Annotated in this window: 211 protein-coding genes, 3 tRNA genes and 1 riboswitch (1 of these 215 cut by a window edge); of the genes, 109 read left to right on the forward strand and 105 right to left on the reverse strand. The window is 66.1% G+C overall.

The window, feature by feature from the left end; translation table 11 throughout:
• Positions 1-169: EAL domain-containing protein (locus EO136_RS19135; protein WP_164730607.1), on the forward strand; the 169-nt coding region annotated here is incomplete at its 5' end.
• A 169-nt stretch (positions 170-338) separates the two neighbouring features.
• Here EO136_RS19135 and EO136_RS13645 read toward each other — a convergent pair.
• Both EO136_RS13645 and EO136_RS13650 read right to left on the reverse strand, forming a co-directional pair.
• Entirely contained in the window at positions 339-1,082 is a 744-nt protein-coding gene (locus tag EO136_RS13645) for an SDR family NAD(P)-dependent oxidoreductase (RefSeq protein ID WP_127144953.1), read from the reverse strand.
• A 70-nt stretch (positions 1,083-1,152) separates the two neighbouring features.
• Complete coding sequence (locus EO136_RS13650; RefSeq protein ID WP_164730608.1) at positions 1,153-2,142, reverse strand: GntR family transcriptional regulator; 990 nt, start codon at positions 2,140-2,142, stop codon at positions 1,153-1,155.
• 151 nt (positions 2,143-2,293) lie between these two features.
• Here EO136_RS13650 and EO136_RS13655 point away from each other — a divergent pair, with 151 nt between their 5' ends.
• The 5 genes from EO136_RS13655 (at position 2,294) to EO136_RS13675 (ending at position 6,984) form a co-directional block, all read left to right on the forward strand.
• The gene (locus tag EO136_RS13655) at positions 2,294-3,037 is read left to right on the forward strand and encodes an SDR family oxidoreductase (RefSeq protein ID WP_206513336.1); all 744 of its coding nucleotides are present in this window, start codon (positions 2,294-2,296) and stop codon (positions 3,035-3,037) included.
• Positions 3,034-4,110 carry an Ldh family oxidoreductase gene (locus tag EO136_RS13660; protein WP_425466620.1) on the forward strand — a complete coding sequence of 359 codons (1,077 nt, stop codon included), beginning with the start codon at positions 3,034-3,036 and terminating at the stop codon, positions 4,108-4,110. Before EO136_RS13655 ends, EO136_RS13660 begins: the two co-directional genes overlap by 4 nt.
• 74 nt (positions 4,111-4,184) lie before the next feature.
• Positions 4,185-5,186, forward strand: a complete 1,002-nt coding sequence (locus EO136_RS13665; protein ID WP_246018379.1) for a C4-dicarboxylate TRAP transporter substrate-binding protein — start codon at positions 4,185-4,187, stop codon at positions 5,184-5,186.
• Between the two features lie 29 nt (positions 5,187-5,215).
• The gene (locus EO136_RS13670) at positions 5,216-5,707 is read left to right on the forward strand and encodes a TRAP transporter small permease (RefSeq protein ID WP_127144956.1); all 492 of its coding nucleotides are present in this window, start codon (positions 5,216-5,218) and stop codon (positions 5,705-5,707) included.
• Positions 5,704-6,984: a TRAP transporter large permease gene (locus EO136_RS13675; protein WP_127144957.1), complete on the forward strand. Its 1,281-nt coding sequence runs from the start codon at positions 5,704-5,706 to the stop codon at positions 6,982-6,984. The genes EO136_RS13670 and EO136_RS13675 overlap by 4 nt, the downstream gene beginning before the upstream one ends.
• A 42-nt stretch (positions 6,985-7,026) precedes the next feature.
• Here the strand turns inward: EO136_RS13675 and EO136_RS13680 are convergent, their stop codons facing one another.
• Entirely contained in the window at positions 7,027-7,872 is an 846-nt protein-coding gene (locus tag EO136_RS13680; protein ID WP_127144958.1) for a MurR/RpiR family transcriptional regulator, read from the reverse strand.
• Positions 7,873-7,999: 127 nt separating this feature from the next.
• On the opposite strand from EO136_RS13680, the gene EO136_RS13685 reads away from it, so the two are divergent.
• From EO136_RS13685 to EO136_RS13705, 5 genes are read left to right on the forward strand one after another with little or no spacing between them, the layout of a single operon-like run.
• Entirely contained in the window at positions 8,000-8,722 is a 723-nt protein-coding gene (locus tag EO136_RS13685; protein WP_246018380.1) for a 5-formyltetrahydrofolate cyclo-ligase, read from the forward strand.
• A 40-nt stretch (positions 8,723-8,762) separates the two neighbouring features.
• Positions 8,763-9,734, forward strand: coding sequence for an ABC transporter substrate-binding protein (locus tag EO136_RS13690; RefSeq protein ID WP_127144960.1), 972 nt, complete (start codon positions 8,763-8,765; stop codon positions 9,732-9,734).
• A 1-nt stretch (position 9,735) separates the two neighbouring features.
• Entirely contained in the window at positions 9,736-10,506 is a 771-nt protein-coding gene (locus EO136_RS13695) for an ABC transporter ATP-binding protein (protein WP_127144961.1), read from the forward strand.
• The gene (locus tag EO136_RS13700) at positions 10,496-12,070 is read left to right on the forward strand and encodes an ABC transporter permease (protein WP_127144962.1); all 1,575 of its coding nucleotides are present in this window, start codon (positions 10,496-10,498) and stop codon (positions 12,068-12,070) included. Before EO136_RS13695 ends, EO136_RS13700 begins: the two co-directional genes overlap by 11 nt.
• 14 nt (positions 12,071-12,084) lie before the next feature.
• Positions 12,085-12,831: a 5-formyltetrahydrofolate cyclo-ligase gene (locus tag EO136_RS13705; RefSeq protein ID WP_127144963.1), complete on the forward strand. Its 747-nt coding sequence runs from the start codon at positions 12,085-12,087 to the stop codon at positions 12,829-12,831.
• A gap of 21 nt (positions 12,832-12,852) precedes the next feature.
• Here EO136_RS13705 and EO136_RS13710 read toward each other — a convergent pair whose 3' ends face one another.
• From EO136_RS13710 to EO136_RS13730, 5 genes are read right to left on the reverse strand one after another with little or no spacing between them, the layout of a single operon-like run.
• Positions 12,853-14,514 (reverse strand): thiourocanate hydratase, encoded by a 1,662-nt coding sequence (locus tag EO136_RS13710; protein WP_127144964.1) that lies wholly within the window; start codon positions 14,512-14,514, stop codon positions 12,853-12,855.
• A 3-nt stretch (positions 14,515-14,517) separates the two neighbouring features.
• Positions 14,518-15,606, reverse strand: a complete 1,089-nt coding sequence (locus EO136_RS13715) for a thiohydantoin desulfurase (protein WP_127144965.1) — start codon at positions 15,604-15,606, stop codon at positions 14,518-14,520.
• Positions 15,606-16,859, reverse strand: coding sequence for a Zn-dependent hydrolase (locus EO136_RS13720; protein WP_127144966.1), 1,254 nt, complete (start codon positions 16,857-16,859; stop codon positions 15,606-15,608). The genes EO136_RS13715 and EO136_RS13720 overlap by 1 nt, the downstream gene beginning before the upstream one ends.
• Positions 16,856-18,217, reverse strand: a complete 1,362-nt coding sequence (locus EO136_RS13725) for a dihydroorotase (protein ID WP_127144967.1) — start codon at positions 18,215-18,217, stop codon at positions 16,856-16,858. Before EO136_RS13725 ends, EO136_RS13720 begins: the two co-directional genes overlap by 4 nt.
• Positions 18,218-18,275: 58 nt before the next feature.
• Positions 18,276-19,838, reverse strand: a complete 1,563-nt coding sequence (locus tag EO136_RS13730; protein WP_127145183.1) for an aromatic amino acid lyase — start codon at positions 19,836-19,838, stop codon at positions 18,276-18,278.
• 151 nt (positions 19,839-19,989) lie between these two features.
• On the opposite strand from EO136_RS13730, the gene EO136_RS13735 reads away from it, so the two are divergent.
• A complete protein-coding gene (locus tag EO136_RS13735) occupies positions 19,990-21,144 on the forward strand; it encodes a LysR family transcriptional regulator (RefSeq protein ID WP_127144968.1) in 1,155 nt (384 codons plus the stop codon).
• 12 nt (positions 21,145-21,156) lie between these two features.
• Here EO136_RS13735 and EO136_RS13740 read toward each other — a convergent pair whose 3' ends face one another.
• Positions 21,157-21,552, reverse strand: coding sequence for a winged helix-turn-helix transcriptional regulator (locus EO136_RS13740; RefSeq protein ID WP_127144969.1), 396 nt, complete (start codon positions 21,550-21,552; stop codon positions 21,157-21,159).
• Positions 21,553-21,620: 68 nt separating this feature from the next.
• On the opposite strand from EO136_RS13740, the gene EO136_RS13745 reads away from it, so the two are divergent.
• Positions 21,621-21,950 (forward strand): nuclear transport factor 2 family protein, encoded by a 330-nt coding sequence (locus EO136_RS13745; RefSeq protein WP_127144970.1) that lies wholly within the window; start codon positions 21,621-21,623, stop codon positions 21,948-21,950.
• Between the two features lie 133 nt (positions 21,951-22,083).
• Here the strand turns inward: EO136_RS13745 and EO136_RS13750 are convergent, their stop codons facing one another.
• Positions 22,084-24,714: an autotransporter outer membrane beta-barrel domain-containing protein gene (locus EO136_RS13750; protein ID WP_127144971.1), complete on the reverse strand. Its 2,631-nt coding sequence runs from the start codon at positions 24,712-24,714 to the stop codon at positions 22,084-22,086.
• 424 nt (positions 24,715-25,138) lie between these two features.
• Between EO136_RS13750 and EO136_RS13755 the strand changes: the two genes are divergently transcribed.
• Positions 25,139-26,932 carry a methyl-accepting chemotaxis protein gene (locus EO136_RS13755; RefSeq protein ID WP_127144972.1) on the forward strand — a complete coding sequence of 598 codons (1,794 nt, stop codon included), beginning with the start codon at positions 25,139-25,141 and terminating at the stop codon, positions 26,930-26,932.
• Between the two features lie 80 nt (positions 26,933-27,012).
• On the opposite strand, the gene EO136_RS13760 is transcribed toward EO136_RS13755, so the two are convergent.
• Positions 27,013-27,990, reverse strand: a complete 978-nt coding sequence (locus EO136_RS13760; protein ID WP_127144973.1) for an aldo/keto reductase — start codon at positions 27,988-27,990, stop codon at positions 27,013-27,015.
• A gap of 89 nt (positions 27,991-28,079) precedes the next feature.
• Positions 28,080-28,316: riboswitch (cobalamin riboswitch) on the forward strand.
• Positions 28,317-28,386: 70 nt separating this feature from the next.
• On the opposite strand from EO136_RS13760, the gene cobW reads away from it, so the two are divergent.
• From cobW to cobO, 3 genes are read left to right on the forward strand one after another with little or no spacing between them, the layout of a single operon-like run.
• A complete protein-coding gene (cobW, locus tag EO136_RS13765; RefSeq protein WP_127144974.1) occupies positions 28,387-29,442 on the forward strand; it encodes a cobalamin biosynthesis protein CobW in 1,056 nt (351 codons plus the stop codon).
• Positions 29,443-29,446: 4 nt separating this feature from the next.
• On the forward strand, positions 29,447-33,259 hold the full coding sequence (gene cobN / locus EO136_RS13770) for a cobaltochelatase subunit CobN (RefSeq protein WP_127144975.1): 3,813 nt from the start codon (positions 29,447-29,449) through the stop codon (positions 33,257-33,259).
• Between the two features lie 32 nt (positions 33,260-33,291).
• A complete protein-coding gene (gene cobO, locus EO136_RS13775) occupies positions 33,292-33,903 on the forward strand; it encodes a cob(I)yrinic acid a,c-diamide adenosyltransferase (protein ID WP_425466628.1) in 612 nt (203 codons plus the stop codon).
• Here cobO and EO136_RS13780 read toward each other — a convergent pair.
• Positions 33,900-34,394, reverse strand: coding sequence for a hypothetical protein (locus EO136_RS13780; RefSeq protein WP_127144977.1), 495 nt, complete (start codon positions 34,392-34,394; stop codon positions 33,900-33,902). The genes cobO and EO136_RS13780 overlap by 4 nt on opposite strands.
• Positions 34,395-34,517: 123 nt before the next feature.
• Between EO136_RS13780 and EO136_RS13785 the strand changes: the two genes are divergently transcribed.
• Complete coding sequence (locus tag EO136_RS13785) at positions 34,518-35,534, forward strand: LacI family DNA-binding transcriptional regulator (protein ID WP_127144978.1); 1,017 nt, start codon at positions 34,518-34,520, stop codon at positions 35,532-35,534.
• Positions 35,535-35,604: 70 nt separating this feature from the next.
• Complete coding sequence (locus tag EO136_RS13790; RefSeq protein ID WP_127144979.1) at positions 35,605-36,594, forward strand: cobalamin biosynthesis protein; 990 nt, start codon at positions 35,605-35,607, stop codon at positions 36,592-36,594.
• On the opposite strand, the gene EO136_RS13795 is transcribed toward EO136_RS13790, so the two are convergent.
• Genes EO136_RS13795 through coxB form a run of 3 tightly spaced genes read right to left on the reverse strand, consistent with a single transcriptional unit; the run spans position 36,595 to position 40,099 of the window.
• On the reverse strand, positions 36,595-36,945 hold the full coding sequence (locus EO136_RS13795) for a hypothetical protein (RefSeq protein ID WP_127144980.1): 351 nt from the start codon (positions 36,943-36,945) through the stop codon (positions 36,595-36,597).
• Positions 36,942-39,467 carry a cytochrome c oxidase subunit I gene (gene ctaD / locus EO136_RS13800; protein WP_127144981.1) on the reverse strand — a complete coding sequence of 842 codons (2,526 nt, stop codon included), beginning with the start codon at positions 39,465-39,467 and terminating at the stop codon, positions 36,942-36,944. The genes EO136_RS13795 and ctaD overlap by 4 nt, the downstream gene beginning before the upstream one ends.
• Positions 39,464-40,099 (reverse strand): cytochrome c oxidase subunit II, encoded by a 636-nt coding sequence (coxB, locus tag EO136_RS13805; RefSeq protein ID WP_246018381.1) that lies wholly within the window; start codon positions 40,097-40,099, stop codon positions 39,464-39,466. Before coxB ends, ctaD begins: the two co-directional genes overlap by 4 nt.
• An 87-nt stretch (positions 40,100-40,186) precedes the next feature.
• Here coxB and EO136_RS13810 point away from each other — a divergent pair, with 87 nt between their 5' ends.
• Positions 40,187-40,687, forward strand: coding sequence for a DUF2231 domain-containing protein (locus EO136_RS13810; RefSeq protein ID WP_127144983.1), 501 nt, complete (start codon positions 40,187-40,189; stop codon positions 40,685-40,687).
• Here EO136_RS13810 and EO136_RS13815 read toward each other — a convergent pair.
• Together EO136_RS13815 and EO136_RS13820 are read right to left on the reverse strand one after the other, a co-directional pair.
• A complete protein-coding gene (locus EO136_RS13815) occupies positions 40,665-41,171 on the reverse strand; it encodes a CopD family protein (protein WP_246018382.1) in 507 nt (168 codons plus the stop codon). The two genes, EO136_RS13810 and EO136_RS13815, sit on opposite strands and share 23 nt — an antisense overlap.
• Positions 41,168-41,932 (reverse strand): cytochrome c oxidase assembly protein, encoded by a 765-nt coding sequence (locus EO136_RS13820; protein WP_246018383.1) that lies wholly within the window; start codon positions 41,930-41,932, stop codon positions 41,168-41,170. The genes EO136_RS13815 and EO136_RS13820 overlap by 4 nt, the downstream gene beginning before the upstream one ends.
• Before the next feature lie 170 nt (positions 41,933-42,102).
• On the opposite strand from EO136_RS13820, the gene EO136_RS13825 reads away from it, so the two are divergent.
• Positions 42,103-42,477 (forward strand): DMT family protein, encoded by a 375-nt coding sequence (locus EO136_RS13825; protein WP_127144984.1) that lies wholly within the window; start codon positions 42,103-42,105, stop codon positions 42,475-42,477.
• A gap of 85 nt (positions 42,478-42,562) precedes the next feature.
• On the opposite strand, the gene EO136_RS13830 is transcribed toward EO136_RS13825, so the two are convergent.
• Positions 42,563-43,600, reverse strand: a complete 1,038-nt coding sequence (locus EO136_RS13830) for a zinc ABC transporter substrate-binding protein (RefSeq protein WP_127144985.1) — start codon at positions 43,598-43,600, stop codon at positions 42,563-42,565.
• 76 nt (positions 43,601-43,676) lie between these two features.
• Here EO136_RS13830 and EO136_RS13835 point away from each other — a divergent pair, with 76 nt between their 5' ends.
• The 5 genes from EO136_RS13835 to EO136_RS13855 all read left to right on the forward strand — a co-directional run bounded on the left by EO136_RS13835 (position 43,677) and on the right by EO136_RS13855 (position 48,358).
• Complete coding sequence (locus EO136_RS13835) at positions 43,677-44,555, forward strand: metal ABC transporter ATP-binding protein (RefSeq protein ID WP_127144986.1); 879 nt, start codon at positions 43,677-43,679, stop codon at positions 44,553-44,555.
• Entirely contained in the window at positions 44,512-45,351 is an 840-nt protein-coding gene (locus EO136_RS13840; RefSeq protein WP_206513337.1) for a metal ABC transporter permease, read from the forward strand. Before EO136_RS13835 ends, EO136_RS13840 begins: the two co-directional genes overlap by 44 nt.
• Position 45,352: 1 nt before the next feature.
• On the forward strand, positions 45,353-45,751 hold the full coding sequence (locus tag EO136_RS13845) for a Fur family transcriptional regulator (RefSeq protein WP_127144987.1): 399 nt from the start codon (positions 45,353-45,355) through the stop codon (positions 45,749-45,751).
• A gap of 102 nt (positions 45,752-45,853) precedes the next feature.
• Entirely contained in the window at positions 45,854-46,645 is a 792-nt protein-coding gene (locus EO136_RS13850) for a metallophosphoesterase family protein (RefSeq protein ID WP_127144988.1), read from the forward strand.
• A gap of 15 nt (positions 46,646-46,660) precedes the next feature.
• A complete protein-coding gene (locus tag EO136_RS13855) occupies positions 46,661-48,358 on the forward strand; it encodes a Wzz/FepE/Etk N-terminal domain-containing protein (protein WP_127144989.1) in 1,698 nt (565 codons plus the stop codon).
• On the opposite strand, the gene EO136_RS13860 is transcribed toward EO136_RS13855, so the two are convergent.
• On the reverse strand, positions 48,298-48,837 hold the full coding sequence (locus EO136_RS13860) for a gamma carbonic anhydrase family protein (protein WP_127144990.1): 540 nt from the start codon (positions 48,835-48,837) through the stop codon (positions 48,298-48,300). The two genes, EO136_RS13855 and EO136_RS13860, sit on opposite strands and share 61 nt — an antisense overlap.
• A gap of 312 nt (positions 48,838-49,149) precedes the next feature.
• Here EO136_RS13860 and EO136_RS13865 point away from each other — a divergent pair, with 312 nt between their 5' ends.
• Positions 49,150-51,213, forward strand: coding sequence for a transglycosylase domain-containing protein (locus EO136_RS13865; RefSeq protein WP_127144991.1), 2,064 nt, complete (start codon positions 49,150-49,152; stop codon positions 51,211-51,213).
• A 90-nt stretch (positions 51,214-51,303) separates the two neighbouring features.
• Here EO136_RS13865 and irrA read toward each other — a convergent pair whose 3' ends face one another.
• Complete coding sequence (irrA, locus tag EO136_RS13870) at positions 51,304-51,744, reverse strand: iron response transcriptional regulator IrrA (protein ID WP_281280382.1); 441 nt, start codon at positions 51,742-51,744, stop codon at positions 51,304-51,306.
• Between the two features lie 274 nt (positions 51,745-52,018).
• On the opposite strand from irrA, the gene hpf reads away from it, so the two are divergent.
• Both hpf and ptsN read left to right on the forward strand, forming a co-directional pair.
• Positions 52,019-52,591 carry a ribosome hibernation-promoting factor, HPF/YfiA family gene (gene hpf / locus EO136_RS13875; RefSeq protein ID WP_127144992.1) on the forward strand — a complete coding sequence of 191 codons (573 nt, stop codon included), beginning with the start codon at positions 52,019-52,021 and terminating at the stop codon, positions 52,589-52,591.
• Positions 52,592-52,639: 48 nt separating this feature from the next.
• A complete protein-coding gene (ptsN, locus tag EO136_RS13880) occupies positions 52,640-53,107 on the forward strand; it encodes a PTS IIA-like nitrogen regulatory protein PtsN (RefSeq protein ID WP_127144993.1) in 468 nt (155 codons plus the stop codon).
• Positions 53,108-53,248: 141 nt separating this feature from the next.
• Here the strand turns inward: ptsN and cysQ are convergent, their stop codons facing one another.
• The gene (gene cysQ, locus EO136_RS13885; RefSeq protein WP_246018385.1) at positions 53,249-54,055 is read right to left on the reverse strand and encodes a 3'(2'),5'-bisphosphate nucleotidase CysQ; all 807 of its coding nucleotides are present in this window, start codon (positions 54,053-54,055) and stop codon (positions 53,249-53,251) included.
• Between the two features lie 183 nt (positions 54,056-54,238).
• On the reverse strand, positions 54,239-55,513 hold the full coding sequence (locus tag EO136_RS13890; protein ID WP_127144994.1) for a DEAD/DEAH box helicase: 1,275 nt from the start codon (positions 55,511-55,513) through the stop codon (positions 54,239-54,241).
• A gap of 404 nt (positions 55,514-55,917) precedes the next feature.
• On the opposite strand from EO136_RS13890, the gene EO136_RS13895 reads away from it, so the two are divergent.
• Together EO136_RS13895 and EO136_RS13900 are read left to right on the forward strand one after the other, a co-directional pair.
• A complete protein-coding gene (locus tag EO136_RS13895; RefSeq protein ID WP_127144995.1) occupies positions 55,918-57,159 on the forward strand; it encodes a hypothetical protein in 1,242 nt (413 codons plus the stop codon).
• 151 nt (positions 57,160-57,310) lie between these two features.
• Positions 57,311-58,582 (forward strand): O-acetylhomoserine aminocarboxypropyltransferase/cysteine synthase family protein, encoded by a 1,272-nt coding sequence (locus tag EO136_RS13900; RefSeq protein ID WP_127144996.1) that lies wholly within the window; start codon positions 57,311-57,313, stop codon positions 58,580-58,582.
• A gap of 284 nt (positions 58,583-58,866) precedes the next feature.
• Here EO136_RS13900 and EO136_RS13905 read toward each other — a convergent pair whose 3' ends face one another.
• From EO136_RS13905 to EO136_RS13925, 5 genes are all read right to left on the reverse strand, one after another.
• Entirely contained in the window at positions 58,867-59,790 is a 924-nt protein-coding gene (locus EO136_RS13905; protein ID WP_127144997.1) for a hypothetical protein, read from the reverse strand.
• 113 nt (positions 59,791-59,903) lie between these two features.
• A complete protein-coding gene (locus tag EO136_RS13910; RefSeq protein ID WP_164730609.1) occupies positions 59,904-60,530 on the reverse strand; it encodes a DUF4893 domain-containing protein in 627 nt (208 codons plus the stop codon).
• An 80-nt stretch (positions 60,531-60,610) separates the two neighbouring features.
• The gene (locus EO136_RS13915) at positions 60,611-61,816 is read right to left on the reverse strand and encodes a class I SAM-dependent RNA methyltransferase (protein WP_127144999.1); all 1,206 of its coding nucleotides are present in this window, start codon (positions 61,814-61,816) and stop codon (positions 60,611-60,613) included.
• Positions 61,817-61,821: 5 nt separating this feature from the next.
• Entirely contained in the window at positions 61,822-62,715 is an 894-nt protein-coding gene (locus tag EO136_RS13920; RefSeq protein WP_127145000.1) for a ribokinase, read from the reverse strand.
• A gap of 63 nt (positions 62,716-62,778) precedes the next feature.
• Entirely contained in the window at positions 62,779-63,981 is a 1,203-nt protein-coding gene (locus tag EO136_RS13925; protein WP_127145001.1) for a hypothetical protein, read from the reverse strand.
• 128 nt (positions 63,982-64,109) lie between these two features.
• On the opposite strand from EO136_RS13925, the gene EO136_RS13930 reads away from it, so the two are divergent.
• Positions 64,110-64,745 carry a helix-turn-helix domain-containing protein gene (locus EO136_RS13930; RefSeq protein WP_127145002.1) on the forward strand — a complete coding sequence of 212 codons (636 nt, stop codon included), beginning with the start codon at positions 64,110-64,112 and terminating at the stop codon, positions 64,743-64,745.
• A gap of 18 nt (positions 64,746-64,763) precedes the next feature.
• Here EO136_RS13930 and EO136_RS13935 read toward each other — a convergent pair whose 3' ends face one another.
• The 10 genes from EO136_RS13935 to lnt all read right to left on the reverse strand — a co-directional run bounded on the left by EO136_RS13935 (position 64,764) and on the right by lnt (position 72,938).
• Positions 64,764-65,081 carry a hypothetical protein gene (locus EO136_RS13935; protein WP_127145003.1) on the reverse strand — a complete coding sequence of 106 codons (318 nt, stop codon included), beginning with the start codon at positions 65,079-65,081 and terminating at the stop codon, positions 64,764-64,766.
• A gap of 210 nt (positions 65,082-65,291) precedes the next feature.
• Positions 65,292-65,792, reverse strand: a complete 501-nt coding sequence (locus EO136_RS13940; protein ID WP_127145004.1) for an MmcB family DNA repair protein — start codon at positions 65,790-65,792, stop codon at positions 65,292-65,294.
• 35 nt (positions 65,793-65,827) lie between these two features.
• Positions 65,828-66,475 carry an urease accessory protein UreG gene (gene ureG, locus EO136_RS13945; protein WP_127145005.1) on the reverse strand — a complete coding sequence of 216 codons (648 nt, stop codon included), beginning with the start codon at positions 66,473-66,475 and terminating at the stop codon, positions 65,828-65,830.
• Positions 66,472-67,182, reverse strand: a complete 711-nt coding sequence (locus EO136_RS13950; RefSeq protein WP_127145006.1) for an urease accessory protein UreF — start codon at positions 67,180-67,182, stop codon at positions 66,472-66,474. The genes ureG and EO136_RS13950 overlap by 4 nt, the downstream gene beginning before the upstream one ends.
• Positions 67,160-67,642, reverse strand: coding sequence for an urease accessory protein UreE (locus EO136_RS13955; RefSeq protein ID WP_127145007.1), 483 nt, complete (start codon positions 67,640-67,642; stop codon positions 67,160-67,162). The genes EO136_RS13950 and EO136_RS13955 overlap by 23 nt, the downstream gene beginning before the upstream one ends.
• Positions 67,643-67,727: 85 nt before the next feature.
• On the reverse strand, positions 67,728-68,102 hold the full coding sequence (locus tag EO136_RS13960) for an MliC family protein (protein ID WP_164730610.1): 375 nt from the start codon (positions 68,100-68,102) through the stop codon (positions 67,728-67,730).
• 349 nt (positions 68,103-68,451) lie between these two features.
• Entirely contained in the window at positions 68,452-68,778 is a 327-nt protein-coding gene (locus EO136_RS13965; RefSeq protein ID WP_127145009.1) for an AzlD domain-containing protein, read from the reverse strand.
• On the reverse strand, positions 68,775-69,524 hold the full coding sequence (locus tag EO136_RS13970; protein ID WP_127145010.1) for an AzlC family ABC transporter permease: 750 nt from the start codon (positions 69,522-69,524) through the stop codon (positions 68,775-68,777). The genes EO136_RS13965 and EO136_RS13970 overlap by 4 nt, the downstream gene beginning before the upstream one ends.
• 513 nt (positions 69,525-70,037) lie before the next feature.
• Positions 70,038-71,207, reverse strand: coding sequence for a methionine adenosyltransferase (metK, locus tag EO136_RS13975; RefSeq protein WP_127145011.1), 1,170 nt, complete (start codon positions 71,205-71,207; stop codon positions 70,038-70,040).
• 138 nt (positions 71,208-71,345) lie between these two features.
• Positions 71,346-72,938, reverse strand: a complete 1,593-nt coding sequence (gene lnt / locus EO136_RS13980; RefSeq protein ID WP_127145012.1) for an apolipoprotein N-acyltransferase — start codon at positions 72,936-72,938, stop codon at positions 71,346-71,348.
• A gap of 507 nt (positions 72,939-73,445) precedes the next feature.
• Here lnt and urtA point away from each other — a divergent pair.
• The 15 genes from urtA (at position 73,446) to infB (ending at position 90,783) form a co-directional block, all read left to right on the forward strand.
• Positions 73,446-74,747: an urea ABC transporter substrate-binding protein gene (gene urtA, locus EO136_RS13985; protein WP_127145013.1), complete on the forward strand. Its 1,302-nt coding sequence runs from the start codon at positions 73,446-73,448 to the stop codon at positions 74,745-74,747.
• Between the two features lie 164 nt (positions 74,748-74,911).
• Positions 74,912-76,543, forward strand: a complete 1,632-nt coding sequence (urtB, locus tag EO136_RS13990) for an urea ABC transporter permease subunit UrtB (protein WP_127145014.1) — start codon at positions 74,912-74,914, stop codon at positions 76,541-76,543.
• A gap of 199 nt (positions 76,544-76,742) precedes the next feature.
• On the forward strand, positions 76,743-77,978 hold the full coding sequence (urtC, locus tag EO136_RS13995) for an urea ABC transporter permease subunit UrtC (protein WP_127145015.1): 1,236 nt from the start codon (positions 76,743-76,745) through the stop codon (positions 77,976-77,978).
• 4 nt (positions 77,979-77,982) lie between these two features.
• Positions 77,983-78,798: an urea ABC transporter ATP-binding protein UrtD gene (urtD, locus tag EO136_RS14000; protein ID WP_425466621.1), complete on the forward strand. Its 816-nt coding sequence runs from the start codon at positions 77,983-77,985 to the stop codon at positions 78,796-78,798.
• A 7-nt stretch (positions 78,799-78,805) separates the two neighbouring features.
• Positions 78,806-79,507, forward strand: coding sequence for an urea ABC transporter ATP-binding subunit UrtE (gene urtE, locus EO136_RS14005; protein ID WP_127145016.1), 702 nt, complete (start codon positions 78,806-78,808; stop codon positions 79,505-79,507).
• A complete protein-coding gene (locus tag EO136_RS14010) occupies positions 79,507-80,343 on the forward strand; it encodes an urease accessory protein UreD (protein WP_127145017.1) in 837 nt (278 codons plus the stop codon). Before urtE ends, EO136_RS14010 begins: the two co-directional genes overlap by 1 nt.
• A gap of 8 nt (positions 80,344-80,351) precedes the next feature.
• On the forward strand, positions 80,352-80,654 hold the full coding sequence (locus EO136_RS14015) for an urease subunit gamma (protein ID WP_127145018.1): 303 nt from the start codon (positions 80,352-80,354) through the stop codon (positions 80,652-80,654).
• 14 nt (positions 80,655-80,668) lie between these two features.
• Complete coding sequence (locus EO136_RS14020; protein ID WP_127145019.1) at positions 80,669-81,256, forward strand: HupE/UreJ family protein; 588 nt, start codon at positions 80,669-80,671, stop codon at positions 81,254-81,256.
• A gap of 2 nt (positions 81,257-81,258) precedes the next feature.
• Entirely contained in the window at positions 81,259-81,564 is a 306-nt protein-coding gene (locus EO136_RS14025) for an urease subunit beta (protein ID WP_127145020.1), read from the forward strand.
• Positions 81,564-83,276: an urease subunit alpha gene (gene ureC, locus EO136_RS14030; RefSeq protein ID WP_127145021.1), complete on the forward strand. Its 1,713-nt coding sequence runs from the start codon at positions 81,564-81,566 to the stop codon at positions 83,274-83,276. The genes EO136_RS14025 and ureC overlap by 1 nt, the downstream gene beginning before the upstream one ends.
• A 1,140-nt stretch (positions 83,277-84,416) precedes the next feature.
• Positions 84,417-85,112 carry a tRNA (guanosine(46)-N7)-methyltransferase TrmB gene (trmB, locus tag EO136_RS14035; RefSeq protein ID WP_246018386.1) on the forward strand — a complete coding sequence of 232 codons (696 nt, stop codon included), beginning with the start codon at positions 84,417-84,419 and terminating at the stop codon, positions 85,110-85,112.
• Between the two features lie 122 nt (positions 85,113-85,234).
• The gene (gene rimP, locus EO136_RS14040; protein ID WP_127145023.1) at positions 85,235-85,876 is read left to right on the forward strand and encodes a ribosome maturation factor RimP; all 642 of its coding nucleotides are present in this window, start codon (positions 85,235-85,237) and stop codon (positions 85,874-85,876) included.
• Positions 85,877-85,878: 2 nt separating this feature from the next.
• Positions 85,879-87,492: a transcription termination factor NusA gene (gene nusA, locus EO136_RS14045; protein WP_127145024.1), complete on the forward strand. Its 1,614-nt coding sequence runs from the start codon at positions 85,879-85,881 to the stop codon at positions 87,490-87,492.
• 79 nt (positions 87,493-87,571) lie between these two features.
• Positions 87,572-88,189 carry an RNA-binding protein gene (locus EO136_RS14050; protein WP_164730611.1) on the forward strand — a complete coding sequence of 206 codons (618 nt, stop codon included), beginning with the start codon at positions 87,572-87,574 and terminating at the stop codon, positions 88,187-88,189.
• On the forward strand, positions 88,186-90,783 hold the full coding sequence (gene infB / locus EO136_RS14055) for a translation initiation factor IF-2 (RefSeq protein WP_127145026.1): 2,598 nt from the start codon (positions 88,186-88,188) through the stop codon (positions 90,781-90,783). The genes EO136_RS14050 and infB overlap by 4 nt, the downstream gene beginning before the upstream one ends.
• A 304-nt stretch (positions 90,784-91,087) precedes the next feature.
• On the opposite strand, the gene EO136_RS14060 is transcribed toward infB, so the two are convergent.
• Positions 91,088-91,591 (reverse strand): hypothetical protein, encoded by a 504-nt coding sequence (locus tag EO136_RS14060; protein WP_127145027.1) that lies wholly within the window; start codon positions 91,589-91,591, stop codon positions 91,088-91,090.
• A gap of 175 nt (positions 91,592-91,766) precedes the next feature.
• On the opposite strand from EO136_RS14060, the gene EO136_RS14065 reads away from it, so the two are divergent.
• The 3 genes from EO136_RS14065 (at position 91,767) to EO136_RS14075 (ending at position 94,100) form a co-directional block, all read left to right on the forward strand.
• A complete protein-coding gene (locus EO136_RS14065) occupies positions 91,767-92,531 on the forward strand; it encodes a hypothetical protein (protein ID WP_127145028.1) in 765 nt (254 codons plus the stop codon).
• A gap of 312 nt (positions 92,532-92,843) precedes the next feature.
• On the forward strand, positions 92,844-93,383 hold the full coding sequence (locus EO136_RS14070) for a dihydrofolate reductase family protein (protein WP_127145029.1): 540 nt from the start codon (positions 92,844-92,846) through the stop codon (positions 93,381-93,383).
• Positions 93,384-93,455: 72 nt separating this feature from the next.
• Positions 93,456-94,100, forward strand: a complete 645-nt coding sequence (locus EO136_RS14075) for a pyridoxamine 5'-phosphate oxidase family protein (RefSeq protein ID WP_127145030.1) — start codon at positions 93,456-93,458, stop codon at positions 94,098-94,100.
• 16 nt (positions 94,101-94,116) lie between these two features.
• On the opposite strand, the gene EO136_RS14080 is transcribed toward EO136_RS14075, so the two are convergent.
• Positions 94,117-94,899, reverse strand: a complete 783-nt coding sequence (locus EO136_RS14080; RefSeq protein WP_127145190.1) for an alpha/beta hydrolase — start codon at positions 94,897-94,899, stop codon at positions 94,117-94,119.
• 188 nt (positions 94,900-95,087) lie between these two features.
• Here EO136_RS14080 and infC point away from each other — a divergent pair, with 188 nt between their 5' ends.
• From infC to trhO, 9 genes are all read left to right on the forward strand, one after another.
• Complete coding sequence (gene infC / locus EO136_RS14085) at positions 95,088-95,624, forward strand: translation initiation factor IF-3 (protein WP_246018397.1); 537 nt, start codon at positions 95,088-95,090, stop codon at positions 95,622-95,624.
• A gap of 215 nt (positions 95,625-95,839) precedes the next feature.
• Positions 95,840-98,134 carry a methyl-accepting chemotaxis protein gene (locus EO136_RS14090; RefSeq protein ID WP_164730612.1) on the forward strand — a complete coding sequence of 765 codons (2,295 nt, stop codon included), beginning with the start codon at positions 95,840-95,842 and terminating at the stop codon, positions 98,132-98,134.
• 138 nt (positions 98,135-98,272) lie between these two features.
• Positions 98,273-98,473: a 50S ribosomal protein L35 gene (gene rpmI / locus EO136_RS14095; protein ID WP_127145033.1), complete on the forward strand. Its 201-nt coding sequence runs from the start codon at positions 98,273-98,275 to the stop codon at positions 98,471-98,473.
• Between the two features lie 31 nt (positions 98,474-98,504).
• Positions 98,505-98,906 carry a 50S ribosomal protein L20 gene (gene rplT, locus EO136_RS14100; RefSeq protein ID WP_127145034.1) on the forward strand — a complete coding sequence of 134 codons (402 nt, stop codon included), beginning with the start codon at positions 98,505-98,507 and terminating at the stop codon, positions 98,904-98,906.
• 133 nt (positions 98,907-99,039) lie between these two features.
• Positions 99,040-100,125: a phenylalanine--tRNA ligase subunit alpha gene (pheS, locus tag EO136_RS14105; RefSeq protein ID WP_127145035.1), complete on the forward strand. Its 1,086-nt coding sequence runs from the start codon at positions 99,040-99,042 to the stop codon at positions 100,123-100,125.
• A gap of 44 nt (positions 100,126-100,169) precedes the next feature.
• The gene (locus tag EO136_RS14110) at positions 100,170-100,598 is read left to right on the forward strand and encodes a hypothetical protein (protein ID WP_127145036.1); all 429 of its coding nucleotides are present in this window, start codon (positions 100,170-100,172) and stop codon (positions 100,596-100,598) included.
• A 43-nt stretch (positions 100,599-100,641) separates the two neighbouring features.
• The gene (pheT, locus tag EO136_RS14115) at positions 100,642-103,050 is read left to right on the forward strand and encodes a phenylalanine--tRNA ligase subunit beta (protein WP_127145037.1); all 2,409 of its coding nucleotides are present in this window, start codon (positions 100,642-100,644) and stop codon (positions 103,048-103,050) included.
• A 122-nt stretch (positions 103,051-103,172) separates the two neighbouring features.
• Positions 103,173-104,315: an O-antigen ligase family protein gene (locus tag EO136_RS14120; RefSeq protein ID WP_164730613.1), complete on the forward strand. Its 1,143-nt coding sequence runs from the start codon at positions 103,173-103,175 to the stop codon at positions 104,313-104,315.
• Positions 104,312-105,319, forward strand: a complete 1,008-nt coding sequence (gene trhO, locus EO136_RS14125; protein WP_127145039.1) for an oxygen-dependent tRNA uridine(34) hydroxylase TrhO — start codon at positions 104,312-104,314, stop codon at positions 105,317-105,319. Before EO136_RS14120 ends, trhO begins: the two co-directional genes overlap by 4 nt.
• A 25-nt stretch (positions 105,320-105,344) precedes the next feature.
• Here trhO and EO136_RS14130 read toward each other — a convergent pair whose 3' ends face one another.
• On the reverse strand, positions 105,345-105,869 hold the full coding sequence (locus tag EO136_RS14130; protein WP_127145040.1) for a GNAT family N-acetyltransferase: 525 nt from the start codon (positions 105,867-105,869) through the stop codon (positions 105,345-105,347).
• Positions 105,870-106,020: 151 nt separating this feature from the next.
• Here EO136_RS14130 and EO136_RS14135 point away from each other — a divergent pair, with 151 nt between their 5' ends.
• Positions 106,021-106,818: a DUF72 domain-containing protein gene (locus EO136_RS14135; RefSeq protein WP_127145041.1), complete on the forward strand. Its 798-nt coding sequence runs from the start codon at positions 106,021-106,023 to the stop codon at positions 106,816-106,818.
• Between the two features lie 70 nt (positions 106,819-106,888).
• Positions 106,889-109,363 carry a mechanosensitive ion channel domain-containing protein gene (locus EO136_RS14140; protein ID WP_127145042.1) on the forward strand — a complete coding sequence of 825 codons (2,475 nt, stop codon included), beginning with the start codon at positions 106,889-106,891 and terminating at the stop codon, positions 109,361-109,363.
• A 166-nt stretch (positions 109,364-109,529) separates the two neighbouring features.
• Here the strand turns inward: EO136_RS14140 and EO136_RS14145 are convergent, their stop codons facing one another.
• From EO136_RS14145 to EO136_RS14155, 3 genes are read right to left on the reverse strand one after another with little or no spacing between them, the layout of a single operon-like run.
• On the reverse strand, positions 109,530-109,823 hold the full coding sequence (locus EO136_RS14145; RefSeq protein WP_127145043.1) for an Rdx family protein: 294 nt from the start codon (positions 109,821-109,823) through the stop codon (positions 109,530-109,532).
• Complete coding sequence (gene lepA, locus EO136_RS14150; protein ID WP_127145044.1) at positions 109,820-111,631, reverse strand: translation elongation factor 4; 1,812 nt, start codon at positions 111,629-111,631, stop codon at positions 109,820-109,822. Before lepA ends, EO136_RS14145 begins: the two co-directional genes overlap by 4 nt.
• Positions 111,632-111,682: 51 nt before the next feature.
• Entirely contained in the window at positions 111,683-112,612 is a 930-nt protein-coding gene (locus EO136_RS14155) for a CHAD domain-containing protein (protein WP_127145045.1), read from the reverse strand.
• Positions 112,613-112,763: 151 nt separating this feature from the next.
• On the opposite strand from EO136_RS14155, the gene EO136_RS14160 reads away from it, so the two are divergent.
• Together EO136_RS14160 and EO136_RS14165 are read left to right on the forward strand one after the other, a co-directional pair.
• Positions 112,764-113,597 carry an extensin-like domain-containing protein gene (locus tag EO136_RS14160; protein WP_127145046.1) on the forward strand — a complete coding sequence of 278 codons (834 nt, stop codon included), beginning with the start codon at positions 112,764-112,766 and terminating at the stop codon, positions 113,595-113,597.
• A gap of 53 nt (positions 113,598-113,650) precedes the next feature.
• Positions 113,651-114,205, forward strand: coding sequence for a hypothetical protein (locus EO136_RS14165; protein WP_127145047.1), 555 nt, complete (start codon positions 113,651-113,653; stop codon positions 114,203-114,205).
• Positions 114,206-114,221: 16 nt separating this feature from the next.
• Here EO136_RS14165 and EO136_RS14170 read toward each other — a convergent pair whose 3' ends face one another.
• Positions 114,222-115,325, reverse strand: coding sequence for a saccharopine dehydrogenase family protein (locus EO136_RS14170; RefSeq protein ID WP_127145048.1), 1,104 nt, complete (start codon positions 115,323-115,325; stop codon positions 114,222-114,224).
• Between the two features lie 130 nt (positions 115,326-115,455).
• Between EO136_RS14170 and EO136_RS14175 the strand changes: the two genes are divergently transcribed.
• Positions 115,456-115,887, forward strand: coding sequence for an Lrp/AsnC family transcriptional regulator (locus EO136_RS14175; RefSeq protein ID WP_127145049.1), 432 nt, complete (start codon positions 115,456-115,458; stop codon positions 115,885-115,887).
• A gap of 48 nt (positions 115,888-115,935) precedes the next feature.
• Here EO136_RS14175 and EO136_RS14180 read toward each other — a convergent pair whose 3' ends face one another.
• Positions 115,936-117,093: a fumarylacetoacetate hydrolase family protein gene (locus EO136_RS14180; RefSeq protein ID WP_127145050.1), complete on the reverse strand. Its 1,158-nt coding sequence runs from the start codon at positions 117,091-117,093 to the stop codon at positions 115,936-115,938.
• Between the two features lie 277 nt (positions 117,094-117,370).
• Here EO136_RS14180 and EO136_RS14185 point away from each other — a divergent pair, with 277 nt between their 5' ends.
• Entirely contained in the window at positions 117,371-119,182 is a 1,812-nt protein-coding gene (locus EO136_RS14185) for an IlvD/Edd family dehydratase (protein WP_127145051.1), read from the forward strand.
• A gap of 42 nt (positions 119,183-119,224) precedes the next feature.
• Here EO136_RS14185 and EO136_RS14190 read toward each other — a convergent pair whose 3' ends face one another.
• Positions 119,225-120,019 carry a LytTR family DNA-binding domain-containing protein gene (locus EO136_RS14190; RefSeq protein ID WP_127145052.1) on the reverse strand — a complete coding sequence of 265 codons (795 nt, stop codon included), beginning with the start codon at positions 120,017-120,019 and terminating at the stop codon, positions 119,225-119,227.
• A gap of 99 nt (positions 120,020-120,118) precedes the next feature.
• Between EO136_RS14190 and EO136_RS14195 the strand changes: the two genes are divergently transcribed.
• The 7 genes from EO136_RS14195 to trxA all read left to right on the forward strand — a co-directional run bounded on the left by EO136_RS14195 (position 120,119) and on the right by trxA (position 131,407).
• Complete coding sequence (locus tag EO136_RS14195) at positions 120,119-120,625, forward strand: DUF2306 domain-containing protein (RefSeq protein ID WP_127145053.1); 507 nt, start codon at positions 120,119-120,121, stop codon at positions 120,623-120,625.
• Positions 120,626-120,829: 204 nt separating this feature from the next.
• The gene (locus EO136_RS14200; RefSeq protein WP_164730614.1) at positions 120,830-123,250 is read left to right on the forward strand and encodes a sensor histidine kinase; all 2,421 of its coding nucleotides are present in this window, start codon (positions 120,830-120,832) and stop codon (positions 123,248-123,250) included.
• Between the two features lie 3 nt (positions 123,251-123,253).
• On the forward strand, positions 123,254-123,745 hold the full coding sequence (tsaE, locus tag EO136_RS14205) for a tRNA (adenosine(37)-N6)-threonylcarbamoyltransferase complex ATPase subunit type 1 TsaE (RefSeq protein WP_127145055.1): 492 nt from the start codon (positions 123,254-123,256) through the stop codon (positions 123,743-123,745).
• Complete coding sequence (locus EO136_RS14210; RefSeq protein ID WP_164730615.1) at positions 123,742-124,473, forward strand: nucleotidyltransferase family protein; 732 nt, start codon at positions 123,742-123,744, stop codon at positions 124,471-124,473. Before tsaE ends, EO136_RS14210 begins: the two co-directional genes overlap by 4 nt.
• The gene (addB, locus tag EO136_RS14215; RefSeq protein WP_127145057.1) at positions 124,470-127,550 is read left to right on the forward strand and encodes a double-strand break repair protein AddB; all 3,081 of its coding nucleotides are present in this window, start codon (positions 124,470-124,472) and stop codon (positions 127,548-127,550) included. The genes EO136_RS14210 and addB overlap by 4 nt, the downstream gene beginning before the upstream one ends.
• Positions 127,547-130,984: a double-strand break repair helicase AddA gene (gene addA / locus EO136_RS14220; protein ID WP_164730616.1), complete on the forward strand. Its 3,438-nt coding sequence runs from the start codon at positions 127,547-127,549 to the stop codon at positions 130,982-130,984. The genes addB and addA overlap by 4 nt, the downstream gene beginning before the upstream one ends.
• Before the next feature lie 99 nt (positions 130,985-131,083).
• Positions 131,084-131,407, forward strand: a complete 324-nt coding sequence (gene trxA, locus EO136_RS14225; protein ID WP_127145059.1) for a thioredoxin — start codon at positions 131,084-131,086, stop codon at positions 131,405-131,407.
• 145 nt (positions 131,408-131,552) lie between these two features.
• On the opposite strand, the gene EO136_RS14230 is transcribed toward trxA, so the two are convergent.
• The 13 genes from EO136_RS14230 to aroA all read right to left on the reverse strand — a co-directional run bounded on the left by EO136_RS14230 (position 131,553) and on the right by aroA (position 143,639).
• Positions 131,553-132,851: a bifunctional folylpolyglutamate synthase/dihydrofolate synthase gene (locus tag EO136_RS14230; protein ID WP_206513338.1), complete on the reverse strand. Its 1,299-nt coding sequence runs from the start codon at positions 132,849-132,851 to the stop codon at positions 131,553-131,555.
• A gap of 38 nt (positions 132,852-132,889) precedes the next feature.
• The gene (gene accD / locus EO136_RS14235; protein WP_127145060.1) at positions 132,890-133,870 is read right to left on the reverse strand and encodes an acetyl-CoA carboxylase, carboxyltransferase subunit beta; all 981 of its coding nucleotides are present in this window, start codon (positions 133,868-133,870) and stop codon (positions 132,890-132,892) included.
• 100 nt (positions 133,871-133,970) lie between these two features.
• On the reverse strand, positions 133,971-134,798 hold the full coding sequence (gene trpA, locus EO136_RS14240) for a tryptophan synthase subunit alpha (protein WP_127145061.1): 828 nt from the start codon (positions 134,796-134,798) through the stop codon (positions 133,971-133,973).
• 156 nt (positions 134,799-134,954) lie between these two features.
• Complete coding sequence (locus EO136_RS14245; protein WP_127145062.1) at positions 134,955-135,134, reverse strand: hypothetical protein; 180 nt, start codon at positions 135,132-135,134, stop codon at positions 134,955-134,957.
• Between the two features lie 270 nt (positions 135,135-135,404).
• Positions 135,405-136,625: a tryptophan synthase subunit beta gene (gene trpB, locus EO136_RS14250; RefSeq protein ID WP_127145063.1), complete on the reverse strand. Its 1,221-nt coding sequence runs from the start codon at positions 136,623-136,625 to the stop codon at positions 135,405-135,407.
• On the reverse strand, positions 136,622-137,281 hold the full coding sequence (locus EO136_RS14255; protein WP_127145064.1) for a phosphoribosylanthranilate isomerase: 660 nt from the start codon (positions 137,279-137,281) through the stop codon (positions 136,622-136,624). Before EO136_RS14255 ends, trpB begins: the two co-directional genes overlap by 4 nt.
• A 21-nt stretch (positions 137,282-137,302) precedes the next feature.
• Positions 137,303-137,653 (reverse strand): lipopolysaccharide assembly protein LapA domain-containing protein, encoded by a 351-nt coding sequence (locus EO136_RS14260; protein WP_164730617.1) that lies wholly within the window; start codon positions 137,651-137,653, stop codon positions 137,303-137,305.
• A 31-nt stretch (positions 137,654-137,684) separates the two neighbouring features.
• Positions 137,685-137,963, reverse strand: a complete 279-nt coding sequence (locus EO136_RS14265; RefSeq protein WP_127145192.1) for an integration host factor subunit beta — start codon at positions 137,961-137,963, stop codon at positions 137,685-137,687.
• Between the two features lie 76 nt (positions 137,964-138,039).
• Positions 138,040-138,972 (reverse strand): signal peptide peptidase SppA, encoded by a 933-nt coding sequence (sppA, locus tag EO136_RS14270; RefSeq protein WP_127145066.1) that lies wholly within the window; start codon positions 138,970-138,972, stop codon positions 138,040-138,042.
• Positions 138,973-139,087: 115 nt separating this feature from the next.
• On the reverse strand, positions 139,088-139,588 hold the full coding sequence (locus EO136_RS14275) for a GNAT family N-acetyltransferase (protein WP_127145067.1): 501 nt from the start codon (positions 139,586-139,588) through the stop codon (positions 139,088-139,090).
• Positions 139,589-139,691: 103 nt separating this feature from the next.
• The gene (gene rpsA, locus EO136_RS14280; RefSeq protein ID WP_127145068.1) at positions 139,692-141,392 is read right to left on the reverse strand and encodes a 30S ribosomal protein S1; all 1,701 of its coding nucleotides are present in this window, start codon (positions 141,390-141,392) and stop codon (positions 139,692-139,694) included.
• Positions 141,393-141,663: 271 nt separating this feature from the next.
• Positions 141,664-142,290, reverse strand: a complete 627-nt coding sequence (locus tag EO136_RS14285) for a (d)CMP kinase (RefSeq protein WP_127145069.1) — start codon at positions 142,288-142,290, stop codon at positions 141,664-141,666.
• Positions 142,287-143,639, reverse strand: coding sequence for a 3-phosphoshikimate 1-carboxyvinyltransferase (gene aroA, locus EO136_RS14290; protein WP_425466623.1), 1,353 nt, complete (start codon positions 143,637-143,639; stop codon positions 142,287-142,289). The genes EO136_RS14285 and aroA overlap by 4 nt, the downstream gene beginning before the upstream one ends.
• Positions 143,640-143,882: 243 nt before the next feature.
• Between aroA and EO136_RS14295 the strand changes: the two genes are divergently transcribed.
• On the forward strand, positions 143,883-144,320 hold the full coding sequence (locus EO136_RS14295; protein ID WP_127145070.1) for a TIGR02300 family protein: 438 nt from the start codon (positions 143,883-143,885) through the stop codon (positions 144,318-144,320).
• A 114-nt stretch (positions 144,321-144,434) separates the two neighbouring features.
• Positions 144,435-144,510: transfer RNA gene (locus EO136_RS14300), tRNA-Ala, on the forward strand.
• A 76-nt stretch (positions 144,511-144,586) separates the two neighbouring features.
• Here EO136_RS14300 and EO136_RS14305 read toward each other — a convergent pair.
• From EO136_RS14305 to EO136_RS14315, 3 genes are all read right to left on the reverse strand, one after another.
• Positions 144,587-146,287 carry a pilus assembly protein TadG-related protein gene (locus EO136_RS14305; protein ID WP_127145071.1) on the reverse strand — a complete coding sequence of 567 codons (1,701 nt, stop codon included), beginning with the start codon at positions 146,285-146,287 and terminating at the stop codon, positions 144,587-144,589.
• Complete coding sequence (locus EO136_RS14310; protein WP_127145072.1) at positions 146,287-146,724, reverse strand: TadE/TadG family type IV pilus assembly protein; 438 nt, start codon at positions 146,722-146,724, stop codon at positions 146,287-146,289. Before EO136_RS14310 ends, EO136_RS14305 begins: the two co-directional genes overlap by 1 nt.
• Before the next feature lie 103 nt (positions 146,725-146,827).
• Positions 146,828-147,679, reverse strand: a complete 852-nt coding sequence (locus EO136_RS14315) for a glycosyltransferase family 2 protein (protein ID WP_127145073.1) — start codon at positions 147,677-147,679, stop codon at positions 146,828-146,830.
• Positions 147,680-147,807: 128 nt separating this feature from the next.
• On the opposite strand from EO136_RS14315, the gene EO136_RS14320 reads away from it, so the two are divergent.
• The 11 genes from EO136_RS14320 to EO136_RS14370 all read left to right on the forward strand — a co-directional run bounded on the left by EO136_RS14320 (position 147,808) and on the right by EO136_RS14370 (position 156,036).
• Entirely contained in the window at positions 147,808-148,230 is a 423-nt protein-coding gene (locus EO136_RS14320) for an Hsp20 family protein (protein ID WP_127145074.1), read from the forward strand.
• A 12-nt stretch (positions 148,231-148,242) separates the two neighbouring features.
• Positions 148,243-148,533 carry a DUF1150 family protein gene (locus EO136_RS14325; protein WP_127145075.1) on the forward strand — a complete coding sequence of 97 codons (291 nt, stop codon included), beginning with the start codon at positions 148,243-148,245 and terminating at the stop codon, positions 148,531-148,533.
• 154 nt (positions 148,534-148,687) lie between these two features.
• Complete coding sequence (locus tag EO136_RS14330) at positions 148,688-149,254, forward strand: NifU family protein (protein ID WP_127145076.1); 567 nt, start codon at positions 148,688-148,690, stop codon at positions 149,252-149,254.
• Between the two features lie 187 nt (positions 149,255-149,441).
• Entirely contained in the window at positions 149,442-150,038 is a 597-nt protein-coding gene (tsaB, locus tag EO136_RS14335; RefSeq protein WP_127145077.1) for a tRNA (adenosine(37)-N6)-threonylcarbamoyltransferase complex dimerization subunit type 1 TsaB, read from the forward strand.
• Entirely contained in the window at positions 150,035-150,514 is a 480-nt protein-coding gene (gene rimI, locus EO136_RS14340; protein ID WP_127145078.1) for a ribosomal protein S18-alanine N-acetyltransferase, read from the forward strand. The genes tsaB and rimI overlap by 4 nt, the downstream gene beginning before the upstream one ends.
• Before the next feature lie 45 nt (positions 150,515-150,559).
• On the forward strand, positions 150,560-151,009 hold the full coding sequence (locus EO136_RS14345) for a Fur family transcriptional regulator (RefSeq protein ID WP_127145079.1): 450 nt from the start codon (positions 150,560-150,562) through the stop codon (positions 151,007-151,009).
• Complete coding sequence (locus EO136_RS14350) at positions 151,006-151,824, forward strand: lysophospholipid acyltransferase family protein (RefSeq protein WP_127145080.1); 819 nt, start codon at positions 151,006-151,008, stop codon at positions 151,822-151,824. Before EO136_RS14345 ends, EO136_RS14350 begins: the two co-directional genes overlap by 4 nt.
• An 8-nt stretch (positions 151,825-151,832) precedes the next feature.
• Positions 151,833-153,206: a tRNA (N6-isopentenyl adenosine(37)-C2)-methylthiotransferase MiaB gene (miaB, locus tag EO136_RS14355; protein ID WP_127145081.1), complete on the forward strand. Its 1,374-nt coding sequence runs from the start codon at positions 151,833-151,835 to the stop codon at positions 153,204-153,206.
• A 44-nt stretch (positions 153,207-153,250) separates the two neighbouring features.
• On the forward strand, positions 153,251-154,285 hold the full coding sequence (locus EO136_RS14360) for a PhoH family protein (RefSeq protein ID WP_127145082.1): 1,035 nt from the start codon (positions 153,251-153,253) through the stop codon (positions 154,283-154,285).
• Between the two features lie 5 nt (positions 154,286-154,290).
• Positions 154,291-154,776 carry an rRNA maturation RNase YbeY gene (gene ybeY / locus EO136_RS14365; protein WP_127145083.1) on the forward strand — a complete coding sequence of 162 codons (486 nt, stop codon included), beginning with the start codon at positions 154,291-154,293 and terminating at the stop codon, positions 154,774-154,776.
• Between the two features lie 204 nt (positions 154,777-154,980).
• Positions 154,981-156,036: a transporter associated domain-containing protein gene (locus tag EO136_RS14370; RefSeq protein ID WP_246018388.1), complete on the forward strand. Its 1,056-nt coding sequence runs from the start codon at positions 154,981-154,983 to the stop codon at positions 156,034-156,036.
• A gap of 182 nt (positions 156,037-156,218) precedes the next feature.
• Here EO136_RS14370 and EO136_RS14375 read toward each other — a convergent pair whose 3' ends face one another.
• On the reverse strand, positions 156,219-156,770 hold the full coding sequence (locus tag EO136_RS14375) for an ActR/PrrA/RegA family redox response regulator transcription factor (protein WP_127145084.1): 552 nt from the start codon (positions 156,768-156,770) through the stop codon (positions 156,219-156,221).
• A gap of 262 nt (positions 156,771-157,032) precedes the next feature.
• Positions 157,033-158,382 (reverse strand): ActS/PrrB/RegB family redox-sensitive histidine kinase, encoded by a 1,350-nt coding sequence (locus tag EO136_RS14380; protein ID WP_127145085.1) that lies wholly within the window; start codon positions 158,380-158,382, stop codon positions 157,033-157,035.
• 141 nt (positions 158,383-158,523) lie between these two features.
• On the opposite strand from EO136_RS14380, the gene EO136_RS14385 reads away from it, so the two are divergent.
• Together EO136_RS14385 and EO136_RS14390 are read left to right on the forward strand one after the other, a co-directional pair.
• Positions 158,524-158,949 carry a DUF2852 domain-containing protein gene (locus EO136_RS14385; RefSeq protein ID WP_127145086.1) on the forward strand — a complete coding sequence of 142 codons (426 nt, stop codon included), beginning with the start codon at positions 158,524-158,526 and terminating at the stop codon, positions 158,947-158,949.
• A 171-nt stretch (positions 158,950-159,120) separates the two neighbouring features.
• On the forward strand, positions 159,121-159,858 hold the full coding sequence (locus tag EO136_RS14390) for a M48 family metallopeptidase (protein WP_127145087.1): 738 nt from the start codon (positions 159,121-159,123) through the stop codon (positions 159,856-159,858).
• Positions 159,859-159,870: 12 nt separating this feature from the next.
• Here EO136_RS14390 and EO136_RS14395 read toward each other — a convergent pair whose 3' ends face one another.
• Positions 159,871-160,437 (reverse strand): SH3 domain-containing protein, encoded by a 567-nt coding sequence (locus EO136_RS14395; RefSeq protein WP_246018399.1) that lies wholly within the window; start codon positions 160,435-160,437, stop codon positions 159,871-159,873.
• A 149-nt stretch (positions 160,438-160,586) separates the two neighbouring features.
• Here EO136_RS14395 and EO136_RS14400 point away from each other — a divergent pair, with 149 nt between their 5' ends.
• From EO136_RS14400 to EO136_RS14415, 4 genes are all read left to right on the forward strand, one after another.
• Complete coding sequence (locus EO136_RS14400; protein ID WP_246018389.1) at positions 160,587-161,636, forward strand: 2-hydroxyacid dehydrogenase; 1,050 nt, start codon at positions 160,587-160,589, stop codon at positions 161,634-161,636.
• Between the two features lie 2 nt (positions 161,637-161,638).
• The gene (locus EO136_RS14405; protein ID WP_127145089.1) at positions 161,639-163,081 is read left to right on the forward strand and encodes a phosphohexomutase domain-containing protein; all 1,443 of its coding nucleotides are present in this window, start codon (positions 161,639-161,641) and stop codon (positions 163,079-163,081) included.
• A 5-nt stretch (positions 163,082-163,086) separates the two neighbouring features.
• Positions 163,087-164,517 carry a mannose-1-phosphate guanylyltransferase/mannose-6-phosphate isomerase gene (locus EO136_RS14410; RefSeq protein WP_127145196.1) on the forward strand — a complete coding sequence of 477 codons (1,431 nt, stop codon included), beginning with the start codon at positions 163,087-163,089 and terminating at the stop codon, positions 164,515-164,517.
• A 124-nt stretch (positions 164,518-164,641) separates the two neighbouring features.
• A complete protein-coding gene (locus EO136_RS14415; RefSeq protein ID WP_127145090.1) occupies positions 164,642-164,905 on the forward strand; it encodes a spike base protein, RCAP_Rcc01079 family in 264 nt (87 codons plus the stop codon).
• 850 nt (positions 164,906-165,755) lie between these two features.
• Here the strand turns inward: EO136_RS14415 and EO136_RS18985 are convergent.
• From EO136_RS18985 to EO136_RS14445, 6 genes are all read right to left on the reverse strand, one after another.
• Positions 165,756-166,826, reverse strand: a complete 1,071-nt coding sequence (locus EO136_RS18985; RefSeq protein ID WP_127145091.1) for a glycosyltransferase family 2 protein — start codon at positions 166,824-166,826, stop codon at positions 165,756-165,758.
• On the reverse strand, positions 166,823-168,094 hold the full coding sequence (locus EO136_RS14425) for an O-antigen ligase family protein (protein WP_127145092.1): 1,272 nt from the start codon (positions 168,092-168,094) through the stop codon (positions 166,823-166,825). Before EO136_RS14425 ends, EO136_RS18985 begins: the two co-directional genes overlap by 4 nt.
• On the reverse strand, positions 168,091-169,017 hold the full coding sequence (locus EO136_RS14430) for a glycosyltransferase family 2 protein (RefSeq protein ID WP_127145093.1): 927 nt from the start codon (positions 169,015-169,017) through the stop codon (positions 168,091-168,093). Before EO136_RS14430 ends, EO136_RS14425 begins: the two co-directional genes overlap by 4 nt.
• The gene (locus EO136_RS14435) at positions 169,010-170,272 is read right to left on the reverse strand and encodes a hypothetical protein (RefSeq protein WP_127145094.1); all 1,263 of its coding nucleotides are present in this window, start codon (positions 170,270-170,272) and stop codon (positions 169,010-169,012) included. Before EO136_RS14435 ends, EO136_RS14430 begins: the two co-directional genes overlap by 8 nt.
• The gene (locus EO136_RS14440) at positions 170,269-171,054 is read right to left on the reverse strand and encodes a WecB/TagA/CpsF family glycosyltransferase (protein ID WP_206513339.1); all 786 of its coding nucleotides are present in this window, start codon (positions 171,052-171,054) and stop codon (positions 170,269-170,271) included. Before EO136_RS14440 ends, EO136_RS14435 begins: the two co-directional genes overlap by 4 nt.
• A gap of 80 nt (positions 171,055-171,134) precedes the next feature.
• Positions 171,135-172,478: a UDP-glucose dehydrogenase family protein gene (locus tag EO136_RS14445; RefSeq protein WP_127145095.1), complete on the reverse strand. Its 1,344-nt coding sequence runs from the start codon at positions 172,476-172,478 to the stop codon at positions 171,135-171,137.
• A gap of 241 nt (positions 172,479-172,719) precedes the next feature.
• Here EO136_RS14445 and EO136_RS14450 point away from each other — a divergent pair, with 241 nt between their 5' ends.
• Entirely contained in the window at positions 172,720-173,736 is a 1,017-nt protein-coding gene (locus EO136_RS14450; RefSeq protein WP_127145198.1) for an NAD-dependent epimerase/dehydratase family protein, read from the forward strand.
• On the opposite strand, the gene EO136_RS14455 is transcribed toward EO136_RS14450, so the two are convergent.
• The 17 genes from EO136_RS14455 to EO136_RS14535 all read right to left on the reverse strand — a co-directional run bounded on the left by EO136_RS14455 (position 173,731) and on the right by EO136_RS14535 (position 190,217).
• Complete coding sequence (locus EO136_RS14455) at positions 173,731-174,489, reverse strand: sugar transferase (protein ID WP_127145096.1); 759 nt, start codon at positions 174,487-174,489, stop codon at positions 173,731-173,733. The two genes, EO136_RS14450 and EO136_RS14455, sit on opposite strands and share 6 nt — an antisense overlap.
• Positions 174,490-174,739: 250 nt before the next feature.
• Positions 174,740-176,875, reverse strand: a complete 2,136-nt coding sequence (gene pnp, locus EO136_RS14460) for a polyribonucleotide nucleotidyltransferase (RefSeq protein WP_127145097.1) — start codon at positions 176,873-176,875, stop codon at positions 174,740-174,742.
• A 285-nt stretch (positions 176,876-177,160) separates the two neighbouring features.
• On the reverse strand, positions 177,161-177,430 hold the full coding sequence (rpsO, locus tag EO136_RS14465; protein WP_127145098.1) for a 30S ribosomal protein S15: 270 nt from the start codon (positions 177,428-177,430) through the stop codon (positions 177,161-177,163).
• 187 nt (positions 177,431-177,617) lie between these two features.
• Positions 177,618-179,339: a sensor histidine kinase gene (locus tag EO136_RS14470; RefSeq protein ID WP_127145099.1), complete on the reverse strand. Its 1,722-nt coding sequence runs from the start codon at positions 179,337-179,339 to the stop codon at positions 177,618-177,620.
• Positions 179,340-179,439: 100 nt separating this feature from the next.
• A complete protein-coding gene (truB, locus tag EO136_RS14475; protein ID WP_127145100.1) occupies positions 179,440-180,354 on the reverse strand; it encodes a tRNA pseudouridine(55) synthase TruB in 915 nt (304 codons plus the stop codon).
• An 80-nt stretch (positions 180,355-180,434) separates the two neighbouring features.
• The gene (rbfA, locus tag EO136_RS14480) at positions 180,435-180,863 is read right to left on the reverse strand and encodes a 30S ribosome-binding factor RbfA (RefSeq protein ID WP_127145101.1); all 429 of its coding nucleotides are present in this window, start codon (positions 180,861-180,863) and stop codon (positions 180,435-180,437) included.
• Between the two features lie 32 nt (positions 180,864-180,895).
• Positions 180,896-181,792 (reverse strand): Rossmann-fold NAD(P)-binding domain-containing protein, encoded by an 897-nt coding sequence (locus EO136_RS14485; RefSeq protein WP_246018391.1) that lies wholly within the window; start codon positions 181,790-181,792, stop codon positions 180,896-180,898.
• Positions 181,780-182,901: a tRNA epoxyqueuosine(34) reductase QueG gene (gene queG / locus EO136_RS14490; RefSeq protein ID WP_127145102.1), complete on the reverse strand. Its 1,122-nt coding sequence runs from the start codon at positions 182,899-182,901 to the stop codon at positions 181,780-181,782. Before queG ends, EO136_RS14485 begins: the two co-directional genes overlap by 13 nt.
• Positions 182,898-183,578: a glutathione S-transferase family protein gene (locus EO136_RS14495; protein ID WP_127145103.1), complete on the reverse strand. Its 681-nt coding sequence runs from the start codon at positions 183,576-183,578 to the stop codon at positions 182,898-182,900. Before EO136_RS14495 ends, queG begins: the two co-directional genes overlap by 4 nt.
• A 211-nt stretch (positions 183,579-183,789) precedes the next feature.
• Positions 183,790-185,016: a beta-ketoacyl-ACP synthase I gene (gene fabB / locus EO136_RS14500; protein WP_127145104.1), complete on the reverse strand. Its 1,227-nt coding sequence runs from the start codon at positions 185,014-185,016 to the stop codon at positions 183,790-183,792.
• A 61-nt stretch (positions 185,017-185,077) separates the two neighbouring features.
• Positions 185,078-185,593, reverse strand: coding sequence for a 3-hydroxyacyl-[acyl-carrier-protein] dehydratase FabA (fabA, locus tag EO136_RS14505; protein ID WP_127145200.1), 516 nt, complete (start codon positions 185,591-185,593; stop codon positions 185,078-185,080).
• Positions 185,594-185,713: 120 nt separating this feature from the next.
• Entirely contained in the window at positions 185,714-187,216 is a 1,503-nt protein-coding gene (rpoN, locus tag EO136_RS14510) for an RNA polymerase factor sigma-54 (RefSeq protein ID WP_127145105.1), read from the reverse strand.
• A 107-nt stretch (positions 187,217-187,323) separates the two neighbouring features.
• On the reverse strand, positions 187,324-188,067 hold the full coding sequence (gene lptB, locus EO136_RS14515) for an LPS export ABC transporter ATP-binding protein (protein WP_127145106.1): 744 nt from the start codon (positions 188,065-188,067) through the stop codon (positions 187,324-187,326).
• 10 nt (positions 188,068-188,077) lie between these two features.
• The gene (lptA, locus tag EO136_RS14520) at positions 188,078-188,593 is read right to left on the reverse strand and encodes a lipopolysaccharide transport periplasmic protein LptA (RefSeq protein WP_127145107.1); all 516 of its coding nucleotides are present in this window, start codon (positions 188,591-188,593) and stop codon (positions 188,078-188,080) included.
• Entirely contained in the window at positions 188,593-189,255 is a 663-nt protein-coding gene (locus EO136_RS14525) for a hypothetical protein (RefSeq protein ID WP_127145108.1), read from the reverse strand. Before EO136_RS14525 ends, lptA begins: the two co-directional genes overlap by 1 nt.
• A 108-nt stretch (positions 189,256-189,363) precedes the next feature.
• The gene (locus EO136_RS14530) at positions 189,364-189,978 is read right to left on the reverse strand and encodes a ribonuclease D (protein ID WP_127145109.1); all 615 of its coding nucleotides are present in this window, start codon (positions 189,976-189,978) and stop codon (positions 189,364-189,366) included.
• A 152-nt stretch (positions 189,979-190,130) separates the two neighbouring features.
• A tRNA-Leu gene (locus EO136_RS14535) sits at positions 190,131-190,217 on the reverse strand.
• A 194-nt stretch (positions 190,218-190,411) separates the two neighbouring features.
• Between EO136_RS14535 and EO136_RS14540 the strand changes: the two genes are divergently transcribed.
• On the forward strand, positions 190,412-191,377 hold the full coding sequence (locus EO136_RS14540; protein ID WP_127145110.1) for a complex I NDUFA9 subunit family protein: 966 nt from the start codon (positions 190,412-190,414) through the stop codon (positions 191,375-191,377).
• 116 nt (positions 191,378-191,493) lie between these two features.
• Here EO136_RS14540 and EO136_RS14545 read toward each other — a convergent pair whose 3' ends face one another.
• From EO136_RS14545 to ubiE, 7 genes are all read right to left on the reverse strand, one after another.
• Entirely contained in the window at positions 191,494-192,231 is a 738-nt protein-coding gene (locus EO136_RS14545) for a HesA/MoeB/ThiF family protein (RefSeq protein WP_246018392.1), read from the reverse strand.
• An 8-nt stretch (positions 192,232-192,239) separates the two neighbouring features.
• Positions 192,240-192,977, reverse strand: a complete 738-nt coding sequence (locus EO136_RS14550; protein ID WP_127145112.1) for a DUF2259 domain-containing protein — start codon at positions 192,975-192,977, stop codon at positions 192,240-192,242.
• On the reverse strand, positions 192,943-193,386 hold the full coding sequence (gene dut / locus EO136_RS14555) for a dUTP diphosphatase (RefSeq protein ID WP_127145113.1): 444 nt from the start codon (positions 193,384-193,386) through the stop codon (positions 192,943-192,945). Before dut ends, EO136_RS14550 begins: the two co-directional genes overlap by 35 nt.
• A 2-nt stretch (positions 193,387-193,388) precedes the next feature.
• Positions 193,389-193,970 (reverse strand): hypothetical protein, encoded by a 582-nt coding sequence (locus tag EO136_RS14560; protein WP_127145114.1) that lies wholly within the window; start codon positions 193,968-193,970, stop codon positions 193,389-193,391.
• 112 nt (positions 193,971-194,082) lie between these two features.
• On the reverse strand, positions 194,083-195,318 hold the full coding sequence (gene coaBC / locus EO136_RS14565) for a bifunctional phosphopantothenoylcysteine decarboxylase/phosphopantothenate--cysteine ligase CoaBC (RefSeq protein ID WP_127145115.1): 1,236 nt from the start codon (positions 195,316-195,318) through the stop codon (positions 194,083-194,085).
• A gap of 2 nt (positions 195,319-195,320) precedes the next feature.
• The gene (gene ubiB / locus EO136_RS14570) at positions 195,321-196,865 is read right to left on the reverse strand and encodes a 2-polyprenylphenol 6-hydroxylase (protein ID WP_127145116.1); all 1,545 of its coding nucleotides are present in this window, start codon (positions 196,863-196,865) and stop codon (positions 195,321-195,323) included.
• Positions 196,866-196,869: 4 nt separating this feature from the next.
• Positions 196,870-197,634, reverse strand: a complete 765-nt coding sequence (gene ubiE / locus EO136_RS14575; RefSeq protein ID WP_127145117.1) for a bifunctional demethylmenaquinone methyltransferase/2-methoxy-6-polyprenyl-1,4-benzoquinol methylase UbiE — start codon at positions 197,632-197,634, stop codon at positions 196,870-196,872.
• 114 nt (positions 197,635-197,748) lie between these two features.
• On the opposite strand from ubiE, the gene mutM reads away from it, so the two are divergent.
• From mutM to dnaA, 3 genes are all read left to right on the forward strand, one after another.
• The gene (gene mutM / locus EO136_RS14580; protein ID WP_127145118.1) at positions 197,749-198,612 is read left to right on the forward strand and encodes a bifunctional DNA-formamidopyrimidine glycosylase/DNA-(apurinic or apyrimidinic site) lyase; all 864 of its coding nucleotides are present in this window, start codon (positions 197,749-197,751) and stop codon (positions 198,610-198,612) included.
• Between the two features lie 136 nt (positions 198,613-198,748).
• Positions 198,749-199,015 carry a 30S ribosomal protein S20 gene (gene rpsT, locus EO136_RS14585; RefSeq protein WP_127145119.1) on the forward strand — a complete coding sequence of 89 codons (267 nt, stop codon included), beginning with the start codon at positions 198,749-198,751 and terminating at the stop codon, positions 199,013-199,015.
• A gap of 811 nt (positions 199,016-199,826) precedes the next feature.
• Entirely contained in the window at positions 199,827-201,263 is a 1,437-nt protein-coding gene (dnaA, locus tag EO136_RS14590; protein WP_127145201.1) for a chromosomal replication initiator protein DnaA, read from the forward strand.
• Between the two features lie 19 nt (positions 201,264-201,282).
• Here dnaA and EO136_RS14595 read toward each other — a convergent pair whose 3' ends face one another.
• Positions 201,283-202,341 (reverse strand): DNA topoisomerase IB, encoded by a 1,059-nt coding sequence (locus EO136_RS14595; protein WP_127145120.1) that lies wholly within the window; start codon positions 202,339-202,341, stop codon positions 201,283-201,285.
• Between the two features lie 224 nt (positions 202,342-202,565).
• On the opposite strand from EO136_RS14595, the gene EO136_RS14600 reads away from it, so the two are divergent.
• Complete coding sequence (locus EO136_RS14600) at positions 202,566-202,862, forward strand: PRC-barrel domain-containing protein (RefSeq protein WP_127145121.1); 297 nt, start codon at positions 202,566-202,568, stop codon at positions 202,860-202,862.
• A 398-nt stretch (positions 202,863-203,260) separates the two neighbouring features.
• Here the strand turns inward: EO136_RS14600 and EO136_RS14605 are convergent, their stop codons facing one another.
• Positions 203,261-203,551, reverse strand: a complete 291-nt coding sequence (locus EO136_RS14605; RefSeq protein ID WP_127145122.1) for a DUF6481 family protein — start codon at positions 203,549-203,551, stop codon at positions 203,261-203,263.
• Positions 203,552-203,859: 308 nt separating this feature from the next.
• Positions 203,860-203,949: transfer RNA gene (locus tag EO136_RS14610), tRNA-Ser, on the reverse strand.
• A gap of 270 nt (positions 203,950-204,219) precedes the next feature.
• Between EO136_RS14610 and EO136_RS14615 the strand changes: the two genes are divergently transcribed.
• The 5 genes from EO136_RS14615 to EO136_RS14635 all read left to right on the forward strand — a co-directional run bounded on the left by EO136_RS14615 (position 204,220) and on the right by EO136_RS14635 (position 208,117).
• Positions 204,220-204,543, forward strand: coding sequence for a hypothetical protein (locus EO136_RS14615; RefSeq protein WP_127145123.1), 324 nt, complete (start codon positions 204,220-204,222; stop codon positions 204,541-204,543).
• A gap of 96 nt (positions 204,544-204,639) precedes the next feature.
• Complete coding sequence (msrA, locus tag EO136_RS14620; RefSeq protein ID WP_127145124.1) at positions 204,640-205,278, forward strand: peptide-methionine (S)-S-oxide reductase MsrA; 639 nt, start codon at positions 204,640-204,642, stop codon at positions 205,276-205,278.
• Positions 205,279-205,336: 58 nt separating this feature from the next.
• A complete protein-coding gene (locus EO136_RS14625) occupies positions 205,337-206,095 on the forward strand; it encodes an HAD family hydrolase (protein ID WP_246018393.1) in 759 nt (252 codons plus the stop codon).
• Between the two features lie 94 nt (positions 206,096-206,189).
• On the forward strand, positions 206,190-207,053 hold the full coding sequence (locus tag EO136_RS14630; protein WP_127145202.1) for a cation diffusion facilitator family transporter: 864 nt from the start codon (positions 206,190-206,192) through the stop codon (positions 207,051-207,053).
• Between the two features lie 284 nt (positions 207,054-207,337).
• A complete protein-coding gene (locus EO136_RS14635; RefSeq protein WP_127145126.1) occupies positions 207,338-208,117 on the forward strand; it encodes a cell wall hydrolase in 780 nt (259 codons plus the stop codon).
• Between the two features lie 257 nt (positions 208,118-208,374).
• Here EO136_RS14635 and EO136_RS14640 read toward each other — a convergent pair whose 3' ends face one another.
• Complete coding sequence (locus EO136_RS14640) at positions 208,375-209,973, reverse strand: phosphoenolpyruvate carboxykinase (protein WP_127145127.1); 1,599 nt, start codon at positions 209,971-209,973, stop codon at positions 208,375-208,377.
• A gap of 308 nt (positions 209,974-210,281) precedes the next feature.
• Here EO136_RS14640 and EO136_RS14645 point away from each other — a divergent pair, with 308 nt between their 5' ends.
• The 6 genes from EO136_RS14645 to ahcY all read left to right on the forward strand — a co-directional run bounded on the left by EO136_RS14645 (position 210,282) and on the right by ahcY (position 215,599).
• The gene (locus tag EO136_RS14645) at positions 210,282-211,001 is read left to right on the forward strand and encodes a response regulator transcription factor (RefSeq protein ID WP_127145128.1); all 720 of its coding nucleotides are present in this window, start codon (positions 210,282-210,284) and stop codon (positions 210,999-211,001) included.
• Between the two features lie 7 nt (positions 211,002-211,008).
• Positions 211,009-212,796 (forward strand): stimulus-sensing domain-containing protein, encoded by a 1,788-nt coding sequence (locus tag EO136_RS14650; RefSeq protein WP_127145129.1) that lies wholly within the window; start codon positions 211,009-211,011, stop codon positions 212,794-212,796.
• Positions 212,793-213,278, forward strand: coding sequence for an HPr kinase/phosphorylase (locus EO136_RS14655; RefSeq protein WP_127145130.1), 486 nt, complete (start codon positions 212,793-212,795; stop codon positions 213,276-213,278). The genes EO136_RS14650 and EO136_RS14655 overlap by 4 nt, the downstream gene beginning before the upstream one ends.
• A 63-nt stretch (positions 213,279-213,341) precedes the next feature.
• The gene (locus tag EO136_RS14660) at positions 213,342-213,740 is read left to right on the forward strand and encodes a PTS sugar transporter subunit IIA (RefSeq protein ID WP_127145131.1); all 399 of its coding nucleotides are present in this window, start codon (positions 213,342-213,344) and stop codon (positions 213,738-213,740) included.
• On the forward strand, positions 213,737-214,057 hold the full coding sequence (locus EO136_RS14665) for an HPr family phosphocarrier protein (protein ID WP_127145132.1): 321 nt from the start codon (positions 213,737-213,739) through the stop codon (positions 214,055-214,057). The genes EO136_RS14660 and EO136_RS14665 overlap by 4 nt, the downstream gene beginning before the upstream one ends.
• A 138-nt stretch (positions 214,058-214,195) precedes the next feature.
• Positions 214,196-215,599: an adenosylhomocysteinase gene (gene ahcY, locus EO136_RS14670; RefSeq protein WP_127145133.1), complete on the forward strand. Its 1,404-nt coding sequence runs from the start codon at positions 214,196-214,198 to the stop codon at positions 215,597-215,599.
• 161 nt (positions 215,600-215,760) lie between these two features.
• On the opposite strand, the gene EO136_RS14675 is transcribed toward ahcY, so the two are convergent.
• The 3 genes from EO136_RS14675 to polA form a co-directional block, all read right to left on the reverse strand.
• Positions 215,761-216,165, reverse strand: coding sequence for a DUF1810 domain-containing protein (locus EO136_RS14675; protein WP_127145134.1), 405 nt, complete (start codon positions 216,163-216,165; stop codon positions 215,761-215,763).
• A gap of 203 nt (positions 216,166-216,368) precedes the next feature.
• Positions 216,369-217,154: a YegP family protein gene (locus EO136_RS14680; protein WP_164730618.1), complete on the reverse strand. Its 786-nt coding sequence runs from the start codon at positions 217,152-217,154 to the stop codon at positions 216,369-216,371.
• Positions 217,155-217,224: 70 nt separating this feature from the next.
• Positions 217,225-220,095, reverse strand: a complete 2,871-nt coding sequence (gene polA, locus EO136_RS14685) for a DNA polymerase I (RefSeq protein ID WP_127145136.1) — start codon at positions 220,093-220,095, stop codon at positions 217,225-217,227.
• A gap of 192 nt (positions 220,096-220,287) precedes the next feature.
• On the opposite strand from polA, the gene EO136_RS14690 reads away from it, so the two are divergent.
• The gene (locus tag EO136_RS14690; protein ID WP_127145137.1) at positions 220,288-220,857 is read left to right on the forward strand and encodes a hypothetical protein; all 570 of its coding nucleotides are present in this window, start codon (positions 220,288-220,290) and stop codon (positions 220,855-220,857) included.
• Positions 220,858-220,867: 10 nt separating this feature from the next.
• Here the strand turns inward: EO136_RS14690 and EO136_RS14695 are convergent, their stop codons facing one another.
• The 3 genes from EO136_RS14695 to EO136_RS14710 all read right to left on the reverse strand — a co-directional run.
• Positions 220,868-221,407 carry a CAP domain-containing protein gene (locus EO136_RS14695; RefSeq protein ID WP_127145138.1) on the reverse strand — a complete coding sequence of 180 codons (540 nt, stop codon included), beginning with the start codon at positions 221,405-221,407 and terminating at the stop codon, positions 220,868-220,870.
• Positions 221,408-221,502: 95 nt separating this feature from the next.
• Positions 221,503-222,396 carry a hypothetical protein gene (locus tag EO136_RS14700; protein WP_127145139.1) on the reverse strand — a complete coding sequence of 298 codons (894 nt, stop codon included), beginning with the start codon at positions 222,394-222,396 and terminating at the stop codon, positions 221,503-221,505.
• Positions 222,397-222,853: 457 nt separating this feature from the next.
• Positions 222,854-226,460: the 3' portion of a translocation/assembly module TamB domain-containing protein gene (locus EO136_RS14710; protein WP_127145141.1), read on the reverse strand. The gene runs 758 nt beyond the window's last position; only the last 3,607 of its 4,365 coding nucleotides appear in the window; the start codon falls outside the window, past its right edge; its stop codon occupies positions 222,854-222,856.

The raw sequence follows: 226,460 nt of genomic DNA on the forward strand, positions 1-226,460 counted from the left end.
CCGTGCGATGGGCATGGCCGTGACCATGGAGGGAGTGGAAACCCGGGCCCAGCTCGAGCGGGCGACCCGCATGGCACCGGACGAACTCCAGGGCTATGCGCTGGCCCATCCGCTCGAGGAGACCGAGATGCACGCCCTGTTTCCGACCAGGAGCGCCAGCACTGCCTAGAGCGTTTCCAGGACAAGTGGAAACACTTTTCCGGTTCGGAAACGCGACAAATCAAAGACTTAGAGCTCCTGTTCTGACTCAATCAGAACAGGATATGCTCTGAAGCGCAATGCATGCCGGGGCGGGGTGATGTCGCCGCTGCAAGCTCGGGGGTTTCCGGACATCGAGGCTAAATGCCGGAGGCTAGGTAGCCGCCGTCGACATTGATGTCGGTCCCCGAAACGAAACCGGCCTCGTCCGAGGCAAGATAGAGGGCGGCGCCGGCCAGTTCCTCGACCGCGCCGAATCGCGCGAACGGGGTGCGGGCGAGTGCGGCGTCCTTGCGCGCCTGAGCCATGCGCTCTCGGTTGAGCTCGGTCATGAAAAAGCCCGGCGAGATCGAATTGCAACGCACCCCGTGGGGCGCCCATTCGGCGGCGAGGGATTTGGTGAGCCCGATGATGGCGTGCTTGGACATGGCGTAAACCGCCGCAAGGGGCCAACCGCGATGGGCCGACAGCGAGGCGATGTTGATGATCGAGCCCGATCCGCGCGCGATCATGGCACGGCCAAAGCCGAGCGAGGCGAAGGTGACGCTCTCGATATTGGTGCGCATGACGGCGGCGAACTCCTCGCGCGTGATCTCCAGGGTCGGCTTTATCACCGTTGTCCCCTGGCAGTTGACGAGGATATCGGGAGCGCCCAATTGGCCCGTGAGGGACGCGACCATGTCGTCGAGGGCTTCCGGATCGTTGACGTCGGCGGGGTGGAGAATGGTGTGCCTTGCAAGGACGCTGCCGGCCTGATCGAGCTTGTCCCGGCTTCGCCCAACGATGGCGAGCCGCGCGCCTTCGCGGTCCATGGCCTGGGCGAGCGCCAGCCCGATGCCGCCGCTGCCGCCGATGATGACTGCCGTTTTCCCCTCGAGCCGCATTGTCCGATCCTCCGCACTGAAAACGGCTTGTGTATACACCGATCATTATTGGCGGGCCAGACCCGACCGCCTATTTGGCAAGGGTGAGAAACGAGATGCCTTCGGTATGGAACTCGTCCTTGATGAGATCGACGCGGGCGATGACCCGGTCGGAGGAGGATTGCAAATGCCATTTGAGGCTGCGTGAGGCATCCTCGAACCGGCCGGCCAGCAGCCGGTCTAAAATCTCCCGGTGCTCGGGCAGAAAGGGTTCGGAGCGAAAGAGCTTGGGGGTCCAGCGGTAGAGAAAATGGTGCGCGACGAGCAGCGACTGGTGCTGGGTGATGGCCTGCATCAGCGTGTTCTGGCCGCAAAAGGCCAGCAATCGCACGTGCAACTGGTCCTCGAGGGTATCGAGCACATCGCCGCCGATGGTGTCGGCGCTGGCGATGGCGGCGTCAAGATCGGCGCTCATGGTATCCAGAAGGCCCTGGGGCAGGTTGGGGACGGCCTTGAGAAGCGCGGCGGGCTCGAGCAGCCAGCGCATTTCATAGAGCTCGCCGATATGGTCGGGGGTGAGCGCGGGGGCATACCAGCGGGCGCCGTCATCCTTGCGCACCAGACCGCGCTGCTGGAGCCGGCCCACGACATCGCGCGCCACGGTGCGGCTGACCCCGTAATGGCTGGCGAGCGCCATTTCCGAAAGGCGCCAGCTGCCAAATGAAATGCGCGCGATGATCTCGTTTTCGACTTCCAGGTAGATGCGCTCCCAACTGGCGCTGACATCCAGGGTGGTGGCACCGCTCCCCAGTTCGTCTGCCGCGGCGATGCCGTCGGCGATCTCCGAGACCACGTATCCGCGGCCTTCCGCCTTGCTGATCAGGCCCTGGGCCTCGAGGGCAGAGAGGGCCTGACGCGTGGGGGCGCGCGAAATGCCGAACTCGGCGGCAAGATGGGATTCCTGGAGCCGCGCCCCGGGCGCCAGCACCCCTTGCAGGATGCGCGTGCCGATGATGTCCCGCACCTGGGCGTGCAGGCGGGGAGCGGGGCCGACCGGGTGATCCTGCCTGGGCTGTGTCATGTCCACTGTGTGCACGCAGCGTGTTGGCCTCGGGAGGCCGAACCATAGACCGCCCGATTCCATCCGACAACGCACCAAAGCCCCTCTTGCATTCCTTCGCAAAAACGCACTATGTGTACATAAGACGTTTTTAGCCGTCGGGAGGAGCGCAGTGGTGGAACGCCTTGCGGGCAAAAGAGCCCTTGTGACCGGAGCCGGCCAAGGTATCGGCCGCGCCGTGGCGGCCGCTTTCGCAGAGGAAGGCGCCATCGTGGCCGCGACCAGCCGAACGCGCGAGAAGATGGATGCGCTGGTGAGCGCGCATGAGACCATCACCGCGCTGGAAATGGATGTCACCGATGCCGACGCGGTCAAAGCGGTGTTCGAACAGGCGGGGCCGGTCGATATTCTCGTGAACTGCGCGGGATGGGTTCACAACGGCACGATCCTCGAATGCGACGAAGAGGGGTGGGCGCGCAGCCTCGACCAGAACGCGACGGCGTGCTTTCGCACCATGAAGGCGGCTCTGCCGGGCATGCTCGCGCGCGGCTCGGGCGCCATCGTCAATGTGGCTTCGGTCGCCTCCTCGGTGACAGGCGTTGCCAACCGCGCCGCCTATGGCGCCTCCAAGGCGGCGCTGGTGGGGCTGAGCAAGGCCGTTGCGCGCGACTTCATCGGCAAGGGCATCCGCTGCAACGTCCTGGCGCCCGGCACGACGCAGTCGCCCTCGCTCACCGAGCGGATCGAGGCGACCGACGACCCCGACGCGACCCGCGCCGCATTCATCGCGCGCCAGCCCATGGGGCGGCTGGGCACGATCGAGGAGATGGCGGCGGCCTGCGTTTATCTCGCCAGCGAGGAGAGCGCCTTCATGACCGGGACGGTTCTGGTCGTCGATGGGGGGCAGACCCTGTGAGCGGCGCGGCGACCAACCCGGAGATGAAGACCGCGCTCGCCGCACTCGACCGGTTCAGCCGGGACGTGCTCGCAGCGGCAGGGGTCGATACCCAGAGCCTCGATGCAGCAACGCGCGCCATGCTGCATGGGTCGCGGCTGGGCGTCGACAGCCATGGGGTTCGCCTTCTCGATCACTATGTTTCGGTGTTCGAGGGCGGCCGGCTGAACAAGCGGCCCGACCCCCGGTTCGAGCGCACCTTCTCGGGCTTTGGCCGGCTCGATGCCGACAACGGGCATGGCGCGCTGGGGGCGTATCTGGGCATGACCCACGCCACCGCGCTTGCCGAAGAGGCTGGGATCGGTGCGGTCTCGATCTGCAATTCCTCCCATTTCGGCCCGGCCGGCGCCTATGCGCTGGCGGCGGCCGATAACGGGTATATCGGGATCGCCTTTTGCAATTCGGACAGCTTCGTGCGGCTGCACGAGGGCGCCGAGAAATTCCACGGCACCAACCCGATCGCCATGGCCGTGCCGGTCCGGGGGCAAAGCCCCTGGCTTTTAGACATGGCCACGAGCGCCATTCCCTATAACCGGGTGCAGCTCTATCGCAGCCTTGGCCAGCACTTGCCCGAAGCGACCGCATCGGATGGCGAGGGGCGCGACACCCTCGATTCCGAAGCGGTGGAAATGCTGGCGCCCCTTGGCGGCGCGTTCGGCTTCAAGGGCGCAGGCCTTGCGGGCATGGTGGAGATTTTTTCCGCCGTTCTCTCGGGCATGAAGCTCAGCCACGAAATCCTGCCCATGGGCGGGCCGGACAAGGCGACGCACCGGCACATGGGCGCTTTCACGATGGCAATCCGGCCCGACGCCGCGGTCGATCGCGACACGTTCGAGGCCGGCATGGCCCGTTATGTGGAGGGGCTGCGGGCATCGGCGGCGCGCGAAGGCGGACGCGTGATGGCGCCGGGAGACCGCGAATGGGCTGTGGCGCGCGAGCGCGAGGCTTGCGGCGTGCCGCTCGATCCCGAGACCCGCACGGCGTTCGTGCGGATGTCGCAGCGCTACGGCGTAGAATTGCCCTGGAGCCAATGACGGCGAGGGCGCAACGGGCCGGCGATGCACAAGAGCTTGGCCGGACATCGAAACTGGTACCAGGGAGGACCACTATGAAACCGAAACAAACCGCCGCCATGCTCCTGGCGGCCACCGCCATGGCCGGCGCCACGCTGCCGGTTGCACATTCGGCGCTGGCGCAGGAGACCTACACCCTGCGCTTCAATCATGTGCTGGGCCCGTCCGAGCCGTTCCACGAGGGTTTTCTGGCCTGGGCCGAAGCGGTTGCGGAACGCACCGATGGCGGGCTGACCATCGAGGTTTTCCCCTCGGCCCAGCTGGGCGTGGAAGAGGACATCATCGAGCAGATCCGCCAGGGTGCCAATATCGGACAGAACACCGACGCGGCGCGGCTGGGCACTTACGTGCCCGAACTGGCGGTAGTGAACGGTCCCTATTTCGTGGACAGCAACGAGGAGGCCTTTGCGCTTGCCGATGCCCCCTCAATGATCGAGTGGCAGCAGACGCTGGCCGACGAGCACGGCATCAAGGTGGTGTGCTTCGACTGGGTGCAGGGCGACCGGCATTTCTACACCAACACAGAAATCCGCACGCCCGACGATCTGGCGGGCCTGCGCATCCGCACCCCACCGGCACCGATCTGGCAGGAATCGATCCGCGCGCTGGGCGCTGCGCCCACCGCCATGGCGTTCGGGGACGTCTATCCAGGCCTTCAGCAGATGGCAATCGACGGGGCCGAGCTTGTCTATCCCAACATCACCGCCGGAAACCTCTTCGAGGTGCTCGACTATGCCAACGAGACCGCGCACATCAAGCTGATCAACTTCCAGGTGGTGAGCGCGCAGTGGTTCGACGGGCTGCCCGAAGACTACCAGACCGCGCTGGTCGAGGAATGCCGCACCGCCGGGCAGGACACATCGGCCGTGATGGCGGAGGCTGCGCAAACGGCCAAGCAGACGCTGGTCGACGAGGGCATGACCATTGTCGAGGACATCGATCTCGCGCCCTTCCGGGAAGCGGGCATGGCGGCCTATGAGGAACTGGGCCTCACCGAGGCGCGCGAGCAGGTCTACAGCGAAATCGGCAAGCAGTAAGCCGGCGGTGCCGGCGAGGACGTAAATCCATGCAACGATTCTACCAAGGGTTTCTGCGGATCGAAGCCGTCCTTGCCGGCACCTTCCTGCTCATAATGGTGGCGATGATCTTCACCGGGGGCGTGGCACGGCTGAGCCGCATGCCGCTGAACTGGACCATCGACATCGCCACCTGCGCTTTTGCCTGGGGCGCGTTCCTTTGCGCAGACATCGCGTGGCGCAAGGACCTCTTCATGTCGATCGACGCGGTGGTCACCCGGTTCTCCCCGTCCGTCCAGCGCGTGGTGCTCGCGATCAACTACCTGCTGATCGCCGCCTTTCTGATCTACCTCATCTACTCGGGCTTCCAGCTGACATGGACCAGCCGCGCGCGGTCGTTCCAGGGCATTCCCGGGATCAGCTACAGCTGGGTCACCGCCAGCCTTCCGGTCGGCGCGGTGCTGATGCTCGTCACCACGATGACCAAGATGCGCCGCGACCTCACGCGCAGCGGCGCCCGGGCCGGGGCCGCGGCGTCATGATCCTCGTCGGCATCGCCTTTCTCGTGCTCCTTGTGATGGGCATGCCCGTCGCATTTGCCATCGGCATTTCGGGCGCCATCTTCTTCATGCAGCACCCCGAACTGCCCTTCACCATTCCGGTGCAGGTGACGGTCAGCCAGACTCAGAACTTCGCTCTGCTGGCGGTGCCGCTCTTCATTCTCGCGGGCAATTTCATGAACCGCTCGGGCATCACCGAGCAATTGCTCAACCTGGCCTCGGTGATGACCGGGCGCCTCAAGGGCGGGCTGGCGCAGGTGTCCATCGCGCTTTCGGCGCTGATGGGCGGGGTCTCGGGCTCGGCGATCGCCGATGCGGCGATGCAGACGCGCATGCTGGGCGAGCCGATGATCAAGCGCGGCTTTTCGCGCGGGTTCACCGCGGGCGTCCTGTCTTTCGGCGCCATTCTCACCCCGATCATCCCGCCGGGTATCGGCATGATTCTTTACGGCTCGATCGGGCAGGTCTCGATCGGGCGCATGTTCGCCGCCGGCATCATTCCGGCCCTGATGCTGTGGCTGGCGCTGACCATCGCGGTCTGGATCACGGCCAATGCGCGCGGCTATCAGCCCGAACGGCAGAGCCGGGTGACGCTCGGCGCGTTCGGCACGGCGCTGCGCGGCGGGATCTGGGCGCTGCTCTTTCCGGTGATCCTGCTGTTCGGCCTGCGCGCCGGCATCTTCACGCCCTCCGAGATCGGCGCCTTCGCCGTGATCTATGCGGTGTTCGTGGGGGTCATCGTCTACCGGCAGCTCAAGGTGAAAAGCTTTGCCGACGCCATGGAAGGCAGCCTGGGCGATGTCGGCTCTGTGATGTTCCTGATCGCGCTTTCGGCGATCTTTTCCTATGGCATCGTGCTCGAGCGCGTGCCCGAGGCGATTGCCGGTTCGATCACGGGGCTGACCGACAATCTCTCGCTGATCATGGTGCTGATCGCGATCGCGGTACTGGTCGCAGGGCTGGTCATTGACGCGACGGTGCTCATCATCATGCTCACCCCGATCTTCCTGCCGCTGATCCGTGGGCTGGACGGCGACCCGGTGCATTTCGGCGTGGTCTTCATCATCGCCGCCACCATCGGCAATTTCACCCCTCCGGTGGGCGCCGCGATGTATGCGGTCTGCTCTATCCTCAAGGTCAGGATCGGCGACTATACCCGCGAATCCATACCCCTGATGATCGCGGTGGGCGTCGTCGCGATCCTCCTGGTGTTCGTCCCCGCAGCAGCCCTCTGGCTCCCCGACCTGCTGTTCGGGTGATCCCGGCGGCGCGGTGGCCAGCCCAAGGACGCGATCAAACAGTCAGATCCCGTTGAGTTCGTCGGCAATGCCGGTGATGATGTCTTCGCGCTGGAGCGCAGATTTGCCGGCGACTGCCGCGAAGGCGACCGCGAGGAGCCGGACGGCGCTGGCCATGGCGGTGTGCGAGGGGCCCAGCCCGAAGCTCGAGACGTGGCAGGGGAGAACCACCTGCGAGAAGCGCTGCGCTTCGGCGCTGAACTGGCGGTCGGTGAGCGTGACGACGTTGAGCCGCGAGGTGGCCGCATAGCTCAGGATCGGCTCGAGAATGGGCGGGCGCGGCGGCAGGGTGAGCACCAAAAGCGCATCCTTGGGGCCGGTCATGGCCAGATCCTCGGCCCACGAGCCCTGGTTGATGCCCAGGATCATCACCGAATGGCGCAACCGGGCGAGAAGCAGGCGCGCATAGCGGGCGAGCCCTTCTTCAGCTCCCAATCCCAGAACCCAGACCCTTGGCGCGGCATGGAGCACCTCGGCGGCGTTGCGGATCTTGTCGGACCGCAATTCCTCGAAGGTCTTGGTGAGGTTCTTGAGTTCGAGCTCGAGATGGGTGCCGATCGCCTTGCCGAGGGCGAGTTGCTCGGACTGGCCGACCGACAGCCCATAAGGCTCGGTGCGGTTTCGCTCCTCGCGCGCCTGCTGTTTCACCTCGCTGAAATCGGCATAGCCCAGATGCCGGAAAAAGCGCGCTGCAGTGGCCTTTGACACCCCCGCCATCTCGGCGATCTCGGTGGCCGAATGGATGAGAATACTGTCCTCGCGCTCAAGCATGAGCTGCGCCAGTTTCTTCTCTCCAGCCGTAAGCCGTTCGAACCGTTCCTGAATTCTCAATATGAGGCGCGATGCCATGGCGGTGATTCTTCCCTTTCACAGCGCATAAAAAAGTTCTAGCACCCATCTTGCAACTTTGAAACTGCTGTTTCATGATGATGAAACGCTGAAACGTTGAGGGGCGCTTCCCGTGGCGAATTCGAGAATGGTCCGGCAGAGAATCTGGGAGCGCCTTGCACCTGTCGCCCGGCCTGACACGCGGTTCCATTTCGACTTCTCCGAATTCATTCCCGACTTCGAGGGCTCCGAGACCCTGGCCGCCTGCCTGCTCGATCATCGCACCCTTTCCAGCGCCCGCATGGTGTTTGTGACCCCTGACAACAGCCTCGTGGCGGTTCGCCAGAAGCTGCTGGAGGCGGGCCGACCCTTCGTGGTCTCGAGCTACAACATGCTGCGCGGTTTCCTGCTGCTCGACCCAGCCAAGGTGCCCACCGGCCACGCGCACTACGCTGCCTGGCTCGACGGCATAGAGCATTTCGGCCGCCCGGTGAGCCTTGAGGACATCAGTGGCCTGGGGCCGTTCGGCGCCATGGTTACAGGCGCTTCAGCGGTATCCACCGACGGCATCCGTTTCGGCAAGGGCCACGGCTATTTCGATATCGAATGGGGCATCTTCAGCGATCTGGGGCTGGTCCAAGAGACAACGCCGGTGATCGCGGCGGTCCACGATGTCCAGGTGGTCGCCGACCGGCTGCCCGCCAGCGACACCGAAATCATGGTGGACCTGATCGCCACTCCGACACGTATGATCGACGTCGAACGCGCCCGGAAGCGCCCGCGCGGCGTGAACTGGGACCTGCTCTCGCCCGAAACCATCGCCTCGCGCCCCCCGCTCAGGGAACTCGCCCGCATGCGGGGCATCCAATGACCGATTTTCCTGCCACCTCGCGACCCACTGGAGAACTGAAATGAGCCTTACCGTCAACAGACGCCACTTCCTGTCCCTTGCTGCCGCCGGCGCCAGCCTTCCTTTGACCTCACGCATTGCGTTCGGGCAAACGAGCCCGTTCACCATGCAGGCCGCATGGATCAATGACGCGGAGTTCGCCGGCTATTTTCTGGCCATCGACCGGGGGTATTATGCCGATGAGGCGCTCGACCTCACCTATCTGAGCGGCGGCCCGGACGTGATCCCCGAATCCACGCTGGTCGCGGGGCGCGCGGACCTCGCGCTCACCACGCCCGATACCACCATCAAGGCGATCACCGACCAGGGCGCACCGTTCAAGATCGTGGGCGCGCAATACCAGAAGAACCCCATCGGCATCGTCTCGCTGGCGTCCAATCCGATCACCTCGCCCCAGGACCTCGTGGGCAAGACGCTGGCCGTGCCGCCGGTCAACGTGATCTCGGTCGAGGCCATGCTCGCAATCAACGGGATCGAGCGCAGCGCGGTCAACATCGTGCCCTATGCCTATGACCCAACCCCGCTGATCCAGGGCGAGATCGACGCCTCGCTCGATTTTACCACCAACGTGCCCTACACCATCGCGCAGGCCGGTGCCGAGGCCACGTCGTTCCTTCTCTATGATTTCGGCTTCACCATCTACAACGACACCGTGGTGGTGACCCAAGAGGCGCTGGCCGAAAAGCGCGACCAGATCGTGGCGTTCCTGCGCGCCTCGCGCAGGGGATGGGAAGAGAATTTCGCCGATCCCGACTACGTGCCTTCGATCGCCGATACCTGGTTTGCCGGTACCGGCCGCAGCATCGAGAACGAGGTCTATTTCAACCAAGCGCAACAGCCTCTCATGGAGACCCCGAACGGCATCTTCTCGATGAGCGAGGAGGATATCGAAGCCAATATCGAGGCCATGGCGGCGGTCGGCATCACCGCAACCCGCGAGATGTTCGACACCACGCTTCTCGAAGAGATCTGACGTGACCAAGGGCTCAGGCATAACTCTCGATCGCGTCAGCCGCAATTTCGACTCCCGCGGCCGGCGCGTCGAGGCCCTGCGCGAGGTATCGCTCGCCTGCCCGCCCGGCTCGCTGACCGCGCTGATCGGTCCGTCCGGATGCGGCAAGTCGACGATCCTGCGGTTGTGCCTGGGCCTTGATACCCCCAGTTCGGGCTCGCTGGCGCTGAATGGACTGTCTCCGGCGGATGCCACGCGGGCCGGGATGACCGGGGTGGCCTTTCAGGACGCGGCCCTTCTGCCCTGGCGGTCAGTGCAGGCCAATGTCGCCCTGCCGCTGGACGTCCTGGGCCACTCGGTGTCCGCCCACGCGAGCAAAATCGCCGAGCTTCTCGATCTGGTCGGCCTCAAGGGGTTCGAAAAATCACTGCCCGGGGAGCTTTCGGGTGGGATGCGGCAACGGGTTGCCATCGCGCGCGCGCTCGTCACCGCGCCCGAGGTGCTGTTTCTCGATGAGCCGTTCGGGGCGCTCGACCAGATCCTGCGCCGGCAGATGAACATCGAATTGCAGCGCATCTGGATGGAAACCGGCGCGACCACGCTGCTTGTGACCCACGGTATCGACGAGGCTGTGTTCCTCGCCGACCGCATCATCGTCATGGCAAGCCGGCCAGGTCGGATTGCAAAGATCATCGACGTCGACCTGCCCCGGCCGCGCGACCGTTCCATGTTCGGAGATCCGCGCTTCCACGCGCTCGAACGCGAAATCGCCGAGGCGCTCGATGGCCACTGACCGCATGCCGGGCTGGGTCCGGGGGCTGCTTTACACGCTGGCGCTTCTGGTGCTCTGGGAGGGGGTCGGGCAATTGCGGCTGGTCGCGGGCGGCGCCCTGCCGCCCCCCACGGCCATCGCCCTGCGCCTTTTCGCGGACTGGGCCGACTATCCCAACCACATCCTCGCCACCATCCAGGGGGCCAGCATCGGCTTTGTCATCGGCAACGCCATCGCGCTGGCGGCAGGTGTGCTGTTCGTGCTTTTCCCCGTGACCTCGCGCGTGGCGCGGGGGCTGAACGTCGCGATCTACGCGCTGCCGCCCATCGCCATCTCGCCCATTCTGGTGCTCACGCTTTCTGGCATGGCGCCGCGCGTCGTTCTTGCGGCCATCGGGTGCTATTTCGTGACCATGACCGCCACGGTGGTGGGATTGAGCCAGACCGATGCGCGGGCGGTCGATGTGGTCAAGGCCTATGGCGGATCGAAATGGGCGGTGTTGCGGCTGGTGCAATGGCGCAGCGCCCTGCCCAGTATCCTGAGCGGCTTGCGGATCGCGGCGCCCAATGCGGTGCTCGGTGCGATCCTGGCCGAATTCGGCGGCGGCGGACGCTGGGGGCTAGGCGTCTATCTGCTGGGCTCGCTCGGCCGGGGGGAACCCGACCGGCTCTGGGGCATCGGGCTGATGGCGACCGCGATCGCGGCCTTCGCCTACCTCGCCTTCGCCGTGGCGGCCAATGCGATCACCGGCACCACACAGGCGGTCACCGTGCCCTCGTCCGTTGCCAAGGCCGCCGACCGGGACCGTCCGGTCTGGCAGAACGCGACGATTGCTGCGGCGTCGGTGGCCCTGCCCTTCGGGGTCTGGATGCTGCTGATCTGGGCGCTGGGCGTCCCGGCCATGCTGGCCAAATCCCCGGCCGGGCTGTTCGAGTACCTGTTTTTGATGCCCAATTCGCCCGTGGCCCAGGAGCGGCTGCTCGCTGCGCTGGCCCAGACCCTGCCCATGACGCTGATCGGGATGGTCGCCGGCCTTGCGATGGCGCTGGGGCTCGCCCTGGCCTCCCAGATCTACCCGGCGATCGTGCGGGCCTTCATGCCCATTGCGCTGGTGACCCAGACCATGCCGCTGGTGGCGCTGACGCCGCTGCTGGTGCTGATGCTGGGGCGGGGCTACAGCCTGATCCTCTGGGTCACGATTTCGGTGACCTTCTTTCCCGCTTTCGTCACCATGGCGCAGGGGCTGATCCTCGTGCCGCGCGCCGCGCTCGAGGTGCCGCGGGCCTATGGCGCGGGCATCCTGACCCAGCTCCGGCTGGTCTCGCTGCCCGCATCGCTTCCCTATCTGTTTGCCGCCACGCGCCTGACGGTGCCCCGGGCGCTGCTCGGGGTGATGATCGCCGAATGGCTGGCGACGGGGACCGGGCTGGGCAATCTTCTCAACCAGTCGCGCGGCTATCTCGACTACGGAATGATCTGGACGGTGGCCGTCGTCTCGGTCCTGATCTCCGTCGCCTTCTACCAGATCGTCGTCGTCGTCGAACACCGCGTGCTCGACCGGCTCGGCATGGCCAGCACCAACTAGAATGGATGGATACAATGGGTGAAACTGTCGTCGAACACAAAGCCTCGGTGCGCGAACGGGTCTGGACCGAGTTGCGCAAGGTCGCCGTGCCCGATAGCCGCTTCCACTTCGACTTCGGCGAGTTCATTGCCGATTTCGAGGGCGGCGAGGCGGCGGTCGAGCGCCTTGTGGACCATGAATTCTACCAGAGGTCGCGGTTCATCTTCATCACGCCGGACAATTGCCTCGACCGGCTCAGGCTCAAGGCCCTGCAGGACGGCAAGACGGTCCTGATGACCACCTATTCGATCAAACGCGGCTTCTGGCTTCTCGATCCCGCGCGCATCGATCCCGAGCTCTATCTGTACGCCTCCACGCTCGATGGCATGGAGCGCATTGCCAAGCCCGTGGATCTGCACGCGATCATGGAATTGCCCAAGGTCGACTACATGGTCACCGGAACCGGGGCCATCAACCACAAGGGCGTGCGCTTCGGCAAAGGCCACGGCTTTTTCGACGCTGAATGGGGCATCCTCTACCGGCTGGGCCGGATCGACACCGCCACGCCCGCGGCCGCGGTGGTTCATGACTGCCAGGTGCTCGACGAAGACCTGATGCCCGATGTCTTTGACACGGTAGCCGATGCCATCTTCACCCCCACCCGCACCATCTCGGTGGACCATCCCCACAAGCCGACAGTGGGCATCCTGTGGGACCGGCTGGATCCCAAGATGTTCAACACGATCCCGCCGCTCCAGCAATTGCGCGAGATGGGGCTTTAGGGCGCGCTGCCGGGCGCGACTTCAGCTCAGCGCGATATAGCCGATGCCGGCGCGTGCGATCTCCTCGTGGCTTTCCGCGTAGCCGGCGTCGGCATAGCGCATGACGCCGAGCGCGGTGTCGTTGGTCAGCGCATGGGCGAGGCGCTCGGCCCCGGCGTCGGTGCCATCGGCGACCACGGTGACGCCGGCGGAGGTCATGTATCCCGCGTACCCGCCGCCGCCCGAATGGACGACCACGAGGTCGGCCATCGACGAGCACAGCAGCATGGCATCGAGAATCGGCCAGTCGGCAATGGCGTCCGAGCCATCCATCATGCGTTCGGTCATGATGTTGGGATGGGCCATGGCGCCGGCATCGAGATGATCGCGGCTGAACGTGACCGGACCGGCCAACTCCCCCTTGCGGACCATCTCGTTGACGGCCAGCGCCAGATCGGTGCGCTCGCCATGGCCCAGCCAGGCGATGCGCGCCGGCAGGCCCTCGAACGGTACATGGCGCCGTGCCAACGCGATCCAGTTGGTGACGGTCGTGTTGTCCGGGAACATCTGCAAAAGCCGGTCGTCGATCTTGCGGATGTCCTCGGGGTCGCCCGACTGGGCCATCCAGCGGAACGGGCCGATGGCGCGGGCGAACAGCGGGCGCAGATAGGCTTCGGTGAAGATGGGGATGTCGAATGCGTTCTCGACCCCGCCGTCCCTCGCCTGGGTGCGGATGAGGTTGCCATTGTCGAAAACCTCGGCTCCGCGCTTCTGGAAATCGAGCATGGCGGTGACGTGATCGACGATCGAGGCGCGGCTGGCCGCCATCAGCCCGGCGGGGTCGGACCGGCGCAGGGCGCGAACGTCCTCGAGCGCATGGCCCTTGGGCACATAGCCATAGACCAGGTCGTGGGCCGAGGTCTGGTCGGTGACGATATCGGGAGTGATCCCGCGCCGGGCGATCTCGGGGTAGATATCGGCTGCGTTGCCCACAAGGCCGATCGAGGTGGCGCGCCTGCCCTTCACCGCCGTGTCGATCATCTCGAGCGCGGTATCGAGGTCCGGGGCGATCTGCTCGAGGTAGCCGATCTCCTTGCGCATGCGGGCGCGCTCGGGGTCGATGTCCACGCACAGGATCGCCGCGCCCGCCATGCGGCCGGCGAGCGGCTGGGCGCCGCCCATGCCGCCGAGCCCCGCTGTGAGGATGAAACGGCCCGCGAGATCACCCGCGAACCGGTTCTCGGCGATACGCATGAAAATTTCATAGGTGCCCTGGATGACGCCCTGGCTGCCGATATACTGCCAGGCGCCGGCGGTCAGCCCGCCCCAGCAGATCAGCCCCTTGCGCTCGAGCTCGTAAAACACCTCGGCCCTGGCCCACTGCCCCACGATGTTGCAATTGGCCATGATGACCAGCGGGGCCTTGTCGTGGGTCTTGAGCAGGCCGATCGGCTTGCCGGACTGGATGATGAGGGTCTGGTCTTCGCCCATGGTCCTGAGCGCCTCGACAATGGCATCATGGCTGGCCCAGTTCCGGGCCGCCTTGCCCAGCGCGGCGTAGACCACGAGATTGTCCGGGTCTTCGCCCACGCTGAGAACGTTTTCCAAAAGCCGCAGCAGCGCTTCCTGGCGCCAGCCGCGCGCGCGCAGTTCGGTGCCCCCCGGAATGGGGAAGCGGGGATGACGGGGATTGGGGGTCGGCATGTCTCAGCCCTCCTCGGACAGGGCGTATCGGGCAAGCTCGATGCCCATGGTCTTTTCCACATGCGGGTAGACGGCGGGATCAAGCACGCTCGAGGAAAGCGGAATGACGGATTTGGGCACGTGCAGCACGAAGACCTCCATACCCTCGGCGAGCTGCCCGACGCTGAGCGGCTCGCCTCGTGCCGACAGCGTGGTGATGACATCGGGGAAGGTGGCCCGGCGCGTGCCGTGAGCATCATCGACCGCCATGTACTCGTTCATGACGTGAAGCACGTCGCCGGTCTCGAGCGTGACCGTGCCCACGTCGAAGGCTTCGCTGGTATAGGTCACCGCCTTGCGACTGATCGGGCCCTGGGCGAGGATCGCGCCCCCTGTGGTCCTGACGATCGCGTCGATGACCGCGCTTGGGCCCCGGGCCTGGGCGGCGATGATCGCCTCGCCGAGGGTGAGCGCCAGCGATATGCCGCCCAGTGCCGCGTGCCGGCGGACATAGCCGGCCCGCACCGGGTTGCGGCAGGAGGCGATGAAGCCGCCCGACATGTCGGACGCGGTCCTCAGGATGGGGGAAACCCTGGCCGTCGCGCCGCGGGTCACCAGTTCGATATAGCGGTTTTCCGCGCGATTGCCGCCCACTGCGGTCTGGATCATGGGCTCGGGCGACCCCGCGAGCCCGATCGATCCCATGTCCCCGGTCGGGTGGGCGCGGACGTCGCCGACCGCATCGATGACCTTGAGCCCCAGGACCGCTGAAGGCAGCCAGCCATTGAGCGTGGAGGATTTCCCGTTCTGGCCCACCATCAGGCCGGTGAGCTTTTCGCCCAGCGCATCCTCGAGCAATTGCACCGCCTTGATGTAATCGACGCCGCGCATTTCCCAGGGGGTCGTGGAGGCCGGCGCGCCGATGGCCGCCGCGGTTGCGATCCAGTCGTTTTCGTCCAGTTCCTCGACCGGGACGAGTTCGGGCTTTCCGATCGAGACAGCGGCATAGCCCAACATGCGTCCATGGTCGGCCCAGCCGCCGCCGCCCGCCGCATAGACCGAGCCGCCCAGGACCGCTGCTTCCACGTCTTTCTCGGTAAGTATGCGTCCCATCACGGTTTCTCCTGGAGGTCCTTGTCGAGCCGCAGCACCGCATCGAGCAGCACGGCGGCGCCAAGCGCGATATCTTCGGGCTCGGCGGATTCTTCGGGGGCGTGGCTGCGGCCTCCGGCACAGGGCACGAAGATCATCGCGGCCCTGGTGATGCGCGACATCCAGGCCGTGTCATGGCCGGCCCCCGAGGCCATGCGCCGGTGACGCGCGCCCGTGGCGGCGCATGCCGCATCGAGGGCGGCAAGGACATCGCGATCGCAGGGCGCGGGCATGTTGTCGGAGATCACTCGCGGCTCGGCGATCGCCACACCGGTGCCTGCCGCGATATCGGACAATTCGGTTCGCAGGCGCGCGAGGAAATCTTCCATGTCGTCCCGGCGTTCGGCCCGGGCATCGATCAGCATGGCGACACGGGAAGGCACCACATTGGCGGCGTTGGGCACCATGGAGAATTCCCCGACCGTTGCCGCGAAATGGAACTGGCCACCAGCGAGCCCGGTGGCCAGACGCTCGATGGCGAGCGCGACACGCGCCGCGGCGGTGAGCGCATCCCTGCGGGCGCCCATGGGGGTGGTGCCGGCGTGATCCGCCCGCCCCTCAAGGGCGATCTCGATCCGGGTGATGCCGGCTATGGCCGTGACCACGCCGATGTCGAGATTTTCGGTCTCGAGAACCAGGCCCTGCTCGATATGCAGTTCGAGGAAGGCGACGATGTCGGTGCGCGTCAGCTCGGCCCGTGCGGTGCCGCCCACCTCCCCGATCGCCTCGGCAAGGGTTCTCCCCTCGCTTTGACGGCCGAGCCATTCGGCGGGCCTCGTGCCGGAGATGGCTCGGCTGCCCACGCAGGACACGCCGAAGATCGAGACCTCCTCGGCGAGGAAATCGATGATCTCGAGGTCATGGTCGAGCGCGATGTTGTGCTCTGCGAGCGTCCGCGCAACTTCGAGCGCCGCCGCGACCCCGGCGATGCCGTCGAACCGGCCCCCATCGGGCACCGTGTCGGAATGCGAGCCCACCATGATCGTGCCGAGCCCCGGGGTTTTGCCGGCACGCTTGCCGATGAGGTTGCCGGCGGGGTCGATATGGACGTCGAGCCCCGCAGCCTTGAAGCGCCGCGCCAGCCACTGGCGGCCTTCAAGGAAGGTCGGGGTGAAGGCGCGCCGGGTATAGGGACGGTCGGGCTCGGTGATCCCGGCAAGGGCGGAGATGTCGTGCGCGATCCGTGCCGCGCTGGTGGGCAGGTTGCGGATCACGGGCGGGCCTCGGGCCGCACGAAGCGGCCGGTGCCCGGCGCGGCGAGCACTTGGGTGCCATCGAACACCTGCCGGCCGCGCAGCCAGGTGCCCGCGACGGTCCAGGGCAGCGCGATTCCGTTATAGGGGCTCCAGCCGACCACATTGTGACCGCTGCGCGCCGCGTCATAGATCTGCGGGCGGTCCACAAGAACCGTGATATCGGCATCCTTTCCGACCTCGAGCGCGCCCTTGACGTGGTCGATACGGAAATGGCGGGCGGGATTGTCCGCCATCAGCCGGGCCGCCCAGGTCAGCGGCACGCCGCGCTCGAGAGCGCCCTTGACGAAGAGAGGGACCATCACTTCGAGGCCCGGCACGCCCGAGGCATTGGCGAGCATGTCCGGATCGCTCTTGCGGTCTTCGGACCAGCTCACGTGATCGGTGGACACCAGCGTTACATTGCCCGCCGCGACATGCTTCCAGAGCCGCTCCACCTCGGCCCGGGGCCGGATGGGCGGGTTGATCTTGGCCTTGCCCACGAGCCGGGCCACGTCGTTTTCCTCGTCGAGCGTCAGATAGTGAATGCAGCACTCGACGGTCGCCGAGAACCCCTCTTGGCGATAGCGATGGGCGATGTCATAGCCGCGCCCCAGCGAGCAGTGCACCACATGGGCATCGCAGCCGGTCTGGGCACCGATCTCGTAGATCTCGAGCATGGCCAGAACTTCGGTCAGCGGCGGGCGGCTCATGGCGTGGGCGCGGTAGTCCGTGATCCCTTGCGCGCGCACCCGCTCCATGGCGGCGTGGACATATTCGTCGTCTTCATTGTGCACGCCGGCTGTTAGCCCGAAAGGCGCGATGGCGGCAAAGCACGCCTCGAGCAGATGCGGGGGAATGCGGGGGAACCGTCTGGCATCGGTGCCAAAGGTCGAGAACTTGAACGCGGCGACACCCGCCTGCACCATTTCGGGGATGCGGCGGGCGCCTTCATCGGGGTCGACGGTGCCATACAGGGCGAAATCGACCCGGGCCTGGCGCTCCCCATGGGCGACCTTGCGCGCGACCGCCTGAGCCGAGCAGACGAGATCGCCTTCGTCATAGGGCATGTCGACGATGGTGGTCGTGCCGCCCGCAGCGGCCGAACGGGTCGACCAGATGAAATCTTCCTGGTTCTTCTGGCTGAGCGAATGGGTCTGGGCGTCGATGGCGCCAGGCAGGATCATCGCTTTGCCGAGGTCATGGCGCTCGGTGGCCGCCGGACCCTCGCCCTCACCCACGAGCGCCACCTTGCCCTCGCGCACCGCGAGGTGGCCGCGCCCGATGATGCGGTCGGGTAGGATGATGGTGCCGGTGAGGCTGAGATCGAAGTCCGACATGATCCTTCTCTTTCGGTTGGCTCAGGGCCTTGTCTGTCTTGACCGTGTTGTCCTGCGATCAGGCGGCGTTGGGCTGGTCGCTCCCCGTCTGCGGGCCGAGCGCGAAATAGCCGTCGAGTTCCATGACGGCGGAATGGGAAATCAACTGGGCGATAAAGCCATCCGAAGCCAGCGCCGCTTCCACGGCCTCGACCTCGGCCGAGAGCGGGCGATCCTCGCGATAGAATTCGGCGTGACGGCGCACCAGCCCATAGACCATGCCCGGCACATTGCCCGGCTGGTCCCCGGAGATGTCCATCGCCTGGGCCGCGAGCAGGCCTTCGAGCGCGGCCAGACGGCGCAGCGCGCCTACCTGGCGCTCGAAGCGCTCGACGACCAGCGGCAGGAACGCGGCCTCGTCCTCCAGGCCGTTGGCGACCACGAGCGACTGGGCGGAAATGGCATTCGAGAGCGAGAGGCAGCGCACGAACAGCTCGCCGGCGAGCTTTATGATCGGCCCGAAACCGGTTGCGATGGCGCCGGGCGGCACGAGGTTGACCGGCAGGTTGCGCCGCCCGCCATTGCCCAGAAGCACGCACCGGTTGAACGAGTTTCGCGCCACATGCGCCATGGCAAGCTGGGCGGTCTGGAGGAAGACGGTGACATCGAGCGGCAGCGAGCCCCCCGAGGTGAGCACCTGCCCGCCGGCGACGACCGGATTGTCGTCCGTCCGGCCCGTGGCGGCCAGCACAGTGCGCCCTGAGACCACGAGGCTTTCAAAGGCCGTGGCGAACACCTGGCTCATCATGCGGATCGAGAGCGGGTCCTGCACATGGGTGCCTGTGGGCCAGTCCCAGCCCTTGGCATTGAAATACAGCCACGCCCCGATCCCGGCCTCACGCTCGGTCCCCACATGGGCGACCGCCTTCCAGGGATCACGGGACGCCCCCAGCGCGCCGGCGGTGGTCAGGCCCGTGGCCAGAAGCACCCTGACCGTGCCGGCCGCATTGCGGATGGCGCGCATGGCCGCGGCATAGCCCACGGCATTGGTCGAGACCGAAGCCAGGCTGTCGCGTGGCGCCAGCTTGAACGGCTCGAGCCCGGCGCGCGCCAGCGCCTCGAGCGCGGGCAACCGCTCTCCGCCGTGATAGGCCTCTCCGACTCCGGTCAGCACGGCCCCGATCTGGCCCATGAGCCCGATATCTGCGCAACCGATCGAGCCGGTGCGGCGCACGACGGGAATGACATCGGCGGCAAGCATTTTCTGATAGGTGGCCACGAGGTCAGGCGTACAGCCGACGCGGCCGGTCAGCGCCATGTTGACCCTGATGGCCAGCGCATTGCGGATGACCTCGAGCGGGAAGGCGCTGCCGGTGCCGAAATGATGGGCCCGGACCAGGCCGATGGAGAATGCATCGAGTTCGGCCTCGGTCCAGGACACGTCCTTCATCGCGCCTACACCCGTGGTCGCGCCGTAAACCGGCTGGCCCGAGCGCAGGGCCTCTTCAATGACCGCACGCGCCTCGTGGACCCGTTCGAGCGCAGCCTCGTCGGCCACCACGGTCGCCTGGCGCGCGCCGATACGGACGAAATCGGCAAAGCTGAGCGGCTTGCCTTCCAGCCGGATCGTCATGGACGGCATGGTCTTGCGGGCGCTCACTTGATGCGATCCTCCTTTCGTCAATGACGCTATTGGAAATATCAGGGCCACGGGATATCCCAAAAGCTGAACAAGGCTATGTTCTGTTTATGGGCATGCACATCGAGCGCCCACCAAAAAGGCTATCGGCGCGATGGATACATCCACACTGCTCCTCGTCGACGCTGTCCTTGCCGCGCGCAGCCTGCGATCCGCGGCGCGGCTGACCGGGCGTCCGGTCTCAAGCCTGTCGGCGGCCGTCCACCGGTTCGAGGCGGCGGTCTCGACCACGCTTTGCCGGAGAGCGGGATCGGGCCTCGTGTTCACGCTCGAAGCGGACCGCCTTGCCCCTGCCCTTGCTCAAGCGGCACGCATGGTGCGTGACCTTTACGCAGACCCAGTCGACCCATTTGCGTCCACGGTGCGCCTGCAGGCGCTGGCGCGCTTCGTGGAAGTCGCCGAGCGCGGCAGCATCCGCAGTGCGGCGCGGGCGCTGATGCTGGGTCAACCCCAGCTCACCCGACAACTGGCCCATCTCGAGACCGCCCTGGGGCATCACCTGTTGATCCGTGGTCCTGAGGGAACCACATTGACACCGGCGGGCGCAATGGTGCGCGAGACCTGCACGGGCCTCCTCAAGCGTTGGCGGAAGGTCTCCCGGACATCGGACGTCCGGTTTCGCCGCACCCAGGCAACGGTGCGGCTGGGATCGATCATGCCGCTCGGCCATGAAAGCGAAATCGCTCGCCAGCTCGCGCGCCTGACCGCGAGCTGGGTTGCCATCCACCCCAGCCAGCCGCTGTTCGTCAGCTCCACGACCGCGGAAGAACTGTTTCAAGGACTGAAAAGCGGGACGTTCGACGTGGCCCTCGTCGACACCGTGCACCTGCCGGACGATCTGGATGGCGCCCGCATCGCCATTTCGCCGCTGGCCGTCATCGGCGCCTCGGGACCCGACATCGCCGCGGCCCTGAGGACCAGCCCCATCGCCCTGCCCAGTCCGCGGAGCGGGCTGCGCCTGCGCATCGACAGATTGCTGGAGATGACCTTCGAGGAGCCCGAACGCGACCGGCTGAACCTGCTCGAGATCGATTCCATCCCGGTGATCCTCAACCTCGTGCTGCACTACGGCTTCGTTTCGGTCCTGCCCCTGGCCTCGATCACCGCGATCCGCCCGGAGCTGAGCCGTATTGCCCTGCCTCGGGATTTCGACATGCACTACTGGCTGTGCTGGTTGCGTGCGCCGGGACGCCCGACCGCTGGGGCCGCGGTGCTCGACGCCATGCAGCGGGCCGACTCGCCCCAGTGACTTGCCCTTGTATCAGGGAGCCAGCGCGCCGGGCACCGCATCCTCGGGACGGGTCGTTGCCCAGGTCAGCAGTGCGTCAAGCGCCGGGCAGAGCGCCTGCCCCCAATCGGTGAGGCAATACTCCACCTTGGGCGGCACCTGATGGTGCACGATGCGGCGGACGACCCCGTCCTTTTCGAGCTGGCGCAATTGCTGGATCAGCATTTTCTGCGACACGGCGGGAATCTCCCGCTCGAGCTCGGAAAAGCGCAGCACTTTTCCGCCGAACAGGTGAAACAGGATCACCAGCTTCCAGCGGCCCTCGAGAATGCGCAGCACGTCTTCCACGCCGTCGGCCGCCGCATTGGGGGTCGCGAACTGATCCTTACTCGAGGGTAAGTCCCTTACTTTTTTGTCTGTTCTTGTCATTGCTGCAGCGTAGCGCCATCTCTTTGCGGCAACAAGCGCCCACGCAACGCAAGCAAACAGGCCAAATCATGTCAGACACCTTGCCCACATCCATCGAGAACTACTTCGCCGGAAAGAACACCAAGGATTATGCGCTGGCCGTCTCCGGCTTCGCCCCTTCCGCGGTGGTCAAGGACGAAGGCGAGGACCATGTCGGGCCCGACGCCATCCGCGCCTGGATGGAGGATACCGCCGCGCGATACGATAACCGCGCCGAGATCAAGAGTACATCGGGCCACGGGGACCATGTCGAAGTTTCGGCCGAGGTCACAGGCAGCTTCCCGGGGAGCCCGATCGTCCTGCGCTTTACGTTCACCCTCGAAGACGACCAGATCACCCGCCTTTCGATCGCGCCCTGACCCCACCCGGTCGCTGCGGCCTGCCTCGATCGGGCCGCCAGAAGAACATGAGGGCTGGCTGACGGGAACCGCCAGCCAGCCCTTCATCCGATCCCATGGGGCAGGCAGGAGCCAATCCGCTGCACCCAGTCGATCAGAAGCTGACCGAAAGCCCTGCCTTGACCGTGTGCGACCGGGCGCTTTCCCCGAACTCACCGGCATAGGAGGCATCGAGCGTGGCGCCTTCGGAGAGCTCGAGGGACACGCCGGCGCCCAGGACGAAGGCTGACTGGGGCACGGTGCCGTCGACGCTGAACGCATCGCTATCGGCAAATCCGTGGGTGGCGCCGCCCGACACGTGCAAGGCGTGACGATAGCCCACCAGTGCCTCGAGACCACCGCCGACGCCATTGCCAAGATCGAGCGGCGTGGATGCATGTGCACCGATGGTGGCAAACGTTGCGTCAAGGACATCACCCGAGCCGGTGAGCGCGGCGTCGCCGCCCGATTCGGTGTAGCTGCCCGAGGACAGGTGAGTGTGTTCGAGCCGCACGAACGGCTCGAGAACGGCACCGGACAGCATGAAACGGTGGCCGATCTCGCCAAAGACATGGCCGCCATTGACCCCGTAATCGGCCTCGAGCGTCTGGGTATCGAGCCCCACGCGCACCTCACGGCTGGTTGTGACGCTGTGTCCCGTATAGCTGGCGCCGAGCCGGAACGTGAAATCATCCCACTCGGTGCCGCCATAAAGGCCGGCCTGGAATCCGTCGGACTGCGCGGTGGACGCCCTGTCGGGGATGTCGAGATGGGTCTTGCTGTAGCCAAGGAAGGCCCCGACCGTCCAACCGGCATCGAGCAGAGATTCAGCGCCGATCAGCAACTGGACGGTGTCGGCATCGGTCGCTGCCACCCCGTCGTCAGCATCGCTCGAGCGATCGGTTCCGCTGATGTGGCCCCAGACGCGCGGCCCGGCGACGGCACCGTAAGGCTCGCCGAGATCACCGGACATGGGTGCATAGGACATGATGACCGGCGCCGTCTCGGCGCCCGGCGCGTGGCGCAGCCGGTCCACCGCGACACCGGCGAGGGACGGGCCACCATGAGCGAGCGCGCCCAGGACCGAGGCATGAACCTCGCCCGAAAATCCGTCGAGCCCGGCGCGGACGGCTCCGAAGCCGTCGGAAACAAGGATGGAGTTCAGCACCTCATTGGTGTTGTCGTTTTCAACATCCGCGTCGCTGAGCGCATCAAGGGCCCGGGCGACGGCAAGCTGGTTTGCAGAGTCCGCGCCATCGGCGATGTGGAGATCCTTGCGGGTGATAGTGACGGTGCGGAGTTCATCGTCCCCGACAGTATCTGCATTGATTTCGGGCAGAGCGAAGAAAACATAGTTGCGATCGTAATCAACCGTATCGAAGTCACCGTCGATTTCGTCGCCCCTCAGGAAATCATAGGCGTGGCCGAACTCGACACCGTCGAGGATCGAGAATACCGCCGCGCCATTCAGGGTGATGGTTCCTGTGGCCGTGTACCGGTCATTTTCGGGATCGGGCTGACCGGTGAGTTCCGTCTCAAGCACATGGTTGGCCTGAAACGTCTTGTTGCCGTTGACATGGACTTCGCCGATGGAGTTGCCGGCCGATGTGGTCCCGTCCGATGTGAAGTCGCCTGTGATGGACCAGTTCCCGCCGAGGGTTGAGGTCGAGTCGACGTCAACATCGCCCTCGACCTCAATCGGGGCGTCCGGCGTGCCGCCCGAGGTCGAACTGCCTTCGTTCAGGGCGACACCGCCCCCGATGGACGTGTTTGCGCCGGGCTGAGACGAGAAGACGAAGCTGGTATTGCTGCCCGTCACGCTGCCGCCGATATCGGCGCTCCCGCCGAACACCACTGCGCCCCCGGAATCGCCGCCGTCAGAGCTAACCGAGCCAGATATTTCGGCATCATCCCCGACAGTCACCGATCCACCAGGGGTACTTCCCAGTTCGATGGCCACGTCACCTTCAACATCAGTGAATTCCTCCCCGGCTTGCATGAACAACCCGGCCATAAGTTCGGACCAGCGACTCGTGTAGGACGTCTCGCCGTTGTTGCGAGCATTGAGGAATATCTTGAGAAACTCGTCTACCTGCTCGCCTTCCGGCCAGTCTTCTTCGGACAGCTCCGGCAGCTCCCAGCGATAGACTGTCTCTCCGTTGAAGACGTATTCAACCGCCTGCTCGTCCTTGAGAAAGCGGGTATCCATGGTGTTCCAGCCATCGTAGTGGACCAGATCCGCGGTATCGGGAAGTTCTATCCATTCCGAACCCAATGGCTGGGATGGATCCCATACTACCAGCCGCCCTGCGCCGCCTTGGCTCGTGAAATGCATGATGGGATATGAGTGAATGTCGCCATCCGACCCGAGTGCACTCCACATGCCCGTGTGGACGAAATCATCGTCGGTCCCGGTCGCCCATCCGGACTCCACCCAAAGATCGCCGCGCAGGAAGGAATTGCCAACGCCGACATCAATGTCCTGCTGGTAGCCCTGCCAATTGTACCACGAGTCCAAGCTGGCGGGTGGGTTGATCAACAGAGCCAACACGTCTTCCCGGCCCTCAAACTCTTCCAGCAACTCAAACCCAGCCGGAAACGCCCGATCGCCCTCCCATGCGCTCGGATCGGGATCTATATCGAATTGATTATACGGCGTTATCTGCCCCAAAGCAGGCAATGCGATCGCCACCACGAGCGCGGCGACCGCGCTCGTGGCCAGCAAGGTGTTCTTGTGCCCGGTCATAGAAATTTCCTCAGCCCAGATGTCCCTGGCAACAGCACGGACGCCTTGAAATCCGCAGCCGGCAGCCTTTGGCCGAACTGAAATGTCCAGTCAAACGATGTTCGACTGACTACAATTTTACGGATACAAGAGAACGCGTCCCATCGCCCCCTATTTCCGGCACTATAGTTTCGAATTCTTCATGAGTCAAACTTGAATCCATAACAGCCCGGAACGGGATACTGGCGACCGGCAGTGCAATCCAAAGCCTCGATTGAGGACGCACGGCAATTGCGGCCCCATGAACTCCAAGCCGCTGTTCGCACCTCACAATCCTGCACTAAACAACAAGGGGCCGCCGGGGTGGAGATCGTATCGCGCGATACGAAAACCTTAACTCTCATTGGGTAATTCTACCGATCCACGGACAAGGAATATCTCCAGGATGGGTGTGCCATTTTTGCGTTCCCGAGCGGTCAAGCATGCTCAGCTCTGCGTCGATACGATCGCCGCACTCCACCGCACACAATGCATTATCGAGTTCGAGCCTGACGGGACGATCATCACCGCCAACGCCAATTTCCTGGCGCTGACCGGCCACGCGCCCGAAGAGGTTGCAGGGCGTCATCACAGTATGTTCCTGGACCCCGCCGCGGCGGCGGCGCCCGATTACCAGCGGTTCTGGTCGGACCTGGCGCGGGGCGAGATCAAGTCCGGACGCTTCAAGCGCCGCGACAAGGCTGAGCGGGACGTTTGGCTCGAGGCCAGCTACACCCCGATCAGCGGCCGGGACGGAAAGGTCTACCGGATCATCAAGGTGGCCACCGACGTGACCGACCGCCACCGGCAGGCCGCTGACACGGCTGGCCAGATCGCCGCGATTTCGCGGTCCCAGGCGGTGATCGAGTTCACCCTCGAGGGCACGATCCTGGAGGCAAACGAGAATTTCTGCGAGACCATGGGCTATCGCCGCGACGAGATCGCGGGCCAGCACCACCGCATGTTCGTGACCCCCGAGGACGCCGCCGTCCCCGCCTATGGGGCGTTCTGGCGCAGCCTGGCGAGCGGGCAATACCACTCGGCCCAGTACAAGCGCCTGGCCAAGGGCGGTCGCGAGGTCTGGATCCAGGCCTCCTACAATCCCATCCTCGACGCAGACGGGGTGCCCTACAAGGTGGTCAAGTTCGCCACCGAGATCACGGGGCGCAAACAGGCGGTGATCGGGTTGAGCCAGGCGCTCGAGCGGCTGGCCGACCGGGACCTCGAATGCCGGATCGAAGCGAGTTTCCCCCAAGAGCTCGAATCGGTCCGCCACGCCTTCAACCAGACGGTCGAACGGTTCGGCAGCATCGTGCGCGAGCTGCGCTCGACCTCACGGGCCCTGCGCGGGGCGACGGGCGAAATCCTCGTGGGGGCGAACGACCTCGCCGAGCGCACCGCCCGCCAGGCGGCGGCGGTGGAGGAAACCCGGTCTTCGATCGAGAGGCTGTCGGCAGCGGTAAACGAGAATGCCAAGCGCGCCAGCGCGGCCGGAGACAACGCCAGGACCGTCGCCAGCGGCGCGCAGGCCACAGGCGCGGCGATGGACGAGGCCAATCAGGCCATGGACACGGCCAGCCACCGATCGGCAAAAATCGCCAACATCATCGAATTGATCGACGGGATCGCGTTCCAGACCAATCTGCTTGCGCTCAACGCATCGGTGGAGGCGGCTCGAGCCGGCGATGCGGGGCGCGGCTTTGCCGTGGTGGCCATGGAAGTGCGCCGACTCGCCCAGTCGGCGGCCAGCGCATCGGGAGAGGTCAAGGGTCTCGTCGAGCAATCCAACGACGCGGTTACCCAAGGGTCCCGGCTGGTTGCCGCTGCGGCGACGCGCCTGGGCGAGATGGTCGACCGACTCAAGGAGAACGCCCATCTGATGGAGGAAACTGCCCAGGCCAACGGTCAGCAGGCCTCGGCGCTGGCCGAGATCAGCGTCGCGATCGGGCAGATGGACGAAATGACCCAGCACAATGCCGCGCTGGTCGAAGAGACCAATGCAGCGATCGAGCAGACCGAGGATCAGGCCCAGAGGGTCGATACGCTCATCGACGCGTTCGTCCTTCCGGACGGGGTCGAGGTGCCGGCCAAGCCCAGGATCGCCGCGGCGAGCGGAGCCCCGGCGCCCAGGCGCACCGCGCCGCCGCAGCGGCGGATCGAGGGCGCCCTGGCGGTCTCGGCCGATTGGGACCAGTTCTAGATCCTATCCCGTTCTGATTGGATCAGAACGGGAGCTCTCGAACCTCGATCTGTTGCGGAACCCGCCCTGAAAGGGGAGGATCAGACCGCGCCGCGAACAGCGGGCCGGACGCGTTCGCGGTAGAACGCGGCAAGTTTTTCATGCACGGAAGCGGGCAGATCGGGGAGATCGCCGGCTTCCACGTTGACCCCGATCTGGTCGGCGCGCGACACCCCGGCAATCACGGTCGAGACGGCCTTGTGATCGAGTATCCAGCGCAGGGCGAAATGGGTCATGTTCATCCCATCGGGCATGAACTGGCGCAACTCTTCGGCGCGCTCCACGCCGGTCTCGAACGGCAGGCCCGAGAAGGTCTCGCCCACCGAGAACGCCTGCCCGTCCCGGTTGTAATTGCGGTGGTCGGAAGGGGCGAATTCGCTGTCCTTTCTGAACTTGCCCGAAAGCAGGCCCGAGGCCAGCGGCAGGCGCACGATGATGCCTACGTCCTTTTCCATGGCGCGGTCGAAGAGCTGCTCGGTGGCGTCCTGGCGGAAAAGGTTGAAGATGATCTGGAGCGTGGCAAGGCCATCATGCTCGAGGCAGATCAGCGCCTCCTCGATGGTTTCCACGCTGGCGCCCCAATTGCGGATGAGGCCGTCGGCCTTGAACTCCTCGAGCCAGGTGAAAATCTCGCCGTCCTTGAGAACCGCGGGCGGCACACAGTGGAGCTGGGCGAGATCGAGGGTTTCGACGCACAGCCGGCGCGCGGAGTTCTCGAGGCTCTCGCGCACCCCGCCGCGGGTGTATTTGTCGGGATAGAGCGCCGGAGAGCGGCCGAGCTTGGTGGCCACCACAAGTCCGGCGGGCTTGCCGTAAAAGGTGCCGATGCGGTGCTCGGACAGACCGCCGCCATAGACGTCTGCCGTGTCCCAGAAGGTGACGCCCAACCGTGCGGCATTGGCGAGGATCGTGGAGGCATCCTCATCGGTGACCGGGCCGAAATCGCCCCCGAGCTGCCAGCAGCCCAGACCGATCTCGGAAACTTCAAGTCCGGTCTTGCCAAGCCGCCGCGTCTTCATGGGGTCGTCTCCGTTGCTCGTTCAGAAGGCCTGCATCCTTGATAGGCGAGGCGAAGATGGGATGCAATTGACTTGGGTTGGTGCCCGTGCCAGTGCTTTGCAGTGCTGGTCCTGCCCTTCGCGACGCGAGCGGCAGGTGAGAAAGGGAACACGGTGCGGACGACCCCACAAGGGACCTATGCCGTGGCTGCCCCCGCAACTGTAGGCCGCGAGAGCCTTTGCCGATCCACTGGACGCACGCCCCTTAAGGAGCAAACGCCGGGAAGGGGCAAATGGTTCGCCAACCAGCGGCAAGCCAGGAGACCTGCCAGCACAGCTAGCCGGACCTTCACAGCCGTGGAGGTGCACATCATTTCCGAGCCTGTCGGGTGGACGGGCCAAGGAGGACATCTCGACATGACGACCCAACGCATCCCCACGACCGTGATCACCGGATTTCTGGGGGCCGGCAAGACGACGCTGGTCCGCCACCTGCTCGCCCATGCCAAGGGGCGCCGCATCGCCCTGATCATCAACGAGTTCGGCGATATCGGCGTGGACAAGGACGTGCTCGCGGGGTGCGGGGACGAAACCTGCCGGGAAGAGGACATGATCGAGCTGGCCAATGGCTGCATCTGCTGCACGGTGGCCGACGATTTCATTCCCACCATGAAGGCGCTGCTGGCGCGGCCGGACCGGCCCGACCATATCGTGATCGAGACCTCGGGGCTGGCCCTGCCCCAGCCGCTGATCCGCGCCTTCAACTGGCCCGAGATCAAGGCGGAAGTCACGATCGACGGGGTGATCACGGTGGCGGATGCCGCGGCGCTCGCCGAAGGCCGGTTTGCCGCCAACGAAGCAGCGGTCGACGCGCAGCGCCGGCTCGACGAGATGCTGGACCACGACACCCCGCTGGGGGAATTGTTCGAGGACCAGCTGGTGGCTGCCGACATGATCGTGCTCAACAAGACCGATCTGGTGGCCGCAGAGGCGCTGGACGGGGTGGAAGCCGAGCTTAAAAAACACATGCGCAAGGGCACCTCGATCGTGCGCGCGGCCAACGGGCATGTGGATGCCGCAGCGCTTCTGGGGCTCGGGATGGGCACCGAGGACGATCTGGAGGGCCGGGAAAGCCATCACGAGCTCGAGCATGACGGGGAAGGCCACGAGCACGACGATTTCGACTCCTTCTCGCTGACGCTCGAGGCCGGCCCGGGCAAGACCGAGCTGCTCGAAGCCATTTCACGGACCATCGCCGAGCACGATGTGTTGCGGCTCAAGGGCTTTGCTGCGATCCCTGGCGCTGGCGCGCGGCTGGCGATCCAGGCGGTGGGGCCCAGGGTCAACGCCTATTTCGACCGGGCCTGGACCGAGGGCGAGGCGCGGCAGACCCGGCTGGTGGTGATCGGGGAAAGCCCGCTGGCCCGCGAGACGATCGAGGCCAGCCTGCGGCAGGTGATGCAGGCGGCCTGAGGCCATGCACCTTCTCGCCGCACAGGCCGGGGCACTTCAGCAGGACGGAGAGGCGATCGACCCGGGCCAGACGCCCGGGCGGATGGCGTTCGCCTCTTCGGCCGACAGCGAGCTGGCCATGCTGGCCGCCGCCGCGGATCGGGCGGGCGAAGAGGGCCTGCGGCTCGCGAGCCTGATGCGGCTGGCGCATAATTTTTCCGTAGACCTGTGGTGCGAGCAGGCCCTTTCGGGGGCCGGGGCGATCGTCATCCGGCTGATCGGGGGGCCCGCCTACTGGCCCTATGGGTGCGACGAGATCGAAATGCTCGCGCGCCAGAGGGGCATCCCTCTTGCCTTTCTGCCCGGTGACGGTCAGCCCGACCCCAGCCTTCTTTCCCGCTCGACACTCGATGAGGACGACTGGCACCGGCTCAACAGCCTGTTTCTGACCGGCGGGCCGGACGCCGCCGACGCCATTCTCGCAGCAATGGTTGCGCTGGCCGAAGGAAGGGAAATGGCCGTGGAGGCGCCCGAGGCCCTGCCTGCATTCGGGTTCTGGGATCGCGCGCGCGGCATCATCGACGGCCCCGCCCGGCTGACGTGCCCTGCCCGGCCCGAGGAGGGCGCGCATCATCGGCGCCACGTGCCGATCCTATTTTACCGCGCTCTGCTAGAAGGGGCGGGTACGGCAACGCTCGAGGCGCTGATCGCGCAGTTGGGCGCCGCCGGTCTCGCGCCCGTGCCGATCGTCATTTCCTCGCTCAAGCAGGCCCAATGCGCCCAATTCGTGCGCGAGGCGCTGGGGGCGATCAGGCCCGCGGCGATCTTCAATCTCACCGGGTTTGCGCTCGGTGTCGGCGATCTGGCGCCCGAGGCCAACCCTTTCGCCCTGACCGATGCGCCGGTGATCCAGCTTCTCCAGGGCTCGCGCCCGTCCGCGCTCTGGGAAGCCGATCCAAGGGGGCTAACGCAAAAAGACCTCGCCATGCAGGTGGTGCTGCCCGAGATCGACGGGCGGGTCGGGGCCTTGCTGGTGGGGCACAAGGCTGAAGCGGTCTGGCACGAACGCACGCAATGCCCGCTCACCTCGTTTGTGCCCGAGCCCGAGGGGGTCAAGCGAGCCGTGGCGCTGGCGGCCAACTACGCGCGGCTTCAGCAAACCCCGCGGGCCGAACGCAGGGTGGGGATCGTTCTGGCCAACTATCCCCTGCGCGACGGACGGCTCGCCAACGGAGTGGGCTATGACGCGCCCCAATCGACGGTCGAGATCCTTCGGCTGATGGCAGAGGCGGGGTATGATGTCGGGGGGGCTGAGCCAGTCGCCGGCTCGGATGCCCCCTCACCCCCGGCCCCTCTCCCACAAGGGGAGAGGGGGGCTCCAGTTGCCGGTTATGGGGCGCTGGAATCGGGCACCGCGCTGATCGAACATCTCCAGACCGGGCCGACCAACGGGCGCCCGAGCCATGGGGTGTCCGATGCCATCCTGCCGCTCGTGCTCTACAGCCAATGGCTCTCCGAGCTGCATCCGTGCATCGCCGAGGACGTCACGGCGCGCTGGGGGACGCCGGAGGCCGATCCGTTCGTGCGGGGAGATGGCTTCCACCTGCCCGTCAAGCGCCTGGGCAATGCGGCGATCCTGTTGCAGCCGGCCCGGGCCTATGATGTGGCCGAGGAAGAGAGCTTTCACGATCCCAATCTCGTGCCGCCCCACGCCTATATCGCCAGCTATCTCTGGCTGGTGCGTGCCTTCGGCATTCATGCACTGATCCACAATGGCAAGCACGGCAATCTCGAATGGCTGCCGGGCAAGGCCACCGCGCTCGACAGCGAATCCTACCCCGGCGTGCTCTGGGGACAATTGCCGCATCTCTATCCCTTCATCGTCAACGATCCGGGGGAAGGCACCCAGGCCAAGCGGCGCGCTGGCGCGACCATCATCGATCATCTGGTGCCGCCGCTGACCCGGGCGGAGACCTATGGCCCGCTCAAGGACCTCGAAGCGCTGCTCGACGAATATTACGCGGCCAGCGGCATGGATCACCGCCGGCTCGAGGATCTCAAGCGGCGCATTCTCGACTTCACCCGCGATACGCGGCTCGACCGGGACATGGCCCTGCCCGAGGACGAGACCCTGGCGCTCGCGACCATCGACACCTTTCTGTGCGAGCTCAAGGAATCCCAGATCCGGGACGGCCTGCACGTTTTCGGCCGCTCCCCGACCGGGGCGTTCGAGCGCGACCTCGTGATCGCGTTTGCGCGCGTGCCGCGCGGGGACGGGCAGGACGGCAACGGCTCGCTGATCGCCGCGCTGGCAGACGATCTGGGGCTCGGGGTCGATCCGCTGAGCCTTGAGATGGCCGCCCCCTGGGCTGGTCCTCGGCCCTCGGTCCTGGCGACCGGCGGGGTATGGCGGACGGCGGGCGACACCATCGAACGGCTCGAAGCGCTGGCTGCCGAGCTGGTTTCGGGCCGGGCGCCCCATCCAGACTGGAGCGCGACACGGGCGGTGCTCGAAATGATCGAGACCGATATCCGGCCCCGGGTCGCCGCCTGCGGGCCTGCCGAAGCCCGGGCGCTGATCGCCGGGCTGGACGGCCGGTTCGTGGCCCCGGGCCCCTCGGGAGCGCCGACGCGCGGGCGAATCGACACCCTGCCCACGGGGCGCAATTTCTATTCGGTGGACAACCGCGCCATTCCCACCCAGACCGCGTGGGCGCTGGGCGAGCGGGCCGCGAACGCGCTGCTCAAGCGCCATTTCCAGGAACACGGGGTCTGGCTGACCGCGCTGGCCATGAGCGTCTGGGGCACGGCCAATATGCGCACGGGCGGCGACGACATCGCCCAGGCGCTGGCCTTGATCGGCGCCAGGCCCAAATGGCAGGGCGCATCGCTGGCTGTGATGGGCTACGAGATCATCCCGCTCGCAAAGCTCGGTCGGCCACGAGTGGACGTGACGCTTAGGATTTCGGGGTTTTTCCGCGACGCCTTTCCCGCCCAGATCGCGCTTTTCGACAGGGCGGTCCGCGCCATCGGGGCTCTGGACGAGCCGATCGAGGACAATCCCATCGCCGCGCGCATGCGCACCGACGCGCTGGGGCTGATGGCCGAGGGCGCGTCCCAGGAGGACGCCGCGCTGCGCGCCGGCCACCGGATTTTCGGGGCGGCGCCGGGGGCATACGGCACGGGGGTGGGCAAGCTCCTCGATTCGGGCAATTGGCGCGAGAAGGGCGATCTCGCCCAGGCGGTGCTGGCCTCCGGGCAGCACGCCTATGGCGCCCATTCCGAGGGCATCGCGGAAAAGGCGCTGTTCGCCGATCGGCTGAAAAGTGCCGATGCGGTGCTCCAGTCCCAGGACAATGCCGAGCACGACCTGCTCGATTCCGACCAGTACTACCAGTTCGAAGGCGGGCTTTCCGCTGCGGTCGAGATGCTCTCGGGCGCCCGGCCTGCCGCCTACCACACCGACACCTCCCGACCCCAGGCGATCAAGGTCCGCACGCTCGAGGAGGAAATCTCGCGGGTCATGCGGGCGCGGGTGGTCAATCCCAAATGGATCGAGGGGATGAAGCGCCACGGCTATCGCGGGGCGTTCGAGATGGTGGCCACGGTCGATTTCATGTTCGGGTTCGCCGCCACCACCGGCGCGGTCAAATCCCACCATTTCGACCTCGCCTTCGAGGCATTCGTCGAGGACGAGGAGACCCGGGCCTTCCTCATCGGGGCCAACCGGTTCGGCTATGAGGAACTGCTCGCAAAATTCACCGAGGCGCGTGAGCGCGGCTTCTGGGCGCCGCGGTCCAACGCTGCCCCCGCCTATCTTTCCGGAGAGATCAGATGACCGAGACGCCGCGTCCCAAAAAGACCGATCTGATGAACGAGGCCGAGCGCGACGCCTATCACGCAGAGAAGATGCGCAAAAAGAAGATCGCACGCGACAAGCTGGTGGCGGCCAACCAGAGCGAGAAGGGCCTGCTGATCGTCCACACCGGCAAGGGCAAGGGAAAATCGACCGCCGCTTTCGGGATGGTGTTCCGGGCCATCGCCCACGGATTCAAGGTGGGGATCGTCCAGTTCGTCAAAGGCAAATGGAATACCGGGGAACGCGACATCCTCGACCATTTCCCAGATCAGGTAACCATCAACGCCATGGGCGACGGGTTTACCTGGGAAACCCAGGACCGCCAGCGCGATCTCGCCGCCGCGCGCCAGGCCTGGGACAAGGCCAGGGCGCTGATCGCCGATCCCGATTACAAAATGGTGCTGCTCGACGAGCTCAACATCTGCCTGCGCTATGATTATCTGCCGCTCGATGAGGTGATCGAGACCCTGCGCAACCGGCCCGTAGATACCCATGTGATCGTGACGGGCCGCAACGCCAAGGACGAACTGATCGAGATCGCCGATCTGGTGACGGAAATGACGCTAATCAAGCACCCCTTCCGCGAGCAGGGGGTCAAGGCGCAGGCTGGTATCGAGTTTTAAAAGCAGCCGCCGTCCTGGGCGAGGGAGTTGCCAAGCCGGTTGGCGATGGGGTCGAAATCGGGGATGTCGCGCGCTGGGTAGTCCAGCCGCACATTGGCGGTCTGGGTATCGTTACAGACCAGCAGCGTCTTGGTGTAAAAGACGTGGCCGGCCTTTGTGCCCGTCCAGGCGGCCCAGTCCGGGGTTTCCGAGCGATAGGTGATCGACCAGCCCTCGGCCTCGTCGGCGGCGATGCGCGCCCGGGTCTGGGACGAGAAATCGGGCCCATCCAGCAGGCTTCCCCACACGGTGATTGCCGAGCGGCCGTTGTCGGCCCGGTAGCGCTTGCCGTCTCCGGAGGGCACGAGCGCACCCGACTGGGGCGCATAACCGGGCGGGATGTCCACGCCCACCCCGAAACGCGGATTGACATAGCGCGTCCAGTCCGCCGCAAGGGCGGCCTGCGCCGCCAGGGGCCCAAGCAGAACGAGAAAGACGAAAGCGCGAATCATGGAGCCAGATTTGCCGATCGATTGGGGCTTAGGCAAGGCACCTGTTGGCACCTGGCCGGCATCTTGCCGCGGACCGGCGAGAGGGATAGGACAAACGCTCGATGCTGGGGAGCGCGAGCTGACGTGAAACGGGCCTCAATCGCAGATGTCGCCCGCCATGCCGGGGTATCAACCGCCACGGTGTCGCGCGCGCTCAATACGCCCGATCAGGTGACCGAGGCGACGCTGGCGCGCGTGGAAGCGGCGATCGATGCGCTCGATTATGTGCGCAGCGAGACGGCCCGCAGCTTCAAGACCCAGCGCTCGCGCATGATCATGGTCGTGGCCCGCAATATCGGCAACATCTACTATTCCGAGTTGTTCCGGGGCGTCCAGCGCCGCGCCGAGGCGCTGGACCACGAGATCATGATCGCCAGCCCCATGCACACGAGCACCGATGCGCTGATCGCGGCCCATCTGCGCACCGGGCGGGTCGACGGGGTTGTGGTCCTTTCGGGGCTCGAAGCCTCGCGGGTAAACACCTCGGTCTTGCGCGAGCACTATGGCGGGCCGCCGCCCATCGTGGGGATCGGGGAAGAACGCGGACATCTCGCCCTGCCCCATATCCTCGTCGACAACGAGCGCGCGGGTTATCTGGCGGGCAAGCACCTTCTGGCCATGGGCCATACCGCCATCGCACATATTCCGGGCCCGGAGGGCACGCCGGTGCGACGGGCCCGGGCGGGCGGACTTGTCCGCGCGCTCGCAGAGGCCGGTCTTGCGCCGGCCTGGCCTGAGGCATTCGAGGGGGGCTTTTCGATCCAGACCGGACGCGGGGCTGCCCAGACCATGTCTGCGCGGCCCGACCGGCCCACGGCGATCTTTTGCGCTAACGACGAGGTCGCGCTCGGCTTCATTGCCGAGGCGACGCGGCTCGGCATCCGCGTTCCAAAAGAGGTTTCGGTGGTGGGGTTCGACGATATCGTCTTTGCCGAGGCTGCGATCCCGGCACTGACCTCGATCCGGCAGCCGCGGGAAGCCATGGGCATGCGAGCCATGGATCTGGTGCTGGCCCTGATCGAGGGCGAGCGCGCCGAGGAGATGATCGAATTGCCGCTCGAGCTGGTGGAGCGCGACAGCGTCTGCCCGCCCGGCACCTGATTGCCGTCCGGCGCCCGCACGTGCTAAGGCTCGATCAGATACCTGTCTATTTCCATCAAGTTATTCTCGCGTGAAGCAGCCTCTGGTTTTTTCAACGACCCCTCGGGGGGACGACACCGCCCGGCATGTGGCCCAGCTTCTGGGGTCTCCAGTCCATTTCTGCGGGCCGGGCCGGACCGATCCCGAACCGCTGGTGCGCGCCTCATACTGTGCGCGGACCCCGATCGTGGGCGTGTGCTCGGCCGGAGCGCTGATCCGGCTTCTGGGCGGGGACCTCGGGCCCAAGGCGGACGAGCCGGCCGTGGTTGCGGTTTCGGCGGACGGGAAGGTCGCCGTGCCCTTGTTGGGCGTGCATCGGGGAGCCAATGCCCTTGCCCGCTGGGTCGCCGAAGGGTTCCGCGGGATGGCCGGCGTCACCTCGCTTTCGGATTCTCTCTATGATTTTTCGCTCGAGGATCCGCCTCCGGGCTATGTGGTGAGCGACCTGTCCGCCGCCCGCGCCCTGATGGCGGCGCTCCTCAAGGGCGAGCGGCTGAACGTCGAGGGCCCATCGGGCTGGCTCTCGCTCGCTGGCTATCCCGTCGATCCGGCGGGGAGCCGCAAGCTGGTGATCACCGAGCGCGCAGGCGCAGCAAACGGGCTGGTGGTGCATCCGCGCACGCTGGTGGCCGGGATCGGGTGCTCTTCAGGCGCCGGCGCCGACGAGATCGCCGGCCTGGTGACCGCCGCGCTGGCGGCGGCGGGACTGGCGCGCCAGAGCCTTGCCGCGCTCGCGAGCTATGACAAGCTCAAGGACCATGACGGTCTGAAGGGCGCGGCCGCCCAGCTTGGCGTGCCATTGCGGGTGTTCGGCAAGCGCACGCTCGATGCCCAGGCCCGGCGGCTGGCCACTCCGTCCGAGGCGGTGGCCGGCACCACGGGGCTTGCGGGTGTCTGCGAGGCCGCGGCGCTCAAGGCCGGGGCGCTTGTCGTCCCCAAGCAGAAATCGGCCCACGCGACATGCGCGATCGGCCGGGCTGAGGACCCCATCGACCCCGAGGCGTTCGGCAAGGCTCCCTGATCAGGGCGCGCACATGGTCACAAGGACCGTGGGCAGAAGCGTCAATGCCGTAGCCCCGAATGCGGCCGCGGTGAGCCCAAACCCCAGATATTCGAGCAGTGGGGCCGGCTGGGTGGAGTCATCCCGCCGCGCTCTCCAGCGATGCCATGTCCACGATCCCAACGCGCTGAGCGCCAGAAGGTGGAGGGCAAAAAGCCCCAGCAGGACGTTGCGCTGGAGGCCCTCTGGCCAGCCAAAGGCGCAGCCGATGGCGTTGGTGCCATAGAGCACGACGAAGGCGAGAGACCAGACGACAAAGCCCAGAACGATCAGCAGCATCCGATGAGAGGGGACGGGCGAGGCGGGTTTCATCGCACCCCCGCGAGCATGCCGATCATCGCCGGCATGGCCAGTACGGCGATGATTGCGATGATTCCGGTCAGGGCCGTGTAATCGTGCCAGAGCTTTCCGATGCGCAGCTCGAGCTGCGCGCCCGGGACGATGAAGCCGCGCAGGACCTTGATCACCGCATTGGCGATGAAAAGCAGCCCGATCACCGCGTGCAGCGCGCCATAGCCCAGGAGCACCACGGAAGTGGAGACATGGGCATGGCTGGTGGGGTCGGGCATGGCGGCAATAGCCAGCGCCAGCAGCGCGATGACCGCGCAATAGACCACCGCCAGAGCCCCGAGCGGGACGAGTGGCGAGCCCGCGATGTTGGACCGGACGATGAGCCGTCCGAGAACGGGAACAAGCACGAACCCGGCCAGCGCGAAATAGCCGGAGAGTCCGAGCTCGACGATCTGTGCCGGGGGCCAGTTGGGCGCGACCAGCCAATTGTAGATCGAGCCGAACAACAGTGACGAGAACAGCGTGCCGTTGCAGACCAGCGCAAAGACCGTGGCCCACCAGGAGACCGGGCCATCCACTTCCGTATGGGGCGGCAGGGAGAGGCCCCTGCCCGCATCGAGCAGCCCGATATCGGGGCGAATGGGGGTGGCCTGGCTCCACCAGATGAACCCCAGCGCCACCAGCACCGCGAAAAAGAGCGCCACCCAGTAAAAGCCGAACAGCATCGAGAGCACCGCGCAGCCGGTGAGGATGGCCGAGACCAGCGGCAGATAGCTCGAATTGGGCAGGAGCGCGATGTGCTCGGCCCGCCCGGTGGTCATGTCGACCGCAAGCGTTTCCATGCGGCCTTCCCGGGTAAAGCCGAGATAGCCTTTGCCGGCGGCCAGCTCCGGGCCCAGGACGTTGACGTCCAGATCGTCGGCGCGGGCCTCGATATGGGGGATGGAAGCAAAATTATAGGAGGCGGGGCGGGTCGGCATCGCCCATTCGAGCGTCCCTGCCTTCCAGAGATTGCGCCGGAACTGCTTGCCGAAGCGGAACTGGAGGATCATGTCGGTGGCCACCAGCGCAAAGCCCATGGTGAGGATGAACCCGCCGACCGAGGACAGAAGGTTGAGCCAGTCCCAGCCAAAGGCGCCGGGATAGGTGTAGATGCGCCGCGGCATGCCCATCAGGCCCGTAAGGTGCATCAGAAAGAAGGTAAGGTTGAAGCCGACAAAGATCAGCCAGAAGGCTGGCACCGAAATCCTGTGCACCGTTTCCCGGCCCGTCACATGGGGCATCCAGTAATAGAGGCCGGCCAGAAGCGGGAAGACAAAGCCCCCCACCAGCACATAGTGGAGATGGGCGACCACGAAATAGCTGTCATGGGCCTGCCAGTTGAACGGCACCATGGCCAGCATGACCCCGGTCAACCCGCCCATGACGAACACCACGAAGAACCCGAAGACATAGAGCATGGGCACGGCAAACTGCGGCCGTCCGTGCGCCAGCGTCGCCAGCCAGGCAAAGATCTGCACGGCCGTGGGAATGGCCACCACCGCGCTGGCGGCGGAAAAGAACGCGAGCGCCAGATGCGGGATGCCCACGGTGAACATGTGGTGCACCCAGAGCCCGAACGAGAGGAACGCCAGCGCCACGATGGCAATGATGATGGCGCGATATCCGATGATGGGACGCCGCGCAAAGACCGGGATAAGGGTCGAGATCACCCCGGCAGCGGGCAGGAAGATGATATAGACCTCCGGGTGGCCGAACAGCCAGAACAGGTGCTGCCACAACAGCGGATCGCCGCCCCGCTCGGGATCGAAAAAGGGCATGTCAAAGGCGCGCTCGAGTTCGAGCAGGATCGAGGCGAGGATGAGGGGGGGAAAGCCCACCACCATCATCAGCGCAGTCACCAGCATGTACCAGGCAAAGAGCGGCATCTTTTCAAGCGACATGCCCGGGGCGCGGAACTTCAGGATCGAGACGGTGATCTCGACCGCCGCGCAAACCGCCGAGATCTCGACGAAGGTGACGCCCAAAAGCCAGATGTCGGCGTTGATCCCGGGAGTGTAGGGCTTGGATGAGAGCGGGGTGTACATGAACCAGCCGCTGTCGGGCGCCACCCCGAAGAACAGCGACCCCACGATGATGGTGCCCCCGAACAGGTAGCACCAGTACCCGAAGGCGGTGATGCGTGGGAAGGCGAGATCACGCGCACCCAGCATCTTGGGCAGAAGATAGATCGCCAGCCCCTCGAGCATGGGGATGGCGAAGAGGAACATCATCACCGTACCGTGCAGCGAAAAGAGCTGGTTGTAGATTTCAGGGCCCACGAACGCTGCCTGGGACGTTGCGAGCTGGGCCCGCAGCGTCATGGCGAGGACGCCCCCTATGGCAAAGAACACCATGGCGGTGAGCATGAAGCGCTTGCCGATCACGGTATGGTTGACCGCCGAAAGGCGCTTAAAGCCGCGGCCCGAGCGCCAGATCCTGTCGAGCTCCTTGTGCAGGCGGATGGCGCTTTTGGGGACAGCGGCCTCGTCGCTCGCCTTCATGAGCCCGCCTCCATGACGGCCTGTTGGTAGTCATCCGGCTCGTGCGCGATGATGGTGAACCTCATGTCGGTGTGGCCCAGCCCGCAAAATTCGGCACACACGCCCCGATAGGTCCCGGGCCGGTCGGCGGTGATGCGCACGATGTTCTCGTGGCCGGGGATGGCGTCGATCTTGCCCGCGAGCCTTGGGACCCAGAACGAATGAATGACGTCCCCGGAGGTGACCAGCACATCGACCGGCTCGCCTGCCGGGATGTGCAGCTCGTCGGTCGGAGCCGCGCCGGGATTGTCGGGGTAGGAAAACCGCCAGTCCCACATCACCCCGTGGGCCGAAACCCGCTGCACCCTGGGGTCGGGATGGGCAAGGATGCGTTCGCCGAGCACCAGGGCGTAAACGACCAGCGCGGTCAGCACCACCGTCGGCATGACCAGCCCGCCATAGAGCATCCAGCGGGTGCCAGCGAGCCGTGAGCCGAAGCCGGGGCGGATGTAGACGGCAAGCAGCAGGCCCATGACGAGGAGGAACAGAAGCGCCGCGCCGACCAGCATGGTCCACCAGAGCGTGGCGATCGATGATGCGGCCGGCCCCGCGGGATCGAGCGCGGAGAGCGGGCCCGAGCAGGCGCCGAGCACGATGGGCAGCGCAAAAGCCGGGAACGCCCTTGCGCAGAGACGCGTTGATCTGCGACGCTGGGATGCAGGAACACGGCAAGGGGCGCTATGGTCGAAGAGAAAGAACCCGTCAGCCCGGTCATGGCCGATCTGCGCGAGATGGATTTGACCTCGGCGGTCGCTGTCGCCGGCCATCCGCTGCACGCCATGAGCGTGCACTTTCCCATTGCGCTGGTGATCGGCACGCTGGGGATCGACGTGCTCTACTGGTTCTGGGGCGATCCGTTTTTCCTGCGCGCCGGCGTCTGGAGCGCGGGCTTTGCCTTTGCATTCGGCGTCGCCGCCGCTCTCGTGGGAACCGCGGAATTGCTGCTGGTCAAAGGCATCCGCTCGCGTGTGGGAAGCTGGACCCATGCGGTGGCCGCCATGACGCTGCTCGCCATCGCCGGCACCAATTGGGGCCTGCGGCTGGTGGCGCCCGAGGAAGTGCTGCCCCATGGGCTGGCGCTTTCGGTCCTGGCGTCGATCTTCACCGGGATTGCCGGGTGGCATGGCGGCAAGCTGGTGTTCGATCACGGTGTCGGCCTCATGGTATCACCTGACGAATAAGCGGGTCGAGCATGGTGCCCAGGGCGCCGGGCACAAAGATTTCGCCTGCAAAATCCATGGCATCGATCCGGGGCTTGGCCGACACCACAACCAGAATGCACGCGACGACCACGGTGGTCATGCCGGTGACCATCAGATAGCGCCATTTGGGATAGCGTCCAGCCTCTTTGAACAGCTTGAGGATCACGAGCCCGGTCAGCACGTGGATGATGGCCAGGAGGCCCACCAGGAACAGCTTGATCGTGAACCAGGCATCGAAGGTCTGCTGAAAGAAAATGAGCGCGGTTCCCGTGCCCACGGCGACGAAGGCCGCCGGCGAGACGATCACGATATGGAGGAACCGCACCATGGCGTGCATGCGGTGAAGGTCGCGGTCCTCGATCTGGTCGATGCGCTGGCGGAAGAGGAACGGCATGCAGATCAGCCCCGCCGCCCAGACCGAGATCGCCGTGATGTGGGCGATCTTGAGCACCGTGACGATCATTGAGCGGGCCTTGGCACGCGCGGCAGCAGCGATCCGGCCAATTGCCAGATGGCGACGCCCGCATAGGGCACGAAGGCCGGCACCCACATCAGGAGCCCTGCAAGCTGCTGATCGGTCAGCGGGGAGAGCCCGAAGGGCGCTGTGGTGCCGAAATGGGGCGCAAAGACCGGCTGGGGCGCAAAGACGAGCAGCGCGCCTAAGAACCCCATCTGCATAATGGTGGCCAGAAGTGCGAAGGCGCCACGCCCGTTGCGCGCGAAAGGTGAGAGCACGCCGCGCCAGAGCGCCCAGGCGCTGATCCCGAGCGTCGCCTGCATGAGCCAATAGGCGGCATGCGAGCTGAGGGCGAAGCCATAAGGCCCAGGGGCATGCCAGAGCCACACGATGGTCGCATGCCCGATGACCAGCGCCGAGAGCGGCAGCATGGGCCCGCGCCGCCAGGGAAAGGCGATGGCCAGAAGCGGCGCGATGCCGCCTATCAGCACCAGATGATGGGCGACGCGCGCGGAAAACAGCGCCGAGGAGAGAGCGCAGAGCGGGGACACGAACGCAAGCGCGATGAGCAGTTGCGCGCCGAGATTGGCGCGCAACCCCACCCGATCACGCCGACCTGCCACACGCCAGGCCAGAAACGAGGCCAGCATGGCAAGGATCAGGACGGGGTCGAGATTCCAGGCAGCCCAAAGATCGGCCGGCAGGGGCGCCGGTCCGCAATAGGGATCATAGGTGATCGATTGCACCGTCAGATGCGCCCCCTGCACGCTTAATGGTCCGCCGACCCACGCGGACTTTCACGTTGGCCTAACGCGGCAGGTGCGGATTCGATCCCGCGCGCAGGTGAGCATGCAGATTTCTATTGCAAAAATTTCCCGATTGTCGCTTTGGATTTGCGATCCGGCCCAGCGCCGCCCTCCCCCGGAACCGAAACCCGATGCCCGCCGCCCTCGTCGCTTCCTCGCTGTTTCCGGTGCTCGCACCGATCGGCCTGCTCATCGCCTCGAACGTCTTCATGACCTTTGCCTGGTACGGGCACCTGAAATTCCCCGGCGCGGCCTTGTGGGTGGTCGTGATGGCGAGCTGGGGGATCGCGTTCTTTGAATACTGGCTGGCGGTCCCGGCCAACCGGATCGGCTACGGGGTCTATTCGGGGGCCGAGCTCAAAACCATTCACGAGGTGATCTCGCTTTCGGTCTTTGCGCTGTTTGCGATCTTTTACCTGGGTGAGAAATTCACCCTCAACCACGTGCTGGGCTTTGCCTTAATCGCGCTGGGCGCGTTTTTCATCTTCAAAGGCCCATTGAAGTAAACCCTTCAAAAATGGGCGAGACGGGAGCCACCGCCGGCTCCCGTCTCTATGCCCGCACCAATCGGGGTCCGGCAGGCAAACCGGTTCAATCGGCGAGGCAATCGGCGAGACTTTGCGCCATGGTCTCGATCAGGGTGAAATAGAGTTCGGGGCCCTCCGGGATCGCGGCTCCCAGCGGGTCGAGCTCGCCGAGGCGCGCGCCGGTACCCTCTGCGATCGTGTCGATCACCTGGGGGGAAAATTGCGGCTCGGCGAACAGGCACACCGCCTCCTCGGCTTCGACCATTTCGCGGATTTCGGTCAGCCGGCCGGCACCGGGCGCCACTTCGGGATTGACGGTAAAGGTTCCGGAAGCCTCGATGCCAAAGCGCGCCTCGAAATAATGATAGGCGTCGTGAAACAGGAAGAAGGGCTTGCCGCGCACCGGCTCGAGCTGCTCGCCGATTCTGGCTTCCAATTCGTTCAGCCGGGCGGCGATCGCCTGGCCGTTGTCGTTGTAGATCGCGGCGTTTTCCGGATCGGCGGTGCCAAGAGCATCCACGATCGCAGCGACCATCAGGCGGGCGTTCTGGGGATCGAGCCAGATGTGGGCATCGCCATGGTCATGGTCGTGGGCATCGTCATCATGCTCGTGGTGGTCATGATCCTCGCCCTGGTGCTCATGGTCGTCGTCCCCGGGATTCTCGTGATCTTCGGCGTGATTGTGTTCGTCCCCACCGTGATCGTCGTGATCGTCGTGATCGTGATCATGTTCCTCGAAGCGTCCGCCCTCGCGCAGCTCGAGGATCGTCATGCCCTCGACATCCATCATCGCGACAACACTGGCGTCCGATGCAAGGGTCTGCAGTGCGCCATCGAGGAAGGTTTCAAGGCCGGCACCGATCCAGAACACAACTTCGGCGCCTTCGAGCCTGGCCGCATCGGAGGGGCGCATGGAAAACCCGTGCGGGCTGGCCGCGCCATCTATGAGCAGCTCGGGCTCCCCCACGCCGTCCATGACGCCTGCGACCAGGGAATGGAGCGGCTTGATCGTGGTGAGAACCTGAGGCGCGGCGAACGCGGGACTGGCTACCATCAGCGCGACAAGCGCGGCTCCGAGGACGAGCGGGCTGCGAAGAGGCATTGTGGCGGGCTCCTTGAAGGACTATGTTATGACATTACAATCTACGATGTAATGCTATAACGTTATGATAGAACGCATGCAAGAGCTTCTGCCCGGCAAATTCGCGCGCGCGGATGCCCGTCCCGGCGACGGCCCCCTGATCGCCATGACCAAGCTGGGGATCCATCGCGACGGTCGCTGGCTGGTGCGCGGGGTCGACATGACCATTGTGCCCGGCGAGATCGTCACGCTGATCGGGCCCAACGGCTCGGGCAAATCGACCACGGTCAAGGCCGCGCTGGGTGTGCTGACGCCCGACGAGGGCGAGGTGCGGCGGGCGAAGGGATTGCAGGTCGGATACGTGCCCCAGAAGACCGCTTTCGATCGCTCCCTCCCCCTGACGGTGGGCCGGCTGATGACGCTCAGCAGGCGGCGGAGCAAAGCGGAGGTGGCACAGGCTCTGGATCTCGTGGGTATTTCTCACCTCAGGGACGCTCAGGTGCAGGCGCTTTCGGGCGGAGAATTCCAGCGCGCCATGATCGCGCGCGCCATCATCGGACGGCCCGACCTGCTGGTGCTGGACGAACCGGTGCAGGGAGTGGATTTCTCCGGCGAAGTGGCACTCTATGATCTGATCGCGACCATTCGCGACGAAACGGGGTGCGGGGTGCTGCTGATCAGCCATGATCTGCATGTGGTGATGGCGCGCACCGACACGGTCCTTTGCCTGAACGGGCATGTGTGCTGCTCGGGCACGCCCGACACCGTGGCGGCCAGCACCGAATATGCGGCGCTCTTTGGTCCACGGGCGGCGGAAACCCTCGCGATCTACCGCCACCATCACGATCATGCGCATCTGCCCGACGGCTCGGTGCGGCAGGCTGACGGCACGCTGGCCTTCGATCATCACGCGCACGGCCCCCATTGCGACCATGAGCACGATCACACTGGCAGCAAGGCGCGCCAGGATGCTTGAGAGCTTTTTCACGCGCGCGATCATCGCGGGGGTGGGGGTCGCTGCGGTGACCGGACCTCTGGGCTGCTTTATCGTCTGGCGTCGCATGGCCTATTTCGGGGACACCATGGCGCACTCGGCCATTCTGGGCGTGGCGCTGGCGCTGTTCTTTTCGTTCAACCCGCTGGCGGGCGTCTTCGCCATCGCTGTTCTCGTGGCGGTGATCCTGGGTTTCTTGCAGCGACGCGGCACGCTCTCGTCCGACAGCCTTCTGGGCCTGCTCTCCCACTCGACGCTGGCGCTCGGCCTGGTGCTGGTATCGCTGATGCCCAATGTCCGGATCGATCTGATGGGCCTGCTCTTTGGCGACATCCTCGCGGTCTCGGTTGCCGATCTGGCTCTGATCTATGGCGGCGGCGCGGTGGTGCTGGGCGTGCTCGCCTGGCTCTGGCGCCCGATGCTGGCGGGCACGGTGAGCGAGGAGATCGCCCAGGCTGAAGGGTTTTCCCCCGAACGCACGCGGCTTGTGTTCATGGTGCTGCTCGCCGGACTGATCGCCATCGCGATGAAGATTCTCGGCGTGTTGCTGATCACCGCCATGCTGATCATTCCCGCCACCGCAGCGCGCCGCCTGGCCCGGACGCCCGAGCAGATGGCGATCTATGCCGCACTGGGGGGCATAGCCGCGGTTCTGGCAGGCTTGTGGGCCTCGCTGCATTTCGATACGCCATCGGGACCGTCCATCGTGGTCGCTGCCCTCGGGGTGTTCGCCCTCACTTCGCTGATCCCGCTCAAGAACAAGCCGAAGGATGCCTGAGATGTCCGGCCAGACCGACCTGACGCGCAACCAGACCCTGGTTCTCGATACCCTCACCAAGGCGGAGGGCCCCTTGAGCGCATACACGATTCTCGACCAGCTGCGGGGAGACGGACTGCGGGCGCCCCTGCAGGTCTATCGCGCGCTCGACAAGCTGCTCGAGAAGGGTCTCGCCCACCGGCTGGAATCGCTCAACGCGTTCGTGGCCTGCGCACACCCGCACTGCCACAAGTCCGGCCTGATCGCCTTTGCGATCTGCGAAACCTGCGGTCTCGTGCGCGAATTTTCCGACGAGGTGGTGCGCGCGCGGCTCGATGACTGGGCGGATCGCGAGGGTTTCGTGACGGCGCGGACGACGATGGAAATCCGTGGCACCTGCCAGCAATGCGCTTCTGGCTGACAAATTCGCGAGGCCCATTTCCTCCGCGCCCAATCCGTTATAATTTGACTAAAAGGGGGGATCGGGATCGATCTCCCGCATCAGGCCGTCGGGGGGATAGCCATGATTGCGCGGATGCTCCATGGGGGCACCGATACAGGAGTGCGCGAGCAAAAGAACGCTGAGCGGCCAAGGCTTAAGGCTGCCGGGCGGCCAGCGCGTATTTATGCCATCGGCGATGTGCACGGATACCTCGAAAGGCTTGTGGAGCTTGAGCGCCACATCCTGGACGACGGGACCGATTGCGCCGGCGAGCGCTGGATCGTCATGATCGGGGACTATGTGGACAGGGGCCCGCAATCGGCGCAGGTGCTCGATCATCTGCTGGCGCCCCTGCCCAAGGGCTGGCACCGCATCTGCCTGTGCGGCAACCACGAGCTGGCCATGCTGTCCGCCCTCTCGGACCATCGCGCCTTCCGGCATTGGCTCAGGCTGGGCGGTGAATCCACGCTGCGATCCTATGGTCTGGACGCCAAGAGCGTGCACGAGGTCGAGAGAGACTGGATCGGCGCCCGCTCGCGTCTGTTGCGCGCCATTCCCGCGGCTCATCGGCGGTTTCTCCAGACTCTGCCCGTGATGCTGGAAACCCCCGACCACATCTTCGTTCACGCCGGGCTGCGGCCCGGGGTGCCCACCGCGCGCCAGAGTGAGGAGGACATGGTCTGGATCCGGGACGCGTTCCTGGAGTCGGACCATGATTTCGGCCGCTGCGTGGTTCATGGGCACACTCCGGTCAAAGAGGCCCAGATCGGGCGCGGCCGCATCAATCTCGACAGCGGGGTCTATATCGGGGGCGTTCTGAGCGCGGTGCGGATCGAGGCGGGCACGGCGAGGGTGCTGACCAGCGCGGGGTAAAAACGGGGGGCAAGCGTGGACGAGGGACATATCGACTTGGGAGCGGCGCTGTCCGCGATATGGCGTCGGCGGGTGTGGGTCGCCGGTGCGACTGCGGCGTGCCTCGTGGCGGGGCTGATCCATGCCTGGGCGACGCCGGCCCGGTTCAGCGCCACGGCCCTCGTCTATGTCGACCCCCGTCCATCCAACCTGCTGGCCCCGGAGGTGGAATCGGCAGGCGCAACCGACATGGCGCGCATCGCCAGCGCGGCGGAAATCATGCGCTCGGACGCAGTTCTCGGCGCGGTGGTGCAAGCCGAACGCCTCGATGCCGATCCGCGCTTTGCAAGCCCCACCAGGGGACCGATCAATGCCGCCCTGAGCCTCACAGCGCGCCCGGCCGCGCCGGATCCGGCCTTGCGCGCACTCGATGGCTTGCGCGCTGCCACAGGCGTTGAGCAGCGCGGCCAGACCCATCTCGTTGCCGTTGAGGTACGCCTCGATGATCCGCAACGGGCCGCCCACCTGGCCAATGCGGTGGCCCGGACCTATATCGAGCAGGAAACGCTCGCGAGGACAGCCACCATCTTTTCGGCCGGCGAGATCCTGCGCGAGCGGGCCGAGCAGGCAGGACGGGCCCTGCAGACAACGCGCGGCGAACGCGACGCCCAGGGGGCTGCCCAAGGCGGTGCGGCGGCTGACCCGCGATCGGACCTCGACCCGGTGGAGGCCATTGCGCGCACCCATTACGAAACCCTTTTGGCCCGGTCGGTGGAATTTGCGGCCCGGACGGATCTGCAGATGCCCGATGCACGCCTGGTGTCCCCGGCCACGCCGCCCGCACGACCTTCGGGGACCGAACCGGCGCTGATCCTGGGGTTCTGGGGCCTGATCGGTCTGATGCTGGGCACTGGTGCGGCGCTGACGCGCGAAACCGTGGCCGGAGGCTTTGCCAAGGCCACAGTCATGTCCGGATGTCTCGGCGGTCGGCCGGTGATTGCGATTCCCGAGGAACACCTCGATTGGGCGGCGGACCAGTGGAGCCCTGCCGATATCGTTACGGCCGATTCCAGGGCGCCCTACGCCCAGGCGCTCCACCGGCTGCAATTGGCAGTGCGCTCGGCGCTCGACCGGCGCGGAGTCGGCCGCGGCGCCCTCATCGTGGTGTCGTCCGGCGCTCCAGGAGAGGGCAGATCCACCCTGGCGCTCGCCTTGGCGCGGTCACTCGCCATAACCGGGGCGCGAACGCTTCTGGTGGACGCAGACGGGCAGGCCGATTTCGCAGGCGCGCTGATCCCTGCTCCCAACGACGCACTGCCGTCCGACCGGGGGGCGCGGGCCATGAGCGACCTCCAGAGCCCTCTGGAGATCCTGCTCGCCCGCGGCTCTGCCGTGAACGATCAGCCCGGCCGGATTCCGGATCACGAGGGACTGGCGGGGGTCGTCGAGGGCGCGCGCCAGGGCTATGATTTCGTCGTTGTCGATACCCCACCGATCAGTCACGGGGTGGATGCACTGGCGCTGGGCAGCCGCGCGGACGCGATGGTTCTCGTGGCGCAATCACAGGATACGCCGCGATCGGTGGTCGAAGACGCGGTTCATGCCATCGAGACGACGGCCCCGGGGCTCGAGCTTGTGCTCGCGCTCAACCGAGCCCGTCCGCCCCGCCCGCGTTACCGCCCCGGCCCATCCACTTTCCTCAGATCCCGCACGAATCGGCCGGACTTGTCCTGATACCCGCGTGCGGCGGCCTCAAGCCCGCGCACCGCGTCCTGATCGAGGGTTCGCCGCACCTTGGCGGGGGATCCGATCACAAGGCTGTTGTCGGGAATTTCGGTGTTCTCGGTCACCAGCGCGCCGGCTCCGATCAGGCAATTGACCCCGATCCGCGCGCCGTTGAGCACGATGGCGCCCATGCCCACGAGACTGTTGCCCCCGATGGTGCAGCCGTGCAGAATCGCCCGATGCCCGATGGTGCAGCCGGCGCCGATGGTGAGGGGGAAGCCGGGGTCGGTGTGCAGCATGCACATCTCCTGGATGTTGGTGCCCTCCCCGATCACGATCGGTTCATTGTCCCCGCGCATTACGGCGCCGAACCAGACGCTGACGCCCGCGCCAAGCGCGATCGAGCCTATAATGGCGGCATCGGGAGCAAGGAACCCGATCCGGTCGGAAATGGAGGGCTCGCGGCCCTCGAAACTGTAAATACTCACGCTCTCATCCCTGACTGGCCCGAAGGCCGCAAGGGTAGGCGAAGGACGCATCTGATCAAGCGCTCATCTCATGGCGAGGAGGCAGGACGGCGGGTGGAGGACAATTGTGTGGACTTGGCGCAACAAGCGGGCGCAGGAATGGAAAAACTCACATAAACCGGCCACAATTGACCAACACAAGCATTAGATATCGCAAGGTTGCATCAGCCGCCCGCTCCGATCGCAACGTCATGGCGACGGGCGTATGGCGGCGTCAACGCCCGGCCTGGCCGGCACCTTGACGGCAGTATCACGCAGGAAAGACTCGGTTTCATGGATCTTCGCCTTTCTCCCGACGATCGGATCGACGACGGCAAGAAGCGCCGCGGTGGACGCAAGGCTGCGCCTGCCAAGGCCGGAAACGGCGACAAGCCGCGCCGTTCGTCCGGAGGCAAGAAGAAACCGTCCAGGCGCAGGCGCGGGATCGGCGGCTTTTTCGTCTCCCTGATCTATTTCGGATTCTCTGTCGCCATTCTGGGCGCGATCGCGGCAGGAGGGGTGGTTCTGTATTACGGCCAGGATCTGGGTTCGTCCGATACCTGGGAAGTGCCCCAGCGTCCGCCCAATATCCGGGTGCTGGCCTCTAACGGCCAGCTACTGTCCAACCGTGGGCAGACCGGTGGCGAGGCCGTTTCCATCCATGAATTGCCCTATTATGTGGGCCAGGCGGTGATCGCGAGCGAAGACCGGCGCTTCCGTGATCACTTCGGCGTCGACCCCTTCGGCCTTGCTTCGGTTCTCGTGGAGAGCGTTCAGGCCGGGCAGGTGACGCGCGGCGCGTCCACCATCACCCAGCAGGTGGCCAAGAACCTGTTCCTCACTCCCGACCAGACGCTGGGCCGCAAGGTTCAGGAAGCCCTGCTCGCGATCTGGCTGGAACGGAACTACACCAAAGACCAGATCATCGAGCTCTATCTCAACCGCGTCCATTTCGGCTCCGGGGCCACGGGGATCGAGGCGGCGGCCCAGACCTATTTCGGGGTTTCGGCGCGCAACCTGTCGCTCGGCCAGGCCGCGATGCTGGCCGGCATCCTGCCTGCGCCGTCCTATTACAACCCCCGCAACCATCCCGAGCGAGCCGAGGAGCGCCAGCGCCTGGCCCTCGCCAACATGGTCCGCGAGGGCTACATCACCCAGGAGGAAGCCGACGCCGCGTCGCTCGATCCGGCGCGCACGACCGCCCGGTCCGACCGGGTCGCGGGGGCCGAGTTCTACGTTGCGGACTGGGTCGAGACGTTGATGACCGCCTATCTGGGTGAGGTCCATGAGGACGTGGTGGTCTCCACCACACTCGACTGGGACCTGCAAAAGCATGCCGAATTCGTGGTGCGCGAAGCGATTCGTGAATATGGCGAAGCCCGCCAGTTCTCACAGGCCGCGCTCGTGGCCATGGACACCGACGGCCGCGTCAAGGCGCTGATCGGAGGCGTGGACTATTCCATGAGCCAGTACAACCGCGCGGTCACCGCACGGCGCCAGCCGGGGTCGACCTTCAAGCCCTTCGTCTATCTGGCCGCCCTCCAGCAGGGCTATACGCCCGATACGCTGGTCGTGGACGAGCCGCTCGAATATAATGGCTGGTCCCCGGAAAACTCCAACAACCAGTATGTCGGCCCGGTTCTGCTGCGCGACGCGCTGGCCTATTCGATCAACACCGTCGCGGCGCGCCTCGCGATCGACATCGGACCCGAGAACGTCGTCGAGACCGCCTATCGCATGGGCTTTACGTCCAACTTCCAGCCCGTGCCCGCCATCGCCCTGGGCACCCAGGAAGTGTCTCTGCTCGACCTCACGGCGGCTTATGCGCCCTTCGCCAATGGCGGGTACGGGGTGATCGCCAACGTCATCACCCGGATCACCACCTCCGATGGCGAAGTGCTTTACGAGGAAAATCCCTCAGGACCCGGTCAAATCCTGACCGACACGCAGGTTGGGATGATGAACGACATGCTGCGCGCAGGCGTGGAGGCTGGCACGGGCCGGAATGCGCAGATGGGCGGATGGCCCATGGCAGGCAAGACCGGAACCTCCCAGCGCAGCCGCGATGCCCTGTTCGTGGGCTATACCGCGAGCATGGTCGGCGGGGTGTGGCTGGGCAATGACGATGACAGCCCCACCAGCGGCATGGCCGGCGGCTCCGTTCCTGCGGAAATCTGGCGCGAGTTCATGGTTGAGGCCCATGAGGGGCTGACCGTTGCCGAGCTGCCCGGATCCTATGTCCGGCTTGCCGACCGTGTCGCCGATCCCAACGCAGCACCCACGCAGGCTGCGCCCGAGGGAGGGGTGCAGAACCCGGACGGCATCGGCAATATCCTCAATTCGATCTTCGCGCCCTGACGGCGCGGAGCAGATCACCTGATGGAAAAGCCCGGCTGCCCTTCCAGGCAGCCGGGCTTTCGCATTCAGGGCCCCGGCGCGGGGCGAGGCTCAGCGCGCTCGGCGCACCCTGACAATCACGTCCACATGGCTCACGACCATGCCTTCGGGCGCGTCGGGCAGGCCCGAAATCTCGATTGTATCGGAGGGGATGTCCTCGATCCGCTGCTCGTCCTCGATGAAATAATGGTGATGGTCGGTGGTGTCGGTGTCGAAATAGGACCGGGAGGCGTCCACAGAAATTTCGCGCAGCAGGCCCGCCTGACGGAACTGGTGCAAGGAGTTGTAGATGGTGGCCAGCGACACCTGCACGCCCGACCGCGCGGCTTCGGAGTGCAGTTGCTCGGCGTTGACGTGGCGATGAGTGCCCGAAAACAGCAATTCGGCGAGCGCGAGGCGCTGGCGCGTGGGCCGCAGCCCGGCCATCCGCAGCACCGCCATGAGGCAGGGCGCGCGCGATGTGGGGTGCGTTGCGCCGGGAAATGAAGTCATGGTCTTGGCGATATCCAACTCGGTACCTCTAGATTGCGCGGACTATAGTAATCCCGGGCGCTTTTCACAAGGCGCGCGGCAACACGAGCCCGTCAGCGGCACAGCCAGGGGCCTTCAGGAGGGGACGGATTATCCACTGCGCGTTCTGCGCGCGGAACCACTGGGCCCGGTAATGATTGCCTTGCCGATCCTGCGAGACTAGACTCGCGGTCCGTGAGCGTTCGCCAGGCGACCGCGAAGCGGGCTTTCATATGAGACAACCGAGAGGCTTTCCATGAGCTTGCGCGTTTCGGGAAAAAACATGGACGTCGGTGAATCGCTCCGGACCAGAGCCGAAGAGCATTTCGATGCCGTCGTCGCCAAATATTTCGATGGAGGGTATGATGGCCACCTGACCCTCGAGCCAGAGGGCAGCGGATTTCGGGCCGATTGCCTTGTCCATCTGGACACGGGCGTGGTGCTGCAGGCCAGCGCCTCCGCCCATGAGGCCATACCCGCCTACGAGGCAATGGCCGGGCACATCGAAAAGCGGCTGCGCCGCTACAAGCGCAAACTCAAGAATCACCGTCGCAACGCCAATAACGGCCCTTCGAGCGACTATGCCTCCTACGTGCTGGCAGCACCGAACGACGAGGAAGAACTGGCCGAGGATTTTTCCCCGCCAGTGATCGCAGAGAGCACTTCGAGCCTTCGCACCATGAGCGTGGGTGAAGCGGTAATGGAAATGGACCTGATGCAATCGGACGTCATTGTGTTCCGCCATGCTGGACATGGAGGCATGAATGTGGTTTACCGCCGCGCCGATGGGAATATCGGATGGATCGATCCGGCCCTTGCTCCGACATAGGTCGAGCACTCAGTCGCCAGACACAAGACACCACAAAGGCTTTTCTCAATGCAACTTGCTGACATCCTGTCGCAGGACTCGATCATGCCCTGCGCAAAGGTCGCGAGCAAGCGCCAGCTCCTGCAGCAGCTTGCCGAGCGTGCTTCGGCGCAGGTGGGGATAGACGCACAGGTCATCTTCGATACGCTGCTCAGCCGCGAGCAACTGGGCTCTACAGGCCTGGGAAGCGGCATCGCGATTCCACACGGCAAGATCAAGGGTCTGCCTGGCGTCACCGCGGTATTCGCGCGGCTGGCCCAGCCGATCGAGTTCGATGCTGTCGACGATCAGCCTGTGGACATCATCGTGATGCTGCTCGCTCCGGAAGGGTCGGGCGCCGACCACCTCAAGGCGCTGTCCAAGGTCGCACGCCTGCTGCGCTCGGAGGGGATCGTGGACCGGCTGCGTTCGACCAAGGACCCGGCCAAGCTGCGCGATATCCTCACAAGTTCGCTTGAGACCACGAACGCCGCCTAGGGCGCCTCCAGGAAAGGTGGAAACACTTTTCCGGGTCCGAGATACGACACTTGGAGCTCGAGTTCTGATTCGATCAGAACTCGAGACGCTCTGGAGGCGGCACGACCGCGCTGCGCGGGCGGCGCGGTCCAGAATCCCGGTTCAGAGCCCGGGAAAGATACGGGACGCGAGGCTCCGATCCCCGAACACCCAGAAATACCCGTTGGCAAAATCCACGTCCTGGCTCTGGTTGCGCTTGTCGTAGCCGAAGGGACGCCCTTGCGCGTCGAGAACCAATCCGCCCGCGGCGCGCACGATGGCGTCACCGGCAGCGATGTCCCATTCCATGGTCCGGCCAAGGCGGGGATAGATGTCGGCCTCGCCTTCGGCGATCAGGCAGAATTTGAGCGAGGAGCCGACCGCACGGGCTTGTGCCACACAAAGGCCCTCGAGCCGCGGCTCGGAGACCTCGCTGGCGTGGGACCGGCTGCCCACGAGCACGAGCCCAGCATCGGGTGCCGGGCTGCGCGTGCGGATGGAACTTGCCTTGCCCATCTTGCCAGCCTTGCAGGTGGCTGTGAACGCGCCGTCCGGGCCACCCCACCATAGCCGTCCGAGCGCGGGCGCGCAGATCATGCCATGGGTGGGCACGCCGTCCTCAATGAGCGCGATGTTGACGGTGAACTCGTCATTGCGCGCGATGAACTCCTTGGAGCCGTCGAGGGGATCAACCAGGAAGAACCGCTTGCCGGTTGCAGGCACACGGCCCGCCGCCACGGCTTCTTCGGCAATCACGGGGATATCGGGAAATGCCACGGCGAGGCGGTCGAGAATCAGGGCTTCGGCGGCCGTGTCGGCTTCGGTGAGCGGGGAATTGTCGGCCTTGGTTTCCACCGAAAAGGCTCGCCCGTAGATATCGAGTATGATCGCGCCCGCCTCGAGCCCGATCCCGCACAGTTTTTCCAGCACCAGCCCGCACCCTCCCCGCATCACCATACGCCATGGGCGCGAGGCCTATCACAGGCTTCGCGCCCGTGCCAGCGCACGGCGTGATCAGGGCTCCCGCTCTGAATGCATCAGATCAGGAGCCCTCACTCATTGCGTCGTCGCATTCCCTATCGGAACAGCGTTGCCGCCGTTCCCGGGAGCAATTCAGGCTGCACGCCGAGGACGCCGGCGACTGGTGCGGCCGGAAGGCCGCTCGTCGGCGCGCTTGGGCTGCTGGGCCTGGACGGGACGGCCACTCTGGCCGCGTCCCTTGCCTTTGCTCTTGCTCGATGCGCCGCGGCGGGAGGGCTCGGGACGGGTGCCGCCAACGGTCGGGACGGTGATCCCCATGAGCTTTTCCACGGCGCCGAGAAGATCGAGTTCGGCTGCGGCGCACAGGGCAACGGCCTTACCATCGGCTCCGGCGCGTGCGGTGCGACCGATCCGGTGGACGTAGTTCTCGGCCACTTCGGGGAGGTCGAAATTGTAGACGTGGGTGACGCCGGGGATATCGAGCCCGCGCGCTGCCACGTCGGTGGCGACCAGAACCCGGATGGTGCCGTCACGGAACGCCTTGAGCATGCGGTCGCGCTGTCCCTGGCTCTTGTTGCCGTGGATGGCGCCTACCGCATAACCGGCCGATTCGAGCTTTTTGGCGAGCTTGTCGGCCCCGTGCTTGGTGCGGGTGAAGACCAGCGAAAGGGAATCGGTCTCGGCGCCCAGCAATTTGGAAAGCAGGCTGATCTTGTCTCCGGTTTCAACGAAATGGACCGTCTGGTCGACCTTGTCGGCGGCCTTGCCCGGAGCGGCAACCTGCACGCGGACCGGATCGGTGAGATAGGTGCGCGAAATCTCGACCATCTGGGCAGGCATGGTGGCCGAGAACAGAAGCGTCTGGCGCGGGCTGCCCAAAAGCCGGGCAATATCGCGCAGAGCGTGGATGAAGCCCAGATCGAGCATCTGGTCGGCTTCGTCGAGGACGAGATAGCGGGCCGAATCGAGCCGCACGGCCTGGCGCTTGACCAGGTCGAGCAGGCGGCCGGGGGTGGCCACGAGAATGTCCGAACCGTGCGAGAGCGTCCGGATCTGGCCATTGATCGACATGCCGCCGACCACATGATTGACGCGGATCGGCGTGTCGCGGACCAGCGCGCGCAGATTAGTCGCGATCTGGTTGACCAACTCGCGGGTTGGCGCAAGGATCAGCGCCTTTACGGTGCGAGGCGCGGGCCGGCCGGGCGCGGCGAGCAGATGGGTGATGAGCGGCAGCCCGAATGCCGCGGTCTTTCCGGTTCCGGTCTGGGCGAGGCCCATGAGGTCGCGACCGGCCAGAACGTGAGGGATGGCTTCTGCCTGAATGGGCGTCGGCTGGTCGTAACCCAGCGCCGCCACGGCATCGACCAGACGGGAGTGAAGGCCCAGGGCCTGAAAATCTTGCAAAGAACTTGTCCTTATGGCGCACGGCAGATGCCATGCCTGGGCGCGCCGGCCAATGGCCAGCCAGCGTCCGATGAGCGGATACCGGCGCACGCTGCCGCACGGCTTGTGCAGCATTTCGCGAGCCGATCGAAACCCCGCGTGATGTGGGAACCGTTGTGGAAGGGGCGCCGCTAACCCCGGATGGGGGCGCGCCGCGCAAGCCGTTATCTGCCTGAAAAGAACCTGCGGAGGGCAGGATGTGGCGCGGGCGCTCACGCGGCGCCCTCAGCGACTCTGTGCTGCACATATCGTTGAGACGGCCCCACAAGTCAAGGGACTTCGCATGCCCCCCCTTCACAGGGGGGCGACGCACCACCGGCCCATCCTTATTCTGCACGCTCCAATTGCATGCCGGGATCGCTTCCATGCTCGAGTTTCTCGCCATCTCTGCGGGCCTGTTCTATCTTGTGGGAGGTCTCTACCTGCTTTGGGCCATGCGGCTGGACGGTTGGGCCGATGCGGTGCTCGAAGCGCTCGATGCGCCCGACGCCCGGGCCGAGAAGCGGCGCACCATGCTGCTGCGGCTGGGCGGCGGGCTGACTGTGATCTCGGGGCTATCGCTGGCAACGCTGAGCCCGCTCTCGCCCCTGGTCCTGGGCGCGGGCGCCCTGGCCTATAGCTGTTATCTCGTCTGGTCGGCGCGCCATCTGCCGCCCCAGGACGCCGAAGAGGCCAGGGGCAGGCGCAGCACGGTGAACGCCTATATCGTCTATCTCGCCGTCACGGCGCTCACTTTTTTCCTCCAAGCTGCAGGGAGCTGGCGGGCGCTGCTGGTGCCGGGCGACCCGGCACCGGGCGCTGCGATCGAGCTCGCCACGATGGTGGGGTTGGGCGGGCTTGCCGTCTGGGCATCGGCGCGCGGCGGACCGTCCCCGGAATGGCTGGCCTCGTCATCCGCATCGATGCCCGAGCCGGGTCAGGACGCGCCCATGGACGAGGTCCTTGTCGATGGCCGGGCGCGCACGGTGGAAGGCGCCACACGCCCGACCAAGCTCCGGCTGACGCCGGAATACCAGTGCTGGCCGACATGGGACCATGACGAGGGGCTTCCGGTGGATCCCGTAAATCTTGGCCTTTCGGATGCGCTCGTTGAACGGATCAAGGCCTGGGACGACCGGTTCCAGGCGATCTGGGACCATGAGGATCCGTTCGGGTGCTGGTTCGAGGATGTCGAGGCCGAGATCGTCTGGGCAGAGGAAGGCAAGGCGATCGCCGCGGTTCTCGGGCGCGAATGGCCCGGACTGTTTGTCGACAACCTTTCCGGCCTGCGCCAGATGCTGGCCTCGCATTCCGCCGGTCTGCCCCGGGGCCAGTCGATCCCGCTCGAGCGCGCGCCCGATATTGCGCGCTCGTGCGGCCTCTTGGAGATCGAGGAGGTGTTTGTCCGACTCGACCGCCTGGCGCGCGAGAAACTGGCCCTTCCCCAATGGGACGGGGACAGCTCGGACGACATCTCCGAGGGCCAGCATTTCTTTGCGCAGGTTCTGGCCCATGTTCCGGACCGCTACCGCGACCGCGTGTCTGAGCTCTGCAGAAGCGCCGATCCGGAAACCCGGCGCTGGGTCGACGTCGCGCTGGAAAATCCGGTCTCCGTGCGGTCGCGCTGAGGCGCGCCCCGCCCGGCGGCAAAGCCAGCGCGTGGCCAGGAGGACGGACGGCAAGATTTTCTAATGCAGATCGTCGGCACGCATTTCGCGTTCTGGCCAAGTGGACCCTCTCCGCCTATGGTGCGACAAAATTCATCGGAGGAGTCATTTGATGAAACTCGAAACTCTCGCCCTTCACCACGGCTACAGCCCCGAGCCCACGACCAATTCGGCGGCGGTGCCCATCTACCAGACCACGTCCTACACGTTCAACGACACCCAGCATGGTGCGGACCTCTTTGACCTCAAGGTCGAGGGCAACATCTATACGCGCATCATGAACCCCACTTCGGCCGTGCTCGAGCAGCGTGTGGCCGAAATGGAAGGCGGCATCGCGGGTCTGGCGCTGGCGTCGGGCATGGCCGCCATCACCTATTCCATCCAGGCGATCGCCGGGGTTGGCGACAACATCGTCTCTGTCAGCCAGCTCTATGGCGGCACCTATAATCTGTTCAAGCACGCCTTGCCCCGCCAGGGGATCGACGTGCGCATGGCCGAGGGCCACGACTACGAGGGGCTCGAAAAGCTCATCGACGACAAGACCCGCGCGCTGTTCTGCGAATCGATCGGCAACCCTGCCGGCAATGTCGTGGACATCGAAAAGCTCGCCGAGATCGCCCACCGCCATGGCGTGCCGGTGATCGTCGACAACACCGTCGCCACGCCCTATCTGTGCCGGCCCATCGACCATGGGGCCGATATCGTGGTGCACTCGCTGACCAAATATATCGGCGGGCACGGCGTTGCCATCGGCGGAATCATCGTGGATTCGGGCACCTTCGACTGGGTGGCCAACAAGGAGCGCTTCGCGGTTCTCAACGAGCCCGATCCGTCCTATCACGGCGTGATCTACACCGAGGCGCTCGGGCCCGCGGCCTATATCGGGCGCTGCCGCGTGGCGCCGCTGCGCAATACCGGTGCTGCGCTCTCGCCGCACAATGCCTTCCTGATCCTGCTGGGCCTTGAAACCCTGGGCCTGCGCATGGAGCGCCATTGCGAGAACGCGCTGGCGCTCGCCAAGCATCTCGAGAATCATCCCAAGGTCACCTGGGTCAACTATGCGGGTCTGGAGTCCAGCCCCTACAAGGCCGTCTGCGATCGGATCAGCAGCGGCAAGGCCTCGGGCATCGTGAGCTTCGGGGTTCAGGGTGGCCGCGAGGCGGGCGGCAAGTTCATCGACGGGCTCAACATGATCTACCGTCTGGTCAATATCGGGGACGCCAAGTCGCTGGCCTGCCACCCCGCAACCACAACCCATCGCCAGCTCAGCCCTGACGAACTCAAGACGGCGGGGGTATCCGAGGATCTGGTGCGCATTTCGGTGGGCATCGAGAACATCGACGACATCATCGCCGATGTCGATCAGGCACTGGCGGCGATCTAAATCGATCCCAACGCAGAAAGGGGCCGAAGCACTGCGCTTCGGCCCCTTTGCTTGTGCGCAGGCCGCAGTCCGAAGCAAAGAAAAAGGGCGCCCGGATAATCCGACCGCCCCTATCGTTTTGTCTCTAGAGCGTACCCTGTTCTGATTGAATCAGAACAGGGGCTCTAAGTCCTTGATTGGTCGCGTTTCCGACCCGAAAAAGTGTTTCCACTTTTCCTGGAAACGCGCCAAGCCCTTCGGCGTGCGCTGGCCGGGGCGCCCTGCCCCACCCAGCCAGCCAGCTATCAGCGCCGGTCCGGCTCGATACGCTTGGTCGGCGAGCCCACCACGGCACTGTAGGCCTCCCAGAACTGGGGTGAGCGCCCATGGGTATCGCCGAGCTCCCAGGCAAAGCGGACAACAACCTCGGTGCAGGTGTTGCAGAGCTTGGACACCTCGTCGAAATCATAATTGCGCGGCTTGGCATCGTGCAGAGCATCATGAGCCCAGCGGATCAGTCCGAGCTGCGCGGGATTGCCCGAAACCGCCGCATCGGAATGAAGCGCCTCGTTCTCGGTCTCGAGGATTTCCTGACGCGCCATCATCTCGTCCATGCGGACGCTCATCTGCTCCATCTGGCGGCGCAGGGTGTTGCGCTCGCGCACAGCCATGTCGCGGCTGCGCTGAAGCTCAGCCATCGCCCTTTCGTACCGGGCGGCCATCTCGCGTGCAGCCTCGGCATCGACGAGCTGGGTGACGCTGATGCCCTGCTCCTCGTCGCTCGTTATCGGCGCCTGGGAGAAGGACCAGAAGGTGTTTCCGCCGTGCTCGATCGCAGCCATCCAGGCCACGACTTCAGGCTGGGGCGGCGAAAGCCGCTGGGGCACACGCGAAGGCGCGGCGCGGGCAACTGCCTGACGGGGGTCCTGAGTGGCCTGGGGAGCGGGCCGTGTCCGGGGCGGCGGCGGGGGGGCGGTCATGCGCGGGGGAGCGGGAGGCGGAGCGCGCCGCTGAGGCGCCCTCTCGACCCGCTGAGGCTGCGGCTCTGCATGGTGCTCGGGTTCCTCAAGCTCTTCGCGTTCGCCATTGGCAGCGAGAATGTCGGCGAGAAGATCGAGTTCACTTTCCGATTGAAGCGCACTGTCCTGTTCGGGCCGGGCTTTCTCCTCAGCCGCATTGCGACGAGCCGCGCGTGCGCGCTCGAACGAAATCCGGTGAATGTTCTCCATCCCCCACCCCCTTGTCAGAATCGTCCCTACGATGGTTCTCTCGATATCATCAGGCAACCCGGCAGCGCAACGGTTTTTGCCGCGCGAGCGGCCCGTTAGCGTGATGTGGTGCGCTAACGCCTCAACTCGTAGAGGCGGTGCTGGCCGCCCCTGGGGGCGAAGGCCATGAGGTAATGGTCCGGGGCCAGCCGGTAAACCCAGGCCAAAGCGTCGCGCTCGGGGTCCGGCGAGCCGGCCATGTGAGCGCTGTGCAGCCGAGGCTCTTCGTCCCGGTAATACAGCGCCCCGGCAAACAGATAGCGGTCCTGGCCCGTATCGGCCATGAGCCCGCGATGGCGCTGGGATCCGCTGTTCTTGTCAAAGACGAGGGCCCGACCTTCCCGATAGATCCGGGCAGGAAAGTAGGGGTAGCTATAGGCACCCAGCCCGTCGACGAGCAGAGTGCGCGCGCTCCAATCCCCCACGATATCGCCCGGATCGCCGAGGGGCCGGGTTTCCATGTTCACCAGGGCGAGGACTTGCGCGGCTGCCTCCGCGATATGCTGCTCGGGCGCCTCCCCGAGGTCGGCGACCGCGTCGGGCAGCGCCTCTTGCCAGCCTTCGAGCCTATCGAGTTCCCCGGCCCCCACGGCCGTCTCAAGGGCCAAATGATAGGGTGGGTCCGCCTCCTGATCCTGGGCGAACGCCGGGGCACAAACCATGGCAAGAACGGCCGCCAGCCGAACGATCAGATTGGGCACGATGTTCTCCTTCTCGCGCATGTCTTGATGGCATCTGGCCCCGACATTCGGGCACCAGCATGGCGCGCGATGCCCAATCTTCACTTCCGCGTGAAGAGAGCTACGAGTTCAAGGTGAGACGAGTGCGCGAACTGGTCGACCGGCTTCACACTGCCCATAGCAAACCCTGCGGCGACCAATATCGCCGCATCCCGCGCGAAACTGTTGGGATCGCAGGAAACCGAAATCACGCGGCGCACCCTGGAGGCCGCAAGCTGTTCGACCTGAGGCCGGGCTCCGGCCCGGGGCGGATCGAGGACCACCGCATCGTAGGCGTCGAGCTCGGGCACGGTCAGGGGCTCGCGAAACAGATCACGCCGGACGGCTGTGACCGGCTTGAGCCCGGAGGACAGGCGATAACCCTCGAGAAGCGCGGCGATGGCCGGGGCGTCGGTATCGGCGGCGAAGACGCGGGACTGGCGCGCCAGCCGCAGCGCGAAGGGGCCGATGCCGCAAAACAGGTCAGCGACGTTCCGGGCCCCAGCCGCGTGGGCCAGGACCAGTTCGGCAAGTATGGTTTCCGCTTCCCCGGTCGCCTGCAGGAAGGCGCCGGGCGGCAGGGGCACATGGATACCGTCGATCTCGACGAGGGGCGTGCGCGCCTGGGCCACGATTTCGCCGTTGAGGCAAAGGCGGGCGAGGTCGAACCGGGCGGCGAGCGGGGCAAGCAGCTGCCGGCCGCGCGGCTTGCGGCATTTGACGAGGACGTCCAGCCCCAGCGCGCTGGCGGTCAGCGTCACGTCGCACGGCCCCACCACCCCGGCCACGGCCCGTGCGATCTCGGGGGCGCGGGCGAGCGAGGGGACAAGGATGGGACAGCGCTCGATCGCAGCGATCTCGTGGCTGCGCAGGGCCATGAAGCCGGCGGCTTTCGGGGTGGCGTGCAGCGTGGCCCGGCGGCGTCCGATGCCGTGGGCGATGATCGGCTCGGCGATCTCGGGGGCCAAACCGGCGCGCGCCAGCGCATCGCGGGCGAGCCCGCACTTCCAGCTGCCATAGGCCCCAGGGGCCATGTGCTGGAGCTGGCAGCCGCCGCAATGGCCGAAATGGGGGCAGAAGGGCATAATGCGATCGGGACTTGCATCGATGACGGAGACCAGAGCACCACGCTGGCCTTCGATCTCGGCCTCGACCGTCTCGCCGGCCAGCGTTCCGGGCACAAAGACCGTGCTCCCGTCCATATCGGCGATCCCGTCGCCGCGCGCGCCGAGATCGCGGATCGAAAGTGTGCGTGGTCGTCCGGTCATCGCGATCAGCGGGCTGCCGGCAGGTCCGCGCGCTCGGGAATCGAGGGCTGGGCACCGGGCTTGAGACAGGCCGTCGCCGCGGCGGTGTTGGCCAGGGACAGGGCGTCGGCCAGCGACAGGCCTTCGGCGAGCCCGGTCGCGAAATACCCCACGAAGGTGTCTCCGGCGCCGACCGTGTCGACCGGCGTGATCCTGAGCCCGGCGACCGACGCCGTCTCGTCCCCCGATACGGCCACCGCGCCCTTGGGGCCCAGCGTCGCGATCACCGTCAGCCCATAGCGCTCGGCGAGCCATTTGACCGCCTCGACCTGATCGCGCTCAGGCGCATCGATGATCTCAAGCAGGCCCGCCAATTCGGTTTCGTTGACCACCAGATGGGTGATGGTCTCGAGAAGTTCGGGGGGGAAATCCATATAGGGAGCGAGGTTCAGCATCACGCGTGCACCATTCCTGCGCGCCACGCGCGCGGCGGTCAGTGAGGACTGGAGCGGAACTTCGAGCTGGAGCAGAAGAATGTCGTCGCCGCCGATGCCGCCCTGCTCGAGGGCCGCGCCGGTGAGCCGGGCATTGGCACCGGGCAGCACGGTGATCATGTTTTCACCGGCATCATCGACGACGATGAGCGCGGTGCCGGTGTGCTTGTCCATGCGGCGCACACCCGAGAGATCGATCTCGGCCTCGCTCAAAAGAGCCAGCGCGCGGTTGGCGAAATCGTCGTCGCCCACGCACCCGACCATACGCACCTCGCCGCCCGCGCGGCTGGCCGCAAGCGCCTGATTGGCGCCCTTGCCGCCGGGGCTGAACTCGAGCGTCGTCCCCAGCACCGTTTCTCCCGGCCGCATCAGACGCGGCGCGTGGCCGATGACATCGATATTGATCGAACCAAAGACAATGATCACGGGCGGGTCCTTTTTCCTCCAGCGATGGGGCTCAGCCCTTGTGCCAGAGGTGGGCGCGCCTGTTCAATCGAATTTGGCGGCAACGGGCGTGGCGCGCAGCCCGAAGGTGAACTGGTTGTCCTCGTGTTCGCCCGCGGGCCCCGAAACGTGTTCGCGGGCAGCGGAGAGGGTGAGGGTCAAGGGCTCGGCAAGGGCGAGGGAGAGCCCGAACCGGGCGGAGCGGCGCTCCTCGAGAACAAGGCCGAGGATGGCGGACTGCGTGCGCTCGGCCTCCAGGGCCATTTCGAGCGAAAGGCTGTCTGCGAGCCCCTGAGTGAAGGACAGCCCTGCGCTCGAGACGCGATCGGCAACCCCGTCTGCGGGATCAAAGATATCGGCGATCGCGGCGGCGCGGGCGGTCAGGAACGCCCCGCGCCACAGGGCAAATCCCAGCTCTGCCTCAAGATAGGGGGCGGCGAAGGGGGCCAGCCCGGGCCGCAAGGGGAGCACCGCATCGACCCCGGCATCAAGGGCGAAGCGGCCCGTTTCGCTCTCGTGGTCGAGGCCGGCCCAAAGCCGCGCCTGGGCGGAGCCGATCCGGCCGAACGCCAAGGTATCGGCGCGAGAGACGAAGGCGGCCTGGCCTGCGGTGCCGATCTCCGCGCTCCAGCCGGGCCCGACCGGGCCGCGCAGGGCGAGATTGGCCGAAGCGAGCCCCACATTGGCGCCAAGCCGCTGGGGCGGGACGCCGGGCAGCGAAATTTCGGTTTCCCCTTCAAGGGCTTGCTCATAGCCCAGCGTGGCCAGAAACGTCCCATCGCCCCGCTCGGCTATGAGCCCGGCTTCGATGGCGCCTTCATAGCGCTGGCCCGAGAGCCGGACGCGCTCGTCCCCGAAAAGGACGATCTCATCGGCCTCGATGGCCTTGCCGCGGATCGCGCCGCGCAGGACCAGCCCGGGACCGACCGCCCGCTCGGCGGCGATGTCGAGCCCGAGACTGTGTTCGGCCGGGCCCATGGCCCCGATATGGTGGGAACGGGCGGCTTCGAGCCCTGCGCGCAGCGCTTGTCCCTGAGCGGCTGCCTCGATCTCGAGCGTATGGGTATGCTTGAGAAACTGGCCGGGCGTACCCCCGACGGCCTTTTCCATATTGGAGGTCCAGCCCGTCTCGATCGTGAGCCCATAAGCGGGCCGAAGCCCGGAATCCCGGGCGTTTGCGGTCGGTACGGCGAGAAGCGCCAGAGCGGCCACAACCATTCCGTGGCGGCGCGGCTTAAGCGTGTTCACGTAGGGCCTCCTGCAATCTTCGTTCAAACGGAACTGGTCTGATCGGGCCCTTAGGGTGCGGCCGAGCCCATGAACGGGCCGATGCGCGCACAGGTCGTAGTCTTGCGGATGACCGGGGGGAAAAAGCGATGGCGGATCAACGCGATCGGATCGGGGACGCCTTGCGGACCTACCGGATACGGGCCGGGCTGGACCAGGCGGGAATTGCCCGGGCGCTGGGGGTTTCCCAAAGTCAGGTCTCGCGCTGGGAGAGCGGGCGGGACCGGCCGCGGGCGGCCAATCTGGCGGCGATCCGGGCGCTTGTCTGGGGGCGGGACGAGCCGGTGCTGGCCGGGCTGATCCAGACCGTGCGCCTGGCGAGCGGACCGCTGGCGGTGTTCGACGCGCGGCTCCAGCCGCTTTCCGCGAGCCGGAGCCTGCGGCAGGCGGGGGGCGCAATGGCCCGGTTCGGCTGGGTTTTCCAGCCCGACCAGAACCCTGCGGTGACCCTTCTTGCGCGGCGGCTTTGTGCCGGAGCAGAGGCCAGTTCGGAGGTGACGGGCGCCCGGATCTGCCTGCCCTTCAGCTTCGAGGCGAAGCCCTGGGCGGCGCGGGTGCGGCTGGCGCTCTACCGGGTGGGGCCCGAGATCTACGGGTTGGGGGAACTCGACTTCGCGCCCGATCCAGAGGCCGATGCGGTGCCCGGGATCGATCTGATCGGGGCCCAGGACACGCGCAACCCGGCCGCACGCCGGGACTATCGGGACATGCGGCCGAGCTATTAGCGACGGATTTTCAATGGTTTAGCGCCAGCGATTCTTGAAACCGGAGTGGCGGTGCATTGCGCCGCCCCACTGGTTCTTGACGGCGTTGCCATAGCCGGTGGCGTTGCCGTCGCCCTTCACGCTGGTGTTGCCCGACAGGATGCTCGAGCCGTTCAGAACGCCTCCGTTGAGGATCCCGCCATTGAGGACCGAGACGTTGCCGGTCTGGAGGCTGAGCAGATTGTTGCTGAGCCCGAGCAGCCCGCCACCCTTGCCCGAGCCCAGAAACTGGGCGTTTGCGGGGGTTGCGGCGAGTGCGAGAGCGCCAATGACGGATGCGATAGCCAGGATTTTCATGTTCTCACTCCTTGTTTGGGTTGCCTGCTTCGCCCCTTCGACACACCGACCCAAACCGCCGCCCGCATTTTAGGCAATGGTTAACCATGATTTCATGCGGCGTATGCGCGATATGCGCGTTTTCTGGCCGATCAGGGCGTTGATAGGCTCTGATCTGACGCCAAGCGGCGTCTGATCGGCGCTGACAGCGCTTGATCGGGAGAGCGATCTTTACGGGGCGGGATCCATCAGGGCGTGGACGCGGTCGGCGCCCAGCCGCGCGAGCTTGAGCAGCATCGCCTTGCGGCGCGCGGGTGGCAGGGCATCGAGCGGCGCGGGACGGATGATATCCCCGAAATGGCCGTCGGCGACCAGAAGCCCCTCGGCGGAGGGAAATACGGCAGAATCGAGTTCAGGCGGCTTGCAGAAGAAGAACCGGTCGCAAAAGTCCTTATAGGCGGGCCATTTGGAATCGGCGCGATAGTCGGCGAGGCTGGACTTGATCTCGATGATCCATATCTCGCCCTTGGCGCCGAGCGCGATCACGTCGGCGCGCCGGCCATTGACCAGCGGCACCTCGACAAAGCAGGCCATGTCGTGGACCGAGCGCAGGAACCGCATGACCCCGCGCTGGGTGCGCAGGGCCGTGGGGGACTGGCGCCCGTCCACGAGGAAAGGGCCCCCGGAGGCCGCCGGGCCAGCACCGGAATCGGTGAAGTCGGAATCGCTCATGGGGCCAGTCTAACGCCGATAGGCCCGGGGGTGAATCAAATCGTGGAGGCCAGCTCGGTCGCGCTCTCGCGAACCAGCCCGCCATGGCGGACAAGGAACCGGACAATCTCGTCCACCCCCTTGCCGCGCTTGAGATCGGTAAAGACATGGGTCTTGCCCGCGCGCATGCGCCCGGCGTCGGCGTCCATGACATCAAGATCGACCTCGACATAAGGGGCGAGATCGGCCTTGTTGATGACCAGAAGGTCCGAGCGGGTGATGCCCGGCCCGCCCTTGCGCGGGATTTCCTCGCCCTGGCACACCGAGATCACATAGAGCGTCAGATCGGCCAGATCGGGCGAGAAGGTCGCGGCCAGATTGTCGCCGCCGCTTTCGATGAAGACGATGTCGAGCCCGGGCACGCGGGCGTTGAGTTCGGCGATGGCGCGCAGATTGATCGAGGCGTCCTCGCGGATGGCGGTGTGGGGGCACCCGCCGGTTTCCACACCGATGATACGCTCCTCGGGCAGGGCCTGCAGGCGGGCGAGCATCATGGCGTCTTCGCGGGTGTAGATGTCGTTGGTGACGACCCCGACCGAAAACTCTTCACGCATGGCCTTGCAGAGCTTCTCGGTCAGCGTGGTCTTGCCCGATCCGACCGGGCCGCCGATGCCGACCCGCAGGGGTCCGTTGGAATTGCTCATGAGCGGAATATCCTTGTTCCCAGATCCTCGTGGCGCATGGCGGCGATGTCCGTACCATAGCCGATGGCGCCGATGGTTTCGAGCCGCGCGGCGGCGGCGGTGTCCGCCAGAGCGCAGATGCCGGGCTCGAGCCCGGCCAGAGCGGCCAGCCCCTCGGTCTGGCCCAGCGGAACGAGCCGCAGGGCGACCGCGATCTGCTGGCCGGCATACGCGTTGAGATAGCCCGCCACCGCATCGATGCCTGCAATGGCGCTTGACCCCGCCAGCGTGCCGAAGGCGACGGGCAGCGCCATGTCGCCCTCCAGCAGGCGGGCGATGTCCTCGCCCAGATCGAGCGGCCAGGCGGCAGCCGAGGTGACAAAGGAGCGGGCCTGCTCGCGGGTTTCCTTGTCGCGCTCGGCACTGGGCTGGAGGGCGAGCGCCAGGGCGTTGGCTTCGGCCAGCGTCGCGATATCGTGTGCCTGTGCCGCGCGCAGGCTGATGCCCACGAAAGAGGCATCGGTATGGAGCCCGCCGCTGGCCATTTGCCCCTCGATCCAGGCGACAAGGCTCGCCCGGTCGGTGACGGTGCCGGTGGCGATGGCCGTCTCGAGCCCCTGGCTGTAGGCGAACCCCCCGATGGGGAAGGCGGGCGAAAGCCAGGAGAGCAGCCGCACGAGACGGCGCGTGCCGTTCTGGCCTGGCTCAATGGTGATGGTCGTGCCCATGGTCGTGATGGTGGCCGTGGCCGCCGGCCTCGTGATAGGCGCCGCGCAGGGGCGAGAACGGGGCTTCGATTTCAGCGAGCGTGGCGCCCAGCCCTTCGAGCATGGCGGCGATGACGTGGTCGCGCCCGATCAGCAGGCGCGCGCCGGCATAATCGATCTGGCAGGGCAGATGGCGATTGCCCAGATGCCAGCACAGCGCCATCAGATGCTCGGTATCGCGCGCCCTGATCTCGAGCAGCGCTTCGGGAGCGGCGGCGACGTCCACATGGCGGCCATCCTCAAGAACCAGCACATCGCCATCCTCGAGCTTGACGGTCTGGGGAAGATCCACCAACACATCGGTTCCGTCCTCGAGGGTGAGGAGCTTGCGGCGCAAGGTGCGCTCGTCATGGGCGAGGGTGACGCGGCCAAGGGGAGCGCCACGGCCATGGCCCTTGTGGTCGTGATCGGTTGCGCGCATGGGGAAATCGTCCTTTCGGGTGCCGGCCGGCAGGCAAGGTGAGTGCGGTTGGCCATCAGGATGCAAGTTCCGCGCCAGACGCGGCCTAGGGGATATCGAGCATGGCGTGACAGGTGAGGGGCTTGGCATCCTCGCCGGCGCGCACATCGGCGAGGGTGGCGTCATTGCCCTGGGTCCACCACTCATACTCGCCCGAGACATAGCGCACGCCCGAGGCGGCGATGACCGCCACGAAGATGCGGGGCTGGTCCTCGACCGGAACGATGGCGAGGAAATCGGGGTGGGCGTTGATATAGGTGACCGAGAAGGTCTCTTCGCTGTCCTCGCATTCATACTCGGTGATCTGGCTCTGGGCCTCGCCCTGGAACGGGACGACGAGCTGGAGCTGGGCGGCCCCGAGCGGGGAAGCGGCAGCCAGCGCGGCGGCGCAGAGCGCGAAAGCGAGATGTCGACATGCCATGGGACCTGCCCCGGTTCGAATTGCGACCCGATCAGTGTAGTGCATTTTCGCGATTCGCTGAATCGCTCAAACCGCACTCTATTCTCATCGGGTCGCGCTCCCGAACCGCAAAAGCGGGCACCGCTTTTGCTGGGAACGCTCCGAAGCATTTTCGCGATTCGCTGGACCGCTCAAACCGCACTCTATTCTCATCGGGTCGCGCTCCCGAACCGCAAAAGCGGAACCCGCTTTTGCTGGGAACGCTCCGAAGCATTTTCGCGATTCGCTGAATCGCTCGAACGGCACTCCCTTTCCACCGGGTCGCGCGTCCAGACCGCGAAAGTGGAAGCCGCTTTTGCTGGGATCGAGGCTAGACGCCGATGAGCCAGACAGTGATGCCGTAGGCGACTGCGCCAACAAGGGCGGCGGCGGCCATGTCGCGGGTGGCAAAATGCCCGCCCACCACGGCGGCCGAGCCCACGAGGGTGGGCCCGAGCACCGCGACATCCGGGGTGGCGAGCGGCAGGAAGGAGGCGGCGGTGAGCGCGGCGAGAGCGGCGGGGCCGGTGGCGGCGAGAAACCGGCTCATGGCGCCGCCCGGGCGGCCCGAAAAGAACGGCAGACGCAAGGGCAGCGCCCGCATGGCCCAGGTGCCCAGCCCGACGATTGCCACAAGAATGAGCAGGTCGGTGTTCAATGCACCCCTCCATCGAGATCGAAGCGATCGGTGTCCCTGCCCTGCCCCCAGCCGGCGACGCCTACAAGCGCGCCCGCAACCATGCCCATGACGATGCCGAAGGTGGCCGAGACCGTGAGCGTGCCGGCAAGCGAAACCAGCAGCCCCGCGGCGATCGCCGGCAGGTGCACCCGGGAGAGGACCGACAAGAGCATGGCCAGGAACAGCGCCGGCATCAGGAACCCCAGCGCCGCATCGACCGCGGGCCAGGCTTCGATGGGGCCCGTGCCCACCAGCGCCCCGACCGCGGTGCCCGAGCACCAGGCGAGATAGGGACCCATGCCGATCCCGAACATCCAGCGCTCGGAAAACCGGGCGCCGGGCCGTTGCAGCCCCACATAGGCGGCCCCGAACCCGCCATCGGAGAGCCAGCCCGCCCAGGCCCAGGAATAGCGGATGGGGGCGCCCGGGCCGGCCTTTTCCATGATTGCGGGGCCGTAGAGCACGTGGCGCAGATTCATGGCGAGAACCGAAAGCGCGGATACGATCACCGGCGCGCCGCCGGTCAGAAGCGTGAGGGCCAGGAACTGGCTGGCGCCCGCATAGATGGCCATCGAGACGAAGGTGGCCTCAAAGACCGAAAGCCCGGCCCGGCTGGCCGCGATGCCGAACGAGATGCCGACGGGGAAATAGCCCAGCGTGATGGGAAGGCTGGTGCGGGCGCCGTGGCGAAAGCTGGCGGGTGGGGCGGAAGACGGGCGGGGCATGGGGACCGGGGACAAGGACTTGAACGGCGGGTTCCATCGTTTGCGCCCTTCTCTAGTGCGCCTTGCGGACGAGCGAAAGGGCTAACATGCCAGAGGGGGTATGGAAGCGCTGATGACCCCTCACCCCCGGCCCCTCTCCCTCAAGGGGAGAGGGGGGCTCGTGGGGCAGAGCGGTAGACATTTCTGCTGCCGTTCGCGGATTGCTTCCATGGCTCCACTGAAGCTCAGCGCTTGGGGCGAAGATGGTGGCCTTCAGCGACACGTCTCGTGTACCAGCGATGGCTATGCCCCGGCCGGGCGGGGACGGTTGGGTCGGGCTGAGAGCCGCAGCATCACCATCGCCGCCCCGGCCTTCGAGCCGGAGTCCACGTGCGTTACAGCAGGCACTGGTGCGGGTGGTGGGGCTGATGGGTCCCGGGTCAGGCCCGGGACAGCGAGGGTGGAGTGGCTCCCATGTCCCCTCGCCCCGTGTACCACTCGAGCATAGCGCTCATGACCTTCGTCGGACCGGGATCAGGTGAGTTCGGCGCGGAGAGCCTCGGCGAGGTCGGTGCGTTCCCAGGAGAAGCCGCCGTCGGCGTCCGGTTCGCGGCCGAAATGGCCGTAGGCGGCGGTGCGCTCGTAGATGGGGCGGTTGAGCCCCAGATGCTCGCGGATGCCGCGGGGGCTCAGATTCATGACCTTCTGGAGCACGGGTTCGAACCGGTCATCCTCGATGGTGCCGGTGCCGTAGGTGTCCACATAGATCGAGAGCGGCTTGGAGACGCCGATGGCATAGGAGAGCTGGATGACGCATTTGCGCGCCAGCCCGGCCGCGACGATGTTCTTGGCAAGGTAGCGCGCCGCATAGGCGGCCGAGCGGTCCACCTTGGTGGGATCCTTGCCCGAAAACGCGCCCCCGCCATGGGGGGCGGCGCCGCCATAGGTGTCCACGATGATCTTGCGGCCGGTGAGCCCGGCATCCCCGTCCGGCCCGCCGATGACGAAGGCGCCGGTGGGGTTGACGTAGAACTCGTCCTCGGGCGGCATCCAGCCCTCGGGGAGCGTGGCTTCGACGAAAGGCCGCACGATCTCGCGCACGCGCTCCTGGGAGATGTCCTCGTCGTGCTGGGTGGAGACCACGATCGAGGTGGCGCCCACCGGGCGGCCGTTCTCGTAGCGCAGGGTGACCTGGCTCTTGGCGTCCGGGCCAAGGCCCTCCACCGTGCCGGAATGGCGGGCGTCGGACATGGATTTGAGAATCGTGTGGGCGTAAAGGATCGGCGCGGGCATCAGCTGGGGGGTCTCGTCGACCGCAAAGCCGAACATGATCCCCTGGTCGCCGGCGCCCTCGTCCTTGTTTCCGGCCGCGTCAACGCCCTGGGCGATGTGGGCGGACTGCTCGTGCACGTAGCAGGAGAAATCGAAGGTCTGCCAGTGAAAGCCGGGCTGCTGGTAGCCGATCTTCTTGACCACGCCGCGGGCGAGCGCTTCCATGGCGTGCGCATCGATCGAAGCGGGGCCACGGACCTCGCCGGCGAGCACCAGCCGGTTGGTGGTGGCGAGGGTTTCCACCGCCACGCGCGAATAGGGGTCCTCGGCGAAAAACGCATCGACGATGGCGTCGGACACCTGATCGCAGATCTTGTCGGGATGACCTTCGGAAACCGATTCCGAGGTGAAGAGATAGCTCGAGCTGGCCACGTTAAACCTCATGTGCTGGCGAGGGCGCACGCTTATTGCGCGTGCGTGGGCCGACCCCACGCACTTTCAGACCCGCTTGTGGCAGTCCGGACCGACAAATGCAAGAGGGGATATAAAGCGATCTTTATATGATCGCGATCACCGGCGGAGGCGACCGGCGAGCCCGGCAAGGAGCACCAGCGCGATCCCGAGGGCGAAGGGCAGATGGCCGAGCCGGGCAAAGACCGTCTCCTCGAGACGCTGGGGAATGGTGGCGTCGATGGCCCCGACCGCGCCGGGCCCGAGCGATTGGGTGATCCGGCCGAGCGGATCGATGACGCCGGAAATCCCGGAATTGGCGGCGCGCACCAGCGGAATGCCCTCCTCGAGCGCGCGCATCCGATGGTGGTGGAAATGCTGGGGGAGCCCGATCGAGCCGTCGAACCAGGCGTCGTTTGTGGCCACGAGGATGAACTGGGCCTCGCGCACCGGGGCGCCCAGCCCGCCCGGATAGATCGCCTCGTAGCAGACGAGCGGCAGGAAGGCGGGCGTGCCGGGAAGCTCCATGAGCCGGCGCGCGGTGCCCGGCGCCCAGCCATCGGCGCCGTGGACGAACTGGGAAAACCCCAAGGTCTCGAGCTGGTCCTGGAAGGGGAGATATTCCCCGAAGGGCACCAGATGGGTCTTGTCGTAGCTCGAGATCACCTCGCCGGTGGGCGCGATGGCGAAGATTGAATTGAAGGGCCGCGTCGTGCCGTCGGCAGGGCCGGCGGTGCGCGGCACGCCAGCCAGAAGCAGGAGGTCGTCCGGCAGCGCCCGGGCGATCTGGGCGAAGAGCTCGGGCTCGTCGGAGATAAAGAACGGGAGCGCCGCTTCGGGCCAGATCAGATGGGTGATGTCCTCGAGCCCGCGGTCCTCGGGACCGGTGCGCATGGCCGAGAGGTCGAGAAGGCGCGTGACGGTCTCGGCGCGCGCCTCGGTCTGCCATTTGAGGTCCTGGGGGATGGCGGGCTGGACGATCCGGACCAGCATGTCCTCGCGCGCGGCGAGGGGGATCGCGGTGAGCCGCCCATAGCCCCAGCCGAGCTGGAGCGTGATGGCACCAATGCCGACAAAGACCGGCACGAGCCGGGCCACCAGAGTCCGGTCCGCGGCGGGCCAGACCAGCGCGGGGAGCCCGGCAAGGACCAGCGCGACGAGGGTGAGCCCATAAACGCCCACAAGACTGGCAGCCTGCATCATCTCGAGATTGGCGGTGAGCGCGTAACCCACGAGGTTGAACGGCAGGCCGGTGAAGAGGTGGCCCCGGGCGAACTCGGCGATCGAGAGCGCGCCGGCGAGCGCGAGGATGCGCGCCGCGCCATGGGACCAGAGCAGGTGGGCAAGCGCGGTGCCCGCGCCCCAGAAGAGCGCAAGGACTGCGGCCAGGGCCAGGATGGCGAACGGCATGGCGGCAAGCTGGACGCCGCCATCGACGAAAAACGCGGCGCCGATCCAGTGCAGGGAAACCGCGAAATACCCGAGCGCGAACCAGAACCCGATGCCAAAGGCGGGCGGCAGGACGCGCCCGAGCCGTCCGGCCCCCGGTTCGGCGCCATCGAGCGCCCAGACCAGCACCGGAAATCCGATGAAAAGGGCGGGGAGCAAAAAGAAGGGCGCCGCGGATAACCCGGCCAGAGTGCCGGCGAGACCGAGCATCACGGCCCGGCGCCAGCCATGGGCGAGAATGGCGAAATCGGCCAGTGCGTTCACCTCTCACCCCCGGGCTGGGCGCAGCCGGCGGGCGGCGCGCGAGCTTGCGAATCGTCATCGGGGAGCCTGAAGCCAAATCGCGCGCGGCGTCAATTGACCGGCCCCGCGCGGCAGTCCCCGGCGGAGGCCGGGAGCCCCGCACCCCTTTGCAAGGGCACGGGGCCGAGATTGTGGTGCAAACAACCTCTGCCGGAGGACATCCGGCCCCCCGATCATAGGGGACACCCGACACGCTGTCATGAGGGACATGCACGATAAATGTGCACGCACCAGAGGCGCGGGGGGAAGTGTGGGTAAATTTTGGGCAAAAGCAGGCAGGTTCAAGGCGCCGCGCCCGGCGCCGGGGCGAGCGGGCCCATGCCGGGCGCGCCATGAGCCCGGCCCTCGGGGGCTGAAAGCGGTGGATTTACAGTTTGTTAAGCTCTGGCCGTCGCGGGAGCCCGGGGGGCGTGGCACGCTTCTTGCGACTCCTTCCAGTGGTGCAAACAGCAACTGTCGGAGGACAAAATGACAGACTGGACCAAACTTACACGGGGCGTTCTGATGGCCGGGGCGATGGGGCTTTCGCTCGCCGGCGCGCCGGCCTTCGCCCAGGAGGGCGATCCCATCAAGGTCGGTATCCTTCATTCGCTTTCGGGCACGATGGCCATTTCCGAAACGACGCTCAAGGACGTCATGGAAATGCTGATCGAGCAGCAGAACGAGGCCGGCGGCGTCCTTGGCCGCCCGCTCGAGCCGGTGGTCGTGGACATCGCCTCGGACTGGCCGCTGGCCGCCGAACTGGCCCGCCGCATGATCGAGCAGGACGAGGTCGACGTGGTCTTTGGCTGCTGGACCTCGGTGTGCCGCAAGTCCGTGCTGCCGGTGTTCGAAGAGCTCAATTCGCTCTTGTTCTACCCGGTCCAGTACGAGGGCGAGGAAAGCCAGCGCAACGTCTTTTATACCGGTGCCGCGCCCAACCAGCAGGCCATCCCCGCCGTCGACTACCTGATGAACGAAGAAGGCGTCGAACGCTGGGTGCTCGCTGGCACCGACTACGTCTATCCCCAGACCACCAACCTGATCCTCGAGCAGTATCTGCGCGATGCGGGCGTGGCCGAAGAAGACATCATGATCAACTACACCCCGTTCGGCCATTCGGACTGGCAGACGATCGTGTCGGACATCGTGGCGTTCGGGTCCGAAGGCACCAAGACTGCCGTGGTTTCGACCATCAACGGCGACGCCAACGTGCCGTTCTATCGCGAACTGGCCAACCAGGGCGTGGACGCGGCCGACATTCCCGTCGTCGCCTTCTCGGTGGGCGAGGAAGAGCTTTCGGGCTTCGATACCGCACCGCTCGTGGGCCATCTGGCGGCCTGGAACTACTTCATGAGCGTGGACACGCCCGAGAACGCGGAATTCATCGAAGCCTGGCACGCGTTTATCGGTGACGAAGAGCGCGTGACCAACGATCCCATGGAGGCCCATTACATCGGCTTCAACATGTGGGTCGAGGCGGTCGAAGCGGCCGGCACCACCGATGCGGACGCGGTGATCGACTCCATCGTGGGCGTGGAAGTGCCGAACCTGACCGGCGGCACCGCCGTGATGCTCCCCAACCACCACATCACCAAGCCGGTGCTGATCGGTGAAATCCAGGACGACGGCCAGTTCTTCGTCGTGTGGGAGACCGAGGACCTCGTCGAGGGTGACGCATGGTCGGACTTCCTGCCAGGCTCGATGGACCTCGTGTCCGACTGGACCGATCCGATCAACTGCGGGAACTACAACACGGTCAGCGAGACCTGTGGCGGCTCCGAGCTCTGAGCGCTCGAACCTGAACTGGAGAGGGGCGGCCCGCCCGCCCCTCTTTCCGGTCCCGAACGCCCGGCGCGAGGGATCCGGATCGGGACATGCAAGTCTTTGATTTCTCGCGCCTGGGGACCCGACGATTGGTCCGTTTTTCCCGAAGCGCTCGATAGGGGTGGAAAATGACAGTTTTTGCGCGTCCGGCCCGTGCCGTTTCGATCCGCGCCCTTTTTGGAGGCCTCCTGCTGGCCCTGCTGCTCGCCCTGCCGGGGACGGCGCGGGCCCAGGACACGACGGCGACGATCCTTTCCCAGATGCCGGGCGCCAGCCTGCGCGAGCTTGCCGCGGCCGTCGAGGCGCTGGCCGCATCGGGAGACGAGCGGGCCGTGCCCATCCTGAACGCACTGGGCGAGGGCAATCTTTATGAAACCGAGGATGGCGGCATCTATATCCGGGAGGGCCGCGGGCCGATCCTGGATGCGGCGACCGGCGAGACCACCGAGGCGGTCGATGCCGACGCGCTCGACCTGATCCGCATCAATAATTCCCTGCGCCGCGACATCAGCGCCGCCATCGGCGGGCTGACGCTGATGAGCGAGAACCCGGACACGCGCATGAGCGCGGCCCGAGAGATGTTTTCCACCGCCGAGCCGGACAATATCGCGCTGCTCGAGGAGGCGCTGGCCCAGGAAACCGACGCGGGCGTGCGGCGGGTGATGGAACAGGCGCGGGCCGCCGCGCTGCTGCGCTCCGACATCTCGGTAGAGGATTTTGCCGCCGCAGTGGCGGTGATCGCCGAGCGCGGCGACCGTCAGGCCCTGGCCATTCTCAACGCCAACCTCGCGAACGCCTCGGAAGCCGAGCGCGCCAACATCGAAGCGGGGATCGCCGCGATCAACCAGTCCCTGGCGCTGCAGGGGGTGGCCCAGAACGTCTGGTACGGGCTTTCGCTGGGCTCGGTGCTGCTTTTAGCGGCGATCGGGCTGGCCATCACCTTCGGGGTGATGGGGGTGATCAACATGGCCCATGGCGAGATGGTGATGATCGGGGCCTATGTGACCTTCATGGTCCAGGAGATCATCCGCGTCTCCTATCCCGGGCTGTTCGACTATTCGCTCGCGATCGCGGTGCCGCTGGCGTTCCTCGTGACCGGGCTGGTTGGGGTGGCGATCGAGCGCGGGATCATCCGCTGGCTCTACGGGCGCCCGCTCGAGACGCTGCTGGCCACATGGGGGCTTTCGCTCATCATCCAGCAGGCGGTGCGCACGATCTTCGGGGCGACCAACCGGGACGTGGGCAACCCCTCGTTCATGACCGGAGCCTTCGAGGTTTTCGGGCTCTCGATCACCTGGAGCCGGCTGTGGATCGTGGTCTTTGCCATGGTGGTCTTTGCGCTCCTCTGGCTGGTGCTCAACAAGACGCCTCTGGGACTCCAGATGCGGGCAGTGACCCAGAACCGGCGCATGGCCTCCTCGATGGGCATCAGGACGCCATGGGTGGACGCCATGACCTTCGGGCTGGGCTCGGGGGTTGCCGGGCTCGCGGGGGTGGCGCTCTCCCAGATCGACAACGTCTCGCCCAATCTGGGCCAGGGCTACATCATCGACAGCTTCATGGTGGTGGTGTTCGGCGGGGTGGGGAACCTCTGGGGCACGCTGGTCGGCGCCATGACGCTGGGCGTGGTCAACAAGTTCCTCGAACCCTATTCGGGGGCGGTGCTCGCCAAGATCCTGATCCTGGTCTTCATCATCCTCTTCATCCAGCGCCGCCCGCGCGGGCTCTTTGCCCTCAAGGGCCGGGCGGTGGAACAATGATGGCGCGGTTCGAGGTCATCACGGCGCCCATCGGCCTGCTACAGGCAGGCCGGCGGGACCAGTCCGGGCGCGAGGCGTCCGGCGACGCCGGGGTTTGCGCGGCGCACGAGAGCACGCCTGCCCGACCCGCGCCCCCCGCTCCGCCCCAGGGGGTGCTGAGCGCCCCAATCGCAGGCTTCGGCATCTGGAGGTCCTCGCTATGATCACCGCAACGGTTTTGCGCGCTCTCGACAAGAAGGCGTACTGGGTCGTGGGCATCCTGATCGCCCTTGCGATCCTCGTGCCGCTGTCGAACCTTCTTCTGCCCACCGGCCATGCGCTGCGGGTGCCCAATTACATGGTACCGCTTTTGGGCAAATACCTCTCCTACGCCATGCTGGCCCTGGCGCTCGACCTGATCTGGGGCTATTGCGGCATCCTGTCACTTGGGCACGGGGCGTTCTTTGCCCTGGGCGGCTATGCCATGGGGACCTACCTCATGCGCCAGATCGGCACCCGGGGGGTCTATTCGCACCCCGAGCTGCCCGATTTCATGGTGTTTCTGGGCTATTCGGAACTCCCCTGGTACTGGCTGGGCATGGACCAGTTCTGGTTCGCGGCGATCATGATCATGGCGGTGCCCGGGCTCCTGGCCTTCGCCTTTGGCTGGTTCGCGTTCCGGAGCCGGGTGACGGGGGTCTATCTCTCGATCATCACCCAGGCGATGACCTATGCGCTGATGCTGGCGTTCTTTCGCAACGACATGGGATTTGGCGGCAATAACGGGCTGACCGATTTCCGCGACATTCTCGGCCAGCCCATCGCCAACCAGGGCACGCGCGCGGCGCTTTTCGCAGCCACCGCGATCGCGCTGGCGGTCTCTTATGTGCTGTGCGCGAGCATCGTCGCGTCCAAGCTGGGCAAGGTGATGGTGGCGGTGCGCGACGCGGAAAGCCGGACCCGGTTCATCGGCTACCGGGTGGAGAACGTGAAGCTCTTTGCCTTCACGCTCTCGGCGGTGATGGCGGGGATCGCGGGGGCGCTCTACGTGCCGCAGGTGGGGATCATCAATCCGGGCGAATTTTCCCCGGCCAACTCGATCGAAGTGGTGATCTGGGCGGCGGTCGGCGGGCGCGGCACGCTGGTGGGCCCGATCATCGGGGCGATCCTGGTCAATGTCGGCAAATCCTATTTCACCGCTGCCCTGCCCGATTTCTGGCTGTTCGCGCTCGGTGGGCTGTTTGTCTTCGTGACCCTTTTCATGCCGCGCGGGATCGTGGGGGTGTTCGTTTCGGCACGCGATGCGCTGGGTGCCCGGCGGGCCTCGGCACGGGCGGAAAAGGGCGCCGGGCCCGATCCGCGCGACGGGCCTTCGGCCCCTGCACCATCGCGCTCGGATCCCGACAGGGAAACGCGCACCGACACCGGGGACGCGCGCCCCTCGCCGGCGGAGTGAGACCATGACCGAAACCATGACGACACCGACCCAGACGCCACCGGCTCCAGCCCCCGAGGGCGCGGCAGTCGATCCGCTGCGGCACGATTCCCTGCTCTATCTGGACGGGGTGAGCGTGAGCTTTGACGGGTTCAAGGCACTCAATTCGCTTTCGCTGATCGTGGGCCATCGCGAGCTGCAGGCGATCATCGGACCCAACGGGGCGGGAAAGACCACGATGATGGACATCATCACCGGCAAGACCCGGCCCGATACCGGTGAGGTCTATTTCGAGGGGCGGATCGACCTCACCCGCAAGGACGAGACCGAGATCGCCATGCTCGGGATCGGGCGCAAGTTTCAAAAGCCGACGGTGTTCGAGAGCCATACGGTGCGCGACAATATCGAGCTGGCGCTCAAAAAGCCGCGCGGGGTGTTTCGGGCCTGGTTCTATGACCGGAGCGCCGAGGACGATGCGGCGATCGGGGCGATCCTCGAGACGGTGCGGCTGGGCCACCGCGCCGGGGAGCTGGCCGCCAACCTCTCGCACGGCCAGAAGCAATGGCTCGAGATCGGCATGCTGCTGGCCCAGGACCCCAAGCTGATGCTGGTGGACGAGCCGGTGGCGGGGATGACCGACGCGGAAACCGAGGAGACCTCCAAGCTTCTCGTGGACATCGCGCGCTCGCGCTCGGTGGTCGTGGTCGAGCACGACATGAGCTTCGTGCGCGACCTCCAATGCCGGGTGACGTGCCTTGCCGAAGGCTCGGTGCTGGCCCAGGGCTCGCTCGAGCATGTGAGCGCGGACCCCAATGTCATCGAACGCTATCTGGGACGATAGGATTGCCATGACCGAGTTGACCGTCGAGAACGTCGATCTGCACTATGGCGCGGCCCAGGCCCTGCGGAGAGTCTCGATCACCGCGCGGCCCGAAAAGATCACCGCGGTGATGGGGCGCAACGGGGTGGGCAAATCCTCGCTGCTGCGCGCGATCACCGGAGTTCATCCGATCTCGGGGGGCACCATCTCGATCGCCGGCACCGAGCTCAAGCGCTCGGCCCCCTATGCGCGGGCGCGGATGGGGCTGGGCTATGTGCCCCAGGGGCGCGAGATCTTCCCGCTCCTGACCGTGCGCGAGAACCTTTACACCGGCTATGCGCCGCTCAAGCTCTCCGAGCGCGCCATTCCCGAGACGATCTTCACACTGTTTCCGGTGCTCAAATCCATGCTGGGGCGTCGGGGGGGCGATCTCTCGGGCGGCCAGCAGCAGCAGCTGGCCATCGGGCGGGCGCTGGTGACCCGACCCAAGGTACTGGTGCTCGACGAGCCCACCGAGGGCATCCAGCCCTCGATCATCAAGGACATCGGGCGCGCGCTGCAGTTTCTGCGCGACGAGATGGGCATGACCATCCTTCTGGTCGAACAATATCTCGATTTCTGCCGCGAACTGGCCGATGATATCTACGTCATGGACAGGGGGGAGATCATGCATTCGGGAGTGGCCGCCGATCTCGACGATCCCGACGTCAAGCGCCACCTGATGGTCTGATGCTCGATACGCCCAACCCATCGGCGGCTCCGGCCGCCCTTCAGCGTGCCCGCGGTGACGGCCGGGTCACGGCCAAGGCCCGGGACGGCAGAAGTGTGCTCGATACGCTCTACCAGTCCGGCTGCGCCAAGATCCGCACCCCGCGCACCCATGGCAAGGCCATCGAGGCGGTGCTGATCAATTCCTCGGGCGGGCTGACGGGCGGGGACGAGATGGCATGGACCGCCAAGGCGGGGCCGGACGCGCACCTCGTGGTCACCACCCAGGCCTGCGAGCGGGTCTACCGCTCAGTGGGCGGGAGCGCGGCGGTCGCCAACCGCATCGAGATCGGGCCGGGCGCGCGGGTGGACTGGCTGCCCCAGGAAACCATCCTTTTCGAGGACTCGGCGCTCTCGCGGCGGCTCGAGGTCGACATGGCGCCCGACGCGGTGTTTTTCGGGCTCGAGGCCGTGATCCTGGGGCGCAAGGCGCGCGGGGAACACGCCGAGCGGGCCGCGCTCAGGGAAAGCTGGCGGATCAGGCGCGCGGGCACCCTGGTGCATGCCGAAGAGGGGCAGCTTGCGGCCGGAGACATGCTGGCGCGCGCCAACCGGGCGCTGCTCGACGGCGCGGGTGCGTTCGCGACATTGTGCTATGTGGCCCCCGACGCCGAACGGCGGATCGGGGAGATCAAGGACAGGACCGCCCGCTTTGCGACCGCGGGCGCGAGCCTTGTGGGCGACAGGATCGTCGTCCGGGCGCTGGCCCCGACGGGCTATGAGTTGCGCAAGATCATCGTGCCGCTGGTGGCGGCGCTATCGCAGAACGGCGCGATACCGCGCCTTTGGAGCCTTTAGGAACGGATATGAATCTCACACCGCGGGAAAAGGACAAGCTGCTGGTGGCCATGGCCGCGATGGTCGCGCGCCGCCGGCTTGAGCGCGGGGTCAAGCTCAACCACCCCGAAGCCATCGCGCTGATCACCGATTTCGTCGTCGAGGGCGCGCGGGACGGACGGCCCGTGCCCGAATTGATGGAGGCGGGCGCCCATGTGATTGCCCGCGAGCAGGTGATGGACGGGATCGCCGAGATGATCGGGGATATCCAAGTCGAAGCCACGTTTCCCGACGGCACCAAGCTCGTGACCGTCCACAATCCCATCCGATAGGGGAGTTTCAAACCATGCACAAAACCATCCTGACCGCGATCGCCATCCTCGCGGCGGCCACGGCTCCGGCCTTCGCCCATCTCGACCCTGTCGCGCACGGCTCGTTTGCCGCGGGCTTCACCCATCCTCTGTTCGGGCTCGACCACATCCTTGCCATGGTGGCCGTGGGGCTGTGGGCGGCCAGCGTGGGCGGGCGAGCGCTGTGGGCCGTGCCCACCGCCTTCGTCGTCACCATGGGGATCGGGTTCGGTGCGGCGATCCTGGGCATGCCCCTGCCCCTGGTGGAACCGGTCATCCTCGCTTCGGTGATCTTCATCGGCATCATGATCGCGCTGGCCATGCCCCTGCCGGTTGCCGGGGTTGCCGGTGCGGTCGCGTTCTTTGCCCTGTTTCATGGCCATGCCCATGGCGGTGAAATGGGAGAGGCCGGAGCCCTGGGCTATGCTGCGGGGTTCATCGCCGCCACCGCCGTGCTCCATGGCGCGGGGGTGGCGCTCGGCATGGTCCTTGGCGGCCTCGCCCGCAGGGGTGGGCGCCTTGCAACGCGCATCGCCGGTGGGCTGACCGCGCTTGGCGGTCTCTACCTTGCGATCGGAGGCTGACCATGATTCCCGGAGAGGTCATCACCGCCCCAGGTGACATCGAGCTCAACGGCGGGCGTGAGGCCCTGGTGCTCGAGGTGTCCAACACCGGGGACCGGCCGGTCCAGGTGGGCAGCCACTACCATTTTCATGAAACCAACAGCGCGCTGGAGTTCGACCGGGACGCGGCGCGCGGGCTCAGGCTCGACATTCCGGCGGGCACCGCCGTGCGCTTCGAGCCGGGCCAGACCCGTGAGGTGCGGCTGGTGCCCTATGGCGGCGCGCGGCAGGTCTACGGGTTCAACGGCAAGATCATGGGAGCGCTCTGATGGCCAATTCGATTTCGCGCGCGCTTTATGCCGACATGTACGGCCCGACCACCGGGGACAAGGTGCGGCTGGCCGACACCGAATTGTTCATCGAAGTGGAACGGGACCTCACCGTCTATGGCGAGGAGGTCAAGTTCGGCGGCGGCAAGGTGATCCGTGACGGCATGGGCCAGTCGCAGGTGACGCGCGCCGGGGGCGCGGTCGATACCGTCGTCACCAATGCGCTGATCCTCGATCACACCGGAATCTACAAGGCCGATATCGGATTGAAGGACGGGACGATCGCCGCCATCGGCAAGGCGGGCAATCCCGACACCCAGCCGGGGGTCGACATCATCGTGGGCCCGGGCACCGAGGTGATCGCCGCCGAGGGCAAGATCGTCACCGCCGGCGGGTTCGACGCCCATATCCACTTCATCTGCCCCCAGCAGATCGAGGAAGCGCTGATGAGCGGGCTGACGACAATGCTGGGGGGCGGGACGGGCCCTGCCCACGGCACGCTGGCCACCACCGCGACGCCCGGTCCCTGGCATACGGGCCGGATGATCCAGAGTTTCGATGCCTTTCCCATGAACATCGCGCTGGCCGGCAAGGGCAACGCGTCGCGTCCCGAGGCGCTGGTCGAGCAGGTTCTGGGCGGGGTCGCCGCGCTCAAGCTGCACGAGGACTGGGGCACGACCCCCGCCGCCATCGACACTTGTCTCTCGGTGGCCGACGAGATGGACGTGCAGGTGATGATCCACACCGACACGCTCAACGAATCGGGCTTTGTCGAGGACACCATCGCCGCCTTCAAGGGCCGCACGATCCATGCCTTTCACACCGAGGGCGCGGGGGGCGGGCACGCGCCCGACATCATCAAGGTGTGCGGGCTCGACAACGTCATCCCCTCCTCGACCAACCCCACCCGCCCCTTTACGGTCAACACGCTGTCCGAGCATCTGGACATGCTCATGGTGTGCCATCACCTGGACCCTTCGATCCCCGAGGACGTGGCGTTCGCCGAAAGCCGCATCCGCAAGGAGACCATCGCGGCCGAGGACATCCTGCACGACATGGGAGCGTTCTCGATCATCTCCTCGGACAGCCAGGCCATGGGCCGGGTGGGCGAGGTGATCATCCGCACCTGGCAGACCGCCGACAAGATGAAGCGCCAGCGCGGCCCGCTCCCCGAGGAAACAGGCCAGAACGACAATTTCCGCGCCAGGCGCTATGTGGCCAAATACACGATCAACCCCGCCATCGCCCACGGGATCTCCGAGCATATCGGGTCGATCGAAGTGGGCAAACGGGCCGATATCGTCGTCTGGAACCCTGCCTTTTTCGGGGTAAAACCCGATCTGATCGTTCTGGGCGGCATGATCGCGGCGGCGCCCATGGGCGATCCCAACGCCTCGATCCCCACGCCCCAGCCCATGCACTACCGGCCCATGTTCGGCAGTTTCGGCAAGGCGATCGCCCACACTTCGGTGACGTTCGTCTCGGGCGCCGCGCTCGCTGACGGGCTCAAGGAGAGGCTCGGGGTCGACAAGACGATGCTTGCGGTAAAGAACACCCGCGGGGGAATTTCCAAGGCCTCCATGGTCCACAACAGCGCGACCCCGGAGGTCTCGGTGGACCCCGAAACCTACGAGGTGCGGGCGGACGGGGAGTTGCTGACCTGCGCGCCGGCCGAGGTGCTGCCCATGGCCCAGCGGTATTTCCTGTTCTGATCGGATCGGTTTGGGGGCTTCGCAGCGTTGGGGACCCTCACCCCCGACTTGGCCATTCGCGCATAGCGCTCATGGCCTTGTGCGGCTCCGATCGCTCCACTGGAGCGATTGGTCGCTGGAGCGCTGAAGGACCCCTCACCCCCGTCTTGCCAATCACGCAGAGCGCTCATGGCCTTCTGCGGCTCCAATCGCTCCACTGGAGCGATTGGTCGCTGGCGCGACCGCCTTGAAGTCTCCCTCAAGGGGAGAGGGGGGCTCTCTTGGCCACCGATACGGACAAAGGCACTCTTTCTTCCCTTCTCCCCTCGTGGGAGAAGGTGGCCGCCGAGCGGTCGGATGAGGGGGTAGAGGGGTCGCGATGACCTCCTCCGCTTGATGTTTCGCAACGCTGTAGCCCCCTCACCCCCGTCTTGCCATTCGCGCATAGCGCTCATGGCCTTCTGCGGCTCCAATCGCTCCACTGGAGCGATTGGTCGCTGGCGCGACCGCCTTGAAGTCTCCCTTAAGGGGAGAGGGGGGCTCTTGGGGCTAAGGCATGCGCCATCCTGACCATTGTGGCATTGCGCTCATGGCCTTGTGCGGCTCCGATCGCTCCACCGGAGCGCTTGGTCGCTGGCGCGACCGCCCTGAAGTCGCCTGCACGGGGGGAATTGCGCTGCGCTCGCTGCTTAGCCCTCCCGTCCTCCCCCTTCAGGAGGGTGGGAGGGCCTGTGCTGGCGGGGAGGGAGGTGATGGCATGCGGGCCTTCGCGTGTGCGGAAGCGCTGCCGCCCCCTCACCCCCGTCTTGCCATTCGCGCAGAGCGCTCATGGCCTTCTGCGGCTCCAATCGCTCCACTGGAGCGATTGGTCGCTGGCGCGACCGCCTTGAAGTCTCCCACGAGGGGAGAGGGGGGCTCTTCGGGCAACGAATCGGACCAAGGCACTCCTGTTTCCCTTCTCCCCTTGAGGGAGAAGGTGGGCTTTCGCGGCAGCGAAAGGTCAGATGAGGGGTTCCAGGCGCCGCAGCACACCCCGGTCGCAGTGATTGCCCCGGACCTTGGCGCGCATGTTGGCGAGGGGTGGGCGCCGGTCTTGATTTGTGGGCTCGGATGGGCCAGAGGGGGCCCGCACGTGAATTTGTCGGCCCCAGGACCGTGATTTTGAAACCCATTGCTCAGGATCCCAAGGGACCGCGCGCCTTTTTCGGGCGGCGCGCGGGCAAGACGCTGCATGCGGGGCAGCGGGCGCTGTTCGACACCCTTCTGCCCGAGATCGCCATCGACATCTCGGGGCCCTTCGATCCAGCGACGCTCTTTCCCGATGCGGACGCGATCGAACTCGAGATCGGCTATGGGGGCGGGGAGCATCTGGCGCGGATCGCAAAGGAAAACCCGACCCATGGCTTTATCGGGTGCGAGGTGTTTACCGGCGGGATCGGCAAGATGCTCGAGGCGATCGAGACCGGGGGGCTGGACAATATCGCGCTGTTTCCCGACGATGTGATCAAGCTGTTGGCGGTGATGCCCGACGACGCGCTCGACGCGATTCACGTGCTTTACCCCGATCCCTGGCCCAAGCCGCGCCACCACAAGCGGCGGCTGATCCAGTTTGCGATGCTGGCCGAGTTCGCCCGGGTGCTCAAACCGGGCGGCAGCTTCCGGTTCGCCACCGATATCGAGGATTACGCGGACTGGACGCTGGCCCATGTGCTGGCTTCAAAGCTTTTCGACTGGCCCGCCACGGAGCCGGGGGGCTGGCACGAGCCCTACCCGGGCTGGCAGCCCACGCGCTACGAGCAGAAGGCGCGGCGCCAGGGGCGCACGAGGAGTTTTTACTTCTCGTTTGCGCGGCGGTGAGGACCCGTCTTGTCTTTGGTGCCATCCGGCGCTATATGGGGGTCCAACAATCTCAGAGCCAATGAGAGAGTGGGTGCCAGAACCGGCCCCGCTCTTTTTTGTTTTCTTCCCCGAGGAGCCCTGTGACACAGACGCCCCAGCCCAAGCGCTACATCCGCCAGACCCCGCTCGAGGCGAGGATCTCCGAGATCGTCGAGCCGGTCGCCGAGAATCTGGGCTATGCCCTTGTCCGGGTGCGCCTCACTCAGGACAACGGCATGACGCTCCAGATCATGGCCGAGGACGAGAACGGCAATTTCACCATCACCGATTGCGAGGCGCTCCATCGCGACCTCTCCCCGGTGCTCGACCTCGAGGACCCGATCGACCGGGAATACCATCTCGAGATTTCCTCGCCGGGCGTGGACCGACCCTTGGTGCGGGCCCGCGATTTCGAGCGCTGGGCGGGCCATGAAGCCAAGGTCGAATTGTCCGACCTCGTGGCCGGGCGCAAGCGCTTTCGCGGGGAGATCGTGGGGACAGACGGGGAGACCTTCTCGATCCGGGTACCCGACGCACCCAAGGGCGAGGACGGGGTGCACGTCCTGCCGATCGCGCTTCTGGCGGACGCCAAGCTGATGATGACCGACGCGCTGCTGGACGCGGCGCGGCGCATGCAGGAAGACAATCCGGACTTCCAAGACGACGATCCGGAAATCGAAACCATCATCGAGGGTTCCGAGGCCGAGGACGGCGCGGACGATTCGAACCAGGGGAGACCATAGAAATGGCCGTCTCAGCCAACAGGCTTGAACTCTTGCAGATCGCCGACGCGGTGGCGCGCGAGAAATCCATCGACCGGATGATCGTGATCGAGGCCATGGAAGAGGCGATCCAGCGCGCCGCCAAGGCCCGCTATGGCGCCGAAACCGAGGTGAAGGCCGAGATCAACCCCAAGAGCGGCGAATTGCGGCTCTGGCGGCTGCTCGAAGTGGTCGAGATGGTGGAGGAATACGGCCGGCAGATTTCGCTGGTCGATGCCAAGGCCAAAAACGATGCCGCCAAGATCGGCGACTATGTGACCGAGCCCCTGCCCCCGATCGAGTTCGGGCGCATCGCGGCGCAATCGGCCAAGCAGGTCATCGTCCAGAAGGTGCGCGACGCAGAACGCGAGCGCATGTACGACGAATATATCGACCGGTTGGGCGAGATCGTGAACGGGTCGGTCAAGCGGGTCGAATACGGCAACGTCATCGTCGATCTGGGCCGCGGGGAAGCCATCATCCGCCGCGACGAATTGATCCCGCGCGAGCAGTTCCGCTATGGCGACCGGGTCCGGGCCTATATCTACGACGTGCGCCGCGAGCAGCGCGGGCCCCAGATCTTCCTTTCGCGCACCCATCCCCAGTTCATGGCCAAGCTCTTTGCCCAGGAAGTGCCCGAGATCTACGACGGGATCATCACCATCCGCTCGATCGCGCGCGATCCGGGCAGCCGCGCCAAGATCGCGGTGACGTCTTCGGATTCCTCGATCGACCCCGTGGGCGCCTGCGTGGGCATGCGCGGCAGCCGCGTGCAGGCGGTCGTGGGCGAATTGCAGGGCGAGAAGATCGACATCATCCCCTGGACCGATTCGATCGCCGACCTCGTGGTCTCCGCGCTCCAGCCCGCCGATGTCGCCAAGGTGGTGCTCGACGAGCAGGCCGAGCGCATCGAGGTGGTGGTGCCCGACGAGCAGCTTTCGCTCGCCATCGGCCGGCGCGGCCAGAACGTGCGGCTGGCCTCCCAGCTTATCGGCTGGGACATCGACATCCTCACCGAGCAGGAAGAATCCGAGCGGCGCCAGAAGGAATTCACCGAGCGCACCGGGCTGTTCATGGACGCGCTGGACGTGGACGAAATGGTGGCCCAGCTGCTCGCATCGGAAGGCTTTTCCTCGATCGAGGAGCTGGCCTATGTGGACCTGGGCGAAATCGCCTCGATCGGCGGGTTCGACGAGGAAACCGCCGGGGAAATCCAGAACCGGGCCACCGAATATCTCGATGCGGTCGAGCGGGCCCATGACGAGGAGCGCACCGCGCTCGGGGTCGAGGACGCGCTCTATGACATCGAAGGGCTGAACGCGGCCATGCTGGTGGCGCTGGGCAAGGACGACATCAAGACGCTCGAGGATTTCGCCGGCGCGGTCGCCGACGACCTGATCGGGTGGTCCGAGCGCAAGGACGGGGAAACCCGCCGCCATGACGGCGCGCTCTCGGCCTTCCCGCTCAGCCGCCAGGAAGCCGAGGACATGATCATGGCCGCGCGCGTGAAGGCCGGCTGGATCACCCAGGAAGACCTCGGCGTCGAGGAGGACGCGGAACTGGACGAGGCGGAAGCCGAGGAAAGCCCCGCCGAATAGAGTCTTTACCTGTATCGCGCTTGGAAACCGGGAGAATGGCGCCATTTCTCCCGCTCGCACTCTTGGAGCACTGCCGCAATTGAGCCGTCAAAAGGAGTTAACACGGGCGTGTGCGCTCGAGCGGGTGGAGAAACCCGCCAGCGAGCTCATCCGCTTTGCCGTGTCTCCAGATGGCGTTCTGGCCCCGGACGTGGACGCCAAGGCGCCCGGCCGGGGGGTCTGGATCACCGCCAGCAGACGCGCGATCGAGACCGCGGTGGCCAAAAAGGTCTTTGCACGGAGCCTTAAGGCACCGGTAACGGTGCCGTCCGACCTTGCGTTCATGACCCGGACGCGGTTAGAACAGCGGCTTGCGGGGGCTCTGGGGCTGGCGCGCAAGGCAGGGCACCTGATTACCGGTGCCGCCAAGGTCACCTCGCTCGTGGAAAAGGGCGGCGCCGCTGCGCTGATCACGGCGAGCGACGCGGCCGCCGACAGCCGCCGCAAGATGATGCAGGCCCTGCGCCGCTCGGGACGAGAGGGCGAAGTGCCCCATATCGAGGCGCTCGATGCCACCCAATTGGGTTTGGCATTGGGCCTTGAACATGTGATACATGCAGCGCTCGTTCCGGGAGCGGCTGCGCATTCGGCAATCGAACGGGCCAGACGACTGGCCCTGTTCAGCGCCACAGACGAAAGAGAAGACGGCACCATATGAGCGATAAGGACAACAACAGCGACACGTCGGGTTCGGGCAAGAAGACCCTGACCCTCAAGGGAGCGCCCAATGCGGGTGCGCGCCCGGGCATGTCGCGCTCCTCGCGCACGACCGTGGTCGTCGAAAAGCGCACCCGCCGCGTGGCGGGACCCGGCGCCGGCGCAGGCGGCGGTCCGGCTGCGGGAGCACAGCAGGGACGCGGACCGGGTGGCGGACAGCGCCCCGGCGGACGCCCGGGCAGTTCGCGCTCGGGCGCGCCTTCGCCTTCGGCATCGCTGACCCAGAACGAGGCCCTGGCGCGCGAACGCGCGCTGCGCGAAGCCGCGGCACGGGCCGAGGGCGACCGGATCAAGGCCGAGGAAGAAGCCAAGCGGCACGCGGAAATCGACGCCCGGCGCAAGGCCGAGCGCGAGGAAACCGAACGCCAGGCCGAAGCCGAAGCCCGGCGCAAGACCGAGGACGCAGCGCTCGAGGACATCGTGCCGGTCAAGGCCGGTCAGGCCCGGCCCAAGCCCACGGCACGGCCCTCCCAGACCAAGCCGGCAGACAACATGCCCCCGCCCCCGCCGCCGTCCGAAGACGACGACCGGGTGCGCCGCCGCGCGGCCCCCGCGCCCAAGGCGCTGGTGGACAAGGACGAACTCGAGCGCGCCAAGCGCAATGCGGCGCCCAAGCCCAGCACGACCCCGACCCGGCGCGATGCCGGGGCGCGCGGCCGGCTGAACGTCAATTCCGCGCTGGCCGATTCCGAGCGTGACCGCGGGCCCTCGCTGGCCGCGATGCGCCGGCGCCAGAACAAGAAAATGGGCCGCAACACCAAGGTGGTCCAGCCCAAGCTTTCGCGCGAAGTGATCATTCCCGAGGCGATTACGGTGGCCGAGCTGGCCAACCGCATGTCCGAGCGGGCCGTGGACGTGATCAAGCTCCTGATGGGGCAGGGCCAGATGGTCAAGATCAACGACATCATCGACACCGATACCGCCGAGCTGGTGGCCACGGAAATGGGCCATACGGTGCGCCGCGTGGCCGAGAGCGACGTGGAAGAGGGCCTGTTCGATGCCGTGGGCACCGAGGACACCGGCGATCGCGTCGCGCGTCCGCCGGTGGTGACCATCATGGGTCACGTCGACCACGGCAAGACCTCGCTGCTGGACGCCATCCGGGAAGCCAATGTGGTGTCCACCGAAGCAGGCGGGATCACCCAGCACATCGGCGCCTATCAGGTGGAAAAGAACGGGCAGAAAATCACGTTCCTCGATACCCCGGGCCACGAGGCGTTCACCGCCATGCGGGCCCGCGGCGCGCAGGCCACCGACATCGCCATTCTGGTGGTGGCGGCCGATGACGGCGTGATGCCCCAGACCATCGAATCGATCAAGCACGCCAAGGCGGCGGGCGTCCCCATCATCGTGGCGATCAACAAGATCGACAAGCAGGGCGCCGATTCCACCCGCGTGCGGACCGAATTGCTCCAGCACGAGGTGTTCGTCGAATCGATGGGCGGCGAGGTTCTCGACGTCGAGGTGTCCGCGCTCAAGCACACCAATCTCGACGGCCTGCTCGAAGCGGTGCTGCTGCAGTCCGAAGTGCTCGAGATCACGGCGACCGACAAGGGCAATGCCCAGGGCCTGGTGATCGAATCCAAGCTCGACAAGGGCCGCGGCGCGGTGGCCACCATGCTGGTGCAGCGCGGCACGCTCTCTGTGGGCGATATCGTGGTGGCCGGCAACGAGTGGGCCAAGGTGCGCGCGCTGATCGACGATCAGGGCAAGCAGGTGAAATCGGCCGGCCCCTCCACCCCGGTGGAAGTGCTGGGCTTTTCGGGCGTGCCCGATGCGGGCGACCGCTTCGGCGTGGTCGAGAGCGAGGCCCGGGCCCGCGAGATCACCGAATACCGCCAGCGCGTCATTCGCGAGAAGACCGCAGGGGGTGGCGCGACCAGCCTCGAGCAGATGATGAAGCAGCTCAAGGACAGCGACATCGCCAAGTTCCCGCTGGTCATCAAGGGTGACGTGCAGGGTTCGGTGGAAGCGATCGTGACCGCGCTCAACAAGCTTTCGACCGAGGAAGTCTCGGCCCAGATCCTTTATTCGGGCGTGGGCGGGATCACCGAATCGGACGTGACGCTGGCCACGGCCTCGAAAGCCGTGATCATCGGGTTCAACGTGCGTGCCAACAAGCAGGCCGCCGAACTGGCCACCCGCGAAGGCATCGAGATCCGGTACTACAACATCATCTATGACCTGATCGACGACGTGAAGAGCGCCATGAGCGGGCTTCTGGCCCCCGAAGTGCGCGAAACCTTCATCGGTTACGCCGAGGTGCTCGAAGTGTTCAACATCACCAAGGTGGGCAAGGTTGCCGGCTGCCGGGTGACCGACGGCATCGTGGAGCGCGGCGCGGGGGTTCGGCTCTTGCGCGACAACGTGGTCATCCACGAGGGCAGGCTCTCGACGCTCAAGCGCTTCAAGGACGAGGTCAAGGACGTGCAGTCCGGCCAGGAATGCGGCATGGCCTTCGAGAAGTACGAAGACATGCGCGCCGGCGACGTCATCGAGTGCTATCGGGTGGAAAAGGTCGAGCGCACGCTCTGACCGGCTCCCTGCCCCGGCGGCCTGCTGCCGGGGGGATGGCAAAGATCACGAGACCGAAAAAAGCGCCCTGCGGGGCGCTTTTTTTGTGCCGATTGGGGGGATCGGCGGGGATCGGGGAGAGCGGCGGCTGTTCGCGCGGACGGCGGACGCCGACATGGGGCGCCTTGGCCCGGAGCTCCTGTTCGGATCGCGTCAGGTCAGGACCTTCAGGTCTTTGATGTGTCGCGGCTTCGAACCGGAGAGGTGTTTTCATCCCAGATCAGGGTCCGGGACAGGCATTTATCTGGAAATGCTTTGTCGGCTCCTATGTCCGGGGCCGGGTGAAATTGTCTTCGAAATATTCGACCATGGATTCGAAGCGCGGCTTGTCGCTGGCCGGGAAGGTGATCTCGAAGGCCGAGAAGGTTTGCTGGTCGGGCGAGAACAGGACTTTGGTGTAAAAAATCGTGTCGTCCTCGGCGCCATCCTCGTAAAAGCCCGAGAGGACGAACCAGGAATCGCCGCCGGCGCGATAGGTGGTGGTGGCGACACGCGCAGCGGTTTCAAGCCGCGCCTCCATGGCATCGCGCGTCATGCCCTGAGCGGGCCCGCCATTGAGGTTGACCGTGGCCTGCCCGCCGATTTCCTGGAGCGCAAGGCCCGGTGCACCGCCCGCGTCGACGACCTCGAAGGTGCCCAGGGGCAGTTCGGCGGAGAATCCAAAGCCGGGGTCCGTGTACGGTTGCCACCCGAAACCGGATTGCGCCGAGGCGGGCGCGGCGAGGGCGAGGACTGAGACCATGACGGCCAGTGCGGCAGGTTTGAACATCTCTCACTCCTGGGCCGTGGGGATATGGGGTCAATGGCTCGGGGCCGGGGAATGTTCCTTGGGGGGGAGGCTGGAAGGCAGTCGAAAATTTGGGACGACGGCTTGCGCTTTCGACATTTAGACTGCGATACAAATTACTCGCGTTCCCAATTTCTACGCTACCTATCGAGGCTTTATGCCTTTCACTAAATCAGAAATAGCGGCATTCGAAATTGCTATTCGGACTATTGATAAAGCTGTTGTACGAATGGAATCTCTGGTGCCCCCACCAACATGGACCCAGCTCCATGGAGCCACCTATGCTCATCGATATGTCGAACGTCAGGCTCGCCAAGCTCTGATCCTCAAGTCAGTTCGGTTATCGAGCGCATTGAGAGCCGGCTGGGTCCTGTTGCAGAACGGCTTAGTGCTCGATGCCGGCGCTACAATGAGAGCCTTAGACGAACTCGAATCTGACATCATGTTCATTGCTGGTCCTCTTTTATTTCAACAGCCGTTCGAAAAGCGCCATGATCAGTACTTAGCAGAATTCTTTCAGGAGGAATTCGATCATCCCGATCCTGTTCAAGCGACGCAAAGGCGCAATCGGGTCTCCCGCCGCGATATTAGGGCGTACGTGGCACGTACCTACAATGCGGGATTGCCCGTTAGCCAAGTGGTCGCTTTAAACGAAACCATAGATGCTACATTCTCTGGCTATGTACACGGCGCTGCAGTTCACATCTTCGACGTTTACGATGGTCGCACGTTTGTGTTGCCACTTCGAACCACAGATCAGCGGCTGTCTGATATGATGGAGCAATACGTACTGTATGTTCATCGCGCAATGATGGCCGTCGCTGTCGCATCGAAAGTCTTCGGCAATAGCGGGCCATTTGAGGCGGTGTATCGGGCCGTCCAATCTGTTTTCACAGACGACGGCAGAATCCAGACTCGATAAGTGTCATCACTATATAAGCGGAACATCGGCTCGTTGCGTCCACGGCAGGGAAATGAAGGGATAGGGCTGATGGCGCGGGTAGGCTGATGACCCCTCACCCCCGGCCCCTCTCCCTCAAGGGGAGAGGGGGGCTCTTGGGGCGGGGGCGGTGCAGGATCCGGAGCGGTTGTGCGTTTGGGTTGGGCCGGCGTTTCGCTTGGCGCGGGTATGATTGCTGCCCTTCGCCGCCCCCACCCCTTCCCGCCCCCACCCCTTCCCGCTAAGCTCTCCTTCCCCGCCGGCTGACCCCGTGCGGGCGCGTGGGAGGGGATGATGGCGCGGGTTGTTTATGGGTTGAACCAGTCGCTGGACGGGTATGTGGACCATATGAAGTTTGCGCCCGATGGGGTGCTGTTCCGGCATTTCATCGAGGATGTGGCCGGGCTGACCGGGAGCATCTATGGGCGCACGATGTATGAGATCATGCGCTATTGGGACGAGGACCAGCCCGACTGGGGCGGGCCCGAGCGCGACTATGCGCTGGCCTGGCGGAGCAAGCCGAAATGGGTCGCGTCCCATACGCTCGATGGCGTGGGGCCCAATGCGCAGCTTCTGGAGGGCGAGCTGGGGGCCGCGGTGGCGGCGCTCAAGGCGGACCATGAGGGGGTGATCGAGGTGTCGGGGACCCGGCTGGCGGCGAGTCTGGGGGCGCTGGGGCTCATCGACGAGTACCGGATTTATCTGCACCCGGTGGTGCTGGGCGGGGGCACGCCGTTCTTTGCCGGCGCGCTGCCGCGGCTGTCGCTGGTGGAGAGCGAGCGGATCGGGGAGGACGTGATCCGGCTCACCTATGTGCCGGCCGACGCGGGTTAGGCTTGCAGTGATGTACGTACCTCATTTATATGATCGGGCGCGGGTATGCGGCGCAAAGGGAGGAGAGACGCGATGAGCCATTTCGATCCGGACCATGTGATCGGCGCCGAGGACAGTCTGCGCGCGCTTTACGGCGAGCGCTCGCCGCTGGCGGTCCACAAGTGCCAGCCCGCGCTCGATGCCCATGCGCGCGAATTCATCGCGCGCTCGCCCTTCCTGTGCCTTGGCACGCAAAGCGCCGAGGGCAAGGCCGACGTGACCCCGCGCGGGGATCCGGTAGGGTTCGTGCATGTGCTCGACGACACCACCATCGCCATTCCCGACCGGCCGGGGAACAACCGGCTCGACAGCCTCACCAATATCCTCGCCAACCCCTCGGTGGGGCTGTTGTTCGTGGTGCCGGGGTTCGACGACACGCTGCGGGTGAACGGGAAGGCCAGGCTGGTCAACGACCCGGCGCTGCTCGCGACCATGGCGGTCAACGGCAAGGCGCCCAGGCTCGCGATCGTCGTGGCGATCGAGGAGGTGTTCCTCCATTGCGCCAAGGCGTTCCGGCGCTCCAAACTCTGGGACCCGGCGACCTTCCAGGATCGCAAATCGATGCCCTCGCTGTCCAAGATGATCCTCGACCAGACGTCCGGGGCGCCCGAAGACCCGGCGGAAATGGAAAAGATCGACAGCGATCTCGAGACGGCTTACGCCCGCTCGATGTATTGAGGCGGACCGGGGCCGGTCAGATCAGCCGCAGGATGGTCTGGCGCAGGGTTTCGAGGTCCTGATCGCGGCTCAGGCGATGGTCGCCATCGGGGATGAGGGTGAAGGTCACCGGATCGGACACGAGGTGGCTGACCAGCTTGAGCGCGTGGGCGGGGGGCACATCGGTGTCCTGGCCGCCCTGGAGAATGGCCACAGGGCAATGGGTGCGGATGGGGCCTGAGAACAGCAGGTGGTCGGCCCCCTCCTCGATCAGCGCGCGGGTGAGCACATAGGGCTCGTCCGAATAGTCCGAGGGCTGCTCGACGCGGCCCTTTTCCCACAGATCGGCCAGCTCGGAATCGGTGAAGGTATCGGCCATCAGATCGCGGGTCATGTCCACCGCAGGGGCGATGAGCACCATGGCGCGCATGCGCCCGATGCCCCGCTCCCGCAGTGCGCGGTTGAGCAGCAGCGCCAGCCAGCCGCCCATGGACGAGCCCACCACGATCTGCTCGCCCTCGGTGCGCTCGAACACGGCCACGGCCTCGGCCAGCCAGCGCCCGATGGTGCCATCGAGGAACGCGCCTCCCGAGGCGCCGTGGCCCGAATAGTCGAACCGGGTGACCCCGAGCCCCTTTTGCGCGCCCAGGGCATCGAGGGCCTGGGCCTTGGAGCCCGCCATATCCGAGCGAAAGCCTCCCAGCCAGAAAAGGCCGGGCGCGGCGCCCGGACGGGTCAGCGTCGCCAGGTCATAATGATCGGCCCCATGGGCAAAGGGGATCGATTGTGCCAGTGGCGCGTTGGAGGCGGACGTGGACATAGGATCGGTCACATGGTCTGTCATGGCCCTTCGAGTATCCCAGTTGCGCGCACGCGTGCAAGAGCGGGGCGGACAGCAGGGCCATGGTCTCCATTGACTGTTGACTTTGGCCGCGATTGCCAAGATTTTAAGGGGCGCCCGGTGGAGCCACCGGTGCGGACCCGAAACGTCTGAAAGGATTACGCCCCATTCGTCGCCCGATGAGACCCGTGCAGCCCCAAAAGGATGGGCCGCGCTCCAACAATGAGATCACCGCTCCCGAAGTCCAGCTGATCGATGCCGAGGGCGCCAATGTCGGCGTCGTACGCACGAGCGAAGCTATTGCCATGGCCATGGAAGGCGGCATGGACCTCGTGGAGATCGCCCCGAACTCGAATCCGCCGGTCTGCAAGATCCTCGATCTCGGCAAGTACAAGTACTCCGCCCAGAAAAAGGCCGCCGAAGCGCGCAAGAAGCAGAAGGTGATCGAGGTCAAGGAGATCAAGCTCCGGCCCAATATCGACACCCATGACTACGACGTCAAAATGCGCAGCGTCGAGAAGTTCATCTCCGAAGGAGACAAGGTGAAGGTGACCATGCGGTTTCGCGGCCGCGAAATGGCGCACCAGGACATCGGTCTGGAATTGCTCAACAAGGTGCGCGACCAGTTCGACGAGATCGCCAAGGTGGAATCCACCCCCCGTTCGGAAGGACGGCAGATGGTGATGGTGATCGCTCCGCGATAACGCCCCCGAGGCGGCCCGGCAGGCCGGACCGCCCGATCTGGCCATCAACGAGAATGATGTGCGGACGCCTCAGCGGCGTCCGTTGTCGTTTGCGGGCCCGTGCGTGCGCTCTTTTACATTCCTTAACGTCCCTTGGCTTTAGTTGGCCTTCGATCGACATGCGCGTTTTGGGGGCCCGGTGTCCGGGGCGGGCGCGCAGGTACTCGGAGCGGCCCATGGTTTCGTTTCTCGGCGTGGCACAGCGCATCTACCTGGCTTTCGGCGCGCTGCTGGCGCTTTTGGGCGCGGTGGTCGCCTTTGCCTTTATCGGCATGTCCGGGCTGAGCCAGACTTTCGCAGACTATCGCATGGCGGCGCTGCAATCGCTGGCCATCGAGGAGATGACCGAGCAGCTTTCGGCGGCGCGCCTGGCCGATCTCGATTTCCGGCTCGATCCCTCGCCGCGCGCGGCGGCCGAGCTGGGCGCGCGTATCGCGAGCCTCCGCCAGTCCGATCCCGAGCGCGCGGCGCTTTTTGCCGGTGACCCGGACGCCGCAGTGGCGCTCACCGATTTCCAGGGGACCGCCAGCCTGTACCAGAGCGCGTTTGCCTCGCTGACCGCATATCAGGCCGAGATCGAAGCGCTGACCGCGCAGATGGCCGAGGTCGGGGACCGGCTTCGGGCCGATTCGGCCTCCGCGCTGCAAGCGGTGAGCGGGAATTTCAACGCCACGGGCGCGGCGGGCTTTGCCGTCCAGCACGCGATCCTCACCCAGTTCGAGGCCGAGCGCTTCCTTTTGACCGCAGACCCGGCGCTGCTGGAAAGCACCGGGGCCCAGGCCGCAGCGGCGACCGCGCGGCTGGTCCAGCTTCACGACGCGGTGGTCTCCAACAGCCAGAAGGCCACGGCCAACCGGATGATCGCCGATCTCGAGATCTATGCGGGGCTCACGCAGGAGGCCGGCGCCGCGCTTTTTGCGCGCAACAGCGTGATGGACACAGAACTCGACGCGCTGGGCGCCCAGATGCAGGCGGCGATAAGCGAGATGCTGGCGAGCGTGCGCGTGAGCCAGGACAGCGCCAGCGCAGCCGCTGCCGCACAGGCGGACGCCGCCAAGAGCTGGGTGCTGATGGGCGGGCTCGCGGCACTCGTTGTCGGGTGCCTGCTCGCACTGGTGATCGGCGGGGGGCTATCGGCCACCATAAAGGGGCTGGCCGCGCGCATGCGCCAGCTTGCCGAAGGCGATCTCGACACTCCGCTTGCAGACAGGGAGCGCCACGAAGTGGGCGCCATGCTCGAAGCGCTGGCGGTGTTCAGGGACAATGGCCGGGCCATGGCGGCGATGGATGCCGAGCGCGAAGAGATGCGCCGGGCCGCCGAAGCGGCCAATGGCCGGCGCGCCCGCGTCCAGGCCCAGGTGCAGGCAGCGGTCGACGCGGCGCTGGACGGGGATTTCTCAAGGCGGCTTGAGGCCGACAATGGCGATGACGAGCTCGATGCACTGGCCGAGGGGGTCAACCGGCTGATGGAGACCGTCGAGCGGGGCCTGGGAGAGACCGGGGCAGTGCTATCGGCCCTGGCCGACACCGACCTCACCGCCCGGGTCGAGGGAGACTATCGGGGGGCCTTTGACGCGCTCAAGCGCGACACCAACGCGGTGGCCGAGCGTTTCGCCGAAGTGATCGCGGGGCTGGCGGAAACCGCGGGCTCGATCCGGTCCGCAACCCGGGAGATCCTGTCGGGCGCCGAGGACCTGTCTGACCGCACCACCCGGCAGGCGGCGACCATCGAGGAGACCGCGGCGGCCATGGAGCAGCTCGCGGGCACCGTCACCCAGACGGCCCGCAAGGCAGGCGGGGCGCTCGAGAAATCGCGCGCGGCCGCCAAGCTGGGCACGCGCGGCGAGCAGGCCATGGGCGAAGTAACGAGCGCCATGGAGCGGATCCGGGCCGCCTCGCGCAGGGTTTCCGACATCATCAAGCTGATCGACGACATCGCCTTCCAGACCAATCTTCTGGCGCTCAACGCCTCGGTGGAGGCCGCGCGGGCCGGCGATGCGGGGCGCGGCTTTGCGGTGGTGGCGGTCGAGGTGCGCCGGCTCGCCCAATCGGCGGCCAAGGCGTCGAGCGAGGTCAAGGGGCTGATCGAGCAGTCCGGCCACGAGGTGGCGGGGGGCTCGGCGCGGGTGCAGGACGCCGAGGCCACGCTGGTGGCGATCCGGCAGGCTGTGGACGAGAACGCGGACCTGATGGAGGCCATTGCCGCGGCAAGCCGTGAGCAGGCCGCGGCGATCGAGGAGGTGAACGGCTCGGTGCGCCAGCTCGACGAGATGACCCAGCACAACGCGGCGCTGGTCGAGGAGATCAACGCCGCCCTCTCCCAGACCGAAAGCCAGGCCCGCGAGCTCGACGGCACGGTCGAGATCTTCACGCTCCCGGGAGACCGGAGCGAGGCGGAGGACCTGCAGGCCTGGGCGGACGATCGCGAGGCGGGGGCATGGGAGCCGGACGCGCTGGTACGCCGGGCGTGAACGCCCCTTGCGTTCGGGCGCCCCTCCCCCTATAACGCGGCGTTCTCAATGAGACGGATCGCCCGGCTCAACGGCATGCCGTGGCGATCCATGAATGCGTGGCCCCTTTTTGGGGCCCCTTAGTACAAGGATAGCAAAATGCCCAAGATGAAGACCAAGTCCGGCGCCAAGAAGCGCTTCAAGGTCACCTCCACCGGCAAGGTGCTCGCCGGGGTGGCCGGTAAGCGCCACCGCCTGATCAGCCACAATGCCAAGTACATCCGCACCAATCGCGGCACCAAGGTCCTGTCGGATCCCGATGCCAAGATTGCCAAGAAGTACATGCCCTACAACCGCTGATCGAGTTGGCAGCAGGACAAGGAATTAGCACATGTCACGTGTGAAAAGGGGCGTAACCGCCCACGCCCGCCACAAGAAGGTTCTCAAGGCCGCCAAGGGCTATTACGGTCGCCGCTCGACGACGTTCCGCTCGGCCGTTCAGGCCGTGGAAAAGGCCGGCCAGTACGCCTATCGCGACCGCAAGGTCAAGAAGCGCAATTTCCGTGCGCTCTGGATCCAGCGCATCAACGCCGCCGCCCGTCAGCACGGCCTGACCTATGGTCGATTTATCGACGGCCTCGGCCGCGCCGATGTCGCCGTTGACCGCAAGGTCCTTGCCGATCTGGCCGTGCACGAGCCGGCAGCATTCGCCGCGCTGGTCGCCACGGCCAAGGAAGCTCTCGCCTATCTGGGCGAGATCGAAAAGACGACGCACGAGCGGATCAGCGCCTGATCCGTTTCCCGGCACCAGCCGAGGCCGATTGACAAGCCTTGCGCCGCCCTTTTTTGGGGGTGGCGCAGGGCTTTTTCGTTTGCTACCGCTTCGCCCGAGTTTTCCGACCCTTTTTGCCGAGTGCCCGCGCGCCATGTCCGACACCATCGCAGATCTTTCCGCGTCCCTTCTTCGGGACATCGCCGCCGCCGACAGCGAAACCGCGCTCGAAGCCGTGCGCGTTTCCGCGCTGGGCAAGAAAGGATCGATCTCGGCACTGCTGGCGAGCCTGGGCAAGATGAGCCCCGAAGAGCGCAAGACCGCCGGCCCGGCGATCAACGGGCTCAAGACCGAGATCGGTGCACAGATCGAAGCGCGGCGCGACGCGCTGCGGGCCCAGGCGCTGGAAAAGCGCCTTGCCGCCGAGACGCTCGACGTCACGCTGCCCCTGCGCCCCGCGCCCTCGGCCACCGGGCGCATCCATCCGGTCTCCCAGGTGATCGACGAGATCACGGCGATCTTTTCGGACATGGGGTTCGCGATCGCCGAGGGGCCCGATATCGAGACCGACTACTACAATTTCACCGCGCTGAACTTCCCCGAGGGCCATCCCGCCCGGGAAATGCACGACACCTTCTTTTTCGCCCCTGACGAGACCGGGACGCGCAAGCTTTTGCGCACCCACACCTCGCCGGTCCAGATCCGGACCATGGAAACCGTGGCGCCCCCGATCCGGGTGGTGATGCCGGGCCGGACCTATCGCAATGATTCGGACCAGACCCACACCCCGATGTTCCATCAGGTCGAGGGGCTGGTGATCGACAAGAGCTCCCATATCGGGCAGCTGCGCTGGGTGCTCGAGGAATTCTTGAAGGCGTTCTTCGAGGTCGAGAGCGTGACGCTGCGCTTCCGGCCCTCGTTCTTTCCCTTCACCGAACCCTCCATGGAAGTGGACGTGCAGTGCGACCGCTCGGGCAATGAGGTCAGGATCGGGGAAGGCAGCGACTGGCTGGAAATCCTCGGTTGCGGCATGGTGCATCCCAATGTCATCGCCAATGCCGGGCTCGATCCGGACGTTTATCAGGGCTTTGCCTGGGGGATGGGGATCGACCGGATCGCCATGCTGAAGTACGGCATGGCCGATCTGCGGGCGTTCTTTGACGCCGATGTCCGCTGGATCGAGCATTACGGCTTCCGCCCGCTGGACCTGCCGACCCTGTTCGGGGGGCTGTCAAGCTAGCTCCAAGAAACCCGGGACCCGAGGGAGACACCGGCGTGTTGCGCATGATCGTTTCAGCAATGGCCCTTGCGGGCGCCGCGACGCCGGCAATCGCCGAGCGCGCGCCCCTGCCCGAAATCCTCGATTGCGCGGTGCTCTCCAATGCCAGCTGGCTGGCGGGAGGGTTCACCGTGCTCGGGGGCGAAGACGAGACATCCTATACAATCCATATCAACACGCTCTCGGGCGAGTGGTATCTCTCCAATGCCCATTCGGCGGCCCTGACGGTGGGCGGCGGGACATACGCCATACGCGAGGATGGCACGCACTACCCGTTCCGCTGGATCGGCCTCGATAACGAGGGCGCGGCCCAGTTACGCATCGAAATGACCCGGGCGCCGGATTATCCCTTCGTCTTTCTGGGCTTTGACAACGCCCTGATGGCGGGCACGTGCACGGTGCCCGACGAGATTTTCCTCTTCCTCGACCGCTGACCAGTACGCCGACCGACCCGATACGAGCAAAGCAGATACGCCCATGAAATTCACCATCGAATGGCTCAAGGATCACCTCGAGACCAGTGCCTCGACCGACGAGATCGTCACTGCCCTGACCATGATCGGGCTCGAGGTCGAGGAGGTCTTCGATACCGGCGCGCGGCTCAGGGATTTCGTGGTGGCGCACGTGATTTCGGCCGAAAAGCACCCCAATGCCGACAAGCTCAGGGTCTGCAAGGTCGATGCGGGCACCGGCGAGGTGATCGACGTGGTGTGCGGGGCGCCCAATGCGCGCACCGGGATGAAGGCCGTGTTCGCGCCCGTGGGCACCTATATCCCGGGCTCGGACTTCACGCTCACCAAGGGCAATATCCGCGGGCAGGCGTCCAACGGCATGCTGTGCTCGGGCCGCGAGCTGGAAATTTCGGAAGATCATTCGGGCATCATCGAATTGCCCGAGGACGCGCCGGTGGGCACGCCCTACCCCGATTATGCCGGGCTCGACGCCGTGGTGATCGACGTGGCGATCACCCCCAACAGGGGCGATTGCGCCGGGGTGCGCGGGATCGCGCGCGACCTGGCGGCGGCCGGGCTGGGGACCCTCAAGGATCCCGCGATCCGGCCTGTGCCTTCTCCCGCAGGCCCCTCGCCCATCGAGACCTTCGTGGATGGCGAGATGTGCCGCATGTTTGCGGGCCGGCTGGTGCGCGGGGTCAAGAACGGGCCCTCCCCGGACTGGCTGCAGGCCAGGCTGCGCGCGGTGGGCCTGCGCCCGATCAATGCGCTGGTCGATATCACCAATTTCGTCTCGCTCGACCGCGCGCGGCCGCTGCACGTCTTTGACGCGGACACGCTCAAGGGCGCGGTCGGTGCGCGCAGGGCCCGGGCCGGCGAGAGCTTTCTCGCGCTCGACGGCAAGACCTATGACCTCGACGAGACCATGTGCGTGATCGCCGACGACGAGAAGGTCCTCGGCCTGGGGGGCATCATGGGCGGGGAAGCGACCGGCAGCACAGAAGAGACCACCAACGTCTTTATCGAATGCGCCTGGTTCGAGCCCAATGCGATCGCCGCTGCGGGCCGCAAGACCGGCATCAATTCGGACGCACGCTACCGGTTCGAGCGCACCGTGGACCCCGAATCGGTCAAGCCCGGCATCGAGATCGCGACGCAGATGGTGCTCGATCTGTGCGGGGGCGAGGTGTTCGAGCCCGCGATCGCCGGCGACGTGCATGGGCCCGAGACCGTGATCGATTTCCCCCTCAGTGAAGTCGAGCGCCTGACCGGGCTCAAGCTGAGCGCTGTGGAAATCAAGGGTGTCCTCTCCCGGCTGGGGTTCTGGGTGTCGGGCTCGGGCGAGACGGTCAAGGTCGCGGTCCCCTCCTGGCGGCCGGACGTTTCGATCAAGGCCGACCTCGTGGAAGAGGTGATGCGCATCGTGGGCGTGGACCGGGTGCCGGTAACGCCCCTGCCGCGGCTGTCGGGCGTGGCCCCGCGCATGCTGACCCCGATCCAGAACCGGCGCCGGATCGCCCGGCGGGCGCTGGCGGCACGCGGCATGGCCGAGGCGATCACCTGGTCGTTCATCTCGGGCGAACAGGCCGCGCTCTTTGGCGGCGGCCAGCCTTCGCTCCGGCTGGACAACGCCATTGCCTCGGACATGACCGACATGCGGCCCACGCTTCTGGCGGGCCTGCTTTCGGGCGCCGCGCGCAACGCCAAGCGCGGGAAGGCCGACGTGGCGTTGTTCGAGGTGGGCCAGGTGTTCCTTTCGGACGCGCCGGACGGCCAGCGCACCCACGCCACCGGCATCCGCACCGGAACGGCGGCCCATGGCGGGGGTGGACGGCACTGGCAGGGCAAGACGGCCCCGGTTGGTGTCTACGAGGCCAAGGCCGACCTGGCCGCGGTGCTCGATGCGCTGGGGATCGACATCGACAAGACCCAATTGGTGGCCGAGCCCGCCGACTGGAGCCATCCGGGCCGGGGCGGTCGCGTCCAGCTCGGGCCCAAGGTGATCCTGGGGTGGTTCGGCGAGCTGCATCCGCGACTGGTCGAAGCGTTCGACCTTGCAGGCCCGGTGGCCGCGTTCGTTCTGGACCTTGATGCCCTGCCCGAGCCGCGGCGCAAGGCGACCCGCGCCAAGCCGGCGCTGGCGCTTTCGCCGCTGATGGCGGTGCGGCGCGACTTCGCCTTCGTGCTCGACCGCACGGTCGAGGCGGCGGGGGTGATCCGCGCGGCCAAGGGCGCCGACAAGAGCCTGATCGCCGATGTTTCGGTGTTCGACGTCTTTGAAGGCGGCGCGCTGGGGGCGGACGCCAAATCCATGGCCATCGAGGTGACGCTGCAGCCGCGCGAGCGGACCCTGACCGACGAGGATATCGAGGCGGTGGGGGCCAAGATCGTCGCGGCGGTGGAAAAGGCCACGGGCGGACGGCTGCGGGCCTAGAGCATATCCTGTTCTGATTGAATCCGGACAGGAGCTCTTAGTCTTTGATGTGTCGCGTTTCCGAAGCGGAAAAGGGGTTCACTTTTCCTGGAAGCGCTCTGGCAAAAGGTAAGCGAACGGGAATGATCGAGGCCCTTGCATCGACCGTGCTGGTCTCCGGCCTGGTGTTTCCCGGCATCGCCTCGCATGTGGCGATGTATCTGACGCTGGTGTGTCTCGCCCTCGCGCTGGGTGGGACCGGCCGGGCGGTTCTGGGCTCGCCTGTGCTGCGCGCGATGGCCGCGGGGGCCGGCGTTCTCGTCGTCTCGATCCTGCTCAATGGCGGGCCGGCGGACAATTGGCTGCCGCTCGTGATGGTGCTGCCGTTGATCGGGGTCGCTTCGGGCGCCGCGATCCTTGGCGCAACTCCCGTTTCGCTTTTTGCCACGCTGTGCCTTCTGGGCGTGGTGGCCGGGTTCTCGGTGGGCGCCTATGAGGTGCTGGTCGCGGGCGAGAGCCGGGCCGGGTTCGGCAACAACCCCATCCAGTATGCGAGCCTGATGGTGGTTCTGGGGTTCGGGGCGCTGGCCGGGGCGATTTCGAAGCGTGGCGCGATGCGTTTTGTCTATGTGCTCGGTCCGATCTGCGCCTTTGGCGCTGTGGTGCTGTCGGGCTCGCGCGGCCCGATCATTGCGGGCGCGGCGATGATGCTGCCGGCGCTTTTCGCCGTCCGGCGCGATCGGGCGATGCTCGCCGCGCTCCTGGCGCTGCCGCTGGCGGGCGCCATCGCGCTCGTCGCCACGGGCTATGGCGACCGGGTGCTGGCCGCGATCACCGGGGAATTGACCTCGGGCATGCAGGAATCCAATTCCGTCCGGACCCGCATGTACACGGCCGCCTGGCTGCTGTTTCTGGACTCCCCGCTCTGGGGACATGGGCTGGCGGACATGATGGCCCTGGCGCGGGCGGTGGCGGACGTGCCCGAGGGGCTCGAGAACCTGCACAGCGATTTTGCCAATTTCGTTGCCGCCGGCGGGCTTTTGGGGCTTGTTGCCTATGGACTGATGATCTGCGCTCCGGTTTTCGCGCTTGTTGACCGGGCGGTGCGGGCCGATCCGGTCAGCGTTTATCTCGCGCTTTCGATTCCCATGGGCCATCTGGCACTGGGGCTGACCATGACGACGCTGGGCGTCCTGACGCGCACGACCTTGTTCGTGGTGGTCTGCGCGTTTCTGGTGGCCCGGGCGCTGGAGCTGGTTCGGGCGCGCGGAGAGGCGGGACGGTGAGCGAGACCCAGCCGATCCAGATCGTGGCGCTCTACAAATTCGTCGACCAGCCCGATTTTGCCGACCTGATCGCCCCCATCGACGCGTTTTGCCGGGCCCGGGGCATCATGGGCACGCTGCTGATCGCGCCCGAGGGCATCAACGGGACGGTGGCGGGCACGCGCGAGGCCATAGGCGCGCTGGTGGGCTGGCTGGCGGACGGCAATCTCTTCGGCGGCCGGTTCCGGGGCGCGGAGATCAAGTATTCGAGTGCAGAGACGATGCCGTTTCATCGGCTCAAGGTGCGCGCCAAGCAGGAGATCGTGACCCTGCGCGCGCCCGAGGCCAATCCGGGGCGCCAGGTGGGCACCTATGTGGAGCCCGAGGACTGGAACGGGCTGATCGCGGACGAGGATGTCGTCCTGATCGACACGCGGAACGCCTATGAGGTGGCGCTGGGCAGTTTTGAGAACGCCCGCGACCCGGGGACCGATACCTTCACCCAGTTCAAGGATTACGTCGCCAGTCATCTCGACCCGGCCCGGGACAAGAAGGTCGCCATGTTCTGCACCGGCGGCATCCGGTGCGAGAAGGCCTCTTCCTATATGCTCGCGCAAGGGTTCGAGGCAGTCTACCACCTCAAGGGGGGCATTCTCGCCTATCTCGAGAAGATGCCCCGGGACCAGAGCCGCTGGGACGGGGAGTGCTTCGTGTTCGACGAGCGGGTTTCGGTCGGCCACGGGCTGGCGCCGGGGACCGCCACGCTGTGCCGGGCCTGCCGGCAACCGCTGACCCCCGCCGATCGGGAGCGCGCCGATTTCATCGAAGGGGTGCAGTGCCACCACTGCGCCGGCGCGCTGGACACGGCCAAGCGCGCGGCAGCCGCCGAACGCCAGCGCCAGATGGACCTGGCGGCGAAACGGGGCGAAGCGCATCTGGGAGACGCCGCCAAACGCGCGGCGGCAGACCGCAAGGCCGGCCGCGCGGCGCGGCGCGATGCGGACCGCAAGCGCAATGGGGGGTGAGATCGCAGGGCGGCGGCCTTTGTGATCAGTATCCGCGCGGGGGCGCCGGGGCGTCGTCGAGCAGCAGGTACATGTTGACCTGATCGAGCCATTTGCCGTGCTTGCAGCCGGCCTGGGGCATGAGCCCGGCGGTCTTGAAGCCGAAGCGCTCGTGAAACCGGATCGAGCCGGTGTTTTTCGCCTCGATGACCGCCACCATGAGGTGAAAGCCCTTGTCCCGCGCATCGGCGATCAGGGCCTCCATCAGCGCCGAGCCGGTGCCCTGGCCCGCGGCGCCATCGCGCAGATAGATCGAATGCTCGACCGTCTTGCGGTAGCCCGACCGGCTGCGATAGCTGCCATAGCTCGCGTGGCCGAGCACCTTTCCGTCCCGTTCGGCCACCAGAACCGCAAAGCCGCCCTTTTGCCGGTCGGCGAGCCATTTGGCGCGGTCCTCGAGCGTTTCCTCGGCCTCGGTCCAGATGGCGTCGAGATGGCGGATGGCATGGTTGTGGATCTCGAGAATGCCGGGCAGATCGTCGGGGGTGGCGGGGCGGATGGTCGTGGTCATGTCTATGTCCCTGATGGCGCACCGCAAAGGCCAAGCATGTTCGCCGGGCGCGCGCAAGGGTATCGGTGCGGACCCGGTGGTGCGGCGGCTTTACACGCGGGCCGGGGCGGGGCCATGGTGCGTGCCAGACCCATGAGCGGAGCGAGCCAAGATGAGCGGTCACACTATCCATATCGGGGTCGGGGGCTGGACCTTCGCGCCCTGGCGGGGCGTTTTCTACCCCGAGGGGCTGGTCCAGAAAAACGAGCTTGGCTACATGGCAAGCCAGCTCAATTCGGTCGAGGTCAACGGCACCTTTTATGGCAGCCAGAAGCCCGAGACCTTCGCCAAATGGGCCTCCGAAGTGCCCGAGGGGTTCGTCTTCTCGCTCAAGGGCCCGCGCTTTGCCACCAACCGCAAGGTGCTGGGCGAGGCCGGGGAGTCCATCCGGCGCTTCGTCGAGGGCGGCATTGCCGAACTGGGTGCTGCGCTGGGGCCCATCAACTGGCAGCTTGCGGCGACCAAGCGCTTCGATCCCGAGGATTTCGGAGCGTTCCTCGCGCTGCTGCCCGATTCGGTCGAGGGACTGAAGCTTCGCCACGCCGTGGAAGTGCGCCACGAGAGCTTTGCCGTTCCCGAAGCGGTCGAACTGGCGCGCAGGCACACCGTGGCGCTGGTCGTGGCCGGGGATTCCAAATTCCCCACGATCCCCGACATCACCGCCGATTTCGTCTATCTGCGCCTGATGGGCACGACCGAGGACCATCCGGCGGGCTACGGCGAGGATGACATCACGCGCTGGGCTGGCCGGCTCAAGGACTACGCGGCCGGGCACATGCCCGAGGGCCTGCCTGCAATCGCCGGGCCCGCCGAGCCGGGCGCCCGTGACGTGTTTTGCTACGTCATCTCGGGCGCCAAGGACCGCAACCCTCTGGCCGCAAAAGGATTGACAGACGCCGGGGGTTCATAGTTGGCGCCTGCCGGTGTAGGTTTGCGCCATCGTCCCCGACCAAGACCCAGGCACAAAAGGCTAGAAAAACTTGGCTTCCGTCTTCCGTCCGCTCCTTGTTGCCCTTCTCGTTCTCTTCCCGCTTCTCGTGTCCGGGGCCGCGTTCGCCCAGACCCAGGGCGAGCCGCCGGCCGAAGAGACGCCGTCTGCGCTCTCGAATCTGCTCGAGGTCCTGCGTGACGACGCGGCCCGCGCCGAACTGATCGACAAGCTCGAACAGGCCGTGGAAGGCGGGGGCGACGCCGGGGCTCCGGCCGAGGAGGATGGGCTCCTGCCCGACGAGCTGCGCTCGATCGGCGCGCAGGTGGCAGACGCTACCCAATGGGCCGCCGAAAGCGTGGCGCAGGGCGCCTCGAGCTTTGTGGAGCAGATCAGCGCGGCGCCTGCGATCTTTTCGGCCCTGACCTTTGCCGACATCGTGGCGGTGGGCGGGATCATCGCCAATCTCCTGGCGCTGATCCTGATCACCCATGGCGGGTTCCTGGCGGTGCGGGCCTTTACCGATCGGCTGCGCATGCGCATCCGGATGGATTCGGCGGGCGAAGGGCTGATCGCCAAGACCATCGCGGTGGTGCTCTCGCTTCTGGTGGACCTTGTCGCCTCGGTCGCGCCCTGGGCGCTGGGCTACGTGGTGGCGCTGCTGCTCCTGGGAACACCGGGCGACATCAGCTTCGAGCATTCGCTCTATCTCAACGCCTTCCTCGTGATCGAACTGGTGCTGGCGCTCTTGCGCGCCGTCTTCTCGCCCCGGCGCGGGGACACGCGGCTTGTGGCGCTGACCGACAAGCAGGCGCGCTCGTCGATGCGCTGGTCGCGGCTGTTCGTCTCACTGTTCGTTTATGGCCAGTTCCTGCTGATGCCGCTCTTTAGCCGCACGATCTCGGCGGGTGCGGGACGGGCGCTGTCGGTGGCGGGCCTGCTGCTCATCCTGGCGCTGACCGCCATCGCCGTTCTGCGCGCGCGCAAGGCGATCTCCAAGATGGTGATCCGGCGGAGGGCGGGACGCAAGCCAAGCAAGGCCACCCGGCTGCTGCTGCGCTTCTGGCACATCCCCGTGATGATCTATATCGCCGGGCTGGCCATCACCGCCATGGCCAATCCGGTCGAGGATTTTTACGTGGTGCTGCTGGCCAATCTGCAGGTCGCGGTGGCCGTGCTGGTGGGCATGATGGTCTCCAATGCCCTCTCCAAGCTGATCGGGGGCGGCATCCATCTGCCCGAGCACCTTTCCCAGCGCGTGCCGCTTCTCGAGCGCCGGCTCAATTCCTTCGTGCCGCGCATTCTCACGGTGCTGCGCTTTGCCGTGGTGGGGGCGGTTATCATCTTCTGTCTGCACACCCTGGGCGCGTTCAACTTCGTCACCTTCCTCGAAAGCCAGTTCGGTGCCCGGGTGACCGGGGCGGTGATCACCGTCTCGATCATCCTGCTGGTCACCTTCGCGCTCTGGCTGGTGCTCAATTCCTGGGTGGACTACCGGATCAACCCCGATTTCGCGCTGTCGGTTTCCTCGCGCGAACGCACGCTTTTGACCCTGATGCGCAACGCGCTCACCATAGCGCTGATCGTGATTGCGCTGATGTTCGTGCTCTCGGAAATCGGGATCAACATCGCCCCGCTGCTGGCCTCGGCCGGCGTAATCGGGCTGGCGGTGGGCTTTGGCGCCCAGAAGCTGGTCCAGGACATTATCACGGGGATCTTCATCCAGCTCGAGGGCGCGATCGATGTGGGTGACGTGGTGGCGATCGGGGGCATTTCGGGCGTGGTCGAGCGGCTCACCATCCGATCGGCCTCGCTGCGCGACCTCGAAGGGTCCTACCACATCATCCCGTTCTCCTCGGTCGATACGGTCACCAACTTCATGCGCGGGTTCTCCTATGCGCTGCTGGACATGGGCGTGGCCTATCGCGAGGACGTGGACGAGGTGAAAAAGGCCATGCACGACGCCTTCGACAAGCTCAAAGCCGACCCTGAGCACGGCAAGAACATCATCGGCGAGCTCGAATGGATGGGGCTCAACTCGTTCGGTGCCAGCGAGATCGTGGTCCGCGCCCGCATCAAGTCGCTGCCGGGCACGCAATGGGGGCTCAAACGCGCCTATAACGGGATCGTCAAACGCATCTTCGATGAACGCGACATCGAAATCCCCTTCCCCCACCAGACGGTCTATTTCGGCGTCGACAAGTCCGGAAACGCGCCCCCGATGCACGTGCAGCCCGAACCCGGCCCCGAGGGCGGCGGAGCCGACGGGCTGATCGTGCAGGGCGAGGCCAAGCCGGCGGACGCACCCGGTAGAGAGGACGGCGCGCCGCCCGAAGCCGGCACGAAGTCGGGCCGCACGCCGCGTGCACCGGAGACGGCGGCCAAATCCGCGGCAAAGAGCGCGGCGGCAAAAAGCGCCGCGACCAAGAGCACGGGGACCGCAGCCAAGCCGCGCCGCCGCCGCAAGACCGAGGATACGCAGCCGGTCGACCTGCCCGATCCCGACGCCGGGCCCGATGACGACTAGAGCATATCCTGTACTGACAGACTCAGAACAGGCGATCCAAGTCATTGAATTGCGGCGTTTCTGAACCAGACGAACTTTGCCATCCCTGATGGCACTGAGACCGAAAAGGCCCCGCGCGGAAATCGCGGCGGGGCCTTTTTTGCCGATGTCGGGACTTCGCCCGATGTCAGGACCTGTCGAGATGGCCGAGGTCGCGGTCCGGGGCGATGGCGTCGCGCACGCGCTGCTTGAGGCTCTTGATGTCGGGGAACCCGCCATCGCGCAACCGGTCCCAGACCACGGTGTCGCCAGAGGTAATGGTGAAGACACCGCCGGTGCCCGGAACGAGCGTTACGCCGCCCAGTTCAGCGGCGAAGGTGGAGAGCAGTTCCTGGGCCATCCAGGCGGCGCGCAGGAGCCAGTTGCACTGGGTGCAATAGGTGATGGTGACGACGGGGCGGGAGCCTTGTGTCACGATCATTCCATCTTGAGGGCCTTGATGAAGGCTTCCTGGGGAATCTCGACCTTGCCGAACTGGCGCATCTTCTTTTTGCCCTCCTTCTGCTTTTCCAGAAGCTTGCGCTTTCTGGTGGCGTCGCCGCCATAGCATTTGGCGGTGACGTCCTTGCGCATGGCACGCACGGTCTCGCGCGCGATCACGCGCCCGCCGATGGCCGCCTGGATGGGGATGACAAAGAGGTGCTGGGGAATGAGGTCCTTGAGCTTTTCGCACATGCCCCGGCCGCGGTGTTCGGCCTGGGAGCGGTGGACCAGCATCGAGAGCGCGTCGACGGGCTCGGCATTGACCAGAATGCTCATCTTGACGAGATCGCCGGTGCGGTAGTCGTCGATCTGGTAGTCAAAGCTCGCATAGCCCTTGGAGATCGATTTCAGCCGATCGTAGAAATCGAACACCACCTCGTTCAAGGGCAAATCATATTCGACCATGGCGCGCTGGCCGACATAGGAGAGGTTGGTCTGGACCCCGCGCCGCTCCTGGCAGAGTTTCAGGATCGCCCCGAGATATTCGTCGGGGGTGAGGATGGTCGCCTTGATCCAGGGCTCGCGGATCTCCTCGATCTTGACCGGGTCGGGCAGATCAGCGGGATTGTGGAGCTGGATGGTTTCTCCGCTGGTCATGACCACGTCATAGACCACCGAGGGGGCGGTGGTGATCAGCTCGAGGTCGAACTCGCGCGAGAGGCGCTCCTGGATGATCTCGAGGTGCAACAGGCCGAGGAACCCGCAGCGGAAGCCAAAGCCCAGCGCGGCGGAGGTTTCCATTTCGAACGAGAAGCTGGCGTCGTTGAGGCGCAGCTTGCCCATGGCGGCGCGCAGATCCTCGAAATCGGACGCATCGACGGGGAACAGCCCGCAGAACACCACGGGCTGGGCCGGACGGAACCCGGGCAGCGGGTTGGCGGTCGGCTTTCTGTCGTCGGTGATGGTATCGCCGACATTGGTGTCGGCCACTTCCTTGATCGAGGCGGTGAAGAACCCGATCTCGCCCGGGCCCAGCTCGCCGACTTCCAGAAGCTTGGGGGTGAAGACCCCGACCCGGTCGAGCTCATAGGCGGCGCCGGCCTGCATCATGCGGATCTTCTGACCCTTCCTGATGCGCCCGTCGATGACGCGGATCAGGACCACAACGCCGAGATAAAGATCGTACCAGCTGTCGACCAGGAGCGCCTTGAGCGGGGCATTCTCCTCGCCCTTGGGCGCGGGCAGGCGCTCGACGATGGCCTTGAGCACGTCCTCGATTCCCAGCCCCGACTTGGCGGAAATCTGCACGGCCTGGGACGCGTCGATTCCGATCACGTCCTCGATCTGCTGGCGAACGCGCTCGGGTTCGGCGGCGGGCAGATCGATCTTGTTGAGGACCGGGACGATCTCGTGGTTGACCTCGATGGCGTGGTAGACATTGGCCAGCGTCTGGGCCTCGACGCCCTGGGCCGCATCGACCACCAGAAGCGAGCCCTCGCACGCGGCGAGCGAGCGGTTGACCTCGTAGGCGAAGTCGACGTGACCGGGGGTGTCGATCAGATTGAGCACATAATGCTCGCCATCGGTATGATTGTATTCGAGCCGGACCGTCTGGGCCTTGATCGTGATGCCGCGCTCGCGCTCGATATCCATGGAATCTAGGATCTGCTCTTTCATCTCGCGTTCGCCCAGGGCGCCGGTCATCTGGATGAGCCGGTCGGCAAGGGTCGATTTCCCGTGGTCGATATGAGCGACGATCGAGAAATTGCGGATGTGGGAGAGCGGCGTGCGTATGGGTGCTTTCATGAGCGCCCGTTTAGCAGCAAAACCGGGGCGCGGGGAAGATGATTTCGCCGCTCAGCCGGCCTCCTGCTCTCCTCGGGCCGCATTTTTCTCCAAGCTCGCCTCGGCAGCCCGCCTGATCTGGCCCGGCTTGGCCTCAAGGCAGAGCCGGGCGGCCATGTGGCCCAGCCCGCGCGCCGACCGCAGCCGGTATTCCACGAGCGCCAGCGCAAGGCCCCGGTTGGGGGCGGAGGCGGGGTCCTGACCCGCGAGCGCGCGGGCGAGAACGTCGTGGTCCTGCATGGCGCCCAGGGCATCGACCGCCTCGCGCACGGCGCGCTCATGGCGCTTGCCGTCATCGGGCCAGAACGGGCGCAGGAGCCGGACGGCCAGCCAATGGCGCTTGATGGCCTTGCGCAGTTCGTGGGCGGTCTCGGTGTCCCCGTGCCTGTCGAGCCGGGCGCGCGCCTTGCGGGCCCGCTTGTAGCCCCTGGACATGGATGTCGCGAGTTCTGCGGCATCGAGATCGGACCAATCGGCGTCGGCAAGGGCTCCGGCGGTGATATGGGCGTTGGCGAGCACCCCGTCGAGCGCGGCGCCGAGACCGGCCAGGGTTTCCTCGCGCCCCTTGTCCCGGCCCGCGACCAGAAGCTTGCGCAGGCCCGCAAGCGCGTCTGGCGCGAGCCCCTCGGCAAAGCTCGAGGAGACATCGTCGAGAGTTCGGGTAAGGGTCTGGGCGTCGCGATAGGGCGCGAGGGTGCGTCCGGCATCCCGGCAGCGGCGGTTTTCCTGGTCAAAGAGCTCGGGATCGATCTCGCGGACAAGGGCGAGCAGGGCCCGCAGGCGCTTGAGCTTCTTGCGGGCCTCATAGGCCCGCTCCTCGGGGCTGGCCCCGGTTTCGCCGAGAGCTTCGATCAACCGGGCGCACAGATTGCGCGCGACGGCCAGAAGGCGCGTTCCGGGTGCCTCGCCCGGGGCGAGGCGATAGGCCAGCTTTTCGTCCATGATGTGCGACTCGATCTCTCGAACTCAAACCTGAAGCTTATCGCGGACCATGGGCCGGCAACAGCGCCGATTCCCGGGCGCGTTGGCAACGGGTTGTCCGGTTGGCGCGTTGCCCGGTATCTTCGGATGGCATATTTCCCGGGAGCGACCCATGAGCCAGGCCCAGAGCCAACCCAAGCGCCCACTCAAGCGCCTGGCCCTTTTCGGGCTTCTCGTTGTCCTCGCCATGGCGGGAGGTCAGGCGATCGGCCAGGACGAGGAGGCCATGCCGCCCCTGCCCGAGCCGCGCCCCGCCGACCTTGCCGCGCCGGCCGCCGAAGATTCCGAGAGCCAGGAGCCCGGGAACCAGGACGCCGGGAGCGAGGAGGCGGAGGCCGAGAGCGCCCCCGAGGATGGCGACCGGATCGAAGGCGAGCGCGAGCGGGTCTACCAGGTTGCCTGTCCGGCGCTGATTTCGGGGCAGATCGAGGGCGAGGTGCTCGAGCCCATCGCCGAGGGCACATGCGGCATCTCCACCCCGATCCGGATCGGGGCGGTGATGATTGCGGGCCGCAGGGTGGAATTGACCGGGTCCCCGGTCATCTCCTGCGCAGTAGGGGAAACGCTGGCGCAATGGGCCGGTGAGGTGGACGCGTTCGCCCATGCGCGCACCGGAGCCCGTATCAGCGCCCTGCGGACCGGGCCGGGGTATCAGTGCCGGCTGCGCAACCGGGCGAGCACCGGGTTCGTTTCCGAGCACGGTCTGGGCAATGCGGTGGACATCACCGCGCTTGAGATGGACGATGGCAGCGCCATTTCGGTGCTCGACGACTGGGAGCGCGGCTCGGACGCCGATCCGGCGCGGGTGCTGGGCTTTGCCCATGACGCGGCGTGCGGACGGTTCACCACCGTTCTGGGCCCCGAGGCCAACGCGCTGCACGCGGACCATTTCCACTTCGACCTGGGATGCCACGGCCAGAGCTGCCGCGCGCAGATCTGCGAGTAGACGGCGCGGCGCCCCGCGTGTGATCATCGGCCAGCCCCCCGATGGAGCCTTCGATGACCGCGAACCATCCGCCGCCCGCCACGCGCCCGAGCTATTTCGATTCCCTTGCCGGAGAGGACGCGCGCGATCCGCTTCGCGCGGCGAGAGCCGAGCTCGATATGCTGGCGCTCATGCTTGAAGCCGACCGGCGCTGGGTGTGCACGAGCGCCGGCGATCGCGTCGCCGAGATCACGGACCTGACACGCCCGGACGCCGACAGCCTCGCCGCGCGGATCACGATGACCGGCACGTCCCTTGCGCTATCGGCACAGGTGGACGGGTCGGGCTGGATCGCGATCACGGCAAGGTTGGGCGATCGGGAGGTTTTCATCGGCTGGCTCGACCGGCCCTATGAGGAACGCGAGATCTGGCCGGCGGGAGGCCAAGTGGAGCGGCGCGCCGACACCGACCCGCCGGGGCGGGTCGGCAAACGTCTCAACTGGATCACACTCGATGCCGATTTCTGGCCCGGGATCGGCGCGCTGGCCGACGGCCACGGGTTCGTCGGCTTTCACGAGGAGACCAGCTACCGGACCAATCCCCCAATCGAAGTGGGCCAGCCCGGCTGACGCGGGCCGATGCCGGTCAAGCGACCTGGGCGACCGAATCGGTGACCGCGTAGGGCCAGCCGAAGCGGTTGGCGAGCAGGGTCTGGAGCGCGATGTCGTCCTGGGCGAGAAAGCCCCTGCCCGCAAGCCCGCCCGAGGCCAGCGTATCGAGGACCGTGCAGACGCCCGAGGCGGTGGTGAGCTGGATGGCGCTGCGCGCCCGGCTGCCCAGCCGGGCGCCATGGACGATGCGGGTGAACGCCTCGCTGGCAGCGCGCCCGTTCTTGTGGCCGGTCACCTCCACATGGATGACGACCTTGTCCAGCGTGCCCGAGGGCACGGCGTGACGCAGGATTTCGAGCGCCAGATCGCGGCGGGTGGCGAGCCCGAGATCGTTGAGCAGGAGTTTCATGACCGCGGCATGGCCGGGATAGCGCAGGGTGCGGTACGAGAGATTGCGCACCCGCCCAGCCAGGGCCTGGCAGGTGGACCCCAGCCCGCCCGAGGTGTTGAACGCCTCGTAGCGCACCCCGTCGATTTCCATCTCATCGAGCCCTTCGAGCGGGGCGACATCGTCCCGGTGCCGGCCCTCGACGATGGCTTCGCAGGGCTCGCAATATTCGTTGATGACCCCTTCGGGCGACCAGTTGAGCGCGTAGTTGAGCGCGTTGTCCGGCGCGACCGGCAGGGCGCCGACATGCATGCGCACGTCCTCGAGCGTGTCGAACCCGCGCGCCAGAGACAGCGCGGCGATCGAGACAAAGCCGGGCGCCAGCCCGCATTGGGGGACAAAGGCCGTCGAGGCGCCCTGAGCGATCTCCTTGACCGCGCGGGTGCTGCGCACGTCCTCGGTGAGATCGAGATAGTGCACCCCGGCCTCGCGCGCGGCCCGGGCGATGGCCTGGGTCAGAGAATAGGGCGCAGCCGAGATGACCGCGAACTGGCCTGCAAGAGCGTCGGCGAGAGCCTGGGTGTCCCCGGCATCGACCTGGCGCCGGGCCACATGGGGTTCGACATCAAGGGCGGCGAGCTGGCCCGCGTCGCGATCGAGCACGGTGACGGCGTAGTCCGAGCTCAGGGTCAGCATGTCGGCGATGGTCGCCCCGATGCGGCCTGCGCCGATGATGGTCACCTTCTTCATGCGTCGCTCCTTGCCGATGGCGGTTTTCGAACCAGTGGCGTAGGATGACAGGATACCAAGGCGGATTGCAGTCGTGATTCAATCGGTAACGCGGGGTCTTTCATGCAGATAAACGATAATTAACCTCACAATGACGAAAATTAACGCGGACCGAACACTTCTGGCGCTGTTGCGCGAAAACGCGCGGATGCCCGTGACCGATCTGGCGCGGCGCATGGGGGTGTCCCGGTCCACCGCCCAGAGCCGGCTCGAGAAGCTCGAGCGCAACGGCACGATCACGGGCTATGCGGTCAAGCTTTCAGGCGACTATCTCTCGGCGCAGCTGCGCGCGCACCTGATGGTGACCGTGTCCCCGAAGCATTCCGGCGCGGTGGTCAAGGCGCTGGAAAAGCTCCTCGAGGTACGCACCCTGCATTCGGTGAGCGGGAGTTTCGACATGATCGTGGTGGTCGAGGCCCCGTCGGTGGCCGAACTCGACACCGTGATCGATACGATCGGTGCGCTCGAGGGGGTCGAGCGCACCATGAGCTCGATCATTCTCTCGACCCGGATCGACCGATAAGGCGCCCGCGCGGGCGGCGCCTCACCGGAGCTCCAAGACTTTGATTTGTCAGCGGCCGAGCAGGCCGCGGCCGGCGAGGTTGGTCATCAGCCAGCCGATGCCGTGGGTCCAGGGCGGGCAGTTGGTCGACAGATCCACCGTGTTGGTGAGCGTGCCCAGCCCTTCGCTGGCGATCTCGACCACGTCGCCCACCTTGTGGGTGAAGCCCTGGCCCGGCGCGTCCCGGTCGTCGGTCGGGGCAAACAGAGTGCCCAAAAACAGCATGAAGCCGTCGGGATACTGGTGGTGGGCACCCACGGTCTGAGCCACGAGGTCCTCGGGGTCGCGGCTGATCTTGCTCATGGCCGAGTACCCTTCCATGGTGTAGCCCTCGGGGCCCTTGACCGAGAGGTGCAACTCGGCGCGCCGGACATCGTCCAGGCCGTAGCCCTGGTCGAACAGGCGCACGAAGGGGCCGATGGAGCACGAGGCGTTGTTGTCCTTGGCCTTGCCCAAAAGCAGGGCCGAACGGCCCTCTATGTCGCGCAGATTGACGTCATTGCCGAGCGTGGCGCCCACGATGCGGCCCGTGGAGGTGACCGCGAGCACGATCTCGGGCTCGGGGTTGTTCCATTTGGAAATCGGGTGCAGCCCGATCCGGGCGCCCCAGCCGACCGACGAGAGCACAGGGGATTTGGTGAAGACCTCGGCATCGGGGCCGATCCCGACCTCGAGATACTGGCTCCACATGCCCTCCTCGATCAGCGTCTGCTTGACCCTGGCGGCATCCTCGGACCCGGCGCGGATGTCGGCCAGATTGTCCCCGATCACGCTGGTGACCCGGGCGCGGATGGCTTCGGCCTTGGTGGGATCGCCCGCGGCCTTTTCCTCGATGACGCGCTCGAGCATGGACTGGGCGAAGGTCACCCCGCAGGCCTTGACCGCCTGAAGATCGCAAGGGGCCAGAAGGTGCACGCGCGAAAGATCGCCATCGCCGCCTTCTATTTCCTCGAGCCGGGCGAGAACCGGGCCCTGGGCGGCGCGCACATGGGCTGCCGGGTCTTCGAGCTCAAAAAGCGCGCTCAGGGTCGGGGCCTGGGCGCTGGTGATGTCGTGGAGCGCGCCGTCACGCAGAACGACGAGGCTGGGGCCCTGTGCGTCCGGGTTCCAGACCCGACCGACGAAAAGTCCGGAAGCGGATTCTTGTGGGGAAAGCGGGGCTGTCATGACCGTGGGAGTCCTTTTTGCGGGTTTGTGCCTTTTCCCGGGGGGAGCGGCGCGCTAACATTTTACCGAGCTTGGAAGCGAGCGGACCCTAACGTCACCGCGCGCGCGATGAAAGTCATTCGCGAGCGGGTCGGCCAGATTTTTGTGCCTGGCCGGGCCCGGGTCCGATGCTCGAGCGTGCCGCCTTTCCCGGTGCGGCCAGAAACGGTACAAGCGGGAAGGCGGCAAGATCAGTCGCATACACACGCCAACCTACCAGCAAAGCGCCAGGAGCACAGTGAGCACCTCCGACACCCCCAAGACCCCCGCCCGCCGGCTGCGCTCGCGCGCATGGTTCGACACGCCCGAAAATCCCGACATGACCGCACTCTATCTCGAGCGCTACATGAATTACGGGCTCTCGCGCGAAGAACTGCAATCTGGCAAGCCCATCATCGGGATCGCCCAGACGGGGTCGGACCTTTCCCCGTGCAACCGGCACCACCAGGTGCTCGCATCGCGCCTGCGCGACGGGATCCGGGAATCGGGGGGCATTCCGCTGGAATTTCCCGTCCACCCGATCCAGGAGACCGGCAAGCGGCCCACTGCGGGGCTCGACCGCAACCTTGCCTATCTGGGCCTTGTGGAAGTGCTCTACGGCTACCCGCTCGACGGGGTGGTGCTGACCATCGGCTGCGACAAGACAACCCCCGCCATGCTGATGGGCGCGGCAACCGTCAACATCCCCGCGATCGCGCTGTCGGTGGGCCCCATGCTCAATGGCTGGCACCGGGGCGAGCGCACCGGGTCGGGCACGATTGTCTGGAAAGCCCGCGAGATGATGGCGGCCGGCGAGATCGGCTATGAGGAATTCATCGAACTGGTGGCCTCCTCGGCACCCTCGCCCGGCTATTGCAACACCATGGGCACCGCCACGACCATGAACTCGCTGGCCGAAGCGCTGGGCATGCAGCTTCCCGGATCGGCGGCGATACCCGCGCCCTATCGCGACCGCTCGGAAATGGCCTGGCGGACCGGCAAGCGCATCGTCGCCATGGTGGAAGAGGACCTCAAGCCCTCAGACGTCATGACGCGGGACGCGTTCCACAACGCCATCGTGGTCAATTCCGCGATCGGGGGCTCGACCAACGCGCCGATCCATATCGGGGCGATTGCCCGGCACATGGGCGTGGAGCTGCCGCTGACCGACTGGCAGAGCGTGGGCCATGACGTGCCGCTTCTGGTCAATCTCCAGCCGGCGGGCGAATATCTGGGCGAAGATTACTACCGGGCCGGCGGCGTGCCGGCGGTGGTAAGCGAATTGATCGGCCAGGGGCTGATCCGCGAGACCGCCATGACGGTCAACGGCAAGACGATCGGGGACAATTGCCGCGACGTCAAAATCGCCAATACCGACGTGATCCGCCCGTTCGATACCCCGCTGCGCACCCGGGCCGGGTTCCTCGTGCTCAAGGGCAATCTGTTTGACAGCGCGATCATGAAGACCTCGGTGATTTCCGAAGAATTCCGCAAGCGCTATCTGTCGAACCCGAACGATCCGGAAGCCTTCGAGGGCCGGGCCATCGTTTTCGACGGGCCCGAGGACTATCACGATCGGATCGACGATCCCGCGCTGGAGATCGACGAGCACTGCCTTTTGTTCATGCGCGGGGCCGGCCCCATCGGCTATCCGGGCGCGGCCGAAGTGGTCAACATGCGCCCGCCCGCCTACCTGATCAAGAAGGGCATCCATTCGCTCGCCTGCATCGGGGACGGTCGGCAGTCGGGGACCTCGGGCTCGCCCTCGATCCTCAACGCCTCGCCCGAAGCGGCGGCCGGCGGCGGGCTGGCCATTCTCCAGACCGGGGACCGGGTGCGGATCGATTTGAGAAAAGGCGAGGCCGATATCCTGATCGATGCGGACGAGCTCGCCCGGCGCCATGCGGCGCTCGCCGAGGCGGGCGGCTACCCCTTCCCCGCGCACCAGACCCCCTGGCAGGAAATCCAGCGGGCCAATGTCGACCAGCTCGGGGACGGCGCGGTGCTGCGCCCGGCGGTCGCCTATCAGCGGATCGCCCAGACCCGCGGGCTGCCGCGCGACAACCACTGAGGTTTAATGCCCTCGTCCGGGGCGCGCCCACCGCGCCCCGGCTCATCGCCTTGCCGGACCGAAACGTTCGCGCAGCCGCGCCAGATGGCTGCGTGAGACCGGCAGGCGCACCCCGGTGTCCAGCACCAGCACGGGACGCCCGTTTTCCTTTTCGATTCCCCGGACCGCGGCTGCGGCCACCCAATGGCTGCGGTGGATCTGATAGCCTTCGACGCCTCTTGTTTCGGCGATGGCGTCGGCAAGGCGCATCAGGACCATCGCCCTGCCCCGGCGGGTATGGATGTCCACATAATGGTCGGCCATCGACATGTGCGTCAGCGGTCCGCGGATATCGGGCGGCAGGCGCTCGAGGATAGGCGCGGCCTCTGGCGCGGGCGTCGCGGCGGGAGCGCCGCCGCCCAGCCTTGGAACGATGATCGTCTCGACCAGCGTGATCAGCAGCAGTGAAATGGCGTAACAATAGACGAACAGGATCCAGGCATCGGGGCCCAGGAACCGGTGATCGGGGAAAAAGGACGCGCTGGCTGCCAGGACGGCGAGGGTAACGGGCAGGGCAGCGCCGAGCGCCTTGAGCCCGACCCGCACCCAGCGCTGCAGATCCCGCCCCTCCAGCAGCGCCTCGACCAGCGCGGCGCCGAAGGTCCCCGCGCCGTAGCTCGCAAAGGCGATGACCAGCCAATAGGCGAGGCGCGGCACCAGAGCGAGCTGGTCATAGGTGCCGAACGGGCCGACCAGCCCCAGGGCGATCCCCACCAGCGCCATGGCCGCTAGGATCGGCGGGCTGACAAAGACCGCGTGCACTTCACGAAGCGCCAGTTGCAATGGCGTACCGCTCACGAAATGGTCCCCTCAATTGACGCAAGTCAGCTTGCCGTCAGTCGCTCGCCGCGTCCAGCCTCGGTGCGCATCCCCGGATCGAGGACAGACCGCACCGCCATGGACATCGCCCCGCTCACCCATTCAAGCCTTGCCATCCAGATTCATGCTACCGCCGCGGTGCTGGCCATCGTTTTGGGCACCGTCCTGATGGTGATGGAAAAGGGCACCGGCTCCCACAGGGCACTGGGCCGGTTCTGGGTGGGGCTGATGGCGGTGACCGCGCTGTCGTCCTTTGCGATCACCGAGGTCAGGATGTTCGGGCCCTATAGCTGGATCCACGGGCTTTCGCTCCTGACGCTGGTCTTTATCGCGCGCGGGGTGAGGGCGATCCGGCGCGGGCGGGTGGCCGAGCACCGCTCGACCATGATCTCGCTTTACGTCTTTGCGCTGTTGCTGACCGGCGGGTTCACGCTTTTGCCGGGCCGGCGCATGCACGCGGTGCTGTTTGCCGATGGCGGGACCAGTGCCGGGATCGCCGGAGCCATCGCCCTTGCCTTCATCGGCGTTCTCCTCGCCATGCGCGGCGCGAGAGCACAGAGCCTTGCCCGCAGGCGCAGGGGGTAAGCGGCGCCGGAGCTCTCGCGCGGGCCATGATTTCTCCCCAGAGCGGGTTTTCTTACTTGGAGGCGATTCCGCTGCCGGGTATGGTTAACTGATTCGGCCATCTCCCTCCGGGAGGGCCGTTACGGGCAGATTTTCTTGATCGCGTTTCAAAAAAGGGCTTGGGGTATGCGGCCGGCTTCAGTCCGGAAACTGACGGGATTGCTGATGCTCGCGACCGCTCCGGTCGCAGTGGCCACACCCGCACTTGCCGCCCCCATCACGAGTGCCGCCATGACCAGCCTTGCTCCCTACGCGGTCGCGTTGGGCGCGGGGGGCTTTGGCGTGGCCGCGACGCTGCTCGCCTTCAGATGGCGCCGCCGCGCGGAGTTGGCCGAACAGCGTTCGGCAGGCCGGCTCGGCGCCATGCGCGCGGCGCTCGACGATTTCGAGACCCTGTTGTCGGGCATGCCAGAGGTGACGGTGGTCTGGAAGGATGCCGGGATCGAGCCCTCTGTTCTCGGGCCCATCACCTCGCTGTTGCCCGGCCATTCGCGCCCTGAATCGGTGCTCGATTTCAGGAGCTGGCTCGAGGAGGGCCCGGCGCGGGACCTCGCCGAGCGGCTGACCGACCTGCGGATCGAGGGGCGGGTGTTCGAGATTTCGCTGCCCACCCGCGACGGACGCGTGGTGCGCGCGGCGGGGCGCCTCGTGGGAGGTGCCGCCGTTCTGCGCCTGAGCGTTGCCGGAACCGTCGTGCCGCCGCTTTCGGGCGACCAGCTCAAGCGCATCCCGGCGCTGGCCGAAGCCCAGGCGGTGCTCTCGAGCCTGACCATCCCGGCATGGCTGCGCGACGCCGAGGGGGTGCTGGTCTACGCCAACGCGGCCTATCTGCACTTCACCCGCACCCTGGGGCTCCAGGGCGAGCGCGGGGTGGCCCCCGACATCTTCGCGCTCTCGCGGCGCGAGGCTCAGGCCAAGGCGCTCGAAGATGCCGGGGACACCATAGCGCTCACCGAAACCCACCCCCAGGCGGGCACGCTCGATATCGTGCTGTTCCCGCTTTCGGGCGGCAGCGCGGGCTACTGCTACCCGCCGCTCGTGCGCCCCGCCGCCGAACGGCCCGAGCCCACCGAGCCCGATCTGGGGCATCTGACCACGGTGATCGACGCGCTGGCCACCCCGATCGCGGTGTTCGACAAAGGACGGCGACTGACCCATTACAACCGCGCCTATGCCGATTTCTGGGGGCTGGACGGCGCGTGGCTCGAGACCGGCCCGGACGAGCGCTCGATCCTTGATCGCCTGCGCACCCAGGGCCAGCTCCCGAGCGAAGCCGATTATCGCGACTGGCGTGCCAAGCACCTGTTGAGCTATGCGCTCACCAGCCCGCGCGAGACGGCCTGGTACCTGCCCGACGGGCGCTGCGCCAATGTGATCGCGGCGCCTGCGACCGGAACGGGCGGGGTGATCTACGTCTTTGAGGACATGACCGAGCGCCTGGCGCTCGAAACCCGGCACAACGCGCTCATTCACGTGCAGCGCGAAACGCTCAATGCGCTTTCGGAAGGCGTCGCGGTGTTCGGCACCAATGGCCGGCTCAAGCTGCACAATCCCCGGCTGACCATGCTCTGGAAGCTGCCCATGAACCAGCTGGGCAGCACCCCCCATATCGACGACATCGCCCGGGCCTGCGGCAAGGAATTCCCCGAGGACGGGCAGCGGATCTGGAGCGAGCTCAAGCAGCGGATCGTCGATCTCAACCCCAACCGGGGCGACACCACGGGACGGATCTCGCGCGCGGACGGGCGACTTCTGGACTACGCGATCGTGCGCCTGCCCGACGGGCAGACCATGATGACGTTCGTCGACATCACCGAAAGCGCCAGCTATGAGCGCGTGCTCAAGGAGCGCAACGAGGCGCTGATCGCGGCCGACAAGCTCAAGGACACCTTCGTCCAGAACGTGTCCTACGAACTGCGTTCGCCCCTGACCAACATCATCGGGTTCGCCGACCTGCTGTCTTCCGAGGAAGTGGGCCCGCTCAACGAGCGCCAGCGCGCCTATACCGACTACATCCGCGCATCGAGCGCCAATCTGGGGCTGCTGATCGATAACATTCTCGATCTGGCCACCGTGGATGCGGGCATCGCCCAGCTCAACACCGCCGAGCTCGACATTCCTGCCCTGATCGAGAAGGCCCGCGCAGGGGTCGCCGCGACGCTTTCGGGGCCAGAGGACGCGGTCGACGTGGTGGTCGAGATCGAGGACGACCTGCCGGTTTTCGTGGCTGACGGCACGCGGATCGTCCAGGTGCTCTACAATCTGCTCTCGAACGCGGCGCGCTATTCGGACCCGGGGTCCAAGGTGCGCCTTACGGTCTCGGCGCGCGGGGAGCGGGTCGTCTTCACCGTCGAGGACGAGGGCGCGGGCATTCCCGAGGACATGCGCGGAGCCGTGTTCCAGCGCTTCGAAGGCCAGACGGTGGAAGGCCGGCAGCGTGGGGCCGGGCTCGGGCTGGCCATCGTCAAGACCTTCGTCAACCTGCACGGGGGCACCGTGCGGATCGAGAGCCGGGAGCCGCGCGGCACCCGCGTGACCGTGATCCTGCCCGCCGATTCTCGGGCGGCCTACAACGCCGGCGAGTAGGCCATGGGGACCGGCGAACCGGACCTCGTTGTGATCGCTGCGCGCGAGGCGGACACCGGGGCGATCGCGCTGGCGCTGGCGCCGCTGCTCACCGCCGGCGAGACCATCGCGCTGGTGGGCGGGCTGGGGGCCGGCAAATCGGCCCTGGCCCGCGCGCTGATCCGGGCGCGGCTGGGCGATCCCGACCATGAAGTGCCCTCCCCCACCTTTTCGCTGGTCCAGCCCCACGGGGCGATCGTCCATGCCGATCTCTACAGGCTCGCGGACCCCGACGAGATCGGGGAGCTGGGACTGTTCGAGGACGAGGAGGCGATCGTGATCGTGGAATGGCCCGAACGCGCGCCGGAGGTTCTGACCCGCGAGGGGCTGACCATTTCGATCGCGATCCTCTCACCCGGCGAGGCGCGCCAGATTTCGATCCGGGCGCGCGGGGCGCGCGAGATGGGCGCCATCGCCGAGGCCCTGGCGCCGTTCTGCGCCCCGGCGGCACGATGAGCGGGCCCGATTGCCTACCCGCAGGGGCGATGCTGCTGGCGGCGGGATTGGGCACGCGGATGGGGGCGCTGACCGCCGGGCGGCCCAAGCCGCTGATCGAAATCGCGGGCATCGCGCTGATCGACCGGGTGGTCGCGGCGCTGGCCGGAGAGGGATGCACGCGGTTCGTGGTCAATGCCCACCACCACGCAGACCAGATGGCCGCCCATGTTTCCGGCCTGGCGGGCGCCCAGGGCGATCTGTCCTTTGCGCTGAGCCCGGAGGCCGAGCGGCTCGAGACCGGGGGCGGGCTGCGCAACGCACTGGCGCTGGTGCCCGGCGATCCGGTGCTGGTGGCCAACACCGACAGCTTCTGGCTGGCCGGCAGCGACACCCCGCTGGCGCGGATGGCCGCGCGCTACGGGCAAGGCGATGCGGACATCGTGCTGTTGTGCACGGCCCCGAGGCGCGCACGCGGGCTGTCCGGGGACCCGGACTTTCACCTTTTGCCCGATGGCGGGCTGGTGGACACGGGAGCCGGGCAGCCGGTCCATTACGCAGGGGTTGCACTTGTCGACCGGGCCCTCGCGGCCAGCGGACCGGAGGGGCCGTTCTCGCTCTATCGGCACTTTGTTGCCGCGCGGGAGGCGGGCCGGCTCAAGGGCGTGCTGATCGAGGCGCCCTGGTACCATGTGGGCGACGCGGGAGGGCTGGCGCAGGCCGAGACCGCATTGGGGGATGACCGATGAGCGGGCCGAAGCGGATCTACACCATCGCGCCCCATGCACGGTTTGCCCGGACGCTGGCCACCGCGCTTCTGGACGGACGGCTATTGCCGGACTGGCCGCGCGAGGGGCCGTTCTGGCTGGCGGACGTGACCCTTTACCTGCCCACCCAGCGCTCCCGCGAAGCGGTGGCCCAGGCGCTGATCGGGGCGATGGGCGCCGACCCGCTGCTTTTGCCGGACCTGCGGGCGCTGGGGGGCGAGGATCCTCTCGCCGAGCCCTTCGTGCCCCCCTATGACGCGGTGGCCCTGCCCCCGCCGCTGGGACGGATGCGCCGGCTGATGCTGCTTGCCCAGCTCACCGAACGCTGGCTGGCCGCCCAGCAGGGCACGCCGTTTTCCGCGCCGGGGGCCGGGGGACACACCGGGGCGCCCCATGCGGGGGAAGTGCTGGCGCTGGCGCGCTCGCTGGGCACGCTGATCGACGATTTTCTCGTGGCGCGGCGGGACGGGTTTACCCTGGCTGCGATCGAGGACGCCCAGCTCGCCGCCCAGCAGCAGGAAAGCCTGAGCTTTGTGACCTTCGTTCTCGAGAACTGGCCTGCCGTGCTCGAGGCCGAGGGGGCGATCGAGGCGGCCGAGCGCACCAATCTGATGCTGGACCGGCAGGCCGAGGCGCTGGCGGCGATTCACGGCGACAAGCCCGTGATCGTGGCCGGCTCGACCGGTTCGATGCCGGCCACCGCCGGGCTGATGGCGGCGGTGGCGCGGCTGGCGCGCGGGGCGATCGTGGTGCCCGGGCTCGATACGCAGCTTGACGGGCAGGCCCACCAGGCGCTGCTCGAGGAGCGCAACGCGCCCCATGGCCATCCGCAATACGGCCTTGCGCGCCTGATGCGGCGGCTGGGCACGCCCCCCGCCACGGTCATCGAGCTCGCCAGGGGCGAGGACACGCGCACGCGGGTGCTGAACGGGGCGCTGGCGCTGGCCGAGGATACGGCGCGCTGGCGCGCGGTGCGGGCGGAGATCGGGCCCGAGGCCATGGGCGCGGCGGTGGCGCAGATGAGCATTTTAGGCGCGCGCACGCCCGACCTCGAAGCCCGGGCGATCGCCTTGGCGGTGCGGGCCCGGCTGGCCGCAGGCGGAGACGCCGCGGTAATCGCCCCCGACCAGACGCTGGCCCGGCGCATCGCCGCAGAACTCGACCGCTTCGGGATCGAGACCGACGACGCTGCGGGCACGCCGCTGGCGCGGTCCGAAGCGGGACGGCTGGTGCGCCAGATCGTGACGCTGGTCACGGGCGGATATGGCGCGGTGGACCTCGTGGCGCTGTTGCGCAACCGCCATGTGCGGCTGGGGCTGGGCCGAAGCGCGGTGGCCAGCGCCACGCTGGCGCTGGATCTGGGCGTGTTGCGCGGCCAACGGCCCGCGCCCGGGCTCGAGGGGCTGAGGGGCGGGCTCAAGGCCAATCTCGATCGCACCACGTCGCGTCCGGCCAGACGGCTGGACGCGGGCGAAGCCGAGGTTGTGAGCGTGCTGCTCGCGCGGCTTGAGGACGCGCTGGCGCCGCTCTCGCGTCTTCTCGAAGGCGGGCGGTTCACCGTTTCCGCGCTGGCCGAGGCGCTGGGAGCAACGCTGGGGGCGGTGCGGGCGGCGCCGGGCACGGAGCGGGTGGGGACCATGGAGGGGCAGGCCGAGATGTCCCGCTGGTTCGAAACCTGCACCGGGCTGGGCGCCCGGGGGCCGCTTCTCGACGCGTTCACCCTGCCCCAGGCGCTCGAAGGGCTTCTGGCCAATGAAAGCGTGCGTCCGCGCCGGCCCAGTGGCGCCCGGGCGGCGATCTATGGCCGGCTCGAAGCGCGGCTGATTTCTGCGGATCTCACGATCCTTGCCGGGCTCGTCGAGGGCGCCTGGCCCGAGGCCGCGGACCCCGGGCCCTGGCTGAGCCGGGGCATGCGCATGGCCGCAGGGCTCGAGCCGCCCGAGCGCCAGCACGGTCTGGCCGCGCACGACTTTCTAATGGCGGCGGGACAGGGCGAGGTGATCCTGTCCTATGCCGAGCGGGCCGGAACCGGGCCTGCCGTGCCCTCCCGCCTGCTCCAGAGGCTGGAAGCGTTTCTGGGGTCCGAGGTCACCGCGCCGATGCGCGCGCGGGGGCGGCGCTGGGTGGAGGCGGCGGCAGGGCTCGACGCTGCCGATGGGCCGACCAGACCAGCCACGCGCCCCGCGCCAAGGCCGCCGGCCCATATGCGCCCGCGGCGCCTTTCGGTGACCGAGGCGGAAACGCTGCTGCGCTCACCCTATGATCTTTATGCCCGGCATGTGCTGCGGCTTTCGCCGATCCCGGCGCTGGGGGCCGATCCCGATGCGGCCGAGCGGGGGACGATCATCCACGCGATTTTCGGGGACTTCATCATCGGTGGCGGCGATCCGCTGGCGCCCGATGCCCACCAAGAGCTCATGGAGATCGCCGCCGGGAAATTCGCCGGGCTCGAGGCGATCCCCGAGCGCCGGGACATCTGGCTGCGCCGTTTCGAGCACGCGGCGCGCGGGTTCCTGGCCTTCGAGCACGGGCGCGCCGAAACGGTGCTGGCCCGCCATGCCGAGCGCAGGGGCGAGGCGAGTTTTACCCTCGGCGCGGGAGAGATCACGCTTTCGGGGCGAGCCGACCGGATCGATACGCTCACGGGCGGGACGATCGAGATCATCGACTTCAAGACCGGCGGGCTGCCCGCCCCTGGCGACATGAAGGGGTTTTTCGCCCCCCAGATGCCGCTCGAGGCGCGCATGGCGGCGGCGGGCGGCTTCGGGCCGGAGCTGGCGGCGCCGGCCACCGCGCTCACCTATGTCAAGATCGCAAACGGGCCGCAGGCTTTCACCCCCACCCCCTATCGTGCGGCGGACGGGATGGCGCTGGGCGAGGCTGTGGACGAGACCTTCCGGCGCTTTTCGGCCCATGCGGCCGCCCTGCTTTTGAGCGACGAGCACCCCATGGCCGCGCAGGTCTTTCCCCGGCCGGGCCAGCGCTTCAAGGGCGATTACGAACATCTTGCACGCACCGCCGAATGGGCGGTGGCCGACCCCGAGGACGACCCTTCATGAGCGCGGGCCGCACGGACAGGCGCGAGGTGAAGGTGCCCGACGATCTGCGCGCCACCCAGGCCGCCGTGAGCGCGCCCGAAAATTCGGCGTGGGTGTCGGCCAATGCGGGGTCGGGCAAGACCTTCGTTCTGACGCGGCGGGTGCTGCGGCTGCTGCTCTCGGGCGTGCGGCCCGAATCGATCCTGTGCCTGACCTACACCAAGGCGGCGGCGGCCGAGATGCGCCAGCGGGTGGGCGCGGAGCTGGCGCGCTGGGCGCTGGCCGAGGACGGGGACCTTGCCAGTATCCTTGCGGAAACGACGGGCCGGCCCGCGCAGCCCGAGGACATCGTGCGCGCCCGCACGCTTTTCGCCCATGCGCTGGAGACGCCCGGCGGGCTCAAGATCCAGACCATCCACGCCTTTTGCGAGGCGGTGCTGCAGCGCTTTCCCTATGAGGCGGGGGTGCCTGTCGATTTCTCGGTGATCGAGGAGGACGAGCGCGAGCGGCTGATGCGCGAGGCCCGCGAAACGGTTCTGGCCGAGGGGCTTAGGGGCGATGCGGCCTCGCGCACGGCGGTGAGCTATCTCTTCACCCATTTCTCGGACGCCCAGATCGAGACCGCGATCGCCCAGGGGCTGGCCGGCGGCCGGGCGCTGGACGCGGCGCTGGCCGACCCCGGGCGCGCGATGGCGAGCCTGCGGGGGTTCCTGGGGCTGGGCGCGGGCGAGACCGAAGAGACGATCCGGGCGGGAATCGTCGGGGACATGCTGGTGCCGGTCAGCGACTATCCGGCGATCCTTTCGATCTGCCCGCCCGATCCGGACAAGACCCGGTTCGAGGACAAGATCGCGCGGATCGACCCCGAAGCGCCCGATCCCGACGCGGTGCTGGCCGCCTATCTGACCGACAAGGGGCAGGTGCCCAAGGCCTTCCCCAAAAAGGCGTTCGGGGCCGCGGACCCCGCGCTTGCCGACCGGCTGGCGCGCGAGGCCGACCGGCTGGCCGGGCTTGTCGACAGGCTCAAAGCGGCGGGGATCGCCGAGCGCAGCGGTGCGCTGCTCGTGGTGCTGGGGGCGATCCTCCAGCGTTTCGAGACGGCAAAGCGCGCCCGCTCACTGCTCGATTTCGACGACCTGATCGCGCGGACCAACGGGCTCTTTGGCAACCGGGATGTGCGCGACTGGGTGCGCTACAAGCTTGATGCGGGGATCGACCACATCCTTGTCGATGAAAGCCAGGACACCAACCGCGCCCAGTGGCAGGTGATCGATACGCTGGCCGAGGATTTCTATGCCGGGGACGGGGTGGCCCGACGGCCCCGGACGCTGTTTGCGGTGGGCGACCCCAAGCAGTCGATCTATTCCTTCCAGGGCGCGGAGCCCGAATTGTTCATCGACAAGGGCCGCCACTACGCCGCGGCGGCGCGCAATGCGGGGGCCCGGTTCGAGCAGCGGGCGCTCAAAGCCAGCTTCCGCACGCTCGGGGGACTGCTCGGTGCGGTCGATGCGGTGGCCGCCCGCCCCGACATCGCCGCGGGGCTTCTGGCCGGGGGCGAGCCGATCACCCATGTCAGCGCGCGCACCGAGGAGGGCGGGGCGGTCGAGATCTGGCCGCTCACGCAGGATCCCGCAGCGCCGGCACCGGGGGAGGACTGGCCTGTCCTGCCGCCCGAAGCGCTCGAAAGCGCACCAAGGCGGCTGGCCCGGAAGATCGTGGGGCAGATCGCGCGCTGGCTGGAGAGCGGGACACCGCTGGCCGGGCGGGGCCGGGCGATTCGGGCCGAAGACATCCTGATTCTGGTCCAGACGCGCAACAAGGCGTTCGTGGAGATCGTGGCGGCGCTGCGCCGGGCGGGGATCGCGAGCCCTGGAGCCGACAAGCTGCCGGTTTCCGCCCATATCGTTGTCGACGATCTTCTGGGGCTGGCCGATGCGCTGGCCAACCCCACCGATGACCTGATGGTCGCCGCGGTGCTGCGCTCGCCGTTTTTCGACCTCTCCGAAGACGAATTGTATGCCGTGGCTGCCGGGCGGGCCGACGGGCGCTCGGTGTTCTCGGCGCTGGCCGAGGCCGAGAGCGCTGCGGCGCGGCGCGCTCATGAACGGCTGGACGCGCTGCGCCGGACGCTGGATATCGACCGGCCTTACGGGTTCTTTGCCCATTTGCTCTACGCACAAGGGGGGCTCAAAGCCCTGCGCCAGCGGCTGGGGGCCGAGGTCGACGAGATCGTGGCCGAATTTCTCGAGCTGGCTCTGGCGCACGAGACGTCCGACCAGCCCTCGCTGACCGGGTTCGTGGCGCGCATGCGCACCCTGTCGGTGACCGTCAAGCGCGACCTGGCCGAGCGCTCGGCCGGGGTGCGGGTGATGACCGTGCATGGAGCCAAGGGGCTGGAATCGCCCATCGTGATCCTCGCCGATGCCGCGGGAGTCCCCCCATCGGTCAAGCGCCAGGTGTTTTTCGAGGCGCCCGGGCGGGGGGCGCCGTTCATGCTTTATTGCGGGGGAGACAAGGACCGGCATTCGACCGCATCGGCGCCCCTGCGCGAACGCGAAGCCGAGCGCCAGCAGGCCGAATACTGGCGCAACCTTTATGTGGGAATGACCCGTGCCGAGGATCTGCTGATCGTGGCCGGGCACACCACGCGCGGGGCGGACAAGAGCTGGCACAGCGCGATCAGCGCGGCGCTGGCCCCCACGGCGAGGCCGGAAACGCGGGGCGAGGAGACGGTGCTGGTCCACGGGTCCCTGCCCCATAGCCCGATCGCGGCCGATGGGACGGCGATGGACGTTGAGCCGGTAGAGCACGCGCATGCCGAGCCCGCCCCCATGGCGATTGCGCCGGCACCCGAGCTGCTGGCGCCCTCGCGCTATGACACGGACACCGGCGATGGGGGGCTGGCCCGGGCCGGGGAGAGCCTCGTTGACGCCGAGACCGCACGGGTGCGCGGGATCGCCCTCCATGCGCTGCTCGAGCATCTGGCCAAGACCCCCGAGGCGCTGCGCGAGGGGCTGGCCCATGACGCGGCGCTCCAGTTCCTGCCCGAGCACACCGAACTCGCCGCGCCGCTGGCCCGCGAAGCGCTGGCGGTGCTCGCGGCGCCGTCACTGGCCCCGGTCTTCGGCCCTTCGAGCCGGGCGGAGGTGGCCTTTTCGCTCAAGGGCATGAGGGGCGAGCGGGCGATCGTGCTATCTGGGCGCTTCGACAGGATCGTCGTTGACCAGCACGGCGTTCTGGTGGTCGATTTCAAGTCCGATGCGGTCCCGCCCGCGACCCAGGAGGCGATGCCGCAGGGCTACCGCGCGCAGATGGCGCTCTATTTCAAGGCGGCGCAGCGGCTCTTTCCCGATCGGGCAGTGCGGGTGGCGATCGTGTGGACGGCGACGGGAGCGATGAGCGAAATGGATACCCGAGAGCTCACCGCTCTGGCCGCCGACATCGCGCTGGCGTGAGGGGGAGCAGGCTTGAACTTGGTCCCGACTCTGCCTAGCTAAAGGCCAGAATGACATTCACGTGCCCGTCGGGGCACCCCAGTAAGGACCCATCGCGCAATGACCGAGCAAGTGACAGACGCCAATTTTTCCTCCCAGGTTCTGGGGGCCAAGGAACCCGTCCTCGTGGACTTCTGGGCCGAATGGTGCGGTCCGTGCCGCGCGATCGCGCCCATTCTCGAGGAAATCTCGACCGAGATGGAAGGCAAGGTGAAGATCGTCAAGCTCAACGTCGACGAGAACCCCTCGATCGCCGCCCAGTACGGGGTGCGCTCGATCCCGACCATGATCCTGTTCAAGGGCGGGGAAGCGGCCGACATCAAGGTCGGCGCCGGCACGCCCAAGGCCGGGCTGGTCAAATGGCTTGAGGGCCACGCTGCCTGACTAGAGCATATCCTGTTCTGATTGAATCAGAACAGGAGCTCCAAGTCTTTGATGTGTCGCGTTTTCGAACCGGAAAAGTGTTTCCACTTGTCCTGAAAACGCTCTAACCCACACACTGACTGAGAATTCCCGCGCCCCCGCCCGCTCAGGTCGGGGGCGTTCTGTTTTGCGCGAGGACGGCGCCGGCGAGATAGAGCGAGCCGCAGATGACGAGGCGGGCGCCCGGGTGCGCCTGGGAAGCGGAGCGCAGGGCTGCGCGAACCGAGCGGGCCGTATGCGCACTGAGCCCATTGGCCGCCACATGGCCCGCGAGTGTCTTGGCATCGAGCGCTCCGGATTCCCCGGGAATGGGGACGGTGAAGACCGGCGGGGCGAGATCGCGGAACGCGGCAAAGAAGGCGGCGGCGTCCTTGCTGGCCATCATCCCCGAAACCAGCACAAGCGGCGCAGGGCGCGCGCGGGCCATATCGGCGAGCGCTGCGGCAAGGGCCGTGGCCCCGGCGGCGTTGTGCCCCCCGTCGAGCCAGAGTTCAGCGCCCGGGTCGATGCTGTCGATGAGCGCACCATGGCGCAGAGACATGAGGCGCGCCGGCCAGACCACCTCGCGCAGGCCCGCGGCAATGGCGCTTTCGGGCAGATCCAGACCGAAATGGCGCACCGCCGCCACCGCAAGGGTGGCGTTCTCGATCTGGTGCTCGCCCACGAGCGCCGGTAGGGGCAGGTCCAGAAGCTGGGTGTCGTCCTGATAGACCAAACGCCCGCGCTGGGCGTGGCCGTCGAAATCCTGGCCCGCGACAAAGGGGGCGATCCCCAAAGCCCGGGCGTCGCGCTCGAGCACCGCCATGGCCTCGTCGGGCTGGCGGGCAAAGACCGCCGGGGCGCCGCGCTTGAGGATACCCGATTTGGCGCTGGCGATCTCGGCGAGGGTTTCGCCCAGGAACTGGGTGTGATCGTGCGATATGGGCGTGATGATGGTGCCCAATGGCCGCTCGACAACATTGGTGGTGTCGAACCGCCCGCCCATGCCGGTCTCAAGCAGCAGCACATCGGCGGGATGGCGGGCAAAGAGGGTGAGGGCGGCGACCGTCGTGATCTCGAAAAAGGTGATGGGTGCGCCCTTGTTGGCGGCCTCGCACTCCTCGAGCACCTGGTTGAGCCGGCGGTTCGACACCAGCGTGCCGCCCAGCCTTATGCGCTCGCGAAAGGCGACGAGATGCGGGGAGGTGTAGACATGGACACGCTTGCCCGCAGCTTCGAGCATGGCCCGCAGATAGGCGATGGTCGAGCCCTTGCCATTGGTGCCGGCCACGTGGATGACCGGGGGCAGGCGATCCTGGGGCCGGCCCATGGCCTCGAGCAGCCGCTCGGTGCGCGAGAGCTCGAGGTCGATCAGCTTGGGATGAAGCGCCATCAGGCGCGCCAGTATGGCGTCGGTGCGCGACACGCTTTCCCCCGGATCTGTCCTTTGTGCCGCGGCGCGGCCTATTCTGCGTGGGCCGCCACGGGAGGATTGGCGAGCGTGTCGTCCTCACCGTCCCCTTCCGCGGCGATCGCCACGTCGCGCATGGAGACACGGCCCGCGTCCCGCTCGGCGGCGGGGATGGCGGGGTTGACCGGCTGGCGGGTGAAGATCCCGATCAGCGAACCGATGGTGGGGCGCAGATCGTGGCGGTGCACGACCAGGTCCACCATGCCGTGATCCCGCAGATATTCGGACCGCTGGAAGCCCTTGGGCAGCTTCTCGCGGATGGTCTGCTCGATGACCCGGGGGCCGGCGAAACAGATCAGCGCGTTGGGCTCGGCGATGTGCACGTCCCCCAGCATGGCATAGGAGGCCGTGACCCCGCCGGTGGTGGGATCGGTCATGACCACGATATAGGGCAGGCCAGCCTCGCGCAGGCGCTGGACACCGACCGTGGTGCGCGGCATCTGCATGAGCGAGAGGATGCCTTCCTGCATGCGCGCGCCGCCCGAAGCGACAAAGAGAATGAAGGGCTCCTTGCGCCGGGCTGCGGTTTCCAGCCCGGTGATGATGGCCGAGCCTGCAGCCATGCCGAGCGAGCCGCCCATGAAATCGAAATCCTGCACCCCGACGGTGACGCCCTGCCCGTAAAGCGCGCCGGTGGCCACCAGGACCGCGTCTTCCATGCCGGTCTTGGTGCGGCTCTCCTTGAGCCGGTCCGAATAGCGCTTGGTGTCGCGGAAACGCAGCGGGTCCTGGGGAACCTGGGGCAGCGCCACGGTCTGGAAGGCGCCGTCGTCGAGAAAGCTCGCGAGCCGGTCCCTGGCCTTGATCTTCATGTGGTAGCCCGAATTGGGCACCACCCACTGATTGGCCTCGAGATCGCGATAGAACACCATCTCCCCGCTCTGGGGGCATTTCACCCAGAGATTTTCCTCGACCTCGCGGCGATTGAGGAAAGAGCGGATTTTGGGGCGAACGACGTTGTCTATCCAGTTCATGGTTGCTTACCAGCCTTGGCGTCTTTTCGTGTCCGGACGGGCCTGTGACCACTCCGCCAAGGAGCGCCCGAGGCCCGCCGGACCAATGGTTCAGATCATATCAGCTTCGCGCCGACTTTGCACCTTGGGACAGCTTTGCGGCAAGGCTGTGGACGGCGCCCGGCGTGGCGTCGGTGGCCTTGCCGTCGGAAAGCGAAGCCTCGACGGCGGCGACCAGCGCCGAGCCCACCACGACCCCGTCGGCGTCGCGCCCGATCAGGGCCGCATCCTCGGGCGTCTTGATCCCGAAGCCCACGGCGACGGGCAGATCGGTGTGGGCCTTGATGGCCCGGACCGCATCGCCCACCGCATCGCGGTTCTTGATCTCGGCGCCGGTGATCCCGGTCATCGAGACATAATAGACAAAGCCCGAGGTATTCTCGAGCACGCGCGCAAGCCGTGCGGCGTCCGTGGTGGGGGTGGTGAGGCGAATAAAGCTCAGGCCCGCGGCGATGGCCGGCAGGCACAGCTCGTCGTCTTCCTCGGCCGGCAGGTCCACCACGATCATGCCGTCGACCCCGGCCGACCTGGCGTCGGCCACGAAGCGATCGACCCCGTAGATGTAGATGGGGTTATAGTATCCCATCAGGATCATCGGGGTTTCGGTGTCGGTCCGCCGGAACCGCTCGACCATGGCGAGGGTCTTTTCCAGGGTCATCCCGGCGGCGAGCGCGCGCCGTCCGGCCTGCTGGATCGCGACGCCGTCGGCCATGGGATCGGAAAACGGCATGCCCAGCTCGATCACGTCGGCACCCGCCGCGGGGAGGCCCGCGAGGATGGCGTCAGCCGTCGCTTCATCGGGATCACCGGCCATCACGAAGGTGACGAAGGCGGGGCGGTTCTGCGCACGCAGGCTGGCAAAACGGCTGTCGATCCGCGATTGGGTCATTGGCTGGGCCCTGTTCGACGTGAGATTGGCTGGGAAGGGAACGTGCTGCCGGTGTAAATGGCAATACGCACCCGCTGTCAACAGGCCTTGTGGCCAAAGAAAAAGCGCCTGCCAGCCAGCAGGCGCCCGTCTGTCGCAGTGGTCTTGCGCCTCAGCTTACTTGCTGAAGGCCTTCTTGTAGGCGTAGCCGGCGATACCGTCGCGGGTCAGGCCACGGCGGGCCAGATTGTCATCGCTCAGACCTGCAAGCTCGGTGTAGATGTTGGATGCGTTGTTGGCGCGACCGATATCACCGAGAAGATCAGAGAAAGCGCCGAGGAAACGATTGCGAGCCATGTTGGCCTCCAGATGTTGGGTCAGTTGTCTTGACACATCAAATGGGCCCAAACCGCCCGGAGGACAAGGCGCGGAGCGACAAGGCAGCCATGCGGAAAATGCGGGGCTTATCGATCGATCCGGTTTCCTCCCCTCCCGGAGGGTCCGCTGCCCGGCGCTTCAGAGCCCCGTTCTGATTGAATCAGAACGGGGCTCCAAGTTCTTGATTTGTCGCGTTTCCGAACCGGAAAAGTGTTTCCACTTTTCCTGGAAGCGCTCCAGGAGGCTGGTTCAGTTTCCCATGCCGAGGCGACGGCCGACCGATTCCACGTCCTTGTCGCCCCGGCCCGAAAGGCAGAGCACGACGATGGCCTCGGGGCTGAGCGTGGGCACCAGTTCCATGGCGTAGGCCAGCCCATGCGCGCTTTCGAGCGCGGGGATGATGCCCTCGAACCGCGTGCAGGCCATGAACGCGTCGAGCGCCTGCTGGTCGGTGATGGGCACATAGGTGACCCGCCCGCTGTCGCGCAGGAAGGCGTGTTCTGGGCCGACGCCGGGATAGTCGAGGCCTGCGGAAATCGAATGGCCCTCGCGGATCTGGCCGTCCGCGTCCTGCAGCAGATAGGTGCGATTGCCGTGCAGCACGCCCGGGGAGCCTCCGGCCATGGAGGCGGCATGGCCATTGTCCACGTCCAGCCCGTATCCGGCCGCTTCGGTGCCATAGAGCGCCACGCCCGGCTCGTCGAGGAAATCATGGAAGGTGCCGATTGCGTTCGAGCCGCCGCCGATGCACGCGACCACCGCGTCGGGCAGCCGGCCTTCGGCCTCCATCATCTGGGCGCGGATTTCCTCGCCGATGACCTTCTGGAAGTCGCGCACCATGCGCGGATAGGGGTGGGGACCCGCGGCGGTGCCGATCAGGTAATAAGTGGTGTCCACATTGGTCACCCAGTCGCGCAGCGCCTCGTTCATGGCGTCCTTGAGGGTGCCGGCCCCCGCGGTAACGGGCCGGACCTCGGCGCCCAGCATGCGCATGCGCAAGACGTTGGGCATCTGGCGCTCGACGTCGGTGGCGCCCATGAAGACCGTGCAGGGCAGACCAAAGCGCGCGCAAACGGTTGCGGTGGCGACCCCGTGCTGGCCGGCGCCGGTTTCGGCGATGATCCGGGTCTTGCCCATGCGGCGCGCCAGAAGGATCTGCCCGATACAGTTGTTGAGCTTGTGGGACCCGGTGTGGTTGAGGTCCTCGCGCTTGAAAAACAGGCGGGCGCCGCCGAGCTCGGCGCTCATGCGCTCGGCAAAATAGAGCGGGGAGGGCCGGCCGGCGAAATGGGTGCGCAGATCGTCCATTTCCGCGTGAAATTCGGGATCGTCCTGGGCGGCGTTATATGATTTTTCCAGATCCAGGATGAGCGGCATGAGGGTTTCGGCGACGAAGCGCCCGCCATAAAGGCCGAAGCGGCCGTTTTCATCGGGGCCCTGACGCAGGGAATTGATCTTGACCTGGCTCATCTCGGTTCTCTCGTTGAAGGCGCCAAGGCGCGGGCATTGGCAATAAAGCGCGAGATCAGACCGGGAACTTTCTGCCCCGGCGCGCTCTCCACCCCCGAGGATACGTCCAGCCCGAAGGGACGGACCATAGAGACGGCCTCGGCCACATTGTCGCAATCGAGCCCACCGGAAAGCATGAAGGGCATGGCGGGGTCAAGCGCGTCGAGCAGCGACCAGTCGAACCGGGCCCCCAGCCCGCCGGGGCGGTCGGCCTCGGCGGGAGGACGCGCATCGAGGATCAGCCGGTCGGCGACCAGGTGATAGGACGTGACGGCGGCGAGGTCTTCGGCCTCCCCGATCCCCACGGCCTTGATGACCGGCAGGCCCGCAAAGGCCTTGATTTCGGCCACGCGGTCGGGGGTTTCCCGACCGTGGAGCTGGAGCCAGCCCACGCCGGTGCCCGCGACCCGGGCCACCAGCCTGTCGTCGGGGTCCACCAGCAGCGCCACGGTCTCGATCCGGTCCCGGCCCAGCGCGGCGAGCGCGGACATGGTCTCGAGATCGATATGGCGCGGGCTTTTTTCGAAATGCACGAACCCGACCATATCGGCGCCTTCGCGAACGCAATGGTCGAGCGTCTCCGCCGTCGATATTCCGCAGATCTTGATGAGGGTCATGTCGAGACAGCAGTCATGGGGCTAGCCAAGATCCCGCACGGCGGCCATGGCGGGATCGGGGTCGCGCGCCGTGTGGCCGCGGGTGCGCTCGAGCTCGCCGCGCAGGGCTTCGGCTTCCTTGCGGTGGCGGCGCTCGGCCTTGCGGTGGGAGGCCTGGGCAAACCAGACCGAGGCGCCCCCGAGGGCAATGCCTAAAAAGAGCGCGGCGTAGATCACGAGGAACAGCGGGATACCCGAGCCCGGAGCGCTGGCGTCGACGGGCACGAGGGGATTGAAATTGACGCCCACCGCGTGGCGGTTGGCCAGTGCGAACACGACCATGAGCAGACACAGCGGAATGAGGACGAGCCAGGCGGTCAGGCGTCTGCGCATTGTGTTGGGTTCACCTTCCCGGCGACGGCGCTCAGCGGTTGAGACGCTCGCGGATTTCCTTGCCAGCCTTGAACTGGGGCACGTATTTCTCGCCCACATCGACCTGTTCGCCGGTGCGCGGATTGCGCCCGACGCGGGCGGGGCGGTTCTTGACCGAAAACGCGCCGAACCCGCGCAGCTCGACCCGGTCGCCGCGCGCCATGGCGTCGCCTATTTCATCGAGGATGGCGTTGACGATATTCTCGACATCGCGGTGGAACAGATGGGGATTTTCCCCGGCCAGCTTTTCGATCAGTTCGGACTTAATCATCGAGAGCCTGCGCCCCCCGGCGCGAAAAAGGCCGACGGCCTTCACCATTGGAGATTTCTTGTTCTGCGACTTGGCGTTAAGGGTGCCAAAGCGAGACCAGCCCGTCAAGCGCCAAGCCCTTCTCATCGGCAAGCCCGACCGCAGCGGCGGCCCCGGTGAGCGCCTCGCGCAGCCAGCCGGTGCGCGACGCGGGCGGATAAGCGGTGACGATCTCGAGTTCAGGATCGATCTCGTGGGTCTCCTCGAGCCAGGCGCGGGCCTCGGCTTCCCCGCCCACCGCGTCGATCAGCCCGGCCTCGACCCCCATGGACCCGGTCATCACCCGCCCGTCGGCAACGCCCAGGATTTCGGCGCGTTCGAGAGCGCGGCGCTCGGCCACGATATCGACAAACCAGGCATAGCTGTCTTCGACCAGCGCGGCGAGCGAGGCGCGCACTTCCGGAGCGATGGGGCCGTCGAATTCGGGCTCGGCCTTGAGCTCGCCCGAAGCGATCTTATCGAGGTCGATGCCGATGGTGTCGAGCAGGCGCCCGGCATCCACGTGCCGGTAGAGCACCCCGATCGACCCAACGATCGAGAGACGCCGCGAGACGATGTGGTCGGCGGCAATCGCGGTCATGTAGGCGGCGGAAGCCCCGGTTTCCGCGATGACCGCGACCACGGGCTTTTCAAGCGACAGCCTTCTGATGTCCTCGTAAAGCTCCTCGCCCCCCGCGGTCGTGCCGCCCGGGCTGTTGATGGCGAGAAGGACGCCTCTGACAGACGCGTCCTCGGCCAGGCGCGCCAATGTGCGGCTGCGCTGGCGGTCGGTGGTGATGGTGCCCGATATTTCCACCCGGGCGATGCGGTCCCCGCCCGTGGACGTGAACACGGGCGAGAAGCGGGCGAAGGCGAGGACAATGGCGAGAGCGAGAATGACAAAGGCGATGATCCGCCAGCGGCCGCGGGAGCGGCGCAGCGTGCGCGTCGTCGAGATGGCGTTGACGGGATCCTCACCCGGATGGGTCATGGCGGGCCTGCATATCGCTGATCGGCGAGAGCCAGAGCGTTCTTTGCTCTAAAGCGTTTCCGCGCTCGCTTTGAAGGCTCTACCGCCTCTGCCGACCCGATGCAAGACGCGAGGCTCAGGCTGAAAGCAGCCGCACCATATAGGCGGTGCCGAGCCCATAGCTGGCGAGCTTGGGGTCGAGCGCGGGATCGTTCCGGCGCACAAAGCCGTGGCTGGTCCAGAAGGGCTCTGAATTGTTGACGGCCACAAGGCTCATCGCGCCACAGGGCAAGGCAATCCCCGTCAGCCAGGCCACCGCATCGGTGGCGGCGCCAGCCCCGCGGGCCTCGGGCAGCAGCGCGATATCATGCAGATAGAGGGTGTCGGGGGCCTCGGGCAGTGCGCCCATAAGCGAATTGAGCGGCGCGATGACGCCGAGCCGCCCGGGGTGGGCAATAAGATAGCCCAGGGCGGTGTCGCCCGCGCTCAGCATCCGGCAGGTGGCGGGCGCGAGCGCGACGCGCTCGTTCAGGACGGCGCGGTCTTCGGGATAGCCCGGGTGAACGCGCGCGGCGATCTCGACCATGGCATCGATGTCGGCGCGCCCTGCGACGGGGCGCCAGTTGGGGGCTGGCATCAGAGCACCTCGGGGGCGGGCGGTTGAAACGATGGGTGAGAAAGAAAAGGGGTCCGCGCCGGCTGGCGCGAACCCCTCGATCCTTGTCTCGAAACGAGAAGGATTACTTGTCGTCCTTCTGGCCCTTGAGGGCCGCGCCGAGAATGTCGCCGAGCGAAGCGCCGGAGTCGGTCGAGCCGTACTGGGCAACCGCTTCCTTTTCCTCTGCGATCTCCAGAGCCTTGATCGAAAGCCCGATGCGGCGGGTCTTGCGGTCGAACTGGGTGACGCGGGCGTCCAGCTTTTCGCCGACCGCGAAGCGCTCGGGGCGCTGCTCGGACCGGTCACGGGACAGATCGGAGCGGCGGATGAAGGCCGTCAGATCGGTTTCCGCAAGCTGAACTTCGAGGCCGCCATCGGTGACTGCGGTGACGGTGCAGGTCACGACGCCGCCCTTGCGCAGGCCGTCGCCGGCTGCTTCCTCGATCGGATCGGAACCGAGCTGCTTGATGCCCAGCGAAATCCGCTCCTTGTCGATGTCCACGTCGAGGACCTTGGCCTTGACCATGTCGCCGCGATTGTAATCGTCGAGGGCTTCCTCGCCCGGACGGTTCCAGTCGAGGTCCGAAAGGTGGACCATGCCGTCGACGTCGCCATCCAGACCGATGAACAGGCCGAACTCGGTCTTGTTCTTGACCTCGCCCTCGATCTCGGTGCCAACGGGGAAGCGCTCGGAAAAGCTCTCCCAGGGATTGGCGAGGGTCTGCTTGAGGCCCAGCGAGATGCGACGCTTGTCGGGATCGACCTCGAGCACCATGACTTCGACTTCCTGGGAGGTCGAGACGATCTTGCCCGGGTGGATGTTCTTCTTGGTCCAGCTCATCTCCGAGACGTGGATCAGCCCTTCGATGCCCGGCTCGAGCTCGACGAACGCACCGTAGTCGGTGATGTTGGTCACGCGTCCGGTGAAGCGGCCATTGACCGGGTACTTGGCGGTGATGCCTTCCCAGGGATCGGCCTGGAGCTGCTTCATGCCCAGCGAGATGCGGTGGCTCTCGTGGTTGACGCGGATGATCTGCACCTTGATGGTCTCGCCGATCGAAAGCACTTCGGTCGGGTGGTTGACCCGGCGCCATGCGATGTCGGTGACGTGCAGCAGGCCGTCGATGCCGCCCAGATCAACGAACGCACCGTAATCGGTGATGTTCTTGACCACGCCTTCGACCACCTGGCCCTCTTCGAGCTGCTGGACGATTTCCGAACGCTGCTCGGCGCGGCTCTCTTCGAGAATGGCGCGGCGCGAGACGACGATGTTGCCGCGGCGCTTGTCCATCTTGAGGATCTGGAAGGGCTGGGGCACGTTCATCAGCGGAGCGATGTCGCGGATGGGGCGGATATCGACCTGGGAGCGCGGCAGGAAGGCCACGGCGCCGTCGAGATCGACGGTGAACCCGCCCTTGACCTGGTTGAAGATCTGGCCTTCGACCTTTTCGTTCTTTTCGTAGAACGCCTCGAGGCGCACCCAGCTTTCTTCGCGGCGTGCCTTCTCGCGGCTGAGGACGGCTTCACCCATCGCGTTCTCGACACGGTCGACATAGACTTCGACTTCCGAGCCCACAGTGATGGTGCCGTCGCGGCCGGCGGTCCCGAATTCCTTCATGGGCACGCGGCCCTCGGTCTTGAGACCGACGTCGATGATCGCGAGGTCCTTCTCGATCGCGACGACGCGACCCTTGACGACCGCACCCTCTACAGGATCGATGTCCTGGAAGCTCTCCATGAGGAGCTGTTCGAAATCATCCATGCTTGTGGTCTGGTTAGCCATTCATTCTCCCTTCCGGACGCCCCGGAAGTCTTTTGCTGGTTTGTGTTGAACTGATGGTGCGCCCCGGCTCCGTCCCGACGCGACCGGACCACAGGGGGTCGGGCGACGTCGACGCGGCATCGGGGCAGCGTTTGGTCTCGATCTATGATTTCGGGCGGAGGATGGTGCAGACGCGCGAAGGCGCGTCGGCGAGGATCCGGCAGATCGGGAACACGGCCCAACCCCGCTGAGTTTGGATTTGAACCGGTCTTCGCTTTGAAGATGGGTTCGACTAGCGGGCGATGGCCGCCTCGACGATTGCGATGGCCGCCTTGATGGCCGCTTCTATATCCAAACTGGTCGTATCGAGCAAGTGGGCATCCTCGGCGCGGCGGAATCCGCCATGGGGGGCCGTGGCGTCGCGTTCGTCGCGCGAGACGATATCGGCGCGCATGGCGTCCCGATCCACCACAATACCGCGGGATTCGATCTGGAGGGCCCGCCGCTCGGCGCGCACGCCGGACTCGGCGACGATAAAGAGCTTGGCGTCGGCGTCCGGCGCGATGACCGTGCCGATATCGCGCCCGTCCAGAACCGCCCCCTGCGGCCGGGTGGCAAAGCTGCGCTGGGCCTCAAAGAGCGCCGCGCGCACGCCGGGAAACACCGCCACCCTGGAGGCCAGAGTACCCATATCGGCGCCGAGCAAAAATTCGGGCTCGACCGCATCGGCATCAAGGGCCCGGGCCGCGGCGACCGCCCGTTCCTCGAAATCGGGCAGATCCACATACGCGCGCACCTCGCGCCCGACGGCACGGTAGAGCAATCCGGTGTCGAGATGGGGCAGGCTGAAATGCCGGGCCAGCGCCGCCGCGATGGTCCCCTTGCCCGACGCGGCCGGGCCATCCACCGCGATGATCATTGCGCATCTCCCGGGGCCGAAAAGCTTGCCCCCAGCCGGGTGAAATCGGCGGCAAAGGAGGGAAAGCTCGTGGCGATCATGGTATCGTCGTCGACCGTTACCGGCCGGTCGGCGGCGAGGCCCATGACCAGAAAGCTCATGGCGATCCGGTGGTCGAGATGGGTCTTGACGGTGCCCCCGCCGCGCACCCCGCCGGTGCCCTCGACGATGAGGAAGTCAGTGCCCTCCTCGCAGACGACGCCATTGGCCTCGAGCCCGCGGGCAACGGCGGCCAGACGATCGGATTCCTTGACGCGCAATTCCTCGATGCCCGCCATCTCGGTGCGCCCCTGGGCATAGGCCGCGGCGACCGCGAGGACCGGGTATTCATCGATCATCGAGGGCGCGCGCTCGGGCGGCACGATAACGCCCCTGAGCCGGGAATGGCGCACGCGCAGGTCCGCGATGTCCTCGCCGCCCGAAGTGCGGCGGTTCTCGAGGGTGATGTCGCCGCCCATCTCGATCAAGGTTTCGATGAGCCCGGTGCGGGTGGGGTTCATGAGCACATTGGTGATGGTGATGTCCGAGCCCGGCACGATGAGCCCGGCCACAAGCGGGAAGCCCGCCGAAGAGGGATCGCCGGGCACGACGATATCCTGACCCCTGAGATCGGGCAGGCCCTTGACGCGAATGGTGCGCACACCCGCCTCGTCGGTCCCGACCGAAATGTCGGCGCCAAAGCCGGCGAGCATCTTTTCGGTGTGGTCCCGGGTCATGATGGGTTCGACGACCCTGGTTTCGCCGGGGATGACGAGACCGGCGAGCAGCACGCAGGACTTGACCTGGGCCGAGGCCATGGGGACGCGGTAATCGACCGGCAGCGGCGTTCTGGGGCCGCGCAGGGCGACCGGCAGGCGGTTGTCGTGATGCTCGACAACTTCCACGCCGATGGCGCGCAGGGGATCGAGCACGCGGCCCATGGGGCGCGCCGAGAGCGATGCATCCCCCACAAAGCGGGTAACGAAGCGATAGGCGCCCACAAGGCCCATGGTGAGCCGGACGCCGGTCCCCGCATTGCCGAAATCGAGATCGTCAGTCGGCTCGAGGAACCCGCCCACGCCCAGCCCGTCGATCGTCCAGGTCTCGCCGGTCTTTTCCACGCTGGCGCCCAGCGCCTGCATGGCCCGGCCGGTGGCCAGCACATCCTCACCTTCCAGAAGACCTGAAACCGTGGTGCGGCCCATGGCCATGGCGCCGAACATCATGGCCCGGTGGGAGATGGACTTGTCGCCGGGAACGGTCATCGCGCCTTTAAGGGCACTGCCCGAATGTGCGGCGCGTGGGCGCATCGTGTGGGAGTGGCTGGTCATGAATGGCTCCGCTGCTGCCTGCATGGATCGGGCGGAGACCGATTAGCACGAAGCGTCGGGGGTGCCAATCTCCGGGCCGATGCGCCCGAAGCCAGCGCGCCGGCGACCATTTTGCGTTTGACACGGCGTTTTTTTTCGTCGTAACCGAACGGCAAATGCGGTGCGCCCCACTGAAAGTGTGGTGGCGGGCACGACGCCCCCGCGCGACTATCATCTCCACACGATGACATATGGGGAATTGCCTTGGCCAGTGATGAACGCGGTACCAAGCGGACCTGCCCTGTTACGGGCAAGAAATTCTACGATCTCAACAAGGATCCGGTGGTTTCGCCCTATACCGGCAAGTCCTATCCGATGAGCTTTTTCGAGGCACCACCGGAAAAGGCGCCTGCAAAGGCACCGGCACCGGTCAAGGAAAAGCGCGCCGAGGTCGAAGAGACCGAGCTCGATCCCGCAGCCGCCGAGGCGGGCGCCGAAGTCATCTCGCTCAATGATGCTGAAAAAAGCACCAATGACGACGAGGATGACGACGACGAGGAATCCGGAGAGAAAATCCCCGACGTCGAGGACGTCGAAGTGGACGAGGATCTGGGCGATGACGACGACACGTTCCTTGAAGACGACGAGGACGATGAAGACATCGATTTCGACGTCGAGGTGGACGACGAAGAGGAGCGTTGAACCGGTGTGAGAAACCGGATGCAAGCGTGATTTTTGCTCTTGCGTCGGGCACCGCTCTCACATAGGTTCGCGCCCGTTCAGCCGGGGTCCCAAGCCCGGCGGTGACCAAGTTTCGGGGCCATAGCTCAGTTGGGAGAGCGCTTGAATGGCATTCAAGAGGTCGTCGGTTCGATTCCGATTGGCTCCACCATCCATCCCCAAGGGGACGCCAGAGGCCGCGCCATCGAGCGCGGCCTTTGTGCGTTTGGGGGTCAGCAAGCCGAAGGTTACTGGACCAGCACGGCCGAGCGGCATTCAAAGCCGAGCGCGCGCAGGTCCGCGGTCCCCACAGAAATCCCCAGAACATCGAGCACCGTGACGAGCACAGCATCGATGGCGGGGGCCACCGGCACGAGGAGCGTGCCAACGGAATTGGCCAGCCGTGTGCCCAGGATGCCGAGCAGGTCGAGCCCCAGGATCCGCACATCGAGGTCGAGTCTTTCAAAGAGCCCGCGCGTGAGCCCTTCGAGAGGCGTTCCGGTGGAGACCCGGTGAACGGTGCCGGCCTGCGCGTCGGCATGGGTGAGCGTCACGGGGTGGGGTTCGACCTCCTCGACCGGCAGGTCGGCCCGGGCGTCGACACGGGCGAGCCCGATGAGGTCGATGATCCGCGCCGGTTCGAGATCGAGCGGCGCGCGCGTGTCGAGAAAGGCCGACCGGGGCGCCTCCCCGATCGCGAGCCTCAGCACGCCGGGGGTGACGGAGACCCCCGCCCGGGCGGTCTGGGGCTGACCGGGCAGGCAGAAGACCGATTCGAGTTCGGCCCGTGCCGGTGCGATTTCCGCGTGGATGGGCAGACGGATGGTCATCGCGCCGATTCCTGCCCCACCATGGCCGAGGACGGTCACGTCCAGCCGCATACGCACCTGGGCGGTGCGCACGATGGTGCCGGCGCGCCCGAAGGCGAACCAGGCCCCTTGCGGCCGCTCGCCCACCACGAGATCGAGATCGATCCCGGCGAGCCCCGGCAGGGCGGCGCCGAGCGCGAGGCTGGCCTGGCGCTCGCCATCAGCGAGGATTGCGGCTGCCGAGATCACCTCGAGCGCCGAGACACTGGCGGCGCCGGCGGCGATGGGGGTGCCCAGAGCAGCCCGCCCCGCCCCGCCCAGCGCCACCAGATCGACCATCTCGAGCATGATCCGGTCATCGAGGTCCCCGGACAGTGTCGAGAGAACCTCGAGCGCCACGGGGTCGGCGCCGGCAGCAGCGGTCCGGATCGAGAGGACGAGATCGCGCAGCCGGACCTGGGAGCCGAGCACCTCGTCATAGGTGCCCGCGGAGAGCCCCGCCTCGCCCGCAAGCGCATCGAGAATGCCGGCGAACGCGATGTCGAGATCGGCGAGCGCGCTATAATGGACTGCGTCCAGCGACAGGGAGGCGCCCAGAAGCTGGCCCAAAAGCGCATTGGCGATGCCCCCCTCGAGCCTGACGAGGCCCGAGCCCAAGGTGAGCCCGGCTTGGGGATCGGCGCTGGCCAGCCCCGTGGCCCAGAGCCCGGGCGGGCGCGGCATGAACCCGCGTGCAAAATGCAGGCGCCCGGTGGAGCGCAGCCCGACGCGCACCGCATTGGCGGGGGCCGCGCCGGGCACGAAGCGCTCCCCCGCCGGCCGGCCGGGATCGGCGGCGTAGCGGCCGGTCTCCACCCGCAAGGGCCCATCGGGACCGGTGAGCGCCGAAATCGATGCGCCCGGGGCGAGGTGGCCCGAGGCAACGAGGCTCTGATGGGCGCGCTCGGCAGCGCGGGCGGGATCGCCCGCCGCATCGATGGCGGCAAGATCGACCGCCGCCTGAAGCTGGCGCTTCTGAAGGTAGAGCGCCCCTTCATCCACCGCGAACGCCGCAGCAAAGAGCCCGATCGGCGCCATGAGCGCGAACATCACGGCGATGTTTCCCGACTGGGCACCAAGAAAATCGGCCAGTCTGCCCATCAGAGCCCGCCATTGCGGATCGTGGAGCGGTGGGCGATCGTCGATGAGGGCAGCGGGAGGGGCGGATAGATATTCCAGATCGGCAGCGCGCTCGCATCGTAGCGGACGGTCACGTGATACTGCCCGGGATCGAAGGGGCTGGGCTCGGGGACAACTTCGAGCCGGTCGGGATCGAGCCAGAGATAGGACCGGGCGTTGGTGGCCACAAAGCCGTCGGCCAGCATGGCGCGCTCCTCGGCACCAAGGCCCGCCACCGCGGCGCGGGCGGCATCGGCGGCGAGCTGCTGGACCGAATGGGTGGCGCCGAAATAGATGCCATAAGCCAGCGCTCCGAGCACCAGCATCAGATAGACCGGCATGAGAAGGGCGAATTCCACCGCAGAACTCGCGGCGCGATCGCGCGCGAAATGCAGAACCCGGGAGCCAAACCAGTCCATCGCGCATCTCCCCCGAAAAGGGACCATCATGGGCCGCGAGGATGGACGAGAGACGGCTTATGGCGTGTGAAGCGGCAGACCCGGATCGCTGCGGATCGGAAGACTACGCAGCACCGGCCGAGAGCATGGGTTCGAGATGATCTTCGAAAAGGGCCGGCTGGGGCACGGCCGCGGCATCGAAACTGCGCTCGGCGGCGAGGGAAATGGCGAGAAACCGGTCCATTCCCGCGATCCCGTCGGGATCGGCCAGCCGATAGGCGCCGGCGGCGAGCCGCTCGCGAATCAGGGTCTTGGCGCCGATCATGCGCGCGGCCACCCCGGGGCCGTTGGAGACCGAGACGGGGAGCTTGACGTAATCATGGAGCGGGGAGCCCAGATGCAGGCAGCGCGCGATGCCGGCAAACAGCCGCAGCAGGAAATCGAGATCGGTCATGCAAGGCAGAGCCGGATCGAACCGCGGATCGGCGCGCCGGCGGTCATAGACCAGCATGGAATCCATCGAGAGATTGGTGAATTTGTACTCCCCCGGCCCGAGCAGCCTGTCCGGCCCTGCACCGACCGTGCGCAGAGGCCTGCCCGTCGCATCGGTTATGGTGAGCGCGCAGGAGGCAAGGCCATGCTCGAGGGCCGCGGGCACCATCAAGGCGAGCTTTTGCGGCGCGAAGCGGTCGTCGGCATCGAGGATGGCGCAGAGATCGTGGCGCGCGTGCTCGAGCCCGAGATTGCGCGCAGGCGGCGACCCGCTGCCCACCGCACCGGTGGAAACGTGGCGGATGCGGGGATCGGCGATGCCGGCGTCCTCGAGCACCGCTGCGTAATCGACCCCGTCATCGGAAACCACGACCAGCTCGAACGCGGTGTGGGTCTGGTCGAGCAGGCTTTTGACGGCGCGCGCGATGGTGGGCCGGGCCCTGTAGGCGGGCATGACCACGGATACGGGACTGGCCAGAGTCATCGCGGGGGCTCCTTGGGGCAGTGCTTGAACGCAAGTGCGCCCGCTCCCATATCCTTGTCAACGCCGGACGGGTGCCGATGATCGGGCCTGGGCGGCATGTCGCTTGATGCAAGGACAGACCGAAACCGATGACACGCGTATCGCTTTTCTCCGCGCCTTTCCTTTTGGGCTTCGATGCCTTCGAGGAGCGCTTCGACCGCCTCGCCAAATCCAGCGACGGCTATCCTCCGTACAATATAGAGCGGGTCAGTGCCCAGGATGGCGGCGAGACCTATCTGATCTCGATCGCGGTCGCCGGATTTGCCCGTAACGAGTTGGAAGTGATTGCGGAGGATAATCAGATCCTGGTTCGCGGTCAGCAGGCCGAAGACCAGACGCGCCAGTATCTGCACCGCGGGATTGCCGCGCGCCAGTTCCAGCGCACCTTCCTCGTCGCCGAGGGAATGCGCGTGGACAGCGCCGAACTCAAGGACGGTCTTCTCGTTGTATCCGTATACCGGCCGGTCGCCGACCCGGTGGCCCGCCGCATCGAAATCCGGTCAGTCGAGTAAAGGAGGTATGCCATGAACAAGCCCCTCACAGGGACGCTGGAACTGGAAGCCGGCGCGCCCGCGCTCAAGCTTCTGACCGCAGACCAGTTCGCAGCGCTCGGGGCCGGAGACATCGTCTTCTGGCGCCGGATGAAGGCTCGCGACCTCGTCGACCTCGTGCCCCAAGCCGCCATGGCCCCCGACGAGCAGGAACTGGAGTTCCTGGTTTCCGCCGATGGCGCTCCGGTGCTGATCGCCGACAGCCGCCAGGCGATCATCGACTGGATCGACGGCCATGAAGTGCGGCTCGCCACGCTGCACTGACCGGCCAGGCGTCAGGAGACGGGCGGGAGCGATGCCCCGCCCAATCGTCCTCTTGCATTCGGCGCGCGATGGATTATCTTGGAGGTGAATTTGGAATGGTTCTAAAGAGCTGTTCCGTGCGCGCGCCGCACGCCAATGACAGGAAACGATCGCCATGTTCATCCAGACCGAAGTCACGCCCAATCCGGCAACGCTGAAATTCCTGCCCGGGCGCGAAGTTCTGGCGGGAGAGCCCCGCGACTTCCGCGACGCCGACAGTGCCCGGGTTTCCCCCCTCGCTTCGGCGGTCTTCTCGCTCGATGGCGTGACGGGCGTGTTTCTCGGGTCCGATTTCGTATCGGTGACCAAGGCCGAAGCGGTGGAATGGGCTCATATCAAGCCTGCGATCCTGGGCGCGGTCATGGAGCATTTCATGAGCGGCAAGCCGATCCTTGCCGAGGGCGCGGCACCGGTCGATGACGCCGGCTCTGAAGAGTTCTTTGAATCGGACGACACCGAGACCGTCGAGGTCATCAAGGAGCTGCTCGCCACGCGCGTGCGCCCGGCGGTGGCCATGGATGGCGGGGACATCATCTTCCGCGGCTATCGCGAAGGCACGGTGTTCCTGCACATGCAGGGCGCCTGCTCGGGCTGTCCCTCCTCGACCGCCACGCTCAAGAGCGGCATCGAGAACCTCCTGCGGCACTTCGTTCCCGGGGTCGAGCAGGTCCAGCAGATCTAGAGCATATCCTGTTCTGATCGAAACAGAACAGGAGCTCTAAGTCTCTGATTTGTCGCGCTTCCGAAGCGGAAAAGTGTTTCCACTTTTTCTGGAAACGCTCTAGCGAGCTGCCCCAGCGGATTCCGACAGGCCGGGGCGCGCGATCGCGTGTTGCCCGCCCCGGCGTTTGGTCTTATGCGATTAGGCCATGAGTGCCGCCCCCACACTTGCCATAGACACGTCCGGTCCCCGTCTGGCGCTTGCGCTCGCAAGCGGCGGGCAGGTGCTTGCCATCCACGTCGAGGACCTTGCCCGGGGCCATGCCGAGCGGCTGTTCGACGCGCTGGCCGTTCTTCTCGATGAGGCCGGATGCGTCGTAGGCGACATTGGGCGGGTGGCGGCGCTCTCGGGGCCCGGCTCGTTCACCGGGTTGAGGGTGGGACTTGCCGCGGCGCGCGGTCTTGCGCTTCCCCGGCGGCTCACGGTGATCGGCGTGCCAACCCTTCTTGCGCTTTCGCTGAGCCGGCAGGGTCCGCACGCAATCGTTCTCGATGCACGGCGCGGGGAGGCCTATATCCAGCATTTTTCCGACACGGCGTGTCCCCTCTCGGAGCCCGCGCTGACCGGGCTCGATGCGGCGCTTGCCCAAGCGGGAGCGGACGGGCCCGATTCGCCGCTTTGCGACATCGGCGCGGTGGCCGTCTTTGCCGGCGCCTGCGCGCCCAAGGATTTCCCGCCGGTGCCCCTTTATATCCGCCCCGCCGATGCCAAGCCCCAGACGCGGGGCAAGGTGGCCCGGCAATGAAGGCCTGGCTCGCCCCGGCGGGGCTTCATGTGAGCTATGGTGTGCCGGGGGACGCCGAGGCACTCGCGGCGCTGCACGCCGAAGGGTTCTATCGCGGCTGGTCGACCAGCGAATTTCAGTCCTATCTCGAGACCCCGCGCGAGACGCCGGTCTATGCGGCCATGAACGGCAAGCGCGTCATTTCGGGCTTCGTTCTGCTGCGGATCGTGGGCGATGAGGCAGAGATCCTGACGGTTGTGGTCGCGCGCCGCATGCGCGGGCGCGGGATCGGGCACGCGCTGCTGAGAGCGTGTATAGACGATCTGATGCGCAGCCCGGTGCGCAGCCTGTTTCTGGAGGTCGACCAGGCCAATGGGCCGGCCCTTGCGCTTTACCGGTCGATGGGGTTTGCCGGCGTTGGCAAACGGGAGGGATATTATCCCCGGCCCGACGGGAGCGCGGCGACCGCCCTTGTCATGCGCTCGCGCATCGGCTAACCGGACCGGATCGGTTTCCTTTCAAGGCGGGGGAAGCGCTTCCTCATGAGCATCCAGTCCGGTGGCGAGGCCACCCTCGAAGAGCAATGCGTGGCGCGCAACATGCGCATGACCGAGCAGCGCCGGGTAATCGCCCGGGTGCTCGAGGCGGCGACGGACCATCCCGACGTCGAGGAGCTCTACGCCAGGGCCTCGGCTGTCGACCCCCGGATCTCGCTTTCCACGGTCTATCGGACCGTGAACCTGTTTGAAGAAGCCGGGCTCGTCACCAAGCACGATTTCAAGGACGGGCGGGCGCGCTTCGAGCAGATTCCCGACGAGCATCACGATCACCTGATCGACGTGCGCTCGGGCCGGGTGATCGAGTTCCGCAACGAAGAGATCGAAGCGATCCAGGAAGTGATCGCCAAAAAGCTCGGCTACAAGCTGGTCGACCACCGGCTCGAGCTTTACGCGGTGCCCCTCGATCCCGTCCCGGGGCCGGACAAGGCGTGATCGGACGGCTCGTTTTCATCGGGCTGGTCATCGTGCCGTTCACGCTTTTGGGACTCGTCCCGCAAATGGTGCTTGTCGCCGCCAAAAGCCGCCGCCGCCGGGTGCTGCCGCGCCTGTTTTTCCGGCTGCTGGCGATCGCGCTGGGCCTGAAGGTCTCGCTTTGCGGCCAGCCCCCGGCCGAGGGCGGGACGCTCTATCTGGCCAACCACATCTCCTGGCTCGACATCATCGCCATCGGGGCGCATCTGCCGGTCAGCTTCGTGGCCAAATCCGAAGTGGGGCGCGCGCCGCTGGTGGGCTTTTTCGCCGGGCTGGGCTCCACGCTCTATATCGAGCGGGCCAAGCGCACCGACACCGGCCGGGCCGCACGCGATATCGGGGCGCGAATCGCGGACGGAGACCAGGTTCTGCTGTTTGCCGAAGGCACGTCGGACGCGGGAACGCACGTGCTGCCATTTCGCAGCGCGCTTGTGGGGGCGGCCACAGGCTGGAAGGGCGCGGCGGGCCAGTGCGAGGCCTCCATACAGCCGGTCACGATCGCCTATCGGTCGGTCTGGGGCCTGCCGATCTCGCGCGCCGAACGCATGCGGGTCGCCTGGATCGGGGCCATGGGGGTGGGAGAAAGCCTCGTATCCAATCTGCGCGCCGGCCCAAGGGAGGTCGCGATCGGGCTGGGGGCGCCCTTTCCGGCGTGCGTGGACAGAAAGGCGCTGGCCCGTCGCGCCGAGGGCGACGTGCGGGCGATGCTGGTCGCGCTCAATCGGGACACCCGGATGGGCACGGACCCTTTGCCAAGCGGGGGTGCTTGGGTGTAAATGGCCCCATGAGCGCAACGCACGAAAAAAAGCGGGTCTTCATCAAGACCTATGGCTGCCAGATGAACGTCTATGACAGCGATCGGATGACCGACGCGCTGGCGCCCCATGGCTATGAGCCCACCACGGAGATCGAGAGCGCGGACCTCGTGCTCCTCAACACCTGCCATATTCGGGAAAAGGCCGCCGAGAAGGTCTATTCCGAGCTTGGCCGCCTGCGCGACATGCGCGCGGAAATGGGCAGGGACCGGTCCGACATGCTGATCGGTGTGGCCGGGTGCGTCGCCCAGGCGGAAGGCGAGGAGATCATGGCGCGGGCGCCGGCGGTAGATCTCGTCTTCGGACCGCAATCGTACCACCGGCTGCCCGAGTTGGTCTCGCGCGCCCGCACCGCGCGGGTGATCGACACCGAATTTCCCGAGGAAGACAAGTTCGCCCATCTGCCCGCGGCGCGCCGAGAAGTGACCATCGGCCGGGGGCTGACGGCCTTTCTCACCGTGCAGGAAGGCTGCGACAAATTCTGCTCGTTCTGCGTGGTGCCCTATACGCGGGGCACGGAAGTCTCACGTCCGGTCGATCAGGTGCTCGCCGAAGCGACGAGGCTGGCCGAGGCGGGGGTGCGCGAGGTCACGCTGCTGGGCCAGAACGTCAATGCCTATCACGGGCTCGACGCGACGGGGCGGTCCACCAGTCTGGGGCAATTGTGCCACAGGCTGGCCGAAATTCCCGGGATTGAACGGCTCCGCTACACCACCAGCCATCCGCTGGACATGGATGACGACCTGATCTCCGCCCACCGGGATCTCGATGCGCTCATGCCCTATCTGCACCTGCCGGTGCAGTCGGGGTCCGACACCATCCTCAAGGCGATGAACCGGAAACACACCGCAGCGCAATATCTCGAGATCATCGGACGCATCCGGGCCGCCCGGCCCGACATGGCGCTTTCGGGCGATTTCATCGTGGGCTTTCCCGGGGAAACCGACGCCGATTTCGAGGCCACGCTCGAGATGGTGCGCCAGGTCCGCTACGCCTCGGCGTTTTCGTTCAAATATTCGATCCGCCCGGGGACCCCGGGCGCGCTGATGGACGGGCAGGTGCCCGAGGCGGTCAAGGCCGAACGGCTCGCCGCGCTCCAGACGCTGATCGCGTCCCAGCAGGCCAGCTTCAATGCCGGCTGCGTGGGACTGACCCTGCCGGTGCTGCTCGAGAAACCCGGGCGCAATCCCGGCCAGATCGCGGGCCGTTCGCCCTATCTGCAACCGGTTCATATCGACGCGCCGGCCGATCTGATCGGCCAGATCCTGCCCGTCGAGATCACCGGTCAGGCGAAAAACTCGCTTTCTGGCGCAATTGTCACAGGCAAGGCGCAGGCGGTCTGATAGAAATCGGTGATCAGGAACGCAATGCTCCGGAGTCGGACCGCTTGACATCGCTACCGCGTACCGCCGGCGATACCGCCGCTGCCCATCTCGAACTGGCCTTTGAAGACAACAGGCTCGTTTCCCAGCTTTACGGCGAATTTGACCAGCACCTCGCCCTGCTCGAACAGCGCCTGGGGGTCGAGGCCAATTCGCGCGGCAATCACGTGATGCTGCGTGGACCGGCCAACGGGGTCGATCAGGCCCGCCGCACCCTCGAATCGCTCTATGGCATGCTTGAGGAGGGCAAGCCGGTGGGCGTGGGCGATGTGGACGGGATGATCCGCATGATCCAGACCGAGGACAACCAGCTTTCCCTTCCGACCATGGAAAAGAAAGGCAAGGTGCGCATGGCGCAGATCGCCACCCGCAAGGCGACGATCATCGCGCGCAATCCCGCCCAGGACGGCTATGTCCGGGCCATGGACCGGTTCGAGATGGTCTTCGGCGTGGGCCCGGCGGGCACCGGCAAGACCTATCTGGCGGTAGCCTATGCCGCGACCCTGCTCGAGCGTGGGGAGATCAACCGGATCATCCTCTCGCGTCCGGCGGTCGAGGCGGGCGAGCGGCTGGGCTTTCTGCCCGGGGATCTCAAGGAAAAGGTCGATCCCTATCTGCGTCCGCTCTATGACGCGCTTTACGACATGATGCAGCCCGAAGTTGTCGAGCGCTGCATCGCCTCGGGCGCGATCGAAGTGGCCCCGCTCGCCTTCATGCGCGGGCGCACGCTGGCCAATGCCGCGGTCATCCTCGACGAGGCGCAGAACACCACCTCGATGCAGATGAAGATGTTCCTCACCCGCCTTGGCGAGAACTCCCGCATGATCATCACCGGTGACCCCACCCAGGTGGATCTGCCGCGCGGGGAGAAATCGGGGCTCGTCGAGGCCCTGCACCTGCTCAACGACATCGAGGGCATCCACATCACCCGGTTCACCGACAAGGACGTGGTGCGACACGAGCTGGTGGCGCGAATCGTCCGGGCCTATGAAGGCGCGACCGGCAAGGCGCCGGCGGGCCAGGGCCCGCTTTCGGTCTGAGCGGAATGGACGGCCCCGAGATCGACGTCATCATCGGCGCACAAGAGCAATGGAGCGAAGCGGACGCGGCGTTCGCCGAGGCAATCCTCGTGCGCGCCTTTTCGCTCTCGGGCCTGTCGCTCGACGGCCCGGCCGAGCTGAGCGTGCTTTTGACAAACGATGCGGCCCAGCGGCAGCTCAACCGGGAGTGGCGGGGGTTGGATAAATCCACCAACGTCCTCTCCTTCCCCCAGATCGATCCCGACGGGCCGGCGATGGGGCTTTTAGGCGATATTTCGCTGGCCCGCGAGACGCTGGAAGAAGAAGCCGGCGAAAGCGCGGGCCCCCGGCTCGAGGCGCATTTCGCCCATCTGCTGGTCCATGGCCTGTTGCACATTTTCGGCTATGATCACCAAACCGAAGACGAGGCACTTGCCATGGAAGGCAAGGAGACCGATATTATGGGCTCGCTGGGCTATGACGACCCCTATGCGGGAACCGATCCCGCCTGAGGGCCGACGGCTCGAATCGCAACATGCCAAGGAGTGCAGCCGGCCGGTCAGACCGACGACAAAAGAGACCAGCCGCACCCCAAAATGAACGACCAGGATCAATCTAGCGCCGCGGCGCGCCGGCCGCATCGCCACACTGGCGACAACGACACACAAAGCCTCACCGAAAAGCGTCCATCGCTCTGGGACAGATTGCGGGCAATCGTGTCATCGAAATCCCCATCGCTGCGCAGCGATATCCAGGAGGCGCTCGACGCGCCCGAGGATGATCTGGACGGGGACAGCTTTTCCGCTTCCGAGCGGGCCATTCTTCAAAACGTGCTCAAGCTGGGCGGCATGCGCGTCGAGGACGTGATGGTGCCGCGTGCCGACATCGAGGCGGTCGACGCCGCGGTGGCGGTCGGCCACGTGATCTCCCGGTTCCGGGACGGCGGGCATTCCCGCATGCCGGTGTTCGAGGACACGCTCGACAACGTGATCGGCATGATCCACATCAAGGACGTGCTCGACAAGGTGACCGAGGAGGTCAAACCCGAAAAGGGCACTTCGGCCGGACCTGCCAACGGCAATGGCAACGCCTCGAACGGCGCGGGCAACGGAAACGGGAACGGCAACAGCAACGGGTCGAGCCCGGTGCGCTTTCTTTCGGCCTCGCTCAAGCAGAAGATCTCCAAGCTCGGGCTGGTGCGCAAGGTGCTGTTCGTGCCGCCCGCCATGCCCGTGACCGAGCTGCTGGCCTCCATGCAGACCACCCGCATGCACATGGCGGTTGTCGTGGACGAATATGGCGGGACCGACGGGCTGGTGACCATCGAGGATCTGCTCGAGGCCGTTGTAGGGGATATCGAGGACGAGCACGACGAGGACGAGGCCGTGATGGTCCGTGCCGTGGGCGAGGATACCTACCTTGCCGACGCCCGGGTCGAGCTCGGCGAAGTGATCGACGTGGTGGGCTCGGATTTCGACCCCGGCGAACTGGCCGAGGACGTCGATACGCTCGGCGGGCTGGTCTTTGCGCTTGCAGGCCGGGTTCCGGTGCGCGGGGAAGTGCTCTCCCGGCTCAAGGGCTTCGAGATCGAGATCACGCGGGCCGATCCGCGCCGGGTGCGCCAAGTCCGGATCGTGCGGCGGCGGCGCAAGCTGCGCGGGCCTCTGGCAGCCGGCGCCAAGCCGGTGCGCGAGGCTCCGGCCAATGCTGAGACCGAAGCGCCGGCCCCAACGCCCGAAGACGAACAGGTCAACAGCCAGGCCGCCGAATAGCCAGCCGGCCCTCACCTTCAAACGCCTGTCCCGATTCAATCGGGGCAGGCATTTTCCCGGGATCGCTCTAAGTAATTGATTTCACAAGGCTCCAGGAAACGTATTGTCCTGGAAACGCTCTAAGTCTTTGATGTGTCGCGTTTCCGAACCGGAAACGTGTTTCCACTTTTCCCGGACACGCTCTAACGCGGCGCGCGCTTGGCGAGGATACGCTGGAGCGTGCGGCGGTGCATGTTGAGCCGGCGTGCGGTTTCAGAGACATTGCGGTCGCACAGCTCGTAGACGCGCTGGATATGCTCCCAGCGCACCCGGTCTGCGGACATGGGATTGTCGGGCGGCTCGGGCCGGACCTGTTCGCCGGCCAGAAGCGCCTTGACCACGTCATCGGCATCTGCAGGCTTGGCGAGATAATCCACCGCGCCCAGTTTGACCGCCGTTACCGCCGTGGCGATATTGCCATAGCCGGTGAGCACGACGGCGCGCGCCTCGGGGCGCCTTTCATGCAGGCTGGAGACGACTTCGAGACCGTTTCCGTCCTCGAGCCGCAGGTCGACCACAGCGAAGGCGGGCGGGTCACCCTTGACCGCGGCCAGACCGGCCGCAACCGTATCGGCAATCGTGACGAGAAAGCCGCGCTTTTCCATGGCGCGATGCAGGCGGGTCAGGAACGGCTTGTCGTCATCGACAAGCAGCAGGGTTCTGTCCTTGTCCTCACGCTCACTCAGATCGGTCATGTTGCGCACTCTTTGTTCGTCCTGCGAGCATATATCGCCAATCGGCTCTCAAGGTCAAAAACACCGAGGATCGGCCTTGCCTAGAGCTCGTGTTCCGACTGGATCAGAACAGACGCTCCAAGTCTTTGATTTGGCGCGTTTCCCAACCGGAAAGCTGTTTCCATTTTTCCTGGAGATGCTCTGACCAAGGTTGATACGCCCTAAGGGTTGCTTGGGATCGGGCACAAAATGCCGCAGCGCGGGGAAAGCAGGCGCTTTGGTCTCAGCCATGATCGGGCTCGGCATCGGCCAGAGCGGCGCGCGACCAGGTGATCTCCACGCTCGCATGACCGCTCGAGCGCATATTGGCGAATTTGAGTTGCGCTCCGGCGCGCTCGAGAAGGGTCTTGGCGATGAACACGCCCAGCCCCAGCCCGCCCGCCCCGTCCGGGCCCCTGGGGTCGTGCGCACCCTTTTCGCGCCAGCGGGTGGTGAGGTAGGGCTCGCCGAGCCGGCTGAGAAACTCGGGCGGAAAGCCGGGACCGTCATCGGCGATGGTGACCATGAGGTCGCGTTCGTCCCAGGCGGCGCTGATCCGCACGTCCGCGTGCGCGAACTGAACGGCGTTCTCGATGATGTTGCCCAGGCCATAGAGCAGGGCGACATTGCGGATGAAGACCGGCTCGGGCCCGCTGGTCCGGGTGCGCACAATCGATATCTGCTTGCCCGCGGCCTCGGCGGAGCGCTCATGGGGTTTGGCCAGTTCAGCCAGAACGTCGGTCACCGGCGCCTGATCGAAGATGTCGGCGCCCGCCGGGCGCAGATTGCGAAGACGGCCCAGGATGGCACGGCAGCGCGCGACCTGCTCGAGGATGAGATCCATGTCCTCGGCCAGTTCCCCATCTGCGACGTCCCTGCGCATCTCCTTGGCGGCAAGAGCGATGGTTGCGAGCGGGGTGCCCAGCTCGTGTGCGGCGGCGGCGGCCAGCCCGTCGAGCGCGGAGAGCTGCTGCTGGCGCGAGAGCGCCAGTTCGGTCACCGCCAGCGCATCGTCGAGCTGGCGCGCCTCGTGAGCGACCTTGCTGGTGTAGCCCGCCATGAACGCCACTCCGCACAAAAGCGCCGTCCACATGCCCAGCAGATAGAGCGGAGGCGGAGTGAAGGGCTGCGCCGGGTCCCAGGGCAACGGGAGGTGGGTGACCGCCAGAACCGTGGCGATCACGGCGACCAGAGCGGCAAGAAGTATGGTCTCGCGCGTGGGCAGGGTCGAGGCGGAGACTGACACCGGCGCCAGGAGCAGCAGCGCGAAGGGATTGCCCAGCCCGCCGGTGAGATAGAGCAGGCCGCCGACCTGCAGGCAGTCATAGGCCAATTGGAGAAAGGCGAGGCGACTGGTGGGACGATGGGCAGGCCCGAACCGGACCAGGAGGCCGATATTGAGCAGCACCGAAACCCCGATCAGCACGAGGCACTGGGCGATAGGCAATTGATAGCCCAGCCCGAAATGCACGACCAGCACGCTGATCGCCTGTCCCCCGAGCGCCAGCCAGCGCAGCAGAACAAGGGTGGCAAGGCGCAGGGGATGGGCCGGGCGGGCCACCTGACCTGCCCTCGTGGCAGCGTCAACGGTCATCGCACTGCCCCCGAATGAGCTGCGCGCGGAGGGGTGGGGACGGGACAAACCGATTTCAAGAGGCGAAAGTTGGGTCCCGAACGCTTGATCGGCCCCTGCGAACCCCCAGATATCAGAAGTTCGAGACTGGAGTGAAACGACATGAACACTGCTCTGATCAAACCCCAATGGTCTGCCCTGACCATCGCGCTGATGGTGCTGGGCTTCATCGTATTCTGGCCGCTCGGTCTGGCCATGCTCGCCTATATTCTCTGGGGTGAGTATTTCGGGGGATCGCGCGAGCGCGCGGAAACCTGGCTCAAGTCCCAAAAGGGCAAGTTCGGCCACAAAGCCTCCCACCGCAAGGCCTCATATGGCCGCACCGGCAACGCTGCGTTCGACGATTACCGCGACGAGCAGCTGCGCCGGCTGGAAGAAGAACGCCAGCGGCTCGAGGAAGAACGCGCAGCTTTCGAGGAGTATCTCGATACGCTTGCCAAAGCCCGCGACCGCGAAGAGTTCGACCGCTTCATGGCCGAGCGCCGCGCAACGACCCGCACCGATTACGGGGACGGGCACACCGCCTGAGCAAAGGGCCGGATCTTCCGGCCCTTTTTGCGTTGCACTCCCGGGCGGGCGTCCCTGTGGCGCCTGCCCGTTTTTTGATGTTTGACCTTGTGGCGGACTGGCGCACAATGGGGTGAGCGGGCCCTCCGAATCGCCTGCCATTGCCCCGAAATTCAGCACCACCAGACCCCGATGTCCCTGCGCGCCCTGTTCCGCTCGCCCGTGCCCGACACCACCAGCCTCGCCCTCCCGGGGCGCGAAGTCACGGTGCGCGTGCGGGTCAATGCGCGTGCGCGGCGCTACCGGCTGTCCTTTGCCCCGGACGGCTGCCCGGTGCTGACCTTTCCAAAGGGCGGGCGCTGGGCCGAGGCCACGGCCTTTCTCAGGCGCAATGCGGGCTGGCTCGATGCGCGGATCGATCGCCATCAAGAGCGCCCCCGGCTCGTTGCCGGCGCCGTGATGCCGCTGCGCGGGATCGACCATGTCCTGGTGGCCAGGGGCACGATCCGGGGCAAGGTCGAGCGCTACGAGACCCATGACGGGCCAGCCCTGAGCGTGCCGGGCGAACCGGACCATTTCACCCGGCGGCTGGTGGACTGGCTCAAGGCCGAGGCCAGGGCCGATCTCGACGCGCGCTGCGCGGTGCACGCCCGTACGCTCGAGGTGCGCATTTCCGGGCTCACGATCCGCGACCAGTCGGGGCGCTGGGGGTCATGTTCGAGCGCGCGGTCGCTGAGCTTCAACTGGCGGCTGGTGTTGGCGCCCCCTCATGTGCTCGACTACGTCGCGGCCCATGAAGTGGCCCATATTCTCGAGATGAACCATTCCCAGGCGTTCTGGGACACCGTGGCGCGCGCGCTGCCCGATTACCGCCAGGGCAAGGCCTGGCTTACGCGCCATGGCGCGGGGCTGATGGTAGTGGGGCGCTAAAAGCGGTTCAGCTCAGTCGAAGATTTCGTCTGGATAGACGCCCCAGAGCGCGTCCTGATCGACAAAGCCGTCATAGCTGGCGGTGCGCCCGTCCGGGTCGGTGTGGTTGAGCCGCACCGAGCAGGCCGTGGAATCGCAGCTTCTCACCTCAACCATCATGCCGGGAGAAAGCCAGGCCCGCGTGGGTTCGTCCGGGCCCGCGCCGCGGCGCAGGGCGATGGTTGAGTCCGCGGTCCAGGGGGCAACAAGCGCAGTGCGGGTGCCGGCCAGAAGGCTCTGGTGGAGCCAGCCCTCATCGCCGTCCACGTCTCTTATCCGCCGCCAGGTGTCGAATTCCTGGGTGATCTCGACTGGAACGCCCGGGCGCACGAAGACGAAGGCGATGTCATAGCGCGTGCCCGGCCCAACCCGCACATTGACCGGGGACGAGCGCACCGACACGAACCGTGGCAATGGCAGGCCCGAGGGCCCTTCGGTGGTCTGGGCGCCGGCGGGCGAAGACACAAGGGGCAGGCCGACCGGCGTTAGCGCCAGTGCCGCAAGCAGGCAGGCGAGGAGAGGCAGGATACGGCGGCGCATCAGTGTCAATGTGAAGACTCGCTTGAAGACCGGCGGGGTTGGGGGGGCCTGGGAGCCCTTCTCTTTTCCCGATCACTACGATAGATGACCTTAATGGTCGCTGAAAGGATTCCCAATGCAGCGCGCTATGGCGCAAAAATGGTCATCTTGTGACTGAGACGCGCCCGAGGGTGATCGTCACGCGCCGCCTGCCCGACCAGATCGAGGCGCGCATGGCCGATCTGTTCGACGCCCGGTTCAACCGATCGGACGTTCCCTATGGGGCAGAGGACCTGATCGCTGCGCTCGATGGTGCGACGGTTCTGGTGTCCTCGATCACCGACCGGATCGATGCCGCCCTGATTGGCGCGCTTCCCAGATCGGTGCGGCTGGTCGCCCAGTTCGGCAATGGGTTCGACAATATCGACATCGATGCCGCCTATGGCGCGGGCCTGACGGTGACCAACACCCCTTCGGTTCTGACCGAGGACAGCGCTGACATGGCCATGGCCTTGATGCTTTCGGTGCCCCGCAGGCTGGCCGAGGGCGCGCAGGTGCTGCTGGGCGACGGAACATGGCCCGGCTGGGCGCCCACCTGGATGCTGGGCCGACGGATCGGGGGCAAGGCGCTGGGGATCGTGGGCCTTGGGCGCATCGGCACGGCGGTGGCGCGGCGTGCGCGCGCCTTCGGACTCGCCATCCATTATCACGGGCCGTCCCGCAAGCCGGCGCAGGTCGAGGACGCGCTTGGCGCGCGCTATTGGCCCGATCTCGACGACATGCTGGGGGCAGTCGATATCGTTTCGCTGCACACACCCCACACCCGCGAGACGTTCAACATCCTCTCTGCCGAACGGCTGGCCGCAATGCGGGCGGGGGCCGTACTCGTCAACATTTCGCGGCCCGAGCTGGTCGACGAGGCGGCCCTTGCGCGCGAGATCGGCTCGGGCCGGCTCGCCGGGGCGGCGCTCGATGTCTTTGAGCACAAGAAGGGCGTCAATCGCGACCTTCTGGAGCTGGCGCGCGGGCACAGGGTCGTCCTGACCCCGCATATGGGATCGGCCACGCTCGAGGGCCGGATCGAGATGGGCGAAACCGTCATCGTCAACATCCGCACCTTCCTTGACGGGCACCCCCCGCCCCACCGTGTGCTTCCTGCCGCACCCCAGCCCGGCGCGGGGCAGCCGGCTGCAGACCCATCACGCCAGCCAGGGGCCTAGCCATGGGGGACCGATCGGATATCGCGTTCGGCACCTCGGGCCTGCGCGGACCCGCCTCCGGGTTCGACGCAGCGCTTGTGGATGCCCATGTGGCGGCCTTTGCGCGCGTGTGTCTCGAGCCGCATCACAATCGGCTGCTGATCGGGCGGGACCTGCGGGCCTCAAGCCCGGAGATCGCGGCTCTGGTTGCGGCCAGCGCCGTCCGGCTGGGACTCGCGCCGATCGATTGCTGTGCGGTTCCCACCCCGGCCCTGGCGCTGGCGGCCGCGCGGGCAGGCATGCCCGCGATCATGGTGACGGGCAGCCATATCCCCGCCGACCGGAACGGGCTCAAATTCTACCGCCCCGAAGGCGAGTTGCGCAAAGCCGACGAGGGGCCGATCGCACGGATTGCGGCCGATCTTCTGGCTGCCGATGGCTTGCCAGACCGCTTGCCGGACCCGATGTTGCCATCGCCGGCCGGCGAGGACGCGGCGGAGCGCTATTGCCGGCGGTTCACCGACTGGTTTGCGCCCGATGCGCTTGCCGGGCTCACGATCGGGGTGTTCGAGCACTCCTCGGTGGGGCGCGACCTGCTCGTTGCCATTATCGAGGCGCTTGGTGCCACCTGTCACAGGTTCGGGAAAAGCGAGTCCTTCATTGCGGTCGACACCGAAGCGGTGGACGCCGAACATCTTGCGCAGATCAGCGCGGAAATCGCACGGCATGGGCTGGACTGCGTGGTCAGCACCGATGGCGACGCCGACCGGCCGCTGCTGGTGGACGGGGCGGGACGCCAGATCGCCGGGGATGTGCTCGGGGCGCTGACCGCGCGGGCACTGGGGATCGAGGCGATCGTCACCCCCATCACCTCGACCACAGCACTCGAGGCGTCGGGGTGGTTTGCGCGCGTCGTGCGCACCCGGATCGGATCGCCCTATGTCGTGGAGGCCATGGAGGCACTCGGGGATCGGCCGGTTCTGGGGTTCGAGGCCAATGGGGGCGTGCTGACCCTGGGCACGGTGCATAGCGGGGAGCGAGAGCTGGGGCCGCTGGTGACCCGGGACGCGGTGCTGCCGCTGGTTGCGGTGCTTGCCGCATCCGTTGCCGCCAGCCGTACCCTGACCGAAATGGCCGCGGACTTGCCCGCCAGAATCATGGCGGCCGACAGGGTGCGCGATGTCGATCCAGAATCGGGGACGCGGTTTCTCGACAGAATACAAAAGGACCGCGCGGCGCGCAGCAAGCTCCATGCCGAACTTGCCGGCGTTGCGGCCATCGATCTGACCGACGGGGTGCGGCTGACGCTTCAGGATGGCCGGATCGTCCATTTCAGGCAGTCGGGCAATGCGCCGGAAATGCGCTGCTATGTCGAGACCGGTTCGGCCGGCGAGACGGCCGAGCTCCTCGGAGCGCTGATCGCGCGCATGAAAGACAGTCTGGGCGAGGAGATCGAGAGCAGATGAGCGATATGCAGGGCAAGGTCACACCCGTCATCATGGCGGGCGGAACGGGAACGCGGCTGTGGCCGCTTTCGCGGGCCTCGCGCCCCAAGCAGTTCCTGGTGCTCACGGGCGGCACGACGCTTTTCCAGCAAACCCTCGACCGGGTCTCGGACCCGGACCTCTTTAATCCGCCCGTGGTGGTCACCAACGCCGATTACCGGTTTCTGGTGGCCGAACAGGCCCGGGAGGTGGGAATTGCACTCGGGGAGATCATTCTCGAGCCCGAAGGGCGCAACACCGCGCCGGCCCTGCTTGCGGCAGCGCTGGTGGCCGACGCCCGCCATCCGGGTGCGCTGATCTACGCCCTTCCCTCGGACCACAGGATCGTCCGGGACGCCGCCTATGACGCGGCGCTCGAGGCGGCGCTTGGGGCTGCGCACGATGGCCTGCTCGTGACTTTCGGGATTGCGCCCACGAGCCCCGAGACCGGCTTTGGCTATATCGAAGTGGGCCCTGCGCTTTCGGGCGGCCTGCACCGTGTGTCCCGGTTCGTGGAAAAACCCGACAGGGATCGGGCGCAGGCGATGCTTGATACCGGCGGGTATTGCTGGAATTCGGGAATGTTCGTCTTTTCCGCGAAGGCGTTCGCGGCGGAATGCGCGGCATTGGCCCCCGAGCTGGCCGAGGCGGTCGAGCCGGCGGTGGCCGAGGCGCGGCGCGATCTCGATTTCCTGCGATTGGATGCAGCGGCCTTTGCGCGCGCGCCGTCGATTTCAGTGGACTACGCGATTTTCGAGAAAACCGAAAAGGCCGCCGTGGTGCCCGCGGCGCTCGACTGGTCCGATCTTGGATCCTGGGATGCGGTGCACAAAGCCGGCGATCGGAATCAGGAGGACACGGTGTCCCGGGGGCCGGTGACGCTCAATGCGGTTTCCAACGCGCTGGTGATTTCCGAGCGCCATCATGTGGTCGTGGACGGGCTCGAGGACATCGCGGTGCTCGCCAGCGAGGACGCGGTCTATGTGGGGCGCCTGTCGGCTGCACAGGGCGTGGGCAAGATCGTGGCGAGGCTCAAAGCCGACGCGCGCACGCGCGGGCTGACCGAAACTCACATGACGAGCTACAGGCCTTGGGGCGGATACAGCTCGGTGCTCCATGGCGAGCGTTTCCAGGTCAAGCGGCTTTTCGTTCTGCCCGGAAAGCGGCTTTCGCTGCAAAAGCACCATCACAGGTCCGAGCACTGGGTGGTGGTCAAGGGGACCGCCGAGGTGCATGTGGACGGAGACACCCGGATCCTGGGCGAGAACGAGAGCGTCTACATCCCTCAGGGCGCGCTCCACCGGCTGACCAATCCGGGCAGGATCATGCTCGAGGTGATCGAGGTGCAGACCGGGTCGTATCTGGGCGAGGACGACATCGTGCGGATCGAGGACGAGTTCGGGCGCTCGGACGGGTAGAGCGGTTCCAGCGACAGCACCCCGTCAGAGACCGGGAGCTCTCTTATCCCCGGTCCCCGGGGCGGTGCGATAGTTGCCGGCACGGGCGAAAGCGCCCGCGTGCAACTGCAAGGAAAATCCGTCCATGTCCCAAAATCTCAATGGCCGCGCGCCGGCCCAAAGCGCGCCCGCCGGGCACGCCATCTCCCTCACTCCCAGCGACGCGGTCGAGATCGGCCAGCCGGTGAGGGGCCTTTACGTGGGCGCCACCGGAGACCTCGCCGTCGAGATGGCTTCGGGTGAGGCGGTGATCTTTGCCGCGGTGCCGGCGGGTTCGATCCTGCCGGTGCGCGTGCGCAAGGTGCTGGCGACCGGCACGCTCGCTTCGGCGATCGTGGGGCTGGTCTGAGATGGGCCCTGCACTCGATCTCACCAGCCGCCGACCGGGCCCGCCCTGGTCGCCCGATGCGCTGGTGGCGGCCGATTTTCCCGCCCGCAACGGGCTTTTCGAGGGCCGCAACGTGCCGGTGCACGAGGCCTTTACAGTCTCGCGGTCAGCAAGCCGGCTGTGCCGGGGGCCGGATGGAGACTGGGCCACGGTGGGTCCGGACGTCCCGGCGCTCGAGCCCGGCGGGCTTTCGGTCGAGCCCGAGGCAACCAATTGGGTGCCCAACGGGGCGCTCGCGGGCGCGTTCGCGAGCACCAATGACGCGCTCAACGGCCTGCCGACCGGCTGGGACCGGGTCCGCTTCGACGGCGTTGCAATCAAAGGCCGGGTGCTCGAGACCGGCACCTGGATGGGATTGCCCTCGATAACGGTGCGGCTCTGGGGCGAATCGAGCGTCGATGACGCGGAAATCCGGGGGTTCACCTGGGCCGATACGGCCAGCAACCTTGTCGTCGCACATGGTGAGAGGGTGCAGGCGAGCGTATTTGGCCGGGTCGTTGGGGGGAGCCTGGCCAATATCGACCTGCGCCAGAGGATCACGGAGCGCACGGGGGCGGGGGACTTCCTCGCCAAACGGCTGGCCAGCTTCGACCTTTCGGCCACCGAGCGGCCCTCCCATGTGTTCACGATCGGGCACGCCAATGCAGGCCTCGTGCTCTCGGGGATCGAGATCGGGTTCTCCGGTGCTTTCGACTGCACGCTGGAGATTGCGGCCCCGCACCTGGTCGTGACCGACCAAGCCGTGCCGACCTCTCCGATCCTGACATCGGTCGGGCCGGTGACACGGCAGGCCGATATCGTGGTGCCCGCGTCAGAGCCTCTGGCCGGGACGGCGCACTTCATGCGGCCGGAATCCGGCCAGATCCACAGCGCGGCCCTCTCGGGCGCCCCGCTCGGCGCTGCCATCCTGGGCACCGGCACCATCGAGCGGCTGTGGTTGGTCTGAGCCAATGCGCCTGTGACCGGCAACGCGCACGAACGCGTCAACGAGCGCCCGGTAGGCGGGGGGAGGCAAAAGGCAGCGCATGGCCTGGCGCAGGACGATGCGCGGCGCGATCCTGCCCTCGACCGCGCCGCCGATAAGGTGGCCGATGGCCTTCGGCCTGCTCGATCCCGACAACTCGCGGGCTAGAACCGTGACGCGATAGCCGGCCCGGGCACGGGGGGAGAGCATCATTCCCGTCGTCTCGAGCCAACGGGCCGCGCCCTCGGGGTCGAACCGTTGTGAGACCCGGGCATGGGCTGTGCGATCGGTCCAGACGGTCAGTGGCTCGGCCAGCATTTCAAAGCGCGCGCCAGCGCGGGCCGCACGGAGGCAGAAATCGGGATCCTGCCCCTTGCGCAGGGCGGGGTCGAAAAGCACCCGTGCAGCGAGGGCGCGCGAGAGAACGAGCGTGGAGGTCTGGATGAACTGGTTGGCAAGAAAGAGGTAGTCGCCCACATCCTCGTCGGGTCCGATGGCCCGGTCCGGGCGGACCCAGACCCGGCCCGGCTCGCGCTCGACCAGAGCGGGCGCGTAGAGCACACGGTCCGGATCAGGCGCCCGGCCCAGCGCGCGGCGCATGGTCAGGAGCTTGTCGGGCAGGAACATATCATCGCTGTCCAGAAGCGCGATATAGCGCCCCTTGGCGGCTATGATCCCCGCATTGCGCGCGGCGGGCGCCCCGGCTCGGTGCTGGGTGACAAGGATGAAGCGGGAATCGTCGAGCCGTGCGAGCTCATGGGCGATGGCAAGGGAGTCGGGCGAGCCGTCATCGACCACGATGCATTCGAGATCGTGCCAGGTCTGGGCCCGGACCGATGCGAGGGCCTGCCGCAACGCCTCGGGGCGGCCGTGGCAGGGAATGACCACCGAAAAGAACGGGCGCGGCGGGGCGATCATCGGGCCGGGACACCATGATGGTCGAGCATGCGGGATCTGTACGTCTGGTTTTGCCTGGCGGCGGCGGCGCAAGTGGCCAGCACGACCAGAAGGACGATCCACACCGGATTGGCGCGGTCGAAGAGCGCGGTCTCGAGCAGATTGAGCGCAAGGGTAAATCCGGCCAGCACCAGAGCGATCGTGGCGGAGGGTGGATCGGCGCGCCCCAGCGCCCCGAGCCCGCGCCAGAGCACGCTCGCAAGGGCTGAAAGGGCCAGAACGAGCCCCACAAGGCCTGTGGAGAGCGCGATTTCGAGATAGCCCCCATGAGCGTGGGGGGCATGGGCAATCCAGCCCTCCCCGGGCAGAAGCGTTCCGGCTTGGAACAGGGACCCGAACCCCGAGCCGGCGAGCGGGGACTCGAGCAGGCCGGGAAGGAGGGCGGCCCAGAGATCGGTGCGCCCGGTCAGCCCGCCCCGACTGGCGTCGGGGTCGGCGAGCATCATGGTGAGGGCGAGGACCGCGAGGAACCACATTGCGGCCCCGCCCACGAGCGTCGTACGTGCAAGCCGCGCCACGCTGCGGGTACGCGCGATATGGCCAAGCACCAGGGTCAGCGGCACAAGGGCGACGACGAGCCCCTGGGGCGCCTTGGCCTGTGAGACAATGAGCGCGAGGCCGCAGAGCACCACCGCGAGCGCACCGGGGAGCCCTGGCCGTATCCGCACCCGGGCAAGCATGGCCAGGAGGGCCATTCCCGCCACGGCGCCAAAGAGGTTCTTGTGATAGAACAGCCCGCGGACGGCGCCGGCCACCGCTTCGGTATCCCCAGGCTGGTGGATGGCGCGCTCGGGCCAGAGGAGGGCCGCGAGCAATCCCAGGATCGTGATGCCGGCCAGGGAACGGCAGAGAATGTCCAGCACCCTCGAGCGGGGCATGTGTGCCGCCGCGATCATGGCCACCGCGACGATGATGATTGTGAGCGCGAGCCGACGCAGCCCGACACCGGGCGCAGCGGAGAAGCCGAGCGTTACGAGGCACCACGCGAAAAAAAGCCAGACCATCGCCGGGGTGGCGGTGATTATAGAAAGCGGTGCGCGCCACAAGAGTGGCAGAATGGCCGCCGCGAGCAGCGCGGAAAAGAGAAGCTGGCGGACCGGATCGCCCTCAGCGGCATTGCCCATCATGGCCAGCGCCGTGCGCTCGGCCAGCGGATAGGTGCCTATAAGGCAGGCGAGCAGCAAGGCCCACAAGAGACCCGCATAATAATCGGCGCGCGCGATTCTCATCGGGCCGCTCTCTCATGGCCCCGCGCGATGGCGGTTCGCAAGCCCTCGAGGCGTCCGGCGGCCCGGGCGAGGCGCAGTCTGGCTTTCATGGCGCGGGCCCCGTCGCCGCGCGAGAGCGCCAACCCGGCCCAACCCGCTGCCAGCCCCAGCGGCAGGCGCAGAACGGCCTCGGCAGCCGCCCGGGGCCCGGCGGCCAGGGCCAGGGTCGTATCGACCTGCCCGATTCCGGCCGCCCGGCGGCTTGCCCAGTCCCTGTCAGCGCGCTCGGGCGGAATGGTTTCATACGTGCGGGCGTCCGAGGCAAAGGCGAATCGGGCGCCCGCGGCACCGAGGGCTGCAAAGAACGCCTTGTCCTCCCCGCCCGTCGCGGAAAAGGCGTCCGAAAAGCGCAAGCCCTGCGCCCGCGCGAGGCTTTTGCGGGCCAGCAGCACGCCCCCGGCGCCAGTGAGAGGGCCACAGAGGCCGTTGGCGCGCCGGCGTCGCCAGTAGAGCTCGAGCCCCCGGCTCCAGGCCGGGACAGGACCGGCGAAATCGGGAATGGTCCACCCGCCGACGATGTCGGCTCCGGTCCGGGTCTGCATCTCCAACAGGGCCTCGAGCCAGCCGGGGCCGACCCATTGATCGTCGTCGAGCATGGCGAGATGACTGGCCGTGGGGGTCTCGTGAAACCTGTCGAGAAGCGCGTTCCGGGCCCGAGCAATGCCCGGGGCGGGCACATCGAGGACGTCAACGCGATGGGGGTAGCCTGCCTCGCAAACCGCACGCGCGGCCAAGCGGCCAGCGCCGCCCTCCGGATCGTTCTCGGCGATGACGATCGTGATGTCTCGCCCGCCCTCGAGCAGCGCCAGCGAGGCCAGAAGTCGGGTCAGTCCACGCGGACGCCTGAAGGTGGGGATAGCCACCATGATCCGGGCCTCAGGCATCGGCAAGGCGCTCCCGGGCCGAAAATTTCGCGCCGAAGGCGCGGGCGATGCCTGCCGCCAGGGCCAGTTCACCGGCCACAATCCCCAGAGCGGCCAGCGCCGGCAGCCCGGGGGCGCACAGGACAACAAGAAGGGTCGCGCCCAGCGCTACGGGGGCAGCCCTTAGCGATGCCATGGCGAGGGGGCGCAGGGCACCTTCGGCCTGGAGGGCGACGCTCTGGGGCGTGCGGAGCGCGCGCAGGACCGCGCCCGCCGAAACCAGAGCCAATGCCGTCCAGAGAAGCGATGGGGAATAGCCCTCGCCCCCGATCTCCGGGAGGACTGCAACCAGGCCCGCGGCAGCGAGGAGATTGACCGCCACGGCAAGGGCTGCGATTCGCCCAAGCACCTCCATGCGCCGGTCCGCCTCCAGCCGGGCGCCACGCCTGAGGCAGTCGGCGAGCGCGGGCCGTTCGAACCCCACCAACGCCATGAGCACGACCCCGAAGGGGCGCAAAAGGAGGGTGGCGAGGGCTATGGGCGCAAAAGCGGCGGGGCCCAAAACGAGGGTGACGACATAGGCGTGCCCATTCGCCGCCATTTCCGCACCGGCGACGCCGAGAAGCGCCCATCGCCCGTGCTGGCGGGTGAGTGTGATGAACGGGGCCAGCGGAGCCTTGAGAGCGGAACGCAATGCTGTGCGGTGCGCCAGGGCCGCAAGACCGAGCGCGAGCAGCATGGCCCCTGCCATGACCTTCGCCACGGTTGCGGGGCCCGTCGCGCCGGTGAGTACGAGGACAACGAGACCCGCAAGCGTCAAAGTGCCGGTGAGAAGATCGGAGCGGACGGCGCGGGAGGGTGCGAGCAGCGCGAGGTCGAGACTGCGGAAAAACCACCTCAGGAACGCCGCCCCCGCCCAAAAGCCCAGAGCCAGCGCGAATGTCTGCGGGCCACCGAGCAGGACGGCGCTCGCCCAGACGAGTATGCCCGTGAGCCCTGAGAGGACCAGCGCGGCGAGGACGCAGGCGGGAACGAGGCGGTTATCGCGCTCCCCGGTTCGCGCGAGGGCAACGACAAGCGGAGTGGCAAAGAGCGCGTTGCAGAGTCCCTGGCCGAAACCGGACAGCACCACGCAAAAGGCAAAAAGGCCAAAGAGCGCTGGCGTCGCGCTCTGCTGGACGAGGACCATGGCCACCAGCCCGGCGGCCGACAGGACGAGCGGCCCGGTGAGCGGCAGGAGCCGGCCTGACAGCAGGGATAGGGTACGTCCCGTCATCCCTGCCTACTCCTGGGTGTGCCGCGCAGGACGACAAGCAGCGCGTGCGGGATCGTCCGCAGATAACGGCCCACGAGATAGCGCGGGCCTGTTGCCATGCGGTGCAGCCATTCGAGATTTGCGCGCTGCATCCAGAGCGGGGCGCGTCTGTAAGTCCCGGCGAGAAAGTCGAGGCATCCCCCGCAGGTGACGATCCATCCGCAACCGACCCGATCACGCAGGTGGAGCGCGAAAATCTGTTCTTTCGGCTTGCCCAGCCCCACCAGCACCAAATCGGCCCGCGCGGTGCGAATGGCCTCGACGATGCTCGTTTCGTCCTCCGGAGCGAAATAGCCGTTCCGCCGCCCGGCGATGACGAGACCGGGATGGGTGAGCGACAGGCGTCGGGCCGCCTCGGCATTGACCGTCTCGGTGGCGCCCAGAAGGAACAGGCGCAGCCCGTTGGCCGCGGCATGGGCTGCAAGGTCGTGGACGAGATCGGTGGTGGCGCTGCGTTCGGCAATGGTCGGTCCGGGCAGAAACCGGGACAGGGTGACGAGGAAGCCGCCATCGGCGTGCACGACATCCGCGCTCCCCAGCGCCGTGCGATAGGCCGGGTCCTGTTCACGGAGCGAGAGGGCATGGCCGTTGACGTCAAAGACAAGTCGTGGCCTCGGGGTCTCCGCCCGGCGTGCGGCAAGACAATCGGCAACCATGAGCCGGGCGAGCCGGTCTCTCGATGCCGTCGAAATGTCGAGGCCGGCCAGCCGCGTGGTCTCCCCGGTCTGCGCAGATATCGCCACGCCGAGCCCCCTCTGCCGGTTAACGATCCGTCAACCATAACCGGGGCGCCCGGGCCTGGCGAGTCAAACCGGCGGGGTAGCTACCGGGCGGCCGACCGGCTGGCCGGAGCGCAGAAGGGCCGGCCTTCACCGATATTGAAATAGTCGAGGCCCGCGCGCTCGACCTCCTCGCGTCGGTAAACGTTGCGCAGGTCGACAAGACGGGGCGTGGCCATGCTCTTGCGGATGCGGTCCAGATCGAGGGACCGGAACTGGTTCCACTCGGTGACCAGCACCATGCAATCGGCGCCCTCGGCAACCTCATAGGCGTTCTGGGCGTATTCGATTTCCTCAATGGTCGACCGGGCCATGTCCATGCCCTCGGGATCATAGGCCACGATCACCGCGCCGGCGTCGCGCAGCATCTGGATGATGGCGATCGAGGGGGCGTCGCGCATGTCGTCGGTGTTGGGCTTGAAGGTGAGACCCAGGATCCCGATGCGCTTGCCGCGCACGCTGCCGCCGCACGCGGCGATAACCTTGCGGCCCATGGCGCGCTTGCGCGTGTCGTTGACCGCGACAGTGGTCTCGACGAGCCGCAACGGCGCATCGTGGTCCTGCCCGGTCTTGACCAGCGCAATGGTGTCCTTGGGAAAGCACGACCCGCCATAGCCCGGCCCGGCATGGAGGAATTTGGACCCGATCCGGCCGTCGAGCCCGATGCCCCGGGCCACGTCCTGGACATTGCCCCCGGCCGCTTCGCACAGATCGGCCATCTCGTTGATGAATGTGATCTTCATGGCAAGGAAGGCGTTGCCGGCATATTTGATAAGTTCCGCGGTGCGCCGGCCGGTAAACATCAGGGGCGCCTGGTTGAGATAGAGCGGGCGGTAGACCTCTTCCATCACGGCGCGGGCGCGCTCGTCCTCGAGGCCCACCACGATCCGGTCGGGGCGCTTGAAATCCTCGATGGCGGCGCCTTCTCGCAGGAATTCGGGGTTGGAGACCACGACCACGTCTGCATCGGGATTGGCCTCGCATATGATGCGCTCGACCTCGTCGCCCGTGCCCACGGGAACGGTGGACTTGGTGACCACCACCGTGAACCCCCTGAGCGCGCGCCCGATCTGGGCCGCGGCTTCATGAACGTAGGAAAGGTCGGCGTGACCGTCGCCCCGCCGCGAGGGCGTGCCCACGGCGATAAAGACCACGTCCGCATCGGAAACGGCGGGTGCCAGTTCGGTGGTGAACGAAAGCCGGCCGGCCCGGGCGTTGTCGGCAACCAGGGCAGCGAGTCCGGGCTCGTAGATCGGCATGTCGCCCTGTTCCAGGCGGGCGATCTTTTCGGCGCTGACATCCACGCAGACGACCTCGTGGCCGAAATCGGAGAGGCAGGCCCCGCTCACCAGCCCGACATAGCCCGCACCGATCATGGTAATCCGCATTCCGATGTCTCCTTGCGCGAGGGGCGCTCGAGAGCGGCCCAGCGTTTGTTCCGATGGCGCCGCCGAGCGAGATACGCCTATCCGTATTTTCTGGCAGCGCCCTGATTATCACCGCTCCGCCATGGGCAAAACCCGGAGGGTTGATCGGGGTGCACTTTTTTGCCCCGGGGCCAGCGGACTTCTCATGGGCGGGGAAACCCGATAGGAGGGGCCGAACCATCTGGCAGGACTCGGAGTGTCCATGCGCATCCTCGTCACAGGCGCCGCAGGCTTCATCGGATTTCACCTCAGCCGGCGCCTGATCGCCGATGGCCATCTGGTTGTCGGCTTCGATGGCATGACCCCCTATTACGACGTGGCCCTCAAGGCGGCGCGGCGCGATATCCTTGCCTGCAGCAACGGCTTTCGGATGCACGAAGCCATGCTCGAGGACACCGCCGCGCTGGCGGCCGCCGCCGAGGACTGCCGGCCGGACGTGATCGTGCATCTGGCGGCACAGGCGGGGGTCCGTTACAGCCTCGAGAACCCGCACGCCTATGTTGAGTCCAACCTCACGGGCACCTTCAACGTGCTCGAGGTCGCGCGGGAGCACCAGCCCGCCCATCTGCTGGTCGCCTCGACCAGTTCGGTCTATGGCGGAAACACGCAGATGCCGTTCCGCGAGACCGACACCACGGACGCACCGATGACGCTTTATGCGGCCACCAAGCGCTCGGGAGAGGCCATGAGCCATTCCTACGCCCATCTGTGGGGCCTGCCCACGACGTGCTTTCGGTTCTTTACCGTCTACGGACCGTGGGGCCGGCCGGACATGGCGCTGTTCAAATTCGTCGATGCCATGGAAAAGGGCCAGCCGATACCGGTCTATGGCGAGGGCCGCATGTCGCGGGACTTCACCTATATCGATGATCTGGTGGAATCGATCGTCCGGCTCATTGCCCGCGCGCCCGAGCGCGACAAGCCGATCGAACTTGCAAAGGGCAGGGATTCGCTCTCTCCGGTCGCGCCCTGGCGGGTGGTCAATATCGCGGGAGGCCAGCCTGTGGGCCTGATGGACTTCATCGAGGCCATTGAGGCGGCGACGGGCATCAGCGCCGAGCGCGAGATGCTGCCCATGCAGAAAGGGGACGTGGAGGCGACCTTCGCGGACCCCGAACTGCTCGAAGCCCTTACCGGTTATCTGCCATCCACCCCGGTCCCAGAAGGCGTTTCCGCCTTCGTGGAGTGGTACCGGCAATGGCGGCGGACAGCTCTATGAGGCGCGCCTGCCCCAGACCCGCGATGGTGTCATCGCGAGAATCCTGAGGTTGAGCGCCAGCGATACGTTCTGGACATAGGCGATGTCGTGGTCGAGCCGGGCGATAGCCTGGCGCTCGGTGTGAACCGGGCCGGTGAGACCATGAATCTGTGCCCAGCCCGTCAGGCCTGGACGCACAGCGAGCCTTGCATCGTAGGTCGGGCAGATATCGCGATAAAGTCCGGCGCCCGCGCGCATGTGCGGGACGTGGGGACGCGGGCCGACCAGCGACATGTCTCCCATAAGAACATTGAACAGCTGCGGCAGCTCGTCGAGCGCCTTTTCGCGCAGCATCCGGCCCACTTCGGTGATCCTGGGATCATCCCACCGGACCGGATCGGCTCCTCGGGAATCGCAATGGCAGACGTGAAACGTCCTGAACTTGACGATCCGGAAGGGGCGGCCGACCAGCCCTTCGCGCTCCTGGAAAAAGAACGGATTTCCGCGGCTGCCGGCCATCACATGAAGCGCGATGCCCACCATGAGCGGGGACAGGGCCACGAGCCCGAACAGGCTGACAAGGATGTCGATCGCCCTGATGGCCCCGCGCTCGATGAGGCCCATGCTGGACGATCGACCGGCCAGCGGTCGGCCTGCGTCCAGATAGACCTCGAGGCCCGAGGGCCGTTGCCGGCTTCGCCGTCCGGCCATTGCCCGAGTGCCCGGGCGCGTGCTCGCGTCCCGCCCGCTGCCTTGGGAAGCAATGTAGGCCATGTCTGCAATGCTCCTCGTCTCCGGGTGTCAAACCAACCCCAAGTTGAACTGCTCGCCCCTCTTATGGCTTGTCAGTAGTTTTGCTTAAAATTGATGCGGGGCGACCCCAAAATTGAGGCACGCCGATCACATCGGCTTCCCTCCACAGGTTCTGCACAGAGTTTTCCACAACGCCAAAATGCAAAAAACCCCGCCGCCTCTCGGCGACGGGGCAATCATCAAACTCGAAAATTCGATGCCGGTGGGCGGATCAGCCCTCGGCGTCTTCCTTTTCGATTTCCTTGCCGGTGGCCTGATCGACCACCTTCATGGACAGGCGAACCTTGCCGCGCTCGTCAAAGCCGAGGAGCTTGACCCACACCTTGTCGCCTTCCTTGACGACGTCGGTGGTCTTGCCTACGCGCTGATCGGCGAGCTGGGAGATGTGCACCAGACCGTCGCGCGAACCGAAGAAGTTCACGAAGGCACCGAAATCGGCCGTCTTGACCACGGTTCCCTGATAAACGACGCCCACTTCGGGCTCGTCGGTGATCGACTTGATCCACTTGATCGCCGCGTCGATGGCCTTGCCGTCCGAGGAGGCGACCTTGACGGTGCCGTCATCCTCGATGTTGACCTTGGCGCCGGTCTTCTCCACGATCTCGCGGATGATCTTGCCGCCGGTACCGATCACTTCACGGATCTTGTCGGTCGGGATCTTGAGGGTTTCGATGCGCGGCGCGAACTCGCCGACTTCCGCACGGGCCGAGTCGATGGCCTTGGCCATCTCGCCCAGGATGTGGTTGCGGCCTTCATGGGCCTGGGCCAAGGCGACCTTCATGATCTCCTCGGTGATCCCGGCGATCTTGATGTCCATCTGGAGCGAGGTCACGCCCTCGGACGTACCGGCCACCTTGAAGTCCATGTCGCCAAGGTGATCCTCGTCACCCAGGATGTCCGAGAGAACGGCGTACTTGTCGCCCTCAAGGATCAGGCCCATGGCAATGCCCGATACCGCGCGCTTCATGGGAACACCGGCATCCATCAGGGCCAGCGAGGTGCCGCAGACGGTCGCCATCGAGGACGAGCCGTTGGATTCGGTGATCTCGGAGACAACGCGCAGGGTGTAGGGAAATTCCTCGGCCGCGGGACGAACGGGGTTGATGGCGCGCCAGGCGAGCTTGCCGTGGCCGATCTCGCGACGGCCGGGCGAGCCGACGCGGCCGGCCTCGCCCACTGAGTAGGGCGGGAAATTGTAGTGCAGCATGAAGTTCTGCTTGGACGTGCCCTCGAGCGAGTCGATGAACTGCTCGTCCTCGCCGGTGCCCAGCGTTGCGACCACGAGGGCCTGGGTCTCGCCACGGGTAAAGAGCGCCGAGCCGTGCGTGCGGGGCAGAACCCCGACTTCGGACTGGATCGGACGGACCGTGGAGAGGTCGCGTCCATCGATACGGATCTTGGTGTCGAGGATGTTCCAGCGCACGATCTTGGCCTGGAGCGACTTGAACACGGCGCTGACCTGTTCAGGGGTGAAGCGTGCCTCGCCCTCTTCAGGCAGGAAGTGCGCCTTGACCCTGGACTTGACCGCGTCGACCGCAGCGTAGCGGGTCTGCTTGTCGGTGTTCTTGTAGGCAGCGCGCAGGTCGTCCTCGACGAGCTTGAGCATCTCGCCCTCGAGCTCGGAGTGATCCTCGGGGGTGAACTCGCGCGGATCCTTGGCAGCCAGTTCGGCGAGCTTGATGATCGCGTCGATGACCTTCTGGCTCTGGGTGTGGCCGTACATCACGGCGCCGAGCATCACGTCCTCGGGCAGTTCCTTGGCTTCTGATTCCACCATGAGCACCGCGTCATGGGTGCCGGCCATGATCAGGTCGAGCTTGGAATCGGACCGGCGGTCGATGGGCGTGTTGAGCACGTATTCGCCGTCGATATAACCCACGCGCGCCGCGCCGATCGGGCCCATGAAGGGAATGCCCGAAATCGTCAGCGCTGCGGAGGTGGCGACCATGGCGAGCACATCGGGCTCGTTTTCCATGTCGTGCTGGAGGACCGTGACGATGACCTGGGTCTCGTGCTTGTAGCCGGCGGGAAACAGCGGCCGGATGGGACGGTCGATCAGACGGCAGATGAGGGTCTCGGATTCGCTCGGCCGGCCTTCGCGCTTGAAAAAGCCGCCCGGGATCTTGCCGGCTGCGAAGTATTTTTCCTGATAGTTGACCGTGAGCGGGAAGAAGTCGACGCCCGCTTTGGGCTCCTTGGCCGAGACGACGGTGGCGAGGACAACGGTCTCGCCCAGGGTGGCGACGACGGCGCCATCGGCCTGGCGGGCGACCTTGCCGGTCTCGAGCGTGAGCGGCTGTCCGCCCCAGTCGAGTTCGACCTTGTGGTGATTGAAATTGATCGTCATTGCGTCATATCCGAATTTTCCGCGCCCCTCCCACCGGATGCCCGGCAGCAGCGGGAGGCGGATGCCGGCCCTTGCAAGGAACATGGACAAGACGGCGAGAGATTTCGCATGCGGGGGGAAGCGAAATCTCCGGCGATCCTGCCATGCCCCGGGAGCGGGGGCAGGCGGTTCATGTGCCGGGCGGCCGAATTGCCGGACCGGCGGGTCGCGCCTTTCGGGATCGGAGGACCCCAAAGGCGGGAGTGCGGATATGGCCACTGGCCGACCCGCACTCCGTGCACTTTCCTAGCGGCGGATGCCGAGCCGGGAAATCAGCTTCTGATAGCGCGCCTCGTCGCCACGCTTGACATAGTCAAGCAGGCTGCGACGGGTCGAGACCAGCTTCAGGAGGCCGCGCCGGGAGTGGTTGTCCTTGGCGTGGGTCTTGAAGTGCTCGGTCAGGTTGGTGATCCGCTCGGTGAGGATCGCAACCTGGACTTCCGGAGAACCGGTATCGCCGTCCTTGGTCGCGTAATCCTTGATGAGCTCAGCCTTGCGCTCGGGTGTAATCGACATCGGACAATCCTTTCGAGATCGAGGAAAGTGGGACGCCAGGACCGGGATGTCGTCCAGCCATGGCCATGGAAAAACCGACAGGCGGGAGACGTCCCACTGCCGATTGCGCTCCATATAGTCCAATCGTGGCGAAAAGAGAAGCCCCGCCGCTGTGGGGGGCCTATCGGGCACGAGGCGGCAGAGCCTCTCAGTTGCCATCCTCGTCGTCGGTATCCTCGGAATGCTCGCGGTCGGGATCGATCTTGTCGAGGGGAATCGAGAACACCCACTCGATGCCGTCGTCGTGGACGAGGCGCTCGACGTCGGCGGCAAGCGTGCCCCCGACCATCTTGGTGAGAACCACCGTGCCAAAGCCCTTGCGATCGGACGGGGGGACGAACCCGGGCAAGTGCTCGCGCCAGGAAAGGTGCAGCCGGGCGCCCCCTGCCCGGTTCCAGTTCACTTCCAGCCTGCCGTCGGGCACCGAGAACGCGCCGTATTTGGACGCGTTGGTCGCCATCTCGTGCGCGGCCATGCCCAGAACCTGGGCAGCCTGGACGTTGAGCCGCACCGCGGGGCCGGTCTTGACGATCCGCGCGGGGTCTTCGGGGCGGAAGGGGTCGATCTGGGTCTTGATGAGCTCACGCAGGCCGATACCGGTTGCGCCCTGGGTGACCAGGAGATCGGTGGAGCGGGCGAGGCCGATGATACGGTGCTGGAAGTTTTCTATGAACTGCTCGACCGAAGCCGAGCCTTGCGCGGTCTGTTTGGCCATCGAGGAGATGACCGAAAGCTGGTTCTTGGCCCGGTGGGCCAACTCGCGCATCAGGAACCGGACCTCGGCATCGGCCTCCCTGCGCTTTTCAGCGGCATCGGCAAGCGCGGTCGAGACCAGCGCCAGCTCCTTGACAGGATAGTCGACGGGGGCGATGGGCTCTCCGGCGCCAAAACTGCGGGCCTGCCGGGCAAGACCGCGCACAGGACGGGCGATCTGCCGGGCAACAACCGATGCCACAAGCGCGGCCAGACCGGCTATAGCCAGCCCGCCGAACACCAGCCACAGCAGGGTGGTGCGCAAGGGGCTGGCGACGACCGAAACAGGCGCCCATGCCACCACGTACCAGCCGGTGAGCACCGAGCGCTGGGTGATCGTCTTGTAGCTCTCGCCCTCGACCTCACGCTCGCGCCAGCGTAGCGACGTCCCGGACCCCTCGACAAGCGGAACAAAGAGCTGTTCGCCCGATTCGGCCGTATCCTGGGAGGCGGCGATCACCGTGTTGGTTCCATCCACGAGCGCCACGTGCCAGCCCGTTGCCAGCTCCCGCGTGAGCAGGGCATTGGCGAGGTTGCCAGCGTTCTGGGTCAGGATGACCACCTCTCTGCCGCCCCCGCCGCCGGGTCTCTGGATCATGACGTTGAACACCCAGTCCTCGGCGGTATTGCCCCAGAACAGCGGAGAGACCACCGCATCGGTGGTCTCGAGCGCCCGTCGGGCCGATGAGGGATCGGACATGGGGCTGAGCGGAGAGCCGTAGGGCACTCTGGTATTGAGCAGCTGGTTGAAGTTCTCATCGATCAGGATGAGATCGGAGCCCGTGCCCTCGAGCGCGGCCTGGGCGTGGCCGTGGAAGCGGGCCAGGTCGTTGTCGGCCAGCGATTCCACCGTCGCGAGCACCCGCAGGGTGGTGATCATCCCCGCGATCTCGCGCTCGACGGACTGGAGAACCGAGCGCGTGGTGGCGACGGTGAAGGTCTCCACCACCTCTTCCTGGGCGATGTTGTTCCTCTGGAGCAGAACCCCGGAAAAGGCGAGGACCGGCACGAGGATGATGGCCATCAGAAGGGCAAGGTAGAACAGGATCGGCCGCGCCTTACGCGAACGCTTCGGGCTCGGTCTGTCGGGGGATGTATCGTAAGCGGGAGAGGACATGGAGGCAGGCCAGAATGGTCATCGGGGCCATCCGACACCCGGCCGCCCTAGTTGACAAAAACTTTAAGACCATGCCCCGGCCGGGTAAAGTGCTGCCCGGTCACACCGAAGGCAAAATCACCCGGCGGGGCTTGAACTGGCCGTTTTCCACATGGCCGACCGCCACCGCTTCACCTTTGGTGCTCGCCCATGCCGGGTCGAGTTCGACCGGGGCGTCCCGGCCCACGAGAAGCACGGGATTGCCGAGCCGGATCGTCATGGCCTGGCGGGCGTCGACCCGCACTTCCTCGACCTCTCCAAGCCCGGCTGCGACCGGCAACAGCATGGCGTCGCGCTCGTCGGGCGATGCAGCCTCGAAGGCGGCGAAATCGACCGCTGAGGCCTCGCCGAACACGCCGACGCGGCTGCGCCGCAGGGCGCCCACATGGCCACGCGTCCCCAGAGCGAGGGCCAGATCGCGGGCGAGCGCGCGGATATAGGTTCCCTTGGCGCAGGTGACCTCGAACCGGGAGCGCTCGGGGGTGTGATCGAGGAGATCGAAGGCGTCGATCTCGACCGTGCGCTCGGGCAGGTCGACCACCTCACCGGCGCGTGCCAGATCATAGGCTCGTTCGCCGGCGACCTTGAGAGCCGAGAACTGCGGGGGAATTTGGGTGACCGCGCCGCGGAACGCGGGAAGCGCAGCCTCAATGTCCTCACGGGTCGGCCGGTGATCGGAGGTCTCGATGACCTCGCCCTCGGTATCGTCGGTGCTGGTCTGGCTGCCCCAGACGAGCTCGAATACATAGACCTTGGTGCCGTCCTGGACGAAGGGCACGGTCTTTGTCGCCTCGCCAAAGGCAATGGGCAGAAGGCCCGTTGCGAGGGGATCGAGCGTGCCGGCATGGCCGGCCTTCTTGGCCCCCATCAGCCAGCGCAGCTTGCCGACCGCCTCGGTCGAGCTCATGTCATAGGGCTTGTCGAGCACCAGCCAGCCCGAAATGGCGCGCTTGACGCGCTTTTTCTGTTCGCTCACCTGCGATCGCCTCTTGTTGGTGCTTTTTGAATTGCTGCGCTCCCCGACCGGGTCCGTGTGGCCACGTTCCCGGCAGCGCTTCAGTGGTCGTCGCGCTCGCCGGGCTCGTCGTCCTCTTCTCGCGGGCCAAGGTCGCGCTGCACGCGCTCGGACCGGAGAATCGCATCGATACGGCCGAACTCGTCGAAGGTGGTGTCCACGAAGAACTTGAACTCGGGCGCGAATTTGAGTTCGAGCGCGGGGGCAAGGCGGCCGCGGATGAACCTGGCATGCTGGTTGAGCGCCTCGGCGACTTCCTGCGCATGCTCGCCGCCGAGCGGCATCACATACACATTGGCGAGCTTGAGATCGGGGGTCATGCGCACTTCGGGCACGGTGACCGTCACCGTCTCGAGCAGATCGTCGATGATCTCCCCGCGCGCAAGCATGGCCGACAATTCCTGTCGCACGCGTTCTGCGACGCGCAGCATGCGTTGGGAAGGACCGGTGGTTTTCGTGTTACGTGCCATTGGCGCGGACATAGGCATGATCGGCGCGCGCGTCAATCATCGTGTTGTGCGCCGCGCTCGCGCTCGAGGATCGCGGCAAGGCCGGCCCGGTAGTCGGGATGGATGAAGCGATAGTCCAGCGCCGTGCAGATCGCGGCGTTGGAGAGCTTGCGGTTGTTGGCGTAAAAGCTCCGCGCCATGGGCGAGAGATCGGCGCTCTCAAAGTCGATTTCCGGCGGAGGGGCGACGCCCAGCAGCGCCGCTGCGTGGGTGATGACGTCCTGGGGCGGGGCTGGTGCCCCGTCCGCGACGTTGAAGAGCCCCTCGAGCCTGCGCTCGGCGGCGAGCGCGGTGATCCCGGCGATGTCGTCCACATGCACGCGGTTGAACACCTGGCCGGGCTTGACGATGCGGCGCGCATTGCCGGCCCTGAGCTTGTCGAAGGCGGAGCGGCCCGGGCCGTAAATCCCGGCGAGCCGGAGGATGGCGAGGGGCACATCGCGTTTGTGGGCGAGCGCCCGCCATCCGGCTTCTGCCTCAAGCCGGCGCGCGAGCCGGGCATTGGTGCCCGCGACCTCTGCGGTTTCGTCGATCCAGCCGCCATCGGAGCGGGTATAGACCCCGATGGTGGAATAATAGCCGATCCATGCGAGAGTGCGATTGTCGGCAAGGTCCTCGCCAAGCGCCGCAAGCCCGGGGTCTCCGGCCTTGTCGGGCGGAGCCGAGACGAGAAGGTGGCTCGCCGATCGTGCGGCGGCGCGCAGCCCCTCGTCGGCGCCGTCCTCGGTCAGCACGTGCGCCTCAAAGCCCCGTTCGGCCTGTAGGGCGCGTGCCTCGGGGGTGCGGGCGGTGACAATCACGGCCATGTCGGGATGGCTGGATCTGAGCCGGGCGATCGCGGCCCGGGCGGAATATCCCGCGCCGATGACGAGAAGGGTCATTGCAGCCATTCGGAACGCACCTCCGGGTCGGTTTCCATACCAAGGGCCTTCTCGCGCAAGGGCGCGAGCCGGGCCGGGCTCGCCAGCTCGCCCAGCGCCCATGCGGCCATGCCGCGCACCAGCGGGCTTTGGGCCTCCAGATGGGCGCTCACCGGTTCGATGAGCGCCTCATCGCCTGAATTGCCGGCGGCCACGAGACAATTGCGCATGAAGCGGGCCCAGCCCAGACGCTTGACCGGGGTTCCGGCAAAAAGGCTGCGAAAGCCCGCATCATCGAGGCCCAGCAGATCGGCCAGCCTTGTGTCCGAAAGGGCCGGATCGAGCGCGAGGCGCATCTCGGCCGTGGCGCGGGCGAACTTGTTCCAGGGGCAGACGGCCACGCAATCGTCGCAGCCGAACACGCGGTTGCCCATGGGCTTGCGATAGGCGCGCGGGATCTGCCCCTCGTGCTCATTGTTGTAGTAGGCAAGGCATTTGCGCGCATCGAGCCGGAATGGACCGGAAAACGCGTCGGTGGGGCAGACATCGAGGCAGCGCGTGCAGGTGCCGCAGTTTTCCGGGTGCGCCGGGTCGGGAGGCAGCTCGGCATCGGTGAAGATGGTGCCCAGAAACAGGAACGATCCATGCCGGCGCGAGACGAGCACGCTGTGCTTGCCCTGCCAGCCGATGCCGGCGGCCTCACCCAAGGGCTTTTCCATGACCGGGGCGGTGTCGACGAAGACCTTGACCCGGGCATCGGCGCGCCGGGCCAGGAGGCCCGCCAGCTCCTTGAGCTTGCCCTTGATCACCTCGTGATAGTCGCGCCGCCGGGCATAGACCGAAATGTTGCCGAGCCCGGAATCATCGAGGCGGGCCATGGGATCGGTGGGCGGCGCATAACTCATGCCGAGCACGATCACCGAGCGCGCCTCCGGCCAGAGCGCCCGGGGCGCGCCGCGGCGGTCGGCGGTCTCGGCCATCCAGACCATGCCGGCGTGCCAGCCCTCATCGAGCGCGTGCCCGAGCCGCCCGGGCAGATCGGGGCGGTCATCGGCGGCGGCTATGCCGAAGGCATCAAATCCCAGAGCCTCGGCTCGCGCCTTGAGTTCGGCGACGATCCTGCCGGCATCAAGGGTCAAAAATCGAGATCCGTGTAGGTTCGCGAGGCCGGCATGCCCACCACCCGATCGGCCAGAAGCGTCCGGAAGGCGGGGCGGGACTTGATCCGGGCGTACCAGTCCTTGGCCTCTCCGGCCTTGTCCCAGTCGATATCGCCCATATAGTCGAGCGTGGAAAAATGCGCAGCGAGTGCGAAATCGGCCAGGGTCATGGTGTCGCCGGCAAGCCAGCGCCGGGTAGCCAGAAGCCAGGAGAAATAAGCGAGGTGTTCGCCCAGATTGGCCTTGGCGATCCGCAGGACCGCCGGGTCCGGTGAACCCGAGCGCATGGCGCGCTTGATCAGTTTTTCCTCGAGCAGATAACCGGTGACTTCATTGCCGAGCTTGATCAGCACCCATTCGAGAAGGCGCCAGGTCTCCGCCTTTTCCCCGGCATTTTCAGGCAGGAGCGATTCCACGGGGCCCTCGGGGCCGAAATTGGCCTCGATATGGGCAATGGTCGCGAGAATGCCGACGATGGGCGGGAACGGCTCGTCGAACATCACCGGGACGGTCGCCGCCGGATTGACGTCGAGGAACTCGGGCTCGCGCCGCCAGGGCGCGGTCTCCACCAGTTCGATGCCCACGCCGTATTCCGCGAGCATCAGGCGCACGAGGCGCGAGGAGGGATCGAGGGTGTGGTGCAGCAGGGTCGGCATGGACGAGGGGCTCGCACGCAGGTTTGTGGATGGAGCCTTTCTCGATCGTCCCAAGGGAAATCGAAACGTCGGCTCCACATATGTCGGGTCTCCGGGCCGGAGCGAGGGCTTCGGTCTGTCCTGGAGAGCTTCGAGGCCCGGACACCGCGCGAGTGTGCGCGCGGACCGGGCCACCGATCAAGTTCTTTGTGCCGACGGCCCCTTGGGCCGGTCAGGCGTCAGGATGCTTGAACACCAGGGTTGCGTTGGTGCCTCCGAACCCGAAGCTGTTGGACAGGACGCAGGCCAGATCGACGTTGTCGCGCCGCTCGCGCACGATCGGCATGTCCGCGAACTCGGGGTCCAGTTCCTCGATATTGGCGCTCTCGCAGATGAAGCGGTTGCGCATCATCAAAAGCGAATAGATCGATTCCTGCACGCCGGTGGCGCCGAGCGAATGGCCCGTGAGCGACTTGGTCGCCGCGATCGGCGGGCACTTGTCCTCATTGCCGAAGACTTCGCGCAGCGCCTCGATCTCCTTGCGGTCCCCGACCGGGGTCGAGGTGGCATGTGGATTGATGTAGTCGATGGGCACGTTCACCCCGTCAAGAGCCATACGCATGCAGCGCATGGCGCCCTCCCCTGAGGGGGCCACCATGTCATACCCGTCCGAGGTCGCGCCGTAGCCGACGATTTCGGCGAGGATTTCGGCGCCGCGCGCCTTGGCATGCTCGAGTTCCTCAAGGACCAGAACGCCGGCACCGCCCGCGATCACGAACCCGTCGCGATTGGCGTCATAGGCGCGGGAGGCCTTGTGCGGGGTATCGTTGAAGCCCGAACTCATGGCACCCATGGCATCAAACAGGTTGGACATGGACCAGTCGAGGTCCTCATGGCCGCCGGCAAAGACCACGTCCTGTTTGCCGAGCTGGATCTGCTCATAGGCATTGCCGATGCAGTGCTTGGAGGTCGCGCAGGCCGAGGAGATCGAGTAGTTGACCCCCAGAATGCCGTACGCCGTGGCAAGGGTGGCAGACGCCGTCGAACTCATGGCCTTGGGCACGGCGAGCGGGCCGATGCGCTTGGGGCTCTTGCGCTCGCGGGTGATATCGGCGGCTTCGACGACGGCGCGAGTCGAGGGTCCGCCCGATCCCATCACGATCCCGGTGCGGGGATTCTTGATGTCGGTATCCTCGAGGCCGGACATGGCGATGGCTTCGCGCATGGCGATATAATTCCATGCCGCCCCCTTGGCCATGAACCGGGTCGTGCGCCGGTCAAGCACCTCGAACGGATCGAGAGTCGGGGCCCCATGGACCTGGCAGCGAAAGCCGAGCTCCACGTAGTCGTCGGCCCGGGTAATCCCGGGACGGGCCGCCCTGAGGCTGTCGAGCACCTCGGGGATGTTGTTGCCGATCGAGGACACAATCCCCATGCCGGTCACCACAACACGCTTCATCAGAGCCTCTTTCGCATGTCTTGTTCTCTATCGGCCAACCGGTGACCGACAAAACGGGTCATTATAGGGCATTGAGGTCGGTAAAAAGGCCGACCCTCATGTCCTTGGCCACATAGATCGTCTTGCCATCGGCTTTCACCCAGCCATCGGCGATCCCGAGGGTGAGCTTGGAGCGCATCACCCGCTTGATGTCCACGCCATACTCGACGAGCTTGACATCGTTGGTGATCTGGCCGGTGAACTTGATTTCGCCGCCGAGCGCGCGTCCCCGGCCCGGTCCGCCCGACCAGCCCAGATAAAAGCCGGTCATCTGCCAGAGCGCATCGAGCCCCAGGCACCCGGGCATCACCGGATCGCCGTGGAAATGGCATTTGAAGAACCACAGGTCCGGGTGAACGTCGAGCTCGGCACGCACCTGGCCCTTTTCGTATGCGCCGCCCGTCGAATCGATCACCGGGATGCGGTCGAACATGAGCATGGGCGGAAGCGGAAGCTGGGCGTTGCCTTCACCAAACAGTTCTCCACGGCCGCAGGCCAGCAATTGGTCGTAGTCGTAGCTGTTGGCGCGCTCTTCCATCATCGCCCTTTCGGTGTTGTCGGGAAATCTGTGTAGAGGGCATTTGCGCAAGGGGTCAATAGACCTTTGGGCTGCGCCCCTGCCCGCCAGTGCCGCAAAACCGGCACCGGCGCGCCCGGTTCAGGCCATCTGGGCCTTCTTCTGACGCCTGCGAATGACCGAGGAGGGAATGTGCATGGCCTCGCGATACTTGGCGACTGTGCGCCGGGCGACGTCGATGCCCTGCTCGCTCCGAAGCATGTCGGCAATGGTGTCGTCCGAGAGAATCGCTTCGGGGCGTTCCGCGTCGATCAGCTGGCGGATGCGGTGCCGGACGGACTCCGCGGAATGATCTTCGCCCCCGCTCGAGGAATTCAGGGCGGTGGTGAAGAAATACTTCATCTCGAACAGCCCGCGCGGGGTTGCCATGTACTTGGCCGCCGTCACCCGGCTGACGGTGGATTCGTGCATGTCGATTTCCGAAGCGACTGTCTTGAGCGTCATGGGCCTCAAATGCGAGATGCCATGGGCGAAGAACGCATCCTGCTGGCGCACGATCTCGGTGGCCACCTTGAGGATGGTCTGTGCCCGCTGGTCCAGACTCTTGGCCAGCCAGTTGGCGGTCTGCAGGCAATCGACCAGAAACGTCTTTTCTGCCGTGTCCCGGGTCTTTCCCGACACCGAGGCATAATAGGTGCGGTTGACCAGGACCCTGGGGAGCACCTCCGAGTTCAGCTCCACCTTCCAGGTCCCGTCATGGGCGCGCCGCACGAACACATCGGGCACGACCGCTTCGATGGGGGCGGAATCGAAGGCTCGTCCGGGCCGGGGATCGAGATCGCGCAGCTCGGCCAGCATATCGGCCAGATCCTCGCGGTCCGCGCCGATCTGGCGCCCCAGAGTGGAGAGGTCATGGCTGGCGACGAGGTCGAGCCGCGCAAGCAGCGCCTCCATCATGGGATCGAGCCGATTGCGCTCGAGAAGCTGCATGGAAAGGCATTCGGCGAGTGATCGGGCGAAAACGCCCACCGGATCGCAGCCGCGTACCCGGGCGAGCACACCCTCGACCTGAGCAAGGGTGGCCCCGAGCTGCTCGGCGATCAGGGCGCATTCGGCGGTGAGGTATCCGCGCTCGTCGAGATTGTCGATCAGATTGCGGGCGATCAGCCGCTCGGCGGGGTCCGAAAAGATCAGCGAAACCTGCTCGGAGAGATGGTCGCCAAGAGTCCGGCCTGCCGACACGTACTGGTCGATATCGGGGGCCTCGGCCCCCAGCCCGCCGCCATCGCGCGCCGGCCACATGCTGGACTGGGAGACCGAATCCTGCCCGGTCTGCTCGGGAAAGACGTTCGAGACATCGGTATCGAAGCCATCGGCGATCGACACCGCGCTTTCCAGATGCCTGCCGTGGTCGACCGTATCGGAATAGGGGTCGATTTCCGCGGGCCGTTCGCGCTCGAGAGGGGTGAGATCGTCGGGGCCGGTGTCATCGCGCTCGATGAGCGGATTGCGCATGAGCTCGGCATCGACAAACGCGCTGAGCTCCATATGGCTGAGCTGAAGCAGCCTGATCGATTGCATGAGCTGCGGGGTCAGCGTCAGATGCTGTGACTGCCGGACATCCAGCCGCGGCGATAGCGCCATGGATCGAACTTCCCACCCAGATTGATCCCGGACGCCCCTTCCGGCGCGTCCCTGCCAGCGTCACCCTAGCGGGTTCGGGCGCGCCATACAAGATTCATGCCAGAGGCCTAGAGGGTGAAGCCTTCGCCAAGATAGACCCGGCGGGCCTCGGGGTCGGACATGATCGTCTCGGGCCGGCCCTGGATCATCACCCGTCCCCCATGGATGAGATAGGCCCGATCGACCAGCCCGAAGGTCTCGCGCACCTGATGGTCGGTGATCAGAACGCCAATGCCGCGCGCCGTGAGCTGGCGCACGAGGCCCTGGATTTCGGCGACCGCAATCGGATCGATGCCGGCGAAGGGCTCGTCGAGCAGCATGAATTTGGGATCGGCCGCGAGCGCACGCGCGATTTCCACCCGCCGGCGTTCCCCGCCCGAAAGCGCCAGCGCATCGGCGTCGCGCAGATGGGCGATGGAAAATTCCTCGAGCAATTCGTCCAGTCGCGACATGCGCTCGCTTCTGGACCGGATGTGGCCCTCGAGAACGGCGAGGACATTGTCACGCACGCTCAGCCCGCGAAAGATCGAGGCTTCCTGGGGCAGATACCCGATCCCGAGCCGCCCCCTCTGGTAGAGCGGCATGTGGGTGATGGGGAGCCCGTCGAGCAGAATCTCCCCCGCATCGGGCCGCACCAGCCCCATGATGATGGTAAAGACCGTGGTCTTGCCCGCGCCATTGGGCCCGAGCAGACCGACCGCCTCGCCCCGTCGCACCGCGATCGAGACGTCGCGCACCACCTGCCGCCTGGAATAGGCCTTGGCCAGTCCGTGCGCGACAAGCCAGCCGCTCTGGTCGATACGCTGAACCAAAGGGGTGTGCCTAGCTGCCGCCGGGGGTCAGGACGCTGCGCACGCGCCCGCCGCTCTCCCCACCGCCGGTGAACGAAGACGTTCCCGCTCTGGTGTCGATCACCAGCCGGTCGGAATCGATCTGCCCGGACGCGTTGATCACGGTGACATTGCCGGTAAAGACCAGTGTGCGGTCGCGAAAATCGTAGCGGGCGGTGTCGGCTTCGACCTCCTGGTCCTCGGTCACCATCATGACGCGGCCGCCGCTGGCGGTAAATTCCACGAGATCGGACGGCCCGCCCTCGCCATAGACCGCTTCGGCGCGCGGGGCTCGCATTTCCATTGCGCCCTGCACGATCACGACATTGCCCGAGAACACCGCGCGGTTACTGTCCTCGGCGATCTCGAGGGAATCGGCGGAAATATCGACCGGCTCGCCGGAGTCAGAGGCCAGTGCGCTGGCGTCGACGGCGCCGCTCTGCTGGGCCATGGCCACGGAGGGACCGGCCAGCACCAGGGCAATCAGGAGGGGAATCAGGGGTTGCATCAGGGTTCTCCCGGAGCATGAGGATCGCGTTCGCGCCCCGCATCGGGGACCGGCGTCATGGTGAGCCGTACGGCGGAAAATTGCCAGTGCGCACGGCCCATGTCGTGCACCATGGTTTCCGCATCGAGCCGCGAGCCGTCATCGAAATCGAATATCACCGGCCCGTCGCTGGCAATTGTCTGGGCCGGCCAGTCGACCGACAGGCCCGCGAGCCGGCCGCTTGCGCCGGTCGAATCGGTGACCGTCACGTCTTCGTTGGACACCAGATGTTCGGCGCTCATGGTCCATTGGGCGGTGGGGAAGCTGGCATTAGCCAGATAGTTCTCGCCCCCCTCGATATCGATCACCAGACCGTAAAGATCGGCGATATCGAGATCGCCCACCCGGCTTTCGGCCCGCTCGGCGGTCATGGAATAGACCGTTCCGGTCGCGGTGCGGCCTTCAAAGCGGGGCGCGTCGATCACAAGGGTATCGGCCTCCAGCCGCACCCCGCCGATCGAGATCGACCGGGCGAGACTGGAAACAGCGAGTTCGACCATCGGGTAGATGAGGATGGCAAGCCCGGCGAGCGGGACCGCAAGGCGAAGAATGCCGATCGCGCGGTTGTGCCGCGCAAACCGGCCGTACAACGCCCGCCGGTCGGCTGGCTGGGCAACGCTCACAGCGCGATGCTCCCCGGCACCGGGGCGATCTGTGGTGAACTGGGTGCTGCCATCCTTGCCATTGCGTGTTCCTTAGCGCGCCCTGGTCCCAGCCGGAAGGGACGTTTCCTAGCTGTGGGCGAAGATGTCTGTTTCCGGCCACCCTGCGAGATCGAGCCGCACGCGCGTCGGAAGAAACGAAAAGCATGCCGCGGCCATTTCGGTGCGCTGCTCGCGCGAGAGCATGCGATCGAGGTGCCGGCGCATGTCGTGCAGATAGAGAACGTCCGAAGCTGCATAATCGAGCTGGGCCTGGGTGAGGGTCTCGGCGCCCCAGTCCGAACTTTGCTGCTGCTTGCTCATGTCCACGCCCAAGAGTTCGCGCGCCAGATCCTTGAGCCCGTGCCGGTCGGTATAGGTGCGCACGAGCTTGGAGGCGATCTTGGTGCAATAGACCGGCTGGGGCATGACGCCGAGCGTGGCGCTGAGAACCGCCATGTCGAACCGGGCAAAGTGGAAGAGCTTGGTGACGTCCGGATTGGCGAGCAGGCTCACGATATTGGGGGCTTCGGTTTGTCCCGGAGCGATCTGGACGACATCGGCGGTGCCGTCGCCGGGTGAGAGCTGAATCACGCACAGTCTGTCGCGGCCGGGAACCAGCCCCATCGTCTCGGTGTCGATCGCGACCTGACGGCCGTAGCGCGAGAGATCGGGAAGATCGCCCTTGTGGTGCCTGACGCTCATGAAGTCCCTCTTGATGCGGCTCTAGAATGCGGCGGGGTGCGCATGGCATGGGGCCAGCGCGCAGGGCTGCGTTGATGCCACAGCACGGCGCGCTTGCCTAGCCTTGCACTCTGGCAAGACCGGGGCGCAGGCACGTCGATGAAAAGGGGGGATGGTGCCCAGAAGAAGACTCGAACTTCCACTCCCATACGGGAACTAGCACCTGAAGCTAGCGCGTCTACCAATTCCGCCATCTGGGCAACGGGAGATGTCACTAGAGTGCGCCGGACCCTTTGTCAATCACTCAACCGTCCTGCCGATCGATAAAGAGAACACTGGTCACCCCGCTGACGCCAATGTGCGTCTCCGCGGCCGTAAACCGATTGCAAATCGGGGGCTGCCGGGGCTAGAACGGGCCCATCAGCTTACCTCGGACGGATGCACGGACACAATCATGACGGTCAATTCCGGCAAACTGGCGACGATTTTCGGCGGCTCGGGCTTTGTGGGGACCCAGGTGGTTCAGGAATTGGCCCGGCGCGGCTATCGCATCCGGGTCGCGGTCCGGCGGCCCGATCTGGCAGGCCATGTGCGCATGTTCGGCTTTCCCGGCCAGATCCAGCCCATCCAGGCCAATCTGCGCTATCCTGAATCGGTCGCCGCAGCAGTGGCGGGCGCCGATCTGGTGGTCAACCTCGTGGGCATTCTCTTTGAGAAGGGCCGGCAGAAGTTCGACACCATCCAGACCCAGGGCGCGGCAACGGTGGCCACCGCCGCCAGGCAGGCGGGGGCAAGCCATCTCGTACACATGTCAGCGATCGGGGCCGATACAGGCTCGCCTTCGGCCTATGCGCGGTCCAAGGCGCGCGGCGAGGCTGAAGTGCTCAAGGCGTTCCCCGAAGCGGTGATCATCCGGCCCTCGATCATCTTCGGGCCCGATGACGGCTTTTTCAATCTCTTTGGCTCGCTGGCCCGGTATTCCCCGGTGATGCCGCTCGTGGGCGGCAAGACCCGCTTCCAGCCCGTCTACGTGGCCGATGTGGCGCAGGCTTTCGCGATCGCGGCCGAAGGGCGCGTGGCCGGGGGCACGATCTACGAGCTGGGCGGACCCGACATCGAGACGATGCGCCAGCTGATCGATCGGGTGCTCGAGGAGAGCTACCGCAAGCGGCTGGTGCTCCCGCTGCCCGACGCGCTGGCGCGGCTCTCGGCCACGATGATGAGCGTGCTGCCCAAGCCCATGCTTACCCCCGACCAGATCACCCAGCTCGGCATCGACAATGTGGTGTCCGAAGCAGCGATCCGGGATGGACGCACCTTTTCGGCCTTCGGGATCGCCCCCACGGGCATGGATGCGGTGCTCTCGAGCTATATGTGGCGCTTCCGCAAGCATGGCGAGTTCGAGCGGCGGCCGGCATAAAGCGATCCCAGGAAAAGCGGACACATTCCGTCGGTTCGGACGCGCTAAAAATCACGGACTTGGAGCTCCTGTTCTGATTCAATCAGAGCAGGACAGTCTTTCACCGCCCTACGAGCCTAGCGATAGCCCAGAATGCGGGTTTCCCCGGTCCGCGCGGAATAGAGCGCCAGCTTCCCCAGAAGCGGTTCGCCATAGCCGGCGACGAGCTTGAGCGCCTCATTGGCCATCATGGCGCCCACCACCGCGGGCAGGACGCTCAGGACGCCCGCCTGCTCGCATGTGGGAATATCCTCAGGCGAGGGCGCGTGGGGGTAAAGCGCCTCGAGGGTCGGATAGGGTTTCCCCTCCCCATCTCTGCTGTATGGAGCAAGCACGGTCACCGTGCCGTCGAACTGGCCCACCGCCCCGGTGACCAGCGGAATGCGCGCTCGGGCGCAAGCGGCGGCAACATGCCGGCGGCAGGCGAAATCGTCGCTGCCCTCGACCACCAGATCGTAATTTTCGACCAGCGCGCCCGCATTGTCTGGGACCAGGCGCTCGGCGTGGGCGCTGGCACGGCCATGGGGGTTGAGCACGCCGATCTCCCGGACCGCGCACAGGGCTTTTGACGCCCCCACGTCGCTATCCCGGAAAAGGGTCTGGCGGGGCAGGTTCGAAAGGCTCACGGTATCGTGGTCACAGACCCCGAGCGTCCCGATCCCCGCTGCGGCCAGCGCGGTGATCACCGGTGCCCCGAGGCCACCGGCGCCGACCACGAGCACGCGGGCTCCCGCGATGGCCTGCTGGCCCGAGGCGCCGATACCCTTGAGAACCAGATGCCGCGCATGGCGGCGGCTTTCGGGAGGCGAGAGCATCATCGGATTCAGCGCGGGGTTGCGGGCAGAGCGATGAAGCGGCGGTCGAGGCCCTCAAAGCCATGGGACCAGACCGAAATCACCGCGACAGCCGATGCCAGAGACCAGTCGGCGAAGGGGATGTGGATGCTGTGGATGCGGTAGTCGGCCGTGCAGTTGCGCGACCGCGGGACGGACGAATCCCGGTGCAGTTCGGCGCCTTGCCCAGGCGCCTCCAGCGTCAGCGCGTAGCCCTGGGCGGGGCCCCCGAACCAGTCCTCGCAATCGAGCGGGCTGGTTGAGCCGAAGACCTCGAGGCTGAGCGCGTGGGGCTCGCCGGTGTCATCGAGACCGAAACCGGGAAGAGCAAAAGAGATGTCGCGGGGCGCGGGATCGATCTCGCCGTCGGCGTGAACGACAAGCGGGCGAGCGGGAACCGTGATGTCCGCCAGAGCGGTGCCGGCCATCGCCCGCACCGCATCGCGCGCATCGTCCAGACCGGAGGGCTCCTCCTCGATCCGGGCCCGGAACGGGCTGCCGAGAGCGAACCTGTCGGTATCGAGGTCGATCAGGAAGATCTCGGCATAGGCAAAGCCCGAGCCGTCCTGAATGCCGAACTGCTCGAAGGCGAAATAGCGTCCGTCCGGGGAATAGCCGAGCACCTCGATAAGCGCCTGATCGGCCGCCATGGCCTGTGGGGCAGAAAGACCGCCCGCCACGACCAGTGCGGCGCTAAACCCCCGTCGAACCGAACCCGCCAGTGCCACGATCTGTCTCCTTGAGCGTATCGACTTCCCCGATATCAAGACGGGCCACTTGCGCGATCACCATCTGCGCGATCCTGTCGCCCCGCCCTATGCGGAAGGGCTCGCGCCCATGATTGATCAGGAGGACCTTCACCTCGCCGCGGTAATCGGCGTCGATGGTCCCCGGAGCGTTGAGCACGGTGACCCCGTGCTTTGCCGCCAGTCCTGACCGCGGCCTGATCTGGGCCTCGTAGCCCTCGGGCAGCGCCATGGCGAACCCGCAGGGCACCATCGCGAACGCGCCGGGGGCGATCTCGAGGGTCTCGTCCTCCGGGACCGCCGCGCAGACATCATGGCCTGCCGCCCCGGCGGTGCGGGGCGAGGGCAATGCCAGTCCGGCCGCGTGCGGCAAACGCCGAAGCAGGAGCATGGCTATTTCTGCACCACCGCGTAGAGCTCGGCGGGGATCTCCACCGAACCGGAGACCAGTCCCCCGAGCGGGATCTGGAAGCGGGCGGACTGCCCGTCCTCGGCGGTTTCCATGTTGGTCTCGACGATCTCGCCACCGGAAACCGACAGCGTGATGAAATGGCCCTCGAACATGGTGGCGATCATGGCTGCCATTTCAGGGTCGGAGGCTCCCGCCTCGTCATTGACCTCGTCGGCCACGCCCTCGGTGGGGAACGAGACCCGGATGCGACCATCGCCGAGCGCCTCGAATACCGGCCTGTTCTCGCCGTCCTCGTCGAACCGGAGGTCCTCGAAACTGCCCTCCTCGACGACACGGCACTCCACCACCGCCGCAGTCTCGACGATGTCGCCGTCTTCGCAGAAGGCTTCGCTCTCAACGCCCTCCATAGACATCATGGCGTACATGTCCGGCGACATGCCGGTGACCATGGTGCCACGCGCCTCAGTCTGTGAGAGCACCTCGACATCCATCGAAACGTCAACGCAGCCGGCAAGCCCCGCAGTCAGAAGGGCGATGCCGCTCATCTTCGCGATCGGGTTCAAAATGGCATGGTCTCCCTCCTTGTTCTTTTTTTAGGGCGGCTGAGGCCGTCGGGCGCAGCGTGATTCAAGATGCGCACTCTGGTCGCAAACGCTGCCGATGACAAGCGCCGGGTCAGACGCCCTGGGCTGACCCGGGCGCAGCGAGTGCACCGGCCACGCGCCCGGCCAGGCGCCGGGCCACAACACGCTTGCTGGCCTGACCCCAGTCCTCGCTGCCATGCGCGTCGAAAAAGACGATCGCGGTATCGGATCCGCCCATCACCCCGGTGCCGGGAGAGACGTCATTGGCCAGCAGCCAGTCGCATCCCTTGGCGCGGCGCTTGGCCTCGGCATTGGCCACAAGGTTCTCGGTCTCGGCGGCAAACCCCACGACGAGCGCGGGCCGGCGGGCGGGCTCGAGCCGGGCGATGGAGGCCAGGATATCGGGATTCTGGATGAACTCGAGCACCGGCGGAGTGCCCGAGCCGTCCTTCTTGATCTTGTTGCCCGCCGGGGAGGCGACACGCCAATCGGCAACCGCCGCGCAAAAGATCGCAGCGTCGGCGGGCAGCGCCCCGTTGACCGCCTTTTCCATTTCGAGGGCCGTCTCCACCGGCACGATGTCACAGCCGCGCGGGTCGGTGACCTCAGCGGGGCCGGTCACGAAGCTGACACGGGCACCCAGCTCCGCCAGCGCTTCGGCGATCGCGGCGCCCTGGCGCCCGGACGACTGGTTGGAGATGTAGCGCACCGGATCGATGGGCTCGCGGGTCGGCCCGGACGTGACGATCACATGCCGGCCCGCGAGCGGACGGGGCGCCTCCATGCGCGCGAAATGCGCCTCGATCGCCGTTAGAATGGCCTGGGGCTGGGCAAGGCGCCCGGGCCCGTATTCCCCGCAGGCCATCTCCCCTTCGTCGGGGCCCACCATGGTCACGCCATCGGCGGCAAGAATCTCGAGATTGCGCCGCGTGGCGGGGTGCTGCCACATGCGCACATTCATGGCCGGGGCCACCAGAACCGGGGTATCGGTGGCCAGAAGACAGGTGGAGGCCAGATCGTCGGCGAGCCCGCCCGCCATGCGCGCCAGCAGATGGGCGGTCGCCGGGGCGACGACGATCAGATCGGCCGAGCGCGAAAGCTCGATGTGGCCGATCTCGGTCTCGCGGGTCAGATCGAACAGCTCGACGAGCGCCGGGCGGCCGCAGAGGGTGGAGACGCTGAGCGGAGTGACGAACCGCGTGGCGCTCTCGGTCAGGATCGCCTGGACCGTGCCGCCTGCCTTTTGGATGAGGCGGATAAGCTCGAGAGCCTTGTAGGCGGCGATGCCGCCCGAGACGATGAGAAGGATGTGCTTGCCGGCTATCATCTTCAGCCTCCCACGAGATAGACCGCCAGCGCGGCCGCCCCAAGAACCAGCACCACCGAGGCCGCCCATTTGAGGACCACGCGCATGGTGGTGTTGCGCAGGCGTGCCTCGTGCTGATCGCGTTCGATCTGGCCGAGCACGATTTCGGCCCGCTCGGCGATGGCCGGCAGGCGGCGCACCAGCCCCACCGCCTCGTCGAGCGCATTGCGGGCCATGTCGATCTGCCCGAGCGGCCCGATCTGGCGCTTCATCCATTCGCCCACGATGGGCTCTGCGGCGGTCCACATGTTGAACCGGGGGTCGAGCAGGCGGGCCGAGCCTTCGACGAGCACCATGTTCTTCTGCAAGAGCACCAGTTCGGGGCGTGCGGCCATGTTGAACACTTCGGTGGTCTCGAGCAACTGGCCAAGCACCTTGGCCATGGAAATCTCGTCGGCGGCGCGTCCCACCAGCGGCTCGCCTATGGCGCGCAGGGCCTGGGCGAAATCATCGACCGATTGGTCGGCGGGCACATAGCCGATCTCGAAGTGCAGCCGGGCTATGCGGCGATAGTCGCGCGTGATGAACCCGTGCAGGATGCCGGCGAGGAACCGGCGCTCGCGCAGCGAAATCCGCCCCGTGATGCCGAAATCCACCGCCACGACATCCCCTGTCACCGGATCGGCGAACAGATTGCCCGGATGCATGTCGGCATGGAAAAAGCCGTCCCGGATCGCGTGGCGCAGGAAATTGCGGATAAGCTGGAGCGCCAGAGCCTTGCGGTCCATGCCCGCGGCTTCTAGCGCCTCCACATCGCGGATGGGAATGCCCGTGATCCAGCTCGTGGTGAGAACCGAGCGCGAGGTCTGGGCCCAATGGACCGCCGGGACACGGAAGCCCTCGTCGGCGCTGCTGTTCTCGGCCATCTCGGAAATGGCCGCCGCCTCGAGCCGCAGATCCATCTCAAGGACAGCCGAGCGCTCGAGAGCGTCGACGACCCTGTCGCCGTTGAACCGGCGGGCGGCGGGCATGAGCTTTTCGAGAAGGCGTGCGGCCGCCCGCATCCCTTCGAGATCGCGCATGAAGCGCGCCTTTATGCCCGGGCGAAGCAGCTTGACCGCGACGGTTTCGCGCCGTCCGTCCCCATGGACGAGCTGGGCCTTGTGCACCTGGGCGATCGAAGCCGCGGCAATGGGCGGGGACAGCTCGTGGAGCGCCGCGGCATCGGACCCGAGCGCCTCGGCGAGAAGCCCGGGGACCAGCGATGCATCGAAGGGCTCCATGTCGTCCTGGAGCCTGGCGAGGTCACGGGCGACGGTCGGGCCGAAAATGTCATGACGGGTCGCCAGAAGCTGGCCGAACTTGACATAGGTCGGCCCCAGCCGGTTGAGCGCCCCCGCGAGCCGGTCCACACGCCCGCGCCGACGGACCGAACGCTTCTCTATGAGCCGGACGAGGCGCACGAGGGCGCTCACCGACGGCGGAAGCGGCTGGTTCTCGGCCAGCGAGAACGCGCCTTCACGGGCCAGGATGAACCCCGCACGGATCAGCCGAAGATAAACCAGCATCGGGCTAGAGCTTCCAGGCCTCGTGGAGAGCGGCGATATTGCCGGAGTAGGCGGTGTGCCTGACCCGGGAAAAGCCGGCCTCCTCGATCATGGCCGAGAACTCTGCCGGCTGGGGGAATTTGCGGATCGATTCCACGAGATAGCGATAGGGCTCCTCATCGCCGGTCACCATGCCCCCCAGGCGCGGAATGACGAGGTCCGAAAACGTGTCGTAGACTTTCTCGAGCACCGGCACGTCCACCTTGGAGAATTCGAGCACCAGAAGCCGCCCGCCGCGCTTGAGCACGCGATGGGCTTCCTCGAGCGCCTTGCCGATGCGCGGCACATTCCTGATCCCGAACGCGATGGTATAGGCATCAAAGCTCTTGTCGGGGAACGGCAGTTCCTCGGCATTGGCCGCCTCGAACGTCGCGCGCGAAGGATAACGCCAGCGCTTGGCGCGCTCGGCCCCGACCGCGAGCATGCCGGGGTTGATGTCGGCAACCACGACTTCGGCGTGGCCGTGTGAAGCATCGAGAACACGCATGGCTATGTCGCCGGTGCCGCCGGCCATGTCGAGAACGCGATAGGGCGAACGCCCGCGACGGGGCGGAGCCAGGCGGGCCACCATGTGGTCCTTCCACAGGCGGTGCACACCCGCGCTCATCAGATCGTTCATCAGATCGTAGCGCGCCGCGACCTTGAAGAAGACCTCGTCGACAAGGCCCTGCTTGTCGCCCAGCGGCACATCGCGCTCGCCGAAATGAGTGGTGGTCTGCGCATCCTGCATCGGCCGGCTCTTGATTGGCTTGTGGAGGTTCCGTTATGGGCTTGGGGGCACGATAACGCAAGCATGGGCCGGGGCAAGCGCCATCGGCCGGCAACCCCAGGGACCGATTGCCCCATGCCCGAACTCCCAGAGGTCGAAACCGTCCGGCGGGGCCTTGCGCCTTGGCTCGAGGGCGCGCGCATCACGAACGCCACCCTGATGCGCCCAGACCTGCGCTTTCCGTTCCCGACAGGGTTTTCCCGGGCCCTGGCCGGCCAGACGGTGACAGGGGTGGGACGCCGTGCCAAATATCTCCTCTTCGGGCTGTCGGGCGGGGCGACGTGGCTGTCCCATCTGGGGATGACCGGGGTCTTCACGGTGGGGGGCGAGCGGCTGGCTGAAACCAGCCGGATCGATCCGGTCCCGGCGGCAGACCGGCATGTCCACATGCGCCTGTCGCTCGAGCATCCCAGACACGGCGCCCTCACCCTTGCCTATGCCGATCCGCGCCGGTTCGGCTTCATGGACCTTTTCGGCCCCGGAGCGCACAATCGGTTCATCGATCCGCTGGGCCCCGAGGCCCTTGGCAACATGTTCAACGCCCTCCATCTCACCGATCGCCTCAGGGGCCGGCGCGGTCCGATCAAATCGGCCCTGCTCGACCAGAGGATCGTCGCGGGGCTCGGCAATATCTATGTGTGCGAGGCGCTCCACGGGGCGGGCATCGCCCCGACACGGGCCGCAGGCAGCCTCAGCCCCGCCGAGAACGAGGCGCTGGTGCGCGCGATCGTGGACGTGCTCGAGGCGGCGATCGCCGCGGGCGGCTCCACGCTTTCCGATTTCCGCGACGCCGGCGGGAAGCCGGGTTATTTCCAGCACAGCTTTTCGGTCTATGGACGCGAGGACGAGACCTGCCGGAGATCGGGGTGCACGGGCACCATCGCCCGGCTCGTCCAATCCGGGCGATCGAGCTTTTTTTGTCCGGTGTGCCAGCGCTAGGCACGTTGACTCCCCGCCCGGCCCCGCCTATAGAGCAGCCTTCGTCGGGGAGGCCCAGGCCGCCCCGTTTCCGGTTGCGCCCCACGGGAAACCCTGATGGGCGCGCGCAAGGCATCTCGCCACGAGGAACTCATACATGGCAAACACTCCCTCGGCCAAGAAGGCCACCCGCAAGATTGCGGCCCGCACCCAGGTCAACACCGCCCGCCGCTCGCGCGTGCGCACCTTTATCCGCAAGGTCGAAGAGGCCATCGCTTCGGGCGACCAGGCCGCCGCACAGGCAGCGCTGCGTGTCGCAGAGCCTGAAATCGCCCGCGCCGCAGGCAAGGGCGTGTTTCACAAGAACCTGGCGGCCCGCAAGGTTTCGCGGCTGTCCAAGCGGGTCAAGGCGCTCGGCGCCTAAGACGACCCCCTTCGGCCACGCTGGAACAAGATTTCAAAGCCCCCGCAAGGGGGCTTTTTCATGGCCGGAAAATGTCGTGACGAATCTGTCACACCCACCGCATGCGATGCGGGTGCCCCACGCCTTCCGGAAAAAAAATTTCTGCTCAATGAATGCGCAGATCCCCGATTCTGCAAGGAGTCCCATACCCTTAATTTTGGGTTGATGAAGGGGGGACTCGGGGGCCTTCAAAAGGGCAGAGAGTCAAGCCCGATTTTGGCAATTTCTGCGGTTGTGCGCGAATTTTTGCCTGTCTAATATGGCTCTGTCAGATAGGAAACAGGGCAGGCGATTGAAGACTTTCTGGATCGTCTCGTCCGTAAGCAAGGGGGCAAAAGTGGCCGGCATCCATCGCGTGCAGTCCAATGGCAAGCAGATCTGGATACCGTGCAACTATCGCTCTCCCGGTAGAACGCCGGACAACTAAACCAATACTATCGGGCACACGCGGCGACGCATTAGCGTCCACTCCAATTTTGTTCAGTTCATGTTTTTCCGTCAGGTAGTGGGGCGGAAAAGGGAGTTTTTTTGCGTCCGGCACTGTTGTGCCGGGGCTGTAGACCATTGACCGTTGCGGGGGCCGGTCCGGGCAGGAAAGAGGCAGGAAATGGAATCGTTCGCGATGGCGGATCGCGCGCGTCAGGCGGCTTCGGCGCGTCAGGCACAGGACTATAAGCAGAAGCGCGAAATCGCGCTCAAGGGCTCAGGGCAGAACGGACCGACGACGGCAGACGCCGCGGCCGGGATCGGCGGACACAGCAGGGAAGCGACAATGGCGGGCACCGAGGATCAGGCGTGGCTGCGGGCGCGGGCACGCCTGCGGGTCGCAGTTGGCGAGGACGTGTTCGCCTCCTGGTTTGCGCGGCTCGAGCTCGAGGAGATCATCGAGGACCTTGCCCATCTTTCCGTGCCCACGCGCTTTTTGTGCTCCTGGATACAGTCCAACTACCTCGAAAAGATTCTTGCCGCCTTCCAGGCCGAGAATGCCGCGATCCAGCGCCTGCACATAACGGTGCGCGTGAACGGGCAGGCCCGGCCGCGCCTGGCTGCGTGCGGGGAGGAGGCCAGCGAGGCCGATGCGCCGCTGCCCGCCGAACCGCGCTCGGGCGAGGCGCCGGCGACGGGGCTGTCGCTCCACGGCCAGCCCCTGCGCGCCGACGCGCTCTCGGGCAGTGCGCTGGACCGCAAGCTGACGTTCGACACCTTCGTTTCGGGCACCGCCAACGAGATGGCGCTCGGGGTGGCCAAGCAGGTGGCTTCGGCGGCGGCCAACAATGCGGTGACCTTCAACCCGGTCTATATCCATTCGAGCGTCGGGCTGGGCAAGACGCACCTTCTCAATGCCATCGCATGGGCGGCCGGCGCTTCGGACACGAGCCGGAACATCGTCTATCTCACCGCCGACCATTTCATGTACCACTTCATCACGGCGGTGAAGCACCAGTCGGCGCTGGCCTTCAAGGAATGGCTGCGCAGGATCGACCTGCTGCTGATCGACGACATGCAGTTCCTGCAGGGCAAGTCGGCGACCGAATTCGGTCACACGCTCTCGACCCTGATCTCGGGCACCAAGCAGGTGGTCGTGGCCGGGGATTCCGCGCCGCGCGACCTCGAAATGCTTGACGACCGGGTGCGTTCGCGCCTGTCGGGCGGACTGGTGATCGCCATGGCCACTTTCGACATCGACCTGCGCCGGGCCATCGTCCAGAAGCGGGCCGATCAGGCCTGCGCGCGGTTCACCGGGCTCCAGTTTCCCCCTGCAGTGATCGATTACGTGTCGCGCTCCGTGGTCAGCCACGGCCGCGACCTCGATGGCGCGGTCAACCGGCTGGTGGCGGCCAATCAGCTTACCGGGGAACCGGTGACCATCGGGCTGGCTGAAAAGACGCTCCAGGATCTGATCCGGGCCCGGGAAACCCCGCGGGTGCGGATCGAAGACATCCTCAAGATCGTCTCGCGCCATTTCAAGGTGCCACGCACCGATCTCTTGTCCTCGCGCCGGTCGCGCGACGTGGTCCGCCCGCGCCAGATCGCCATGTATCTGGCAAAGGCCCTGACCTCTCGGTCGCTCCCGGAAATCGGGCGGCGGTTCGGTGGCCGGGATCACACGACCGTTCTGCACTCGGTCCGCAAGATCGAACAGCTCATGAGCCAGGATGGCGAACTGACCCAGGACATCGAGCTGCTCAAGCGCATGCTCGAGGAATAGCCTCAGATCTCCGGCCCGGTCATTGCGCCGGGCCGGTTCGAACGCAGGTGTCGAGCCACCGCAGCGTCAGCGCTTCCTGGTCATCCAGCCCCTTGCGCCGGGGACGTTTACGCTTGAGGTCTCTCACTTCGTCGTGCAACGCGCCCTCTTGCCAGTGAGAAAGGATCGCGGGGTGAACATAGCAGGCCCGACACACCGCACGGGTGTTGCCCAGCCGGCCCGCGACCTGATCGAGAGCGCTGTTGAGTATTCTGGCCCGGGCGGTCTTGGTGGCCTCGGTGGAGATGCAGCCCAAGATATGAAGCGCACGAACCGTGCCGCCCCAGGTCCTGAAATGCTTGGATGAATACTCCTCGCCCACCACGTCGCGGATGTAGGCGTTGACGTCGTTGGACGCGATCGCCACCCGGTCTCCCTGGGCATCGATATACTGAAAAAGCGACTGCCCGGGCAGGTCCTGTATGCTGCGCAGCACCCGGGCAATGCGCCGGTCCGAAATCGCCAGTTGCCAGGCCTTGCCGGACTTGCCCCTGAACGCGAATTTCAACGTGCTGCCTGAAATGTCGAGATGGCGCTGGCGCAACGTGGTCAGCCCGAAGCTGCCATTTTCCCGGGCATAGGCGGCATTACCGACCCTGATCAGGGTCTGGTCGAGCAGCCAGACCACCGATGCGATGACCTTGTGGCGTGGCAAGCCACGAGCCGAGAGATCGACGCCCACCCGATCGCGCAGGAGCGGCAGGCGAGCCCCAAAGCCCGCAAGCTCGGCATATTTCGACAGCCCGCGCGTGCGGGACCATTCGGGATGGTAGCGATACTGCTTGCGCCCCTTGCCGTCCCTGCCCACCGCCTGAATGTGACCGTCCGCATCGCTGCAGATCCAGACCTCTGTCCAGGCCGGTGGAATGGCGAGCGCTCGGATACGGGCCAGGACCTGCCTGTCGCGCAGGAGCTGGCCGCCGGGTTCGCGATAGCTGAACCCGCGCCCCGATCTCGAACGGGAGAGCCCGGGCTCATGGGTGTCCACATAGCGCAGGCCTGCCCGATCGACCGCACTTGGGGGATCGGGGCTCAGCATGATGGCCCCCAAGGGGACCGAGGCTGGGGTCGGAGCATGAGAAGGGTTGGGGCGATCATGGAGCATCTCGGGCGGCTTTGCCCCAATCAATGCTTGACCGCACGAGTCCGTTGCACGCGGACAGGCCCATGCGGAGTTGCCCGATCCCCGTCACGGCGAAGCCATGGAACGATTGGAGCAGGCCGGACCTTATCACAGTCCCAACAAGCCCAGGAGAACTGATCATGGATCACACCAAGCACACGCCCCTCACCCCGGCCGAGCTGACGCCCGCAACCCTCGAAGGCGCCTCCATCTACGGGGCGGACGATCACAAGGTGGGCAAGGTCTCGCACATCCACGGCGCTGGCACCGCTGCGCTCGTCGTGATTGACGTGGGCGGTTTCCTCGGCATTGGCGCCAAGCCCGTTGCCGTGGGCATCGACCAGTTGCAGTTCATGCGCGACGAGGATGGTGACGTCCATGCGGTGACCGGCTGGACCAAGGATCAGCTCAAGGACATGCCCGAGCACAAAGACTGATAGAGGGCCAATGGCAGGCGAGGCGTTCGGTCTTCGGGCGCCTCGCCTGCAAGTGTTCCCATGCGCGATTGGCATTCCCAACCGTTTCGCCGATAAAAATCGACATCATCCACGCGGTTGCCCTTCACCATCGCAACCGGTGGGAGCTTGGAGTTCAGCCCGCCCTCGGCTTATTGCCCCATACGACAGGGACATACCTTGGTCATCGCCTTGGGGAACTCCCTGCGACAGCGGACAGAACGCCGCTAGTGCCGTTTGATCTGCAGCAGGCCAGCGTTCGGCCAAGATTGCCGATCAGCAAATGATCCAGATATACCGGAATGGCGCCCGCCTCAACAGCGTTCGAAAACCCGTTCGTTGACCGGTTCATGGCAGCGCTGCTTCTGCGCGAAACAGTCCTACTTTCGGGCTTTTCGCGCCGCATACTTGCGGTCTCGTTCAGCTTTTTTCTCAGCATCGCTTGCAGCCTGGTTTCGCTCCTGGGCAGCGTCGGCCTCCGCAGCGTCATCCTTTGCCACTTTCTCGGCCTGAATGCGCTCGGCTTTACGAGCGGCCCGTTCTGCGCGTTCTGCTACCCTTTGGGGATCATCAAACTTTGGAGCGGCGTTGAACTTGGCCAGCATCGCTTGCTTTGCCTCGATTGAGGACTTCTGTCGTTCGGCAAAGTCACTGCCCTTAGGCGATTTCATCGGTAGGTTCCCTGGAATCAATAGTCGAAGCGTTTGGTGCGCGCGGCACTCGATAACCCCAATTAGACGATCTGCCGCAAGCTGGCCATGGAATCATTCGTAGCTACGTGCAATCACGGCACGTCATCTGGGTTTCGTGCCAGCGGGAATGGTCCTGCAAGCGCTGCAAGTCCGCTAAGCGAGGAACCGAACGGTCCATCTCGCCTTCACCGGCTAGATCGGCGCACTCAGGATGGTGGATAAAGTGTGAGGCGCATTGAACACCTTGCAGGACAAGGCCATCAAAATCAAAGCGCTACATGATAAAGTGGCGGAGAGAGAGGGATTCGAACCCTCGAGACGGTTACCCGCCTACACGCGTTCCAGGCGTGCGCCTTCGACCACTCGGCCACCTCTCCAGCTTTACGTCGTGCAGGAATTGCGCCAATGGCGGGGGCCTGCAAGCCGGCGCGGTCGAAGCTCAAGCTCGACCGCATGCTCGCTTATCCCGCTTTCACGCCGATCTCAAGGGGCCATGGGGGAAAATCTGCACCTTGGGGCCGCGCCTCGCCCTTTCTCTCCCCCTGAAGCGGGGGCCCGGCCGCGCTTGCGGCGCCATGCATTTGTGATAGACCGGGGCGGCGGTCCCTCGTGGTCCCGATATCGGCTGCCGATCAGGGGTAGGAACATTGCGCGTTGTGCTGCGGCTTTTGGGGCTCTGGTTTTTGGGCGCCGCGCTGATATTGCTGGTGATCGACGGCACGCGCTCGCTGGCGGCGAGCGCCCTCGTGATCACCGAACTGGCCGGGACAATCGACCATCTGATGCCCGATGTCCTCGAGACGGTACAAGGCTTCGTGAGCACCAATGTGCATCCCTTGCTTTGGGACCCGGCCATGACCACATTGCTGTCGTGGCCGGGATGGCTGGTGCTTGGCGCTTTGGGCGCCCTGCTGCTGTTTGTCGGCCGCAAGCGCAGCGACGGATCCTTTTCCCGGGAATCGGGCTATTGATGCCTTACGACCGAGTCCGGCAGTCCCTCCCGTCAGAGGGATGAAATCCAAGGCGCGACACGTGTCCCCAGTTCAATCGCCTCGGAAGGAACGCTCATGTTTTCCCTGTTTGCCAAGCCCGCCGCCCTGCCTGAGGCCGACAAGGCGCTCCCCGGCCGGACCGACCCCATTGCCATCGCGCCCGAACATTTCGTTTCGGGGCGCCCGCTCAAGGGCCCTTACCCCGAGGGCAGCGAGATCATCTATTTCGGCCTGGGGTGCTTCTGGGGCGCCGAGCGGCTGTTCTGGTCCCTGCCGGGCGTCTACGTTACCGCGGCGGGCTATCAGGGCGGATATACGCCCAATCCCAGCTACGAAGAGGTCTGCTCGGGCGGCACCGGCCACACCGAAGCGGTGATGGTTGTCTACGATCCTGCGACCACGAGCCTGGCCAGCCTCCTGCGCACCTTCTGGGAGGCCCATGACCCCACCCAGGGCATGCGGCAGGGCAATGACGTGGGCACCCAGTACCGCTCGGCCATCTACGCCACCACGGACCAACAGCTCGAGGCCGCCAAGGCGAGCCGCTACGCCTATGGCGCGCGCCTTGGCGATGCCGGCAAGGGGGCGATCACGACGGAAGTGGCCCAGGCCCGACCGTTCTATTTCGCCGAGACCTATCACCAGCAATATCTCGCCAAGAACCCCAACGGATATTGCGGCCTGCGGGGAACGGGCGTGAGCTGCGCGATCTGACCCTGGCGGCCGGCGGAAGGGACCGGGTTGATCGGCGGGCCGGCAAGCTGGTAGGACCATGAGCTGTCCAGCAATCCATGTCGGGGCGCCCCAAGCGATGAGCCTTCTCCACGAGCCGTTCGACGCCGCCGTCTTTGATATGGACGGCACGCTTCTGGACACTGAATCGGTGTTCAGAGCGATCGTCTTTGAGGTGGTGGGCGAGCTGGGCTTCGAGATGACCGACCATGTGCACGGACGCATGGTGGGCTCCTCTCACGAGGCGACCGAAAAGCTCCTGATCGAGGCCTATGGGGTGAGCTTCCCCTACGCGGATTTCGACAGGCATTGCCGGGACCGCATGGTGAACCATACCCGCGACAGCGCCATCCCCGTCAAGCACGGTGCGCGCGAGCTTCTGGGCGCATTGAAGGCCAACCATATCCCGATCGCCGTGGCCACATCCTCGCGCGGCCCCCATGCCCGCAGCCATCTGGGCGCTGCCGGACTGCTTGACCTCTTTGACGTGGTGGTGACCCGCGACGACGTGGTGCGGCCCAAGCCCCACCCCGAGCCCTATCTGCTGGCGGCGGACCGGCTGGGAGCGGACCCGACACGGTGCCTGGCGTTCGAGGATTCCCATGCCGGTGTGCGGGCCGCCCATGCCGCTGGCATGCGCACCATCATGGTGCCCGATCTGGTGGCGCCGACAGACGAGGTGGCCCGGCTTTGCATCGCGGTGCTCGAAAGCCTCGCCCACGCCCATGAGGGCCTACCGGAAAGCTTCGCCGTCGCCAACGCCTCTGACAATCATTTGCATTTAAAAACAACAGGATAGACAGGTTTTTGCCGCTGTGCTTATAGTGCGCCGCCGCGTCCCCGAGACGGCTGGGCAAGAGGGTACCGCTTTGCAAAAAACACTGATTCTGGCCATGGGCAGCATCGCCGTGGGCGTGGTCGTTCTCGGGCTGAAATATCTGGCCGCCCATGTGACCGGATCCGTGGCCCTTCTGTCCGACGCGCTCGAGAGCATCGTCAACGTGGTGACCGCGGTGGCTGCGCTGGTCGCGGTGCGCCTTTCGGCTCGTCCTGCCAATGCGGCCCTGCCCTACGGCTACCACAAGGCCGAATATTTCTCGGCCGTCGCCGAGGGCATCTTCATCGTCATTGCGGCCTTGGCGATCTTCCATCAGGCCTGGAAGGGAATCACGACCCCTGTGCCCATCGACGCGCCGGCGCTCGGGCTGCTGATCAACGGGGCGGCCACGGTTCTCAACGCCGGCTGGTGCTGGGTGCTGATTTCCCAAGGGCGCAAGCTGCGCTCGCCGGCTTTGGAAGCGGATGGCCACCACCTACTGACCGACGTCTTCTCCTCGCTCGGCGTGATCGGAGGGCTGGGGCTTGCGATCCTGACCGGCTGGTATGTTCTCGATGCGGTGATCGCGGTGATCGTGGGCATCGTCATTCTGGTTTCGGGCTCGCGGCTGATCGCGAGCAGTGTCGGTGGGTTGATGGACGTGGCGCTGCCCGCCCCGACCCGCGAGCAGATCGGCGATACGATTCGCACCAATGCCGCGGGAGCCCTCCAGGCACACGACGTACGAACCCGCCAGGCCGGGCGCATGACGTTCATCGACTTTCACCTTGTCGTGCCCGGCACCATGGCCGTGGAAGAGGCGCACGCGATCTGCGACCGGATCGAAGGGGCGCTCAAGGCGGACCATCCCGAAAGCCTCGTCACCATCCATGTGGAGCCAGAGGATAAGGCAAAGCGGGCTGCCATCGTCGTCGCCTAGAGTCGATCTGTCGCGTTTCTGACCCCCAACCTTATATGCGGCTTCTTGCCGAAACGCGCCCGGACCGGGTCCTGAACGCGTCATCATTCCCATCAACATAAAATTGCGGGCGTCTGCACAACGTTGCGGCAAGCAAACCCCTTTACGGCTAGCCTAGGGGCGGCTACAAGTCGGTCGTTAACCACCGATTAAGCTAAACATCGCGTTAACAGGTGCCACCCGATAGGGCTCGCTACCGACGCGAGGTCACGATCAAGGTGGCCGACAGGGCTACAAGGGGACTCATGGCGGGCTATCAACACGCCATTTCTCGTTTGGCAACCGGGGCCATTGCAGTGCTTCTCGCAGGCACTGCAGCATTGTCGGGTGCACAGGCCAACGACGTCGGACCGGGTTCGGTTCCGGCCGAAAGTGCCGTTCTGGCGCTCAACGCTCTGGCTTCGACCAACACGGTCCTTGATTCCCCCGTATCGATTTCCCCTTTCGCCCCCACCCTCACGCTCGGCTATGCCCAGCATCTGCTGCCTGAGGGCGAGGACCAAGCCGCAAGAGAGTCTGCCGATTTGGGGGCCGACGCGCTGGCCGCTGCACTTGCCGCCTACGTCGAAGACGGGTTCGTCGAAACCCAAGAGCGCAAGGACGTCGCCGTGCGAGAGCGCGAATGCCTCGCCCAGGCGGTCTATCACGAGTCGCGTGGCGAGCCCGAAAAGGGCCAGTGGGCGGTCGCCTCGGTCATCCTCAATCGCGTGGATTCCCGTCAGTATCCCGACACCGTGTGCGACGTCGTGTTCCAGAACGCACATCTCTACAACCGCTGCCAGTTCTCTTTTGCCTGCAACGGGCGCCCCGTGGACTGGCGCGGTGGCAATGTGATCGACCGCGAATCCTGGGTGAAATCCAATATCGTGGCCGACATGGCCTACAAGCAGTTCCTCGAGGGCAAGCGCCACGAGGACGGCCTGCGGACGGCGCTGCATTTCCATACAACGGCGGTCAATCCCTCCTGGGCTTCGGCCTATGCCGCGATCGCATCGATCGGCGCGCACATCTTTTACGCCCCCTGATCCTTTCCGGCTGCTTTCGGTCCGCCGGGCCATGGTGGCCGACAGCGATCCTGTGTTGCCCCCCCACCTCCAGAATTACTCGCCCAAGCATCGGGTCATCAAGCCCGACCGCAGGTGATCGGGGCCGATCCGCGCGTTCGTGCAGCGGCCTGCTTGCGGCTGCCGATAAGAGAATTCTCGCTCAGAAAAAAGGCCCGCCCCAATCGCGGGGCGGGCCTTTTCAAATTCCTCGTGCAGGGCGAGCCGTGCCGTGCGCCTTATTCGGCGGCCACCGCGAGCCGGGGGCCCGCCTCGGCGATCTGGGCGTCGGCGGCCTCGAACTTCTCGAAATTGGCTTCAAAGAGCCCGACCAGCCGAGCGGACTGCCGGTCATAGGCCTCCTTGTCGTCCCAGCTCTCGCGGGGATCGAGCAGCGCGGGCTCAACGCCGGGCACGGCCAGCGGCACCGAGAAGCCGAAGACGGGATCGAGCCGCGCCGGCGCGTTGACGAGCTGACCGGACAGCGCCGCATCGAGCAGGGCCCGGGTGTCGGCGATCGAGATGCGCTTGCCCACGCCATAGGCGCCGCCGGTCCAGCCGGTGTTGATCAGCCAGCACTCTGAAAGGCTTTCCTTGATCCGCTTTTTCAGCATGCGGCCATAAACGGTCGGGTGCAGGCTCATGAACGGCGCCCCGAAGCAGGCCGAGAAGGTGGCTTCCGGCTCGGTAACGCCCCGCTCGGTGCCTGCGACCTTGGCCGTGTAGCCCGAAAGGAAGTGATAGACGGCCTGGTCGGGCGTCAGCCTTGCGATCGGAGGCAGAACGCCGAAGGCGTCGCAGGTCAGAAGCACGATATTGGCCGGCGCCGGTGCCGTGCCGGTGCGCGAGACGTTGTCCATGATGTAGAGCGGATAGGCCGCCCGGGTATTTTCCGTCCGCGAGCGATCGGCATAATCGAGTTCGCGGCTGTCGGGGTCAATGCCCACATTTTCGAGCACGGTGCCAAAGCGGCGGGTCGCCGCATAAATCTCAGGCTCGGCGCGCGGCGAAAGGTCGATGGCCTTGGCGTAGCACCCGCCCTCAAGGTTGAAGACCCCGGTATCGGACCAGCCATGCTCGTCGTCGCCGACAAGCGTGCGGTTGGGGTCGGTCGAGAGCGTAGTCTTGCCGGTGCCCGAAAGCCCGAAGAACAGGGCGCTGTCGCCTTCCTTGCCCATATTGGCCGAGCAGTGCATGGGCAGAACGCCTTCGGCGGGCGCATGGAAATTGAACAGCGAAAAGACGCTCTTCTTGATTTCGCCGGCATAGGCCGTGCCGCCCACAAGCACGATGTTACGCGAGAAATCGAGGGCGATCACGGTGCCAGAACGCGTGCCGTGCCGCGCCGGATCGGCGACGAAGTCGGGATTGTGCACGATGGTGACATCGGGCGCGAATCCGTCCAGCCCGTTGCGCGCGGGGCGGATCAGAAGATTGCGGATAAAAAGGGCGTGCCAGGCCGAAGGCGTGAACACCGATACGTTGAACTGGTGGGCGGGATCGGCGCCGGCAAACAGGTCCTGGACGAAAAGCTCGCGCCCCGAAAGGCTCGCTTCGATATCGGCGCGCAGCACGTCGAACTGCTCGGGGGTGAGCGCGGCGGTGTTGTCCCACCAGACCAGCTTGTCGGTGTGCTCGTCGCGCACCACATATTTGTCCTTGGCCGAACGGCCGGTGAAGACGCCGGTGTTGGTGACGAAGGCGCCCTCTGCGCTCAATTTGCCTTCCTTGCGGTCGACGGCAGCCTCGACGAGCACCGCGGCGCTGTCGTTGCGATAAACCGCCGCCGCGCGATCGGCTAGGGAGAGGGCGAGGCTCTGGCAGGGCAAGGACGTCATTGTCGACCACACTGGTAAGGATTGCAAACGGATACCCGACAGGCGCAGCGCCCTTCCATCGGCGCGCCGGATGCCTATCTAGAGCCTGACACTAGGCCACACAGGCCCTGCCCAACCATCTGGCAATGGGTCTTACGACGTTCGTCTGAAAACCCAACGCACCGCTCAGGGAAAGGGAACGTTTGGTGGCGCCATAATTTACGCGTAATGTGAAGGCCAAACCCGAAACGGAAATGCTGACGGCCTCGAGTTCATCAGGCCGACGCCCTACCGTTCAGGCGTCGCCCATTCCGACAGAAGGGGAATTCATGCCCAAGATCGCTCTGGTCGATGACGACCGCAACATCCTGACTTCGGTGTCCATGACACTGGAGGCCGAAGGCTACCAGGTTGCTACCTATACCGACGGTGCATCCGGCCTTGAAGGACTGACGAGCGAGCGTCCGGATCTCGCCATCCTGGACATCAAGATGCCGAGAATGGACGGCATGGAACTTCTGCGCCGGCTGCGTCAGAAGTCCGACGTTCCGGTGATCTTCCTGACCTCCAAGGACGAGGAGATCGACGAGCTGTTCGGGCTCAAGATGGGCGCCGACGATTTCATCACCAAGCCCTTCTCCCAGCGCCTTCTGGTCGAGCGTGTAAAGGCCGTACTGCGCCGCGCCGCGGCGCCCAAGGATGCTCCGGCCACCGGCGGCGCTCCCAGCGAGGACGGCACGGCGCGCGGCTCACTCGAGCGCGGCTTTCTGGTCATGGACCAGGAGCGCCACACCTGCACGTGGAAGGGCCAGCGCGTGACCCTCACGGTCACCGAGTTCCTGATCCTGCTCGCGCTGGCCCAGCGCCCGGGGGTCGTCAAGAGCCGCAACGCGCTCATGGACGCAGCCTATGACGATCAGGTCTATGTGGATGATCGCACGATCGACAGCCACATCAAGCGACTGCGCAAGAAGTTCAAGAGCGTGGACGACAGCTTCGACATGATCGAGACGCTCTACGGGGTCGGCTACCGGTTCAAGGAGCAATAGTCGGGATTTGGACGACCGGCTGCAGCGTGAAGATCGGCTCGGCTCCGCCGTGGAGCCGGACCGGGATCAGCCCGAGAGGCGACGCCCGGTCCATGCGCTCGTTGTGCGTCCGGCGGTGGCTCTGGTGCGCGCGATCGGGCGCGCGATCAACTTCACCTTCTTTTCCTCGCTCACCCGCCGGATCGTCATCCTCAACCTCGTGGCGCTTGCCGCGCTGGTTGCAGGGATCATGTACCTCAACTCATTCCGGGCCGGGCTGATCGACGTCCGCGTGCAGTCGCTGCGGGTGCAGGGGGAGATCATCTCGGCGGCGATCGCCGCTTCGACCGGAACGGATTCTGAATTCCTCACGGTCAATCCCGACCGACTGCTCGAGCTCTATATGGGCGACAGTCCCTCCTCCTTCACCTTTTTCGACCCCAGCTTCTCGTTCCCCATCGACCCCGAGCGGGTCGCCCCGCTCTTGCGCAACCTCGTGACGCCGACCCGGACGCGGGCCCGCATCTTTGACCGCGAGGGCATCATGATCCTCGATTCCAACAACATCTATGCGAGCGGGGAGCTGCTGCGTTCGAGCGCCATCGAACAACCCTCGGGAACGGGGTTTTTCCTTTTCGACTGGTGGAACCGGCTTTCGCGGCTGTTCCGGGGCGCGGACTATCCCTCCTACCAGGACTATGCCCCCCATGAGGGCCTGCGCTATCCCGAGGTCGCGGCGGCCCTGGGCGGCTCGCCCGCCGACATCGTGCGGGTGGACGAGCGCGGCCAGCTCGTGGTGTCGGTGGCCGTTCCCGTCCAGCGCCAGAACAATGTGCTGGGCAGCCTCCTGCTCTCGACGACGCCGGGCGATATCGACGCCATCGTCACCCAGGAGCGTTGGTCGATTCTCCGGATCGCGCTGGTCGCCGCCGCGGTGACCGGCTTGATGTCCGCGCTGATGGCCGGCACGATTGCGGGGCCCATGCGCCGGCTGGCCGAAGCGGCAGAGCGGGTGCAATCCTCGATCCAGGCGCGGACCGAGATCCCGGATTTCACCGACCGGAGTGACGAGATCGGCCACCTTTCGGGCTCCCTGCGCTCGATGACCAACGCGCTCTACAACCGTATCGAAGCCATCGAACGGTTCGCCGCCGATGTGGCCCATGAGCTCAAGAACCCGCTGACCTCGCTCAGAAGCGCGGTCGAAACCCTGCCCCTGGCCAAGACCGCGGCCGACCGCAAGCGGCTCGCCGACATCATCCAGCACGATGTGCGCCGGCTCGACCGGCTGATTTCCGACATTTCCAACGCCAGCCGCATCGATGCCGAGTTGGCCCGCGAGAACACCGAAACCGTCGATATCGGCCAGCTCGCCGAGGCGATCGTGTCGATCCAGACCGATCTGGCTGCCAGCCGGGGCGTGCATTTGGCCTTCGTGCCTGCCAGGGGCAAGTACATGCCGCTGGTCAAGGGTCATGACAACCGGCTGGCCCAGATCTTCACCAATCTGATCGACAACGCGGTGTCATTCTCGGCCGCCGAGAGCACCGTGACCGTCTCGGTCACCGCGGACGCCGAAAAGGTCACGGTGACCGTCACCGACGAGGGGCCGGGGCTGGGCGCCAATGGCGACAAGGTGTTCGACCGGTTCTATACCGACCGTCCCGAATCCGAGAGCTTCGGAGACCATTCCGGGCTCGGGCTGTCGATTTCCCGCCAGATCGCCGAAGCCCACAAGGGAGCGCTCGAGGCGGGCAATCGCAAGGACCGCAGCGGTGCCGTCTTCACCCTTACCCTGCCGCGCGCCAGATCATGAGCTCCGCCGCTACCATCCACGGCACCGGGCTGGTGCTCGACGGGCTCGGCATTTTGATCCGTGGGGCTTCGGGAAGCGGGAAGTCGCTCCTGGCGCTCGACTTGCTCGAGCACACACGGCTGGCGGGTACGCCCGGCGCGCTGGTTTCGGACGACCGGATTGCCCTCGAGCGGATGTCCGATGGCCTCGTGATGGTGGCGCCCGACACCCTTGCGGGGATGATCGAGTTGCGCGGGCGCGGGATCATCGCCATATGCCATATGCCGCGCGCGCCGCTGCATCTGGTCGTCGATCTGGTCGATACCCTCGAACGCATGCCCGAGGACGGCCAGTTTCGCGTACGGATCGAGGGCTTGGATCTGGCGCGATGCCCGGTGCCCCGGCGCGGCATCGTCGACGGGGGGCACCAGAGGCTGCTGGTCGGCGCCGCGCTCGCAGCGGTTGCGGGCGATATCGGGTCACACCCGACCGAAATGTCTTGAATCCTGAGCCGGTCCGGACAAGAGTCCTCCCGGTTGCGCGTGGCTGGAAAGGCTGAAGACGATATGATCGGCATGGTCCTTGTGACCCATGGGCGGCTCGCGGAGGAATTCCAGCTGGCGCTCGAACACATTGTCGGGCCCCAGGAGGCCATTGCGGCGGTCTCGATCGGCGCGGATGACGATATGGAGGCCCGGCGCAACGATATCATCGCCGCGGTCCGGGCGACCGACAGCGGTGCGGGGGTGGTGATCCTCACCGACATGTTCGGGGGCACGCCGTCGAACCTTGCCATCTCGGTGATGGATCAGGGCGAGATCGAGGTGATCGCGGGGTTCAACCTGCCGCTTCTGGTCAAGCTGGCCAGGATTCGCGGGGAGATCGACATGAAGGACGCCGTGCGGCTCGCTCAGGAGGCGGGACGCAAATACATCAACGTGGCCAACGACGTATTGGGGAAATGACGACACCTATTGCCGAACCGGGCCGCGCCATCTGCCAGCGGCTGACCATCTGCAACCGGCGGGGCCTGCACGCCCGCGCCTCGGCCCGGTTCGTGAGGACCGCGGACCATTTCGACGCCGAAGTCACCGTGAGCCGGGACGGCATGACGGTGGGGGGCACCTCGATCATGGGCCTGATGATGCTGGCCGCGGGGCCGGGCTCGACCATTCTCGTGCGCGCCACGGGCCGGCAGGCCCGAGAAGCGGTCGAGGCGATCGCCGAGTTGGTCACCTGCGGGTTCGACGAGGACAGTGAGGGGCTCGATCCCGCCCACTGAGCGGCCGGACGTCCCCCTCTCCTTTCTCCCGCTCGGGACAGATATAAAACTTTCTTTATATCCCGTGTTGTGCGCCGGGCGCGGCCTGCGTATAACCATGGCCAATCCAGACCGACACCATGCCAAGGAGCACCGGCCATGACCGCGGCGTTCACCGATTATGCAGTCAAGGATATCGCGCTTGCCGATTACGGGCGCAAGGAAATCGAGATGGCCGAGATCGAGATGCCCGGCCTGATGGCGATCCGCGCCGAATATGCCGCCGCCCAGCCGCTCAAGGGCGCCCGCATCGCCGGTTCGCTGCACATGACCATCCAGACCGCCGTTCTGATCGAAACCCTCGCCGCGCTGGGCGCGGATGTGCGCTGGGTGAGCTGCAACATCTTTTCGACCCAGGACCATGCCGCCGCGGCCATCGCCGCCGCGGGCATTCCGGTTTTCGCGCACAAGGGCGAGAGCCTTGAGGAATACTGGGCCTATACCGACCGCATGATGGAATGGGGCGACGGGGGCACGCCCAACATGATCCTCGACGATGGCGGGGACGCCACCATGCTGGTGCTCACGGGCGCCAAGGCCGAGACCGACCCCAGCGTGCTCGACAAGCCCGGCAGCGAGGAGGAGGAAATCCTTTTCGCCACCATCAAAAAGCGCCTCGCCACCCACCCGGATTTCTACTCGAAGATCCGCGCGGCGATCCGGGGCGTCTCTGAAGAGACCACGACGGGCGTGATGCGCCTCTACCAGCTTCAGGAGCGCGGCGAGCTGCCCTTCCCGGCGATCAACGTCAATGACAGCGTCACCAAGAGCAAGTTCGACAACAAATATGGCTGCCGGGAGAGCCTCGTGGACGCGATCCGGCGCGGCACCGACGTGATGATGGCCGGCAAGGTCGCCATCGTCTGCGGATATGGCGACGTGGGCAAGGGATCGGCCGAATCCCTGCGCGGCGCCGGCGCGCGGGTTCTGGTGACCGAGATCGATCCGATCTGTGCGCTGCAGGCGGCGATGGACGGGTTTGAGGTGGTGACGCTCGAGGACGACATCGAGCGCGCCGATATCGTGGTGACCTGCACGGGCAACCGCGACATCCTCACCGTCGACCACATGCGCCGGGTCAAGAACATGGCCATCGTGTGCAATATCGGGCACTTCGACAACGAGATCCAGGTGGCCGGGCTGCGCAATTTCCGCTGGACCAACGTCAAGCCGCAGGTCGACCTCGTCGAATTCCCCGACGGCAAGAAGATGATCCTTCTTTCCGAGGGCCGTCTGGTCAATCTGGGCAACGCCACGGGCCACCCGTCCTTTGTGATGAGCGCCTCGTTCGCCAACCAGACCCTCGCCCAGATCGAGCTCTGGACCAAGGCCGACCAGTACGACAACCAGGTCTATGTGCTGCCCAAGCATCTGGACGAAAAGGTCGCCGCGCTGCATCTGGAAAAACTGGGCGCCAAGCTGACCAAGCTCTCCAAGGGCCAGGCCGACTATATCGGCGTGCCCCAGAACGGCCCCTTCAAGCCCGACCACTACCGGTACTGACCGTCCGCCCCGGAAGGGGCGAGGGCACCGAGAACGAGAAAAACCGCCGGCACCCCCGGCGGTTTTTTGTTGCTTGGGTTGGGTTTTTGGGGTTGGCGACCCTGTGGCGGGCATAGCCGGGTCGTCGTTCGCAGGTGCACATCCCTGCGCCGAAGCCGCTCTTACCCGAGGCGCTTGAGAGTCTCGGGGTCTTCCTTCCCGTCGAAGAAAATGTCGAGCGCTTGCGCAAAGACCGGCGCGTCTGGCGCCGCGCGGGCAAACAGTGTCATCGACGAGCGAAACTTCAGATCATCGGGATGCCCGAAGATGGACTGGGCCGATCTCTCGGCATGGCCGAGAACGGCTTGCGTGCAGGCAATAAGCCGGGCCCCGAGAACGGGATGCGCCAGATAGGCCCGCGCCTCGACCGAAGACCTGAGCGCATAGCGTTGGCTCATGGCGCTCACACCCAACCCGGCGATCTGCGGGAAGATGAACCACATCCAATGGCTGCGCTTCTCGCCGGCACAGAGTTCGGCGAAGGCGATTTCGTAGATGGATTCTTGGGCGGTGAGGAAGTGGTCCATAGTCGTCAAAACTCTACGGAAAATAATACCGCACAAAAGCACACATTGCATCGTCCGAATCGGGCCAGCATCCTAAGAAGAAAAATGTTGGACGCGCCTGGTGTGCGTTCCATCCACCATCTTTGGAAATTCTTGCCTCTATCATACGCGGATTATTCTCTTCTATTAACGAGACTTCGCAAAGACATTATGAACAAACTCAACTATCGAATTTTCTTTATCGCCTCTAGTATGTCTCCTCCTTCGAGCACGGCTACGGCGATTGCTGCTGCTGCCGGCCCAGGCACTCCGCAGGCTGCCAAGAAACTACAGGCTAATCCAATTATCGCTATCCTTTTTAACTTGTGCAGAGCAGCAGCATGTTTTTGCAGCCAGTTTTCAACGGTCTGTGAAAGCTTTCGAATGGTCCCAAGCGCCTGTTCTTTTTCGCTGGCTGAAGACTCGATCAGTTCTACTCTCAGTTCCTTCCGAACGGTTTTTAGATCACCGCGCAACTCGGTCAGAAATGCTCGAAATGCATAATGCTCATCCAGCTGCTCAGGTTCATTTGGAATGGCTTCTTGCATCTCATCGATTACATCGGCAATTGCTACATCGATTGATGCTGCCCAAGATTGAAGAAGGTCGGCATTTCTCGACAGCTGTCGCACCAAATTATCGCGGTTCTGATTTTCATCAGTGTCTGCTTCTTCGAGCGGAGCGTTTTGCGCAAACGTTTTGAATACATCAACGCAGCTTTCCGCGCCGCGTTTGTCCGTAAATGATTTAGATTTTAGCAAAAGTTCGTTGTTGGCGGCGTACATAGAGAAATAGAAGTGATTGTCACTAGCGGAAAACACCCTAAAATGGCCTGATGTACTCCTATCTTTTTTCATGAGGGCTTGATCGGTGGTTCTGGAGAGCCCTTTTCTAACCGCATTAACTAGACTTTCCGCAGTTTCCCTCTCCATATAGCTTTCGGAGGACATGAGGATTTCGTCGTCGCGCAAGAACTGGACCCTGATCCCGCCATTGTCGCCCTCAACAAACTTGAACCTATATCGATACATGCCCTGCCCCCTAATGTGCCGCTCCCCAGTTCTGTGCGGCTTTTGCATCCACCTGCAACGGCACTGATAGTCGCAACGTTGGTTCGGCGGCGGCTTCCATGACGCGGCGGATGAGCGGGATGGCGCTTTCGGCCTTGTCCTCGGGCGCCTCGAAGATCAGTTCGTCATGGACCTGCAAGAGCATGTCCGCCTCGATCTTTTCCGATGAAAGCACCTCTTCCATGCGGATCATCGCCCGGCGGATGATATCGGCGGCCGAGCCCTGAATGGGCGCGTTGATCGAGGCGCGCTCGATGAAGGCCCGCTCGGACGGGTTCTTGGTGTTGGCGTTCTCGAAGGGAATGCGGCGCCCGAAAATGGTCGAGACATAGCCCTGCGCCTTCACCCGCCGGCGCTGCTCGTCCATATAGTCCTGGATGCCGGGAAAGCGGGCGAAATAGGTCTTGATGTAGTCCCCCGCCTCGCTGCGCGAGATGCCGAGCTGGTTGGCCAGCCCGAAGGCTGATATCCCGTAGATGATGCCGAAATTGATCGCCTTGGCCCGGCGCCGGATCATGGGGTCCATGCCATCGATGGGCACGCCGAACATTTCGGACGCGGTCATGGCGTGAATGTCCAGCCCCTCCTCGAACGCGTCTTTCAAGGTCCCGATATCGGCGATGTGGGCGAGCACGCGCAATTCGATCTGGGAATAGTCCGCAGAAATCAGCAGATGGCCCGGCGCGGCGACGAAAGCCGTGCGGATCTTGCGCCCGTCCTCGGTGCGGATGGGAATGTTCTGCAGGTTCGGTTCGGTGGACGAGAGACGGCCCGTGGCCACCGCCGCCTGATGGTATGAGGTGTGCACCCTTCCGGTGCGGGCGTTGATATAGCCGGGCAGCGCATCGGTATAGGTGGATTTGAGCTTGGTCACCCCGCGCCAGTCCAAAAGCGTCTGGGCCAGCGGCACGCCCTGGGCGGCGAGATCGTCGAGCACCGAGGCGCCCGTGGCCCAGGCGCCGGTCTTGGTCTTCTTGCCGCCTTCGAGCCCCATCCTGCCAAAGAGGATATCGCCCAGCTGCTTGGGCGAGCCCAGATTGAAGGTCTCGCCGGCCTGCTCGTGGGCGCTCGCCTCGAGCGCGGCGGCGCGCTGGGCGAAATCGCCCGAAAGCCGGGAGAGGATCTGCCGGTCGACCGACACCCCGCGCGCCTCCATGCGCGCGAGCACCGGGGCCAGCGGGCGGTCGAGCGTCTCATAGACCGTGGTGGCGCCATGTGCGGCCAGCCGGGGCTTGAGCACGTGCCACAGCCGCAGCGTGATGTCGGCATCCTCGGCGGCGTATTTCGCGGCGGTCTCGATGTCGATCTGGTTGAAGGTCTTTTGCGCCTTGCCGGTGCCCGCGATGTCGGTGAACTTGATACAGGTGTGGGACAGATAGCGCTCGGCCAGCGCGTCCATGCCGTTGTTGCGCGCCCCGTCGAGCGCGTAGCTGATGAGCATGGTGTCGTCGATGGGCGAGAGATCTACCTCGTAGCGCTTCAAGATCCCGATATCGTATTTCAGGTTCTGCCCGATCTTGAGGATCGAGGGATCCTCGAGCGCCGGCTTGAGGATCGCGAGCGCGGGGTCCATAGGCATCTGGCCTTCTGTGAGGCCCGAGCCGAACATGTCCTCGCCATCGGTATGCCCGAGCGGGATATAGCAGGCCAGCCCAGGCTCGGTCGAAAGGCAGATGCCCACGAGATCGGCCTGCTGGTTGTCGAGCCCGGTGGTCTCGGTGTCCACCGCCACATGGCCCATGGCGTAGATGCGCGCCACCCACGCCTCGAGCGCTGCGGCGTCGCGCACGATCTCATAGTCCTCGTGCCGGCAAGGGATGGCGGCGATCCGCGCCAGCTCGGCCTCCGCATGGGCCTCGGGCCCGTGATCGGTCACATGGGCGCCGCCGGTATCGGCGGATATCCCCGACTGGCCGGTGCCCGCATCGGGATCGGCGGCAAGTCCGGTGTCGGGGGTGAAGTCGTCGGGGTCCGCATCGAGCAGGGCCGCGACGCGCCGGGTAAAGGAGGTGAACTCCATGGCCTTGAGGAAAGGCAGCAGCACCTTGGGGTCGAGCGGCTGGCGGGCGAGATCGGCCAGGGGCAACTCCACCGGCACGTCGATCTTGAGCCGCACCAGCTCGCGCGAGATGCGCGCCAGCTCGGCGTGGTCGATGAGGTTTTCCCGGCGCTTTTGCTGCCTGATCTCGGTGGCGCGCGAGAGCAGCGTATCGAGGTCGCCATATTCGTTGATGAGCAAGGCTGCGGTCTTGACCCCGATGCCGGGCACGCCGGGGACATTGTCCACGGCGTCCCCGCACAGCGACTGCACGTCCACGACCTTTTCGGGCCCCACCCCGAACTTCTCGACCACTTCGTCGGGGCCGATCCACTTGGCCTTGAGCGTGTCGAGCATGCGCACATTGGGCCCGATCAGCTGCATCAGATCCTTATCGGACGAAACGATCGTCACCTTACCCCCCTCCTTGACGGCGTGGGTGGCGTAGGTGGCGATGATGTCGTCGGCCTCGAACCCTTCCTGCTCGATGGCGAGGATGGAAAAGGCGCGGGTCGCGTCCCGGGTCAGGGGAAACTGGGGCACCAGATCCTCGGGCGCATCGGGGCGGTGGCCCTTGTAGTCGGGGTAGAGATCGTTGCGGAAGCTTTTCCCCGAATAGTCGAAGATCACCGCCATATGGGTGGGGGCTTCCCCGTTCTTGAGGTCCTCGTGCAGCTTGTAGAGCATGTTGCAAAAGCCCGAGACCGCGCCGACGGGCAGCCCGTCGGACTTGCGCGTGAGCGGGGGCAGCGCATGATAGGCGCGGAAGATGAAGGTCGAGCCGTCGACGAGGACCAGATGCATGGCGGTGTTTTCGCTTTTCCCGGCACGCCTTGAATCGCGCCGCTTCTCTTGATCGTTGGCGCACATTGGCGCGGTTGGGGCCCCGGGGCAAGGGCCGGGCCGGCCAGTGAGAAAATGGTAACCGCAGGGCACTAGGGTGGACCGGGAACGGTTCGGTGGCAGGCGCCACAGCGACAGGGCCGGGGGGAAACAATGCTCGATGACTGCGGCGCGCTGCTTTTTGCTTCAGACGCCAAATGGATCGCAAAAACCACCGCGCTGTGCGAGACGCTGGGCTTCGGTGAGACCGCTCCGTTTGATGGAATCGAGGATCTGGGCCGCCGGGCGCGCCGGCGGGCGATCACTTATATCCTTGCGGACTACCGGATCGACGCCGATCTTCTGGCCCATACGGTCCGGATCATACGCCATCACGACGCCGATCCAGTGCGGTTCGCACCCATGCTGGCCTTCACCAAGGGACTGGACGCCGAAATCTACGGCAAATATATCCGCATGGGATTCGATGACATCATCGCCTTCCCGCAGACCATGGCCCGGGTCGCCCGCAGGCTGCGCGCCCAGCTCGATACCCCCATCGACTATTTCCAGGCCGGCCCCTATTTCGGGCCCGACCGGCGGCGCCTGCTCGAGGAAGAGCCCGAAGACGATCGCGAACCCGGCGAAGGCTTCACCCGGCTTGTCATCACCCGGGATGCACGCAAAGGCATCGAAATCGTAGAGACGCACGATCATCAGGCCGCCGAGCGACGCGCGGGCTAGCGAAGGCCTTTCAGGCCCGGCGGTCCTCAGGCGGCAGAACGCCCATGATCAGCGCCCAGTAGGTGCCATAGGTGTTGGTGACCGTCGATGGACCGCGCCTCACGGCAAGCCCGAACTGGCGGTAATCGGGATTGACCATCACCCGATGGTGGGCAGGAGAGTTCATCCACCCTTCGATGACCGAGGTCAGGGTCGGCGGGCCGCCGGCGAGATTTTCGCCCGCCCCGCCCCAGAAATCGACGCGCCGCAGCCGGGTCGAAAACCCTTCTCCGGGCTCGGAGGTGTGCGCCACCCGCGTGGTGCGCGCCATGATGGCGGCCTGTTCTTCGGCCAAATCCTGAAGCACCCGGTTGTGGACCAGTTCGGGCAGCCCCTCCCGGCGTCGCATGGCGTTGAGCGCGGCCCGGGCGTCCGACACCGCCACCGCGGAGACGGGATCGGTCCTCTCGGTGGTCGTGATCACGGGGAGCGACGCGCAGGCGGACAGGCTTGCGCCGAGCCCGGCAAGGGCCAATCCGGACAAGATCTGGCGGCGGTTCAGTGTTTCCATGGGGAAGAGTCTATGGAGATTTTCAGCCCGGTTGGCCAGAAAAAAAGCGGCCCGGTCCGGGGCCGCCTCTTTGCGAATTCGCCTGGATCAAGCGGTCAGGTGCGCCTGACGCGATTGAAGAAGGGGATGATCGTGTTGCGGTCGCGGTGGTCACCGCCCATGCCGGCTGCAAAGTATGCACCTGCTGCGCTGACGACCAGAGCCGCACCGGTCAGGAAGGCAGCAAGGATGGCAATGATCCGAGCCTGTTCAGCCGCCTCGGCGATATCAGCCTGAACGGTCTGTGCCTCGGCCACGACCTGGTCGACCCGAGCCGCAGCTTCATCCGGCGAGAGCCCGGTGCGGGTGGCAACGACATTGGCCAGATAGGCGCGGTCTTCGTCCGTGACGCCATCTCCGGTCACGCCTGCAACCAGAATACGGCTAGCCTCGGCCCGTGCGGCCTCGTCTGCGATATCGGGCTGCTCGGTGCGGAACAGCAGATCGACGGTGTAGTCGAAGGGGTTGATGTCAGCCGTCGCATCTGCGGCCTGGGAAGAGGCTGCGCCGACCGCCGCGCCGGTGGTCTGTCCTGCGATCGAGGCCAGCCCCCCAATGCCACCAAAGGCAAGGATCGCGGTGAACGCCACCCCGGTTCCCCAGACCATGAGCCCGTGGATACCGTCGCGGACGTCGACTTCGTGATCGGTGGCATCCCCGAGACGCCGACGCATGCGGCCGGTCACGTAGCCGCCCGCCATGAAGGCCGAAAGCTGGACCCAGAGCACCCAGATCGCGAGGGTCACCGCCACCCAGAACGGGGACACGCCTTCGCTGCCGAACGGGCCGCTCATGGAAAAGCCGATGGCGGACCCGAAGGTCATGAGCACCAGCGATACCGCGGAAGCAAGCACCGCACCGGCAAGAATGGCAGGCCAATCAATATATGACCCTGTGTCGCCTGCGGGCGCCGAGGCGCCGGCGGACAGGTGAGGTGAGGTTTCGGCCATTGCCGGGTACTCCTGGGGTTCGAGAAAATCAGGCCTTGAAAAATCAGGCCAGACCGATGAAGGACAGAATGGCCATGACGACGACGACGAGACCGACGATGTAGATGATGGAATTCATTTGAATAATCTCCTTGTGTGATGTCAGCCGGACAACCGCCCGCTCTAGAGGACGAAAATCAGAAGCAGGATGATCAGCGGGATGGGGATCCCGACAAGCCAGAGCAACAAACCCGCAAACATGGCAAAACCCTCTTTTCCCCGCCCGCAGAATGCGGCGCGAGGGCGGTTGAAATCATTGTGATCGATGGCTGGTAAAGTCCGAGACCGCGCAATGGTTCCAAACGCGGCGAGATCAAGGCGGAATTGGCTCGAGCTGCTGCAGAACCGCCGCGCCCCTACAGGCCGCGGCCGCGACGATATGGTGGCAAGCGACGCTGATCGGCGTGCGATCGGGCGCTCAGTAGTCCTGTTCGTAGAAGATCCCGAGCGAGGAATCCCCGTCGGCGCCAGCGGCACCGCGTGCGCGCAACTCTTCGGTGAGCTCGAGGTCGATCGTGACCCGGGACTGACCCTCGGCGCCCGCCTCGACTCCTAGATATATGTTATCGTCGATGTACCGACCCGCGCGGACCGTGGCCTGCCCGTCAGCACCGGTGACGATGTCGAGATCGTCCAGCCCCACCGCATCGCGCAGCCCGCCCAGAATCGACCCACTCTCGGCGCCTCCGGCCAGTTCGATTGCCGCGGCGGCGAGCTGGGCAAGCTGGAGGGGCGAGAGTTCGGCGACCGGCCGGTTGAAGATGAGCTGGGCCAGAACCTCGTCCTCGGGCAGCGAGGGGTTGGAATCGAACGAGATCTCGGGTTCGGACGCCCGTCCGGTGACCTGCACGATCACCGTGACGTCGGCGCTGGCCGTGGTGGCCGTGAAGTCGATGAAGGGGTCGAGGTCGCCCACCAGCGTCACCGAGCCGGACTGGAAGTCGATGCGCTGGCCCAGAATGCTCAGCCGGCCCCGGATGAGCTCGAGCCCGCCCACGGGAATGATGGCGTCGGTGGTGCCGGTGAGGGTGACCGAACCGCCGACCTCGGCATCGAGTCCGCGGCCGCGGATGAAGACCTGGTTGGGTGCACTGATGGTGAGATCGAGACCGAGCCCCGACCCGACGCCCGGTGCGTCCGGCTCTGGGCGCTCGTCGATCCGGGCGCGCTCAAGGGTGGCCGAGACCTCGGGCGCCGGGTTGCGGTGGATGACGTCGATCACCTCGCCCGGGCCGCCAAAGCCCTCGGGTACCGTGATGTCGGCGCGCGCAATGGCGATATTGCCCGATATCGTGCCACCGGCGCCCAGAGGGCCGTTGAGCGCGATATTGCCGCCCAGCGTGGCCACCAGGAGATTGCCGTCGGCATAGCGCGCATCGTTGAGCGCCACCTGAATGTTGGAGGTGAAGGCGGGGGCGTCGAGCCCCACAGTGCCGCTGACCGAGATCGAGCCGCCCGCCGCGAGCCGGGCAGTGAGGCTGTTGATCGTGACCTGCCGTGCCGAAAGAGAAGCATTGCCGGTGATGTCCACGAGCCGCAACCCCAGGGTGGGGTCGACATAGGTGGCGCCGGCTACGCTTACGGTGCCCGAAAATTGAGGATCGTCGAGCGCGCCGGTGACCCGGGCGTCGAGATTGGCCGAGCCGGAAAGCTGGGCCCCCTGATCGAGAAGGAAGCGGTTGGCGAGGGTGAGGGGGATCGTGCCCCCGACCGCGAGATCGAGCCCGGTGCCCTCGAGCGGGATCGACCCCTGCGCCGTGACGCCCAGACCTTGCGCGCCGGTGGCACTGGCCGAGGCAAGGGTGATCGCGCCGTCTGCGAACCCGCCCCGGGCGGAAAACGAGAAGGGGGCGATGCCCAGATCGTCGATCACCGCAGCATCGAGCCCGCTGCCCTCGACCGTGAAACTGGCCTGCGGATCGTCTGCTGCGCCGGTGATCCGGGCTGTGCCCTCGAGCGTGCCGGCCAGCCCCAGATCGGGGGCCACGGTGTTGGCGATCGAGAGCGGCAGCGCCGAGACGGTCAGCGCGATGTCGAGCGACTGGCCGGCGGTGCCGGTGGCCGTGATCCGGCCCGAACCCACCGCGAAATCGAGCCCGGAGAACGCCACCTGATCGTTGGCGACGGTGAGCGTGGTGGGGTTGGCCAGCCGGGCCGAGAGCTGGCCCTGCTGGAGGTCGAGCCGATCGAGCGCGACCGAATAACCCGCCTCGACCGGAGAGAGCGTGCCGGCGAGCCCAAGGTCGGTGCCGTTGGCAAGGGCCGCCTCGCCGGCGAAATCGGTGGTCTCGTCGCTCGAGGACGCCTGGAGGGCGAGCGATGCGATATCGAGCCCGCCCACCGCGATCCCCTGTCCGCGCACCTGCCCATCGACGGCGGGCACCCCGAAGAGATCGGCTATCCGGGCCTGGATCGTGGCGCTCGAGATCGAGGTGTCGTCAAGGACGAGTCCGGAAACCGAGGCGGAGATTTCAGCGCTCTGGGTCTCGGCTCGGCTCTCAAGGCTGATGTCGGCGGTGACCGATCCCCGAGCCTCAAGCGCCGCGAGCGCGGCGGCCGCTTCGATATCGCGGCCATCGAGCATCAGCCGGCCATCCATGAGCCCGTCGGCGCGAATCGTGAGGTGTCCGGAAAGATCGGTCCCCGGGGCGCTGAACTCCAGATCGGCAATGCGCGTGATCTCCTCGGTGCGCTCGATGCTGGCGGCGAGATCCACGAGGAACCCGTCGAGCATGCCTTCGCCCGAAACATCGCCGCGCAGTCCCTCGGCGTCGGACACGCCGTCAAAGCCAAGACGGGCATCAGAAAGCGTCCGCCCGGCAAGTCGGCCCTGCGGCACGCGTGCGTCGAACGCCAGATCGATGGTGCCCTCGGTCCCCTGGGCCGTGCCCATGGCGGTGAGCGCGCCACTGGCGTTCTCCGATATCAGTGCGAGATCTGACAGGGACACCTCGAAGGCGAAATCTGAGGTTTGGGACCCCAGGAGGCCATCGGCGGTGATTGCCAACTGGTCATTGCCCAAGGCAAAGCCCTCGGCCTCGATCCCCGCCTCGGTCCGCGCGACGCGGCCCAGAACGGCCACCGGCTCGGTCAGCAGCCGGTCGGCGATCGGATTGTCCAGCGCAAGATCGGTCGCGACCCCGTCGAGCGCAAGATCGAACCCGCCAGACAGGAGCGCCAGCGTGCCATTGGCATCGAGCCGGATGGCGCCTGAAAGCTCGCGCCCGGCAAGGCCGGAAAAGGGGGCAAGCGAGGAACTGGTCAAGGCAATATCGCCATCGAACACGGCTTGGGCGATCTCGCCGGCCATTTCGAATTCGAGCGCCTGGCCCATGACGCGCAACTGGGCCAGGGTTATGGGGTCGCCCGCTTGCCAGAGCCCGGCAAAGCCGATGCCGATCGAGGCGCCCAGTGCCTCGGCGATTTCCTCCGATGCGGTCTCGATGCCCTCGAGCGCGCCCTGGCCGTTGAAGGTCACGCGCCGGGCATCGGGGTCGTCGAGCCCGGCGGCAACGCCGGAGGCCGACATCGAGAGGCTGGCGGCAGAAAATTCGGGGGTCGTGAAATCGATCATCTGCAGGGCCCCCTGCCATTCCTCCGACCCTTCGGCGCCGAAATCGACGTCGAACCGCGCGCGGGAAATCCGGGTGGACGCGCCGGGCACGGGCAGGGTTACCGGGCTGCCATCGGCCGAGGAAATCTCGCCGCGCGCCACGAGGCGCTGGAGGAACCCGTCTTGCCCGGTGCGGCCCTCGGCGAGCAGCGAAAGCTGACCGCCCGACAGCGCGAGGGAATTGAGCACGAGGCCGCCCTCGCCGGGCACGAGCAGATCGAGGGTCAGTTCGGTGCGCTCCCCGAAGAACTCGCCATAGGCGGCAGGCAGGATATCGGCGAGCGGGCCACCCAGATCGGCGGTGATGGCAAGGCCCTCGGCCATCTCATCGAGGGTCCCGCGCCCGGAGAGGACGCGCTGGCCCGCCGCATCAAGCGTGAGGTCGATATCGAGATCGTCCAGCGCACCGGCT

This window comes from Pelagibacterium montanilacus (assembly GCF_003992665.1).
GTDB classification, from domain to species: domain Bacteria; phylum Pseudomonadota; class Alphaproteobacteria; order Rhizobiales; family Devosiaceae; genus Pelagibacterium; species Pelagibacterium montanilacus.

Excerpts from the sequence above, each read along its gene's own strand:
- EO136_RS13645 (WP_127144953.1), bottom strand. The coding sequence starts at position 1,082 with ATGCGGCTCGAGGGGAAAACGGCAGTCATCATCGGCGGCAGCGGCGGC.
- EO136_RS13650 (WP_164730608.1), bottom strand. The coding sequence starts at position 2,142 with ATGACACAGCCCAGGCAGGATCACCCGGTCGGCCCCGCTCCCCGCCTG.
- EO136_RS13665 (WP_246018379.1), top strand. The coding sequence starts at position 4,185 with ATGAAACCGAAACAAACCGCCGCCATGCTCCTGGCGGCCACCGCCATG.
- EO136_RS13670 (WP_127144956.1), top strand. The coding sequence starts at position 5,216 with ATGCAACGATTCTACCAAGGGTTTCTGCGGATCGAAGCCGTCCTTGCC.
- EO136_RS13675 (WP_127144957.1), top strand. The coding sequence starts at position 5,704 with ATGATCCTCGTCGGCATCGCCTTTCTCGTGCTCCTTGTGATGGGCATG.
- EO136_RS13680 (WP_127144958.1), bottom strand. The coding sequence starts at position 7,872 with ATGGCATCGCGCCTCATATTGAGAATTCAGGAACGGTTCGAACGGCTT.
- EO136_RS13685 (WP_246018380.1), top strand. The coding sequence starts at position 8,000 with ATGGTCCGGCAGAGAATCTGGGAGCGCCTTGCACCTGTCGCCCGGCCT.
- EO136_RS13690 (WP_127144960.1), top strand. The coding sequence starts at position 8,763 with ATGAGCCTTACCGTCAACAGACGCCACTTCCTGTCCCTTGCTGCCGCC.
- EO136_RS13700 (WP_127144962.1), top strand. The coding sequence starts at position 10,496 with ATGGCCACTGACCGCATGCCGGGCTGGGTCCGGGGGCTGCTTTACACG.
- EO136_RS13705 (WP_127144963.1), top strand. The coding sequence starts at position 12,085 with ATGGGTGAAACTGTCGTCGAACACAAAGCCTCGGTGCGCGAACGGGTC.
- EO136_RS13710 (WP_127144964.1), bottom strand. The coding sequence starts at position 14,514 with ATGCCGACCCCCAATCCCCGTCATCCCCGCTTCCCCATTCCGGGGGGC.
- EO136_RS13715 (WP_127144965.1), bottom strand. The coding sequence starts at position 15,606 with ATGGGACGCATACTTACCGAGAAAGACGTGGAAGCAGCGGTCCTGGGC.
- EO136_RS13725 (WP_127144967.1), bottom strand. The coding sequence starts at position 18,217 with ATGTCGGACTTCGATCTCAGCCTCACCGGCACCATCATCCTACCCGAC.
- EO136_RS13730 (WP_127145183.1), bottom strand. The coding sequence starts at position 19,838 with ATGCCGTCCATGACGATCCGGCTGGAAGGCAAGCCGCTCAGCTTTGCC.
- EO136_RS13735 (WP_127144968.1), top strand. The coding sequence starts at position 19,990 with ATGGATACATCCACACTGCTCCTCGTCGACGCTGTCCTTGCCGCGCGC.
- EO136_RS13740 (WP_127144969.1), bottom strand. The coding sequence starts at position 21,552 with ATGACAAGAACAGACAAAAAAGTAAGGGACTTACCCTCGAGTAAGGAT.
- EO136_RS13745 (WP_127144970.1), top strand. The coding sequence starts at position 21,621 with ATGTCAGACACCTTGCCCACATCCATCGAGAACTACTTCGCCGGAAAG.
- EO136_RS13750 (WP_127144971.1), bottom strand. The coding sequence starts at position 24,714 with ATGACCGGGCACAAGAACACCTTGCTGGCCACGAGCGCGGTCGCCGCG.
- EO136_RS13755 (WP_127144972.1), top strand. The coding sequence starts at position 25,139 with ATGGGTGTGCCATTTTTGCGTTCCCGAGCGGTCAAGCATGCTCAGCTC.
- EO136_RS13760 (WP_127144973.1), bottom strand. The coding sequence starts at position 27,990 with ATGAAGACGCGGCGGCTTGGCAAGACCGGACTTGAAGTTTCCGAGATC.
- cobW (WP_127144974.1), top strand. The coding sequence starts at position 28,387 with ATGACGACCCAACGCATCCCCACGACCGTGATCACCGGATTTCTGGGG.
- cobN (WP_127144975.1), top strand. The coding sequence starts at position 29,447 with ATGCACCTTCTCGCCGCACAGGCCGGGGCACTTCAGCAGGACGGAGAG.
- cobO (WP_425466628.1), top strand. The coding sequence starts at position 33,292 with ATGAACGAGGCCGAGCGCGACGCCTATCACGCAGAGAAGATGCGCAAA.
- EO136_RS13780 (WP_127144977.1), bottom strand. The coding sequence starts at position 34,394 with ATGATTCGCGCTTTCGTCTTTCTCGTTCTGCTTGGGCCCCTGGCGGCG.
- EO136_RS13795 (WP_127144980.1), bottom strand. The coding sequence starts at position 36,945 with ATGAAACCCGCCTCGCCCGTCCCCTCTCATCGGATGCTGCTGATCGTT.
- ctaD (WP_127144981.1), bottom strand. The coding sequence starts at position 39,467 with ATGAAGGCGAGCGACGAGGCCGCTGTCCCCAAAAGCGCCATCCGCCTG.
- EO136_RS13810 (WP_127144983.1), top strand. The coding sequence starts at position 40,187 with ATGGTCGAAGAGAAAGAACCCGTCAGCCCGGTCATGGCCGATCTGCGC.
- EO136_RS13815 (WP_246018382.1), bottom strand. The coding sequence starts at position 41,171 with ATGATCGTCACGGTGCTCAAGATCGCCCACATCACGGCGATCTCGGTC.
- EO136_RS13825 (WP_127144984.1), top strand. The coding sequence starts at position 42,103 with ATGCCCGCCGCCCTCGTCGCTTCCTCGCTGTTTCCGGTGCTCGCACCG.
- EO136_RS13830 (WP_127144985.1), bottom strand. The coding sequence starts at position 43,600 with ATGCCTCTTCGCAGCCCGCTCGTCCTCGGAGCCGCGCTTGTCGCGCTG.
- EO136_RS13835 (WP_127144986.1), top strand. The coding sequence starts at position 43,677 with ATGCAAGAGCTTCTGCCCGGCAAATTCGCGCGCGCGGATGCCCGTCCC.
- EO136_RS13840 (WP_206513337.1), top strand. The coding sequence starts at position 44,512 with ATGAGCACGATCACACTGGCAGCAAGGCGCGCCAGGATGCTTGAGAGC.
- EO136_RS13845 (WP_127144987.1), top strand. The coding sequence starts at position 45,353 with ATGTCCGGCCAGACCGACCTGACGCGCAACCAGACCCTGGTTCTCGAT.
- EO136_RS13850 (WP_127144988.1), top strand. The coding sequence starts at position 45,854 with ATGATTGCGCGGATGCTCCATGGGGGCACCGATACAGGAGTGCGCGAG.
- EO136_RS13865 (WP_127144991.1), top strand. The coding sequence starts at position 49,150 with ATGGATCTTCGCCTTTCTCCCGACGATCGGATCGACGACGGCAAGAAG.
- irrA (WP_281280382.1), bottom strand. The coding sequence starts at position 51,744 with ATGACTTCATTTCCCGGCGCAACGCACCCCACATCGCGCGCGCCCTGC.
- hpf (WP_127144992.1), top strand. The coding sequence starts at position 52,019 with ATGAGCTTGCGCGTTTCGGGAAAAAACATGGACGTCGGTGAATCGCTC.
- ptsN (WP_127144993.1), top strand. The coding sequence starts at position 52,640 with ATGCAACTTGCTGACATCCTGTCGCAGGACTCGATCATGCCCTGCGCA.
- EO136_RS13895 (WP_127144995.1), top strand. The coding sequence starts at position 55,918 with ATGCTCGAGTTTCTCGCCATCTCTGCGGGCCTGTTCTATCTTGTGGGA.
- EO136_RS13900 (WP_127144996.1), top strand. The coding sequence starts at position 57,311 with ATGAAACTCGAAACTCTCGCCCTTCACCACGGCTACAGCCCCGAGCCC.
- EO136_RS13905 (WP_127144997.1), bottom strand. The coding sequence starts at position 59,790 with ATGGAGAACATTCACCGGATTTCGTTCGAGCGCGCACGCGCGGCTCGT.
- EO136_RS13915 (WP_127144999.1), bottom strand. The coding sequence starts at position 61,816 with ATGACCGGACGACCACGCACACTTTCGATCCGCGATCTCGGCGCGCGC.
- EO136_RS13930 (WP_127145002.1), top strand. The coding sequence starts at position 64,110 with ATGGCGGATCAACGCGATCGGATCGGGGACGCCTTGCGGACCTACCGG.
- EO136_RS13935 (WP_127145003.1), bottom strand. The coding sequence starts at position 65,081 with ATGAAAATCCTGGCTATCGCATCCGTCATTGGCGCTCTCGCACTCGCC.
- EO136_RS13940 (WP_127145004.1), bottom strand. The coding sequence starts at position 65,792 with ATGAGCGATTCCGACTTCACCGATTCCGGTGCTGGCCCGGCGGCCTCC.
- ureG (WP_127145005.1), bottom strand. The coding sequence starts at position 66,475 with ATGAGCAATTCCAACGGACCCCTGCGGGTCGGCATCGGCGGCCCGGTC.
- EO136_RS13950 (WP_127145006.1), bottom strand. The coding sequence starts at position 67,182 with ATGGGCACGACCATCACCATTGAGCCAGGCCAGAACGGCACGCGCCGT.
- EO136_RS13955 (WP_127145007.1), bottom strand. The coding sequence starts at position 67,642 with ATGCGCGCAACCGATCACGACCACAAGGGCCATGGCCGTGGCGCTCCC.
- EO136_RS13960 (WP_164730610.1), bottom strand. The coding sequence starts at position 68,102 with ATGGCATGTCGACATCTCGCTTTCGCGCTCTGCGCCGCCGCGCTGGCT.
- EO136_RS13970 (WP_127145010.1), bottom strand. The coding sequence starts at position 69,524 with ATGCCCCGCCCGTCTTCCGCCCCACCCGCCAGCTTTCGCCACGGCGCC.
- urtA (WP_127145013.1), top strand. The coding sequence starts at position 73,446 with ATGACAGACTGGACCAAACTTACACGGGGCGTTCTGATGGCCGGGGCG.
- urtB (WP_127145014.1), top strand. The coding sequence starts at position 74,912 with ATGACAGTTTTTGCGCGTCCGGCCCGTGCCGTTTCGATCCGCGCCCTT.
- urtC (WP_127145015.1), top strand. The coding sequence starts at position 76,743 with ATGATCACCGCAACGGTTTTGCGCGCTCTCGACAAGAAGGCGTACTGG.
- urtD (WP_425466621.1), top strand. The coding sequence starts at position 77,983 with ATGACCGAAACCATGACGACACCGACCCAGACGCCACCGGCTCCAGCC.
- urtE (WP_127145016.1), top strand. The coding sequence starts at position 78,806 with ATGACCGAGTTGACCGTCGAGAACGTCGATCTGCACTATGGCGCGGCC.
- EO136_RS14010 (WP_127145017.1), top strand. The coding sequence starts at position 79,507 with ATGCTCGATACGCCCAACCCATCGGCGGCTCCGGCCGCCCTTCAGCGT.
- EO136_RS14015 (WP_127145018.1), top strand. The coding sequence starts at position 80,352 with ATGAATCTCACACCGCGGGAAAAGGACAAGCTGCTGGTGGCCATGGCC.
- EO136_RS14020 (WP_127145019.1), top strand. The coding sequence starts at position 80,669 with ATGCACAAAACCATCCTGACCGCGATCGCCATCCTCGCGGCGGCCACG.
- EO136_RS14025 (WP_127145020.1), top strand. The coding sequence starts at position 81,259 with ATGATTCCCGGAGAGGTCATCACCGCCCCAGGTGACATCGAGCTCAAC.
- ureC (WP_127145021.1), top strand. The coding sequence starts at position 81,564 with ATGGCCAATTCGATTTCGCGCGCGCTTTATGCCGACATGTACGGCCCG.
- nusA (WP_127145024.1), top strand. The coding sequence starts at position 85,879 with ATGGCCGTCTCAGCCAACAGGCTTGAACTCTTGCAGATCGCCGACGCG.
- infB (WP_127145026.1), top strand. The coding sequence starts at position 88,186 with ATGAGCGATAAGGACAACAACAGCGACACGTCGGGTTCGGGCAAGAAG.
- EO136_RS14060 (WP_127145027.1), bottom strand. The coding sequence starts at position 91,591 with ATGTTCAAACCTGCCGCACTGGCCGTCATGGTCTCAGTCCTCGCCCTC.
- EO136_RS14065 (WP_127145028.1), top strand. The coding sequence starts at position 91,767 with ATGCCTTTCACTAAATCAGAAATAGCGGCATTCGAAATTGCTATTCGG.
- EO136_RS14070 (WP_127145029.1), top strand. The coding sequence starts at position 92,844 with ATGGCGCGGGTTGTTTATGGGTTGAACCAGTCGCTGGACGGGTATGTG.
- EO136_RS14075 (WP_127145030.1), top strand. The coding sequence starts at position 93,456 with ATGAGCCATTTCGATCCGGACCATGTGATCGGCGCCGAGGACAGTCTG.
- EO136_RS14080 (WP_127145190.1), bottom strand. The coding sequence starts at position 94,899 with ATGTCCACGTCCGCCTCCAACGCGCCACTGGCACAATCGATCCCCTTT.
- EO136_RS14090 (WP_164730612.1), top strand. The coding sequence starts at position 95,840 with ATGGTTTCGTTTCTCGGCGTGGCACAGCGCATCTACCTGGCTTTCGGC.
- rpmI (WP_127145033.1), top strand. The coding sequence starts at position 98,273 with ATGCCCAAGATGAAGACCAAGTCCGGCGCCAAGAAGCGCTTCAAGGTC.
- rplT (WP_127145034.1), top strand. The coding sequence starts at position 98,505 with ATGTCACGTGTGAAAAGGGGCGTAACCGCCCACGCCCGCCACAAGAAG.
- pheS (WP_127145035.1), top strand. The coding sequence starts at position 99,040 with ATGTCCGACACCATCGCAGATCTTTCCGCGTCCCTTCTTCGGGACATC.
- EO136_RS14110 (WP_127145036.1), top strand. The coding sequence starts at position 100,170 with ATGATCGTTTCAGCAATGGCCCTTGCGGGCGCCGCGACGCCGGCAATC.
- pheT (WP_127145037.1), top strand. The coding sequence starts at position 100,642 with ATGAAATTCACCATCGAATGGCTCAAGGATCACCTCGAGACCAGTGCC.
- EO136_RS14120 (WP_164730613.1), top strand. The coding sequence starts at position 103,173 with ATGATCGAGGCCCTTGCATCGACCGTGCTGGTCTCCGGCCTGGTGTTT.
- EO136_RS14130 (WP_127145040.1), bottom strand. The coding sequence starts at position 105,869 with ATGACCACGACCATCCGCCCCGCCACCCCCGACGATCTGCCCGGCATT.
- EO136_RS14135 (WP_127145041.1), top strand. The coding sequence starts at position 106,021 with ATGAGCGGTCACACTATCCATATCGGGGTCGGGGGCTGGACCTTCGCG.
- EO136_RS14145 (WP_127145043.1), bottom strand. The coding sequence starts at position 109,823 with ATGATCGTGACACAAGGCTCCCGCCCCGTCGTCACCATCACCTATTGC.
- lepA (WP_127145044.1), bottom strand. The coding sequence starts at position 111,631 with ATGAAAGCACCCATACGCACGCCGCTCTCCCACATCCGCAATTTCTCG.
- EO136_RS14155 (WP_127145045.1), bottom strand. The coding sequence starts at position 112,612 with ATGGACGAAAAGCTGGCCTATCGCCTCGCCCCGGGCGAGGCACCCGGA.
- EO136_RS14160 (WP_127145046.1), top strand. The coding sequence starts at position 112,764 with ATGAGCCAGGCCCAGAGCCAACCCAAGCGCCCACTCAAGCGCCTGGCC.
- EO136_RS14165 (WP_127145047.1), top strand. The coding sequence starts at position 113,651 with ATGACCGCGAACCATCCGCCGCCCGCCACGCGCCCGAGCTATTTCGAT.
- EO136_RS14170 (WP_127145048.1), bottom strand. The coding sequence starts at position 115,325 with ATGAAGAAGGTGACCATCATCGGCGCAGGCCGCATCGGGGCGACCATC.
- EO136_RS14175 (WP_127145049.1), top strand. The coding sequence starts at position 115,456 with ATGACGAAAATTAACGCGGACCGAACACTTCTGGCGCTGTTGCGCGAA.
- EO136_RS14180 (WP_127145050.1), bottom strand. The coding sequence starts at position 117,093 with ATGACAGCCCCGCTTTCCCCACAAGAATCCGCTTCCGGACTTTTCGTC.
- EO136_RS14195 (WP_127145053.1), top strand. The coding sequence starts at position 120,119 with ATGGACATCGCCCCGCTCACCCATTCAAGCCTTGCCATCCAGATTCAT.
- EO136_RS14200 (WP_164730614.1), top strand. The coding sequence starts at position 120,830 with ATGCTCGCGACCGCTCCGGTCGCAGTGGCCACACCCGCACTTGCCGCC.
- tsaE (WP_127145055.1), top strand. The coding sequence starts at position 123,254 with ATGGGGACCGGCGAACCGGACCTCGTTGTGATCGCTGCGCGCGAGGCG.
- EO136_RS14210 (WP_164730615.1), top strand. The coding sequence starts at position 123,742 with ATGAGCGGGCCCGATTGCCTACCCGCAGGGGCGATGCTGCTGGCGGCG.
- addB (WP_127145057.1), top strand. The coding sequence starts at position 124,470 with ATGAGCGGGCCGAAGCGGATCTACACCATCGCGCCCCATGCACGGTTT.
- addA (WP_164730616.1), top strand. The coding sequence starts at position 127,547 with ATGAGCGCGGGCCGCACGGACAGGCGCGAGGTGAAGGTGCCCGACGAT.
- trxA (WP_127145059.1), top strand. The coding sequence starts at position 131,084 with ATGACCGAGCAAGTGACAGACGCCAATTTTTCCTCCCAGGTTCTGGGG.
- accD (WP_127145060.1), bottom strand. The coding sequence starts at position 133,870 with ATGAACTGGATAGACAACGTCGTTCGCCCCAAAATCCGCTCTTTCCTC.
- trpA (WP_127145061.1), bottom strand. The coding sequence starts at position 134,798 with ATGACCCAATCGCGGATCGACAGCCGTTTTGCCAGCCTGCGTGCGCAG.
- EO136_RS14245 (WP_127145062.1), bottom strand. The coding sequence starts at position 135,134 with ATGGCTCGCAATCGTTTCCTCGGCGCTTTCTCTGATCTTCTCGGTGAT.
- trpB (WP_127145063.1), bottom strand. The coding sequence starts at position 136,625 with ATGAGCCAGGTCAAGATCAATTCCCTGCGTCAGGGCCCCGATGAAAAC.
- EO136_RS14255 (WP_127145064.1), bottom strand. The coding sequence starts at position 137,281 with ATGACCCTCATCAAGATCTGCGGAATATCGACGGCGGAGACGCTCGAC.
- EO136_RS14260 (WP_164730617.1), bottom strand. The coding sequence starts at position 137,653 with ATGCGCAGACGCCTGACCGCCTGGCTCGTCCTCATTCCGCTGTGTCTG.
- EO136_RS14265 (WP_127145192.1), bottom strand. The coding sequence starts at position 137,963 with ATGATTAAGTCCGAACTGATCGAAAAGCTGGCCGGGGAAAATCCCCAT.
- sppA (WP_127145066.1), bottom strand. The coding sequence starts at position 138,972 with ATGACCCATCCGGGTGAGGATCCCGTCAACGCCATCTCGACGACGCGC.
- EO136_RS14275 (WP_127145067.1), bottom strand. The coding sequence starts at position 139,588 with ATGCCAGCCCCCAACTGGCGCCCCGTCGCAGGGCGCGCCGACATCGAT.
- rpsA (WP_127145068.1), bottom strand. The coding sequence starts at position 141,392 with ATGGCTAACCAGACCACAAGCATGGATGATTTCGAACAGCTCCTCATG.
- EO136_RS14285 (WP_127145069.1), bottom strand. The coding sequence starts at position 142,290 with ATGATCATCGCGGTGGATGGCCCGGCCGCGTCGGGCAAGGGGACCATC.
- aroA (WP_425466623.1), bottom strand. The coding sequence starts at position 143,639 with ATGACCAGCCACTCCCACACGATGCGCCCACGCGCCGCACATTCGGGC.
- EO136_RS14305 (WP_127145071.1), bottom strand. The coding sequence starts at position 146,287 with ATGGGCAGACTGGCCGATTTTCTTGGTGCCCAGTCGGGAAACATCGCC.
- EO136_RS14310 (WP_127145072.1), bottom strand. The coding sequence starts at position 146,724 with ATGGACTGGTTTGGCTCCCGGGTTCTGCATTTCGCGCGCGATCGCGCC.
- EO136_RS14315 (WP_127145073.1), bottom strand. The coding sequence starts at position 147,679 with ATGACTCTGGCCAGTCCCGTATCCGTGGTCATGCCCGCCTACAGGGCC.
- EO136_RS14320 (WP_127145074.1), top strand. The coding sequence starts at position 147,808 with ATGACACGCGTATCGCTTTTCTCCGCGCCTTTCCTTTTGGGCTTCGAT.
- EO136_RS14325 (WP_127145075.1), top strand. The coding sequence starts at position 148,243 with ATGAACAAGCCCCTCACAGGGACGCTGGAACTGGAAGCCGGCGCGCCC.
- EO136_RS14330 (WP_127145076.1), top strand. The coding sequence starts at position 148,688 with ATGTTCATCCAGACCGAAGTCACGCCCAATCCGGCAACGCTGAAATTC.
- tsaB (WP_127145077.1), top strand. The coding sequence starts at position 149,442 with ATGAGTGCCGCCCCCACACTTGCCATAGACACGTCCGGTCCCCGTCTG.
- rimI (WP_127145078.1), top strand. The coding sequence starts at position 150,035 with ATGAAGGCCTGGCTCGCCCCGGCGGGGCTTCATGTGAGCTATGGTGTG.
- EO136_RS14345 (WP_127145079.1), top strand. The coding sequence starts at position 150,560 with ATGAGCATCCAGTCCGGTGGCGAGGCCACCCTCGAAGAGCAATGCGTG.
- miaB (WP_127145081.1), top strand. The coding sequence starts at position 151,833 with ATGAGCGCAACGCACGAAAAAAAGCGGGTCTTCATCAAGACCTATGGC.
- ybeY (WP_127145083.1), top strand. The coding sequence starts at position 154,291 with ATGGACGGCCCCGAGATCGACGTCATCATCGGCGCACAAGAGCAATGG.
- EO136_RS14375 (WP_127145084.1), bottom strand. The coding sequence starts at position 156,770 with ATGACCGATCTGAGTGAGCGTGAGGACAAGGACAGAACCCTGCTGCTT.
- EO136_RS14380 (WP_127145085.1), bottom strand. The coding sequence starts at position 158,382 with ATGACCGTTGACGCTGCCACGAGGGCAGGTCAGGTGGCCCGCCCGGCC.
- EO136_RS14385 (WP_127145086.1), top strand. The coding sequence starts at position 158,524 with ATGAACACTGCTCTGATCAAACCCCAATGGTCTGCCCTGACCATCGCG.
- EO136_RS14390 (WP_127145087.1), top strand. The coding sequence starts at position 159,121 with ATGTCCCTGCGCGCCCTGTTCCGCTCGCCCGTGCCCGACACCACCAGC.
- EO136_RS14395 (WP_246018399.1), bottom strand. The coding sequence starts at position 160,437 with ATGCGCCGCCGTATCCTGCCTCTCCTCGCCTGCCTGCTTGCGGCACTG.
- EO136_RS14405 (WP_127145089.1), top strand. The coding sequence starts at position 161,639 with ATGGGGGACCGATCGGATATCGCGTTCGGCACCTCGGGCCTGCGCGGA.
- EO136_RS14410 (WP_127145196.1), top strand. The coding sequence starts at position 163,087 with ATGCAGGGCAAGGTCACACCCGTCATCATGGCGGGCGGAACGGGAACG.
- EO136_RS14415 (WP_127145090.1), top strand. The coding sequence starts at position 164,642 with ATGTCCCAAAATCTCAATGGCCGCGCGCCGGCCCAAAGCGCGCCCGCC.
- EO136_RS18985 (WP_127145091.1), bottom strand. The coding sequence starts at position 166,826 with ATGATCGCCCCGCCGCGCCCGTTCTTTTCGGTGGTCATTCCCTGCCAC.
- EO136_RS14425 (WP_127145092.1), bottom strand. The coding sequence starts at position 168,094 with ATGAGAATCGCGCGCGCCGATTATTATGCGGGTCTCTTGTGGGCCTTG.
- EO136_RS14430 (WP_127145093.1), bottom strand. The coding sequence starts at position 169,017 with ATGCCTGAGGCCCGGATCATGGTGGCTATCCCCACCTTCAGGCGTCCG.
- EO136_RS14435 (WP_127145094.1), bottom strand. The coding sequence starts at position 170,272 with ATGACGGGACGTACCCTATCCCTGCTGTCAGGCCGGCTCCTGCCGCTC.
- EO136_RS14445 (WP_127145095.1), bottom strand. The coding sequence starts at position 172,478 with ATGCGGATTACCATGATCGGTGCGGGCTATGTCGGGCTGGTGAGCGGG.
- EO136_RS14450 (WP_127145198.1), top strand. The coding sequence starts at position 172,720 with ATGCGCATCCTCGTCACAGGCGCCGCAGGCTTCATCGGATTTCACCTC.
- EO136_RS14455 (WP_127145096.1), bottom strand. The coding sequence starts at position 174,489 with ATGGCCTACATTGCTTCCCAAGGCAGCGGGCGGGACGCGAGCACGCGC.
- pnp (WP_127145097.1), bottom strand. The coding sequence starts at position 176,875 with ATGACGATCAATTTCAATCACCACAAGGTCGAACTCGACTGGGGCGGA.
- rpsO (WP_127145098.1), bottom strand. The coding sequence starts at position 177,430 with ATGTCGATTACACCCGAGCGCAAGGCTGAGCTCATCAAGGATTACGCG.
- EO136_RS14470 (WP_127145099.1), bottom strand. The coding sequence starts at position 179,339 with ATGTCCTCTCCCGCTTACGATACATCCCCCGACAGACCGAGCCCGAAG.
- rbfA (WP_127145101.1), bottom strand. The coding sequence starts at position 180,863 with ATGGCACGTAACACGAAAACCACCGGTCCTTCCCAACGCATGCTGCGC.
- EO136_RS14485 (WP_246018391.1), bottom strand. The coding sequence starts at position 181,792 with ATGGCTGCAATGACCCTTCTCGTCATCGGCGCGGGATATTCCGCCCGG.
- EO136_RS14495 (WP_127145103.1), bottom strand. The coding sequence starts at position 183,578 with ATGCCGACCCTGCTGCACCACACCCTCGATCCCTCCTCGCGCCTCGTG.
- fabB (WP_127145104.1), bottom strand. The coding sequence starts at position 185,016 with ATGAAGCGTGTTGTGGTGACCGGCATGGGGATTGTGTCCTCGATCGGC.
- fabA (WP_127145200.1), bottom strand. The coding sequence starts at position 185,593 with ATGGAAGAGCGCGCCAACAGCTACGACTACGACCAATTGCTGGCCTGC.
- rpoN (WP_127145105.1), bottom strand. The coding sequence starts at position 187,216 with ATGGCGCTATCGCCGCGGCTGGATGTCCGGCAGTCACAGCATCTGACG.
- lptA (WP_127145107.1), bottom strand. The coding sequence starts at position 188,593 with ATGCAACCCCTGATTCCCCTCCTGATTGCCCTGGTGCTGGCCGGTCCC.
- EO136_RS14530 (WP_127145109.1), bottom strand. The coding sequence starts at position 189,978 with ATGAGCGTCAGGCACCACAAGGGCGATCTTCCCGATCTCTCGCGCTAC.
- EO136_RS14540 (WP_127145110.1), top strand. The coding sequence starts at position 190,412 with ATGACGGTCAATTCCGGCAAACTGGCGACGATTTTCGGCGGCTCGGGC.
- EO136_RS14545 (WP_246018392.1), bottom strand. The coding sequence starts at position 192,231 with ATGCTCTCGCCTCCCGAAAGCCGCCGCCATGCGCGGCATCTGGTTCTC.
- dut (WP_127145113.1), bottom strand. The coding sequence starts at position 193,386 with ATGCTCCTGCTTCGGCGTTTGCCGCACGCGGCCGGACTGGCATTGCCC.
- coaBC (WP_127145115.1), bottom strand. The coding sequence starts at position 195,318 with ATGATAGCCGGCAAGCACATCCTTCTCATCGTCTCGGGCGGCATCGCC.
- ubiB (WP_127145116.1), bottom strand. The coding sequence starts at position 196,865 with ATGCTGGTTTATCTTCGGCTGATCCGTGCGGGGTTCATCCTGGCCCGT.
- ubiE (WP_127145117.1), bottom strand. The coding sequence starts at position 197,634 with ATGCAGGATGCGCAGACCACCACTCATTTCGGCGAGCGCGATGTGCCG.
- mutM (WP_127145118.1), top strand. The coding sequence starts at position 197,749 with ATGCCCGAACTCCCAGAGGTCGAAACCGTCCGGCGGGGCCTTGCGCCT.
- rpsT (WP_127145119.1), top strand. The coding sequence starts at position 198,749 with ATGGCAAACACTCCCTCGGCCAAGAAGGCCACCCGCAAGATTGCGGCC.
- dnaA (WP_127145201.1), top strand. The coding sequence starts at position 199,827 with ATGGCGGGCACCGAGGATCAGGCGTGGCTGCGGGCGCGGGCACGCCTG.
- EO136_RS14595 (WP_127145120.1), bottom strand. The coding sequence starts at position 202,341 with ATGCTGAGCCCCGATCCCCCAAGTGCGGTCGATCGGGCAGGCCTGCGC.
- EO136_RS14600 (WP_127145121.1), top strand. The coding sequence starts at position 202,566 with ATGGATCACACCAAGCACACGCCCCTCACCCCGGCCGAGCTGACGCCC.
- EO136_RS14605 (WP_127145122.1), bottom strand. The coding sequence starts at position 203,551 with ATGAAATCGCCTAAGGGCAGTGACTTTGCCGAACGACAGAAGTCCTCA.
- msrA (WP_127145124.1), top strand. The coding sequence starts at position 204,640 with ATGTTTTCCCTGTTTGCCAAGCCCGCCGCCCTGCCTGAGGCCGACAAG.
- EO136_RS14625 (WP_246018393.1), top strand. The coding sequence starts at position 205,337 with ATGAGCTGTCCAGCAATCCATGTCGGGGCGCCCCAAGCGATGAGCCTT.
- EO136_RS14630 (WP_127145202.1), top strand. The coding sequence starts at position 206,190 with ATGGGCAGCATCGCCGTGGGCGTGGTCGTTCTCGGGCTGAAATATCTG.
- EO136_RS14635 (WP_127145126.1), top strand. The coding sequence starts at position 207,338 with ATGGCGGGCTATCAACACGCCATTTCTCGTTTGGCAACCGGGGCCATT.
- EO136_RS14640 (WP_127145127.1), bottom strand. The coding sequence starts at position 209,973 with ATGACGTCCTTGCCCTGCCAGAGCCTCGCCCTCTCCCTAGCCGATCGC.
- EO136_RS14645 (WP_127145128.1), top strand. The coding sequence starts at position 210,282 with ATGCCCAAGATCGCTCTGGTCGATGACGACCGCAACATCCTGACTTCG.
- EO136_RS14655 (WP_127145130.1), top strand. The coding sequence starts at position 212,793 with ATGAGCTCCGCCGCTACCATCCACGGCACCGGGCTGGTGCTCGACGGG.
- EO136_RS14660 (WP_127145131.1), top strand. The coding sequence starts at position 213,342 with ATGATCGGCATGGTCCTTGTGACCCATGGGCGGCTCGCGGAGGAATTC.
- EO136_RS14665 (WP_127145132.1), top strand. The coding sequence starts at position 213,737 with ATGACGACACCTATTGCCGAACCGGGCCGCGCCATCTGCCAGCGGCTG.
- ahcY (WP_127145133.1), top strand. The coding sequence starts at position 214,196 with ATGACCGCGGCGTTCACCGATTATGCAGTCAAGGATATCGCGCTTGCC.
- EO136_RS14675 (WP_127145134.1), bottom strand. The coding sequence starts at position 216,165 with ATGGACCACTTCCTCACCGCCCAAGAATCCATCTACGAAATCGCCTTC.
- polA (WP_127145136.1), bottom strand. The coding sequence starts at position 220,095 with ATGCATCTGGTCCTCGTCGACGGCTCGACCTTCATCTTCCGCGCCTAT.
- EO136_RS14690 (WP_127145137.1), top strand. The coding sequence starts at position 220,288 with ATGCTCGATGACTGCGGCGCGCTGCTTTTTGCTTCAGACGCCAAATGG.
- EO136_RS14695 (WP_127145138.1), bottom strand. The coding sequence starts at position 221,407 with ATGGAAACACTGAACCGCCGCCAGATCTTGTCCGGATTGGCCCTTGCC.
- EO136_RS14700 (WP_127145139.1), bottom strand. The coding sequence starts at position 222,396 with ATGGCCGAAACCTCACCTCACCTGTCCGCCGGCGCCTCGGCGCCCGCA.